Consider the following 221,669-nt stretch of genomic DNA (forward strand, 5'->3'; position numbering starts at 1 on the left):
TAACGCTTAACGCTTAACGCTTAACGCTTAACGCTTAACGCTTAACGCTTAACGCTTAACGCTTAACGCTTAACGCTAGTACGTGCTGTGGCAGGTTGTGCGTTGCCGTTGAAGTTATCAACGCTTGCCGCCTGCTGCGCATCTTCTGGTGCGACGTTTTCCGGCGCGGTATCGACCGGTTTACCCAGCGTGCTGTTCAGCGCCAGCAGATCCTGCTCGTTCAAAGAACCCAGCGCGGATTTGATGTTCAACTGGTTGATCAGGTAATTGTAACGCGCACTGGAGAGCTGCTGCTTGGCGTTATACAGCGTGGTGGTCGCGTCCAGCACATCAACGATGGTACGCGTACCCACAGAGTAACCGGCTTCCATCGCATCCAGAGAACTCTGGGCAGAAACCACCGCCTGTTTGTAGGCGTTGATGCTGCTGATGGAGGCGTTCACGTTGTTAAACGAGGAGCGCACGGTCTGCACCACGTTGCGGTGCGCGCTTTCCAGTTGCTCGCTCGCGCCAACAAAGTTGTACTGCGCCTGTTTCACCTGCGAGCTCACCTGGCCACCCTGATACAGCGGCAGAGAGAAGCTCAGGCCGACTTTATTCTGGCCCGCGTCAACATCCGGGTTTTGCGCACTTTTTGAACCGCTGTAAGAGGTGTTAGAGACACCTGTCGAGGCGGTTAAATTCAGCGTTGGTAAATGGCCATCTTGCGCCTGGCGAATTTGCTCGCGCGCCAGATCCTGGCTCAGTCGTGCCTGCAGCAGGGTCAGGTTACGGTTTTCCGCTTCCTTCAGCAGCGCATTAACGGCTTGCGGTTTGTCGGTCTTGAAATTGTCGACGTTCAGCGAAGCCAGTTGCGGGTAGTAATTACCGGTGACCTGACGCAGCGCTTCCACCATGTTGTCGAGGTTGTTGCGCGCGGTCACTTCGTTCGCCAGTACGGTGTCGTACTGCGAGCGGGCGTTTTGCACATCAGTGATGGCAACCAGGCCAACGTTAAAGCGCTGGGTCGTTTGATCCAACTGGCGGTAGATCGACTGTTTCTGTGCTTCGGTGTAGGAAAGCGTATCAATGGCGCTCAGCACGTTGAAATAGGCAGTCGCCGTATTCAAAATCAACGTTTGCTGATCGGTCTGCCAGGTGACGTCCTGAATGCCTGCCGTTTTTTCCTGCAGCGTCAAGGCGCGCCATTTTGACATATCAAAAATGGTTTGCGTTAACTGCAAGGACGCGCTGGTGACATTCGAATTGACGCCTTTGCTGTCACGGTAGCCATTGGAATAGTCATAATCTGCACCCAAACCAAGCTGAGGCAGTAACGGGCTACGCGCTTCGTTAATCTTTTCAAAAGCAGCATCGCGGTCAGCAGCGGATTTACGGAGATCCGGGTTGCTCAAACGCGCCTGCTGATAAACCTGTAACAGGTTTTCTGCCTGGCTCATGGCGCTGAAGCCGGTCAGGCTCAGGCCGATAAGGAGGGGGAGCAATTTCTTCATTTGCATTCCTTGTTGTGAAGCAGTATTAGCGCTGGTCTAAATTAGAAAAAATAATCGCCGATTCTACCAGATAGTGGCACCGCTTAAGCTTGGCGTAACGTGCCATCGGCGTAAATATGCATCAATCTATCACATAGCACTTGAAACGATAGCTATACAGGCTTGAAATCTACTGCTTTGTCATTATCTCAAAAGAGACGCCGCCCATGAGTAAGCCAGTAACATCCGCAGTGACTTTCACAAAAAACGATGTAGAAATTATTGCACGGGAAAGACTCTATAGCGGTTTTTTTTCGCTCGATCTATACCGCTTTCGCCACCGTTTATTCAATGGCGAAATGAGCGGTGAAGTACGCCGTGAAATTTTTGAACGCGGTCATGCCGCAGTCTTGCTACCCTTTGACCCAGTACGCGACGAAGTTGTGCTGATCGAACAGATCCGCATTGCGGCGTTTGATACCAGCGAAACCCCATGGTTGCTCGAAATGGTGGCCGGCATGATTGAAGAGGGCGAAAGCGATGAAGACGTTGCGCGTCGCGAAGCCATCGAAGAGGCCGGTCTGCACGTTGGTCGTGTGAAAAGAATGTTGAGCTATTTGGCAAGCCCTGGCGGCACCAGCGAGCGTTCCGCCGTATTGGTGGGCGAAGTGGACGCCACGCAGGCCTCAGGTATTCATGGTCTGGTGGATGAAAACGAAGATATTCGTGTTCATGTGGTGAGCCGGGAACAGGCTTACCAGTGGGTAGAAGAGGGGAAAATCGACAACGCAGCGTCTGTCATTGCCCTGCAATGGCTGCAACTGCATCATGAGAGCTTACGAAACGAGTGGAAAAAATGAAGCGTTATACACCTGACTTCCCAGAAATGATGCGCCTGTGCGAAACCAATTTCGCCCAGTTGCGCCGCTTGCTGCCGCGTAATGACGCAGCGGGCGAAACGGTGAGCTATCAGGTGACCAACGCGCAGTACCGGTTAACGATAGTCGAATCCACCCGCTACACTACGCTTGTGGAAATTGAGCAGACCGCGCCATCGATTAGTTACTGGAGCTTGCCGTCAATGACGGTGCGGCTTTATCACGATGCGATGGTGGCTGAAGTGTGTTCGAGTCAGCAGATCTTTCGTTTCAAAGCGCGTTATGATTATCCGAATAAAAAGTTGCATCAACGCGACGAAAAGCATCAAATTAACCAGTTTCTGGCCGATTGGCTGCGTTACTGTTTAGCACATGGAGCAATGGCGATTCCGGTTTGTTAGCGTCGTGAAACCTAAGGACACCATTTGGAAAGCCTGTTAAACCTCTCTCTGGCGGGTGAGCCCAGAGTGAGGGTATTACAAATAACTGATTCTCACCTGTTTGCCGAAAAGCATGAAACGTTGTTAGGGGTGAATACCTGGGAAAGCTATCAGGCGGTACTGGAGGCTATCCGCTCTCAGCAGCGTGAATGCGATCTTATTGTCGCCACCGGCGACCTGGCACAGGACCATACCGCTGCGGCTTATCAGCTTTTTGCTGATGGTATCGCAAGCTTTGACGCGCCTTGCGTTTGGCTGCCGGGAAACCACGATTTCCAGCCCGCCATGTACAGCGCGCTGCAGGAGGCAGGGATCTCGCCGGCGAAACGCGTTTTTATCGGCGATCACTGGCAAATTCTGCTGCTCGACAGTCAGGTGTTTGGCGTACCGCACGGTGAATTGAGCGAGTTCCAGCTCGACTGGCTGGAGAAGAAACTCACCGACAGCCCGCAGCGCCACACCTTATTACTGCTCCATCATCATCCGCTCCCTTCCGGTTGCGGTTGGCTCGATCAACACAGCCTGCGTAACGCTGGTGAGCTGGATAACGTGCTACAACGTTTTCCGCAGGTGCGGTATCTGTTATGTGGGCATATTCATCAGGAGCTGGATCTCGACTGGAACGGTCGCCGTCTGCTGGCGACGCCATCGACCTGCGTGCAGTTTAAACCGCACTGCGCCAACTTTACGCTTGATACCATCGCGCCCGGCTGGCGCTGGCTGGATCTCTACCCGGACGGAACGTTGCATACAGAAGTTTGCCGTCTGGAAAGCACCCAGTTCAGACCGGATACCGCTTCAGAAGGATACTGATGTCCACTCTCCTTTATCTGCACGGGTTTAACAGCTCGCCGCGTTCCGCCAAGGCGACGCAGCTTTCGCAATGGCTGGCGCACCATCACCCGGAGATCAACGTGATTGTGCCGCAACTGCCGCCTTACCCCGCCGCGGCGGCAGAATTGCTGGAATCACTGGTGCTGGCGCAGGGCGGAAAACAGCTCGGTATCGTCGGTTCTTCGCTTGGTGGCTATTACGCGACGTGGCTTTCGCAATGTTTCATGTTGCCAGCGGTGGTGGTGAATCCTGCGGTACGCCCATTTGAATTGCTGGCAGATTATCTCGGCAATAACGAGAACCCCTACACAGGGCAGCAATATGTGCTAGAGTCTCGCCATATTTACGAGCTCAAAGTGATGCAAGTTGACCCGCTCGAAGCGCCGGATTTAATCTGGCTGCTACAACAAACCGGGGACGAAGTGCTGGATTACCGCCAGGCGGTGGCATACTACGATGCCTGCCGCCAGACAGTCGAAGAGGGCGGAAACCATGCCTTTGTGGGCTTTGAGAATCATTTCACACAGATTATCGATTTCCTTGGGCTGCATTGAGCCAACAGGGAAACGATGCGGTCACTATCTACGAACAAACCATGACGCAATCCTATAACGCTGATGCCATAGAGGTACTCACCGGGCTTGAGCCGGTTCGCCGCCGTCCGGGGATGTACACCGATACCACGCGCCCTAACCATCTGGGCCAGGAAGTTATTGATAACAGCGTCGATGAAGCGCTGGCGGGCCACGCCAGGCGCGTGGACGTGATCCTGCACGCCGATCAGTCGCTGGAAGTTATCGATGACGGGCGCGGTATGCCGGTGGATATCCACCCGGAAGAGGGCGTTCCGGCCGTTGAGCTGATCCTCTGTCGTCTGCACGCGGGCGGTAAATTCTCTAATAAAAACTACCAGTTCTCTGGCGGCTTGCACGGCGTTGGGATCTCGGTGGTTAACGCCCTGTCTCGCCGCGTAGAAGTGACCGTCAAGCGTGACGGCCAGGTCTATAGCATCGCGTTTGAAAACGGCGAAAAAGTGCAGGATCTGCAAGTGATCGGCACCTGCGGTAAACGCAATACCGGCACCAGCGTCCATTTCTGGCCGGATGAATCTTTCTTTGATAGCCCGCGTTTTTCCGTTTCTCGTTTAACGCATCTGCTGAAAGCCAAAGCCGTTCTTTGCCCGGGCGTTGAGATCACCTTTAAAGATGAGGTGAACAATGCTGAGCAGCGCTGGTGCTATCAGGATGGCCTGAACGATTATCTGTGCGAAGCGGTGAACGGCCTGCCGACGCTGCCGGAGAAACCGTTTATCGGTAATTTCTCTGCCGAAACGGAAGCGGTAGATTGGGCGCTGCTGTGGCTGCCGGAAGGCGGCGAGCTGCTGACTGAAAGCTACGTCAACCTGATCCCAACTCTGCAGGGCGGCACCCACGTTAACGGTTTGCGTCAGGGGTTGCTGGACGCGATGCGCGAATTCTGCGAATACCGCAATATCTTGCCGCGCGGCGTGAAGCTGTCGGCGGAAGATATCTGGGATCGCTGCGCTTATGTGTTGTCAGTGAAGATGCAGGATCCGCAGTTCGCCGGGCAGACCAAAGAGCGTTTATCTTCTCGTCAGTGCGCCGCATTTGTTTCTGGCGTGGTAAAAGACGCATTCAGCCTGTGGCTGAACCAAAATATTCAAACGGCGGAACTGCTAGCGGAGATGGCCATCTCCAGCGCCCAGCGCCGTCTGCGTGCCGCCAAGAAAGTGGTGCGTAAAAAGCTGACCAGCGGCCCGGCGCTGCCTGGTAAGCTAGCGGATTGCACCGCGCAGGATCTGAGCCGCACCGAGCTGTTCCTCGTGGAAGGTGACTCGGCGGGCGGCTCCGCTAAACAGGCGCGCGATCGTGAATACCAGGCGATCATGCCGCTAAAAGGCAAGATCCTGAATACCTGGGAAGTCTCTTCCGATGAAGTGCTGGCCTCGCAGGAAGTGCATGATATCTCGGTGGCGATCGGTATCGATCCAGACAGCGACGATCTGAGCCAACTGCGCTACGGTAAGGTTTGTATCCTCGCGGATGCGGATTCCGACGGCTTGCACATCGCCACATTACTGTGTGCATTGTTTGTGAAGCACTTCCGCGCGCTGGTGAAAAACGGCCACGTTCATGTGGCGCTGCCGCCGCTGTACCGTATCGATCTCGGCAAAGAGGTTTATTACGCGCTCACGGAAGAAGAAAAAACCGGCGTGCTGGAGCAACTGAAACGCAAAAAGGGCAAACCGAACGTGCAGCGCTTTAAAGGGCTGGGCGAAATGAACCCGATGCAGTTGCGTGAAACCACGCTTGATCCAAATACCCGCCGTCTGGTGCAACTGGTGATCAGCGACGAAGACGAGCAGCAGACCAACGCAATGATGGATATGTTGCTGGCTAAGAAGCGTTCAGAAGATCGCCGCAACTGGCTGCAGGAAAAAGGCGATATGGCGGATATTGAAGCCTGATCCTCTCCGGCTTGCTTACTCGGTCAGCGAAATGCGTGGGCCGGGTAAGTAAGCTAAATGCGCAACGGAGCCGCTTTTACCGTCAGTTCAGTTTGGGGTTGTCGCGCTTCCCGTACCGATAGATATCCACCAACGCACGACCACAGTTCGGGCTGCCGTGGCGCAACCCATCTGACAGCGCACTTTTCAACTGTGGCAGTTTCATCAACTCTTGCTGAATCAGCTGCGGTAACATTTCGCTAATTTGCTTCACCGCTTCCTTAAACCCGCTTTGTAACCTGACGGCCAGCCCGGTTTTTCCGGTATTGCAGCGGCGTTTCGCCAATGCCTTTTTTAAAGGCGCTGATAAAGTAGGTGACATCGGAGAAGCCCACTTCGCGGGCAATATGATGAATGGCCAGCGCGCTATGCAGTAACAAATCGCATGCTTTGCGCAAGCGCAAGGTGTTCAGATACTGATGAATGGGTTCACCTGTCTCAACATGGAAACGGCGCGAGACATAACTACGCGATTTACCCAACTCCTGCGCCAGTCGCGCAAGGCTGAATTTATGCCGGTAATTTTCCTCCAGCCAGAACATCACCGGTGTGGCAATACCGCTGCGTTCATCCGGCAATTTCTGCTTATCTTCTGGCAACATACTCAACAGATTAAGCAACAAACAGGCGACCTGTTCTCCATTCAGACTGTGGTTTTCGGCAAGCCTCGCGTAACAGCTAAACAGATGGTCGATATGTGGATGAATGGCGGCAACATCCATCACCACCGCCGCACCGCCGCGAAGAGAGAGCCGCTGTAAACGGTGGTGATTGTGCGGAAACGCGCGCAGATTTTGCAGCAAAGCATGGTGATCCACGTGAATGATGGTGCGACGATAGAGGGCCTGCGCTTGCTCATCCACCATCACTTTATGGATGGTGAAAGGCGGAAAGAAAAAGAGCCGGCCTGGCCGCATGGTGTACTGGCGGTTATCGACCATCACCACGCCAAAACCCTCCTCCACGTACAGCACCTCCAGACACTGATGCCAGTGGTGGTAGCGCACGGTGTTGGCGAAAAGTCGGCTAAACGACACCACCGTATCGTTTAATGTGATCAGCTCAAGACGTTCGTTCTGCAATGGCATTGCCATAGTGCAACCCATCTCAATTTTTACCCCGCAAGATACATTTATAAACCACAGTTTTAAATTTTCTCAATAGCGGGTTCAGATAAAGCGTGCCGATGTGACAAAGCTAACATTTCCGGCGGTTGCTCATTAACTATCCTTCAGCCACACCATGAGGGAGAGAATGCTATGCAGGCGGCGGAAGTGAAAACATCAAATCCATTGTCATCCCGCGACGATGTGGTCGGCGCGTTGAAACAGATGCTGGCGGCGCTGGACAAACAGTTTCCTGAAGGGGCGTCGCATTTCTCGCTGGGAGCCACCAGCGCGCATTACAGCGATGCGATTGCCGAAATGGAAGGGTTGTCCCGCGCGTTGTGGGGGCTGTTTCCGTTAATGGCAGGCGGCGACGCAGAGCCTTTCAGCCACAAATATCTGGCGGCCATCAAGCGTGGCGTCGATCCGCAAAGCGCAGGCTATTGGGGCGCAACGGAACCCTACGATCAGCGGCTGGTGGAAATGGCGGCGTACGGTCTTGGGTTGGCGCTGCTGGGCGATAAACTCACCGCAATGCTGAGCGAACGTGATGTACAAAACTTGCACCAGTGGCTGAACCAGATCACTGACGCGCAGATGCCCGACAGCAACTGGAATTTTTTCGCCATTATGGTGCAGCTCGGTTTTAAACGTGCCGGATTACCCTGGGATGCCGCAACCATCGAACGGCGCTTTAGCATGATGGACGCCTATTATCTTGGCGATGGTTGGTATTCCGATGGCCCGGGTCGGCCAAAAGATTACTACATCTCGATGGCGTTCCATTTTTACGGGCTAATTTACGCCACGCTGAATGGGAAAGACGATGCATCGCGCGCGGCCACTCTGCGCGAGCGGGCAATGCTTTTTGCCGACGATTTTATCTATATGTCGGCGGCGCAAGGCGAATCCGTGCCTTTTGGCCGCAGCCTGACGTACCGTTTCGCGATGGTGGCCTTCTGGAGTGCGGTTGCTTTTTCCGGGCTGGAGGTGTTGTCTCCAGGCGTGGTGAAAGGGGTTATCCTGCGCCATTTGCGTTGGTGGTTACAGCAGCCGATTTTCGATCGCGACGGCATTTTAACGCTCGGTTTCGCCTACCCGAACCTTGCGATGTGTGAAGACTACAATTCGCCTGGCTCGCCATACTGGGCGCTGAAAGTTTTCCTGATTCTGGCGCTGCCGCAATCAAACAATTTCTGGCAAGCACCAGAACTGCCGCTCCCCGAGCTCAACACGCCGCGCACGATTGACCCTGCCGGGCAGATTATTGTCCACAGCGATCGCTCGCGGCATGTCTGGATGCTCACCGCAGGGCAACTGGAGCTGAACAATTACGTCAATACCGAGGCGAAATACACCAAGTTTGCCTACTCCAGCCGCTTTGGTTTCACCATTGAACGCGGGCGCTACGGAATTAAACATGCCGCCTGCGATTCTATGTTGCTGCTCAGTGAAGGAGATAATTACTTTCGTGGCCGCCGGGAGTGCGACGAGGTAGTGATCACCGGGGAGGCGATTTTCTCGCGCTGGTCGCCGTGGTCAGACGTACATATTGCAAGCTGGCTTATTCCTTGTGGTGACTGGCATTTGCGCGTGCATCGCGTTGATTCCGCACGCCATTTGCAAAGCGTAGAGGGCGGGTTCGCGGTGCTGAAAGCGCCACACCGTAACGAGCAGGGCGGCAGCCTGGTGCGCGCGGAAAATGGCGTCAGCGGCATCTTTGAATTACTGCACGCCGCGCCACGCGAAACCGACAGCGTGGTTACGCCGCCCAACAGCAGCATTATGTTTTCGCCTTGCGCATCGATTCCGGTGTTGCGTGGGGACATTGCACCAGGCAGGCAGTGGCTGGCCTGTGCCGTTCAGGCCGCGATTACGGAGCAGGCTTTTGATTTTGTCTTACCGCAATTGCATATCGAAGAACACGCGCTGGTGATTAACAAACCGGGGCAGAAAAATAATATCGTTATTGCCTTTTAATTCCCGGCTGCGGCCGGGTACTGAACTCTGAACCCTACATGCTTTCGTCGAGGATAGTATGGAAAAGATCGCGATAAATAATAAATCCGAATATTACAAAATCAGTACCTTTATCTTTCTCTATTTCTTTACCTGGTCGGCAAGTATCGGCTTGCTGGCTATTTGGTTAGGGCAAAAAGCCAATCTTAGCGGCACGGTTATTGGTACGGTGTTTGCTATTAACGGGATTTTTTCTGTTATTTTAAAACCGATCTACGGTTATATTCTGGATAAAATAGGTATGAGCAAATACTTGCTCTATTTTGTAGTGCTAATGTCGGCATTAATGGCACCCTTTTTTATCTACGTTTACCAACCGTTATTACTCTCAAATACTTTGCTGGGCATTATAGTCGGAGCCATCTATTTAAGTTTCGCGTGGTATGCGGGTGTTGCCGCCTGCGAATCCTACACTGACCGCTACAGCCGCTTAAACGGCATGGAGTTTGGCCAAATCAGGATGTGGGGCTCGCTCGGTTGGGCGGTGGCATCCTCGTTCTCCGGCCTGCTGTTTAACCTCTCACCAGCGTATAACTTTATTATGGGATCGGTCGCGTCGCTTATCATGCTGGCGGTACTGCTGAGCCTGAAAGTCAACGTTAACGCCGCAAATGCCAGCGAGGTGCTGACCAAGGAAAAAATCGCCCCGGCGGATGTCTACGCTTTGCTGCGTAACCGCAAATTCTGGGCATTCTGTCTGTATGTTGCCGGTGTGGCGTGGATGATGTTTATCGCCGAGCAGCAGTTCTCCCGCTATTTCGTCACCTTCTTTGATGACGTCCATCAGGGCAACGCAGTGTTTGGTTACCTGGGTACGGTGCAATCCGGCATGGAATTCGTCATGTATATGGTGATCCCGTTATTTGTGAATTTCATCGGCGCGAAACGCGGGTTACTGATTGTCGGGTTGGTGGTAGGTGCGCGGTTGATTATTTCCGGACTGTGCGAGTCTCATTTGCTTATTTCAGTATTAAAACCGTTATACGGCCTTGAGATTTGTCTGCTGTTGGTATCGGTATTTAAATATATCGCTGAGCATTTCGATAAACGCGTTAATGCCACCATGTATTTATTAGGCTACCAGGCAATGTTATATGTTGGCAACGTCGTGGTTTCTTCGCCTGCCGGTATTTTGTATGACCGTATCGGCTTTGAACATACTTATATTATTATGGGCTGCGTGGCACTGACTTTCACATTAATTTCCTTGTTTACGTTATCGGCCTGCCAAAGTAAATGGCGTCAGCATGGCGCACTGGATATCGCGAGAAATAACTAGCGCGTTAACGGCTATTTTAAATTTTGTACCAAGAAGGAACCGAAATATGTTAAGTAAAATCGTTGAGGAAACGTTACGCGATTATCCTGGCGCACCTGTGGATGCGCAGGTATTTAAAGATGAACTTGATTCTGCGCGTAGCCATACCCTTGAACTGATTCGCCGTCATTTAACGGAATTCGGAGAACACTTTCCTGCCGAAACCTGTGTGCAGGGTTATTACCCGTTAACCGACAATGTTGAGTGGACCACCAGTTTCTGGACCGGGCAGCTTTGGCTGGCGTGGGAGATGAGCGGCGATGAGCACTTCCGCGCGCTGGCACAGCGTCATGTGCGCTCGTTCGGCCTGCGTATTGCCGGGCGCAGTGACACCAACACCCACGATCTCGGCTTCTTATATACGCTTTCGTGCGTGGCAAGCTGGCGGCTGACCGGCAATCGCGATGCGCGTGGTTTCGCCCTGCTGGCGGCGGAAGCGCTGCTGGAGCGCTTCCATCCCAAAGCACAGATCATCCAGGCGTGGGGCGATCTTCGCGATCCCGAACAAGCCGGGCGGATGATCATCGACTGCAATATGAACCTGCCGTTGCTCTACTGGGCAACAGAGCAGACCGGGGATCAGCGTTTTGCCGATGCGGCGCAAGCGCATGTGCGGCAAGCGGCGAACTACCTGATTCGTGAAGATGCCTCCACGTTTCACACGTACTATATGGATATCAACACAGGTGCGCCGCGTTACGGCAATACGCAGCAGGGTTACGCGGATGATTCCTGCTGGTCGCGCGGGCAGGCGTGGGGGATTTACGGCTTTCTGCTGAGCTTTATCTACACCGGCGATAAAGAGATGGTGGCGCTGTCGAAACGGCTGGCGAACTACTTTCTCAACCGCTTGCCGGAAGATGCCGTGTGCCACTGGGATCTGGCGCTGGTCGGTACTGATGCGCTGCGCGATTCGTCATCAGCGGCGATTGCCGTATGCGGGCTACTGGAACTGGTTAAACATCTGCCCGTTACCGATCCGGACAGAGACCGCTACCAGCAATGGGCAATGCGCATTATGTCATCGCTGAATAAGCATTATCTGGCAGGTAAAAACGACGCCACCAACGGGTTGCTGAAACATTCCGTGTATCACCTGGCGAGCAATAAGGGCGTTGATGAATGTTGTAGCTGGGGAGATTACTTCTATGTGGAGGCGCTGATGCGCTTTTCGCAGAGCTGGAAACTCTACTGGTAAAGAGCAGTGTCCCTCTCTTTAAACGGAGAGGGACAAACGCTTAGAGACCCGCTTCCAGGATGCGGATATGCGTCTCGAGCACGTCGCCTTTTACCGCTTCGCTCCACGCTTTCATATGCGGCGTCTGCAGGTGCGCTTCAAGGTGCGCCACGCTTTCCCACAGTTCCACCATCATGATGGAGTCCGGCGCGGTGGCCTGAAAACTTACGTTAGCCGCATGATCGACCAGCGGCGCGTAGCCGTGGCAACCCTCTTCCTGCAGTACTACCGGCACAATTTTCGTGAATTCATCAAGCACCGCCTGGCGGTGATGCTGTCCTGGACGGGTACGGATTTCTGCAATTACTGTCAACATGATTAACCTACTCCCTATAAATCCAGCTTCACAGTTAAGCAAAAATCTCACTCAGATGCTTGCGATATTCTGCGATATAGCGCGGCACGTCCGGCATTTTAATCACGTCGTTAACGATAAAGGTTGGCAACGCGTCCATACCCAGGAACTGGTTTGCTTTGTGGAACGGCAGATAAACACCGTCTACGCCCACGCCGTGGAAGAACTGTTCTTCATCCGTAAACGCATCCATCGGTGCGTTCCAGGTCAGCGACAGCATATAGGTTTTGCCCTGAATCAAACCGCCGGAACCGTATTTTTTCGAAGCGTCAGAACGCGTGCGGCCGTCGCTGGCGTACAGCGAACCGTGCCCTTCGGTGAACACGTCGTCCATATACTTTTTTACTGTCCACGGCGCACCCATCCACCAGCCTGGCATTTGCCAGATAACGGTGTCAGCCCACAGGAAGTTTTCCACTTCTGCTTTGATGTCGTAATCGCCATCGGTACGTACGGCTTTAACATCATGCCCGGCGTCGCGCAGAAAACTTTCCGCGACCTCGGTCAGGGTGTCATTCAGTTGGCCATTAGAGTGCGCGAATTTCTTCGCACCGTTGATAATTAAGATATTGCTCATGAGAAATCCTCGGTTAAATGCGTTTGACGGCGATTTTAACCGGATCAACGGTGCGGAAAAATTGGCAAAAAGTGCAAAGACTTTTGCTTGAGCCGCAATAAACGTCGCTACCAGCTCACCTGCGCGATAAACCCGCCTTGTGGATGATTGCCAAACGCGACGCGCATGTGATGCAGGCGGGCAATGCGCTGCACAATTGATAACCCCAGCCCACTGCCGGTTTGCGTTTGCCCCGGCGGGCGATAAAACCGCTCACCAATGCGCGCCAGCGCTTCATCGTCAATACCGGGGCCGTTATCGCGAACACTAAACTCAGTGGCGTCCAGCGTCACATCGACAACACTGCCTGGCGGGCTGTAGCGAATGGCATTATCCAGCAGGTTACGCACCAGCAAGCTAAGCAAAAGCGGTTGCGCCTGGCGGCTGACCGAAGGGGTATTGAGATGCAGGCGTATATCGATGCCAACCTGCTGTGCTGTAGGGTAAATCTCCATTACTGCCGATTGCAGCAGGGATGCCAGCGAAACCTCTTCGACGTCATCAAGGTTGCTCAGGGAATCCAGCCTTGAGAGCGTCAGTAATTGATCCACCAGACGCGTGGCACGATCGATCCCCACGTGCAACTGGGCGAGGGCTTTTTGTTGTGCGGCGGGATCGTCATCAGAAAGCTGCGCGACCTCGGTTTGCACTTTCAGCGCCGCCAACGGGCTGCGTAACTCATGTGCGGCATCGGAAGTGAAGCGCCGTTCACGCTGCATCATGCTGTGCGTGCGGTCAAAGAGCTGATTCAACGCATCCACTAACGGGCGCACTTCATTGGGCACGCCTTCACTATTGAGTGGATCGGCACGATCCGGCGCCCGCGAACGTAACGCCTGCGCCAGTTTTTTCAGCGGTCGCAATTCAAGGCTCAGCAATACGATCAATAGCGCCAGCATCAACGGTAGGGCGATAAGCCACGGAGTGAGCTGCGAGGTGACTATCTCTAGCGCCATCTCGTGGCGATAATCCCACTCTTGGCCGACCACCACACGAAATTTCCCGTTCGGCGCAGTGAGCCACAGAAAACGCCATTTATCGTCGTCATCACGTAGCTGCCCGTTATCAAACCCTTCCCGCCGGTAGTTGTAGGGGATCTCTTTGCCGTTTTCGCCATCGTGCAGCAGCATGTTGCCGTCGGTTGAGTAGATAGCGAAAGCCAGCGCATCATCATCCAGATGCCCATGTTTGATCTTCTTTTCACCGAACTGCGGCGCGGTGTTTTTCAGCGGCTCAAACTCCATCACGCTCAGCCGTTTGGCGAACAGCGTTTGCTGGGTATCAAACAGTTTGTCGAGTTTATCGCGGGTTTGCTGCCAGGCAACGAGGCTGGCGCACAGCCAGGCGACCATCGACAGCAGCAAAAACAGCAGCGTCAGGCGCAGGCGTAAACTCAGCGGGCGGGTCAGTTTCATGCGTCTCCCAGGGTATAACCGATGCCATGAACGGTGCGGATAAACGCTGTACCGAGTTTGCGCCGCAAATGATGCACATGCACTTCCACCGCGTTGCTGGTGACATCGTCATCCCAGGTATAGAGTTTCTCTTCGATCAATTTACGCGGCAGAACGCGCCCGGCATTGCGCATCAGCAGTTCCAGCAGGGCGAACTCTTTCGGTTTTAGCGCCAGCGTTTCCCCATCAAACGTGGCGACCAGATTAACGGGATCGAGCGTGACATTGCCGTGGCGCAGCAGACTTTGCGTCTGCCCGTGGCGGCGGCGGATAAGTACTTCGAGCCTGGCGGCTACTTCAACCAGCGCGAAGGGTTTGCACAGATAATCATCTGCGCCCAGCCGCAGTCCCTCAACGCGCTGGTCAATGGCATCGCGCGCGGTGAGGATCAGCACCGGTTCTGCGCGCTTTTGTTCGCGCCAGTCGCGCAGAATATCCAGCCCGTCGATGCCCGGCAGCGTTAAGTCGAGGATCACCGCATCATAAGGTGCGCTAAACAGGGCAGCCTTGCCTTGTTTGCCATCGGTAAACCAGTCGACGCTAAAGCCTTTTTTGCCCAGCCCGGTTTTTAAACCGTCGCCGATGAGCGTGTCATCTTCCACCAGTAAAATGCGCATTTTGCCTCCTTTCACTCCGTGTTATTGGCAGTAAAACCGCTGGTGGTCGACAATGTACAGAGGAAAATAATCTTTTTTCCCGTTAAGAAGTCGTTAAGGAGTGACGGGTTAAATGGACGTTAACCATCGTAAGGGAGATAAAACATGAAAAAGATTGCTGCACTTGTCGCTGTTCTCACACTCTGTTCCGCACCGGTTTTCGCGGCGAATCCAGGCGGTTTTACCGGGCCGGGCGCAACGTCGCAAAGCGGGGGATTTACCGGGCCGAACGGCAGTAAAGCCACCGTCGAAAGCGCGAAATCACTGCGCGACGACGCTTGGGTGACGCTGCGCGGTAATATTGTCGAGCGCATCTCTGATGATACATATCTGTTTAAAGATTCGACCGGCACCATCAATGTCGATATCAACCACAAGCGCTGGAACGGCGTGACCGTAGGGCCACAAGATACGGTAGAGATCCAGGGGGAAGTCGATAAGGACTGGAATTCAGTTGAAATCGACGTCAAAGAGATCCGCAAAGTCACTCAGTAAGCGCTAAACGCGCGTGAAAAAATCGCTCATCGCTATGACTCCTCGCCGCAGATAAGGTAGTATCTGCGGCAATATTGCCGCCGCACAGGCGGGCGCATACGTTGAGGAATCACGATTAATGAGCGATATGGCAGAGCGCCTTGCGCTGCATGAATTTACGGAAAACGCATACCTGAACTACTCCATGTACGTCATCATGGATCGTGCGTTGCCGTTTATCGGTGATGGCCTGAAACCCGTTCAGCGTCGCATCGTTTACGCAATGTCAGAACTGGGGCTGAACGCCAGCGCGAAGTTCAAAAAATCCGCCCGTACCGTGGGTGACGTGCTGGGTAAATACCATCCGCACGGTGACAGCGCCTGCTATGAAGCGATGGTGCTGATGGCACAGCCGTTCTCCTACCGTTACCCGCTGGTCGATGGCCAGGGGAACTGGGGGGCGCCGGACGATCCGAAATCGTTCGCGGCGATGCGTTACACCGAATCCCGCCTGTCCAAATACGCTGAGCTGCTGCTGAGCGAACTGGGACAAGGCACCGTTGACTGGGTGCCGAACTTCGACGGCACGATGCAGGAGCCGAAAATGCTGCCTGCGCGCCTGCCGAATATCCTGCTCAACGGTACGACCGGGATTGCCGTCGGTATGGCGACGGATATTCCGCCGCATAACCTGCGCGAAGTGGCTAACGCGGCGATTACCCTGATTGAGCAACCGAAAACCACGCTCGATGAGCTGCTGGATATCGTGCAGGGGCCAGACTACCCGACCGAAGCGGAAATCATCACCTCCCGCGCTGAAATCCGCAAAATCTACCAGAATGGTCGCGGTTCGGTGCGTATGCGCGCGGTGTGGAAAAAAGAGGATGGCGCAGTGGTGATTACCGCGCTGCCACACCAGGTTTCCGGCGCGCGCGTGCTGGAGCAAATCGCCAACCAGATGCGCAATAAAAAGCTGCCGATGGTCGACGATCTGCGTGACGAATCGGATCATGAAAACCCGACGCGTCTGGTGATCGTGCCGCGCTCCAACCGCGTAGATATGGAGCAGGTGATGAACCACCTGTTCGCCACCACCGATCTGGAAAAAAGCTACCGCATCAACCTGAACATGATCGGCCTGGATGGTCGCCCGGCGGTGAAAAACCTGCTGGAGATCCTCACCGAGTGGCTGGCGTTTCGCCGTGATACGGTGCGCCGCCGCCTGAGTCACCGACTGGATAAAGTGCTCAAGCGCCTGCACATCCTCGAAGGTTTGCTGGTGGCGTTTCTCAATATCGATGAAGTAATCGAGATAATCCGTACGGAAGATGAGCCAAAACCAGCGCTGATGTCGCGCTTCGGTATTAGCGAAACGCAGGCGGAAGCGATCCTTGAGTTAAAACTGCGCCATCTCGCCAAACTCGAAGAGATGAAGATCCGCGGCGAGCAGGACGATCTTGCAAAAGAGCGCGATCAGCTGCAGGCGATTCTGGCCTCCGAACGCAAGATGAACAACCTGCTGAAAAAAGAGCTGCAGGCCGATGCCGACGCGTTTGGCGACGATCGCCGTTCACCGCTGCACGAGCGTGAAGAAGCAAAAGCGATGAACGAGCACGATATGCAGCCGTCTGAGCCGGTCACGATTGTGCTGTCGCAAATGGGCTGGGTGCGCAGCGCCAAAGGGCACGACATCGACGCGCAGGGGCTGAGCTACAAAGCGGGCGATAGCTGGAAGTCTTCAGTGAAAGGCAAAAGCAGCCAACCGGTGGTGTTTATTGATACCACCGGGCGCAGCTACGCTATCGATCCGATTACGCTGCCTTCCGCGCGCGGTCAGGGCGAGCCGTTAACCGGCAAACTGACGCTACCGCCGGGTGCGACCGTTGAGCATATGATAATGAGCAACGAGGAGCAGAAACTGCTGATGGCGTCCGATGCGGGTTATGGCTTTGTTTGTACCTTCAACGACTTAGTGGCACGTAACCGCGCAGGTAAAACGCTTATCAGCTTGCCGGAAAACGCAAAAGTGATGCCGCCGCTGGAGATCGAGAATGACAGCGACATGCTGCTGGCGATCACCGCTGCGGGCCGTATGCTGATGTTCCCGGTCAGCGAGCTGCCGCAGTTGTCGAAAGGTAAAGGCAACAAGATTATCGGTATCCCTTCCGCTGATGCGGCGACAGGCGCAGATAATCTTGCGCATCTCTATCTGCTGCCGCCACAAAGCACACTGACCATTCATGTTGGCAAACGCAAAATCAAACTGCGCCCGGAAGAGCTGCAAAAAGTGCAGGGCGAGCGCGGACGCCGCGGTACGCTGATGCGCGGCCTGCAAAAAATTGACCGCGTCGAGATTGACGCACCTTCCCGCCCAGGCGCGGGTGACAGCGAAGAGTAATCTTCGCCGTAAGGCTCCCCACCTTCCTGGTGGGGAGATTTTTCTGAGAAAATTTCCCGTAAAAGCGTTGTTAATTCGGGCATTGCGATTAACAATACGTTTTTTTAAAGGCCGCACACCCTACTGCGGCCTTTAAAAAAATAGCCCAGACCCGTTGCGGGTCGACGGCGGCACTGCCAACTTCAGCGTGAGGGTTCTGGCGTGTATATAATGCTCAAAGGTATGGGCTTCAGAGGTTTGCTATGCTATTCATTTTTCGCATCATCATTGTCGTCATCTACTCCATCCTGGTGTGTGTTTTTGGCTCTCTTTATTGTCTGTTCAGTCCACGTAATCCTAAACATGTCGCCACCTTCGGCCATCTGTTTGGCCGCCTTGCGCCGGTCTTTGGGCTGAAAGTCGAAACCCGTCTGCCGCAAGGTGCGGAAAAGTTCGGTAACGCTATCTATATTGCTAACCATCAAAGCAACTACGATATGGTGACCGCCTCCAGCATTGTGCTGCCGCCAACGGTCACCGTCGGTAAGAAGAGCCTGCTATGGGTTCCGTTCTTCGGCCTGCTTTACTGGCTGGCCGGCAACCTGCTTATCGATCGTAACAATCGTGCCAAAGCGCACGGCACTATTGCCGAAGTGGTGAAGCAGATCCAGAAACGCAATATTTCCGTCTGGATGTTCCCGGAAGGCACTCGCAGCCGTGGCCGCGGTTTGCTGCCGTTTAAAACCGGCGCGTTTCATGCGGCGATAGCCGCCGGTGTTCCGATCATCCCGGTGTGTGTTTCCAACAACGCGAACAAAGTTAACCTCAACCGTCTGCGCAACGGGCTGGTGATTGTCGAGATGCTGCCGCCGGTAGATGTTTCGCAATTTGGTAAAGATCAGGTACGCCAGCTGGCAACACATTGTCGCGAGCTGATGGCGGCAAAAATTGCAGAGCTCGATAAAGAAGTTGCAGAACGCGAAGCAACCGGCCGGGTTTAATCTGTTTTATTTCGCAAAACCGGAGGAGAGAAAACCTCCGGCGCATTGAGTCAGTTTTACACGGAGCAAATATGTCACTCAGTCGGCGTCAGTTTCTTCAGGCATCCGGGGTTGCGCTTTGTGCAGGCGCGGTGCCGCTGAGGGCAAATGCTGCCGGGCCGCAACCGCCGCTGCCCATTCCTCCGCTGCTGGAATCCCGGCGCGGTCAGCCGCTGTTTATGACCTTACAACGCGCGCACTGGTCGTTTGCCACCGGCACACGGGCGCAGGTTTCTGGCATTAACGGGCGTTATCTCGGGCCGACGATTCGCGTCTGGAACGGCGATGACGTCAAGCTGATTTACAGCAACCGGCTGGCGGAAAATGTGGCAATGACCGTTAGCGGTTTACAGGTACCAGGCCCGCTTATCGGTGGTGCGGCGCGCATGATGACCGCCAATAACGACTGGGCGCCGGTGCTGCCTATCCGTCAGAGCGCCGGGACGCTGTGGTATCACGCCAATACGCCGAATCGCACCGCCCAGCAGGTTTACAACGGGCTGGCAGGAATGTGGCTGGTTGAAGATGAGATCAGCAAATCCCTGCCGATTCCTAAGCATTACGGTGTGGATGATTTCCCGGTCATTATTCAGGATAAACGGCTGGATAATTTCGGCACGCCGGAATACAGCGAGCCGGGCAGCGGTGGATTTGTGGGTGATACGCTGATGGTTAATGGCGCGCAAAGCCCGTATGTCGAAGTGTCACGCGGCTGGGTGCGTCTGCGTTTGCTAAATGCCTCCAACTCCCGCCGTTACCTACTGCAAATGAGCGATGGCCGTGCGTTACATGTGATTGCTGGCGATCAGGGTTTTTTACCTGCGCCGGTCTCGGTTAAGCAGCTTTCACTGGCTCCGGGTGAGCGGCGTGAAGTGCTGGTGGATATGACCAACGGCGATGAAGTGTCGATCACGTGCGGTGAAGCGGCGGGCATTATGGATCGGCTGCGCGGCTTCTTTGAACCGTCGAGCATTTTGATCTCCACATTGGTGTTGACGTTGCGACCGACTGGCCTGTTGCCGCTGGTCACCGACACGCTGCCGATGCGCCTGTTGCCGTCCGATATTCAGGCCGGTACACCAACCCGCAACCGCGATATTACCCTGGGCAGCGATCCGGGCATCAACGGCCAACTGTGGGATACGCAGCGCATCGATATTACTGCTCAGCAGGGTACCTGGGAGCGCTGGACGGTGCGCGCGGAGATGCCGCAGTCGTTCCATATGGAAGGTGTGATGTTCCAGGTGCGCAATGTCAACGGTGCAATGCCTTTCCCGGAAGACAGAGGCTGGAAAGATACGGTCTGGATTGACGGGCAGGTGGAGCTGCTGGTGTGGTTTGGCCAGCCTTCGTGGCCGCATTTCCCGTTCCAGTATCAAAGCCAGACGCTGGAGATGGCCGATCGCGGTTCAGTAGGGCAACTGCTGGTGAACCCCGCGCCATAACTGACCTGGCCTGTTTGCTACGCGCTTATCAGGCCTTGACAAAATCCTCCTTCATTTCGTGCAAGTTTACGGCGTATAATCGCCGCCCTTTGATGATTTTTTTACCACTTTTGGAAGCAAGATGAGCGCAATATCCCTGATCCAACCGGATCGTGACCTTTTCTCATGGCCCCAGTACTGGGCGGCCTGCTTCGGCCCCGCGCCATTTTTGCCGATGTCGCGCGAAGAGATGGATCAACTTGGCTGGGATAGCTGCGACATCATTCTGGTAACGGGCGACGCCTATGTTGACCATCCGAGTTTCGGCATGGCCATTTGCGGTCGTATGCTGGAAGCGCAGGGTTTTCGCGTTGGGATCATCGCCCAGCCGGACTGGAACAGCAAAGACGACTTTATGCGCCTCGGTAAACCGAACCTGTTCTTCGGCGTTACCGCCGGCAACATGGACTCGATGATCAACCGTTACACCGCCGATCGTAAGCTGCGCCATGACGATGCCTACACGCCGGATAATGTTGCTGGTAAGCGCCCGGATCGCGCGACGCTGGTTTATACCCAGCGCTGTAAAGAAGCGTGGAAAGATGTACCGGTGATCCTCGGTGGTATCGAAGCCAGCCTGCGCCGTACCGCGCATTATGATTACTGGTCTGATACGGTGCGCCGATCGGTGCTGATCGATGCCAAAGCCGACATGTTGATGTTCGGCAACGGCGAGCGTCCGCTGGTGGAAGTGGCGCACCGCCTCGCAGCCGGTGAGCCGATCGGTGAAATCCGCGATGTGCGCAACACCGCTATCATTGTCAAAGAAGCGTTGCCGGGCTGGAGCGGCGTTGACTCCACGCGCCTTGATACGCCGGGCAAAATTGATCCGATTCCGCATCCGTATGGCGAAGATCTGCCGTGCGCTGATAACAAACCGGTTGAGCCGAAAGCGCAGGAAGCAAAACGCGTTACCGTACAGCCACCGCGCCCGAAACCGTGGGAGAAAACCTACGTGCTGCTGCCTTCCTTTGAGAAGGTGAAGGCCGATAAAGTGCTCTACGCGCACGCGTCGCGCATTCTCCACCATGAAACGAACCCCGGTTGCGCCCGTGCGCTGCTGCAAAAGCATGGCGACCGTTATATCTGGATCAACCCACCGGCGATCCCGCTCTCGACCGAAGAGATGGACAGCGTTTTTGCGCTACCGTATAAGCGTGTGCCGCATCCGGCATACGGTAACAGCCGTATTCCGGCCTACGAGATGATCCGTTTCTCAATTAACATCATGCGTGGCTGCTTTGGTGGTTGTTCTTTCTGCTCAATCACCGAACACGAAGGGCGCATTATCCAGAGCCGCTCCGAAGATTCGATCATTAACGAGATCGAAGCGATTCGCGACACAGTGCCTGGTTTTACTGGCGTTATCTCCGATCTTGGCGGGCCAACCGCCAACATGTATATGCTGCGCTGTAAATCGCCTCGCGCCGAGCAGACATGCCGTCGTCTCTCCTGCGTCTATCCGGATATCTGTCCGCACATGGACACCAACCACCAGCCGACGATCGATCTTTATCGCCGCGCCCGCGATCTGAAAGGTATCAAGAAGATCCTGATCGCTTCCGGCGTACGTTACGATCTGGCGGTGGAAGATCCGCGTTATGTGAAAGAGCTGGCGACGCACCACGTTGGCGGTTATCTGAAGATTGCCCCGGAACATACCGAAGAGGGGCCGCTGTCGAAGATGATGAAACCGGGAATGGGCAGTTACGATCGCTTTAAACAGCTGTTCGACACCTATTCTAAAGAGGCGGGTAAAGAGCAGTATCTGATCCCGTACTTTATCTCCGCACACCCCGGTACGCGCGATGAAGATATGGTGAACCTGGCGCTGTGGCTCAAGCGTCACCGTTTCCGCTTAGACCAGGTGCAGAACTTCTACCCGTCACCACTGGCTAACTCGACGACCATGTATTACACCGGGAAAAACCCGCTGTCGAAGATCGATTACAAGAGCGAAGAAGTGGTGGTGCCGAAAGGGGATAAACAGCGTCGTCTGCATAAAGCGCTGCTGCGTTATCACGATCCGGCTAACTGGCCGCTGCTGCGCCAGGCGCTGGAAGCGATGGGTAAAAAGCACCTGATTGGTTCACGCCGTGAATGCCTGGTGCCAGCGCCGACGCTTGACGAAATGCGCGAAGCGCGTCGCCAGAATCGCCAGTCGCGCCCGGCATTAACCAAGCACACGCCGATTGTGCATCAGCGCAGCAACGGTAAAAACGCTGCCGCTGCGCCGGCGAAGAAAAAAGCCCCACGTGTGCGTTAAGGCGTTAAGCACATAAAAATCCCGGCGAGATGCCGGGATTTTTGTTTTCTACAAACAAAAAAGCCACAACGGTTGCGTTGTGGCCTTCTGGAAAAATGACTGGATAAGATTAGCCGCCAAATTGATCGGGATCTGGCCCCAGCCGTTTACCGGCATCCAGTTTGGCGATCTCTGCCAGCTCGTCTTTATCAAGACGGAAATCCCAAACGTTGAAGTTCTCGGCGATACGCGCAGGCGTGACCGATTTCGGGATCACCACCAGACCGCTATCAAGATGCCAGCGGATCACCACCTGAGCAGGCGTTTTGCCGTATTTATCTGCCAGATCGCGAATAATTTTCTGATCAAACACCCCTTCGCCACCCTGTGCCAGCGGGCTCCAGGACTCGGTCTGGATTTTATGCGTCGCGTTCCAGGCATGCAGTTGTCGCTGTTGCATTAACGGGTGCAGTTCGATCTGGTTGATAACCGGGATCACGCTGGTTTCATCGATGATCTTTTGCAGGTGGTGGATCTCGAAATTACACACGCCGATACTTTTTACCAGCCCCTGTTTTTGCAGCTCGATCATGCCTTGCCAGGCCTCAACGTAATGATCAATAGCCGGAACCGGCCAGTGCATCAGATAGAGATCGACGTAATCCAGTTGTAGCTTTTTCAGGCTGGTTTTCAGCGCTTCGGCGGGATGTTTTTGATCGTCATTCCACAGCTTGGTGGTAATAAACAACTCATCACGCGGCACGCCTGCGCTGGCTAAGGCTTTGCCAACGCCCTCTTCGTTCTGGTAAGCGGCGGCGGTATCAATAGAGCGATACCCTACCTCCAGCGCCTTTTGGATGGCGGTTATCACTTCCTCGTTGCTCGCTTTCCACACGCCAAGACCCAGTTGCGGCATCAGGTTGCCGTCAGAAAGCTTAATCACGGTAGGATGTGTCATGCATTTCTCCTTTGAATAAGCTTACCGGGACGAGCCCGGTAAGGTGATGTGCATTAAGTGTGGTCGAAAAAACCAAAAACGGAAGGTGGGGCAATGAGACCTTAGCGTGCCGCTTCGTAAATACGACGGCTCACATCCAGCGTGATATCCTGGCGTTCGCCCAGTTTCGTCATGCCGTGCTCTTCCAGTTTCGCCAGCAGCGCCGGAATGGAACTGCCGTCCAGGCCATAACCTGAAAGGCGGGTCGGGACGCCCATACGCTCGAAGAAATTGCGCGTGGCTTCAATCGCCGCGTCAATGCGCTCGTTCTCAGAACCTTCTTTAATGTTCCAGACGCGCTCTGCATATTGCAGCAGTTTTTCGCGTTTGGTGTCCCGTTTCTCATTCCACAGCGCGGGCAGAACCACCGCCAGCGTCTGTGCGTGGTCAAGACCATGCATCGCCGTCAGTTCGTGGCCGAGCATATGGGTTGCCCAATCCTGCGGCACACCCGCACCAATCAGGCCGTTCAGTGCTTGTGTCGCCGCCCACATTACGTTGGCGCGCACATCGTAGTTTTCCGGTTCCTGCAACGCTTTCGGACCTTCTTCAACCAGCGTCAGCAGAATGCCTTCGGCAAAGCGATCCTGGATTTTGCCATCGACTGGATAAGTGACGTACTGCTCAACGGTATGAACAAAGGCGTCAACCACGCCGTTCGCCACCTGACGCGGCGGTAGGGTATAGGTGTAGACCGGATCCAGCACCGCGAATACCGGGTGAACGAACGGGGAGTGAAACGCCTGCTTGTCGCCGGTCGCTTTACGTGACACCACTGCGCCTGCGTTGGATTCTGAGCCGGTTGCCGGCAACGTCAGCACGGAACCCATCGGGATCGCACTTTTAATTTCGCCGCCGCGCGTTTGCAGGATGTGCCACGGATCAACGCCATCAGCATACTGAGCCGCAGCGGCGATAAACTTGGTGCCATCCAGCACGGAACCACCGCCGACCGCCAGCAGGAAGTTGATGTTTTCGTCTTTTACGACCTGTACCGCTTTCATCAGCGTTTCGTAGGTTGGGTTCGGTTCAATGCCGCTGAATTCACGCACATCCAGCCCTTGCAGCGCGCTGTAAACCTGGTCGAGTACGCCGTTTTTCTTCACGCTGCCGCCGCCGTAGGTGATCAGTACGCGTGCGCCTGCCGGGATTTGCTCACGCAGATTGGCAATGGCACCTTTGCCGAACAGGATGCGGGTCGGGGTATGCAGATTAAAATTGTTCATTGCTCGTTCCCTTCTTATTGAGGTGAAAAAAGAGTGTGGCGGTGATTTGCCCAATGGCGGTTATTGTGGGCGTGGGCAGGCGCGCTCTCAATGCACATTCCTGCCTATGTCTTGCCTGTTTCTCCATGAGACTGGAGAAAAAGCATAAAAATTTGCACACTGTACGGGTCGAAATAGCCTGCCGGAGTGGCGAAATATGAAGCGTGAAGAGATTTGCCTGCAGCTCACTGAGAAGATTAAGCGATTGAAAGTCAATGAAAACAGGCTTAATGCACTGCTGCCGGATATCCGCTTACTGTACGGTACTCAGCCGGGAACCCGTACGCCGGTGATGTACCTGCCGGGCATCGTTTTTCTCTTTTCCGGTCACAAAATTGGTTATATCAATGAAAGAGTCTTTCGTTATGACACCAATGAATATTTGCTGCTGACCGTGCCACTACCGTTTGAGTGTGAAACCTTCGCCACGCCGGACGTGCCGCTGGCGGGGATCCGTTTGAATGTCGATATTCTGCAATTGCAGGAGCTACTGATGGATATCGGCGAAGATGAATATTTTCGCCCGGATGTGGCGGCAAGCGGCATTAACTCGGCGGTGTTATCGGAAGAGATCCTCTGCGCCGCTGAGCGTCTGCTGGACGTGATGGAGCGCCCGCTGGATGCGCGTATTCTCGGCAAACAGATTATCCGCGAAATGCTCTACCACGTGCTAACCGGGCCGCGCGGCGGTGCGCTGCTGGCGTTAGTCAGCCGCCAGACGCACTTCAGCCTGATAAGCCGCGTGCTAAAACACATTGAAAGTCAGTACACGGAAAACCTCAGCGTTGACCAACTGGCGGCGGAAGCCAACATGAGCGTCTCGGCGTTTCACCATAACTTTAAATCGGTGACCAGCACGTCGCCGCTGCAATATCTGAAAACCTATCGTCTGCACAAAGCGCGCATGTTAATGGTGCACGATGGTATGAAAGCCGGGGCGGCGGCCATGCGCGTTGGCTATGAAAGCCCGTCACAATTCAGCCGTGAGTTTAAACGCTACTTTGGCCTGACGCCGGGGGAAGATGTGGCGAGAATTCGCATGATGCAGGGAATGTGAAACTTCCCCCTCTTCATGGCGAAGAGGGGAACGCATTATGCGCTGCAGTACTTTTTCTTCAGCACGACCGTGACCGCACCAACCAGACCAACAATCAGCAGGAATACCGGCAGCAGCATCAGGAAAGTCATCACCTGATCTTCATGGCGTTTCACAAATGGGATCATGCTGATGGCGTAGCCCAGCGAGGTCACCGCGCCGACCCACAGCAGCCCGCTCAGCCAGTTAAATAACTGGAAACGGCGGTTAGAGAGGCCGGAGATGCCAGCCATCGTCGGCAGCAGGGTGCGGATGAAGGCCAGGAAACGCCCCGCCAGCAGCGCCAGCAGGCCGTGACGGTCAAACATATAGGTTGCCCGCTCGTGATATTTTACCGGCAACTGCGATAGCCAGCTTTTCACCACGCGCGTATTACCAAGCCACTTGCCCTGGATATAGCTCAGCCAGCAACCGAGGCTGGCGGCGGAAGTGAGGATAGCTAAGGTAGCTACGAAATCCATGCAGCCGCGCGCGATCAGCGCGCCGGCCAGCAGCAGCAAGCTGTCACCGGGTAAAAACGAAGCAGGAAGTAGGCCGTTTTCTAAAAAGAGAGTGGCAAACATTACTAAATAAACAACACCCACAACATGTGGATTTGCCAGCGCAGCAAAGTCGTGATGCCAGAGCGCAGCAATAATATCTTGAATAACAGCCATGGACTTTCCCGTGGAACCGCGTAGAGGAGGCCATTGTACTCCAGTTCGCCTGAAACACCTTGATCGGGGGCGCAAGAAATGGAGAATTTTCTGAATACTTACGCCCGTAAACTTGGTTTACACGATGCGCTGGAAGCCTGCCACTAAATCCTCAATCAGATCGTCAACATTTTCTAAACCAATGTGTACTCGGATTAATGTGCCGGTGAAATCCACTTCACCGTCCGGGCGAATCGCCGCCAGTTGTTCCGGCTGGTTGGCAAGAATCAACGATTCATAACCGCCCCACGAATACGCCATGCTGAACAGCGAGAAGTGATCGAGGTAATTCGCCAGTTCTTCATTATTCAGGCGCTTATTCAGCACAAACGAGAACAAGCCGCTGCTGCCGGTAAAATCCCGCTGCCAGAACTCGTGACCTTTGCTGCCGGGCAGCGCCGGGTGATTCACGCGCGAAACCTGTGGATGTGCCGCCAGCCATTCGGCAATTTTCAGGCTGCTTTCGTGGTGCTGGCGCAGTCGCACACCCAGTGTGCGCAGCCCACGGCTGGTCATATAAGCCGTGTCGGCATCTACCATTTGCCCCATTAAATAAGCATTTTCGCGCAGTTGTTCCCAACAACGTTCGTTGGAAACCGCCGTACCGATCATGCCATCGGAGTGGCCAATCAGGTATTTGGTCGCCGCCTGAATTGAGATATCAATATCGAATTCCAGCGCCTTAAACAGAACGCCCGCCGCCCAGGTATTATCGATCATGATAATGGCCTCTGGTGCGACGCTTCGCACCGCCTGCACAATAGCCGGAACGTCGTGGACTTCCATGGTGATTGAGCCGGGAGATTCCAGGAACACCACTTTGGTGTTGGGCTGAATCAACCGCACGATGCTGGAACCGATCATCGGGTCGAACCAACTGGTGGTGACGCCCAGCTTGGCGAGAATTTTTGTGCTGAAATCCTGGCTGGGTTCATAGGCGGTGTTAGTCATCAACACATGATCGCCTTGTTCAACAAACGCCAGAATGGTGTTTGCCACCGCCGCCGCGCCGCAGGGGAAAAGCGCGCAGCCCGCGCCGCCTTCCAGTTCGCACATCGCGTCTTGCAGCGAAAAATGCGTGAGCGTGCCACGACGACCGTAAAACAGTTCGCCATTGGCGCGGTTACGCGTCGCGTGTTTTTTTGCTTCAACGGTCTCGAATACCAGTGAAGAGGCACGTTGGATAACGCTGTTCACCGACCCTTGCGTGTATTTTTTGCTGCGCCCTGCGTTAACCAGAGCAGTATCAAGATGCTTTGCTGTCATTCTCGCTCAACCTGTTTTTATACGTCTGGATGTCCAGACTACCATGATTGTCGACGGATGCCTCGCAGTGTTACATCGGGGGGGCGTAATTTTTCCAGAAAATGTTCAATGGGGTTTGTTTACTGCGTAAGCGCAAAGAAAATGGCTTTTAATTCAGGCACCATGCAAATACTAATGAGAACGACTATCAATTCGACGACTTTTTGATATGATGACGCACAGATTTTGTGATTTGCGTCTCGGAGATACACAGTGGGTAATAATTTGATGCAGACGGATCTATCCGTGTGGGGCATGTATCAACATGCCGACATCGTTGTGAAGGTGGTGATGATCGGCCTGATTCTGGCGTCTGTCGTCACGTGGGCGCTTTTCTTCAGCAAAAGCGTTGAGATGATTTCACACAAGCGCCGCCTCAAGCGTGAGCAGCAGCAGTTGGCTGAAGCCCGCTCTTTGGATCAGGCGAGTGAAATTGCTTCCGCTTTCCACGCCCGAAGCCTGAGCACACGGTTAATCAACGAAGCCCAGAACGAACTGGAGTTATCCGCAGGTAGTGAAGATAACGAAGGTATTAAAGAGCGCACCGGTTTTCGTCTGGAACGCCGCGTTGCCGCCACCGGCCGCCATATGGGGCGTGGGAATGGTTATCTGGCAACGATTGGCGCGATCTCTCCGTTTATTGGTCTGTTTGGTACCGTTTGGGGCATCATGAACAGCTTCATCGGTATTGCGCAGACGCAAACCACCAACCTCGCGGTTGTTGCGCCGGGCATCGCGGAAGCGCTACTGGCAACAGCTATCGGTCTGGTTGCTGCTATCCCGGCGGTGGTGATTTATAACCTCTTTGCCCGTATGATCGGCAGCTATAAAGCGACTCTCGGTGATATCGCCGCGCAAGTTCTGCTGCTGCAAAGCCGCGATCTGGATCTGGCCGCCAGCAACGCCCAGCCAGTTCGTACCGCGCAAAAATTACGAGTAGGTTGATTCGTCATGGCAATGCGTCTTAATGAAAACCTGGACGATAACGGCGAAATGCACGAAATCAACGTCACGCCGTTTATCGACGTGATGTTAGTGCTGCTGATTATCTTTATGGTGGCCGCGCCGCTTGCCACGGTCGATGTGAAAGTCAACCTGCCGGCATCGACCAGCCAGCCGCAACCGCGCCCGGAAAAGCCGGTTTACCTGTCGGTAAAAGCAGATAACACCATGTTTATTGGTAACGATCAGGTTACTGATGAAACGATGGTTAACGCGCTAAATACGCTAACCGAAGGTAAAAAAGACACCACCATCTTCTTTCGCGCGGATAAGACCGTGGATTACGAAACGCTGATGAAGGTGATGGACACGTTGCACCAGGCAGGATATCTGAAGATCGGCCTGGTAGGTGAAGAAGTCACGAAAGCGAAGTAATACGAAATCAATAAAAAAGCTGGCGAATGCCAGCTTTTTTATGCCTGTTATCCAAGGTGTTCGCCGCCCGTCACGCCATGCACTTCGGCGGTGACGTAGCTGGATTCCTGGCTCGCCAGATAGACATAAATCGGTGCCAGTTCCGCAGGCTGCCCGGCACGTTTCATTGGCGTTTGCTGGCCAAACTGTGGCAGTTTCTCCTGCGGCTGACCCCCGGCAATTTGCAGCGCTGTCCAGATTGGCCCAGGTGCGACGATATTTACGCGGATCCCTTTTTCCGCGACCTGCTTCGCAAGCCCTCGGCTGTAATTGAGGATTGCCGCTTTGGTCGATGCGTAGTCCAGCAGATGTGTGCTGGGTTGATACGCCTGAATAGACGATGTGGTGATGATGCTCCCGCCCGGTGGCAGCAGCGGCACGGCTTCCTGAGTTATCCAGAACAGCGCAAAAACGTTGACGGTGTAGGTTTGAGTAAATTGCTCTGTCGTCAGGTTGGCAATCTCTTCCACGGCGGTCTGCTTACCTGCCACCAGTGCCAGAATATCCAGCCCACCGAGCAGCTCTTTTGCCTTGTGCGGCAACGAGCGGGCAAAAGACTCATCGGTCAGATCGCCAGGAATTAACACCGCTTTGCGTCCGGCGGCTTCGATTTGTGCTTTCACCTGCCGGGCGTCTTCCTCTTCTGCAGGTAAATAGTTGATGGCGACATCCGCCCCTTCGCGTGCATAGGCAATAGCCGCCGCGCGGCCAATGCCGGAATCGCCGCCGGTCACCAGCGCTTTGCGATCTTGCAGCCGCCCACTACCGACATAACTGTTTTCGCCGCAGTCGGGAATCGGGTCCATCTTCGACTGTACGCCTGGCGTTGGTTGCCGCTGTTTCGGGTAGTCGCCAGTGTAGTACTGCGTGGTGGGATCCTGAATTTTCGTCTGGTTATTCGCCATTACGTACCCTCCATATCGGTTGTTGAGTACTTAAGGGTAGAAGCCTGAGCTGAAAATGCAGGCTAATTCAGGATTATCTTGAGGCGAAGGTGTACAAGCGCGGGATGGAGAAAGGGCTATTTGGTGTTTGTGACTCTCTTTGTTGCCGAGTCTTCTTCCAGTGCGACGGTTGTCACATTCGAGGTGCGGTATTCGCCATCGCTCAGTTTACGGCTCAGGCGTAACGTCGCGGTTTCCCTGCTCAGAATGTACTGATAGTGCGCCTCCAGGCGACCCATGATTTTGTCTTTTAGCTCCGGTTTTTGCGCGATGATCGCGTCAATCACCGCACCGTAAATCTCTTCTTTCACCTGCAGGGGGTAGATTTCGCGACGGTTCTGCCATTTCAGGCGCACCAGCGCCGCTGGAATAGAAACCAGCTCACGCGCTATTCGCTGGATAGTCTCGTTTTTACTTAATATCAGGGCTTCTCTATTTTGCTTTAAGATAAATTCATCGCTTTTTTTCTCATCTAAAGCTAAATAAACGTTATTATTATCGACCTCTTTCACGTTATTCATCCCCGAACTTATAAAATATTGGCGTGTCTTTTTCTCGGGTAATGAGATTAAGCCAAATCTCATTACCTTCTTCATTTATTTGCTGAGTTTTATCCGCAATTATTTGGCTTAATGTTTGAGCATCGATCTCGCCTTCCGCTTGTAAGTCATTAAGTAAACGCGCGAAGGTCTCGATTTTTACCACACGCAATAGCCGCTCTTTAATATGGCGGTCGCGTTCTTCCAGCAGCATATTTCTCGACTGTCCGGTACGATTGGCATTTGCTAATATATCGTTAGCATGTTCAGCGAGTGTTCTTTTACCCTGAGTTAAATTAGGCTCTTTTCCTTCTTCTCCAGGCTTGGTTTCAACGGCAGAAATGTGAAATCGTGCCGGGACAAGATTCTCGGGAAGCATTTCCAATGTCCTTTAATATCAACAGGGAAGAGGGTGTTCAGGCGTGAGGTTCGTTGACAATATCATGGCGCACTTTTAAAATCAAAAAAAAGGAGCCTGCTCATGAACAGTATTTTTTATTCTGTTATTGCTTTATTGCTGCTGACGGGCGGCGTTCTTTTATTGATGCGCGAGTACAATAAAAAAGCTCCCCTTAGTGAAATTGACAATCCGTCTTTGCCACCGCAACCATTGTCAAAAGAAGAGGGGGAAGATCATTTCTCAGCATTAATGAATGCGATTACGCCAGTGTGGTACTGGCGCGTTAATCATGAATATATAGATTTTCTTCATGCGACAATTAAACGCATGAATATGGCGGAATTAAATAGTACGCCTGGGTTATTTGAAGCACAGCGTCGTTGTAGCGATCTGAATTCAGCGGTGTATAAGTATTACGACAATATAAAGAAGCGCTGCGTAAATGGTGAGAAAGTACCGCATTCGGATCTGGATGTGCTCAACCTGCGTCAGTGCTTTCGCGAATTCAGTATGGAAGCATATCCGGCGCTGGTGGTGCTGGTGTGGCCAGAGAACCAACGGCCGTGGGTCAATCCCGAAGAGGTGTAGCGCCGTGTTGCTTTAGTGTTGCAAATTGTTTGCCTGGCTGGGATATACTGAACGCCGGTTTAGCAATCTGAAGAGACTTTACGCAACATGGAACGCTTTCTGGAAAACGCAATGTACGCTTCGCGCTGGTTGCTCGCCCCGGTTTACTTCGGCCTCTCCCTTGCCCTGCTTGCGCTGACGGTAAAATTCTTCCAAGAGATTTTTCACGTCCTGCCCAATATCTTCAATCTGGCGGAAGCGGACCTGATCCTGACGCTGCTATCGCTGGTGGATATGACGCTGGTGGGGGGGTTGCTGGTGATGGTGATGTTTTCCGGCTATGAAAATTTCGTCTCCCAGCTTGATATCGCCGAGCATAAAGAAAAATTGAACTGGCTGGGCAAAATGGACGCCACATCGTTGAAAAACAAGGTGGCGGCGTCGATTGTCGCCATTTCGTCGATTCATCTGCTGCGCGTGTTTATGGATGCCAAAAACGTCCCGGATAACAAGCTGATGTGGTATGTGATTATTCACCTGACGTTTGTACTTTCCGCTTTCGTGATGGGCTATCTGGACCGATTAACCCGCCACCAACACTGAGTTCATTGCCGGGCCGCGTCCTGCCGCCCGGCAATGCCGTTTTACTTATCTGATGAAGCCTGCCACAGATTCAGCTCGCCATCGGCAACGTGCTTATCGATCTGTGCCAACTCCTCTGTACTAAAACTCAGGTTGTTCAACGCCTGAACATTCTCTTCGAGCTGTTCCGGGCGGCTCGCGCCAATCAGCACCGACGTGACTCGCGCGTCTTTTAACAGCCAACTCAGCGCCATTTGCGCCATCGACTGTCCACGGCGCTGCGCCATCTCATTGAGCAAGCGCAAACTGTTGAGATTGCCCTCTGTCAGCATCTTCTCTGTCAGGCCGCGCACTTTTTTGCCTTCACGCTGCATACGCGAACCTTCCGGAATACCGTTCAGGTATTTGCCGGTCAACAACCCTTGCGCCAGCGGAGTAAAGGCAATGCAACCCACGCCGTTATCTTCCAGCGTATCCAGCAGGCCGGTTTTATCCACCCAGCGATTCAGCAGGTTGTAAGAGGGCTGGTGGATAAGCAACGGGATTTTCCACTCGCGCAGTAGCGCCGCCATCTGCTGTGTGCGTTCAGTGGAGTAGGAAGAGATGCCGACATACAGCGCTTTACCGCTCTGCACCGCTTGTGCCAGCGCAGATGCTGTCTCTTCCATCGGCGTTTTTTCATCAACCCGGTGCGAGTAAAAGATATCAACGTACTCAACACCCATCCGCTTCAGGCTCTGATCGAGGCTGGCAAGCAGGTACTTACGTGAACCACCGGAACCGTACGGTCCTGGCCACATATCGTAACCGGCTTTGGTGGAGATAATGATCTCGTCGCGGTATGCGGCAAAATCCTCACGCAGCAAGCGGCCAAAGTTCTCTTCCGCACTGCCTGCAGGTGGTCCGTAATTATTGGCTAAATCAAAGTGGGTAATACCGAGGGAAAACGCTTTGTGCAGCAACGTGCGCTGTGAGTCCAGGGCGTGTCCGTGACCAAAACTGTGCCACAAACCGAGCGAAAGCGCGGGCAGTTGTAGGCCGCTTTTGCCGCAGTATCGGTACTGCATCTGTTCGTAGCGATTCGGGTTGGCGAAATCAGGCATGATGTCTCCTTTCTTTTAATCTTATCGATGAAAATTCGAAACAACGTTTCTATCTTACGTCTGTTTTCTGCACATCAAAAGATGAGGTTGTGTCTGGACGTTTTTTGAGCGAAAAGCGGAACGCTATGCTTTGCTTAGAGAGGCATAAAAAGACGGAGACAAGCGATGACACGTTTAACGGCGAAAGATTTCCCCCAGGAGTTACTCGATTACTACGACTACTACGCACACGGCAAGATCAATAAGCGAGAGTTTTTACAGCTGGCGGGTAAATATGCGGTGGGTGGCATGACGGCGCTGGCGCTGTTCAACTTATTGAAACCGAACTACGCGCTGGCAACGCAGGTGGAATTCACCGATCCGGACATTCATGGTGAATACATTACTTATCCGTCGCCGAACGGGCATGGCGATGTGCGTGGCTACCTGGTCAAACCGACGAAAGCGCAGGGCAAAGTGCCGGCTGTGGTGGTGGTACATGAAAACCGTGGGTTAAATCCGTATATCGAAGATGTGGCTCGCCGCGTCGCCAAAGCAGGTTACATTGCGCTGGCACCGGATGGCTTAAGCTCCGTGGGCGGTTATCCGGGTAACGATGATGACGGTCGCGCCTTGCAACAGAAAGTCGACCCGACAAAGCTGATGAATGATTTCTTTGCCGCCATCGAGTTTATGCAAAAGCACCCGGATGCGAGTGGCAAAGTGGGGATCACCGGTTTTTGCTATGGCGGCGGTGTGTCAAACGCGGCGGCGGTGGCTTACCCTGAGCTGGCGTGCGCGGTGCCTTTTTATGGCCGACAACCTCCGGCTGCGGATGTTGCGAAAATCAACGCGCCGTTGTTACTGCATTACGCTGCGCTGGACAAGAACATCAACGATGGCTGGCCTGCTTATGAACAGGCGTTAAAGGCCAGCCAAAAAGTTTACGAAGCGTGGGTTTATCCCGGCGTTAACCACGGTTTTCACAACGATTCGACGCCACGATACGATAAGGCGGCCGCTGAATTGGCCTGGCAACGCACCCTGGATTGGTTCAAAAAGTATCTCACCTAGCTGTTGCTGCATTGGCAGGGATGCCGTGAAACATGAAAAAAGATGAATATGTCGAATGTTGTTTGTTTTTTAGCGGAAATTAAAGATGTAAGCAATTATTTTCAGGCTTTTACTTCAGTAATTTAAGATAATAGATAATTAACGCAATGCCCTTGGTTTTCTGGCTTTTCCTGGCAGGCAAAAAAGCGTGTTTAATTTACTTTAGGAACCCTTTCTTTCTGCGAAAATTCCTGGAAAAGCGGCTAAGAAATCGTCGCGACCTAAATCGTTGCGAGCTATTCATTATATTTATAAATGTATACAAAAATAATCCGCTGTGGAGGTTTTGTCACAACGGCTAATGCATGACAGAGCAAAGTACGTGAGCCGCAGTACCTCTACAGACCGCGACATGATTGGGTTTTAACATTTTCCCTGTCCCTTTACCTGCCTTACCATGGGGTTGCATTGTGTAAAAAAACATCTTTTTTAACATCGCTTCACAAGTGTTTAAAGCCTGCTTAACTCTTATTTTTTTAAAATTTTCAGCTAATGATTAGTGATATTTATCGGTATTTTTCAAATGATGATAATAACTATTATCGCTATATTCATGCGTGTTTTTTATATCATTTCATGACGGTATTTTTATTTTATAATTGTGGTTTTAAATTTCGTGACACAGAGTTTTAATAATTGGATTTTTCTCTGGCATCATATTTATGACTATTTTAATAATAGAGTTATAAGTGTAAATATCTTTAAAAATTAATGAGTTATTGTTATCTTTGTTAGCGCTTTTCATTGGTGTTAACCACATTAATGGTGAAATAAAGTTAGCAGAATAATCATTTTAGCGGTGACTTAAGTGGCAGAAGAAAGAGAAAAGGTCAACGCTGTTTTCATACAAAAATTTTTAGCCAGACATTTAATATTTTCCTCACCTTGCCGATAAATGGAGATAACTCTCGCCCGCAGGCGAGAAAGCACCATTACCGCAAGGATAATATTATGAATATGCTTCGCAACTTTACTATACGAGCCGTGATGCTGGTGATCCTCGGGATCTTCGGCGTGCTGTGGTCTGGCGTCGGTCTGTATAGCGTTTTTTCCCTGTCAAAAGTGGCTGATGGCAATGAAATCGATCGCCAGCTTGTGACACAAATGACCCTCCTTGGCCAGGGTAATGATCAGTACTTTAGGTTTGTTACTCGTCTTAGCCGCGTAATGGAAGCCAAAGCTGCGGGTGGCTCGCCAGATATGGCGCCGGTGCAACAAGCGCTGGACACCATGTCGCGCAAACTGACTGAGTTTAAAGCCGTATCGCCAGGCCCAATGGATGCCAAAGTATCCGAACAAGTCATTGCCTCCTGGCAGGCGTTGCTGGATCAAGGGGTAACTCCGCAGATGCAGCTTGCGCAGCAAGGCACGCCAGAGGCGTACCGCCAGCAGGCCAATAATGTCACGCCGGGTTTGAGCCGCAGCTTTGGTACGGCGACGGAAAGCTTTAATAAAGCCGCCAGCGCCACGCTTGATGAGACTCGCGTGATGGTCGATGGGCGTACCAGCGTTACTCGCGTGGCGATTATTACTGCGATGGTGATTGGTTTGCTGATCCTGCTGTTCACCGACCGCTATCTGGTCGCCATGCTGGTGAAACCGCTGAACCGCATTCGCGCGCATTTCCGTTTGATGGCGCAGGGCGATCTCAGCCAGCCACTGGAAGATATGGGGCGCAACTGCGTAGGTCAGGTGATCCCGCTGCTGCTAGCGATGCAGGATAGCCTGCGTGAAGCGGTAAGCAGCATCCGCAGTGGCAGCGAAAATATCTGGCGCGGCGCATCCGAGATCTCCACCGGCAATAACGATCTCTCTTCCCGCACGGAAGAGCAGGCCGCGGCGCTGGAACAAACCGCTGCCAGCATGGAAGAGCTGACTTCAACGGTAAAACTGAACGCGGATAACGCAAGCCAGGCCAGCGAGCTGGCGCAAGTTGCCTCGACTACCGCCAGCAAAGGCGGCGCGCTGGTAAAAGAAGTGATCAGCACGATGGATGGTATCTCTGACAGCTCGAAGAAAATCGCCGAAATCACCAACGTGATTAACAGCATCGCCTTCCAGACCAACATTCTTGCGCTCAACGCCGCTGTGGAAGCGGCGCGTGCGGGTGAGCAAGGTCGCGGTTTTGCGGTGGTTGCGGGTGAAGTGCGTAACCTCGCCAGCCGCAGTGCCGGCGCGGCGAAAGAGATTGAAACGCTGATCGCGGATTCCGTTTCCCGCGTAGAGAAAGGCGCGAAACTGGTCAATGACACCGGCACCACCATGGAAAGCATTCTGCGGGCGGTGAGAGAAGTGACCACCATAATGAAAGAGATAGCTTCTGCGACGGATGAGCAGAGTAAAGGCATCTCTCAGGTGGGCGTGGCAATTACCCAGATGGACAGCGTAACGCAGCAGAACGCCGCGCTGGTTGAGGAGATTTCCGCCGCAGCCGCAGCGCTGGAGCGCCAGACCGAAGAGCTGCAACGTTCCGTTCAGCAGTTCCGCCTCTCCAGCGACGAGCAACAGAAACCCGCAGCCACCGCGCTGCTAAAACCGGATTTATCACGCGGGGCACCGCGTAAAGCGGCAGCATCGTCGGATGAGTGGGTTGCGTTTTAATCCGCGCTATCGCCGCCACGAAAGATCGTTATATAATTTTTTATATAGCGTTTGTGGGGGTGATAATAATGGACAACCATTTTGGTAAGGGTTTGATGGCTGGGTTGAATGCGGCGCAGGCGGACAGCGCCAGTAACGTGGCGCATTTCTGCCCGGACTATAAGCGTGGCTTTGTACTCGGGTTTTCGCATCGTATGTTTGAAAAGACGGGCGATCGTCAACTCAGCGCGTGGGAGGCAGGCATTCTTACGCGTCGCTACGGGCTGGATAAGGAGATGGTGATAGATTTCTTTCGCGAGAACCACTCCAGCACTGTGATCCGATTTTTTATGGCGGGTTACCGTCTCGAAATCTAAAAATAAGCTTTGCTCAATATGTCGTTCTCTTTGTGAAGGTCACTTTTGTCGAGGGTGACTTTCATTTTTTTTTTGCCGTTTTGTGCCTCTAAATCCCTAATTTCTCTATGGCTACTGCAACCTGCACCGGCTTTTTGCATAATGACCTTGTTTTTTATGTGATTATTTGTCGGGGCGATCGCAGCATTCATCTGCCAAATAGGTGGAGAATAATCCTAGTCCAGGCTAAGGGATAACAATAAATGGCAGGAGAGAACCAACAATTTGCACCTCAGGGTGTGAGCCGTCGTGATTTTATGAAGCTGTGCGCCGCACTTGCGGCGACCATGGGATTAAGCGGCAAGGCCGCTGCCGAGATGGCCGAAGCTGTTAGCCATCCTCAGCGTCCTCCCGTTATCTGGATCGGTGCGCAGGAGTGCACAGGCTGTACCGAATCGCTGCTTCGCGCGACGCATCCCACCGTAGAAAATCTTGTGCTGGAAACCATTTCGCTGGAATACCACGAAGTGCTTTCTGCCGCGTTTGGTCACCAGGTTGAAGAGAATAAACACCGTGCGCTGGAGCAGTACAAAGGCCAGTACGTATTGGTGGTCGATGGCTCGATTCCCATGAAAGACGGCGGTGTTTACTGCATGGTGGCCGGCGAACCGATTGTCGACCATATTCGTAAAGCGGCGGAAAACGCGGCGGCGATTATCGCCATTGGCTCCTGCGCCGCTTGGGGCGGTGTGGCAGCAGCAGGCGTTAACCCGACAGGCGCGGTCAGTCTGCAAGAGGTGCTGCCTGGCAAAACGATCATCAACATTCCCGGCTGCCCGCCAAATCCACAAAACTTTCTTGCCACGGTGGCGCATATCATCACCTTCGGCAAACCTCCGGCGCTTGACGCCAAAAACCGTCCCCGCTTTGCCTACGGGCGCTTAATTCACGAGCACTGCGAACGTCGGCCGCATTTTGATGCCGGACGTTTTGCGAAAGCGTACGGCGATCAGGGACATCGCGAAGGCTGGTGCTTGTACCACTTAGGCTGCAAAGGCCCGGAAACCTGGGGCAATTGCTCAACGTTGCAGTTTTGCGATGTGGGCGGCGTCTGGCCCGTTGCCATTGGTCACCCATGCTACGGCTGCAACGAAGAAGGGGTTGGCTTTCATAAAGGCATCTCCCAGCTTGCGCATGTGGATAACCCTACACCGCGCGCCGAGAAACCCGACGTCAACCTGAAAGAGGGCGGCACCGTTTCGGCAAGCGCCGTGGGTTTGCTGGGTGGCGTCGTGGGTCTGGTCGCGGGTGTCGGCGTGATGACCGTGCGTGAACTGGGTCGCCAGCAGAAGAAAAACGACGCGGATTCGCAGGGAGACTAGCCGTGAACAGACGTGATTTTCTCAAAGTGGCGTCCGGCGGGGCGCTGCTGGTGGGGGGATCGTCCGCGAGTTTTGCCGCCGCGCAAAACCGTCCGCCGATCCCCGGCTCGCTGGGGATGTTGTACGACTCCACGCTCTGTGTCGGTTGTCAGGCCTGTGTGACGCGTTGCCAGGAAATTAACACGCCACGGCGTAATCCGCAGGGCGAGCAAACCTGGTCGAATAACGACAAACTTTCGCCCTACACCAACAACATTATTCAGGTCTGGCACAGCGGCAGCGGGGAAAACAAAGACCAGCTGCGCGATGGCTACGCCTATATCAAAAAGCAGTGTATGCACTGCGTGGATGCCAACTGTGTCTCCGTCTGCCCGGTGCAGGCTCTGAAAAAAGACACCAAAACCGGCATCGTTCACTACGACGCCAGCGTCTGTACCGGCTGCCGCTACTGCATGGTCGCCTGTCCGTTCGATGTGCCGAAGTATGACTACAACAACCCCTTCGGCGCGCTGCATAAATGCGAACTCTGCAACCAGAAAGACGTGGCGCGTCTGGATAACGGCGAGCTGCCCGGCTGTGTTGAAGTATGCCCTGCGGGCGCGGTGATTTTCGGCACGCGTGAAGAGCTGCTCGCTGAAGCCAAAAAACGTCTCGCGATGAAACCCGGCTCTGAATACCGCTACCCGCGCCAGACGTTGAACGCCAACGACACCTACGTGCATAACGTGCCCAGCTACTATCCGCATCTGTACGGTGAGAAAGAGGGCGGCGGCACGCAGGTGCTGGTGCTGACCGGGGTTCCTTATCAGGAACTGGGGCTGCCGGAGTTGGACGAGCTGGCAACCGGCGCACGCTCTGAGCACGTTCAGCATACGGTGTACAAAGGCATGATGTTGCCGCTCGCCGTGCTGGTTGGGCTGACCGCACTGGTGCGCCGCAATACCCGCGACAAGCATGACGGAGGCGATCATGAGTCATGATCCACAAGCGATGGGCGGCAAACTGCTGAGTAAACCGGTGCTGCTGTTCGCTCCACTGATCGTGCTATGCGCGATCTTTATCCTCAAGCGTTTGATCTTCGGGCTCGGATCCGTATCGGATCTGAATGGCGGTTATCCGTGGGGGATCTGGATCGCGTTTGATTTGCTGATCGGCACTGGTTTTGCCTGTGGCGGTTGGGCGCTGGCATGGGCGGTGTATGTCTTTAACCGTGGTGATTACCACCCGTTGGTACGCCCGGCGCTATTGTGCAGCCTGTTTGGTTACTCGCTGGGCGGCTTGTCCATCACCATCGATGTCGGGCGCTACTGGAACCTGCCTTACTTCTATATTCCTGGCCATTTCAACGTCAATTCGGTGCTGTTTGAAACCGCCGTTTGCATGACCATTTACATCGGCGTGATGGCGCTGGAGTTCGCGCCAGCGCTGCTGGAAAGGCTCGGCTGGAAAGTCTCGCTGCGACGTCTTAATAAAGTGATGTTTTTCATTATCGCGCTTGGCGCGCTGCTGCCGACCATGCACCAGTCGTCGATGGGCTCATTGATGATTGCCGCTGGGTATAAGGTTTACCCGCTGTGGCAGAGCTATGAAATGCTGCCGGTTTTCTCGCTGCTGACCGCGTTTATCATGGGCTTCTCGATTGTCATTTTCGAAGGCTCATTAATGCAGGCCAGTCTGCGTGGCAACGGGCCGAATGAGAAGCGGCTGTTTGGCAAGCTGATTGGCATCTTAAGCGTGCTGTTAGCGCTTTTCCTGGTCCTGCGTTTGGGTGAGATCAGTTGGCGTGACAAATGGCATTACGCGTTCGCCGGGGATTTTTATAGCCTGATGTTCTGGCTGGAAATTGCGCTGCTGGCCTTGCCGCTGTTGATCCTGCGCGCGCCGCGTCTGCGCCGTGATTCCCGCTTTTTGTTCCTTGGCGCGTTGAGCATGCTGCTCGGTTGCGCGCTGTGGCGGCTCTCTTATTCGCTGTTGGCCTTTAATCCCGGCAACGGCTACCACTACTTCCCGACAGCGGAAGAGTTATTGATTTCCATCGGTTTTGTGGCAATTGAAGTCTGTGCGTACATCTTACTGATACGTCTGTTGCCGATTATTCCTCCGTTAAAAACACCTGCGCGACATGAGGCGAGTAAAGCATGAGTCAACGTATCACCATTGATCCGGTCACCCGTATTGAGGGTCATTTACGCATTGATTGCGAAATTGAAAACGGCGTTGTATCAAAGGCCTGGTCGTCAGGAACCATGTGGCGCGGGATGGAAGAGATTGTCAAAAACCGCGATCCGCGCGACGCATGGATAATCATGCAGCGCATTTGCGGCGTTTGTACCACCATCCACGCCATTGCCTCGGTGCGGGCAGTAGAAAGCGCGCTCGATGTGAAGGTGCCGCGCAACGCCCAGTACATTCGCAACATCATTCTGGCTGCCCACTCGATTCACGACCATATCGTCCATTTCTATCAGCTTTCGGCGCTTGATTGGGTCGATATTACCAGCGCGTTACATGCCGACCCGGCGAAAGCCGCCGCGATGTTACAGGGGATTTCTGACTGGCCGCTTAATAGCGAAAACGACTTCAAAGCGGTGCAGGAGAAGATCAAAGCGCTGGTCGCCAGCGGTCAACTGGGCATTTTTGCCAATGGCTACTGGGGGCATCCGGCGATGAAGTTGCCGCCGGAAGTGAACCTGATTGCCGTGGCGCACTACCTGCAAGCGCTGGAGTGCCAGCGTGACGCTAACCGCATTGTGGCGCTGCTCGGCGGTAAATCGCCGCACATTCAGAACCTGGCGGTGGGTGGCGTTGCCAACCCGATAAACCTTGATGGCATTGAAGTGTTGAACCTCGAACGCCTGATGTATCTCAAGTCGTTTATCGACAAGCTGGAAGGGTTTATTGAACAGGTTTACAAAGTCGATACGGCGGTGATTGCGGCGTTTTACCCGGAATGGCTCACGCTCGGTAAAGGTGCGGTGAACTACCTGAGCGCGCCGGAATTCCCCACCGATGCCAGCAATGGCAGCTTCCTGTTTGCCGGCGGGTACATCGAAAACGCCGATCTTGCGACCTACCGTGAAATCAACACCCACACCGATCCTTTCCTGATCAAAGGCATTCAGGAGAGCGCCAAACACGCCTGGTATAAAGACGAAGCACCGCAGGAGCCGTGGCAGGGCACCACGCTGCCGCAGTACACCGGCTGGCAGGAAGAGGGCAAATATTCCTGGGTTAAATCGCCCACTTTTTACGGCAAAACGGTCGAAGTGGGGCCGCTCGCCAATATGCTCTGTAAGCTGGCGGCGAAACACCCGGCAACGACGGAAAAATTGCATGACATCACCGCCATTTACCAGAAGCTCACCGGTAAAACGGTGGCGGTGGAACAGCTGCACTCTACACTGGGGCGCATTATTGGGCGCACCGTGCATGCCTGCGAGTTACACCAGGTGTTGCAGCAGCAGTATCAGGCGTTGATAGACAACATTGGCAAAGGCGATGTGCAAACCATTGCTCATACGGAGATCCCCGCCAGCGGAGAGTTTAAAGGCGTCAGCTTCCTTGAAGCGCCGCGCGGTATGCTCTCCCACTGGATTGTTATCAAAGATGGCAAGATCGATAACTACCAGGCGGTAGTGCCGTCAACCTGGAACGCCGGGCCACGCAACTTCAACGACGATGCTGGCCCTTATGAACTGTCGCTGGTGGGTACGCCAATTGCCGATCCACAAAAACCGCTGGAAGTGGTGCGCACCGTTCATTCGTTTGACCCCTGTATGTCGTGTGCGGTGCATGTGGTCGATGCCGATGGCAATGATGTGGTGTCGGTGAAGGTGCTGTGATGTCGATTTTAGTGTTAGGCGTGGGCAATATTTTGCTCACCGACGAGGCGATTGGCGTGCGCGTGGTGGAAGCGCTTGAGCAGCGTTACCGTCTGCCTGAGCATGTCGAGGTGTTGGACGGCGGCACGGCGGGTATGGAACTGCTTGAGGCAATGGCTAACCGCGATCACTTGATCATCGCCGATGCGGTGGTCAGCCGCAAAAGCGAGCCAGGCGCCGTTATCTGCCTGCGCGATGACGAAGTGCCGACGTTGTTCAGCAATAAAATTTCGCCGCATCAGTTGGGATTATCGGATGTGCTGTCGGCGTTGCGTTTTACCGAAGAGTTTCCGAAAAAACTGACGCTGATTGGTATTATTCCCGCCTCGCTGGAGCCGCATATCGGCATGACGCCGGTGGTGGAAGCGAGCCTGGACACCGCGCTACAGGCAGTGCTGGCGGCGCTGCGTGAATCTGGCGTGGTGCCTGTTTTACGGGAGGCTGAACATGCAAGATGAGGTGATGGGGTTTGATGTTTCGCCGCACCGCGAAGTGCAGGCGGCCTTTATGGCGATTGCAGAACAGGAGATGCACGGTCTGCCGTTTGTCCATGCAACGATGCCGGTGTATGTCACACCGTTCACCCTGTTTGAAGGGCAGTGGTTGGGCTGCGTGCTTACGCCGTGGATGCTGAGTGTGCAAATCTACCCCGGCCCGCAGCAGCTTTGGCCTCGTCGACCGATGAGTCAGCGGCTGGGGCTGCAACTGCCCTATGGCGAAATGACCTTTACCGTCGGGGAATTACCGGCGGTGGGGCAATACCTGAGCTGCTCGCTAATGTCGCCACTCGATCGGGGATTATCCGCTGATGCTGGCATCGCACTTGCCGAAAACTGCCTGAAAATGGCGCTTTCATTGCCAGTGACCGATGCAGCAGTAAGCCGTCGCGCGCTGCTGCAAGGGTTGCGGGACAAAGTGCATGCATGAGTTATCCCTGTGCCAAAACGCGGTGGAGATCATTGAACAGCAGGCACGGCAAAACGGCGCGAAGCGTGTGACTGGCGTATGGCTGGAGATCGGCGCGCTGGCGTGCGTGGAAGAGAGCGCATTACGGTTTGGTTTTGATATTGCCTGCCGTGAGACGCTGGCGCAGGGTTGTGAACTGCATCTCATCCATAAACCGGCGCAAGCCTGGTGCTGGAATTGCAGCCAGACTGTGGAAGCCGAGCGGCATGATGAGTGCCCGCTCTGCCACTGCCCGACGCTGCATATTGAGCGCAGCGACGGCGTGCAGATCAAAAGTATCGAAGTGGAGTAAGGCGAAGATGTGTATAGGCGTACCGGGTCAGGTGGTGGCCGTTGGCGATGATTTTCATCAACTGGCGCAGGTGGATGTGTGCGGCGTGCGCCGCGACGTCAATATCGCGCTGGTGTGTGAGGATTCACCGCGTGAATTGCTGGGACAATGGGTACTGGTGCATGTCGGTTTCGCCATGAGCGTGATAGATGAACATGAAGCGCTGGCGACGCTGGAAGCATTGCGAAACATGGAAATCGAAGCGTTTGCGCCTCAGCGCTGAGGTGCGTCGATGTTGGCGTCGGTCACCATCTGCGTAACCTGCGACAAATTGCCGATCTTTGCTTCGCTGGCGCGATAGAATTTACTCTTATCAATCAACAGTAATGATTGCTGCGCCCGGCGTAACAGCTGGGCTTTGAACGCCGCATTATGGCGGGTGGAATCCCACATATCGCCGCGCGCATCCACGCCTTCGCAGGAGAAGATAAACAGATCAATCTCCAGCGATTTCAGCAGGCTTGCAAGTGCGGGATTCACGTAGCAACGCTCCGTGCGCGCCAGCCGGCCGCCCGAGCAGATAAGCTCAATGTGTTCGCGGCGCGCCATCTCCTGGCAGACCGGCAGGCTGTTGGTCAATACCGTCAGTGGGATATCCGGTAACTGCCGCGCCAGATGAAAACAGGTCGAGCTGGCGTCCAGCGCCAGTGTCATGCCGGTTTCTACCCAGTTAAGTGCGTGGCGGGCGATGTCGGCTTTATCCGCATAGTGACTTTTCAGCCGAGTGCGAAAGGGTTCACCCCCATCATGCAGCGTGCTTGCCCGACCGTGGCGACGCACAATTTTCCCCTCTGTTTGCAGCGCATTCAGATCGCGGCGAATGGTTTCAACACTGACATTCAACTGCGCCGCCAGCGCCAGGGTTGTGATGCTGTGCTGGTTGGTGAGAAGCTGCAGAATCGCTTGCTGGCGCGCGTGCTTCATGGCGTTTCCTCATGCCGTGGCGAGAGTGAAATCAGGATTTTGCCAATAGCCGCGCCGTTTTTACCGGTGTGCTTGATGTGATACATCGCGCGATCGGCGCGTTTCAGCGCATTGACAAAATCATCCCCGGTTTGCACTTCATCAATTCCTATCGACGCGCCTACCGATGCTTCGCCATTATCCAGCTCGAAGGGACTGAGTATGGTGCGTAAACAGCTATGCGCGGTGCTATTAATCAGCAGGCTGCTGAGCGCAAAGGGCAGCAGCAAGACAAACTCATCGCCACCGAGCCGCCCAACAACAGCTCCCTGTGGGCAGGCATCGCGCAGACGCTGGCTGAGTTGAATCAGCAACTCATCGCCGCTGCGGTGGCCGAAGGTATCGTTTACTGCTTTGAAATCATCCAGATCGATAAATGCCACACACAGCGGTCCGGCGAGACTGAGTTCAGCGAAGTGTTGCAGTAGCGCGTGACGATTCGCAAGGCCGGTCAGCGGATCGTGGTTTGCAAGCAGAGCCAGTTGCTCTTCGTACTGCTTCTCTTTGGTCATATCGATATGCGTGCCGGTCACTTTCAGCGGCGCGCCGTTGGCGTCCCTGTCGGTTACACGGCCGCGATCGAGCACCCAGGTCACGGTACCGTTTTTATGCCGCATGCGGTGCAACGCTTCGTAAAACGGCGTTTTGCCATGCAAATGATCATAAAACGCATCCAGCACCTGTTGGCGATCCTCTTCATGCAGGTGATCGCGCCAGACATCAAAATGGGCGCTCAGCGCTTTTGGCTGATAGCCAAGCATTGATCCCCAGCGGCGGTTAAAGATGATGAGCTTGCCGCTGGGCACATCCAGTTGCCACAAACACAGCCCGGTGCCGTCGAGCGCGGCGCTGAGTTTATTGCGCGCATCGCGCGCAATCCGCACCAGCCGGGCGTTGTGCTTTTTTAGATTCTGGATCTGCTGTTTTAGCGCGTTTTCAGACATTTGGCGGGCTACGGGTAAATAAAAGGCATTCTTACCAGTTATTTCGGTTATGTAAATATGGTGTGAAAAAAAGAGCAGAAGGTGTGGAGTATGGCGGGAGAAACCGGGCGGAATGCCGCCCGGTGTGCAAGATCAGGCGTTGCGTTTATCTTCGGTTTGCGTGTCGAAATCGCTGGCGTCGTGGCGTTCATGCAGTTGCTCACTTGGTTCACCGAACGTGCGGTTAACCATGCGCCCACGTTTCACCGCCGGGCGGTCTGCAATCGCTTTCGCCCAGCGCTGGACATTTTGGTAGCTGCCCGCGTCGAGGAATTCCGCTGCGTTATAGGTGTTGCCCAGCACCACATTGCCGTACCACGGCCAGATCGCCATATCGGCGATGGTGTACTCATCCCCGGCAACAAACGTGTGCTGCGCCAGTTGCTTATCCAGCACGTCCAACTGACGTTTGGCTTCCATCGTAAAGCGGTTGATCGCGTACTCGATCTTCACTGGCGCATAGTTATAGAAGTGGCCAAAACCGCCGCCGAGGAAAGGCGCGGAACCTTGCAGCCAGAACAGCCAGTTCAGCGTTTCGGTGCGTTTAGCCGGATCTTTTGGCAGGAAGTGACCGAATTTTTCCGCCAGATAGAGCAGGATTGCCCCGGATTCGAACACCCGCGTCGGCGGTGTGGTGCTGTGATCTCGCAGCGCCGGGATTTTGGAGTTCGGGTTAACGTCGACAAATCCACTTGAGAACTGATCGCCTTCGCCGATGCGAATCAGCCACGCGTCGTACTCTGCGGCACTGACGCCTTTCGCCAGTAACTCTTCCAGCATAATGGTCACTTTCTGGCCGTTCGGCGTACCGAGCGAATAGAGTTGTAACGGATGTTTGCCAACCGGCAATGCTTTGTCATGCGTTGGACCGGAAACCGGGCGGTTGATATTGGCAAACGCACCGCCGCCGGATTTATCCCACGTCCAGACTTTGGGGGGCTGATAGTTGTCTGACATTTTGGCCTGCCTTTTCGTTGATGTGTTGAAGAAGTTAAGCGCTTGCAAAGCAGTGTAGCAGTCGTCTCAGGCGAGAATACGTTGCGCCCAGACCTCAATGTCGTCGCCGCTACCGAGATCGGCCTGCACCAGCCCATTAACCATAAAGGTTGGCGAAACATGGATGCCATTCTGGCGTGCGTATTTGCTGTGCCATTTGATTTCGGTTTGCAGCTCAGGACGGGCAAAGGCCTCTGCCAGTTGCACCCCGCTGTACTGTTCGATGCGTTCAATGATTTGCTGCGGTGTAGTGTGCATATTCGGACCGCTGCAGTGGTCAGTAAATTCAAACTCTTCGCGATGATCGGCAACCGCTTGCAGCACTTTATGCGCGGCGTTTTTGCCGTCTGCAAGCGTCGATGCCGCGAGGATACAACGGACAATCACACCGGAAAACAGGTGCCACGGCTGTGACTGCAGGCGGATTTTCACCGTGACGTTATCCTCGCCGACGTGTTGTAGCAGCGTGTCCAGTTTGTTAAACGCGCGTACAGAAAAAGGGCAAGTAGGTTCGATAAATACCTCGAACGTACGTGGGCCGTGACCCCAACTGAGCGGGGCGGCATGTAGCGGTTGTTGGCTCATTTTCACTCCTGATATTTAATATTTTTTCGCGTTTCAAAGAGTAGCAGCATGCCGCAGGCAGGGGAAAGGCGCTTTGCCGCCGATGCGGTTAAGCAGTAACGCGGTTGCGTTATTTTTCTGGTACGGGCGTTAAAGTGTTGCGCGCTGGCAGGGAAATCTGTTTGTTAAAATTTAGTGATAAACATGGGCTTCGCTTCTGCTTTTAATTATATACCCTGACTTAACATATATTTTTTAATATCCAACTGATTTAAGTAAAATTATTGTTTTATTAAATATCGGGTGCTTATTTAATTTTTGTATGTAAATCATCCTGTTTCAGCGCTATTTGTTATTAATCTGTTTCTTTCGCCTGTCGATAATCGTTATGAGGATCTTTTTTTCGGCTCAGGCAGAGTCATTTGGCGGAATATCTGGTCATTGATAGCGGAGATAATGATGCAGGAGATTCAGGCGATTCAGGCAAGCCCGCACCTTGCCACAACAAAAGAAAACACAAATCCTAAATCGGCGGCTCATGCGGACAACGGTGCGGCAAATAGCGCTTCGCATGATGAGAGCACCAAAGTGACGCTCTCCAGCCGTGCAGAAAAACACAAACACAGCAATGAGATAAAAGCCGAGCAGCAGGTTCAGGAAAAGAAAAAGGTGGATAATCATGAAATTGATTATTCACTGGCGATGACCGGTATTCCGCAATTTGGCGGACGGCTGGTGACCATCGTTAAATATCCGGACGGCAGAACGGAAATGGTTGATGCGTTTTCAGGTAAAAAAGTGACGCAACAAGAGTTAGCCACTGCGCAGCTACAGAAAGAGAAACGCGTAGCTGAGCAACAAAAACTGGACGCGAAAGCGGTAGTGCAGCAAACGCAGATAACGGCGGGCGAATCTGAACCGACGGATATGCAATAAAGATCTCAAGTAAATCCTGTCTTATTTTAGGGTTATTGTTGTTCACTGTATTAATTCAGTATCTATATCTTGATCTTATATTTGGCGGTTGTTGATTCAATATATCTTATATTTGTCATTCGCTGTCCGGGAAATAGAGTAGCCACAGTCATCTATTTGGCTTAAGGCAAAAATAACACGATATATTTTCAGCAAAATAATGGCTGAGGATATCGGCTTTTTCGCGTTTTATGGGGCGTGAATAAAGAAGAGTGTGCCGCCTGATATACAGGCGGCACATGTCATCAGAACAGAACGGAATAATTCAGGCCAAAAGTACGACCGCGACCTTTATAGGTATATAAACCCGCAGCGCCGTAAGTTGGGCTGTATAAACCCGGTGCGCGTTGTCCCCAGGCGGTGGTGTAATCTTCATCCAGCAGGTTTTCAACGCTAAAACTCAACTTACCGACAGGCAGAAGATAACTGCCGAGCAGATCAACAGTGTTGTACCCGTCAATATGCTTCCCATCGGCGTCAGAAAGATCAAATGTCTGTGTGCTTTGCAGGCGTAGCGTCCAGTCGCCTGGTGCCCAGTTGACCCACGCGCTCATTTTCGACGGGCTTGCGCTATCCACCGTCAATTTCTGCCACTTGCCATCGACGCGGGTTTGCGACTTGATGGCGTTAAAGTTCGCGCCGGTGCTCCACTCGCTGTTGCTAAAGAAGTAATCGACCTGGCCTTCCACACCGTAAATACGACGCTGATCATCTTCAATATTGATGGTCATGTCGCTTTTGTTGATGTTGATGGTTTTATCTGAAAGCGAGTAGTAAGCAGCGATCTGCGTACGCAGACTGTCACCGGTGTAGCGCCAGCCCAGCTCGTAGGCATTTACTTTGATGCCGTCCAGTTTCGAATCGTTAACGTTGACGCTGTTAACCAGACGGTAGTGGCCGTTTTCCAGTTTGTACGTTCCGGAACCGTAATATTTCGCCAGGTCCGGGATTTCGAAGCCTTGCGAGAAGTTAAACCACAACTGCTGGCGTTCGCTCAGGTGGCCGAGGATGCCCGCGTTGAACAACAGATTGTTGTAATCCGTTTTACCGCCCGGCACAGCGTCCGCTGAGGTCGCTTTGCCGGTGGCGATGGCTTGCTGCTGCGCGTAGCCCACAAAGTCATCGACTCTGTTTTCCGTGTACTGGTAGCGCACACCGCCGCTCAGAGTGATGGCCGCGATGTCATAGCTGCTTTGCAGGAACGGCGCGAGGTTCGTGATGCTGTAGCCGGGATAGCGTCCGACGTTGTAAGCGTTATCCAGTTTCATCCCGCCGCTGGCGGCGGCTTTGCTGAGATTGAAAAACTGCTGGTTGGCATCGAACGTTTCATGTTCGGCATCCACGCCCCAGGTTAATGTCAGGTCTTCCAGTGGTTTGCTATTCAGGGTGAGTTTGCCGCCGTAGAAATCGGTTTTCTGCTGCGATGCGCCAATGCTGGTCACCGAGCCGCCGGAAAGCGTCGGGAACGGGTAATAAGTCAGGCTTTCGTCACGGTAGTAAATCTGTGCCAGTAAATCCTGGCCCCAGAAATCGCTATTGGCGTATTGCAGGTTGATTAAGTGGCGTTCGGTGCCGGGGATGCGGTCGGAATCAAGATTACTTTTGTTATAAGCGTTGCCTGAGCCACGCACTGCAGAGAAGTTCTCGCCAAGGAAGAGGCCGTGCTTACCATCAGACTGGCTTTTGTAATACTGTGTGGTGAGCTGCAACTGCTGATGATCGTCGATATTCAGTGTGCCAGTACCCATGACATCCAGGCGGTCTGAGTACTGCAAACCGGTTTGCGTGTTATCGATATTCACTTCATTGCCTTTGCCGTCATACCAGCCGCCATAACGCTGGTACGCCACGGAAAGACGACCCGAGGCGTTATCGTTACCACCGCTGACCGCGGCCGCGATGTTCTCGTCGTGATCGTTATGGCTGTTAAAACCGCTTTTCGCGCCGGTCTGAAACTCAACCTGCGTTTCCGGCTGGCCTTTTTTGGTGACGATATTGATTAAACCGCCGGTACTGCCGCCGCCGTAAAGCGATGTCGCGCCGGAAATCACTTCGATGCGCTCAATGTTAAAAGGATCGATAGCATCAAGCTGGCGGCTGTCGCTGCGGGACGAGTTCAGACGTACACCGTCGACCATCACCATCATTGAGCGACCGCGCAAATTCATGCCGTAATTGGTGCGTCCCTGGCTGCTGACGTCCATGCCAGGAATTAACTGTGCCAGGACCTCTTTTAACTCTTTGCCGCCCTGAACCTGTTGCTCTATTTCAGCCTGCTCAATGACCCAGGTGGTTTGCGCCATATCCGTAACGCTGTGGTTTGCACGGCTGGCAGCAACGACTAGCGTCTCTTCTTTTTGACTTTCCGCCGAGGCGTGAGCGCAAAACATCATCAATAAACAAGGGTTTAATGCCCAAAGGTAACGAGATTTCATTGTTATGGTGATCCTGATTTATCAGAAGTACGGCGGCGCTGATCCTCCTGTGCCGCAAGCGATATCGCTATTTGTTGATAGCGATTATCAAGATGATATGAATTATCGTTACCATGTAAACGGTTTATGTAAAAAAATGTTGTAATAACCCGGTGATTTCCATTGGGTTTTTAGGGTTTTATTCTTGTGTCTGAGCAGACGGAGATCGGGGAAGGCACCGGGTTCGATAATAATACCGCCCGGTATAATAAGGTGGCTGATATTTATTGGCTGACGCAATACTGGCGGATGAAAAGGTATTTAGCGTTGTTTAGCGCTTCGTTTTGTTATGCTTTTCTTTAAAATTCGCGATCGCCTGATTGATGTTCTCTGTTTCGATGGCATCCACTTTTTCGCCTTCAAAAAAGACCTCATAGCGATCAGAAACATATTTAAAGGTAAATATCTTACCCTGATAACGCACGCGCTTTTCTTTTACAGACAACCCCCTGCTGCGCATAGCCACTTTTGCCATTGTATCTATCTTTTTATTTTTCATAATTATTGTCTTACCTGTGCAGGTTGTTTTGCGATGTTTGGTATTAAACCCACTCAATCTGATGTTAATTTGTTATCCCCGGAAAAGAAAGCCACGGGTGTCAGATACGCCGGATTAATAATCGTTAGCCTATTTCTCTTGATTTAAGGTTATCTTAATGTTCTGAGCGCCTTGCAGTTGTTTACTGGAGGAATAATTCATTTTTTAAATTTTGATGATATTTAATTTCAAACTCACTATTTTGATAATAATTTTGATTCTCATTTCATTTCCGCTACGATTAAAATCCAGCCGGGCTCGCATGTGCTGACTATTACACATAATTTAAAAGGAATGATGATGAAGAACCGCTTTTTGCCGCTCTGTTCACTTGCACTGGTCATCTCTTCAGTTTTTGCTGCTCCCGCAGCGTTCGCCGACAACGACGACGGTATTGTGGTCTATAACGCGCAGCACGAAAACCTGACTAAATCCTGGGTCGACGAATTCACCAAAGAAACCGGCATCAAAGTTACGCTGCGTAACGGCGGCGACACGGAGCTGGGTAACCAGCTGGTGCAGGAAGGCAACGTTTCGCCAGCGGATGTGTTTCTGACGGAAAACTCCCCGGCGATGACGTTGGTCGATAACGCCGGGCTTTTTGCGCCGCTCAGTGCGGATACGCTGAAACAGGTCCCGGCTCAGTTCCGCCCGGCGCATGGCCGCTGGATTGGCATTGCCGCGCGCAGCACCGTTTTTGTCTATAACCCGACGAAACTTTCTGCTTCGCAGTTACCCGCATCGATCATGGATTTAGCCAAGCCGGAATGGAAAGGCCGCTGGGCGGCGTCGCCTTCAGGCGCCGATTTCCAGGCGATTGTCAGCGCGATGCTGACACTGAAAGGCGAAAAAGCCACGCTCGACTGGTTGAAAGCGATGAAAACCAACTTTGTGCCTTACAAAGGCAATAGCACGGTGATGAAAGCGGTCAATGCCGGGCAGATCGACGGCGGCGTCATTTATCACTACTACTACTTTGTCGATCAGGCCAAAACCGGCGAGAACAGCAAAAATACTCAGCTTCACTACTTTAAACATCAGGATCCGGGCGCGTTCGTTAGCATCTCTGGCGGCGGCGTTTTAGCGTCCAGCAAACACCAGAAACAGGCGCAGGCGTTTATCAAATGGGTCACTGGCAAGCAGGGCCAGGAAATGCTGCGCACCAATATCGCGTTTGAATATGCCGTAGGCAACGGCGCGGCGTCTAACGAAAAACTGGTTCCGCTGGCGCAATTAGATGCACCAAAAGTGGAACCCTCTGCGCTTAACAGTAAAAAAGTCAGCGAATTAATGACCGAAGCCGGTCTTTTGTAATCACGCAGGAATGAGTGCCTGATGTCCAGTTTAAGTCTCCCGGCGGCAAGCAACGCGGCCAGCCAGGCCGCCCGGCACCGCCCTTCGCGGGTGCTGGTGGTATTTGCCCTTTTCGTCGCGGCGCTTGCTTTACTGCCCGTTGGTTTTGTCATCGGTGTCGGTATTGATACCGGTTGGGCGACGGTGCAGGCGCTCATTTTTCGCCCGCGTGTGGGTGAGTTGCTCGTCAACACCTTTTGGTTGATCGCCCTTGCTGTACCCGCAAGCGTCGCGCTTGGCACATCGCTTGCGTGGCTCACTGAACGGACGTCGCTGCCCGGCAGACGCATATGGGCCATGCTGGCGGTTGCACCGCTGGCGATCCCTGCTTTTGTGCAAAGCTATGCCTGGGTTAGCGTTTTGCCCGCGTTTAATGGGCTACCTGCCGCGGTGTTTATCGCGGTGCTGGCTTATTTCCCGTTTATTTATATGCCGGTCGCTGCCGTGTTGCGCCGCCTCGATCCCAGCCTTGAGGATGTTGCGGCATCGCTTGGCACTCCGCCGTGGCGGATCTTCTTTTGCGTGATCTTACCTCAGCTCCGGCTGGCGCTTTGCGGTGGTGCGCTACTGGTGGCGCTGCACTTGCTGGCGGAATATGGCCTGTTTGTGATGATCCGCTTCGATACCTTCACCACCGCGATTTACGATCAATTTCAGTCAACGTTCAGCGGCCCGGCCGCCAATATGCTCGCCGGTGTGCTGGCGCTCTGCTGCCTGGCGTTGTTGTTGCTGGAGACGACGGTGCGTGGTAAAGCACGCTATGCGCGGGTGGGATCTGGTTCCGCGCGTAAGCAACAGCGCCGCGCGCTTGGGCGCTGGAGTTGCGGGCTGGGGCTATTGCTGGCGGCGTGTGCGGTTGTGCTGTCATTCGGTACGCCGCTTGCCGTGCTTGGCCGTTGGTTGTGGCTCGGCGGGCTGGATAACTGGCACAGCGCCGATCTCTGGCTTTCACTGCGCCAGACCCTTTTTCTGGCCGTTTGCGGGGCGCTGATCACTACCGCGTTCGCCATTCCGACGGCGTGGCTCTCGGTGCGCCATCCGCGCCGCGTATTTCGCTTTCTCGAAGGCTGTAATTACATCACCAGCGCATTGCCTGGCATTGTGGTGGCGCTGGCGCTGGTCACTGTGACCATTCATTACGCTCGCCCGATTTACCAGACTGAAGTGACGCTGTTTCTCGCCTGGCTGCTGATGTTTATGCCCAGAGCGTTGATCAACTTACGCGCCGGGATTGCGCAAGCGCCGGTCGAGCTTGAGCAGGTGGCGCAAAGCCTTGGCACATCGCCAGGCAGAGCGCTGGTGAGCGTCACGCTGCGGCTGGCTGCACCGGGCGCCTCTACCGCTGCGGCATTAGTCTTTCTGGGCGTGAGCACGGAACTGACCGCCACGCTACTGCTTTCCCCACTTGGCACGCGCACGCTCGCCACAGGGTTCTGGGCGCTGACCAGCGAGATCGACTACGTGGCGGCTGCGCCTTATGCGTTGCTGATGATTTTGATTTCCTTGCCGTTGACCGGCCTGCTGTACAAGCAATCACAAAAACTTTCGGGTCTTTAAGATGTTAGAACTGGCAACAATTTCGAAAAGCTTTGCCGCCGCGCGCGTGCTGGATGATGTGAATCTGGTGATCCCTGCTGGTAGCCGCACGGCGATTGTCGGCCCGTCCGGGTCGGGGAAAACCACATTGCTGCGTTTGATCGCCGGGTTTGAAATGCCGGACAGCGGGCGCATCGTGTTGCAGGGAAAAACCTTGTTTGGCGACGGCCAGTTTGTCCCGGCCCACCAACGCAACATTGGCTTTGTGCCGCAAGAAGGGGCGCTATTTCCGCACCTTCGCGTGGGGGACAATATTGCCTGGGGGCTCAAAGGTTCGCGCCACGAGAAGCAACGCCGTGTAGACGAGTTGATGGCGATGGTGTCGCTGGACAGTAAACTGGCGGCGCGCTGGCCGCATGAGATCTCGGGTGGTCAGCAGCAGCGGGTGGCGCTGGCCAGAGCGCTGGCACAGAAACCGGCGCTGATGTTGCTCGACGAACCGTTTTCAGCGCTGGACACTGGCTTGCGCGCCGCCACTCGTAAGGCCACGGCGGATTTGCTGACTGACGCGGGCGTCGCCTCCATTCTGGTTACTCACGATCAGAAAGAGGCGCTCTCCTTCGCCAGCCAGATTGTGGTGATCCGCCACGGTCGCTTTGCGCAGGTGGGATCGCCATTCGCCGTTTATTCACAACCGGTTGATGAGGAGACGGCGCTGTTTTTGGGCGACGCGCTGATTCTATCTGCTGAGGTTGCACAAGGGCGTGCGCACTGCCTGCTGGGTGATGTGGTGGTGGATAACCCCGCGCTTTCTGGTGCTCGTCGTATTATGTTGCGCCCGGAGCAGGTGAGTGTGCTGCCGTGCGATGAGCATCAAACTTACCCGCAGGCACAAATTATCGATATGGATTTTGCCGGATACCTTTCGTCGTTGACGCTGCTGTTTTCGCAAAGTGGCGAACGCCTGACATTACAAGCCATTACCCACCCGGACTGGCGACCCGGTATGAAAGTGAATCTTCAGGTTAACGGTAGCGCCCGCGTATTTCCCTGCTGAATGCGATGCCCGGTTAACGCCGGGCTGATTTATCAATTGTCATATTCTTGAGTCCGATCTCAAAACAATGTTTTTACATGTGTAAAACTTCATTTCGTTTTGTATCACCATAAAAATAAAAGCCTTTATTGACTTGTAATACCTGCTGGCATTCACTCTTGGCCACATTTTCCAGAAACAGAAACGCGCGATTACACCGGTGCAGCCTGCCGGGAGAACCTGTTTCAGGAGAATGACCCATGCAATACCCTCTGGGACTTAGTGTGTTGTTTTGTTGCCTGCCAGTGATGGCGAATGCGGCAACGATACTTGAAGGCGCGGTTTTTGCCGACGCGCCGCTGGCGGGTGCTGCGGTAACGGTGACCGACAGTTCCGGCAAACGCCTCACCACCAAAACGCGCAGCGACGGACGCTACTCTCTGGCTGTTGATTCGCTTACACCGCCGTTAACCCTTTCCACCATCCAAAGCACGGGAACCGCGCAGTCATGTTTGCGAAGCGATGAGCCGCGTGCGCGCTGCATGGCCTCTTTGCTAATTACGCTGCAAAAAGAGCGCCGCAATACCGCTAACATCACCCCTTTTACCGACAGACTGGTTTCCGAAGTCGCCAGCCAGTTGGGCTATATCGGCCCACAGCAATGGGTCGAGCGCGGTAATAACAGCAAGCTGAATGCCGGTTTACTGACCGAGCCGCTGGCGAACTTTCGTCATGGCATGGCCGAGGCGTTGCGTTTGTCTGGCCTGGATGCGAAAACCGCCGATCCGGTGCAGACGCCCATTCGTACCGGCAATGGTATGGCGCGGATCCTGTCGGTGATTAATCACAACCGAAACTATGACAACAACAGCGGCGAGGCGGGTGATGCGGTGCTGACCGACAGTGCCTTTCGCCCGATTGTCGGTTTACAGAACAGCGGGCCGTGGGAACCTTTAGATTTGCCGCGAGCACTGCGCGATCGCCAGGCCATTAGCAGCGCGAAAACGCGCATTTTGTTGGTCAGCGACTCCACCGCCGCCACGTATGAAGTCGCCCGTTTACCGCGCATGGGGTGGGGGCAGGTTTTTCAGCCGTTTTTCCGCGCCGATAGTAGCGTAGTGGTGCTTAACGGCGCTCGTTCCGGTCGCTCCAGCCGGGATTTCTACAATGAAGGCTGGTACCAGCAAATGGCGCGTGATTTGCGCCCTGGTGACTATGTCTTTATCGCCCACGGTCATAACGATCAAAACTGCGATGGTGACAAAGCGGTGCGCGGTGCGGCGGACGTGAAAAACCTTTGCAGCTATCCCAATGATGCCAGCGGTAATCCGCAGTTTCCGCCAGGGGAACCGTTGTTGTCGTTCCAGCACTCGCTGGAGCGCTATATCACGCTGGCGCGAGCAGCGGGCGCCACGCCGGTACTGTTTACGCCGACCACGCGGGTAAAAAATCGCGCCGGGAAAACGGCCTTTCAGCAGGGCGCCGACGATGTGGTGGTCAGCAGTCATTATACGGTGAAAAAGCCCGGTTACCGCTTTGCCGGGAACTACATCGACACCATCAAACAGACCGCCCAACGCAACCATGTACCGCTTATCGATCTGGAAAAAGCGACCATTGATTTCGCCAATGCGCATGCCAGCGACTGGATGGATTACTGGCTGGCCGTGGATACCAACGACCCGCGCTATCCCTGGTATAAAACGCAAACCTCTGGTATTCGCAGCAACCCAGATACCACCCATTTCCAGCAAAAAGGTGCCGAAGCTGTTGCTTCGATAGTTGCTGAGCAGATCCGTAACACACCTGAATTGACCACGCTTGCTGACAAATTAAAACCCTAAGGAGAGACCGATGAAAACACTGCATTATTCCGCGCTGTTGCTGGCTTGTATCAGCATTTCCGCTCAGGCGAGTGAGTGGAATGCCGTTGTCTCCACCGCGCCGAAAGCCGGTGAGTTTGCCACCATTAGCCAGGCGCTGGCCGCCGCGCCTGAAAGCGGCACGCCGTGGCGGATTCTGGTCAAAGAAGGGCGCTGGAATGAACGGTTGGTGATTGAAAAACCGGTCACGCTGGTGGGGCAATCCAAAGATCAAACGCAGATTGAAGCGAATACGCCCGCGGGTGCATTAGGCAGCGACGGGCAAAAGCTCGGCACCGGGCGCACCAGCACGGTAGAAGTGCGTGTATCGGGCGTGACCATTGAGAACCTGACCATTCGCAATAGCTTTGATTTCCCGGCTAATGCCGCGTTGCCGGATGGCGATGCGAAAAAGCTGAAAGACACGCAGGCGGTGGCGCTGATGGTGTCAGAAAATGTCGATAAAGCGCGTTTCCGCCATGTCCGGCTTGAAGGTTACCAGGACACGTTTTACAGCAAGAGCGGGAGCCGCAGTTATTTCACCGACTGCGAAGTGAGCGGGCACGTCGATTTTATCTTTGGCCCCGGCATTGCGGTGTTTGACCGCTGCGAGATTATCGCCCGTAACCGCAATGATATTGCCCCGCCGTATGGCTACATCACCGCACCAGCGAGGCAGGCGGATGAGAAGTTTGGCTTGTTGATCATCAACAGCAAGCTCAGCAAAGAAGCGGGCGTTCCGGCGAAAAGTTTCGCGCTGGGTCGCCCGTGGCACCCGACAACACAGTTCAGCGACGGGCGCTATGCCGATCCAAACGCCATTGGTCTTGCTGCGTTTATCAACTGTGAGATCGACGACCATATTTACGGCTGGGATAAAATGTCCGGCAAAGATAAAGCCGGGGAGAAAATCTGGTTCTATCCGGAAGATAGCCGTTTTTATGAGTTTGATAACCGTGGTCCGGGCGCAGGGCAAGGCGGTGAAAAATATCAGTTAAGCAAGGCGGATGCCGGGCAATACAATCTGGCGGCGATTTTCAGCGGCTGGGATAAAGCGTTGCTGGAGTAAAGGATTATGCCCCCGTGAGCGGGGGCAATTTATGAGGATCAGTTGCCGTATTTCACGTTAAACCCGAGCGTATCGCCAACGGTAGTGTATTCACGGAAATTGAAAATCAGCGGTTTCCATTTGCTTGAATCAACAATGCCATTTTCATTTAACAGCGCGTTTTCAACCCATAAGTTCACGATATCCAGCTCAGCCAGCATAAAACGGCCTTTATCGCTGGTGGAGACTAAACGGCATTCGGCCTGGATTGGACACTCCGCGACGCGCGGCGGTGCAACATCGACAGAGGCTTCTGTGTGTAACCCGGCTTTGGCAAATTTATCGTGGCAGATTTCTACGCCCCATTTGGTCTGGTTTTCCGACAAGGTATCGCCGCCGGTAAGTTTGCCAATTTGCTCCACTTTTTCCCAAAGTGTGTGATCGGGAATATTGATAACGGCGTCGGAACCGGCCAATAAATTATGGTAAGTTTTACCGCCTTTACTGATGCCAATAATCAGTTTCTCTCCCAGAGAAATAGAGGATGATGCCGCTGAAACATTCGTGTTGCCGTCTTTGTCTTGTGTGGTGACTAAAAAAACCGGAAAGCCATAATAAAAAGAATTGAGTTTTGATTTGTTTTTCATTGTGCATTAACCCTACGTTATAAATAATTTCCCCCCATTTTTCTCTCTTCGATATGTATTTTACAATAACCCTTTTTGAGTAATAAAAAGCGTCGTGAAATAGCCACTAAAAAAAGTAGTCCACAAATTATAAAACAGGTATATCATATGCAACAAATGCTTTTCCCCCTCCCGGCAAACCTGCTTTGCTGAGACACAAAGAGGATGAAACATGCAACGTATTGCGATACCCGCGAACTATGTTCACACCCGCTCAACGCCGTTCTGGACCAAAGAAACCGCCCCGGCGTCCATCTGGAAGCGCCATCTCGACGCCGGAACACGCCAGGGTGTTTACCCGCGTTTGAGTGTGCTGCAAGGGGCGATCCGTTATTACAGTTACGCCGATGAAACCAGCCCGCAACCGGTCGAGACGTTAACGATTAATGCCGGTGAATTTGGCGTTTTTCCGCCGGAAAAATGGCACAACATTGAAGCATTAAGCGACGATACAATATTTAGCGTCGATTTCTATGTTGACCCGAAAATTTTGATTGAAGGCTGAGGTAATTCTGATGACAACTGAAAATAAAGGTTATTCTTTAGCAGTTTCTAACCGTGCGAACAATGAAACGCAAGAAAAGGTCTATCTCAAGCCAATGTCGTTATATGTCCCTGATGTTGCCGCGCAGGCGGTTTCGGAACTGATTGCCAGCCTGGCTGGTGCCAAAGAAAGTTCCAGTGAGTTTATTCTGACGGTGACCAACAATAATAACGGTGTTTCTGTGGATAAAGAGTTTTCCTGTCTTAATGAACTGAAAGATCCGCTTAATGCCGCAGACGCGGTGAAAGAGTTGATTAATATTGTCCGGGGCTATGAATCGGACGAAGAAACTAACGTGTGCGGCTGGTAATCGAAGCGGCCGTAGGAGGTTTTATGGCGCATCAAATTCCTGTTCATTTCCGTCATACCCGATCAACACCTTTCTGGACGAAAGAGACGGTTCCACAGGCGCTGCTCACTCATCACAACACCAAAAAAGGTGTCTATGGCCGTTTATCGGTGATGCAGGGGGCGGTGAAATACGTTGGTTTTGCCAGTGAGCACCACACCACGCCGGAAGTGGAAGTGGTGATTGAAGCCGGGCATTTTGGCATTAGCCCGCCGCAATACTGGCACCATATTGAACTGCTAACCGATGATACCTACTTCAATATCGATTTCTTTGCCGACCCGGACGAAGCGCTGGAAGGGAAGGGGATTGGCCAGGTGGTGAATACCCATCGTACCTAAACATTTCACGCCCGCTTTGCGGCGGGCGTTTTTAAAAGTTCTCAATAAACCGTTTTACAGCAGGCGAGCGCTCGAACTTGCGCCACGCCAGCGCTACATCCGTTTTTAATATCTGTTCCGGCATCCGGTGAAATGTCACTTGCGGGTGGCTGAAACAGGCCATGGATTGCGGAACGATGGCAAAACCGAAACCGGCGGCCACCATGCTCAGCGAAGAGGAGAACTGCGAGGCTTGCTGTTGGTTTTCCATATCAATACCCGCGCGCAAGCAGGCGTTGTACACCAGTTCGTACAGGCCCGGCGCGACCTGCTGGGGGAAAATAATCAGCGGCGTTTGCTGCAATTCGTTAAGCGAGATATCCGTTTTCGCGGAAAGTGGATGCGAGCGGTGTAACGCCAGGACCATCGGCTCTTCGTCGATCAATTTCAGGTTGAACATTTTGCTGTTCTCACACGGCAGGCGCACAAAGGCAACGTCAATCAGCCCCTCTTCCAACTCCTGCATTAACGTCGCCATATTGTCCTCTTTTTGATATAGCGCCACCTGCGGATAGCGTTGCTGAAACTGGCGAAGCGATGAAAAAATTTGCGTGTGAAACGCATTGGAGCTGGTCACGCCAAGGTACAATTTTCCATTAATCCCCCGCGCTATCCCTTTCGCTTTTTCCATTGCCGCATCGCTCAACGCGATGATTTGGCAGGCATCTTCATAAAACGCTTCGCCCGCTTCGGTTAGCTCAACACCGCGAGTTTGCCGGTAAAAAAGCGGAGTACCCACTTCCCGCTCAAGACGGCGAATTTGCTGGCTTAGCGGTGGTTGTGACATCCCCAGCATTTCAGCGGCTCGCGTGAAATGTTGCGTCTGCGCAACGGCGACAAAATAGCGTAGATAACGGAGTTCCATATTAAAAACATCTCAAACCCTGATGCTTTGTATATTGGAATCTCTCGCTGAAACGAGTCAATAATTTATCAGCTTTTCTAAACGACTGCTCAGCGAGGTAAAGGATAATGAGTCATGTAACCGGTTGTTCTTGCGAGGAAAGTCTACGGGAAACATTTCGTGCTTTTTCAAAAACCCGTCCAGAATGTGTGATATATCAAACATCGCTAATGAGTGCGCTATTAACTGGTGTTTATGAAGGAAATACCACGATTGAGGATTTACTCAATCACGGCGACTTTGGGCTCGGCACATTTAACGAGCTGGATGGCGAGTTAATTGCGTTCAATAGTGAGGTTTACCAACTGCGTGCTGATGGCAGCGCACGGGAAGCCAACCCACAGCAAAAAACCCCCTTCGCGGTAATGACTTGGTTCAAACCAGAGCATGAATTTCAGCTGGATAAACCGACCAGCCGCCAACAACTGCACGACATTATCGATAAGACGATCCCCTCCGATAACGTCTTTTGCGCCCTGCGTATTGATGGCCATTTTCGTCATGCGCACACACGCACTGTTCCGCGCCAGACGCCGCCTTATCGCGCCATGACTGACGTGCTTGACGACCAACCCGTGTTTCGTTTCAACGGACGTGATGGCGTGCTGGTTGGGTTCCGCACACCACAGCATATGCAGGGGATCAACGTGGCGGGCTACCACGAACACTTTATTACGGACGACCGTCATGGCGGCGGACACTTGCTGGATTACCAACTCGAAAGCGGCACGCTGACGTTTGGTGAAATCCACCATTTGATGATTGACCTGCCTGCAGATGCTGCGTTTCTCAACGCTGATTTACACCCGGATAACCTGGACGCCGCCATTCGTTCCGTCGAGAACTGATAAACATTTAAAGGAGTAAATGATGAGTAAAGAGAGCCGTACACACCAGTGGGCGCATGGCGCCGATATGGTGGTAAAACAACTGGAAGCACAGGGCGTGAAACATGTGTTTGGCATTCCCGGTGCCAAAATCGACAAAGTGTTTGATTCACTTATTGATTCAACCATTCAAACGATTCCAGTGCGTCACGAAGCTAACGCGGCATTTATGGCGGCAGCCGTCGGGCGCATCACCGGTAAAGCGGGTGTAGCGCTGGTCACGTCCGGCCCCGGTTGTTCCAACCTGATAACCGGTATGGCGACCGCCAACAGCGAAGGCGACCCGGTAGTGGCGTTGGGCGGAGCCGTGAAAAGGGCGGATAAAGCCAAGCTGGTGCATCAGAGCATGGATACGGTGGCAATGTTCAACCCCGTCACTAAGTATGCGGTAGAGATAACCTCATCCGACGCGATCGCTGAAGTGGTATCCAATGCTTTCCGCGCCGCTGAGCAAGGTCGGCCGGGCAGTGCGTTTGTCAGTTTGCCGCAAGATATTGCCGACCAACCCGCGAGCGGCAATATCTTGCCCGCCAGCGGTGTGCCGCAGTTAGGTGCCGCACCGGATGCGGCGATTGATGAGGTGGCGAAACTTATCGCGCAGGCGCAAAACCCGGTGTTTTTGCTCGGGCTGATGGCAAGCCGTGAGGAGAATATTTTGGCGCTGCATCAGTTACTGGAAAAAAGCCATATTCCGGTCACCAGCACGTATCAGGCGGCGGGCGCGGTTAATCAGCAGCATTTCACCCGCTTTGCCGGGCGCGTGGGGTTATTTAATAACCAGGCCGGGGATCGGCTGCTGCACCTGGCGGATCTGATTATCTGTATTGGTTACAGCCCGGTGGAATATGAACCATCGATGTGGAACACCGGTGACGCGAAACTGGTACATATCGACGTTCTACCCGCTTATGAAGAGCGCAATTACGTGCCGGATTGCGAACTGGTTGGCGACATTGCCAGCACGCTCGACAAACTGGCAGCGAAAATCGAAAAACCGCTGATCCTCACGCCGCGTGCCTCCGAGATCCTGATTGAGCGCCGCAACCAGCGAGAACTGCTCAGCCGTAAGGGGGCGCAGCTCAGCCAGTTCGCCATTCACCCGTTGCGCATTGTGCGGGCGATGCAGGACATCGTGAATAACGATGTCACACTGACGGTTGATATGGGTAGTTTCCATATTTGGATTGCGCGCTATCTCTATAGCTTCCGCGCCCGCCAGGTGATGATTTCCAACGGCCAGCAAACCATGGGTGTCGCGCTGCCGTGGGCGATTGGTGCCTGGCTGGTCAACCCAGGCCGCAAAGTGGTGTCGGTTTCCGGCGATGGTGGTTTTTTGCAATCGAGCATGGAACTGGAAACCGCTGTGCGCCTCGGGGCGAATGTGCTGCATATCATCTGGGTGGATAACGCCTACAACATGGTGGCCATTCAGGAAGAGAAAAAATACCAGCGCCTTTCTGGCGTGAATTTTGGCCCGGTCGATTTTAAAGCCTATGCCGAAGCGTTTGGTGCCAAAGGTTTCGCTGTTGAAAGTACGGCAGAACTGGAGCCAACGCTGCGTGCGGCAATGGATACGGACGGCCCGGCGGTGGTCGCCATCCCGGTTGATTACAGCGATAACCCTCTGCTGATGGGCCAGCTCAACCTTAACCAGATTCTTTGAAAACCAAGGAGATATGATGAAAAAAGTTGCATTCGTAACCGGTGCGGGTCAGGGCATTGGTAAAGCCATTGCGTTGCGTCTGGCGAAAGATGGCTTTGCGGTGGCTGTTGCCGATTACAACGCCACAACGGCGAAAGCGGTGGCCGACGAAATTAATAACCACAATGGCAGCGCGATTGCGGTGACGGTAGATGTTTCTGACCGCGATAAAGTGTTTGCCGCGGTAGAGGAGGCCAGAACCGAACTGAACGGTTTCGACGTGATTGTAAATAACGCCGGTGTTGCACCTTCGACGCCGATTGAGTCCATCACGCCGGAAGTGGTGGATAAGGTTTATAACATCAACGTGAAAGGCGTGATTTGGGGTATCCAGGCGGCGGTAAAAGCCTTCAAAGCGGAAAAACACGGCGGCAAAATTATCAACGCCTGTTCACAAGCCGGACATGTCGGCAACCCGGAACTGGCCGTGTACAGCTCCAGCAAGTTCGCGGTGCGGGGGCTAACGCAAACAGCCGCGCGGGATCTCGCGCCGCTTGGTATTACCGTTAATGGCTACTGCCCCGGCATTGTGAAAACACCGATGTGGGCGGAAATAGACCGCCAGGTCTCGGAAGCCGCCGGTAAACCGTTGGGTTATGGCACGGAGCAGTTCGCTAAACGCATAACGCTTGGGCGTCTTTCGGAACCAGAAGATGTTGCCGCCTGCGTCTCTTATCTCGCCGGGCCGGATTCCGACTATATGACCGGGCAATCATTGCTGATCGACGGCGGTATGGTGTTTAACTAATTTTTTATGGCTCGGACACAGCCTTGCCCTTGCGAAAATGCAGGGGCTTTTTTGTTGATGAAAGCCATTCTCATCTCCACACCATTGTGATAAGTTTCATATTAAATGCATGTTATGGTGAGGGGAGTCCAATGGCCGACAGTGATAAAGCGGGGCATACCTTTTTGGCGAGCCTCGGGAAAAGGCGTTTGCGCCCTGGCGGGTTGGAAGCGACTGAATGGTTGTTTAGCCAGGCGCAGCTAAATAAGCAGAGCCGGGTGCTGGAAGTCGCCTGCAATATGGGCACCACCTCGATTGAACTGGTGCAGCGTTTTGGCTGTACGGTCGATGCCATCGACATGGATAAAAACGCGCTCGCACAGGCGCGCCAGAATGTGATTTCTGCCGGTCTCGACAGCAACATTCATCTTAGCGAAGCCAATGCGAATAAGCTGCCGTTCGACGATAACACTTTTGATGTGGTGATTAACGAAGCGATGCTGACCATGTACGTGGACAAAGCGAAAGCGAAACTCATCAGCGAGTATCATCGCGTGCTGAAACCCGGTGGCCGTTTACTCACACACGACATTATGTTTACGCGCAGCAGGCTGGCGACAAATAACCAGTCAAAACTGGAGCAGGTTGTAAAATCGAATGTCAGCCCGATGACAGAAGCGGCATGGAAAACACTCTTTATCGACAATGGCTTTGCCGCGGTAGATACGCGCCACGGGGCAATGTCGTTGATGTCGCCCGTTGGGCTTATCCGTGATGAAGGTTTCGCGCGGGCAGTGCGCATTGTTTTTAATGGCTTGCGCACTCGCGATAACCGGACGCGATTTCTGGGTATGTTCCGCTTTTTCCGCGCAAATCGCCGCCAGTTAAACTACATTGCCTGCTGTTCGCGCAAGGCGTAACGCGTCAGAGTTTGCGCGCCGTCCAGCCGTGGATCAGTAGCGACTGGAAAAAGTGCTGCGGCGGGGTAAAACCAGCCTGTTCAATCAGCGCTTCCGTGGTTTCTGCGGGCAACAACAGCAGGCGCTGAGACAGTTGCGCTTTGATTTCAGTTATATCGCGCGGTGCCTGGCTGGCGGTTTCATGCATGATTGCCCACACTTCAAGCTGTTCATCAAACGCCGGGCTGAGCATATCCCCGGCGATCTCCGCTGTGACCATACGCCCACCACGTTTTAACTGGCTCGCCATTTGTGAATAGATGCCATCGCGCTGCGGATGCTGAATGAAGTGAGTTACCAGCAGGCAGAGCACCGCATCAAAATCGCCGTTGGCGGGAAGCTCACTAAGGTAGCCTTCATGCAATGTGCAGCGGTTGGCAATGCCTGCCTGGTCGAGCTTTTGCTGGCAAACCTCCAGCATATCTGGCGAGGGATCAACGCCGGTAAAACGCCACTGCGGATGCTGCTGCGCAAGGCGAATGATTTCACTGCCGGTGCCGACACCAACACAAAGAATTCGCGCTTGTTGCGGTATTTTTTTCAGCAACAGAGAGATGAGCAAGTGCAGATTGTTGGCAATTTCGCCCAGCCGCTCATTGTAAGCATCGTACTGGCGGGAGAATTCGCTGTTAAAAATGTCGTTAGTATTCTGTGCCACGTTATCTCCTGGATTGTTGCTTTTCATGTAACTTACAATATTACATGAAGTGGGGTGGCGCAAGTCATATGCTTTTTTCGGCAAACCAGTGCAAAAATGATCGTTTTGGTTGTGGCGCGCTTTGCGTTTAACTGAGCGCGTTAACCTTTGCTGGAGAGCGTGCTGATGAAGACATTGCTGCAACAGTGGCTTAATCGCCTTACCCCGACGCTGCCATTACAGACGGACGCAGGGGAATATGATTCGGGGCGCCATGTGGCGCTGCTGATCCCGTTCGGCCTGCTTTATGGTCTTGATTATCATCCTTCTGTATGGATTTACGATGAAAAATGAGCGCTTCCATTTGGTGATGCGCTATAGCTACTGGAATGAGTTGTGCGCCGAAGCGTGAAACCCGTCTGATACCAGGCGGGTTTTTTTGTTTGTGCGGCGCAGGGTTTTCCTGGCTTCACAACTGCCGTTTTTTAACTGTTCTTTCGATCTCATTTCTCACTTTTTTTGAATTTACGAAGGCGATTTTTTCTGACGTATGTCTGAAGTCACATTTTCGACAATGATACTTGTATGGTAGTAGACATAAATTCCACAAGGGATATAACGTGAAGGCTGTGATGTTTTCCGGTGACAACAGGCGTCCGTTATTAACGGCGCCGGTTCTGGCACGAATAATTCTCTTATGGAGTTTTTATGTCCATGATAAATAAACAACAATCACAGCTTAAGATGCTAATAAAGCTGGGTAATTGCGGGGGCTGGCTATGACCCGTAAAAACCGAAAAGTGACGATTCCCGTCAGCATTGGCTATGGCATGACGGACATAATGGGCGGTGGTGCTTTTACGGTAATTGGTGCCTGGCTGCTGTTTTATTACACCACGTTTGTCGGATTATCACCGATTCAGGCGGCGTCCATTGTCGCGATTGCAAGGATTGTAGATGCTATCGTGAGTCTGTTTATGGGCAGTTTTACCGATCACTTTTATAAGAGTGTTTTAGGCAAGAAATTCGGCCGCCGTCGTTTCTTTTTACTTATCGGCGCGCCGCTGATGCTGGTTTATATTCTGTTATGGCTTAATGGCATGAATTTTTGGTTTTATCTTGCCGTGTACCTGGCTTTTGAAATCATTGCTGCCATGGTTTTAATCCCGTGGGAAACATTACCATCGGAAATGACCAAAGATTTTAACGATCGCACCAAGCTTTCTACTTGCCGCATGTTTCTTTCTGCTTCCGGTACGTTTCTCGCGACCTTTATCCCCGGTGTGCTAATTGGCTGGCTGGGTGAAAAAAACGCCGATGCTTATTTGATTAACGGTGTTGTTTTCGCTGTATTGTTTATGGTCTGTGTATTTATTTCCTGGAAAGTAAGCTGGGAGCGTGAAATAACAGCGGAAATGATGCAGGAGATGGAAAAAACGCGTCAAACCGGCAATGCGGCGCAAACGCTCACCAGCGTAATCAAGTTATTTAAGGATTATGCCTCGACGCTGAAAATACGTGCGTTTCGCAAGCATCTGGCTATTTATCTTTTTTCTTTCACGGCGAAAGACATTTATAACACAGTGTTTGTCTTTTTCTGTGTCTATTGCTTGCATGTCTCCTCTTCACTGGCGGGAACCTTGCTGTCGATGAGCATTGTCGGGCTGCCGGTAACACTCGTCGCGGGCTTCGCCATTATCAAATACGGCCCATCCCGGCTTTATGTTTTTGCCTACAGCATGATGCTGCTGTGCCTGGGCGGATTCTTCCTGGTGTACCAATTCCCCACGGAAAACAAAGTGCTGCTGCTGGTGATCCTTGCTGGGTTTTACCAGGTTGGGCGCTGCGTTCTGGAATTCACGCCGTGGAACGTGTTCCCGTTTATTCCGGACATTGACGAAATGGTTACGCGCCAGCGCCGTGAAGGCCTATTTGCCGCCGTGATGACGTTTTCGCGCAAAACCACGGTAGCAATTGCGACGTTTGCTGTGGGGTTGTTATTGCAGAGCGGTGGCTTTGTGAAAGGCAGCCTGCAGCAGCCTCAGGAAGCAATCACTACCATTGTGATGCTGCTGTTTATCGGCACTGCCGGGCTTCTGCTGGTGGCTATGTGGCAAGCGCTGACCTTCCATCTCAATAAGCGTACGCACCGTATTTTTGTTGATGAGCTTGACCGCCTGAAAGCCAACGGAAATAAACAGAGTGTGACGCCAGAAGCGCGTAAGGTTGTCGAAGATTTGACAGGTTACCGTTACGACACGCTTTGGTCTGACGCAGCGGTGGACAGTACGGTGATAACAACTGCCGGATTAAGTAAAAGTTATATGCCGAAATAGGATTAATTATCCGGTATATATCATGCTGAGGTTTTTAAAAACTGATTGGCTATTTTTCAATGACATTCATTGATGAAAGAATACCGTTTCGAGTTTGCAGGATAATCTTTATCCGGGTAATTTCGCGGACGGAAAAAATAGCTTACATAATGTTGCACATCTGTCATATGAGGGCTGCGGTTTTCGTGTTTAATAGCCGTGGCTACTGTAACTTAGTGCGCTCCTTCAGAGCGTGCAGAGTTGCAAATTTTAACCGTTAGGTTAATTCATCTTTTTTTAGGTTTGCTTAGACCTCCAGATTACGATCCGGAGGTCTTTTTTTTGCTTGTTGTGCTGGCATTTTTTATTTTTCACGGCTGACACAAAATTGTCATAAATTCGCTCTATGCTGCCCTGGCTCTTAATATTATTCAAAAATTTAATCACTATTTCGATTCGGAGAGACTATGGCAATGCTTAATGCGTCAGTTCGCCTGATGGCTGCTGCTCTTGCACTTTCGACGACTACTGTTTTCGCGGCAACGAATGTGACGGGTGCTGGTGGTACTTTCCCGGCGCCTGTGTATGCAAAATGGGCAGCTGAATACCAGAAACAGACGGGATCTCAGGTGAACTACCAGGGGATTGGTTCTTCCGGTGGCATCAAACAGATTATTGCGAAAACCGTTGATTTCGGCGCATCCGATGCCCCGATGAGTGATGATGATCTGGCGAAAAACGGCCTGTTCCAGTTTCCGACCGTTATTGGCGGCGTGGTGCTGGCGGTTAATATCCCAGGCGTAAAATCCGGTGAACTGACGCTGGACGGCAAAACCCTGGGTGATATCTACCTGGGTACCGTTAAAAAATGGAACGACCCGGAAATCACTAAACTGAACCCGAAAGTCAAACTGCCGGACACGAATATCAACGTGGTACGCCGCGCAGATGGTTCCGGCACCTCGTTTGTTTTCACCAGCTACTTATCTAAAGTGAATGCTGACTGGGCAAGCAAAGTGGGTAAAGGCTCAACGGTGAACTGGCCGGTTGGCTTAGGCGGTAAAGGTAACGATGGCGTTGCCGCGTTTGTACAGCGCCTGCCGGGCTCCATTGGCTATGTCGAATACGCCTACGCCAAACAGAACAACCTGACCTGGACAAAACTGTTTGACGCCGATGGCAAAGTCGTTGAGCCGTCGCAGCAGAGCTTCAGCAACAGCGCCAAAGGGGCTGACTGGAGCAAATCTTTCGCTCAGGATCTGACTTTCCAGAAAGGCAAAGATGCATGGCCGATTTCGTCCACTACCTTTATCCTGGTGTATAAAAAACAAGATGATGCGGCGAAAGGCGCCGAAGTGCTGAAATTCTTCGACTGGTCTTACAAAAATGGCAACACCATCGCTACCGATCTGGATTACGCGCCGCTGCCGGATTCTGTTACCGCTCAGGTTCGCGCTGCATGGAAAGCCAACGTACAGGACACTTCTGGTAAGTCGCTGTTCTAATCTCGCTATCTCTTAAAAATAAACCCGGTGCGCTACCGGGTTTTTTCGTTATTAACCTAAAGCTATTTTCTTACGCAGCGTATTTCTATTTTATTAAGTTGATCGGCGAATGATTATATTAAGGGGGTTAATAATATTGAATTCTGTTATATTGCCTTAAAAGATGATTCTGTGTCTATATTTCCACTTTCTTAATGCTTTTAAAGTAAATTTCAAATAATGCGCTTCGAGTGTTTATTTTTCACTCTTCAGGCCAGATGAATCATCTGATTTTCAAGTATGGCATATTGTTCTATTACTTAACCCCTGTTAGTTTTTAACCCGGTCTTGATTTATTCCCCGCTCGCGGGGCACTGCGATGTTCAATCCTGATGTTAATTCTTTCACAGGCTTTGTCAAAAAATCAGACGTCTCGTGAGGTGCCAGGTTTCAATTTTTTATTCTGAACCGATATGCCTGGTGAAGTTTACCGACAAATTCATTCGAATAAACAAAATCGATCCCAGGCTCAGGAAACAAGACTGAGAACGTTTTATTTCAAATTGGTTCTGAAGGTTAATTAAAGGGAAGCAAAAGCGTGATTAATTCGGAAAAGAAAGTCCAACGCCTTGTGAGAACTCAGCTGGCCCCGTTGACGGTAGCAATGATATTTGCATTACCTGCTGTTGCGCATTCCGCTGGTTTAAGTATGAAAAATGGCACGCTATATAATGCGAATGGTGTGCCGGTAGTCGATATTAATAAACCTAACAGCAATGGCTTGTCACATAACGTTTGGGACAACCTGAACGTCGATAAAAATGGCGTTATTTTTAATAACAGCGGTTCAGCATCCGATACAGTATTGGGTGGTACCATCCAGGGTAACAGCAATCTGACATCCGGATCGGCAAAAGTTATTCTCAATGAAGTTACCTCCAAAAATGCGTCGACGATCAATGGCATGATGGAAGTTGCGGGTGATAAAGCCGCGCTGATTATCGCCAACCCCAATGGTATTACGGTTAATGGTGGCGGGACGATTAATACCGATAAACTCACCCTGACCACCGGCACGCCAGATATTCAAAACGGCAAACTCGCGGGTTATTCCGTAAACGGTGGAACCATTAATATCAGCAAACTGGATAACGCCAGCCCAACTGAAATTTTGTCACGCAACGTAGTGCTCAGCGGGAAAGTTACAGCTGACGAACTGAATATTGTTGCGGGTAATAACTACGTTAATGCAGACGGCCAGGTGACCGGAACTGTCACTGCGTCAGGCTCGCGTAACAGCTATAGCGTTGACGTTGCGCAAGTTGGCGGAATGTACGCGAACAAAATTAACCTTATCAGTACCGAAAGCGGCGTGGGCGTGCGTAACCAGGGCGTTATTGCCGGTGGCACAGGCGGGATCAGCATTGATGCCAATGGTCAGCTATTGAACAATAATGCTCAGATTCAATCGATCGGTTCGACAAAAATTAATACCAACGGCAAATTGGATAATACAACGGGCGTTATTACGTCTGCGGGTGCTATTTATCTCGATACCAATAAGAACGCTATTGTTAATGCCCGTTCAGGTACGATTTCGACTACGGCAGATATCTACGTTAATAGCGGTGCGTTTGATAACACGAACGGCAAAATTGCCGCCAGTGGTGTGCTGGCTGTCGACACCAATAACAATACCTTTACCAACACCGGTAAAGGGAACGATGTCGGTATCGAAGCGGGTATTGTCACCTTAAAAACCGGTACGCTAAATAACAGTAACGGCCAGATCCATGGCGGCTATCTTGGGCTTGAGTCCGGCGCGATTAACAACAACAGCGGTATTCTGGAAACGTCAGGCGACATGGACATCGTCAGCCTTGGCAATGTCGACAACAACAAGGGCCTGATCCGCTCCGCCAGCGGTCATATCAACATACTGTCTGGTGGCACTATCAACAACGGCAGTACCAAAACAGCGGATACCGTCAGTTCCGATTCCTTAGGCATCGCAGCCGATACCGGTGTAGTAATCAACGCAAACAGCATCAATAACAGCGGTGGTCAGATCGCATCAAACGGCGATGTTTTGCTAAACAGCAAGGGCCTGGTCAATAACGATTCCGGCAATCTTCTTTCCAATAGTAAAGTAATTGTGAAGGGGGACTCCTATCGTAATGACTATGGTGGCATTGGCGGTAAGAAGGGCGTGGAGGTGTCGGTTAACGGCAACCTGAGCAACTATATTGGCGTTGTCAGTGCGGAAGAAGGTGATATCTCACTGAGTGCGAATGCAGTAGATACTCACGGTGGTTTCATGATGGGGCAAAATATCTCCATCGACGCGAAAGCAGGAGTAAACACCGCCAGATCACTGGTCTTAGCCAGTAAAAAGCTGACTATTCATGCGGGCGGGAATGTTGATAACCGTGATGGTAATCGCTTTGGCAATGACTTTGGCCTCTATTTCGGCATGCCGCAACAGACCGGTGGCTTGATCGGTAAAGGTGGCGTTGAGATTTCCGGGCAGAATATTTACAACAACAACAGCCGCATTATTGCTGAAAATGGGCCAATGAGCCTGCAAGCGAAAGGGAATATTGATAACACGCGTGCGCTGATGGTCAGCGGGGCCGATACCGCAATCAAAACTGGCGGGGCTTTCTACAATAACTACGCAACGATTTCCAGCGGAGGCAACCTCACACTCGATACCGTCTCCCTGGAAAACTACAGCAGCGGCACGCTTATCGATAATAACGCCACAGGATTTATCACCGCAGATAAAGATATCACGCTGAATGTGGACAACAATTTCACTAACTACGGCTGGATCAGTGGTACAGGCGCTGTGGCGCTGAATGTCGTGAAAGGGGCGTTTTATAACCGTAATACCATTGCGGCTGATAAGTCGCTTGCGATCGCTGCCCTGAACGGTATCGAGAACTTCAAAGATATCTCCGCCGGTGGCAGCCTGACGCTGGATACGCAACGTCATGTGACAAACAATAGCAACAGTAATATGGTCGGTAACGGGATTACTATTAACGCGGTAAACGACATTAATAACCGCGGCAATATTGTCAGCGATGGCGATATGAGTGTTGTGACCAAAGGTAATCTGTATAACTACCTCTATATGTTGGGCGGTGGTGATGTCTCTATTACTGCAAACAACGTTACCAATAATAATTCCCTTATTGAGGCAGGCGGTGATCTGACGATTAGCTCTAATAGTAATGTGGGTAATAATCGCGGCACGCTGCGTTCCCTGACTGGCGATGTAAATGTGGCGGCAAAAGGAACGGTTGATAACTATAGCGGCAAGATTACCTCTGCGGGCGATATCGGAATTAGCGGGAACTGGTTGCTCAATGACTATGGGCAGATTGCTGGCGCCAGTGATATTAACCTGATCCTGACCGGTAATTTCGATAGTTATAAAGGCTCGGTAACCTCTTTGCGAGGGGATATTACTCTGGTTGCCAACTCGGTGGATAACAACAACGGGTTAATCGCAGGTGAAAATATCTCCATTGACTCCAAATCAGGTGTCTATAACAACACGGCGCTGATTGCCGCGAATAAAACGCTTACCGTAAATGCTGTCGGCAATATTGAAAACAGAGACGGTAATAACTTCAGTTATTACAACGGCGAGTATTTTGGTGTCGAAGGTGATGTTGGTGGCATGGTTGGAAACGCGGGCGTCTCGCTTTCCGCTCAAAATATCTACAACACTAACAGCCGTATTCTGGCAGAAAACGGCCCGCTTAACGTGCTGTCCCGGGGCGTATTCGATAACACCCGCAGTATGCTGATGAGCGGAGCCAACGCCATCATTAAAGCGGCAGGTGTTTTCTATAATAACTATGCGATGACATATAGCGCAGGTAACCTCGACATCACTTCTGCTTACCTTGAGAACTACAGCAACGGTAAGTTGGAAGATGGAACGGCAACGGGGGTTATCGCTTCTGATAAGAACCTGAACCTGAGCGTGGATAATAGCACCACCAACTACGGCTGGATCAGCGGTAAAGGTGATGTCAATTTCAGCGTGTTGAAAGGTGTGCTGTATAACCGCAATACCATCGCCGCTAATAATGCGCTGGCGATTAATGCCCTGAACGGTATCGAGAACTTTAAAGATATCCTTGCTGGAACCCGCCTTACACTCACTACCCAGCGACACGTTGCCAACAACAGCAACAGCAATATGCTTGGGCAAAACATTGAGATTAATGCGGTAAAAGATATTAATAACCGAGGCAATATTGTCAGTGATTATGCATTAACCGTGAAAACAGACGGTAACGTGTATAACTACCTCAATATGCTGAGTTATGGCACCGCGAAAGTGAACGCAAATAAAGTCACGAACAGCGGTAAAGACGCGGTTCTGGGCGGTTTTTACGGCCTTGAGCTCGAAACGAATGCGATAACAAATACCGGAACCATTGTGGGTCTGTAAGTTGCAAAAAAAGGCAGCGGCAATTGCTGCTGCCTTTCCCAATTTGTTACCTGGCCAGTGTCTTACGCGATCAGCGTAATCACACGATTTTCCTCGATAAGATACTGGCCATTAAATTGGCATCCTTGTTTACGCTCAGGCGTCAGCGGCTGCGTTAGCTCAAGGATAATGCTATGTGCCGCCGTATCGATGCTACATATTCGCGCCGCTTCAAAACCGAAAAAACATTTCACCTCAGGATAGAGCGCTTTGAACAGACTCTCTTTGGCGGAAAAGGCTATTAGTAACGCCGTTTCATACGCTAAGCCGCAGGCGGCAAGTAATTGTCGTTCATCAACGCTGGTGAACATCTCCGCCGTCTCTCTCATGGTCTTTGCGTCGAACATTTCAATATCAATGCCAGGCGTTAACCCTGAATTACACGGTGCAATAATCGCAATAGCGTGACCACGGGTATGAGAAAGGCTGCCGCACCAGCCCGCAGGCCAGACGGGCTCCCGGCTGGAAGATGTATCAACGTGGCCATCACAGCCTGCGTTTTGTAATAATTGCCTGGCGGCATAGCGAACCGCAAGGTACTCCGCGCGTCGTTTTACTACCGCTTTATCAAGCATCGAAGGAAAGGGGATGGCATATTCGCTAAAAAGCGAATCCCGGTAAGAGGTTGCGTCGAATGCGACCTGGCAGTAGGCCATTGCAGGGAATTGCGTTATGAAACCCGTTTCCGACTGCATCACGAAAGCAGCGGTAGAATGGCTTAGTTGTGACGTAAACATATTTATCTATCATTAAGTTAATGAGTAAGTACATCGGTAAACGTATTGCCAGAAAACACAATCAGTGTACCGCAGGTGGTGTCGTCATCATGCATTTCTTTCTCAGCAAGAGCGCGGTGGTGGAGAATCGTCTTGTTTAAATCACACTGTTATCGCTCATCAACGCGAAGATTTTTTATGTTCTCATTTATTTATCCATTTCATGAATAATTGCGCAGAATAATAAAATAAACTCTCCTCGGAGTTTTTCACTGTAGCGGCAAACGTAAATATAAAAATGTTTTTTTGTCAAATTAAAAATAATAAAATCTTTATTATCAAGCGCATGGTGCTGCGTATATCACTGTTGTGTTGTTAAGGTTATATATTTTCTTGCCATAGAGACTCAAAAGGTATTTATTATTGTTAACTTGCAAGGGCTATTACTCGCTACGGATCGTTTAATCCGCAGTGAATAACCCTGTGAGTAAGTATATGGGACTGATTTATGGTGTTTTTTATATGATGTGAATCTTACGTAATGATTTCTCCCGGTATTATTACGTGCTTTTTAAACTGGATATATCCGGTGTGGAGAATGGACGGTTGCACTAATTGATTGGTTTATCGTTTAGACATGTTGAGTTTTACCTCATACGGTTCGCGACGTTGACGACAAGGCATCCTGGGGTTGCAGTGGATAATTGCTCGTTCATTTAAAGGATAAAAATATTCATCAGGAATATTATTTGATGGCGTTCTGCTTTCTGGAAATAAGCGTGCTGTCAATTAATTACGACGATTTGGTTCTCATTAATTAGGTTGGAATATATGGACATATCTCCCAATAATAGACTCTTAAACAGTGCATTAGTGACAAAAGAAAGTACAGCACTCCCGGCATCCTCGTTCCCATTGAGTGCAGATCAGCAAGCGATTTGGTTCGCGCAGACACTCAATCCTGAATTAACAAACTACAATATAGGGAGCGTTATAATCATTGATGGCAATATCGTTCCCGATATCATGGTTAAAGCGTTTGATTCTGTCATTAAGCGGCATGATGCATTTCGTTTGCGTATGGTTGCCGGTACGTCTCCAGCACAATATTTTGATTCCTCCTCGTTGCCATTAATGGAATTTAAAGATTTCACGGCAACGGATAACCCAATAAATGAAGCTGAACAATATGTGAAGTTAAACTTTACTCAGCCATTTAATTTGGCTGAAAGATTATGGCGCAGCTCGTTAATCTCTGCGGGCAATAACCGTTGGTATTGGCAACTGTGCTGCCATCATATTATTGCCGACGGAACGAGCCTAAGCCTTATTAATGCTGAGTTGAGCGAAAATTATAGCCGACTGATCCGCAAAGAGAGTTTATTTGAAGGCGCATCGTTATCCTATGCCGATTTTGTCGCCAATGATGCGGCTTATCTGAGTGCGCGGCAGTGCATAAAAGACCAGGCTTTCTGGCTTGAGCGATATACGGCATTGCCGCCGCAATTATTCCATCCTTTGGTGACAGCCCGGATGCCGGCAACATGTCTGCCTGAGCCTGTTACCTGGATGCTTGAGGAAACCCTTTTTCAGCGTATTGAACTGGCGGCTTCTTTATATGGGTTGTCTGTATTGCATTTTATGTATGCCCTTTTTGCCTGTTATTTTAAAAGAGTTAAAAACGTTGATGATATTGTCTTTGGTATCCCACTCCATAATCGAAGAAATGCACGGCAAAAAGCGGCGGTGGGAATGTATGCCTCTGTTATCCCGGTTCGTATTAAATTAACGGAAGAGGACACCTTTTCTGATGTAATGCAAAAAGCCGCCGATGAATTACATATTTGCTATAAACACCAGAGGCTACCTGTTGCAGAAATTCATCGGAAAATAAAAAGACAACAAAATACCAATAGAACGAATTTATTTGATATGTCGTTATCCTATGAACCTTACGATGTTAACGTTCATCTGGAAGGGGCGACAATTAATACCATTGAACCTCATCACCGGGCGCAATACCCTTTAGCGATAACCATTAATCAGTACGCTATCACCAGTAATAATAAACAGAACCAATCGGTATCCGTTGAATTTAATTTCTCCTTCGACTATTTCACCCCTGCAGATATTCAGGCTATGCAATCTCGCCTTGCTGTATTACTGGAAGGCGCGTTGCAGAATATTGATACGCCAGTGTCTCACTTACCTGTTTTATCGACACATGAACGCCAGCAATTGCTACAGCCTGTTCATGCTATAGAAAGTGAGGCTTCTGACCTATTAGTCCACGAAATGTTTGAAGCCCAAGTACATCGCTCGCCACAGGCTATCGCTGCCGTTTTCGAGGGGAGTTCATTAACCTATGACGCGCTGAACCGCCAGGCAAACACGCTGGCTCATCAGCTCATCAGAATGGGTGTACATCCAAATGACCGGGTAGCAATTTGTCTGGAACGTGGCCTCGACATGGTGATCGGCATACTCGGTATCCTCAAGGCTGGCGGAGCCTATGTTCCTTTGGATCCGGTCTATCCGAGCGAACGACTGAATTACATGCTGCAAGATTCCAACCCCACCGCACTGGTAACCCATTCTGCTCTTGTGCAGGCGCTGAATAGCGCTATTCCAACCGTGTTAATGGATGCGCCGTTTCCTGCCGGTGCTGACGAGGAGGATGAGCACAACCCTGTGCCATTATCTCTCGGCCTGGCGGCATATCATCTGGCCTACGTTATTTATACGTCCGGCTCCACTGGTCAGCCGAAAGGCGTGATGGTTGAACACCGGAATATCAACCGTCTTTTAACCGTCAGCCAGCCTATTTTTAGTTTTAGTAGCAAAGATACCTGGTCACTGTGCCACTCTTTCTCTTTTGATTTTTCCGTCTGGGAGTTATTCGGCGCATTGTGCTCAGGCGGCCGATTGATTGTTGTGTCAACCGCATGCGCCCGCTCACCACAAACGCTCTATACCCTGCTATGCCGTGAACAGGTTACGGTGCTCAATCAAACCCCCAGCGCATTCCGCCAGTTGATTGCTGCACAGGACTCAGCTCCCCACACCCTGCGTTGCGTTATCTTTGGCGGCGAAGCGCTTGAAATGCGTTCCCTGGTGCCGTGGATTAACAACGCATCAAACCGGAATACGCGCCTTATTAATATGTATGGCATCACGGAGATCACCGTGCATGCGACCTGGTATGAAATAGCGCTTTCAGATATCACTTCGCAGGGTGCCAGTTTGATTGGCGGCCCGCTCTCCGATCTACAGATTTACATTCTGGACAGTCACCGCCAGTTGGTGCCGTTTGGCGTGCCTGGTGAACTCTATGTCGCTGGCAATGGCGTGGCGCGTGGTTACCTTAACCGCCCGGAACTGACCGCAGAGCGTTTTCTGCCGGACCCCTTCACGCCGGGTCAGAGGATGTACCGGACCGGTGATCTCGGGCGCTGGCTGCCGGACGGCAACATTGAGTTCCTCGGGCGCAACGATTTTCAGGTCAAACTGCGCGGCTTCCGCATCGAGCCGGGAGAAATCGGCGCCTGCCTGACGCAATGCGACGGCGTGCGTGACGCGGTGGTGATGGCGCGGGAAGACACGCCGGGCGACAGACGGCTGGTTGCCTACCTGCTGGCAGCGCCCGGCCACACGCCGGAGCCTGCGCGGCTGCGTCAGCAACTGGCACAGTCGCTGGCGGAGTACATGCTGCCCGCCGCGTTCGTCACGCTGGAGAGCTTTCCGCTCACGCCGAACGGCAAGCTGGACAGGCAGGCGCTGCCCGCGCCGGATCGTGCCGCGCTGGTCACCCGCGGGGATGAGGCCCCGGCGGGTGAGGTGGAAAACGCGCTGGCTGCCATCTGGTGTGAGCTGCTGGGGCTGGCGCAGGTCGGGCGGCAGGACAATTTCTTCGAACTCGGCGGCCATTCGCTGATGGTGGTCAGCCTGCTGGAACGGCTGCGCGGCCAGGGGATGACGCTGGATATCCGCGGGGCGTTCTCCGCCCCGGTGCTGGCCGACATGGCCCTGAGCATCACCGTCCGGGACGCGGGCGCAGAAGCGCCGGTTCCGCCGTCGCGTATCCCGGCGCACTGTCAGGCCATCACGCCCGGGATGCTGCCGCTGGTCAGCCTGACACAGGCGGAGACTGATGCGGTGGTGGCGACGGTGGACGGCGGCGCGGCGAACGTGCAGGACATTTACCCGCTGTCACCGCTGCAGGAGGGCATTCTGTTCCACCATCTGCTGCAGGCGCAGGGGGATGCCTACCTGCTCAACAGCCTGCTGGCCTTTGACTCCCGCGTGCTGATGGAGACGTTCCTGGCGGCGCTGCAGCAGGTGATTGACCGCCACGACATCCTGCGCAGCGCAGTGTGCTGGCAGGGGGTGTCCCGCCCGGTGCAGGTGGTCTGGCGTCGGGCTGTCCTGCCGGTGACGGCGTTTGTGGCGCAGGACGGGCAGGATGTCGCCGCACAGCTGCGGGCGCAGGCCAGCCCGCACCGGCGGCGCATGGACGTCAGCCGCGCCCCGCTGTTCAGTGCACAGACGGTGTATGACCCGGCACAGCAGCAGTGGCTGCTGGCGCTTAACTTTCATCACCTGGTCTGCGACCACATCTCGATGGCGCTGGTCTGCGATGAAATCACGCAGATTCTGGAGGGGAACACCGCAGCGCTGCCGGCGGCGGTGCCCTACCGCAACTTTATTGCCCGCACGCTGCGGGTGCCGGAGACGGAGCATGAGGCGTGGTTCCGCGCCCGGCTGGCGGATATCAGCACCCCGACCGCACCGTATGACATTGCCGACACGCGGGAAAGCGGCGGGGCGTGCGGGGAAGCCCGGCAGACGCTGGATACCGCGCTGGCGGGGCACATCCGTGCGCAGGCACGGCGGCTGGGTGTCAGTCCCGGCGTGCTGTTCCACACCGCGCAGGCCCGTCTGCTGGCGCAGCTGTGCGGCCGGGATGACGTGGTGTTCGGCACCGTGCTGATGGGGCGTCTGCAGGCCGGTGACAGCGGCGAGTCCGGCCCCGGCATGTTCATCAACACGCTGCCGCTGCGGGTGTCGCTGGCCGGCCGGAGCGCGCAGGAGGCCGTGCTGTCCACGCGGGATGCGCTGGCGGCGCTGCTGGAGCATGAACAGGCACCGCTGGCGCTGGCGCTGCGGTGCAGCGGCGTGCCGCAGCCGCTGCCGCTGTTCAGCACGCTGCTGAACTACCGCCACAGCCCGGCGCGCAGCGGCCTTGTTCGCGAGGGTATCCGGCTGCTGGAAGCCGAAGAGCGGACCAACTACCCGATAGCCTTCTCGGTGGATGACACCGGGGAGGGGTTCATCCTGACGGCGCAGACGGTGGCGGGGATTGACCCGCAGCGCCAGCTCGGTTATCTGCTGACCACGCTGGCGTCGCTGGGCGCGGCGCTGGCGCATGAGCCGCAGCGCCCGGTGCTGAGCCTCCCCGTGCTGCCGGCGGCAGAGCGGCGTCAGGTGCTGGCGGAGTTTAACGCCACGCGGGTGGCCCTTCCGGCTGAGGGTCTGATACACCGCCTGTTTGAGGCGCAGGTGGTGCGCACCCCGGAGGCGGTGGCGGTGGTCTGCGAAGATATCACGCTCAGCTACGACGCGCTGAACCGCCGGGCCAACCGGCTGGCGCACCGGCTGATGGCGCAGGGCGTGCGCCCGGACGACCGGGTGGCGGTGTGCCTGGCGCGCAGCGCCGATGTGCTGGTGGCGATACTGGGCATTCTGAAAGCGGGCGGCGCGTATGTGCCGCTGGACCCGGCGTACCCGGCGGGACGGCTGAACTATATGCTGGCGGATGCGGCGCCGGTGGCGCTGGTGACGCAGCGGGGGCTGGCGCAGACGCTGAATGCCACGCAGCCGGTGGTGCTGACGGATGCGGAGCCGGAGGACGGTGCGGCAGAGCACAACCCGGATCCGCAGGGGCTGACGCCGGAACACCTGGCGTATGTGATTTACACCTCCGGCTCCACCGGGAAACCCAAAGGGGTGATGGTCGAACACCGCAATGTCAGCCAGTTTATCCTCAATAATCAGGCCGCAGATATCAGCGCGCAGGACTGTATTGCGCACTGCGCCAACATTGCGTTTGACGCCTCGGTCTGGGAAATCTGGTCTGCGCTGCTGAACGGTGCGCGGCTGTGCATTATCACACCGTCGACGCTGCAGGATCCGCGCCAGTTGCGCGACGTGCTGCTGCGGGAAAAGGTCAGCGTAATGTGGCTCACCGTTGGGCTGTTCAACGAATACCTCGAGGTGCTGAAACCGGTGTTCGGACAACTGCGCTATCTGCTGACCGGTGGGGATGTGCTTGATCCGGTGAAAATCAGCCGCCTGCAGCAGTCGGCACAGCAGCCGGAGCGGCTGATAAACGGCTATGGTCCGACCGAAACCACCACCTTTGTTACCACCTACACCATTGATTCAGCGGTGAACCGCAACCGGTCAATTCCCATCGGCAAGCCTATCGCCAACACGCAGGTTTATCTTCTCGATGAGCACGGACAGCCAGTACCGCTGGGGATCTGCGGTGAGATCCATATCGCCGGTGAAAGCGTGACACGTGGTTACCTCAACCGTCCGGAACTGACGGCAGAGCGTTTTCTGCCGGACCCTTTCACGCCCGGTCAGCGAATGTACAGAACCGGCGACCTGGGTCGCTGGCTGCCGGACGGCAACATTGAGTTCCTCGGGCGCAATGATTTCCAGGTCAAACTGCGCGGGTTCCGCATTGAGCTGGGTGAAATCGAGGCTTGCCTGGCGGCGTGCGACGGCGTGCATGACGCAGTGGTGATTGCGCGGGAAGACACGCCGGGCGACAAACGGCTGGTCGCCTACCTGCTGGCAGAGCCCGGCCACACACCGGAGCCTGCGTGGTTGCGTCAGCGGCTGGCGCAGTCGCTGGCGGAGTATATGCTGCCTGCCGCGTTCGTCACGCTGGAGAACTTTCCGCTCACCCTGAATGGCAAGCTGGACAGGCAGGCGCTGCCTGCGCCGGATCGCGCGGCGGCGGTCACCCGCGGGGATGACGCGCCCGTCGGCGAAGTGGAAAAGACGCTGGCTGCTATCTGGTGTGAATTGCTGGGGCTGTCGCAGGTCGGGCGGCATGACAACTTTTTTGAACTTGGCGGTCACTCGCTGATGGCGGTACAGCTGATCAGCCGGATTCAGGGCGAGTTTTTCATTGATGTATCCATTTCCACACTCTTTCTGTCACCCACCTTACTGGAGCAAGCGGACGCCATTTTTTCTGCACAAATAGACGCCATAGCAGGAGATGAAATAGCCGCAATACAACACGAACTTGACGAGATGTTACCGGAAGAGTTAGCGAAGATGATAAGTGAAGGACACAACGAATGACGAAAAATACAAGGAATGTAGACGCGCTAAAACGTGCCATGCTGGAACAAAAAATGAAAGCGCTGTTGCGGGCACGTAAAGAGGCTCAGCCTCTTCAGGCAAGCGCAATGCCACTGGCCGATCGGCAAGCACCATTACCGCTCTCCTTCGCCCAGCAGCGTTTATGGTTTTTAAGCCAGCTCGATTCTGCCGCCAGCCTGGCATATCACATCCCGGCAACCTTACATCTCAAAGGAGTGCTTAATCATCAGGCGCTTACGGATGCATTTAACCAGCTTATTGCCCGACAAGAGAGTTTGCGCACGCGTTTTATTCTGGTGGATGGCAAGCCCTGGCAGCATATTGATCCCCCAGATACGGGCTTTGTTTTAGCGCGCCACGACTTGCGTAATCTGAGTGAAACGGCACGTTCCCAACGTATTGCCGCGCTGCAAGAAGAGGATCGGAAAACCCCGTTTGATTTGAGCAATGATCGCCTTATTCGCGGGGCGTTGTTACAACTTGGTGATGAAGAACACATTCTGCTGCTCACGCAGCACCACATCATTTCTGATGGTTGGTCGATTGGCGTGTTAGTTCGTGAACTGAGCCATCTTTATCAGGCGGCCTGCGGCGAGCATGCTTATCCTCTGCACGTCTTGCCTGTTCAGTATGCTGACTACGCAAGCTGGCAGCAGCGCCATTTTCAGGAAGGGGGTCTGGTGACGCAACTCGATTTCTGGAAACAGTATCTACAAGGTGCACCAGCGTTACTGGCACTTCCCACGGATCGCCCGCGGCCAAACGTACAAAGCTTTACGGGGAATAAAATCCCACTGCGGCTTAGTGAACCTCTGGTGGCCTCGCTTAAAGCATTGAGCCAGCGTCATGGTGCCACGCTTTTCATGACGTTGCTCGCCGGGTGGTCGATTGTCCTTAGCAGGTTAAGTGGCCAGGATGATTTGGTGATTGGCAGCCCGGTTGCTAACCGTTCGCATCAACAGGTAGAGGGGCTTATTGGCTTTTTTGTTAACACGCTCGCTTTGCGCGTTAATCTCGCCGATTGTCCGACAATCAGCCACTTATTGGCTCATGTTCGCCAACAAACACTTGCGGCTTATGAACATCAAACACTGCCCTTTGATAAGGTTGTCGAAGCCATCCAGCCAACGCGCAGTTTGAGCCACAGCCCGCTCTTTCAGGTGATGTTAGCGCTCAATAATACGCCTGCGGAGCGGCTTGAGCTGGCAGGCTTGAGCCTTTCGTTTATGGAGCAACACCACCATTCCGCCCATTTCGATCTGACACTTTCGCTCGCTGAAACATCCGGTGCGCTTGTCGGCGATTTGGAATACGCCTCTGATCTGTTTGATCACGCAACGGTAGAACGTCTCGTTGGCTACTTTGTTAAGGTGCTGACGGAGATGGCTAACGATGAGAACCTATCTCCGCATGCGCTACCCATGCTCTCTTCAGCCGAGTATCAGCAACTGATCGTTGGTTTTAACACTACCCAGGCAGCTTTACCGCACGAGCATCTGCTGCACAGCCTGTTTGAAGCGCAGGTGCAGCGCACCCCGGATGCGATAGCGGTGGTCTGCGAAGATATTACGCTCAGCTATGATGCCCTGAACCGCCGGGCCAACCGGCTGGCGCACCGGCTGATGGCGCGGGGCGTGCGCCCGGATGATCGGGTGGCGGTGTGCCTGGCGCGCAGTGTCGATGCGATAGTGGCGATGCTGGGGATTCTGAAAGCGGGCGGCGCGTATGTGCCGCTGGATCCAACGTATCCAGTGGGAAGGCTGAACTATATGCTGGCGGATTCGGCGCCGGTGGCGCTTGTGACGCAGTGTGCGCTGGCGCAGGCGCTGGACACCCCACTGCCGGTGGTACTGACGGATGCGGCTTCGGAACAGGACAGTGCTGCGGAAAACAACCCGGATCCGCTGGCGCTGGGGCTGACGCCGGAACACCTGGCGTATGTGATTTACACCTCCGGCTCGACCGGGAAACCCAAAGGGGTGATGGCTGAGCACCGCAATGTCAGCCAGTTTATCCTCAATAATCAGGCGGCCGATATCAGCGCGCAGGACTCGCTTTCACACAGCGCCAATATTGCGTTTGACGCTTCGGTATGGGAGATCTGGTCTGCGCTGCTGAACGGTGCGCGGCTGTGCATTATCACGCCGTCGACGCTGCAGGATCCGCACCAGCTGCGCGATGTGCTGCTGCGGGAGAAGGTCAGCATATTGTGGATTACCGTCGGGCTGTTCAACGAATACCTCGAGGTGCTGAAACCGGTATTCGGGCAACTGCGCTATCTGCTGACTGGCGGAGATGTGCTTGATCCGGTGAAGATCAGCCGCCTGCAGCAGTCGGCACAGCAACCAGAGCGGTTGATAAGCTGTTACGGTCCGACCGAAGCCACCACGTTTATTACGACCTATGCCATCTCTGATGCTGTGAACCGCAATCGCTCAATTCCCATCGGCAAGCCTATTGCCAATACGCAGGTTTATCTTCTCGATGAGCACGGACAGCCGGTGCCGCTGGGGATCTGCGGTGAGATCCATATCGCCGGTGAAAGTGTGGCGCGTGGTTACCTGAACCGCCCGGCGCTGACGGCAGAGCGTTTTCTGCCGGACCCCTTCACGCCGGGTCAGCGGATGTACCGGACCGGTGATCTCGGGCGCTGGCTGCCGGACGGCAACATTGAGTTCCTCGGGCGCAATGATTTCCAGGTCAAACTGCGCGGCTTCCGCATCGAGCCGGGAGAAATCAGCTCCTGCCTGACAGCGTGCGACGGCGTACGTGACGCGGTGGTGATTGCGCGGGAAGACACGCCGGGCGACAGGCGGCTGGTTGCCTACCTGCTGGCAGCGCCCGGTCACACGCCGGAGCCTGCGCGGCTGCGTCAGCAACTGGCGCAGTCGCTGGCGGAGTACATGCTGCCCGCCGCGTTCGTTACGCTGGAATCCTTTCCGCTCACGCCGAACGGCAAGCTGGACAGGCAGGCGCTGCCCGCGCCGGATCGCACGGCGGCGGTCACCCGCGGGGATGAGGCCCCGGCGGGTGAGGTGGAAAACGCGCTGGCCGCCATCTGGTGTGAGCTGCTGGGGCTGTCGCAGGTCGGGCGGCACGATAACTTCTTCGAACTCGGCGGCCATTCGCTGATGGTGGTCAGCCTGCTGGAGCGGCTGCGCGGTCAGGGGATGACGCTGGATATCCGCGGGGCGTTCTCCGCTCCGGTGCTGGCCGACATGGCCCTGAGCATCACCGTCCGGGACGCGGGCGCGGAAGCGCCGGTTCCGCCGCCAGGTATCCCGGCGCACTGTCAGGCCATCACGCCCGGGATGCTGCCGCTGGTCAGCCTGACACAGGCGGAGACTGATGCGGTGGTGGCGACGGTGGACGGCGGCGCGGCGAACGTGCAGGACATTTACCCGCTGTCACCGCTGCAGGAGGGTATTCTGTTCCACCATCTGCTGCAGGCACAGGGGGATGCCTACCTGCTCAACAGCCTGCTGGCCTTTGACTCCCGCGTGCTGATGGAGACGTTCCTGGCGGCGCTGCAGCAGGTGATTGACCGCCACGACATCCTGCGCAGCGCGGTGTGCTGGCAGGGGGTGTCCCGCCCGGTGCAGGTGGTCTGGCGTCGGGCTGTCCTGCCGGTGACGGCATTTGTGGCGCAGGACGGGCAGGATGTCGCCGCACAGCTGCGGGCGCAGGCCAGCCCGCACCGGCGGCGCATGGACGTCAGCCGCGCCCCGCTGTTCAGCGCACAGACGGTGTATGACCCGGCACAGCAGCAGTGGCTGCTGGCGCTTAACTTTCATCACCTGGTCTGCGACCACATCTCGATGGCGCTGGTCTGCGATGAAATCACGCAGATTCTGGACGGGAACAGCGCCGCGCTGCCGGCGCCGGTGCCCTACCGCAACTTTATCGCCCGCACGCTGCGCGTGCCGGAGAGTGAGCACGAGGCGTGGTTCCGCGCCCGGCTGGCGGATATCAGCACCCCGACCGCACCGTATGACATTGCCGACACGCGGGAAAGCGGCGGGGCGTGCGGGGAAGCCCGGCAGACGCTGGATACCGCGCTGGCGGGGCACATCCGTGCGCAGGCGCGGCGGCTGGGCGTCAGTCCCGGCGTGCTGTTCCACACGGCGCAGGCCCGCCTGCTGGCGCAGCTGTGTGGCCGGGATGACGTGGTGTTCGGCACCGTGCTGATGGGGCGCCTGCAGGCCGGTGACAGCGGCGAGTCCGGCCCCGGCATGTTCATCAACACGCTGCCGCTGCGGGTGTCGCTGGCCGGCCGGAGCGCGCAGGAGGCCGTGCTGTCCACGCGGGATGCGCTGGCGGCGCTGCTGGAGCATGAACAGGCACCGCTGGCGCTGGCGCTGCGGTGCAGCGGCGTGCCGCAGCCGCTGCCGCTGTTCAGCACGCTGCTGAACTACCGCCACAGCCCGGCGCGCAGCGGCCTTGTCCGCGAGGGTATCCGGCTGCTGGAAGCCGAAGAGCGGACCAACTACCCGATAGCCTTCTCGGTGGATGACACCGGGGAGGGGTTCATCCTGACGGCGCAGACGGTGGCGGGGATTGACCCGCAGCGCCAGCTCGGTTATCTGCTGACCACGCTGGCGTCGCTGAGCGCGGCGCTGGCGCATGAGCCGCAGCGCCCGGTGCTGAGCCTCCCCGTGCTGCCGGCGGCAGAGCGGCGTCAGGTGCTGGCGGAGTTTAATGCCACGCGGGTGGCCCTTCCGGCTGAGGGACTGATACACCGTCTGTTTGAGGCGCAGGTGGTGCGCACCCCGGAGGCGGTGGCGGTGGTCTGCGAAGATATCACGCTCAGCTACGACGCGCTGAACCGCCGGGCCAACCGGCTGGCGCACCGGCTGATGGCGCAGGGCGTGCGCCCGGACGACCGGGTGGCGGTGTGCCTGGCGCGCAGCGCCGATGTGCTGGTGGCGATACTGGGCATTCTGAAAGCGGGCGGCGCGTATGTGCCGCTGGACCCGGCGTACCCGGCGGGACGGCTGAACTACATGCTGGCGGATGCGGCGCCGGTGGCGCTGGTGACGCAGCGGGGGCTGGCGCAGACGCTGAATGCCACGCAGCCGGTGGTGCTGACGGATGCGGAGCCGGAGGACGGTGCGGCAGAGCACAACCCGGAGCCGCAGGGGCTGACGCCGGAACACCTGGCGTATGTGATTTACACCTCGGGCTCCACCGGGAAACCCAAAGGGGTGATGGTCGAACACCGCAACGTAGTTAACATGCAAAGGGCCTTACAGGTGATGCTGGATATACAACATCCCTCACACGTGAGCATGAATGCCAGCATCGTGTTCGATGCATCCGTGCAGAGCTGGGTGCATTTGCTGTCGGGACATACGATGGTCATGGTGCCGGAAGAGGTGCGTAAAGAGAGCGGAGCGCTGTTATCTTTCTTACGTCGTCATAATGTTGATGTGATTGATTGCACACCCCTTCAGTTACAAGGAATGCTTGCCGCAGGTTTACAGAAAGCGTATGAGGGCTATCCCTGTACTGTCATTATCGGTGGCGATGCGATCCCTTCATCAGCATGGTCGACCATGCAAAACATTGAGCAGATCCGTTTTGTTAATGCCTATGGGCCGACGGAGTGTACCGTAGATGCCAGTATGTGCATGATTGATAAAACGCTGGCGACGCCAGGCATTGGCAAACCGATCGCCAACACGCAGATCTATCTGCTGGATAATCACGGTCAGCCGGTGCCTCAAGGGATCTGCGGCGAGCTTTATATCGCTGGAAACGGCGTGGCGCGCGGTTACCTGAACCACCCGGAGTTGACCGCAGAGCGTTTTCTGCCGGACCCTTTCACGCCCGGTCAGCGGATGTACAGAACCGGTGACCTGGGTCGCTGGTTGCCGGATGGCAACATTGAGTTTCTCGGGCGCAATGATTTTCAGGTCAAACTGCGCGGGTTCCGCATCGAGCTGGGGGAAATCGAGGCCTGCCTGACGGCGTGTGCTGGCGTGCGCGACGCGGTGGTGATTGCGCGGGAAGAGACGCCGGGCGACAAACGGCTGGTCGCCTACCTGCTGGCAGAGCCCGGTCACATGCCGGAGCCTGCGTGGTTGCGCCAGCAACTGGCGCAGTCGCTGGCCGAGCATATGCTGCCCGCCGCGTTCGTCACGCTGACGACCTTTCCACATACCCCGAACGGCAAGCTGGATCGCCAGGCGCTGCCCGCGCCGGATCGTGCCGCGTTGGTCACCCGCGGGGATGAGGCTCCGGCTGGTGAAATAGAAAACGCGCTTGCCGCTATCTGGTGTGAACTGCTGGGGCTGTCGCAGGTCGGGCGGCATGACAACTTTTTTGAGCTTGGCGGCCACTCCTTACTTGCCGTTCAACTGTTAAACCGCATGGTAAAAACGGGTCTGTCTATCTCGCTGGCAACACTCTTTGCTAATCCATCCCTGGCGCAGCTTGCTGGCGTCATTCAGGACAGGGAGAAATCACTCGCTTCACCTTTTGCCAATAATCCCGTTGTGCTGCGGGGAGAAGGTGCGCAACCGCCGCTTTTCCTGGTGCACGAGCCTTCCGGCGATCCGCTGGTCTATTCGCCTCTGGCTACAATGCTGCGAGTTGATCGACCTGTATATGCACTTTCAGCACTTGGTCTGCATGCAGCAGATAATCCGCCGACATCGCTGGAAGCGCTGGCTGCCTGTCATATTGAAGCCATTCGTCGCGTACAGCCGCATGGGCCTTACCATCTCGCGGGCTGGTCTTTGGGCGGTGTTATCAGTTATGAAATTGCGCTGCAGTTGCAACAAAGCGGCGAAGAGATCGCTTTTATCGGCATGATTGACAGCTATCATCCGGCTGCGCATCAGAAGCGTGATTTCCGCGCGAGCAGCGAGCGGGCAGTGCGTGACGAAATGATCTTAAATTTCTTATCCATGCATGTGCCGGAGAGCGAAAGATCGTTACTGGCACAGCTGCCATCCCCCATTGATATGCTAGCCGTGTTTGATCTTTGTACCGAACATAACTGGTTACCGAAGGATATTCGCTATGAGGATCTGTTGCTACGTCTGGAAACGGTGTTGTACATCAGGCCGCTGGGGCTTCGGTACCAGCCAGCTCCGGCAGAGCTAACCATTACGCTTTATACGGCCAACCCGGATGAAAGCGATGACATGTGGCGCGGCTGGCGCGGCACGGTAAGCAGCGATTCGTCGCGGCATGTCATAGGTGGAACGCACTTGTCGATTATGCAACCGCCGTTACTGGCGCAACTGGCGACGCAAATGACGGCAGACCTGCTTCCCCGATCGTCCTGTCACCCGGTGGTTGTTATGCAGGAGGGGACTGATCGCGAAACGCCGGTATTTTGCATCCCAGGTGCTGGCGCATCCGCATTCAGTTTTCTCGACCTGGTGGCGCTTTTGCCCGCAAATCTTCCTGTTTATGCGCTACAGGCTCGCGGGCTCACCAATGTAAATGCAATGCCGCACCTGACGGTTGAAGAGACAGCCCGTGATTACATCTGCGCAATGCGTGAACGGCAGCCTTCCGGGCCATATCACCTTATTGGGCACTCCTTTGGCGGCTGGATAGCCTTTGAAATTGCGCTGCAATTACAGGCGCAAGGGGAGACGGTTGCGGATCTTATTCTCATTGATAGCCGCTCACCTGGGGCTAAGCCGCTGATCAGTCACCTTGAGGCATTGATGAAATTAATCAGCATTTATAATTTGATGCTGAACCGGGAACTGCCCATTACGCAGGAAGCGTTATTGGAGATGGCACCACACCAGCGGCTTATCTGTTTGCATCAACTTTTGATTGAGGCGGGGATTTACACCCGCAACACGCCGCTTTCGTTGCTGACGGGTGTTTTCCATGTGATGTTCGCTAATCTGAACACGTCCTATATCCCCCGCACGCATTATCAGGGTGTGTTGCATATGATTAATGCCCAAGAGGCTAATGCCGCAGAGCGGGAACAGCGCGAAGCAGTTTGGCGTGAACATGCGACACACTGCTCCACCATGCTGAGCCCGGGAAATCATATGACCATGCTGAGCACGCCGCATGCAGGCGCGCTTGCTAGTCATATTACGACCGTGATGAGTAAGCCTTAGCCGAGCCCGTTTCTCATAACAAACCTAAACCACCTCTGATGAGGTGGTTTTTTATTTGTGCGTATAAAAGCAAAGATCAGCGCTGTCTCCTGCTTCCGGTTATATTTGCACGCTGGTAAAGTGATTCGCGGGTAAAGGCGAGGGAATAGAGGCAGGCGAAGATGAGCGGGCGCATTGACTATCAAATTGAAAAATATAGTTTCACTGCGGTTGATGAAACGCCGCGTCTGGCGCGCCAGTGGGCCGATGTCATGGAGGAGTGCCGCCAGACGCAGGCCGGGGCGCAGGAGCGTTTACGCATTGCATTGTTAAATGTGGATTACATTACCAGCCTGGAGCTGCCTTTTCGTTTGTTGCTGGTTCGTGCGCCGCAGCTTATCGACAGTCTGCGCGACGAGCTACAAATCAGCCGCAAACCCGCCGTTATCAGCGGCAGCCGCTGGGGGTGTACCTACAGTTTGAAAAGCGATTTAAGCGCTATCCCGGATGCCTTTAGCTACCGCTTTTCCAATCGCATTCGTCGCCTTGATCCCACTAACGTTACGGCTGCGCCGTACCAGCAAATCGCCAAAGAGGTTAAAGCCCCGCGCGAACGTCTTAAATTGGCACTGGATAGCGGCCTTCAGGTCACCGCGCTTGATGCGTTGTTTTGGTTCGGCATTCAGCGGCTGGCGGCAGATGTGGCGAGGATCAGAAAGAAAGGGATGAGAATCAGCACTGCAGAAACGGATGTATTCGATAGCCTGACGGGTACAACGCGGCGGGTACCGTATTATCAACTTGGACGGCGTTAAAGAAACTTTAGCGATAAATTTGAATACATTCTGGAATGCTTTCTGAAAATATTGTGCGGCCTTATTACCGGCAACAATATTATCTGGAAAGTGTTATGCGCTAATTAACTTATCAATTAATAACCTCGCGTATTAATGATTAATTAAAATCCTTTATTTATTCCTAATCTTTAGTATTTGATGTAAAAAATGAAACGTTTTGGTTTATTGTTTCCGTGTTATGCGCAGGGACAGTTACGCGCAAATATCACAAAGTAATAAATAGAGAGGGAACGATGAGCGATAGCTTCCAGCGGGAGATACCGAAAGCGCGTATCAACCTGAAACTCGACCTGCATACGGGCGGAGCACAGAAAAAAACAGAATTACCTTTGAAACTACTGGTTACGGGTGATTTTAGTAACGGGCAGGAAACTGCATCTTTAAGTGAACGCGTTAAAGTCAATATTAATAAGAATAACTTTAATAGTGTTCTTTCTGATTATTCCCCAAAAATTAACCTTGTGGTCGAAAATACACTGGCGGGTAATGGTAGCGAAGAGAATATCAGCTTGATGTTCCGCGATATGAAAGATTTCACGCCGGAAGAGGTCGCCCGCCAAATTCCACAGCTCAAAGCTATGCTGGCAATGCGCAATCTACTTCGCGATCTGAAGGCGAACTTACTCGATAATCAGACTTTCCGAAAGGAATTAGAAAAAATTCTTCTTAATCCCTCTCTCAGCGCAGAACTGCGTGATGAGCTCTCTTCCCTTGCGCCCAAACAGCCATGAATGCTGGCGAAGTTTTAACAGATGAATAAGGAATGTTGATGTCTGTACAAAATGAAAGTGTCGCCACAGGCGAAAGCGTGGTTTTACAAGGCACGCAAGCGGGAGGTGTCTATGCCTCTTTATTTGAAAAGATCAATCTGAACCCGGTATCAACGCTAAGCGCGCTGGATATCTGGCAGGATGCGCAGGCGATGTCGGATGCAACTGCCGATGAGCGCCTGACCGCAGGGATGCAGGTATTCCTGGAATGCCTGAAAAAATCTGGTTCGAAAGTCGAAAAACTTGACCGGAATTTAATTGACCGCCATATCGCAGAGCTGGATGACCAGATTAGCCGTCAACTGGATGCGGTGATGCACCATGAGGCGTTTCAGGCAGTAGAAAGTTTGTGGTGTGGTCTGAAATCACTGGTGGATAAAACTGATTTTCGCCAGAACGTCAAAGTCGAACTGCTCGATCTTTCCAAAGACGATTTGCGTCAGGACTTTGAAGATAGCCCCGAAATTATCCAGAGTGGTTTATACAAACATACTTACATCGATGAATATGATACGCCGGGTGGCGAGCCCATCGCAGCACTCATTTCCGCTTACGAGTTTGATGCGTCTGCGCAGGATGTCGCTTTGCTACGCAATATTTCGAAAGTATCTGCCGCAGCCCACATGCCGTTTATCGGTTCGGCAGGCCCGAAATTCTTCCTTAAGGATGCGATGGAGGACGTGGCAGCGATTAAAGATATTGGCAACTACTTTGACCGTGCTGAGTACATCAAGTGGAAATCCTTTCGCGAGACGGACGACTCCCGCTATATCGGTCTGGTGATGCCACGCGTACTTGGCCGCCTGCCATATGGACCAGACACCGTACCGGTACGAAGCTTTAACTATGTGGAAGAAGTGAAAGGGCCGGATCACGATAAATACCTGTGGACCAACGCCTCGTTCGCCTTTGCAGCCAACATGGTACGCAGTTTTATCAATAACGGTTGGTGCGTACAAATTCGCGGCCCGCAGGCGGGCGGTGCGGTTCAGGATCTGCCTATTCACCTTTATGATCTCGGTACGGGCAACCAGGTAAAAATCCCCTCTGAAGTGATGATCCCGGAAACCCGTGAATTTGAGTTCGCAAATCTCGGTTTTATTCCGCTGTCGTACTACAAAAATCGCGATTATGCCTGTTTCTTCTCCGCGAACTCCACGCAGAAACCCGCGCTGTACGATACCGCTGACGCAACCGCCAATAGCCGTATCAATGCGCGCCTACCATATATCTTCCTACTCTCGCGTATAGCGCATTACCTGAAGCTTATTCAGCGCGAAAACATCGGCACCACCAAAGATCGCCGATTATTGGAACTGGAGCTGAATACTTGGGTGCGTAGCCTGGTAACCGAAATGACCGATCCGGGTGATGAGTTGCAGGCATCACACCCGCTGCGCGATGCCAAAGTTGTGGTGGAGGACATTGAAGACAACCCGGGGTTCTTCCGCGTCAAACTCTATGCCATTCCTCATTTCCAGGTAGAAGGTATGGACGTCAACCTGTCACTGGTATCCCAGATGCCGAAAGCCAAGTCATAAGGCGAGGGAATACCTGGGATGAAGATTTATCGCCCGTTATGGAATGAAGGGGCCTTGCTGGCCCCTCAGCAGTTTCAGCAGCAGTCCGAGTGGGAATCTTTTGTACGTGCCGGACTGTCCCAGCTTTACAACCCCTTTCCGTGGGGTGTTGAACGTGTAGAGCTCAATGACGCACTTCTCGCGTCTGGTCGGGTGCAGGTGCAGACCCTGCGTTTGTGGCTTCCGGATGGCACGTTGATTGATACACAACACAGCGACTTACCGCCTGAGCCGAGGGAAGTCGTGCTGGCGGATTCCGGGCGGGCGGGCAGTATGACGGTGCTGATTGCGCTGCCGGTGATGCAACCCGGCATTGTTAATGTCCAGATGGAAGCCGTGCCAGCCGAACGCCCACTGCGCTATCGCGAAGAGTGGGTGACAGTTCAGGATGTGTTCGGTCAGGAGGAAGAGCCGATGGCAGTGGCCCGTTTCAACCTTGCGTTCCGTTTTGATCACGAAAGTAACGATGCCTGGCAGACCTGTGCAGTAGCTCGTCTGTTGCCTGACGGGCAAGGGGGCTGGCGTCAGGATCCGGACTTTGTGCCGCCGATGACAATATTCTCTGCAAGCAACCTGTTATGCGAACGTCTGGTGCTGCTAAACCGCCAGTTGCGTTCCCGACGCCAGCGTCTGATGGCGATGCGTCGCGAAAGCAATGATCGCATGGCGGACTTTGCGGTTGCCGATGTCTCGTTGTTCTGGTTGCTGAATGCGCTGAATACGCATGCCCGTGTGCTGACTGAGTTCGAACGCTTCCCGGCCCGTCATCCTGAACAGGTATGGGTAGAGCTGGCGCGACTTGCTGGCAGCCTGCTGACGTTTTCACTGGATCGCGATCTGGATGCGATCCCGGGCTATGACCATCGCACCCCGGAAAACACTTTTCCGCCGCTATTTGAACTTATTAGTGAGCTGCTGGAAGCCAGCCTGCCGTCGCGTGTTATTGCCGTGAATATGACCCGCCTGGACGAGCAGACCTGGAAAGCGGTATTGCACGATATTCGGCTGCGCGAAGAAGCCGATTTTTACCTGTCTGTCCGTTCAAACCTGCCTGCCTGGCAGGTGGCCGAGAAATTTACCGAAATGGCTATGGCCGGTACCCCGGATGACGTGGGCCAAATTACCAGCGTGGCAATGGAAGGTATTGGTCTTATCCCTCTCACCCATGTTCCTGCGGCACTGCCGGTGCGCCTGGAAAATCAGTACTTCGTGCTGGATATGGAGAGCCGTGCGGCGCATGAGATGCTGGAACAAGGGGTGTGTCTGTTCTACGTACCGTCATTGCTGGGCGAGCTTGAACTTGAACTGTTTGCGGTACTGCGCTCATGAGAAAGGATATTGATATCGACGGCCTGATGGCGGACACCTGGCTCACCGTGGCTCAGCTGCGACACGGCGCCAGATCTCCCGATGGCAAGGCGCTCTATACAAACTGTTGTGCACAGGTGGAAAGCGTACGCGAAGCGCTGGAGCGAGCTGGTTACGATAGCGAGAGCATCGCGCATATTTCCTATGCACAGTGTGCCCTACTGGATGAAGCGGTGATGAACCGTAAGCCCGTGTCTGATGGTGCAGAAGCGGATTTACCGGACTCTGAATCTGCAACGGAGGCACAGCAGAAGGCCGACATGGACGAAGGCATCAAAGCCTGGCGCGCCGCGCCGTTGCAGGCCCGTTACTTTAGTTCGTTGCGTGCGGGGGGAGCCTTATATGACCGCATTGCGCAAGTGCTACGCCAGCCGTCACCGGTTCCTGCGGTACTGACCTGCTACCAGCGTGTTCTTGCGCTGGGGTTCCAGGGACAGTTCGCGCTCTCCGGTGCCGAACAGACGCAGCGAGAAGAGGTGATTGCGGCTCTTAATGAGTGCGTACCACCGCTGGAGGCTAGCGTTGACCTGGTCGTACAGAAAATCGATAAGCGCCGCTACAAAATCCTGCGCTCCGTAGGATTCTGGATAATCCTGGCGGCACTTCTCACGGCACTGGTCTGGGCTGGCAGTCACCTGTGGCTGAAGGACCTTCTGCACCAGCAATTACCGGAGCTGCGCTGATGCGAAAATCTGCACTGTCACGGGCTGCGTTTCCGGTGCTGATTTGTCTGGCTGCCACGCTCTGGGTGATTTGGGGTTTTCTGAATGTCTCCGTACTGACCAACAGTGTGCTGACGCTGACAGGGCTCATTGTGGCGCTGTTGCTGATGTGTTGCCGCTATCGCCGCCAGCAGCCTGCCGGGCAGTATGTTGATGAGAGTGTTTCTCCGCCAGCAGGCTTCACTGGTCCGGTTCTGTTGGTATGCGGCGATATTGACGATCAACTGTTTGTGGATGGTACATGCCGAACCACGGCACAGGGCTGCTATCTCAAAGTGGGTTCAACGGATCAGTTAAGCAAATTTGCTGAGTGTTTACTCGCGCGTGAACCGCGTATGGCCGGGCAACTGGTGGTGATGTTCCGCTGCCTGCCCGATTTGCACGAGGATGAAGGGCGACTGCGTGTTTCTCTGAAGGTACTGCGTCAACAGGTGAAACAGCTGAAAAATCTTTCCGGCTATCTGCCCCCTGTCGTGCTGGCTGGCGAGTTTTCCGGGCCGGAAACGCCGTGGATTGTGATTCGGGGTCAAACGCCGTTGGTCTGCCCAACTGATGAACCTGTGCAGACACTGGAGGCGTGGCGAACTCTGCCTGACAACGTGACCCGTATGCCATATCTGTCTCATGCGATTAGCTTGCTGCAACAGGTGGTGATGGATGAACTGATGAAAGCGGACAGGCTGTCTCCGGCGGTCACGCCGTTTGCAGTGGTTGTGCGCAGTGGGGCTCTGCGTACTGAGGCCGAAGCTATCTGGCCGCAGTGGTTGTTTCGCCATTCGAAATTGTTACCCCCGGCATCCAATTCAACGTATTCAGCGCTGTGGCATTTTCCCGATCCGCTTCTGCCGCTGCTTGCACCTTATACCATGCCTCTTCAGGGCGGGAGAACCGGGTGTTGTGTGGTGATGTTCCTGCTGTTTTGCATCGTCAGTGCGCTTGGCCTGTCCGTTCTGCATAACCAGTCCCTTATTGGGCGGATTGCTGCCGATCTGCAGCGCTGGTACGCCATTCCGATGACGCACTACGCACCGAAAGCGCAATCACTACAGGCCCTGCAACAGGATGCCTTGCTGCTGGAACGCTGGCAGCGCCAGGGCGAGCCGCAGCGTTACGGTCTGGGACTCTATCCCGGCGAGCGTTTGTGGCTGAGCGTTCAGCAGGCCATTGATACCTGGGTTCCGCCACCGCCGCCACAACTAAAAGCGGTGCCGAAGATTATCCGCCTCGACAGCATGTCGCTTTTCGACTCGGGTAAGTCTGACCTCAAGTCTTGTTCTACCAAACTGCTGGTCAACTCCCTGGTAGGCATTAAGGCCAAACCGGGCTGGCTGATTGTGGTGGCGGGGCATACCGATAACACCGGCAATCCAGGGCTTAACCAGATGCTCTCGATGAAACGCGCCGAAGCGGTACGTGACTGGATGCGTGACACCGGTGACGTACCAGAAAGCTGTTTTGCGGTGCAGGGCTACGGTCAACGTCGCCCCATTGCAACCAATGACACCCCGGAAGGCCGCGCGCTCAACCGCCGTGTCGAAATCAGTCTGGTACCGCAGGTTGATGCCTGCCAATTACCGGGCAAACCCTCAGCGTCATCACAGGATGATGGCGCATCACAACACAATGGAGAGTAATTCCATGGCAATTCCTGTTTATCTTTGGCTGAAAGACGATGGCGGTGCGGACATCAAAGGGTCTGTGGACGTCAAGGATCGCGAAGGCAGCATCGAAGTCGTTGCACAGCAGCACAACCTGTACATCCCGACGGACAACAACACCGGCAAGTTGACCGGTACACGTATCCACACCCCGTTCCTGTTCACTAAGGAAATCGATTCTTCCAGCCCGTATCTCTACAAGGCGGTGACGACCGGCCAGACCCTGAAGTCTGCGGAATTCAAGTGGTACAAAATCAACGACGCAGGCCAGGAAGTGGAGTACTTCAACACCAAACTGGAAAACGTGAAAGTGGTGAAAGTGAATCCGGTGATGCACGACATCAAAGATCCTTCTTACGAGAAGCACAACCACCTCGAGCAGATCGAACTGCGCTACGAAAAAATTACCTGGACCTACAAAGACGGCAACATCATTCATTCCGATTCCTGGAACGAACGCGCCACTGCATAAGTCGCAAGCGGACAGTCCCCCCTGTCCGCTTTTTCTTTTTTGCTGACTGTCTGCCGCCGCGGGCTTTCAGCAAAGAATCACACAATTTGCCTGCCTGACCTGATGCGCTTTGGGTTCCTTGTCAAAAGGGAAAGCGATGGGCGGTAGCGTACCCGGCACAACCTAAGAGAGAGACAAATGGAAAACTCAGCCGCCCTGTTACGTCGCCTTAATCCTTACTGCGCCCGTGCGCTGGAGGGGGCTGCTTCCCTATGTCAGTCCCGTGCCCATGCGGAAATTTTGCCCGAACACTGGCTGCTGAAACTGCTGGAGCAGGGCGAAGGTGATCTCACGGTGCTGGCGCGGCGCTACGAGTGGGATATGGACAGTATGTGGCAGGCGCTGCTGGGCTGGCTGGACCAGCTTCCGCGCTCGGTACGCAGCCGGCCACAGCTGGCGAACTCTCTCAACACGTTGCTGAAACAGGCATGGATGATAGCGTCGTTGCAGGGCGAAGAAAAAATCCGCAGCCTGCATCTGCTGATTGCGCTGGTTGAAAGCCCGACGCTGATTCATTGCGATGGCCTGTGGCCTCTGCTGACGCTGGGCCAGAGCCAGCTAGAGCGCCTGCGCCCGCTGCTGGATGCACAGTCTGACGAACGCCCGGAAGTGCAGCAGGATGCAGCGCTGGCCCAGAGCCATGGCGGCGATGTGGAGCTTGTCGGGCGTCCTGACGGCGCAGAGGCAAAAGAGGGTGAACTGAGCGCGGCGTTGCAGAACGCACTGGATAAATTCACCCTCGACGTCACCGCTAAAGCGAAAGAGGGCAAAATCGATCCGGTGTTTGGTCGTGATACTGAAATCCGCCAGATGGTGGACATTCTGTCACGCCGTCGCAAGAACAACCCGATTCTGGTGGGGGAACCGGGTGTCGGTAAAACCGCGCTGGTGGAGGGCCTTGCGCTGCGGATTGCCGAAGGCAACGTGCCTGAATCACTCAAACCCGTCGTTCTGCGTACCCTCGATCTTGGGTTGTTGCAGGCGGGCGCAGGCGTGAAAGGCGAATTTGAACAGCGCCTGAAAAATGTCATTGACGCCGTGCAGCAGTCGCCGGTGCCAATTCTGCTGTTTATCGACGAGGCACATACCATCATTGGCGCGGGCAACCAGGCAGGTGGCGCGGATGCGGCAAATCTGCTGAAACCGGCGCTGGCGCGTGGTGAATTGCGTACCATTGCCGCGACAACCTGGTCTGAATACAAACAATACTTCGAGCGCGATGCGGCGCTGGAACGCCGCTTCCAGATGGTGAAAGTGGACGAACCGGATGACGACACTGCCTGTCTGATGCTGCGCGGCCTGAAATCCCGCTACGCCGAATACCATAACGTGCATATCACTGACGATGCCGTGCGTGCCGCCGTCACGCTGTCGCGTCGCTATCTGACGGGCCGTCAGTTGCCGGACAAAGCCGTTGACCTGCTCGATACCGCTAGCGCCCGCGTACGCATGAGTCTCGATACCGTGCCGGAACAACTGACTCGCCTCCGCTCGCAAATTACAGCGCTTGAAATGGAGAAGCAGGCACTGCTGGAAGACATCGCCATCGGGAATCAGAGTCTCGGTGAACGCCTGATGGTGATTGAGCCAGAAGAAGTGCGCCTGACTGCTGAATTCGATGAACTGGAAGCCCGATACGGCCAGGAACTCGCGCTCACCGAACAACTGCTGGCGAACCGCCAGGATATTTCCCGCCAGAGTGAAACTCACACGCTGCAACAGGAACTGAGCGGCATGCAGCACAGCAACCCGCTTCTCTCCGTGGATGTGGACGTGCGCACTGTTGCTAACGTCATTGCCGACTGGACCGGTGTGCCGCTCTCTTCGCTGATGAAAGACGAGCAGACCGAACTGCTGACCCTGGAAAATGAAATCGGCAAACGTGTGGTCGGGCAGGATGTTGCGCTCACCGCCATCGCGCAACGCCTGCGTGCGGCGAAAACAGGCCTCACTTCCGAGAACGGTCCGCAGGGCGTGTTCCTGCTGGTTGGCCCAAGCGGCGTGGGGAAAACCGAAACGGCACTGGCGCTCGCCGATGTGCTGTACGGTGGCGAAAAGTCGCTAGTTACCATCAACCTGTCCGAATACCAGGAGCCGCACACGGTTTCCCAGTTGAAAGGTTCGCCTCCGGGCTATGTCGGCTATGGTCAGGGCGGCATTCTGACCGAAGCAGTGCGTAAGCGTCCTTACGGCGTGGTGCTGCTGGATGAAGTGGAGAAAGCCCACCGTGATGTGATGAACCTGTTCTATCAGGTTTTCGACCGCGGGTTTATGCGCGACGGCGAAGGTCGCGAAATCGACTTTCGCAACACCGTCATTCTGATGACCTCAAACCTCGGCAGCGACCACCTGATGCAACGGCTTGATGAACAGCCGGAAGCCAGCGAAGGCGATCTGCATGAGTTGTTGCGCCCGACCCTGCGCGACCATTTCCAGCCTGCGCTGCTCGCCCGCTTCCAGACGGTGATTTACCGTCCGCTGGCGCAAGCCGCGATGCGCACCATTGTGGAAATGAAACTCATCCAGGTGAGCAAACGCCTGCACCGCCATTACGGTCTGACCACATATATCGACGAGAGCCTGTATGACGCTCTGACGTCCGCCTGCTTGCTACCTGATACCGGCGCGCGAAACGTCGACAGCTTACTCAACCAGCAAATTCTGCCAGTGCTGAGCCAGCAGTTGCTTACCCATATAGCCGCGAAGCAGAAGCCGAAAATGCTGACGCTTGGCTGGAATGAGGTCGAGGGAATTGAACTGGTGTTTGGCGTCGGGTAAGCGATAAAGAATCTACAAAACTAAATCAGTATCTAAAAAAGGGAAATTAAAAAATGTTAAAAAAAATGGCTTTATTAACCGTTATTACAGCATTTTCTAATGCAGCAAATGCCGGGTTGTTTGATTCAAACGATTTTAAATGTGGCAGGGATGATGCAGTAAAAGCGCTTGCTGGATATATAAATGATGAAGCATCGGGTATGTTGCAAAGCAGTTTTATCACAAAGACTAAGTTTAATTACGATAAACCGGTTTTCGTTTACCAGAATATGTTGAATAGCATGAAAGTAGACGTTACGAATGTCTCAACGTCAGGCGTAGGAGGCTATGGTCTGGATTGCAGAGCGACTATTTCAATTAAGATTCCACAAGATACGTTGGATGTGGTAAGCAAGGTCCCTCATTATTTGCAGTATGTCACAGGCGGAAATGGAAAGGTAAACAACAGCGGCGTTACATGGAATGGTGTCACCTATGAAGCCAAACTTGCTGATAATAATAAAGATATACTTTTTAGTAACTTCAACAGGGCTGACGTTTCAGCTGCCATGTTCAATATGAGTGTACTGGCTGTAAATAAGGATCAGATTATTAGTATTCTTTCACAGAGTTCGTTGAATTCAGCACAGTCTGCCTATGCAAGCGCCGATCGTGAACTGAATGCTGTATGGAAAGAGTTACCCGACTCAGTACGAAACTCAATGAAGAAAGAACAGATTGCATGGGTTAATAACAAAGTGACGAAATGCGGAAAAATTTCAGATGGCAAAGCGGAAACAATTAATATGCAGCAGCGAGTTAATATTTACCAGTGCCAGACAAAAATGACTAATGAAAGAATTTCCTATTTAACTGGCGATAATGAATAAGTTTTTTAATTTACGGCATTTATTTATGTAGACATTGACTACCGAGAAAGTGCGGGAGAGAGGATTAAAAGGATGAGTGATTCCGTGATTGCCCTGACGAAGGAAAAAACCGACGTACTACTGGGTATGTCCCGCTACAAGTTGGTTGTTCACGAGTGCCCGCACTTTCTGGATGTCTTCAATTTTAAGGCGGAAGAAAAGCTCAGCGAACCGTGGCATTACACCGTTAAAGTGACCTGCACCGAAGGCGATATTGCCAGCGACAGCATGCTGCTTAAACCGGCGTCGTTCACGCTCCAGGTTCCGCTGTATAACGGCATGCCAGCCACACCATTGCGTACTGTTTATGGCGTAGTTCAGACATTCCAGCGCCTTTCGACTTCTGCTGATGAAACCTGGTACACGCTGAAGATTGTGCCGCGCATCGCGCTGTTGCAGTACACAAAGCGCAGCGAGATTTACCTTAATCAGTCCGTTGTTGAAGTGGTGGAAAAAATTCTGCGTTCACACGGGCTGGAAGGCGCTGATTTTGAGTTCCGTCTGTCGCAGAATTATCCGGCACGTGAACTGATCACCCAGTGGCGAGAAACTGACCTCGAATTTGTGCAGCGTTTACTGGCTGAAGTCGGCATCTTCTGGCGCTTTGAAATGGATGGTCGTCTCGAACAGGATGTGGTGATTTTCCAGGACAGCCCAGAGTATTACCAGTTTGGTGTAACTCTGCCGCTGATCCCGCCGTCACGCACCAGCGATAATGGGCAGCTCAGCGTATGGGATATTAAAACTGACCATCAGGTGGTGTCAGAAAGCGTAGCCAACCGTGATTACAACTACCGCGAGGCGTTGACGCCACAGGACAGCTCTGCGTCTGTCAACACCACGGATGGCATCACTACAGGCGAGGTGTATCACTACGCAGAACCTTTTCTGAGCGAAGGTGATACCGACACTCCAGAGAGTGGGGCGTACTATGCCCGATTGCGTCATGAACGTATTCTGAATGCACAGCAGTCGGTCATTGGTAAAACAACCAGCCCAATGCTGGCTCCGGGCGAGGTACTTGAACCGTTGGGAGCGCTTCCTGCCAGCCTAAAAGACGGCATCGTCATCATCGGCGTGCAAAGCAGTGGTTCGCGTAAGCAAAGCTTTAAGATGACCTTTACCGGCATCCCTTACAGCGAAGCCGTGTGCTATCGCCCGCCGATACATAATCGCCCAGTGATTGCCGGTACATTGCCTGCTCGCGTGGAAAGCACTGAGAAAGGCGATACCTATGCATGGCTGGACAATCAGGGCCGTTATCGCACTAAACTGGATTTCGACCGCAGCGACAACGAACAGGGTTATGCCTATCTGTGGCTACGTATGGCGAAGCCGTATGCCGGAGACAATTACGGCTTCCATGCGCCACTGCTCGACGGAACCGAAGTGTCGGTGATGTTCGATGCGGGGGATCCTGACCGTCCGTATATCGCCCATGCCCAACACGATTCTGAACACCCGGATCACGTCACTGACGATAATCACACACGCAACGTCCTGCGAACGCCTGCGAACAATAAACTCCGCATGGAAGATAAGCGTCAGCAAGAGCACATCAAGCTCGCGACGGAGTTCGGCAAGACCCAGCTCAATATCGGCCATCTGGTTGGTGCCCGGCGCGAAAAGCGCGGTGCGGGTTTTGAACTGCGCACCGATGAGTTTGGTGCCGTGCGTGCTGCCCGTGGGATTTACCTGACAGCGGATGCTCAGACCAAAGGCCTGGGGCAGGTGCTGGAGATGAACCAGGCGGTCAGCCAGATAATCCAGGCCAACAGCGAGATGCAGGCATTGAACGGGGCTGCCGAACAGGCGAAAGCACTGACATGCGATATTCAAACACAGAACAATTTGATCCAAAACCGCCTGAAAGATTTGCAGTCCGCCGTGGTGCTGGCTTCTGCTCCGCAAGGAATTGCCCTTACCTCTGGCGAACATCTGCAACTGAGTAGCACGAAAAACACCATGGTCACCGCAGGGCAGCATGTTGATATCGGAGCAATGAAGAATGTCACGGTGAGCGCAGAGCAATCCCTGGGGCTGTTTGCCCATAAAGCGGGGGCGAAGATCATTGCTAATCAGGGCAACGTAGAAGTACGCGCACAGCACAGCACGCTTGAGATGAGCGCCGACCAGCAGTTCACGATCACCAGCAGTAAAGATGAAATCACCATCAGCACTCCGAAAACCCTGACGCTGAACGGTGGTGGTTCCTACCTGAAGCTAAGCGAAAGTGGAATTGAACATGGGACTAAGGGGGACTTTATTACCAGGGCTTCGAATTATCTTGTCCCTGGAACAGGGAATACCCTTCTCGCTGAAACCCCAGACTTTAGAAAAACCGATATTAGTGTTACTGGAAAAAATTCCGCCAAATGGGCCAGTGAATAACAGGGAGGAAAACGATGGCTTCAATACCAAAAATCACCTTCCCGATACCAGCCAATGGAAAAGGTAAGGTATTCGGAAATTCGGAAGAACTGTTAAGTCTTCTGGGCCGTGAGAGCTCAGGTCTTTATTTGGTCGGCAGTCAGGGTATGTGGCATGGCGGCATTCATATTACTGATGCCAGCGCGCCGTGGTGCGCGTTAACCGGAAGCAATCCTTCTGAACTGAATTATGTAAACAAGCCTTATGACGGGGCACAGGCTGTCAGGTGTATGGCTGACGGTGAAATTGTGGCATATCGCGTCTGTGAGGATTACGACTTCATTGCATGGCGTGGAGATAAACTTTACTTCTCAACATCATTTGTACTAGTTAAACATTACATCCAGCCAGGAGAAAATACGTCCGGCGGACTGACGTTTCATACGCTTTATATGAATCTGGCTCCCGTCTCAGCTTACGGCGAGGTGGATATAAATCTCCGAGAGACAGCAAAAGGTCAGTCTTATTACACCTCCCCGGAGCAGGTGAGTACGGGTACGGCAATGGGCTCGTTACCTGTGGGCACTCAGGTGAAGGTGAGTGACAAGCTAATGACTTCTGCACATCCAGGCCATCATCGCCGCCAGTTTTGTGAGGTGACGGTTATGAATGATATCGGCTCGCTGGCGGCTGGTGATAAAGTTTGGACGGTATCAGACAGGGGCTGGTTGAAACCACTTTACGGTAAGGCTACACAGCCTTCCTGGTGGAAAAAATGTTCGCCAGCCTATCATGCCGGGACCAACAGTGAGCAGGGTTATAAAACCAGTACGGTTCTGAAAGCTTATTTCAGCACTGAGGATGTAAGTGCAGGCTCTGATCGGAGTAGGCTGCCGAAAGATTTTCCCATTACGGTTGATCCGGGCATCTCCTCATTTACCCGACCAACTGATAATCGTATTTTCAACCTTGTGACCCTGGGCAGGGATAATGGGGTGTTAAAAAAAGGTGACCGGGTCTGGGTCGTTTCGGACAATGACAATCTTATCGCAGAGGGTAAGCAGTCACAGGAACAGGGAAAATTCGGCGAAGTTGTGGCCCCTGAAACGCCTGTGTATATCAGTGCCGGAGACAGCATTGGTCATCTTGGTTTTTACGAGTTACCGGAAGAAAACGGCAAACGCTCACGTTACCAGGTGCACATTGAATGTCTGAGCCCGGACAATAAGCTACCTACCTTCCTGACCAACCCCGACAAAGTTGGGGAAGACAATCCTGCATACTTGAACTATGCAGAAGGGGTCACATTATTTATGCCGGATGCGTCGGGTAAAATGGCGAGCACTGAGCGTAAAAGCCGTACACCTGGCATACTGACCCGTTCAACAGTGCCTGGTGTGGATGCTGATGGGAAGGCACTGACGGATAATACCAATGCAGCGTATTACCAGGTAAGACCAGAAGGCGGCTGGATGGCTGCGAGTGATGTGAAAAAAGTGGCACAATTCGACCTGACTTCACTGGGATTTGCCACTTTGGATAAGGCACCAGAAAGCTTCGACCTGATAGATGGTATCCATCACCCTGACAACGTTGTAAAGGGGATCCTTAAACAACTCTATCAAGCCGCGCAGAATGAAACGGACAGTAGCAGGGCGATGAACCAGTATAATTACAATCGTCTTCTGAAGCAGATCGACTCCAATAATGACGGACAATACTCTGAGCAAGAGTATTTGCAGGCTGTGCATAACCCGTCTTACCGCGATCATCTCTACCGCATTATCGTCAGGCACCCCAGCGAATGGTACTACGGAAAGGACGATACCTACTGGAAAACGTATCTGGATACACTGACTACGGATCCGTCTCTGGCTGTATGGAAAACGTATACAGAAATCTTTATCGAGAAGATGAAGTGGATGGAGTCGGTTTCCGGGATGGTGGCTGAGCCGTGGCATATGCATCCGGTAGCCTTTTTATTCGCAATATCTCAGAATAAAAGTAAGGAAGTCATTTTCCCTCTGAAAGTTAAACCTAAAAATGATATCGAAGGTGTCTGGAAACAATATTATTGGGCAGCGTCATTAAGTGACAGTAATGCATCTCAGGCGATTTTTGGACGAAGTCGTTCTAATGGTAATAGGAAACATGCTGCTCGTGATTTATATACAGGTCCATCTACAGAAATTGTTGCTGTATGCAATGGAGTAATCAGGAGTATTACTCACTACTATTATGGCACTTGGCAGATTACCGTTGAACATACGACTGAGAATGGCCAGCATTTTTACATCAGATATGGTGAAGTCGATCCACGTAGTATCATTGTTCATACTGGTCAGCATGTAATGCAAGGCTCTGCCCTTGCTAAAACAGGTTTGATGATTAATCCATTAACAGGCCAGCATCCAAATATTATCCCAGGTCAAGTAGTTTATATGCTTCATTTTGAATACTATCTGGGAGGTGGAGATGTACCACCGCCTAATAATACACCAAACCCGCCATTCCAGCGCCGTGATGACCTGCACGATCCTATTGATATATTAATGGAAGGGTATAAAAATACATTTGAAGAAGTTCTCGCAGAGGTTGGTGAGAGAATTTCTATCGAGAATTTAACATTGTCAAATGAAGGGAAGTCTTTTATCAAAGGATGGGAGTTATTTGAGCCGGAAGCATATAATGATTCGGAAGGGTTTTGTTCTATCGGATATGGACATTTGATTGCCAGAACAAAATGTGAAGATATTATATTGCCAGATGAATTTAAAAATGGAATATCTATTTCTAAAGCAGATGAATTATTCGATGGGAGAGTCTCTGGCTATGTTGCCGAACTTAAGGAAAAGGTCAATGTGGTTCTATTCCAGCACGAATTTGATGCGTTAGTGAGTCTACTTTTTAACATGGGTAGTATGCGAAAGGCGCCATTGCTAAATTCAAAGCTCAATCAAGCCGATTATGAAGGGGCTTCGGCCGAATTTCTTGATATAACAAATGGTGGCCTGAGTGGTCTTGTCGCAAGACGGCGGTCGGAGCAAAATTTATTTTTGCATAATATCTATGATTCATCACATTAATTTCACAAGGATAAATATGTGTAATCGAATCCATTCTGTTTTTTTATTACTGATATCATTACTTTCAGGTGTTGCACATTCAGATGATGATACACAAAGGACTCGCTGGGTGTTTGATAAAGTTTCAGAGCATGATATTTTTGGTAAGCATAATAGCGATATAATCAATCATCTTAATATGATTTACAATAAGTCCATTTTGAATGTTGAGGGCAATAAGTTAATAATAACCAATGATTTTTTGGAAAAAAGAAATGTATGCTCTACGGAATATATTAAGCTGAAGAAAAGTGCTATTTCATACTTCATGTCGACTAAGGTGGCAAGCATGTATAGTATGCTATTCAAAAATGAAAATATTCAGTTCCCAGAGGATATTTATGAAATCACATCATTGTTTCCTGGTAAAGAGTGTCCAGCTCCTTATGATGAAATTGTAAAGACTGGGAGTAATTTGTTTATTACCGATCAGAGTTATATTGTTTTTTATAAGCAGAGCGATGTAATTGCACCTCAGGATAATACTTTGCATCCAAAGAATAATTGGGATAAATACTGTCATAATGAAAATGTTGGCCGCCAATTTGATAGTGCGTCTAAGTATATTTGTGTATTTGACAATATGGATGTAAAGGAGTCTTATGGGAAGTTTATCTCATTTGATAAAAATATATCTGGTAACTTAAAAAATAATCCACCTGACAATAATGATAGCTATAAAATAAATGGTGGTTCTGTCGTTTATAAATGGATTAACAAAGACAAGCTAAGTATATCTGTTGTAATGGATTCCGAAACCACTAATTATTATTTTGATAAGGATAATACAGGCACAAAGTTATATGTGCTATTTGATACGCAGTATTAGTGGTGGTCATTTTTATTGTTTTTAGTCTGCATTATTGTTTTTTTTGATGATTAGTTTGGCTACTTTTGACGGCCATTACGATGATTTTTCTTTCATGAGATATTTTACTAGTGTTGTTTTAATACTGGAAATGCTTAGGCGGCAGGCTTTAATTTCAAATCTAGGGGGATGATCTTGACGGCACGAAAAATTACGTGCTGACGGATAAAAAATGATTAAATGTTAGTTATATCTATGCAAAGGACATGCATTGTAATTACAGAATAAAACAGTGAGTTAGTGTTTCTTATTTGTTAAGTGAAACCATAGATGTAATTTAGGGATATATAGCTATGTTAGCGATCGTTCGTATTGGTGATAAAACCACGCATGGTGGCGCTGTGTTAACAGGATTCTGCACGATGAAGTTTGGTGGCATTGGTGTCGCACGTAAAGGAGATAAGGTTTCATGTCCAAAAGATGGACATGGGTCTACACCAATCATTGAGGGAAATCCAAACTATCTAGATCAGGGGATTCCCGTTGCGTTCCATGGCCATAAATGCGGATGTGGCTGTACGTTGATCAGCTCATTTTCGGCGGGTAAGGTAGCATAAATATGCCGGTGTTTCTGGATGAGGTCCCTGCGGAAGTCCTCAAAGTTAACCGCCCGAATATACGTAAGTGGTTAATGTTATTGGTGTTTTTTATGGCAGTAGGCTACCTCTTGTCATTTTTATTTTGGGCTGGTATGAAAGGGGGGCTTATTTTCTGGTTTACCGCTCTTGGCCTTCCTCTTTGCGTGTGGGGTATTTTTTTTAGCTTTCGTCGCATTGCATACAAAACAGACCAGGTTTGGGCAGAGTCCTGGAATGCTAATCGCAATGCGCTCTGGAATGAAGAAATTTTACGTGGGCAGCGTTTTGCATGGCTTATTGCTTCAGGTGTAATAACGCAGTCTGGAAGCAGAACAGATAAAATACTTTCTGCAATACAATCCTCTTATCCAATCATACAAGTACAAAAAACAAGAGATGGAAACCATATCCGACATTCAAAATTGCCTGGGTTTGAAGAGTATCAATCGGCAGAATTCTGCGTAGCCATTAAAACACTTGTTACACAAATTAGACCTGTACTTGCAACAATCCCATCGGACATTGCATGTTGGTTGATAACTGACTTTGATACGCCGGGGATCCCTGATGCATTACCAATCGTTTCAGATCTTATTTTATCAGAGACCGGACGTTCTTTCGTTTTATTCAAGGGCAATGGGTTTGAAGCGTTCGATAGCTGGCTTGATAATACTTGGCGTAAACCTTCATTACTTTTATCTATCACCGCAGAAATACGTCAAGCCCCCAGCGAAGGTGAAGGCGAAGCAATAACATTGACATTAATGCTGAACAGAAAACACTTGGATATTCCTGAGGCCGTGCAATTACGCAGGCCTGAAAAATACAAAAATGATTCTCTGACGAAAACACTTTCACGGGCACTGCTCTGGAGTCAATTATCACCAGAAGAGATTAAGGGAAGTTGGATTACTGGATTGAATTTCTCACAAAGTGGAGAGTGGCATTTTGCGTGTGAAGAAAACAACTTATCTCTCAATATGACTGAAAATCATAAAAACATAGATGATTTCATCGGTTATTGCGGTGTGTCTGCTCCCTGGCTAACGGTGGCAATATCCTCACTAGTTGCTCGTTCAGGAGCGGCACAAATAATAGCCGTTGAAACTAATAAAAATGACATCTGGATTACCGGTATTACACCTGGAGGTAACTCTGGGATACGACAGGACACATTGTGAAAGTAAAAACACTTATCGGGAGCATCATACTCACACTTATTTTTTTTATCGCCATTCTTGTGTACCTGTTCATAGTTTGGCCGGAAAAAATGGCGCACTGGACCGGTATTGGTCCGTTCGCCAATACCCAGTTGCTGATATGGAGTCTGGTTTCAATTCTGATCATTGGCCTTATCGGCTGGGTTATTGAACGATTGTTTGAGCGCAAGGGAAAAACGGGGGTTAAGGCAGCTTTTGAGGAAAATAAAAAAAAGTCCGTCGAGTATCAGAATTTCTTGGTTCTCCAGGATCAAAGTGAGAAAGGATTTTTCAACAGCGTAGAGCTCACCGATCACCTCCGTCTGCGCTACGGCCGCCGCTGGCAGTCCAAAGCCCGCTTGCTGCTGGTTCAGGGCACCGATGAACATATCGAAAAAGTGGTTCCGGGGCTCAAACGTGACCACTGGCAGGAAAACGAAGGCATTGTTCTGATCCATGCCGGGTTGGCAAAAGCCGAGCCGGAGCGAGAATTTGTTGACGCGCTAAATGAGGTGCGCCCTCAGCGTCCAATAGATGGCATCGTGCAGGTAATGGACTGTGCGCGGCTTCCGGATGCCACTGCACTGGATACACTGGTTCGTAGCCGCCAGAAAGGTGATTTGCTGTTTGGCTGGCAGGCTCCGGTCTGGCTGTGGTTTATCTACGAGGAGGCGTGGAATCAGGAAGGCGAGGGCGTTCCTGCGACAGGTACATTGTTCGGGCCGGGGGCTGCACCAGCAGTCGCCGTTGAGTCACTGACCACGCTTTCTTCTCGTTTGCGCCGTGTGGGTATAGCGGTGTTGCTGCGTAATACTCGCCACGACTGGCTGCTGCAGTTATCCGTTCAACTGCGCGGGCGTCTTAAACAACAGTTAACCCCATTGCTGACCAGCCTGATGACCGGCCCGGCACCTTACCGTTTGCGCGGCATGATGTTCAGTCCTGTTCTGGCAGCAACCGCCACTTTGCCACACGCGCGTCTGAGCCACCCGGCCTGGCAGGCGCTGGGAGAGGATTGTCTACATGTTCAAGCCCACAAAATCGGATTCCACTGGCAGCGCGTTCTGCGTCTGATACTGCTGGCGCTGGTTCTGCTATGGGGCGCGGGAACGTTGCTTTCCATGACGGTTAACCGTACTCAGATTTATCAGGCTCAGGAAACCGCACGCGTGGCCGCCGATACAAAGCAACCGTTGACGGAACGCCTACGCAATCAGCTCTTTCTGCAGCAGGCCATTGCCCGCTTGCAGGACAGGCAAGCTCACGGAGCGCCCTGGTATACCCGCTTTGGCCTGAATCAGGACCGTGAAACTCTGAATTCACTCTGGCCACTGTATGCCCGCAACAACCAGGTGCTGATGCGTGATGCGCTGGCTGATGAGCTCCACCGTCAGTTGGCCGTTTTTGTTCAGCTCCCTCCTGCTAGTGATGCACGTACTGCCGCTGCCCCAAAAACCTATAACCTGCTGAAGGGCTATCTGATGCTGGTGCGTCCGGATAAAGCGGATGCGCCCTGGCTTGCTGCAAACATGCTGAAAATCTGGCCGATTCGTGCTGGCGTTAGCGACAATGTCTGGCAGACCCAGGCTCCGAAATTACTCGGATTCTATGCCCAGAATCTGCCTGCACACCCGGAATGGAAAATTAAGCCAGATGCAGACCTGGTTGGCACTGTACGCCAGATTCTGCTCAAGCAGATTGGGCAGCGTAATGCGGAGTCTGGTCTGTATCAGGAGATGCTGCAGCGCATCGCCCGCAACTGGCCGGACTTAACGCTGGCAGATATGACCGGTGATGCCGACGCGTCGACCTTTTTCTCTACTTCCGAAGTGGTGCCGGGCATGTTTACCCGCCAGGCATGGGAAGAGCAGGTCGAGAGCGCTATTGATGAAGTGGTGAAAACCCGCCGCGCGGAAATCGACTGGGTGCTGACCGATAAGACCCATCCGGCTGGCAGTGATATCTCGCCGCAAGCGCTGGAGCAGCGCCTGACTGAGCGTTATTTTACTGATTTTGGTAATGCCTGGCTGAACATGGCTAACAGCATTCAGTGGCATGAGGCCGAATCGCTGTCCGAAGCGGTTGCTCAACTCAACCTATTGGCGGATGTGCGTCAGTCACCGCTGGTAGCGCTGATGAATACGCTGGCCTGGCAGGGACAGACCGGAGCCAAAAGCGAGCGACTTGCCGATTCACTGGTCGATTCGGCGAAAAAGCTGGTTGGGCGTAAAAAGAATGCGCAACAGTTTATCGAACAGGCGCAGGGGCCAAAAGGGCCGCTGGATGGCGTGTTTGGACCACTGAACAGCCTGATAGCAGGGAAAGACAGCACGGGCACTAACGGTAATCTCAGCTTCCAGTCCTGGCTGGCGCGTGTGACGCAGGTGCGCCTCAAATTGCAACAAGTTACCAGTGCGCCTGATCCGCAGGCGATGGCGCAGATGCTGGCCCAGACGGTCTTTCAGGGCAAGGCCATCGATCTGACGGATATCCGCGATTATGGCGGCCTGGTGGCGGCAAGCCTCGGACAGGAGTGGAACGGTTTTGCTCAGGCGCTGTTTGTGCAGCCGTTGGATCTGGCCTGGCGTCAGGTGCTGGCGCCGGCGGCAGGCAGTCTGAATACCCGCTGGCAGAGCACGATTATGTCTCAGTGGAACACGGCGTTTGCCGGGCGTTATCCCTTTAAAGCCACAGGAAGTGATGCCTCATTACCCTTGCTGGCGCAGTTCCTGCGCGGTGATTCCGGACATATTACCGCATTCCTCAAGACTAACCTTGGCGGGATCCTGCATCAGGAAGGCAGCCACTGGGTGGTCGATCCTTCTGCAAGCCAGGGCATGACCGTCAACCCGGCGTTCCTGGCGGCTATTAACCAGTTGGCCGATATTTCCGACATTATTTTCGCGCAGGGAGATGCAGGGGTTCATTTTGAACTGATGGCCCGCCCTTCACGTGATGTTGCGCGGATGCAACTGACGCTGGACGGTCAGAATCTGGATTACTTCAACCAGATGGAAAGCTGGCAGAGCTTCACCTGGCCGGGCAATACCTGGTATCCGGGTGTGGATTTGAGCTGGAGAAGCGTGAACACGGAAATGCGGCTCTATGAGCACTATCAGGGAAACTGGGGCTTTATTCGTTTGCTCGATAAAGCGCTGATCACGCCGCTCGACAGCAGCCGTACACAACTGGTGTGGAGCACCCCGGACGGCAATCCGCTGAAATTTATCCTGCGCAGCGAGCTGGGCGATGGCCCGCTGGCGTTGCTGAACCTGCAGGGTTTCCACTTGCCGGAATCTATCTTCCTGGTAAAGGCTGATGCCGTGAATAACACCCTGGCAGCCACGGAGGGAGAATAAAATGTCTACTGCAAAAACGCTACTGGCACTGTGTGTTCCCGCTGAAGCGCAGCAGTCAACACTGCTCGTCCGGCAGCGGAGCAGTCTGTCTCGATGGGATAACTGGCTCAAACCATTAGCGGACAATGGCGGGGCGGGGGACGACCCTGCCTATGACGACGATTTCCAGTTGATGCGCGAGGAAATCAACAAACTTTCCGGCACCGACCCAGAAAAGCTTTGCCAGCTGGCTGAAAAAATTCTCTGTCGCACCGCCCGGGACGTAAGGGTGGTTACCTGGTATATCTTCGCCCGTCTGCAACGGGAAGGCGAGGCCGGGCTGTGTGAGGGGCTGCAACTGCTGGCGGCCATGCTGACCCGTTACGGTGAGCACTGTCATCCGCTCCGCCCCAATGCACGCAAGTCCGCGCTTGAGTGGCTGAACAGTACAAAGATGCAGGACACGCTTTCACTGTGGCCGGATGCCAGCCGGGAACAGACCTCACAGACGGCAGCCGTGCTGAGTTTGCTGGATAGCCAACTGGAAAGCTGGCCGGAGGGCGAACGTCCCTCTCTCGACGGTTTATCCCGCGCGCTGGAAATCCGTCTGGCAGGCTCCGGCGGGCTGGATGGCTTAACATCGCAAAGCATCAGTACAGCCGAAAATACGCCTGTTTTAACGGTCAGACAGTCCGCCCCGGACAGCGTTGTTAAGTCCGAAGGGGAATTTTTAAGTCAGTCGAAAGTGCTCTCCCGCTGGCTGGCCGATCAGCAGGATGGCTGGCTGGCGTCGCACCGGCTGATGAAAGCGGTTCGCTGGGATACTGTGGGGCAAATCCCGGCGTTGGATGCCAGCGGTCGCACCCGTCTTTCACCTCCCAAACCGGATTATCGCGCGCAGCTTAAGCGACTGTATTTGCAGCAGAGCTGGACGGAGCTGGTGGAGCAGGCCAGCACTATGTTTTGCGAAGGTGGTAACCGTTTCTGGCTCGACCTGCAGTGGTATCTCTGGCAGGGGCTGTCCCGCGCCGGACAACCCTGGGATGGCTGGGCGGACTACATTCTCTGCGACCTGAAGCTGCTGCTGGCCCGCTTGCATGGCCTCGAACAGCTCTCCTGGAGTGACGGCACGCCGTTTGCCGATGAAGTGACGCTGACCTGGATTGCTGAAAAGGTGAATGATGATATGTCGGGGTTTGGCAATGAACCCGCTTCGGTTGCCGGCGGCGGACAAACGGATGACATTCTCGCACTGGAAGCAGAGGCGATGGAAAAGGGCGACAGTGATGGCCCTGAGGCTGCGCTTGGCTGGCTCCAGCATCGCCCTGGTATGGAATCCCCGCGTAGCCGTTGGTTGCTGCGTCTGCTGATGGCTCGTGTTGCCGAACAGTTCGGGCGCAATGAAATGGCGCTCCATCTGCTCGGTGAACTCACGAGTAGCGCACCACAGCTGACGCTTAACGACTGGGAGCCTGCGCTGCTGTTTGAAGTGCATGCCCGCCGCCTGAAGCTGTTACGCCTTAAAGCAGGCCGCAGTGAAAGCGATAAAACGCGCCTCGCCCCTGAAATGGACGAACTGCTGGCTGGCCTTATCGCCATCGATCCCGCCCGGGCGATGGTGCTGTGCGGCTGAAAAAGCTGCATGTGATTTCTCTTTTTTGACTACCACGACATTCAGGAAAACCGTGCATGGATGATTTAACCCTGCGCTATTACGAAGCAGAGATGCGTTACCTGCGTGAAGCCGGTAAAGAATTTGCCCGCGCCCATCCCGACCGCGCAGCCATGCTCAATCTGGATAAAACCGATGCCCGCGACCCGTACGTAGAACGTCTGTTTGAAGGGTTTGCCTTCCTGATGGGACGTCTGCGTGAAAAGCTCGATGATGATCTGCCGGAACTGACCGAAGGGCTGGTGAGTCTGCTCTGGCCGCACTATATGCGCACCATTCCGTCACTCTCCGTGGTGGCGTTTGAACCGGAATGGCACCAGCTAAAACAGGCTGAAATTCTGCCAGAAGGCTTCTCGGTGTTGTCGCGTCCGGTTGGCCCGGACAAGACCATCTGCCAGTACCGTGCGACCCGTGATATCACCCTGCAGCCAATTCATCTGGCAGATGCCCGTTTGCAGACCGAGCCTGACGGACGTGGCGTCATTCGCCTGCGCTTTGAGTGCAGCAGCAGGGTGGACTGGACCAAAAGTGGCATTGATAAAGTTGCCCTCTACCTTGATGCCGAAAGCCCGGTGGCTTCAGCGTTGCATCTGGCGCTGACCCGCCGGGTGCATGCGGTATACGCCCGTCACGCAGGGACCTGCACCGAACGCATCCGCTTTGACGGTTGGTGTAAGCCGATGGGCTTTGAAGATAACGCGCGTCTGTGGCCGAAAGGCGATTCTGCATTCAGCGGCTATCAGCTGCTGCTAGAGTATTTCAGCTTTCGGCAGAAGTTTATGTTTGTCGAGCTGCGTGGGCTGGAGTTGATCGGGCTCAACCAGGATACCACCTGGTTTGAAACCGACATTGTGCTTGATGGCGGCTGGCCACCCGATATGCCGTTTGAAACCGAAAACTTTCGTCTGCATTGCGCGCCGGTGATTAATCTCTTCACGCTGGAAGCAGATCCGCTGACTATCGACCCGCTGGAAAACGAATACCTGCTGCGCCCGCTGCGTGTACAGGACGGACATACGGAAATCTACAGCGTCGATAATATTCACGGCGCGGTGAAAAATGGCAAACACCCTTATGTACCATTCACTAGCTTCCGTCATCGCGGCGGCATGATGCGCTTTGACGCGCCGGAGCGCTATTTCCACACCCGCGTGAAGCGTGGTCCGTCCGGGCTGTATGACACCTGGCTTATCCTCGGCGGCCGTTCGTTTGAGATGGAACAGCTCTCTGAAAAACCGGAATCGCTCTCTATTCGTATCACCGGTACCAACGGTCAAATGCCCCACAAGGCGCTGGAAAGTACGTTGCTCGACCGGGTGGTGAAGGCCGGTAAGGTAGCGGTGAAGGTGCGGAATCTCAGTGCGCCGACATTGCCACTCTATCCGCCAGCGAATGACCGCTTCCACTGGCGGGTGATGAGCCATCTGGGCTCCAGCTTTCTGAGCATGATGGATAACCCGGAAGTGCTGCGCGGCACGCTGGCACTGTATGACTGGACCGACGATGAGATGAACCGACGCCGTCTGGAAGCCATCGTGGCGGTGCGGCACACGCTGGTGCGTCGCTTTGAACGTGGCTACATGCTGCGCGGGGTTGAGATTGAAGTCACGCTCAATGCGGACAACTTCGCCGGGGAGGGGGATGTGAATCTGTTTGGGGAAATGCTGCACCGCTTCTTTGCGCTATATGCCGATGTTCACCTCTTCAATCAGCTTACGCTGGTGCTGCAACCGACAGGGAAACGACTTCGATGGAAAGAGAATCACAGCCAGCACGTGCCGGGCTGACGGAGCAACTTGGCAAAGATATCTGGCGGGTTAACTTTTACCGCTTCTGCCAGTTGCTTGAGCAGCACAATCCCGACGCGCCATTACTGGGTACCGCCGAGAAACCAACTGCCGACCCGGTGCGCTTTCGCCCCTGGCCGGGGATGGGGTTTCCGGTCAGTGAATTACGCACCGTTGAGACGGATGAAGAACATCCGCAACTGCCCCCCACGGTCCGCACGACATTTCTGGGGATGTACGGTGTGGATTCACCGCTACCGACCGCTTATCTGGATGATATCGCCCAACGGCGGGAAGGGTATGAAGCCACAACGGCCTTTCTCGATATCTTTAGTCACCGCATCACCACTCAGTACTACCGAATCTGGCGTAAATACGCCTATCCGGCGACCTTTGAAGCGGGCGGCACCGATGAGACTTCGCAATGCCTGCTGGGGCTGGTGGGCCTGGGTATTCCCGGTACGGCTGAAAATGTGGCAACTCCCGTTTCCCGATTTCTGGCACTGCTGGGTGCGATGCGCCTGCCAACCCGCAACGCGGAAGGTATTCGCCAGCTGGTTAGCCTGCTGGCCCCGGATACCACCGCAACAATTATTAGCCCGGACCCGGTCAAAGTGCAGGTGGCTCAGCGCAGTGGGCTGGGGAAAGAAAATCGAGTTTCCCTGGCGCAGCGTGCCTCGCTTGGTAAAACCGGCAAAGAGGCCTGCAGTCGTATTCTGCTGATGCTGGCAACCAGTAGCCCGATTGAAGCCGAAGGCTGGCTCTCCGGTGGTCAGTTACACACCGATCTGATGGTGTTGCTGCGCGTGTATCTGGGCTATCGATCTGATGTGCGCCTGCGCCTGACCGTACCGGTGAATGTTTTGCCGGAACCCCGTCTCGGGCAAAAGCGCCGCATCCAGCTTGGACGTACCGGCATTGTGGGGTTGAAACGCGACAAGCCCGGCAAGCACCGCTATCTGACCGTCAGCCTGGGTTGCTATGAGGGGCTGGATTGCAAACCCCTGCATCCCGCACAGGATGGCACTTACCGCTTTGACTAATTCTCCTGTTTATTCTGAAAGGAACCTCTGAATGGCATCCGTTTTTCTGCGACAGGTTGTTCTGCTCGCTCTCTGCTGCCTGCTGTCCGGTTGCGGCCTGATGCAGGCCGTTTCCGATGGTGCGGTCGGCATGACCAAATCGATTTTCTACAAAAAAATAAAAGTACTGCATCTCGACTTTGAACCGCGCTCGGGGGTCAATGCCGATGAGGCGCAGACGCCGCTGGCAACCATGGTTCGTGTCTATCAACTAAGGGATCGTCAGAAGGTGGATGCCGCCGACTACCAGATGCTGCTGCGTGAAGCCGATACGGTGCTGAAGGAGGACATTGTGGCGAGCAAATCCCTGCTGGTGATGCCCAAAGGCAGCGTGATGCTCAATATGCCGATGGATGAAGAGGCGCAATATGTCGCGGTTATTGGGTTGTTCAACCGGCCGGATTTAAAAAACAACACCTGGCAGTTGGTGCTGAGCCGCGATGACCTCGAACCGGACAAGCCACGCACCATTGAACTGGGTAGCGGATTCCTGACGCTGGTTCCCGTTAAGGAGTGACAACAATGGCGAAGGATAACTGGCTGGCGCTGTTCGACGGGCAAACCCGTTACACGCTTGAGATAAACGACAGTCGGGTAAAACCGGATGTGCTGAATTTTTATGGCCGCGAAGCACTGAGTGCGCCAGCGAAATGGCGTATTGAGTTCACCACGTCGCAAAGCGATGTGTCGGCAGAAGATGTACTGCTGAAATACGCCACGCTGCGCATGCTCAGTGGACGGACAGTCCACGGTGTGATTACGGCGTTTGAATGGCTGGGCTCGACCGTTGACCAGATGCACTATAGCGTGACGCTCTCATCCCGCCTTACGCTGCTCTCGCATACCCAGCGCTGTGCGGTATACCAGAACCTTTCCGTACCTGAGCTGGTGGAAGATGTGCTGCGTAAACATGGTCTGGAAGGTACGGATTTTGAGTTTCGTCTGGAGAAGCGTTACCCACAGCGCGAGCTCATCACCCAGTGGCGTGAAAGTGATCTGCAATTTATCCGGCGAATTCTTTCAGAAGTCGGTATCTGGTTCCATATCGGGGGGAATGAGGTCACCGGGCTGGACACGGTGACCTTTGCCGACGACCAACAGTTCTACCAGTCTGGTAAGCATTTGCCGTATGAAGAGCCGTCTGCGCTATATGACAGTGCAGCCGAATCAGTATGGGGGCTGCGCACCTGGCATAACACGGTGACCGGACTGGTGCGCACGCGGGACTATAACTACCGCAAGGCGGGCATACCGTTGGATTCTGCTGTCACCGTCAGAAACAATGTCACCACCATCGGAGAACACTACCGCTATGCCGCGCCACACCTTGAGGCTGGCGACGACGGTACCGTCGAACCAGAAATCGAAAGCGGAGCGTTCTATGCCAGACTTCACCACGAACGCGAACTGAATAAATCGGCCAGACTGCACTTGTTCAGCAACGCAGCCGGACTGATACCGGGCATGGTACTGGAAACGGACGGCAGCAACCTTAACGACCTGAACGACGGCCTGCTTATTACGTTTATCACCTATCGCGGTGCCCGTGACACGCGGCTGCATGTGTCGGTATGGGGAATGCCATACAGCGAACAGTTCTGTTTCCGGCCATGGAAGGAACCCCGGCCACAAATCCACGGCACGCTGCCGGCGCGCATTGAAAGCCAGGAGACGGGCGATATCTATGCCTGGCTGGACAAGCAGGGGCGTTACCGGGTGAAAATGGACTTCAGCCGTGAAGATGCAGAGCCCGGCTACAACTACCTGTGGATACGTCAGGCGAAACCCTATTCCGGTGATACTTATGGCTGGCACACGCCGCTGACTGACGGCACGGAAGTCGGAATTGCATATGATGACGGGGATATTGACCGCCCGTATATCGCCCACGCATTCCACGATTCAGAACACCAGGACATCGTTACCCGCGATAACCGCAGCCAGAACATTCTGCGCACGGCGGCAGACAACGAACTGCGAATGGAAGACCAGCGCGGGCAGGAGCATATTGCACTCACTACGCCATTCGGCGGCACACAGCTCAACCAGGGCCATATTGTTGATAAGCAGAGCAAACGGCGGGGCTCCGGTTTTGAACTCAGAACGGATGAATACGGCGTCATCCGCGTGGCAAAAGGGCTGTTTATCACCGCTGATGGTCAGCAGAAGGCGGCAGGTGAGGTACTGGACATGGAAACAGCGCTGAAAGAAATCGACGTTTGCCAGCAACAATTGAAAGGCCTGGCCGCCGCCGCTGAGCAGACGCAGGCACTTGAAGCCGATATCGCCAGCCAGAAAGCGATGTTCGACCAGCGCCTGAAACCGCTGAACGAGATGATTCATTTCCATGGCCCGCAAGGCGTTGCCTTCACTAGCGGCGAACATATGCAACTGACTGCTGGTCAGAATGTGGCAATGAATGCGGGTGGAGATTTCAACAGCGGTGCGATGGGTAACACGGCAATTCTGGCTGGAGAACGTGTCGGTCTGTTCGCGCGTACGGGTTCACTGACGCTGAACGTCAGTGAAGGGCCGGTGCAGATTCAGGCCCAAAACGGCGCAATGCACTTATCCGCAGAGCAAAAGCTGAGCCTGATATCAGCGAGCGACATGCTGTTCGCAGGCAAGAAAAAGGTGACGCTGATCGGTGGCGGCAGCTATCTCATCATCGAAGACGGGAAGATAGAGTACGGCACAGATACGACGTATACGCGGAAGATAAAGCGTACTGCGACAAGCGGACCAGCTACGCTGCCATTTCAGGCTGTGGCGGGCAGCGGGATTTGCCTCAGTTGTTTAATGAAGGCAGCGATGAACGGCGATACGTTTGTTATCAGGGGGGATTGATGGATATGAGTTTCGCTCTTGCAGGTCAGGAGTTAATCGCTTCGACGAGAAATTCGCTATTCGCATTGGTTGATGGCCTTCAGTTTGAGCGTCACTTTAATTTTGCGCTTCAAACCACGAATAATGCAGTTCTACCTTTATTTGATAAATACCCTGATTCCCGGATTGCTTTTGCAGGGCCCTGGCTGATTGATATGCACAAGGCTATGGCACTCAGAGGAAAGTTAACAGAGCTTGAACAACACCTGCCAGCTGTTTCATGGATTTTATCTGCATTATCACTTCCAGAGTTACTGGTACATTTACAACAGTGCATGAATGCTGAAATGCCTGATGGACGGATCGCTTTGGTACGATTGCAGGATCCCAGAGTTCAGATCCAGCTTGGTGAGCAACTGGATGAAATGCAGCACCGTGAAATAACCAAGAATATCGCTGAATGGTATTCCAGTGTGCATAGGCGCGTTTATTCCCTGAAGCAAAAGGAATTCATATGCTGAAATTTACGAAAGCGCAGTGTAGCCAATTCAATAAAATGGAAAATGATGGTTTTGTGCGCGATATTGCGAGAAATCTAAAGAAGATATATCCGGGAGTTAACGAACCGGACGAGACTCTCATTATCCGGCTGGGAAAAGCGCTTGATTATGCGAACATACTTCCATTGAAAGTAATAAATGTGAAGCGAGATTTTTTAATGCTGGAAGCATTCTATCCCGGTTTTTACCTTAAGCCCGAAGTGGATAAATGGCTTAGAACGCCAAACGGATATTCAGCTGATCAGCGGGTGGAGGATTATAAGCATGTGATGGTAAACAGGGAAAGGAGGGAGCTCTGATGGTCATGATCCCACCAGTGATAAGCGGGGGCATGGGAGGCGCTGCTGCCGGAAGCGTCGGACTAGCAGGAAGTTCAACCGGTACGGCAACATTTCCTGGCTCATGGCGTAGCCATGATAGCTGGGAAGATGCAGATATGTCTTACTCTGATTCAGGAGATATGCAGTCTCAGAGTCACGGAGGGTTTGACTTTCAAGGAAAACCATATAATCCCATGCTACATGAGCCGATGATGGTCGGCACCGAAACGCATGGTGGCTTCTGGGAAGATGATATGGATTATTCAGAATCGGTGATCTATGAGGGCGTAGAGGTCGAAGCCGGTGCGCAGGCAAATAATGATGAAAATACCTGCGAGAATTGTCCACCAGACGGGAAGGTTTTACCTATTATCAGGCGTTGTTCACGCTGGAGTGAGGTGACGATTAACTACCAGACGAGAATCTGTGGCACGTTTTATAATCCAGAAACCAAACAAATCCAGGAATTTAAGTACTGCGGTGTATCGTTTGATGGCTGGAAAAGTAAGTTATGTGAATTCTGGGAAGCTAAGGCGCGGTATGATCAGTTTTTTGATGCTTTTGGAGATCCAAAAGGTTGGTGGAAAGGCTATAAAAGCGGTCTAAGCCAAGCGTCCCGCCACCAAGCCGTAGCAACGATCAATCAGCCACTGAATATTGTGTGGGCTTTTATGCAACCAGTCAGTTATCGTTATTTTTCAAAGATGTTTAAAGGTTTTAAAGATATTATTGTAAAGTGGGTTCCATGATAAGAATTACCGCAAGTGTTTATTACGAAGATGCAGGGGTACCAACAATAGAATCATGTCTTGATGAATTATTTTATGTGTCTACTCTAATCGATTCTTTGTTGGGTACAAAAAAATGTTGGTATGAAAAAGGATATTCGCGAAAGCAAGCGTTAGAACATGTGGTGTTTAACCACGGGGAAGCTGACTCAGCGACTATTGATAAGTGGCGTAATGAAATTAGAAAAGATTATCCATTAATTATAGCGGGTGTGTGGGATGGCGAGGATGATAGTAAAATATGCTCAATAAATTATATAAAAAAACACTTCGAAAATCCAAAAAAAATAAATTTGGATATTAGTATGACCTGCCCTAAGTCAAATATAAGTACAAAGCGAGTTCTTGAATTTATGACATCTTTGGTTGGCAATAAATCTAGTGCATTTGCAACTATTAATACTAATGGGTATTGGAATAATGCAAGGAATGTATTCCCTGATAGAATTTGTGTGGGCTGGATGATATATGTGCCAGCGCGAATACAACCAGAGCTAATCCCAGAGGCAACAGAGATAGTACCTGTTGTGATTTCTGAAAAATATAAAGGAACAATTATAGTATCCATAGAAGATATCTTTGATGGAAGAAATAAAAAACATATCAGTAAAGCTAACGACATAGAAATAAAGCTTCTTGATCTTGGTTTATTACCATTGATGACAGAAATTTAAATTTACTCGCAGTGCCTCGTTTACCATCAATGCCGACGTGTGCTCGGCTAATGTACTGTCGTACAACAGCGCAATGCGATTGTACTTTGAACCGAAACTAAGGCCGCTATTGGCGAGCGACATGCTGGACGTGGGCAAGAAGAAGCGAGGCTGATGGAGGTGGGAAGTATCTCTTCATCGAAGACGAAAAGATAGAGTATGGGACGAATACGACCTATAAATCAGGTTTCTCGCCATTAAGCGACTGCAACTGTAAATCCACCCGAAATTAAAGTGTCCTGGAAGCCAGGTTAACAGGGCAGATTGGCGGGATTATATTTGGAACTGCAGGGTATTTTGGTGCAGATTGGATGGCGGATTACATTAATGAAAATTAATTCCTTGAATTTTTTTAGGAAAAATAATGTGCTGCAGAATGATTTTCTCGTTGAAAAATTTAATGCCATTTCTAAGAATACATCCTTATATCCATTGTTTTATCTGTGGAGAAAGATAACGTATATGCGTACTCGGCTCGATTTATGATAAAACCAAAGGATCTAACAGTTGTTGAGCAAGTGATTGAATCATTTTTTTCATAGAAAGTTAACGGAAGAGAAAAAAATTGCAAATCATGATAAAGATCTCATTTGCTATAAATTTAAAGAGTTTGAACAGGTCATCGTAAGGTTGATCACAAATGATAATAATTTTATAGCCTGCCTTTGTGAAAAAGGCTTAGAACCTCCAGGGCCAGAAAATTTATTTCCAGATAAAGACCTTGGTTCTTATGGTGGCTTGCAAGGAGATATGTAATTTTGGTTGGATGTATACTGGCGACCTTATTGGAATAATTTAACGAGGGATGGGAAACTCAATATTTTGAACGAAATGATTTTTTTGCAGATACCATTCAATTTCTTAAATGTCATCATTAGTTAATAGTAAATATGAAAAATAGTTCACCTTCATTATACGAAACTCTTTTCGGAAATTTCACTGGCGGCCTTGAACTCCATCAGGTCAATGAACAAAACCAAGTGATTTTGTCTGTACTCGATAATATGCAACGTATCCTCAATTGTCGCGCCGGGACGCTGAAGCATCTGCCGGATTACGGATTACCGGATATGACAAAATTTCTTCAGGGCATGCCGGGTACCGCCCATCAGCTGCTGCAGACGTTTTCTGAGGTGCTGATCAAATATGAGCCGCGCCTGAAAAAAATAACCGTTGTTCTTCTCGACCAGGAAATCCCTGGTGAACTGCGCTATGCCATTGATGCTGAACTCAACGGTATTGGCCTGGTACGCTATGGCACAGAGTTTATGCCTGAGGGCCGTGTTTTGCTTCGACATCTTAAACATCAGCAGTATCTTGATGACACTGAAAAAATATAACTCGTTAAATCTTAAAAGATTTTCCAATAGAATGCACATGACGACACTTAATAATTATCTATTATTAATAAAAATCACGGAAATATATAAATATAATGTGTTGTGGCTAATATAGGAAATGAAAAAATAATAAATATATTAATTTTATGAGTGGGTGGGGAGTTTTTTATACCTCTTGAGAATTATTGGTTTTACTTTTTGAATTCTTATCTTGAAAGCAGTGGCACTGCGAAAAATATACATGTCAATCGTGATTGACATGGGTGTTTATGTCGTGATGAAGGAATGAATTCCTTGAGGTTATTATGTTGTGCAGGTATTGTGACTAATTCTTTTACCTCCGAGCTGGCGTTGCGTTTTAACTATTTTGAATGGCATGTTCATCAATTGCTGCTTGGTCAAGTGTTAACTATTTTAATGGTGTGCCTGAGATAATGAACATCATTTAATGATTGTTATTTTATAAAATATAACCATGACGCTTCAAATTGCAGGTGCATATCCGTGGGTGAACTAAGCTGGCTGATACCTTTTATTAAATCGCTACTGCATCCTGAATTTTATATTGCTAACCTGGCAGCGCGACAGTATCTGTAATGTCTCGAATATGCAGAAAATGAAGTCGCATAAAAAATATTCTTCCACCGTTGTAGACACATCAGATGGATATCTGGTCATGAATGACATTTCCCCCCGTAAAATCAAAACCGGTAGCGACCCGCGTACCCTGCCGGATTATGCCACCTTGCGCGATGAGCTGAGCAAGCTAAGCCATCCGGCACGCCCGGACGTGAACTGGCGATATGTAGAAAAGCTCTGTCTTTCACTATTTGAGCAAAATGGTGTGGAGCTGCAGACGGTCGCCTGGTACACGCTTACCCGAACGCAACTGGCCGGATTATTCGGTCTGAATGAGGGCCTGGCAATACTGGAGGCCCTCATAAGTCATCAGTGGGGAGCGCTCTGGCCGCAGCCTGTACACGCCCGCATGGAAATTCTCAGCAATCTGAGCCAGCGCCTGCAGCAACGGATGCGCGCGCTAGCGCTGAACTACAGCGACCTCAGCCAGTTGTATCGAGCGGAGCAACTACTTACGAGTCTCGGCGCGGTGCTACAGCGCCTGGAGCTTAAACATCTCAGTCAGTTCGACACATTGCGTACGCTGATACACAACAGTGCCATCAAGCTGGAAAACAGTGATGATGTATCTGGCTCAGGTGCAACCATTCAGACGGGTATCATGCTGCCTGCGACAGTAATGAATGGCGCGGGAGTATTAAGTGATGCTCTGCCTGGCATTCCTGTGACAGAAAAGAATGAACCAGCCAACACGGCAAAGTGGGTTTATGTGGCACAGCCCGAACATCAGCCGAATGTGGATGTGCTGGCGGCGATACCGGTACAGGGTAAAAAGTGGAAATCCTTTGCCGCCGGGATGTGCTCTATGCTGGTGATCAGTGCGGCAACGGTGTGGGGTTGGCATGTCTTACATCGACTTGACCCGTTGCAGGCTCAGCTTGCTGCATCGCTGGCACCGTTACCCGCAACACTCACCTCCGTGCAACTGGAGACATTGCATCGGCAAACCCCCATATCGCAACCCTTGATCGCAGACACGCAGCAGCAACTCATGCGCTTAGGCCAGTTGCCACCTGACTGGAATATTAACTACAGCCGTCAACTGGTAGAACAGGCTCAGTCGCTCTGGCCCGAACAAGCTAAACCACTGGTACAGCAGTGGCTTCGGCAAGTAAACATTGCAAGTATACCGACAGAAAATCTGAATGGCTGGCATCAAGGGATGACGAAGTTACAGCAACTGAGTAACCAACTGAGTGGGCTGGATGGGCACAAGGGTAAGTACATGACGGTCAGTGAGCTGAAGTCATCCGTCTTTGGCATGATGACCAGCTTTCAGCAGATTGAACCGACGGAGGAACAGCTTCGTCAGATTCATCTTTTGCCAGTCGGCTCTCCTCTGCGGCAGCAACGCATCCGGCAACTGGAACAGCATCTCCGGTCACAGATTTATACACTGGGGCAGATTAAAAACAGCACACCTGTAACGGAGTTGCTGCACGAATAATCGGCAAATCACAGCACCCTCTGAACGAGTAAAGAAACAACTTTTGGTGAGGATAATTATGGCCGGTTCCCCATACAGAAGATTGCGCCACATTTGGCAGAGTTATAAGTACCGTCACGTGCAGGAAACGGTGTAGCAAGAACGATCTCTTGCCCGTGGTTGGAGATGAGCTTACTGCACTTATTTTGGGTCAGGGTCAATTTGGCCGGGAGCTCAAAAAGCGCATGGAACTGAGGCGGGCTATTTAGAGTATCTCTTAAAGCAAAAAAAGCCTTTTGCGCGAGTTCTTCAGAAATAGTCGTGCCCGACTCAGACCCGCAAGGAGTTGAACAGCGCGCTTGTCGCGCTGGCTCCGAAGGGGGGAGCCGCTTGCGGCGAATATTCGAACGCAGTTCGATGGAGAGTCCGCATCCCCAAAAGCAAAAACCCAGCCATAGGCTGGGTTCTCTGAATAAGTGGTGCCCGGACTCGGAATCGAACCAAGGACACGGGGATTTTCAATCCCCTGCTCTACCGACTGAGCTATCCGGGCAACGGGCCGCATTAAACCTGATTCGCTGCGCTCCGTCAACGAAATTTCTTCAATTCGTTGCGGACTGCACAATCTATCACCACTTTACACATAATGCACGTTCGCTCAGGCAAAAAATGCTGTCCACAGGGCAGAAATCGGCATCGCAATCACCAGTGCGGGTAGCATATTCGCCACGGCAAACATCTTAATGCCGCAGATGCGCAACCCGGTTGCCAGTAGCAAAATGCCGCCAACGGCGGTGAAATCATCCATCATTGCGGGCGTGGTCAGCGGCAGGATCAGCGTTGCGCAGGTGGCGAGGGTAAGCTGGATAATCAGCATCGGCACGGAGATCATCGCGACAGCAAAACCGAGTGAAGTGGCGAAGATCACGGCGGTAAAGAAATCGAGAAAAGCTTTGGCGATCAGAATACTCGGATCGCCGGTCATCCCTTCACGCATGGCGCCAAAAATCCCGGTACCGCTGGCGCAGAACAGAATAATGATTGCCACCAGGCTCTGAATAAACGACTCGTGAGCGCTGTTGGCATCACCGTCTTTGCGTTTTTGCAGCAGGTTTCGTAGCGCGTTGACGCCACCGCTGATGCCGCGCTCAACATAACAAAGCTCGCCAATTAACGTACCGACCAGCGTGGCGAGCACCATTACGGGCAAATTCACGCATTTGATCACCAGCAAAATACCGAGACCCAGCGACGCAAGACCGAAAATCGAAGGCATTGAGGAACGGATGCGCTCGGGCAGGCGGTGGCTGAGCAACGCGCCAAGGGTACCGCCAATCAGTACCGCGGCGGCGTTAATAAAAGGACCTGTAAGCACGAGTCACTCCTGTGTTTCATATAACTGAATAATATACCGCGTAGAATAGCATTTTTATGCGCAACCACGCCCGGCCTGGTTGCGCCTCTTTGGGAAAGGTGACATGATTGCGCGAATTTTATTCCACCTAACGGGAGCTGTCTGATGACGTACATCGCCGCTGTTTATCATTCGCTTTGCACCTGCATACAGTCGGCTGCCCGTGTCATTTTACCCCATACTTTTCTCACCATGCGGTGAGGGTAACGCACGCTCACTGTAGGACAACAGTAAGATCAGAAGCTGTCTGCTTTTACTGATGTCTGGCGGTCGGAGCTGGTTCCAGTCAGACACGTTCGTTGGGCGAGGCAACTGCTTTGTCCGGGGTCTTTTACTCCCCTGAAACGGGTATTCGTGCTTATGAAATCAATGAAAATTGCCGTCAGCCGCGAGCTGATATCTGCGCTTTCCACCCACCGCGAAGTGGTGACGCTGGAGAGTACCGATTTTACGGATGTTGCGGCAGTCGTCATGACATTAGCGGAGAGTCGCAGCGGCATTCTTGCGTTGCTCAAACGGACGGGGTTTAACCTGCCGGTTTTTTTGTTCACTCAAGAGCCGGAGACCACGCCGCAAGGTGTGACAGCGGTGATCGGCGGTAAAGATCAGGATTGGCTGGAGCTGGAAACCGCTGCCTGTGACTATGAAGATAATCTGCTGCCGCCATTTTTCGATACGCTGCGCCAGTACGTCGAAATGGACAACAGCACGTTTGCCTGTCCTGGCCATCAGCACGGTGAGTTCTTTAAAAAGCACCCGGCGGGTCGCCAGTTTTACGAATTCTTCGGCGAGAACGTATTTCGCGCCGACATGTGCAACGCCGACGTCAAGCTTGGCGATTTGCTGATCCACGAAGGTTCGGCCAAACATGCGCAGAAGTTTGCCGCGAAGGTGTTCAACGCCGATAAAACCTATTTTGTGTTGAACGGCACTTCTGCCGCCAACAAGGTGGTGACCAACGCGCTGTTAACGCGTGGCGATCTGGTGCTGTTCGATCGTAATAATCACAAATCCAACCATCATGGCGCCTTGATCCAGGCCGGTGCAACGCCGGTCTACCTGGAAGCGGCGCGTAACCCGTTTGGTTTTATTGGTGGCATTGACGATCACTGCTTTGATGAAACTTACCTGCGTGAGCTGATCCGCGAAGTCGCGCCGGAAAAGGCAGATCAGCCGCGCCCGTTCCGTCTGGCGGTGATCCAGCTTGGTACTTACGACGGCACGATCTACAACGCACGGCAGGTGATCGACAAGATCGGCAGCCTGTGCGACTACATTCTGTTTGATTCGGCCTGGGTAGGGTACGAGCAATTTATCCCGATGATGGCGGACTGCTCGCCGCTGCTGCTGGAGCTGAACGAGAACGATCCGGGCATTTTTGTCACCCAGTCGGTGCATAAACAGCAAGCCGGGTTTTCACAAACTTCGCAGATCCACAAAAAAGATAACCATCTGCGCGGGCAGGCGCGTTTTTGTCCGCATAAACGGCTGAACAATGCCTTTATGCTGCATGCGTCAACCAGCCCATTTTACCCGTTGTTTGCCGCGCTGGACGTTAACGCCAAGATCCATCAGGGCGAGAGCGGGCGTCGTCTGTGGGCAGAATGCGTGGCGCTGGGCATTGAAGCGCGCAAAGCGATCATCGCTAACTGTAAGATGATCAAACCTTTTGTGCCGCCGGAAATCGCCGGGCGACCATGGCAGGATCACCCGACAGAAGTGATCGCCCGCGAGCGGCGCTTCTTCAGCTTTGAGCCGGGCGATAAATGGCACGGTTTTGAAGGTTATGCGCACGAGCAATATTTTGTTGATCCCTGCAAGCTGCTGCTGACTACGCCGGGCATCGACGTGGAAACCGGGGAATATACTGAGTTTGGCATTCCGGCCACCATTCTGGCGCACTACCTGCGTGAAAATGGCATTGTGCCAGAGAAGTGCGATCTCAACTCGATCCTGTTCCTGCTGACGCCGGCTGAAAGCGCCGAGAAGATGGCGCAGCTAGTGGCGATGCTTGCCCAGTTCGAACAACATATTGAAGACGACACTCCGCTGGCTGACGTGCTGCCAACCATTTTTAATAAATATCCGGTACGTTATCGCGACTACACACTGCGTGAGCTATGCCAGGAGATGCACGATCTTTACGTGAGTTTTGACGTAAAAGATCTGCAAAAGGCGATGTTCCGCAAAGCCAGTCTGCCAGCAGTAGTAATGAACCCGCAGGATGCCAATAGCGAGTTTATTCGCGGCAATGTTGAGTTGGTGCGTATCAGTAAGGCGGAAGGGCGCATCGCTGCCGAAGGCGCGCTGCCCTATCCACCGGGCGTGCTCTGCGTGGTGCCGGGAGAAGTGTGGGGTGGTGCGGTGCAGCGCTATTTCCTCGCGCTGGAGGAGGGGGTCAATCTGCTGCCGGGCTTTTCACCGGAACTGCAGGGGGTTTATTCCGAGACCGATACCGACGGCATCAAGCGCCTGTTCGGTTATGTACTGAAGTAGTTTTTTGGCCCCTCATCCAGACGCGATGAGGGGTAGTCTCATGCGGCAACGCGGCGGTACATACGCCTCGGGTGACCAATTTTCCCGTACTGCATCTCCACCGCCAAAAAACCGGCTTCCACACAGTGTTCAAGATAGCGTCGGGTAGTGGTTTTACTTAGCCCCGTTTCGTTCACCACTTCATCGACGGAGAAACAGCGCGCGATCTCGTCGGCAAACAGCTTCTGAATCAGCGCCAGTGTACTCTCTTCAATACCTTTACTGCCGTTATCCTGGCGGAAATTCTTTGCCTGTAACTGGTAAAGCGAGTCCACATTCTGCTGGTCGACAATTTTCCACACCCGTTGCTGCTCGGCGAATTGCACAAAGCGCTCCAGCGACTGGCTCAGCCGCTTCCACGACACGGGTTTGAGAATATAATCGAACGCGCCATTGCGGATCGCCTGGCTACAGGTGTCCATATCGCTGGCGGCGGTAATAAAAATTACCGAGCAGTTTGCCTGAATAATCTGCGGATCGTTGATAAGGGTAATGCCTTTACCATCCGGTAAGTAGTTATCCAGCAAAACTAGTTGCGGCTGCGTGTTGCTCAATAATTCGCGCGCTTCGGCAAGTGACGAGGCAATACCAACCAGGCGCAGGCGTGGGTGTCTGCTGACCAGTTCCGCATTAAGCTGCGCAAGCGTGTTTTCATCTTCTACTATCAGCACGTCTATCAGTTCATGTTGCATAATTCTGATCTTCCAGGGTCGGCACGGGACGCAGTACGTTGCCCGTTTCAGGAATAAACAAAGAGAAAATCGTGCCGCGAGGCTCGTTAGCGGAGACCTCAATCGATCCGCCCACTTGCGTAACATAGCTGGCTATCAGGTACAGACCGATACCGTGATCGCCACTGCGCTTGGTGGTCATCCCGCGTTCAAAAATGTGATCGCGAATCGACGGGTCAATACCGATACCGCGATCCGCCACTTCAATAATCAATTCCCGTTCGTTCAGCAAAATCAACACTTCCACTGGTTCATGCGGCAACGCGGCACGCTGGGTCGCTTCAATGGCGTTATCCAGCAGGTTGCCGATGATCGAGATGATTTCCGCTTCACCCAATAACCGACATGGTCTGTCCATCTGACACAGGGGATCAAAGGCCAGTTCTACACCTTTTTCACGGGCGCGCGCCGCTTTACCCAGCAGCAAGCCGCACAGCGTCGGCGAGCTAAATCGCGAAGAGATAAAGTCCAGCAGCTCCTGTGCATGCTCTGACTGTGCCTGAATGTAACGCACAGCTTCATCGTAGCGCTCCATATGCAGCAGCCCAGAGAGCGTGGTCATTCGGTTCAGTTGCTCATGGCGCATAACGCGCAGGTTATCAACATAGCGTTTCACCTGGCTTAGTTGCGCACTCAGCGTATCTATCTCGTTGCGATCGCGAAAGGTGATCACCCAACCCTGCAATTTATCTTCCAGCATGATGCGCACCCGGCTGGCGATGACTGTCAACTGGTTGAAGCGGCAAATCTCGTCGTGTGTGTCATTTTCCAGCATGACCGAGCGTACGAAAAATGGCACCGGGGAGATAACCTCACTTATATTTTGCCCTCGCAGCGCGCGAGTCGGCTGGCTTAACCCCAGTAATTTACGGGCTGCCTGATTGATCACTTCGATGCGCAGATCGCTGTCGATAGCGATCACCCCTTCGTAGATCGACTCCATCATCGCCTTCTGTTGGCGCACCAGCAGGCCAATTTCCCGCGGCTCAAGGGAGAAGATCTGTTTTTTAATGCTGCGGGTAAAGAACCAGGAAAAGATAAACAGCGCCGCCAGCAGCAATACAGCGGCAATAAAAATATTAATCACTTTACCGAGCGTGATGGTATCGAGATAACTGGTCAAATACCCCACCGACACAATCCCAATGACGCGCCCGGCATCATCAAAAATCGGCGCTTTACTGCGTAACGAAATACCCAGCCCGCCTTTGCGGATAGTGGTGATGCTTTTTCCGCGCAACACCTCGGTATTATCGTCACCCACTAGTGTTTTTCCGACCACATTAGAATGGACTGAATGAAATAAATGCATGCCTTTGTCATCGCCAATAACAATAAAGCTTGCATCGCTATGCGCTACTACTTTGTGCATAAATTGCGTGATGGCTCGAATATCTTTCTCGGCAACCGATTGGCGTAAATTCGGAATAATCGCTATTTCCTCGGCCTGTATTTTTGCCCGTGCGCTCATTTCCTGATATAGCTGGCGACCAACATCCTTGTAATAATAAATGCCAAGCAGCACGAACAAGCCGGAGAAGAAAAGCACCAGCGAAATAAAAAGTTTGATTTGAAAGGATACTTTCATGACGGTACGCACGGCAGCCAGCAAAGCGCCAATGTAGCATCTTTTTGCGAACGCGTACGCAGTTTACTGGAAACTTGTGATCCCTTGCACAGCCAGCGCTGACGCGGAAAAACGATCTGTTAAATATTCTTTTTTGGAAATGTTATTAACTTGTATTTCTATTTAAAAAAACCATAAAAACCACGGCAATAATTAAGGCGTAAATCACACAAAATAAAAGAAACCATAAAAACCATAGGCGCCATTAAAACTCCCGTTTTAATATGCTATCCCTCACATAAAGTACGAGTTTAGCCCTTTACTCTACAGTCACAAAATAACCAAGGGGCTTAATTATGAGCACAACTGACGATTCATTTTCTGTTACCTCTGAATCGCTGGCGATTCAAAAAACATCACTTAAGGATAAGTGGTGGCACATTATGGATACGTGGAAAGTTGGGATTATTCCACTGCCATTATTCCTGCTAGCCGGCGCGTTAATTGCTATCGATTGTCTTGGCGGCAAGTTGCCGAGCGATATCGTCGTCATGGTAGCAACGCTGGCGTTCTTCGGCTTTGCCTGCGGTGAGTTCGGTAAACGTCTGCCGATCGTGGGCAAACTGGGCGCAGCGGCGATTTGCGCCACCTTTATTCCTTCGGCAATGGTGTATTACGGTTTGCTGCCGGATGTAGTGGTCGAGTCCACCACCAAGTTCTACAAATCCACCAACATTCTCTATCTCTACATCTGCTGCATCATTGTCGGCAGTATCATGAGCATGAACCGCACCACCCTAATCCAGGGCTTCCTGCGTATTTTCTTCCCGATGCTGTGCGGTGAAATCGTGGGCATGCTGGTAGGGATGGGCGTTGGCCTGGCGCTGGGTATGGAGCCGTTCCAGATCTTCTTCTTTATCATTCTGCCCATCATGGCGGGTGGTGTAGGTGAAGGTGCAATTCCGCTTTCTATCGGTTACGCCACGCTGCTGCATATGGATCAAGGTGTTGCGCTGGGTCGTGTATTACCGATGGTGATGCTGGGCGGTTTGACTGCAATCATTATTTCCGGCTGCCTGAACCAGTTGGGTAAACGCTTCCCGCATCTGACCGGTGAAGGCCAACTGATGCCAAACCGCAGCAACGGTGATGAACAAGCGCCGGCTGCACCCGCGTTTTCCGGTAAAACTGATGTCACCACTATTGCGGCGGGCGCACTGCTGGCAGTGTTGCTGTACATGATCGGGATGCTTGGCCACAAACTGATTGGCCTGCCTGCACCGGTCGGCATGTTGTTTGCTGCCGTGCTGGTTAAGCTGGCGCACGGTGTTTCTCCGCGCCTGCTGGAAGGTTCTCAGGTGGTCTATAAATTCTTCCAGACCTCTGTGACTTACCCAATTCTCTTCGCCGTGGGCGTTGCCATTACGCCGTGGGAAGAGCTGGTTCATGCTTTCACTCTCAATAACCTGCTGGTGATCGTGAGTACCGTTTCCGCGCTGGTTGCCACTGGCTTCTTCGTAGGTAAAAAGATTGGCATGCATCCGATTGATGTCGCCATCGTTTCCTGCTGCCAGAGCGGCCAGGGTGGTACAGGGGATGTTGCCATCCTGACTGCCGGTAACCGTATGAGCCTGATGCCGTTTGCACAGATTGCGACCCGTATTGGCGGTGCGATCAATGTGTCGGTATCGCTGCTGGTTCTTGGCAATTTCCTCGTCTGATTAAGCATTACAGGAACTGATATGAAACTCGCAAGCTTTGTCCATCAGGGGATCCGTAGCTACGGCATCGTTAAGGCTGATGGCGTCATCAATCTGGGCCAGCGCCTGGGCGACCGCTACGGTGATTTGAAATCGTTGCTCGCGGCCGACGCGCTGAGTGAGGCGCAACAGCTGAGCGGTGAAGCGACGGATCTGCGCTTTGACGATCTCAACTTCCTGCCGGTTATTGAAAACCCGGGGAAAATTCTCTGCGTCGGCATGAACTACGCCGAAAAACGCAAAGAGTTCGATCAACATAACCCGGCGCCGACGCTGTTTGTGCGCTTCGCCGATTCGCAAACCGGGCATAATGCGCCGGTGCTGAAACCGCGCCACTCCAGCGAATTCGACTACGAAGGTGAGCTGGCAGTGATCATCGGTAAAGGCGGTGAAAACATCTCTCGTGACGCAGCGTTAAGCCATGTTGCAGGTTACAGCTGCTACATGGATGGCTCCGCGCGTGACTGGCAGCACACCTGGTTCACCGCAGGTAAAAACTGGCGGCAGACCGGCGCGTTTGGCCCATGGATGACCACGGCGGATGAGATCCCTGATCCACATCAGCTCGCCATCCGCACTTGGTTGAATGGTCGTATGGTGCAGGATGACAACACCGCCAGCATGATCCACAAAGTCGCCGAGCTTATCGAGTACATCAGCACCTTTACCAGCCTGACACCGGGCGACGTCATCATCACCGGCTCACCGGGCGGCGTGGGTAAGAAACGCAATCCGCCGCTGTTTATGAAAGCGGGCGATCGCATCGAAGTGGAGATCGAAAATATCGGTCACCTCAGCAATGTGATTATTGATGCGCCAGCCCATGCGCTGACGGCAGCGCACTAAGGACGAAGGCAATACGATGCAAGCACGACCCTCCATCGACTTCCGTGTTGCGGAAGTCAACGGCAATACTCAACGGCTGGCCTCTATCCGCACGTTGCTCGCAGACAGTGGTTTAGGAATGGACAGCGATATCACCACTTTCGTTGAAGCCTGGTCGGGAAACCGGCTGGTGGGTTGTGCAGGTCTTGCCGCCAACGTCATTAAGTGCGTAGCGGTTGAGGAACAGTTGCGTGGTGAAAACCTTAGCGCACGACTGTTAGCCGAAGTAGAGCACCTGGCGCTGGCGCGCGGACATTTTCATCTGTTCCTGTGCACGCGCCCTTGCAATCGGGAGCGTTTCCAGCACAGCGGTTTTTGGCCGGTGGCCCAGAGCGGCAACAACGCAATATTGATGGAAAATACACCGTCTGGCATTCAGCGTTACTGCCGCACTTTGCAGGCGCGCCGCGTTGCCGGAAAGCGCATCGGTGCCATTGTGATGAACGCCAATCCTTTCACGCTTGGCCATCGCCATCTGGTTGAGCAGGCTGCACAGGCCTGCGACTGGTTGCATCTGTTTGTGGTGCGTGAAGACGCCTCGTTCTTTCCTTTCTCCGCTCGGTTGAAAATGGTGAAAGCAGGCGTGGCGCACTTACCAAATGTCACGGTTCACGAAGGCTCTCAGTACATTATTTCCCGCGCTACCTTTCCGGCCTATTTCCTCAAAGAGACCGGCAAAGTGCAGCAGGCGTGGAGCGAAATCGACCTGCTCATCTTCCGAAACCATATTGCCCCGGCGCTGGGTATTACCCACCGCTTTATCGGCAGCGAGCCGTTTTGCGATATCACCCGCCAGTACAACCAGACTATGCATCAGTTGCTGGCAGGTGCGGTCGAGGTGGTGGAAGTTCCGCGCATTAAAGCGACCGGCACCGCCATCTCCGCCTCGGAAGTGCGTCGTTTACTTAAAACACACCAGTTTTCCCGTATTCGGGAAATTGTACCGGATACCACTTTTGCGCACCTTGAGTCTCATTACAGCGCGGAAGTCGCTTAAAAATCAGGAAAATAACTATGAAAATTGTAAGGGAGGCGCTGGCCGGGACGATGGAGTCCAGTGACCTGATGGTGAAAATCGCCCCCGCAGAAGGCGAGCTGGATATTGTTATCCATAGCGAGGTGATGAAGCAGTTCGGCGATCAAATCCGCAAGGTGGTGGATGCCACGCTGCGTGCGATGGAAGTCCGCCAGGGTTTAATCATCATTGAAGACAAAGGCGCACTGGACTGCGTTATCCGTGCCCGTCTGCAAAGCGCTATTCTGCGCGCTGCCGAAGGCACGGAAATCGACTGGGGGAAACTGCTGTGAAAAAACTACGTCGTAGCATGCTGTTCCTGCCAGGCGCTAACGCCGCCATGCTCTCCACTGCCTTTATCTACCGCCCGGATTCGATCATGTTCGACCTGGAAGACGCGGTAGCGCTGCGCGAGAAAGACACCGCGCGCCTGCTGGTGTTCCATGCGCTGCAACACCCGATGTATCAGGATATGGAAACCGTGGTGCGTATTAATCCATTGAACACACCTTTTGGTCTGCCGGATCTGGAAGCGGTGGTTCGCGCCGGTGTTGACGTGGTGCGTTTACCGAAAACGGATACGCCGGAAGATATCTACGAACTGGAACGCCACCTCGAGCGCATCGAACTGGCCTGCGGTCGCGAAGTGGGATCGACTCGCGTAATGGCGGCGATTGAATCGGCGATTGGCGTTATTAATGCCGTCGCGATTGCGCGCAGCTCGCAGCGCTTAATTGGTATCGCGCTGGCCGCGTTTGACTACGTAATGGATATGCAAACCGAACGTGGAGACGGCACTGAGCTGTTCTACGCGCGCTGCGCCGTGCTGCACGCTGCGCGCGCCGCCGGAATTGATGCGTTCGACGTAGTGTGGTCAGACGTAAATGATGAAGCCGGTTTCCTGCGCGAAGTCGATCTTGTGCGCAAAATGGGTTTCAACGGCAAGTCGCTGATCAACCCGCGTCAAATCGATCTGCTGCATAACGCCTATGCACCAACCCAGCAGGAAGTGGATCACGCGAAAGTGGTTATCGAAGCGGCGGAAGAGGGCGAGCGCAACGGCCTGGGCGTGGTTTCGCTGAACGGCAAAATGATTGACGCCCCCATTATTAATCACGCGCAGATGGTGCTGGAACGTGCGGCTGCGTCCGGCGTGCGTCGTTAAGGACAGAACAATGAATCAAACCGAGCTTCTTCACGTTAATTTTCCTCATCTGCGTGATTTAAAACCCTTTGATAGCGCTCACGCGGCGACACCGTGGCTGGCGGATATCAACACCAAACACACGCGTAAACTCTGCGCTACGCTGGAAGACGCGATTGCCCGTAGCGGTCTGAAAGACGGCATGACCATCTCTTTCCACCACGCATTTCGCGAAGGCGATCGTGTTATTAACAACGTTGTGGCAATGCTGGCGCGGCTGGGTTTTAAAAACCTGACGCTGGCTTCCAGTTCGCTGATGACCTGCAACGATGCGCTGATCGAGCATATTCAGAACGGTGTGATTTCGCGTATTTACACTTCCGGGATGCGCGGCAAGCTGGCGGATGCTATCTCTCACGGATTGATGGCGGAACCGGTTCAAATTCACTCCCACGGTGGCCGCGTGAAGCTGTTGCAGGATGGCGAGCTGAATATTGATGTCGCTTTTCTTGGCGTGCCGTGCAGCGACGAATTCGGCAACGCCAACGGCACACAGGGGAAATCCTGCTGTGGCTCGCTGGGTTACGCGATGGTTGATGCGCAGTTTGCTAAAAAAGTAGTGTTGCTGACCGAAGAACTGGTGCCATTCCCGAACATGCCAGCGAGTCTTGGTCAGGATCAGGTGGATCTGATTGTGCAGGTGGAGAGCGTGGGCGATCCGGCGAAAATCAGCGTCGGCGCGGCACGCGTCACCAGCAATCCGCGAGAGCTAATGATCGCCCGTTATGCCGCGGATGTGATCGAGCACTCCGGTTATTTTAAAGAGGGCTTTTCCATGCAGACCGGCTCCGGCGCAGCAGCGACCGCGGCGACGCGTTTCATGGAAGAAAAAATGGAGCGCCACGGCGTAAAAGCCCGCTTCGCACTAGGCGGCATCACCGGTAGCCTGGTGGATCTGCATGAGAAAGGGTTGATTGAAAAACTGCTGGATACGCAGTGTTTCGATGGCGAAGCGGCGGCTTCGCTGCACCGTAACCCAAACCATGTCGAGATCTCCACCAACGTTTATGCTAATCCGGGCGGTAAAGCTGCAAGTTGCGATCAACTGGATGTGGTGATCCTCAGCGCGCTGGAGATCGATGTCGACTTCAACGTTAACGTCATCACCGGTTCTGATGGCGTGATGCGTGGCGCATCCGGCGGCCACTGTGATGTCGCGGCAGCGGCGAACCTGACCATCGTCGTGGCGCCATTACTGCGTAGCCGCATTCCTACCGTCGTGAAGCGCGTCACTACGTTGCTGACACCAGGGGAAAGTATCGACGTGCTGGTCACCGATCACGGCATCGCTGTTAACCCGGCGCGCCCGGATATTCGCGAGCGTTTGCTGGCAGCAGGCCTGAAAATCGTCGACATCGAAGCGCTTTACCAGCGTGCGATTTCACTGACCGGCGAACCGAAACCGATCGCATTCACTGACCGCATTGTTGGCGTGATCCGCTATCGCGATGGCAGCGTGATTGACGTTGTTCGCCAGGTTAAAGAGGACAATCTATGACCACACTGACGCCCGTGAGAGCGGGCGTCAGCCTCGAAGCGCTGCTGGCGGCGAAAGATAGCCGCGCGGCGCGTCAGGCTGACTGGCTCACTCACTATCAACAACCGGTTATTTCGCTGACGCTGGTTACCCCCGGCGCGGTAAAAGACAGTATTCGCTACCGCAATACCATGGGTGTGGCACTCCAGGCCTGCGACCAGTTGCTGTGGCAAAACCACTGGCGCGTGCTGGACCGACAGGTGTTGTGGCTGCCAACCGGTGCGGAAGCGCTGTGGTGCGTGGAGCATCCGGCGGTGGAAATCAAAGCGCAATGCGTAGAGATGGAACAGACTCATCCGCTTGGCAGACTGTGGGATTTCGATGTGTTCTGCCCGAAAGAGGGGCAGGTTGGGCGACATTCGCTGGATTTAAATACCCGCCGCTGCCTGGTATGTGATGAGCCTGCGCACGGTTGTGCGCGTTCACGTCGCCATTCGGTAGAAGATGTGGTGGCTCGCGTGGAGAGGTTAATCGATGGCTGGTTTGCTCGCGACTAAATCCGTCATAGCGGACGTGCCTGAACTTGCGGCGCAGGCGCTGCGCCTTGAGCTGGATTTAACCCCCAAACCGGGGCTGGTGGACAGAGCGAATAACGGCTCGCACCAGGATATGGATCATGCGCTGTTCTTAAAGAGTATTGCGGCGATTACGCCGTGGTTCACGGTGTTTGCCGGGGCGGGAAAAGCCCATGCGCGGAAACCGGCCAGTGAACAGCTACGGCTGCTGCGTCCGATGGGCATTGCCTGTGAACAAGCGATGTTCACGGCGACAGAGGGCGTGAACACACATAAGGGCGGCATTTTTTCTCTTGGCCTGCTCTGTTTCGCCGCCGGACGTTTGCAAGGACAAGGGCGCATGGTTAGCGCTGACGCGCTTTGCCAGCAGGTGAGTGAAATCTGCTGTGGATTAGTGGCACGTGAACTGGCTGATCGCCCACAGGCTATAACGGCGGGTGAAAAACAGTTTCGCCAGTATGGGCTGACGGGCGCGCGCGGTGAAGCAGAGCAGGGGTTTATCACCGTGCGTCGCGCGGTGTTGCCGTTCTGGCACCAGGAGCACGGGGAGCGGCGGTTACATAATGCGTTGCTGCGCCTGATGGCCGCGAACCGCGACAGCAATCTGGTATCACGCGGCGGTATTGAAGGACTGCACTACGTCCAGGATTATGCGGCGAGATTGTTGGTATCTGGTTGGGATAGCGACGCGCTGCGCGAAATGGATGATGCGTTAATGGCGCGCCGTTTAAGCCCCGGCGGTAGTGCGGATCTGCTGGCGGTAGCCTGGGTTCTTGCCGGGCTGTAAAACGTCCATAAAAAATCATCTGTATAGCAGAGGGTATTGATTGCGACTCAGCGGCGCGCATTAAAAGCCTTACTAAAAAATCTTTGCCTGTTCTGAACGATGTAAATCCAAAGACAATAAAGCCAAAGCCAGTTGCTGACCACCGCCCCAGAAAGTGGTGTTCAAATGGCCATAAAAAACCCGGCATTCAGGCCGGGTTTTATTTTTTCATCTTTGAACCGCCTCCAGAGAGGCGGTGATGGGGCTTAGGCTTTCTGCGCTACGCCTGCCGGTTCGCGCACGTGTTTATATTTAAACAGCATCACGAAGGCGAAGGCCAGCACTAGTGAGTAACTGGCGAAAATCAGCCACACGGTTTTCCAGTCGGTGATGCCCGCAGTGGTGTAGATCTCAACCACTTTGCCGCTCACCATTCCGCCGAGGATACAGCCGAAACCGTTGGTCATCATCAGCAACATTCCCTGCGCGCTGGCGCGGATAGCCGGATTCACCTCTTTTTCCACGAATACCGAACCGGAAATGTTGAAGAAGTCGAATGCGCAACCGTAGACGATCATCGACAGAACCAGCAGCACCGTACCGAACGGCGTCGGGTCGCCATAGGCAAACAGACCAAAACGCAGTACCCAGGCAATGATACTGATCATCATCACGTTCTTGATGCCGTAACGGCTCATAAAGAACGGGATAGCCAGAATAAACGCGGTTTCGGAAATCTGCGAAATCGACATCATCACCGAAGCATGCGTGACGATGAAACTATTGGCGAATAACGGGTTCGCGTCGAAGCTGTGCAGGAAAGTGTTGCCGAACATATTGGTGATCTGCAGCTCGGCACCCAGCAGCATCGAGAAGATAAAGAAGATCGCCATGCGTTTGTTTTTAAACAGCGCGAAAGCATTCAGGCCCAGCATCTCCACCCAGGTCTGTTTCTCTTTGTTTTTAGCAACCGGCATATGCGGCAGCGTCAGAGAGAACAGGCTCAGTACCAGCGACAGCGCCGCACCAATGTAGAGTTGCATATGGCTCAGTTCGAAACCGGAGAAGCTCACCGCCCACATCGCCAGGATGAAGCCAATAGTGCCCCAGATACGAATCGGTGGGAAATCGGTCACGATATCGTGGCCAGCAGATTTCAGGCGGAAGTAGGAAATGGTGTTCACCAGGCCCAGCGTTGGCATGTAGGCCAGCGAGTTAAGCAGGATGATGACAAACATTGCGCCAGGCGTGGTAACGCCTGCGGCGATAAACAGCGTAATCGCCCCAACCAGATGACACAGCGCATACACCCATTTTGCGCTGAGCCATTTGTCCGCAACGATACCGAGCAGCGTTGGCATCAGCAGTGATGCAATACCCAGCGAGCTATATACCGCGCCAATTTCCGCGCCCTGGAATTTAAGGGTAACGAACATATAAGAGCCAAGCGTAGTCAGCCAGCTTCCCCACAGGCAGAACTGCAGAAAGATGATGACTTTCAGCTGCAGCTTAAGATTCATGCTAATTTCCTCACAAAGGAGAGTGATAGATGTTGGAATGGGCACAATTGCGTTTGTTATGTGTCAGGATTCTACCATCTACGGGGTGGCGAATTTGTTATGCCCGACATAAAAATGCAAACTTCCTCTGATTACATTTTTATATGGTGACGTATCTCACAATTTTGCGCAACCGTTTGCATCACTCACATGAATACCTTATGCCTCTTTCGTCGGTACAGACGAAAGAGGCACCAGATTAGTTGCGACGATAGGTTTTCTGCGCAGCGTTAACTTTGTAGAGATAGCGGCGGGATTCCGCCGAGGGGTGACGCGTGGTCAGAGTTTGATATACATCTCCTGGCGTCATGGTATTGATAATATTCGCCGCCTGCACTTTATCGGCGGAAAAGACGCGTAACACGCTGCCAGCACCGCCGTTGTAAGCGGTAATGACCGCATAGCGTCGTGATGTTGGGTTATTAATACCGGAGAGATAAACGTTATTCAACATCGCCAGATAGGCGGTGCCGGTATCAATGTTGCTTTGTGGATCAAACAGATAACTGCGATCGGGCGTACCAGATTTCCCCTGCGCGCGGAACACATCTTTACCGGCGCTGTGCTGCACTACCTGCATTAAGCCCAGCGCATCGGAGCGGCTAACGGCGTACGGGTTAAAGGAGGATTCGGTTTGCATAATCGCCAGAATCAGCGACTCTTCAACGCCATATTTATGCGACGCTTTACGCACCATACCGACGTATTTATGCGCGCGTTTATCCAGATGGTTTGGCACCAGGTTAATGGTCACGCTGTAGATCATGCGTAAACCATTGCTGCGACTTTTCAGCCGCGTTTGCAGCAAATAGTCAGCAAACTGCGCTGCGCGCCATTGCCAGCGAATGGCTTCGCCGTTGTTATCCAGCACCTGGCCATACAGGAACGGCTCTTTCGAGATCTGAATATCGTCAACATCGGAGTAAAGATCGATAGAACCCGGATCGTCGCCCATCAACAGGGTTTTGATAATCGCCTGGCGCAAATGCGCCGCAGGATCGGTGCCGGAGATCGTCTCGACGGTGATCGTCCCCTCATCGAAGTTGATGTGGCTGCGGGTTTGGTACTGGTCGGTGTATTTAACGTAGTCCTTTGGGCCTGCGATCAGAACTTCGTTAAACCCCCATAAATTCTCAATATTATGGGCGAATTGACCCATCAGGATGTCAAAACCGTTGGTGTCTTTAATCCAGGCTTCGTTGTAATCGTCGCCCGTTTTATTCGAACTGGAACAAGAAATCAGCAACGGCGCAATAATCGCTAGCGCTAAATATTTTTTCATCATTCCGGGATGCAATTGTGTTGGTGTGTTAGCGCCGGTGTCCTCTGCGCACTGGCAATGCCTTCCCATGCATTCGCGGCACTACCAGTGATTGCGCGTGAACAGCGGCTTATTTTTTTTCTTGCGGCGTATAGCCTTCAATGTGCACGTCTTTGCCTTCAAACAGGAAATTCACCATTTCCTCTTCCAGCAACTTGCGATGCTCGACGTTCATCATGTTGAGTTTTTTCTCGTTGATCAGCATGGTTTGCTTATGCTGCCACTGCTTCCAGGCCTCTTTCGAGATCTCATTGTAAATGCGTTTTCCGAGATCGCCCGGATAGAGCTGGAAGTCTTGCCCTTCTGCTTCGTGTTGCAGGAAGGTACAAAAAATAGTTCTGCTCATAAAATAATCCTCTTTGCTTGCGCGCCTAACGGACTTCGGCGCGTAATTGCTGTATCAGGCGTTCCACGGGAGCCGCCAGACCGACGGATGGCGGTTGCGCTAAGTTATACCAAAGACCTGCGCTCTCATCCATGCAAGACGAGAACGAGGACACACCAAGCCACATAGGCACAATATCCAGATGGAAATGGCTAAATGTATGGCGAAACGCCACAAGTTGGCTGAGATTATCGGCGCTAATCTTCCTCTGCGCCAGCCAGGCTCGCAGGCTGGCCTCATCGCTGAATTGCGGGAAGCAGAATAACCCGCCCCACAGCCCGCTTGGTGGTCGCTGCTCAAGGTACACTTCACCTTCATGCTGCATCAGCAGAAGATAACCGGTCCGTTCGGGCAGCGTCTGTTTCGGTTTTTTACCCGGATATTGTGCCCATGTGTTCGCCGCGTAGGCTTCACAACCCGTTTGCAGCGGGCAGAGCTCGCATTTCGGTTTCGAGCGGGTGCAAACCATCGCGCCCAGATCCATCATCGCCTGGTTAAAACGCTCGACGCCCTGAGCGGGGGTGACCTCTGTGCTGATCTCCCACAAACGCTTTTCCACCTCTTTTTTACCCGGCCAACCGTCAACCGCATAGCAGCGCGCCAGCACGCGTTTCACGTTGCCATCGAGAATAGGAAAATGCTTGCCCAGTGATAAAGAGAGGATTGCGCCCGCGGTCGAGCGGCCGACACCCGGCAACGCAGCGACCTCTTCGAACGTTTCCGGGAAACGACCTGCGTGCTGGTTTGCTACCTGTTGTGCGGCTTTATGTAAGTTGCGGGCTCGAGCGTAATAGCCCAGCCCGGTCCATAGATGCAGGACTTCATCCAGCGGTGCGTTCGCCAGATCGGTAACCGTTGGAAAACGCGCCATAAACCGCTGGAAGTAGGGGATGACGGTTGCCACTTGCGTTTGTTGCAACATCACTTCCGATAGCCATACTTTGTAAGGCGTTTTTTCAATTTGCCAGGGCAGGGTTTTTCGCCCGTATTTGTCGTACCAGCCCAGCACCTGGGCTGAAAATTGAGACGCTTGCATGGTCACCAGAATCACGTAATCAGGGGCGAAGATTGCAGCACAGAGGCGATGAGCTGTAAACCGGAACTTTCCGGTGCTTGCATCGGGCGATGAACTTTGGATAATGCCCGTTTCCTGAACACTCTCACAAGCAGATCATTTTATGAATAACGACGTCATTTCACCGGAATTTGATGAAAACGGCCGCCCGTTGCGCCGCATTCGCAGCTTTGTCCGTCGCCAGGGCCGCCTGACGAAAGGGCAGCAACACGCGCTGGATAATTACTGGCCGGTGATGGGCGTTGAGTTCACTGAACAGCCGCTTGATTTCACTGCACTGTTTGGCCGCACGTCACCGGTTACCCTGGAGATTGGTTTTGGCATGGGCGCGTCGCTGGTTGAAATGGCGAAGATGCGCCCGGAGCAGAATTTCCTCGGCATTGAAGTTCACTCGCCGGGCGTTGGCGCTTGCCTCTCCTCCGCACATGAAGAGGGTGTCGAAAACCTGCGCGTAATGTGCCACGACGCGGTGGAAGTGTTGCACAAGATGATTCCTGACAATTCTTTGAACATGGTGCAGCTCTTTTTCCCTGACCCATGGCATAAAGCACGTCATAATAAACGCCGCATCGTTCAGGTACCCTTTGCTGAACTGGTGAAAAGCAAGCTCAAGCTGGGCGGCGTGTTTCATATGGCGACAGACTGGGAAGCCTACGCGCAGCATATGCTGGAAGTGATGACGTCCATCGACGGTTACAAAAACCTGTCGGCGACAAACGACTTTGTGCCGCGTCCAGAGTCGCGCCCGGTAACCAAATTTGAACAGCGTGGCCATCGTCTTGGCCACGGCGTATGGGACTTAATGTTCGAGAGGGTGAAATAATGGCAACAAACCGCAGCCGTCGTTTGCGTAAAAAAATGCACATCGATGAATTTCAGGAACTGGGTTTTTCTGTTGCATGGCGCTTCCCGGAAGGCACCAGCGAAGAGCAGATTGATAAAACGGTTGATGACTTTATTCAGGAAGTGATTGAGCCGAATAAGCTGGCGTTTGACGGTAGCGGTTATCTGGCGTGGGATGGTCTGATTTGCCTGCAAGAGATTGGCAAATGTACTGAAGAGCATCAGGCTATCGTGCGCAAATGGCTTGAAGAACACCAGGTGACTGAGGTGCGCGTTAGCGAACTTTTCGACGTTTGGTGGGACTAACTAAAGCATAAGGGGCCAGCATTTGCTGGCCCGTTTTGTCTCTACAGGAGTATTTATGATGCGCAAAACGCTACTGGCGGCGGCTCTTACGCTCACAGCATTCGCGGCTCAGGCCGACTATCAATGTAGCGTCACGCCGCGTGACGATGTGATCATCAGCCCGCAAATCGTGCAGGTTAAAGGGGAGAACGGCAATCTGGTTATCACACCGGATGGCAATGTGATGTTCAACGGCAAACAACCGACACTTAGCGCCGCGCAGCGCGAACAGGCAAAAGATTACCAGGCAGAACTGCGCAGCGCACTGCCATGGATTGACGATGGTGCGCGTAGTCGTGTTGAGAAAAACCGCATCGCGCTGGATAAAATCATCGTTAAAGAGGTAGGTGAAAGCAGCAGCATGCGTAATCGCCTGACCAAGCTTGATGCACAATTAAAAGAGCAGATGAATCGCATTATTGAGCATCGTAGCGATGGCCTGACCTTCCACTATAAAGCGATTGAGCAAGTCCGCGCGGACGGCCAGCAACTGGTGAATCAGGCGATGGGCGGCATTCTGCAGGACAGCATTAATGAAATGGGTGCGAAAGCGGTGCTGAAAAGCGGTGGTAACCCATTACAAAACGTCTTAGGTAGCCTTGGCGGTTTACAGACCTCTATCCAAAACGAGTGGAAAAACCAGGAAGCGGATTTCCAGCAGTTCGGTAAAGATGTCTGTAAGCGTGTAGTGACGCTGGAAGAGAGCCGTAAGGCATTAACCTCAGGACTTAAGTAACCGCAATCAGCAGCCTTCTGTATACGAAGGCTGTTATTTTTGCCTTTAGCGCCATTATTATCTCGTTGTGGCGCTCACCCAGACTAGACTGCGTTAATCGACGGATTATGTTCTACTGTACCAGCGTAATATTCTTTAGTGGCTGATTTATCCCGGGCTGGCTGTTCAGATAACTGAACAGCCAGCATCTGAATTATTCGGCAAGAAATAGTTCCAATAGGGAATTAAGAAATAACTTACCGTGTTCCGTTATCTGCCAGTTCTCTTCATTTTCTGTCAAATAATTCAGCTTCAGTGCTTCCTCAATTTGCGGGCGAATAACGCGCTCATCCAGACCGGTATAACGTGAAAAATCAGCACGCGGTGCGGGTTCAAGTAGGCGGAAACGGTTCATAAAGAACTCGAACGGTTTATCTTGCTCCTCAACTTCTTGCTGCTTATCCAGGTAATTGCCCTGCATATAACCGCGAGGATGACGTGTTTTTGCCGTACGCAGAATACGCCCATCCGGAAACGTCACTTTCCCGTGCGCGCCACAACCAATACCCAGATAGTCACCAAAACGCCAGTAGTTGAGATTGTGCTGGCACTGGTAGCCGGGCTTCGCGTAAGCCGAGGTTTCATATTGCTGATACCCGGCGGCGGTGAGGATCTGGTGGCCCTGTTCGAAAATGTCCCAGAGCGCATCGTCGTCTGGTAGCACCGGAGGACGTGAGCCAAACAGCGTATTGGGTTCAATGGTGAGCTGATACCACGACAAATGCGGCGGGTTGAGTGCAATCGCCTGGCGCAAGTCATCCAGCGCTTCTTCCAGCGACTGATCCGGCAATCCGTGCATTAAATCAAGGTTAAAGCTGCGTAGCCCCAGCCCGCTCGCCAGGTGCGCAGCGCGTTTGGCTTCCTGCGGGCCGTGAATGCGCCCAAGGCGTTGTAACTTCGTTTCGCTAAAACTTTGTACGCCAATCGAAATGCGGTTCACGCCGGCACGTTGGTAATCGACAAAGCGGTCGGCCTCCACGGTTCCGGGGTTGGCTTCCATCGTAATTTCTGCATCCAGTGCGAGCGGTAAACGCGCGCGAACGCCGTCCAGCAATGTTTGCATTGCCGGGCCAGAGAGCAGACTCGGCGTACCACCACCAATAAAAATGGTCTTTATTTCACGTCCCTGCGCGTAGGCAACATCGGCATCAAGATCGTTCAGTAAATGCTGAACGTAGTCGTCGTGCGGCACTTCGCCCTTCAATGCGTGGGAATTGAAATCGCAGTACGGGCATTTCTGCACGCACCACGGGATATGTATATAAAGGCTCAGAGGCGGCAAATCAGCCATTACGCAATGCTTCCAGTAACAGTTTCAACGCTTGTCCACGGTGGGAGATCGCGCTTTTTTCTTCGCGGGTGAGCTCCGCTGCGGTTTTGCCCTCAGCAGGGACAAAGAAAATCGGATCGTAGCCAAAGCCGCCGTTACCGGCAGCCTGCCGCGTAATCACGCCAGGCCAGCTACCGTGGCACACCACCGGGGTCGGATCATCTGCATGACGCAAATAGACCAGTACGCAGTGGAATTGTGCTTTGCGCTCAGCGTCCGGCACATCTTTTAGCGCGTCGAGCAGTTTTTCCAGGTTCTGCTGGTCGCTGGCGTCAACGCCGGAATAACGGGCGGAATAAATCCCAGGCGCACCACCGAGAGCATCCACAGCAAGGCCGGAATCGTCGGCAATCGCAGGCAGGCCAGTAACTTGCGCTGCGTGGCGCGCTTTGAGGATCGCGTTTTCAATAAACGTCAGGCCAGTCTCTTCTGCGGACTCCACACCTAACTCCGTTTGTGCGACGACATCAAAGCCAAAATCATTCAGCAGCGAGGCCAACTCGCGCACCTTACCGGCGTTACCGGTAGCGAGGACAACTTTTTGCATAGCGGATCCTAATGTATCAGCGCCGCGACTTCGGTCGGGATCTGTTGCGGATGTGAGATTTTAATCTGTTTGTGGCGGCCTAGTTCGCCTTTTTCAATGACGACCTGGTTTTTCGCCACGCGGAACTGCTTAGCGAGGAATTTTACCAGGTGTGCATTGGCCTGGCCGTCCACTGGCGGGGCGGTGATGGCGACTTTTAGCTCGTCGCCATGCAGCCCGATAATTGCGTCACGGCTGGCTTTGGGCTGAATATACAGCCGCAACACCAGCCCATCTTCACAGGTAACGACGGCACTCATAGTGCCATCCACAGCCCCGGCAGCAGGATATCGCCAGTAGATTGCAGCACTTCCGCAATTCCCATATTCAGAACGTATAACAGCAGCACCAGAATCATCGGTGAAAAATCGATGCCGCCCATCGACGGGAGCAAACTGCGGATCGGGCGCAGCAGCGGCTCGGTCAACTGCATGAGCACATATTCCACCGGGCTGCGTCCCTGGCTGACCCAACTCATGATGGCCATCACCAGCAGTACCCAGAAAATCATTAAGCCGATGGTTTTCAGTAAAATCAGCAGGGCGGAAATCCAGATAATCGGCTGGAAGGTGATCACCATAAATATCACTATCGCTTTGATAAACGACAGAATAAAGGCAATCAGCAGCGAGGCGCTATCCAGCGGCCCCAGCGCGGGCAACACGCGGCGCAGCGGCCCGACAATCGGCTGCGTGGCCTTGACCACGAACTGCGAAAATGGGTTGTAAAAATCGCAGCGTGCCCACTGCATCCAGACACGTAACAGCAGAACCATTGTGTAGAGTTCAATTACTGTCGAGAGCAGGAAAGTCAACGTCTTCATGGCGTTCCTCAGTTTTCCTTAATTTTTTGTGTAATCGCGCGCACCAAAAATGGCTGTACCAATGCGCACCATCGTGCTTCCCGCCGCAATGGCGGCGGTCATATCGTCGGACATGCCCAATGACAGGGTATCCACCGTCGGATAGCGTGTTTTCAACGCCTCAAATGCTACAGCCATTTGCCGTGCCACGGCAAACTGGCCTTCGTAATCTGCTTGCGGCGCAGGTATCGCCATCAACCCTCGCAGGCAAACGCCGGGTAGCTCGGCCACTTGGGCGGCCAGCGCATCCAACTCGCTGAGCGCGATACCGGATTTGCTTTCCTCATCGCTGATGTTGATTTGGATAAGTACATTCAGTGGCGCTAATGTTGCCGGGCGCTGCTCGCTTAAACGGCTGGCAATGCGCAACCTGTCTACCGTGTGGCACCAGTCGAAGTTTTCCGCCACCAAACGACTTTTGTTGGACTGTAACGGGCCAATAAAGTGCCATTGCAAACCCTGAACGCCCAGTTGCCTGAAGTGGTTAATTTTATCCACTCCTTCCTGAACATAGTTTTCGCCAAAAGCATGTTGCCCGGCATTAATCGCTTCTGCGACAGCGCTCGCAGGTTTGGTTTTGCTGACTGCAAGCAACGTCACTTCTTCTGAAGCACGGCCGCAACGCGCGGCGGCGGCTGAGATTTTGTCCCGGACCTGTGCCAGGTTATGCGCAATATCGTTCATGATTCCAGGATGGCTATATGGATATAGAAGAAATAGTGGCGCTTAGTGTAAAGCATAATGTCTCGGATCTACACCTGTGCAGTGGCTCAGTGCCGCGCTGGCGGCAGCAAGGGCGGCTGGAGCCCGCCCCGTTTGAAATAGCGGATATCGCCGGGCTGATTGATCTGCATCTCAATACGGCTCAGCAGCGCCTGTGGCGAGAGCGGGGGCAGGTCGATTTTGCCCTGACAACAGCCGCAGGGCATAGGCTGCGGGCAGGGGCCTTTACGCGTCACGGTGGTGTTTCGCTGGCGTTACGCTTACTGCCGCAACGCTGCCCACTGCTGAGTGAACTGGATACGCCCGTCTCGCTGAGCGAGTTACTTGGGCGGGAAAACGGCCTGATACTGGTGACGGGCGCGACCGGTAGTGGCAAATCCACTACCCTGGCAGCCATGGTGGATCACCTTAATCAACATAACGATGCGCATATTCTGACGCTGGAAGATCCGATCGAGTTTGTCCACGCCAGCAACCGCTGCCTGATTCAGCAGCGAGAAGTCGGTTTGCATTGCACGTCATTTGCCGACGGTCTTCGCGCGGCCCTGCGTGAAGATCCGGATGTGATCCTGCTCGGTGAGCTGCGAGACAGTGAAACCATCCGTCTGGCGCTGACCGCTGCTGAAACCGGGCATCTGGTGCTGGCGACGTTGCATACGCGTGGTGCGGCACAAGCTGTCGAGCGGTTGGTCGATACTTTTCCGGCGCAAGAAAAAGATCCTGTGCGCAGCCAACTCGCGGGGAGCCTGCAGGCGGTGCTGGCGCAAAAACTTGCGGCGGACAAGCGCGGAGGACGTGTGGCGTTATTCGAGTTGCTGATCAACTCTCCGGCGGTGGCGAGCCTGATCCGTGAAGGTAAAACGCACCAGTTGCCCGGCGTGATGCAAACCGGGCAACAGGCGGGAATGCAGACTTTCACACAAAGTCACCAACAGCGCGTGCTGCAAGGCTGGCTTTAGCGAATGTTGAGTGAATAAACCGCAGGCAGTGCGCCCGCCGTTTTCAGGATCTCCAGCCTGACGCTGCGCACCGTCAGCGGCACATCCAGCCTGTGCTGGCACACCGAGTGGTGGTTGTTTTCCACCTCGGCCAGTAGCTGTTCGTCGGCCCACAGGCGGTAGTGCGTAATGCAGTGTGGCGTTACGGCATAATGGTGACCCATTTGGACCGACTCCATTGCGTTATCGAAGTCGTTATCCTGCACCAGCGTCAGATGCCGCAGCGTTTGTGGCTCCGCCCAGCGCCAGATGATTTCCGGGGTGACATCGTCAGCGGCGGGTGTCCATGCGTTGATTTGCTGCTCCGGACGCAAGCGGCCATTTAATACATTCTGCGCACACCAGGCATTCAGTGGCTGGCTGAAACGCAGGGCAGGGAAAATCTGCTGCGGGTGACGGCGCGGCAGCCAGAAATCGAATTCGTCGACGCCATAATCGCCGTCCGCGACCTGTCGGGTGTGTTTTGCTACGCGGGCGTTAAGGCTGTTAAACACCGTCATAATGCCTGGCAGGTGGGTACTCGTGAGCGCAATTTCGATACCTTCCTGCGCTTCGAAAGCGACAAATACATACTGGTCGCGATCGCTTTGCCAGTGGAAGGTCAGGGTGTGCTCCGCTTCGCCGGAAACCTGAAGCACGTTTTCGTCGTATTGATAGTCTGGGGTGAAGTTCCCGGCACGCGCGCTGCCAAGCAGCGAAACCGCCAGTGGCTGCGGTGTTGATGCCCGCAAATGTAGCGTCATCTCGGGTAGCTGCGCACCCGCGCGCACTGGCAACAGTAGCGCCATGCGTTCTGAAAGCGGCTGCCAGCCACCGTTGGGTTTCAGCTCGTTCAGTTGGTATTCGCTGCTGGCGCTGACGGTGGCTCCTTGCGCTGGGTCGTTCAACCACTGGCGTGGGATATAGCAGCCTGTAGCCTGTAAATGCTGCTGTAAAGCGCCGATATGTTCCCGCTGCGCCAGCTCACGCTGCAGCAGATTCAGCGCCTTACACTGTGCGGCGGCGCGCCCGACGACTTCGCCCAGCAGACCGCAGGTACACATCACGCGGGCGCTGCCGAAGGCGACATGAGAGGCTGAGATGAGCCGCCCGGTAAGCAATAAGTTATCAAGCGAGCGGCTGTAGAGGCTGCGAAACGGAATGGTGTAGGTGCCTTTGCTGTGAAACTGTCGACAGCCGTCGTGGGTGCTGTAAACGCCATCCGCCGGGTGCAAATCTATCGACCAACCGCCATAACCTACGGCGTCGTAGTGGTCGTGCTGCTCAATAATGTCCTGCTGGCACAGCAAATGATCGCCAAGGAAACGGCGGCTTTCGCGCTTACCGGGGATCGCGCCGACCCATTCGATAGTCATATTGGCGGCTTCCGGGAATTCGCCAGAATTTTTAATATGATCCCAGACGCCCCAGACAATCTTCCACAGTTCCCATTTGATCTCTTCACTTTCGTGCACGGTATCGAGGCGGCCTCCCCACTCCAGCCACCACAAATCGCAGCCGTTCAGCGTTGAAGTCAGGCGCTTGTAGCGCGGGATCGCGGTGATATCTTTCAGGGCGAAAGAGGGAGGAACAAAGTTTACCGGCCCGGTGGTTTGCTTGGTGTAAAAATAGATGGAGTGGCCCAGCTTATGACCAAAATTGTCACCGGGCGCCATTTTTTCGCCCAGTTCCTCTGCTTCTTCTGCACCTTCACGGTATTCTGCTCCAGCCAGAAAACCGATCACGCCGTCGCCAGTGGCGTCGCAGAATTGCATGGCGCTTACGGTGTAAAAGGTTTCGTTAATGGGGTTGAAGGCTTTTACCGCAGTGAGGGCACTTCCCGATTTCTCTACCTCAAAAACGGCAGTATTGAGCAGCAGTGTCAGCCCCGGCTGGCTTTTGGCAAGATCCAACAACACGAGATCGAACATCACCGGGTTTCCCTCTTTGTTCCGCCAGAGGTTCTCTTCCATGATTTCGCCCATGATGCCGCCTTCCCGCGCCCAGCGGTTATTATTGCCCATATGTGAGGTTGCACCGTTGGCCCACAAACGCACTTCGCTGGAGGCATTCCCGCCAAGAACGGGCCTGTCCTGAATCAGCACTACCTGCAAGCCGTCTCGCGCTGCCGCCAGCGCGGCACAAAGTCCCGCCAGCCCGCCACCTGCGACTAACAGGTCAGCATGGAGCCGCTGCACTGGAAATGTTCTTGCATCGGTTTGAGGAAAGATTTTCATAACCTTGTTTCCTTCTTGACTGGCGGTAAAATCGGTTTTTCGAGCAACCTGAAAAGCGAACCTGCAATGTCTTCACAACCCAATCAAAGCCTGATCGACGGCATTCGCTGCCTGCAGTATCTGGTTTCCAGCGATCGCGCCATTGGCTGTCGCGAACTGGCGCGCCTGATGGGCATTAACACGACCCGTGTGAACCGGTTGTTGATGACCATGGCTTCTATTGGCCTGACGATGCAGGATGCACAGCGTCGCTATCTGCCCGGCCCCGGTATACACGCGCTGGCGGCGCAGGCCATCCGTGGTTCGGCACTGTTCTCCCAGGCGCTGCCGCTACTGGAAAGCCATGCCCCGAAAGATATCGTCGTGGCTATGGGCGTACTCTGGGAGGATCAGGTTATCTATATCTATCACTCCGAACCCGGTAGCCAGGTCAGCCAGGCGCTGGCCGGTTTTCATATGCTCCCGGCCTGGCAGTCCGTCATTGGCATGGCGTTACTGGCGGCAGAAAGTGATGAAACTCTGCAACAGCGCTTTAGCGAAGAGCAGTGGCTGCAGCTTGGCCCGCATGTCGCTGAGCAGCGCGAGCGCGGCCATGTGGTCTGGCACCATAACGACGGTGAAGTCTCAATGGCAAAACCGCTTGGCGCGCACTCTGCTGCGCTCGCCTTTGCCGGAATGTGGCACGTTGACGACACGGTCGTGGAAACGCGCCTGCAGGCACTTCACATGTTGGTTAAACGCCTGACGGAAAAATCCTGACACTGGTGAATGCTGATATGTTTCTTTTATAGAAACACGGAATGAAATGCAAAATGCACAGCCAGAAACTGTGAGAACGATCGGCAGAAAGCCGCGAACAGGTCGCGGCTTTCGTTGAGTCAGTAACAGAGAGAGTTGTTAGTCGTGGCAGGTTTAAAAATGTTGTTCGAAGTAGCTCTCAAGGATGATTACCGCTGATGCGGAATCAACACTGCCTTTGTCGAGTGCGCGAAAACCGCCGCGTTCGAACAGCCCGGCGCGGGCTTCAACGGTGCTCAAGCGCTCATCATGCAGGGTAACTTGTACGCCAAAACGGCCATGAACTTTGTTGGCAAAGTTACGGGCTCGGGCGGTGAGTGGCTGCTCTGTGCCGTCCATATTCAACGGTAAACCCACAATCACGGACTCGGGTTGCCACTCTTTTAACAGCTTTTCGATAAGCTTCCAGTCCGGCGTGCCGTCCTGCGCTTTCAGTGCGCTGAGCGGGCGAGCCGTACCGGTGATGCGCTGCCCGATGGCAACGCCAATGCTTTTGGTACCGAAATCAAAGGCTAACAAGGTTCCGCTCATCAGGCGTGCCCCGCAACGCCAGGCATGGTGGAGATGTCGATACCGATAAGTTTGGCCGCTTCACGCCAGCGATCGGCTATTGGCGTTTTAAACAGAATGTTGAGATCAGCAGGTGCAGTGAGCCAGGCGTTATCAAGGATCTCCTCCTCGAGCTGCCCTTTCTCCCACGAGGCATAGCCCAGCGCTACCAGCACTTCGTTCGGTTGATCTGCCGTGCCAAGCGTCTCAAGCACATCGCGCGAGGTGGTGATCACGGTGTTATCCGACACGCGAATGCTCGACGCGAACGTTGCCGGCGGTGTATGCAGGATAAAACCGCGATCTTCAGCCAACGGGCCGCCAAGCAGCACGGGTTTATCCAGGCGGATTGCTGGATCGCGTTCAGTGGGCTGGATTTTGAGTTTTTCCAGAACACCTTCCACTTTCAGGTTTTCCAGCGGCTTATTAATAATCAGCCCCATCGCACCTTCATCGTTGTACTCACAAATGTAAACCACGGAGCGACGAAAAAGGGGATCCTGAAGAGCAGGCATGGCAATAAGAAAGTGATGCTGTAAATTCATTGTCAGAGGTTCTGTTTCCTGGTTCAAAAAAGCGACAGCTTAGTATGGGGGGAAAGCGGGGTGCTGTCACTAGCCAAAGCTGGCGGGGAGCGGGGTCCTTCCCGCTCCGTCTGAGCGACCGTTACTTTCCGAGGCGTTTCTCGATAGCATCCATCAACATACCGGTAATGGAGATCGGGAATTCCGCTTCGATTTCGCGTATGCAGGTCGGGCTGGTGACGTTAATTTCGGTCAGGCGATCGCCGATAATATCCAGGCCGACAAAGATCAACCCTTTGGCTTTCAGCACCGGCGCGACTTTACGCGCGATAGCCCAGTCGCTTTCGCTTAACGGGCGCGGTTCGCCGCGGCCACCTGCTGCGAGGTTACCGCGAGTTTCACCGCCCTGCGGAATGCGCGCCAGGCAGTAAGGTACTGGCTCGCCATCAACGACCAGCACACGTTTGTCGCCATCTTTGATGGCGGGCAGGTAGTTCTGTGCCATGCAGTAGCGATTACCCAACTCTGTGAGCGTTTCGGCGATAACGGCGAGGTTGGGATCGCCCTCTTTCACGCGGAAAATCGAGGTGCCACCCATGCCGTCCAGCGGCTTAAGAATGATGTCAGTGTGCTTTTGCCAGAAGGCTTTCAGTTGTGCTTTGTTGCGGGTGACCAGCGTTTCCGGGGTCAATTCCGGGAACCAGGCGGTGAACAGCTTTTCGTTGCAGTCGCGCAGACTCTGCGGTTTGTTAACGATCAACGTGCCTTTTTCTTCCGCGCGTTCAAGAATGTATGTCGCATAAATATATTCGGTATCAAACGGCGGATCTTTACGCATCAGGATGGTGTCCAGCTCAGCGAGAGCAAGATCCTGCTCGCTGCCAAATTCATACCATTTGTCGTAATTATGTTCGACGGACAACGTGCGGGTACGGGCGCGGGCTTCACCGTTGATCAGATAAAGATCCGCCATCTCCATATAATGCAGCTCGTAGCCGCGGCGCTGAGCTTCCAGCAGCATGGCGAAGCTGGAGTCTTTTTTGATGTTAATGTCCGCGATGGGATCCATCACGATGCCGAGCTTGATCATTCTGCTTCTCCTTTCAACCCAGGTCGCCGAAGCGCACCTGAAGCGCGGTGATGGCGGTAAGCGCCGTAGTCTCTGTGCGTAGCACACGGGGGCCTAACAAAATATCTGTGAACTGATAGCGCGCGGTCATCGCAATCTCGTCGGCGGATAACCCGCCCTCCGGCCCAATCAGTAAGCGCACGCGTTCGACAGGTAGCGGCAGCGTGTTGATGCTTTGGCTGGCGCGCGGATGCAGATTCAACTTTAAGCCAGCTTCCTCTTCGGCGCACCAGGCTTCGAGATCCATCGCCGGGCGAATTTCCGGCACCCGGTTGCGGCCGCACTGTTCACAAGCGGCAATGGCAATTTTTTGCCACTGCTGGAGCTTTTTGTTCAGACGTTCAGCATCCAGTTTAACCCCGCAGCGCTCAGAAAAAAGTGGCGTAATGAGGCTTACCCCAAGCTCAATCGATTTCTGGATAGTGAATTCCATTTTTTCACCGCGCGACATCACCTGACCGAGATGAATATGCAGCGGCGATTCCCGGTCATCCACTTCACTGCTAAGGATTTTCACCACCACGTTTTTTTTATCGGCGCGGACAATTTCGGCTTCAAATACCTGATTAGAACCGTCGAAAAGCTGAATGACCTGGCCTTGCCCCATTCGCAACACGCGTCCGACATGGTTGGCGGCATCTTCGCTGAGAGCGATCTCATGGCTTGGCTGGATAAGTTCTGGATGGTGGATGCGGGGTATGCGCATGGTTTTTCGAATCCGCTTAGGTTGCAGCCCCGGCCGAGGTGGGTGGACGGGGCGGGCTTTAACAATTGCCGCTAGTGTAGGTTAGCTCTTTCGCGCCATGCAAGCGCGCTGCACATAAGGGTTATGGTTGCCCTGCACATTGGCGATTCGCTCATCACGCTTGCACTCCCAGTCGGTTACCGGATAAAGCTTGTCCCAGGCGGTGAAAAGCTGAGTTTGTTGGCGTGAAAGGCTGAGTTGGTACTGGTCACGCATATAGAAATAGGTGCGGGCAATCGCACCGCGAGCGCGCACCGGCGGCTCAGCGAGTTTTTCTTTGAAATCGATTTTCATGCCGCACTGGCCGTACTGGCTTTCGCCGCCGTTCCATTGACCATACATAAAGTTGCCGCGATCGCCATTTACCTCGCCGACGGCGGGTTGCAGGTTATGCATATCGCTTTCGATTTTACGGTACACCGGATCTTTGGCGCAGTTTTTACGCCCGCCATCCTGCCAGCACTGGCGCAGATGGCCGAACTGCCAGGCGGGCATGACATGTTCCCATTCGACCCGGCTGGCGCGGTTTTCGTTTTTACGCACCTGGTAGCCGCAAGACACGAGGTCGATAACCCCTTTTTTACCCTGCCAGTTGATTTTACAGCCGCAGTAGAAATCGCCAGGCACATCGGCGTTAACTTTGACGCCGGCTGCTTTGGCCTGGGCAAAACTGTTGATGCCGTCTGCCGCGAAGGTGGGAACAGCGATCAGCGCGAAGAAGAGTGAGATAAAACGAAACATGGCGAGCTCCCTGTCAAAACGAGCTCGCAACGTAGCGGAAGCTGTTGCCTGATGCAATCAGTTAGCGCGGAAAACTTCTTAATGGATTCAGTTACTCGCGCCGGCAGCCAGCGGTTCGCCGCAGTGTACGCAGCGGTAAACTGCCTCTCCGCGCAGCACCCGGTTGTGTCGTCGCACGGTTAATTGGTGCTGCTGACATTTGCAATGGTATGGGAAAGTATTGCGTCGCACAGATTCCAGTTCGAACTGATGTGTGCGGCGAGCGGGTACACCGAGCACACTCTCCATCATCCACTTCCACTCTTTGCCGTGCGGTGCGACGCGACCAAAATGTTTCCACACCAGTAAATGTGCCAGTTCGTGTGGAACCACATCTTCAATAAACGCTTGCTGGTTTTCGAGTAGCAAAACGGGGTTAAGCCGGATTTCGTAATCGGCCAGCCAGGCGGTGCCTGCCGCCGTGCCGCGCTGTTGATATACCAGTCTCGGTTCCGGGTAGTTGCGCCCCAGTTTTAGGTTCGCTTGCGTGAGTTTATCCCGCAGGCTGCGCATCACGGCTTGCTGAAGGGCGATTGGGAGACGGGGTGTTTTCATAAGTGCAGAGAATAGGTGGGGCGGGGCATGAGTGCAACAGGCAAAAAGCAAAGGCTTCTTCCGCAGAAGAAGCCTTTAAGGTTAGTTATGGGAACCAATTTCGCGCAGCGGGCGGCCACGCATCAGGTTACGCTCGATGTGCTCCAGCGAAACATGTTTGGTTTCCGGCACCAGCCACAGGGTCAGCAGGATGAACAGGACGTTCAGACCGCCGTAAACCCAGAAGGTGTTGGCGTTGCCCAGCGTGTTCAGCATGGTCAGGAAGGTTGCGCCGACGATCATATTGGCAATCCAGTTGGTCGCGGTGGAGCAGGTGATACCGAAGTCGCGGCCTTTCAGCGGTTGAATTTCGGAACACAGCACCCAAATCAACGGACCGGCACTCATGGCGAAGCCAACAATAAACATCAGCAGCATGGCGACAGCAAAGTATTGCGCCGACGGCGAATGGATACCCAGATGCAGCATGGTACCCAAAATGCCCATACCGGCCGCCATCACCATGAAGCCCAGCACCAGCGTGGGTTTGCGTCCCCAGCGATCCACAAGACCGATGGCAATAAAGGTCGCCAGTACGTTAGTCAGACCGACGATCACCGTCCCCCACATTTGTTCGGTGGTATTGGTGTAGCCCGCCAGCTCAAAGATCTTCGGCGCGTAATACATAATGACGTTCATCCCGGTGAACTGCTGCATCACTTGCAGCAATACGCCAAGGAACACAGCACGGCGGAAGTTGCTGTTCTCTTTGAACAGCGCCCAGCCGGACTGTTTTACTTGCAGGCTTTCGCGGATCTCTTCCAGTTCATTTTTCGCTTCGGCGCTGGTATCGCGCAGGCGCAACAACACCCGTTCGGCGTCATGGAAGCGGCGCTTGGCGGCAAACCAGCGCGGGCTGTCCGGTAGGAAGAACACGCCAATCAGCAGCAAAATTGCCGGAATGATGATGACGCCCAGCATCCAGCGCCATGCGCCACTGTAGCTGAACGCGGTATCAGAAAGATAAGCGCCAAGAATCCCGATGGTGATCATCAGTTGGTACATGGAAATCATACTGCCGCGAATTTTTTCCGGTGCGATTTCAGAGAGATACAGCGGCGCAGTATAAGAAGCAACACCGACCGCGAGGCCGAGCAGTACGCGGGAAATAATCAGCACTTCCACGTTTGGCGCGGCTGCAGAGCAGAGTGAACCGATGACAAACAAGATCGCGCCAATCATCAGGCTTTTTTTACGTCCCAGGCGCCAGGAGAGCCAGCCGCTGCCGACGGCACCAACGGCGGCACCGAACATCATTGAGCTGACCACCCACTCTTGCGTGTACGAGCTAATCTGAAAATCTTTGGTAATAAAGGGCAACGCGCCCGCGATTACCCCAATATCCAGGCCAAAAAGCAGTCCTGCCAGTGCAGCGAGGAAGCAAACAAAGAAGGTCATTGCCTTGTTTGAATACCCCTGTTTTTTATTGTCAGGCATTATGCCCTCCATTCATGTCATTGGTTTTTTCGATGTAAAAGGTAGGCCACTCATCACTAAAAATACGTGATTTACATCACATCAGTGTAATCGGTTACATAGCAATAAAGCCGCTAATGTAAATAAAAGTGTTAATTATTATAGAATTGTTGGCGGATAAAGGAGAGGGGGTGCGGTGAGTTTCAGACTAAACCGAAACGTGATGTAACAATCATGCTGCGCTCATTTTTCAAAAGGAAAACTCTGAAAAATCAGCGAAGCGTAGCGGTGTAATCGCTTTCAGATAAATACGATACGAGATAAGTGAGTATAGGTACTGGGGAAAAGTGTGACGGAATGAACAGGTGTAAAAAGTAAAAAGGCCAGCACAAGGCTGGCCTGAACAGCAACGCGGTCAGAGAATTATTCCAGACCGGCAGCTTCACGCAGCAGCGCCGCTTTGTCGGTTTTTTCCCATGGGAAAGTTTCGCGACCAAAGTGACCGTATGCGGCGGTTTGTTTGTAGATCGGGTGCAGCAGATCCAGCATCTGGATCAGGCCGTACGGACGCAGATCGAAGAACTCGCGCACCAGCAGTGTCAGCTGTTCGAGGGCAATTTTCTCCGTACCGAACGTTTCCACCATGATAGAGGTCGGTTCAGCTACACCGATAGCGTAAGAGACCTGGATTTCACAGCGATCGGCAAGGCCAGCCGCAACGATGTTTTTCGCAACGTAACGCGCGGCATATGCGGCGGAACGGTCAACTTTTGACGGATCTTTACCGGAGAATGCGCCGCCGCCGTGACGAGCCATGCCGCCGTAGGTATCAACGATGATTTTACGCCCGGTCAGACCGCAGTCGCCCATTGGGCCACCGATAACGAAACGGCCTGTCGGGTTGATGAAGAATTTGGTTGAGGCATTCAGCCATTCGGTCGGCAGGATCGGTTTGATGATCTCTTCCATCACCGCTTCTTGCAGGGATTTCTGATCGATATCTTCTGCGTGCTGAGTAGACAAAACCACCGCGTCAATGCCGACGATTTTGCCGTCGTCATACTGGAACGTCACCTGGCTTTTCGCGTCCGGACGCAGCCATGGCAGCGTGCCGTTTTTACGCACTTCAGCCTGGCGCTGAACCAGACGGTGAGCATAGGTGATCGGTGCTGGCATCAGCACGTCGGTTTCATTGGTCGCATAACCAAACATCAAGCCCTGGTCGCCAGCGCCCTGTTCCAGCGGGTCTGCACGGTCAACGCCCTGGTTGATATCCGGAGACTGTTTACCAATTGCGCTCAGTACGGCGCAGGAGTTTGCGTCAAAGCCCATGTCAGAATGCACATAGCCGATTTCACGTACGGTGTTACGGGTGATCTCTTCGATATCAACCCACGCGCTGGTGGTGATTTCTCCACCGACCAGGACCATGCCGGTTTTTACATAGGTTTCGCAGGCAACGCGTGCTTTCGGATCCTGCTCGAGGATAGCGTCCAGCACGGCGTCGGAAATTTGGTCAGCGATTTTGTCAGGATGCCCTTCAGAGACGGACTCGGACGTAAAAAGGTGTTTTGCCATAGTAAGTTTTCACCCTGGAGTAATACGGTTAGCTCGAATTCTGTGTCCGGAGGTCTTCGCGTCTGGCGGACGCGGACTGCAGAAGGTGACACATGAAGTCTGCGTGTTAATCGGTTCTGCGCATACATTCTTCACGTATGGACGGATTAACATCTGGATGGCTATTCTAGGTTAAATCCTGGCCCTATTGCCAGCGTTTTTTGATGCTCTCCACATCCTGTCACAAATAGTGACGGAAAATTTTCCTGGCAATGCGGCAAACACAGCTTTTTTATTTTGCATTTTCACCCCGTTATCGGTATAAAACGCCGCGCGCGGCTCATTAAAAAAGCGCACGGCCGAAACGCTGTGTCGCCACTTCCAGCCGGGTTAAGCAGTGAATTTAATGGCTTTGGCTTGTCGCGGGTCTTAACGGCTTGCGTGGAGGTGATAAGAGATAATGAAGCGCTGTTTTCTACAGGACCTGTCGCGTCGTTCTGACGTGCGTTTATTCCCCGCAACCTGCATTTCGAATCTGCAAACCTGCCGATGTTATACCCATTTCGGTGCTTCTCAGGACTCCAGGGCCGGTAAGGCATTGTGATAACTGAACAAGGGCTCTCCTGTTAAATCAGGGGTTTTCTCGTGGTTTCGCCGGGCTGTCATACTCGAGTCCCGATACGTGTTTACAATGATATGAATAAGAAACCGGTCGCACAGTCGGTGCTTCAGCATATTGCGCTGAAAAGTCAGACTGTTTATGGGTTGTTATCGCTATGTGTCACTGCGATAGTAGTCAACTATTTTATCCTTATGCATTCTCGCGCTGCCGCCATTGGGCGTCGTGACGTGCACACGGTATACACTTTCATCTATTGAGGTTTGCTATGTCTGACGACATGTCTTCGGTTTCGCCTTCGTCAGCGGGCGAACAAGGTGTACTACGTTCCATGCAGGAGGTTGCGATGAGCTCCCAGGAAGCCAGCAAGATGCTTCGTACTTATAACATTGCCTGGTGGGGCAATAATTACTACGACGTCAACGAGTTGGGCCATATCAGCGTTTGCCCGGATCCGGATGTCCCCCATGCCCGTGTCGACCTGGCGCAGCTGGTGAAAGCGCGTGAAGCGCAGGGGCAACGTCTGCCCGCGCTATTCTGTTTCCCGCAGATCCTGCAGCATCGTCTGCGTTCGATTAACGCCGCTTTCAAACGCGCGCGTGAATCTTACGGTTACAACGGTGACTATTTCCTGGTTTACCCAATCAAGGTGAACCAGCATCGCCGCGTGATTGAGTCCCTGATCCATTCCGGCGAACCGCTGGGACTGGAAGCGGGTTCAAAAGCGGAGCTGATGGCGGTACTGGCGCATGCGGGCATGACCCGTTCGGTGATTGTGTGTAATGGCTATAAAGACCGTGAATACATTCGCCTCGCGCTGATTGGCGAAAAGATGGGCCATAAGGTCTATCTGGTGATTGAGAAAATGACCGAAATCGCCATCGTACTGGAAGAAGCAGAACGCCTGAACGTGGTACCGCGTCTTGGCGTGCGTGCGCGTCTGGCATCGCAAGGCTCCGGGAAATGGCAGTCCTCCGGCGGCGAGAAATCAAAATTTGGTCTGGCGGCAACCCAGGTTCTGCAACTGGTGGAAATGCTGCGCGAGCGCGGGCGTCTGGATAGCATCCAGTTGCTGCATTTCCATCTTGGTTCGCAGATGGCGAACATTCGCGATATCGCCACTGGCGTGCGCGAGTCAGCGCGTTTCTATGTTGAGTTGCATAAGCTTGGCGTCAATATTCAGTGCTTCGACGTGGGCGGTGGCCTGGGTGTGGACTATGAAGGTACGCGTTCCCAGTCAGATTGTTCCGTGAACTATGGCCTGAATGAATATGCCAACAACATCATTTGGGCGATTGGCGATGCCTGTGAAGAGCACGGCCTGCCGCACCCGACGGTGATCACCGAGTCTGGCCGCGCGGTGACCGCGCACCATACCGTGCTGGTTTCTAACATTATTGGCGTTGAGCGTAACGAATACACGCCAGCGATCCCTCCGGCCGAAGACGCGCCGCGCGCGTTGCAGAGCATGTGGGAAACCTGGCAGGAGATGCATGAACCGGGTACGCGCCGTTCACTGCGCGAGTGGCTGCATGACAGCCAGATGGATCTGCACGATATTCATGTCGGTTACTCTTCCGGCACGTTCAGTCTGCAAGAGCGTGCGTGGGCCGAACAGCTGTATCTGAATATGTGCCACGAAGTGCAAAAACAGCTTGATCCGAGCAACCGCGCGCATCGCCCGATTATTGATGAGTTGCAGGAGCGCATGGCGGACAAAATGTACGTCAATTTCTCACTGTTCCAGTCAATGCCGGATGCGTGGGGGATCGATCAGTTGTTCCCGGTTCTGCCGTTAGAAGGATTGAACCACGCGCCGGAACGCCGTGCGGTGCTGCTGGATATTACGTGTGATTCCGATGGCGCTATCGATCACTACGTGGATGGCGACGGGATTGCGACGACCATGCCGATCCCGGAATACGACCCGGAGAATCCGCCGATGCTGGGCTTCTTTATGGTCGGTGCTTACCAGGAGATCCTCGGTAACATGCATAACCTGTTCGGCGATACCGAAGCGGTTAACGTATTTGTCTTCCCGGATGGCAGCGTTGAAGTGGAGCTTTCTGATGAAGGCGACACTGTGGCGGATATGTTGCAGTACGTGCAGCTCGATCCGAAAACGCTGCTGACGCAGTTCCGCGATCAGGTGAAACAGACCGGGCTCGATGAGACGCTGCAACAGCAGTTCCTCGAAGAGTTCGAAGCCGGGCTTTACGGCTACACCTATCTGGAAGATGAGTAACGCAATTTATAGCCTCTGACCGGTAACGAACGAAATCCCTTCCTCGCCAGCACGGCGCGGAGGGGATTTTTTTATCAGCAGGTCAAGCTGCTCTTCTGGTGGAGGCCGACTTTATATTGGCGGGATAACACGCCATTGTAACCGCTGACAACATCCTTCCGGGTAACCGGGAAAACACGCGTGTTGTAAACTATTCAACGCGTTGCAATCCGTTCGAACACTTTGGTAATTGAAGCGTTTTATTCGCTGTGCTTTTTTCAGGTGAAACAAAAAGGGAGGCAAGATTGCCTCCCAATGGCTTATTTAATGCCATCTGCCGCCATGCGATCGCGGATATGCTGCGCACGTTCAGCCGAGGCGGGGTGATCGTCAAACATTGAACTCTGACGGCCTTCTTCCATCTTCGCCAGTTTTTCGAAGCTGGTGGCTAACCCGGCTGGGTTGATACCGCGTTTGCGCAACAGGTCGTAAGAGTAGTCATCCGCTTCGGACTCCTGGCGCTGCGAGAACTGGGAATTAACCAGTTGCTCGCCCAGTGCGCCAAGCTGCGACTGCGACAAGCTGCCCACAATCCCGCCTGCGGAGGCCGCCGCCGCGCGTACCGCATTGGTGCCGAGCGCAACCTGCATGCCTTTCTTCACATGGCCAAGCGCCACGTGACCCATTTCGTGGCCAATCACCGCTTCAACTTCGTTATCAGTCATCATGTCCATTAACGCGCTGTAGACGCGGATGCAGCCATTCGCCATGGCGAAGGCGTTAACATCTTTTGCCACGTAGACTTTGTAATTCACTGGCTGGCCATTGATGTTGTCACCCAGAGCGGTGGCAATTTTATTCAAACGCTGTGTATACGGGCTGCTGGCCGGTGCGATGGTCGCTTTGCTGTCCATCTGTTTACAGGCGTCATCGCTTAGCGCTTTTACCTGCGCGTCGCTCAACGTGTAGGCCTGGAACGCTTCCGCTCCTGAGCTAAGAAAACCGTTGGAGTTCATGTTCTGACACCCGGCAAGCAGGGTAGTCATTCCCAGGGCAAAAAGGGCTGGGCGAATTTTCATTTGTTCTCTTCCGCAATAATTGGATAGCTATTCTGTTCATACACAGGTTCAGGCGAACCGGTGGTGAGCTTAAGTATAAGGAACAGAACAGAAGGCGGGCGAGGAGATTGCGCAACATGCGAGCAGCTTCCAGAGATTTCTGAATCGGCAAAAGGATGCTCCATGTACATGACTTGTCGCTTGGGTTACATTGTTGGCACTTTTTTCCGGCGTAGCCCAAAACGCGCTGTCGTCAAGTCGTTACGGGAACAGCCCTTAACAGTCCGATCTGGAGTCAAAATGTCCTCACGTAAAGAGCTTGCTAATGCTATTCGTGCGCTGAGCATGGACGCGGTACAGAAAGCCAAATCCGGTCACCCGGGAGCCCCGATGGGGATGGCCGATATCGCCGAAGTGCTGTGGCGTGATTTTCTGAACCATAACCCGACAAATCCGGCCTGGGCTGACCGTGACCGCTTTGTGCTGTCTAATGGCCACGGCTCAATGCTGATTTACAGCCTGCTGCACCTCACCGGCTACGATCTGCCGATGTCTGAACTGCAGAATTTCCGTCAGCTGCACTCAAAAACGCCGGGCCATCCGGAAGTGGGCTACACCGCCGGTGTTGAAACCACTACCGGCCCACTGGGCCAGGGCATTGCCAACGCTGTAGGTATGGCGATTGCTGAGAAAACCCTCGCTGCGCAGTTCAACCGCCCGGGTCATGACATTGTTGACCACTTCACCTACGCCTTTATGGGCGACGGCTGCATGATGGAAGGCATCTCCCATGAAGTCTGCTCGCTGGCCGGTACGCTGAAGCTGGGCAAACTGGTGGCGTTCTATGATGACAACGGCATTTCCATTGATGGTCACGTGGAAGGCTGGTTTACCGACGATACGGCGAAACGCTTTGAAGCCTATGGCTGGCATGTGGTTCGTGGCATTGACGGTCATAACGCTGATGCCATCAAACGCGCCGTTGAAGAAGCACGCAGCGTGACGGATAAACCGTCTCTGCTGATGTGCAAAACTATCATCGGTTTCGGTTCGCCGAACAAAGCCGGTACCCACGACTCCCACGGTGCGCCGCTGGGCGACGCGGAAATCGCGCTGACCCGTGAGCAGCTTGGCTGGAAATACGCACCGTTTGAAATCCCGTCTGAAATCTATGCTCAGTGGGATGCAAAAGAAGCAGGCAAGGCGAAAGAAGCGGCGTGGAACGACAAGTTCGCTGCTTACGCGAAAGCCTTCCCGCAGGAAGCGGCTGAATTCACCCGCCGTATGAAAGGCGAGTTGCCGTCTGATTTCGACGCTAAAGCGCAGGCCTTTGTTGAAAAACTGCAGGCCAATCCGGCGAAAATCGCCAGCCGTAAAGCCTCTCAAAATGCTATCGAAGCTTTCGGCCCGCTGCTGCCGGAATTCCTCGGCGGTTCCGCTGACCTGGCTCCTTCGAACCTGACTATCTGGTCCGGTTCGAAAGCGATTAACGAAGATACTGCGGGTAACTACATTCACTACGGCGTGCGCGAGTTCGGCATGACCGCGATTGCCAACGGTATCGCTCTGCACGGCGGCTTCCTGCCATACACCTCTACCTTCCTGATGTTTGTTGAATATGCACGTAATGCGGTGCGTATGGCGGCGTTGATGAAACAGCGTCAGGTGCTGGTTTACACCCACGACTCGATTGGTCTGGGCGAAGACGGCCCGACTCACCAGCCGGTAGAGCAGGTTGCTTCTCTGCGCGTTACGCCGAACGTTAGCACCTGGCGTCCATGTGACCAGGTAGAATCTGCGGTGGCATGGAAATACGGTGTTGAGCGCCATGATGGCCCGACTGCGTTGATCCTTTCCCGCCAGAATCTGGCCCAACAGGAGCGTACCGCACAGCAGCTGGCAGATATTGCCCGCGGTGCGTACGTCCTGAAAGATTGCGCAGGTCAGCCGCAACTGATCCTGATTGCCACTGGCTCAGAAGTGGAACTGGCCGTATCGGCGTGGGAAAAACTCTCTGCCGAAGGCGTGAAGGCGCGCGTAGTGTCTATGCCGTCCACCGACGCGTTCGACAAGCAGGATGCGGCTTACCGTGAATCCGTACTACCGAAAGCCGTCTCCGCACGCGTGGCGATTGAAGCCGGTATTGCTGACTTCTGGTATAAATATGTCGGTCTGAACGGCGCTATCGTCGGTATGACCACCTTTGGTGAGTCAGCTCCGGCGGAGTTGCTGTTTGAAGAGTTTGGCTTCACTGTCGACAATGTTGTAGCAAAAGCGAAAGCACTGCTGTAATCCCCCTCTGGCCCGGCGGCGAAATGCCTGCCGGGCCAGCACAAACATGTCATTCCAGATGGCATCGATGTCTTATTAAAGCTACAGATTTGCAGGCCCGCTAAACATACCGTCATCCCTCCATATCAATCCATCAATCAGCCATGCCTCTGCTTTAGTTTCTTCAGCCGCTTACTACCCGTTTAGCCCTCTCTTCACAGTACGCCTTATACGCCGTTGATTTATGTATAAAAAATATACTGGATATTTATACAGTGTGTCGTATAATAATTCTACAAATTATCCAAGGTGAGTGTGTAAGGAGTGAACCTATGGTAATCCCTGGTGAAAATTTCAGTTCGCAACATGTTCTGGTGACAATCAGCAGCCGCGAAATCGCAAAATTAACAGGCCTGACTCACACCGAAGTGAAACGGATGGTGAAAAGCCTGGAAACTGCGCAACGGCTCTCCCAGCCGGTGAATGAGCATATGTATGAGCGAGAAGGTGAGATGCGACAGGAGTTTTTGCTTAATAAGCGAGACTCGCTGCTGACAGTTTCACGCCTCTCGCCGGGCTTTACAGCAGAAATGCTCGATCGCTGGCAGGAGAAAGAGACGCTTATCAGCCTGCCTGATTTTACTAATCCGGCAGCCGCTGCGCGCGCGTGGGCCGAACAGTATGAAAAGCGTCAGCGTGCAGAAGCACTGCTTGCCCTTTCTGCCCCAAAAGCGGAGTTCTTTGACCGGTATGTCAGGGTTGAAGAGTCGCTTGGTTTCCGTCAGCTTTGTAAGATGCTCCGGGTGAAGGAATCTCAGTTCCGGAACTTTTTGCTTGAACGCAACATTATGCAGCGCGTCGACGGTACGCTGATGCCGCCGCAATACCATATTGATGCGGGCTACTTTACCGTCCATGGCGGCGTAGGGGAAAACAAGCGTAGCTGGTCTCAGGCGCGTTTCACCGCTAAGGGTGTAAAATGGGTTGCTGATTTGTGGGCTAAACAGCTCTCTTCGCTGCCGGTGGAGATGCCGCGCGCAGAGCGTACCGAAGCCATCACGCCGGAACGTAGCTGGTTTTAATCATCATCATTAAAGTGCTTTGCCGGAATCAACCTTCCTCAATCAACACATCACGCAGGGATGCTTTGTTGCGCTTGTTTCCCCCTTTTGTAAATTCTCAGTCTCACGAACGAACCCTCTGTGTGCACCAATTATTCCAATGAAAATGTGATGCAGGTCAGATTACTGGCGAAACCGTCTGGACAATCATTCCTTTTATTCCAGGTTTCGCTTATTCTAGCTGAAGCGTTTCAGTCGGCTAAATGTTCGACAAATAATCAAACAGACGCAGTTTAAGCAGGCGAGGATTCCCCTTCTGTGGTTGCTGGATTACTCTGTCATCCACTTCAGGCTGGCTAGCCTTGCAGGAGAGTTATGACCGTACGCATAGCGATTAATGGTTTCGGTCGCATTGGACGCAACGTGGTTCGTGCTTTGTATGAATCCGGGCGTCGGGCGGAAATCACCGTGGTGGCAATCAACGAACTGGCCGATGCCGTTGGCATGGCGCATTTGTTGAAATATGACACCAGCCATGGGCGTTTCGCATGGGATGTTCGCCAGGAGCGTGAACAGCTGATTGTCGGCGACGATGTTATTCGCATCCTGCATGAGCGTGCTATTGACACGCTGCCCTGGCGCGAGTTGGGCGTGGATGTGGTACTCGACTGTACAGGCGTGTACGGCAACCGTGAAGATGGCGCGGCGCATCTGGCGGCGGGCGCGAAAAAAGTGCTCTTTTCCCATCCTGGTAGCCACGATCTTGATGCAACGATTGTTTTCGGCGTTAACCAAAACACGCTGCGAGCCGACGACCTGCTGGTTTCTAACGCGTCCTGTACGACGAACTGTATTATTCCGGTCATAAAACTACTCGACGATGCGTATGGCATTGAGTCAGGAACCGTGACAACGATTCACTCAGCGATGCACGACCAGCAAGTGATTGACGCCTATCATCCCGATTTGCGGCGTACGCGCGCAGCCAGTCAGTCCATCATCCCGGTGGATACAAAACTGGCGGCAGGCATCTCGAGAATTTTCCCGCAGTTTAATGACAGATTTGAAGCGATAGCGGTACGCGTGCCGACGATTAATGTCACCGCTATCGATCTGAGTGTAACGGTGAAGAAACCGGTAAAAGCCAGTGAAGTCAATGTGTTGCTGCAAAAAGCAGCGCAGGGAACATTTCATGGTATAGTTGATTATACGGAATTACCGTTGGTTTCAACCGATTTTAACCACGATCCGCACAGTGCCATTGTTGATGGCACGCAGACACGGGTCAGTGGCGCGCACCTGATTAAAACCCTGGTATGGTGCGATAACGAATGGGGCTTTGCTAACCGAATGCTCGACACGACGTTAGCAATGGCGGCTATTGGTTTCAGGTAGGGCGCAACAGCGCTCGCAAAACTTTAAGAATCATTGAGAGGATTCACCATGTCTGTAATTAAGATGACCGATCTGGATCTGGCTGGTAAACGCGTTTTCATCCGTGCTGATCTGAACGTGCCGGTTAAAGATGGCAAAGTGACCAGCGACGCGCGTATTCGTGCTTCTCTGCCGACCATTGAACTGGCACTGAAGCAGGGTGCGAAAGTGATGGTGACTTCCCACCTGGGTCGTCCGACCGAAGGCGAGTACAACGAAGAATTCTCTCTGCTGCCGGTTGTTAACTATCTGAAAGACAAACTGTCCAACCCGGTTCGCCTGGTTAAAGATTATCTGGACGGCGTTGAAGTTGCCGCAGGTGAACTGGTCGTTCTGGAAAACGTTCGCTTTAACAAAGGTGAGAAAAAAGACGACGAAGCGCTGTCTAAAAAATACGCTGCACTGTGCGATGTGTTCGTGATGGACGCATTTGGTACTGCGCACCGCGCGCAGGCGTCTACGCATGGTATCGGTAAATTTGCTGATGTTGCTTGCGCAGGCCCGCTGCTGGCAGACGAACTGGAAGCGCTGGGTAAAGCGCTGAAAGAACCGGCTCGTCCGATGGTTGCCATTGTTGGTGGCTCTAAAGTTTCCACTAAACTGACCGTTCTGGATTCTCTGTCAAAAATCGCTGACCAACTGATTGTTGGCGGCGGCATCGCTAACACCTTCGTTGCTGCTCAAGGCCATAACGTTGGTAAATCCCTGTACGAAGCCGACCTGGTTGATGAAGCCAAACGCCTGCTCACTACTTGCGATATCCCGGTCCCGACAGATGTTCGCGTTGCGACAGAGTTCTCTGAAACCGCAACCGCGACCCTGAAATCTGTTTCTGACATCAAAGATGATGAGCAAATTCTGGATCTGGGCGACGTTTCTGCACAAAAACTGGCTGAAATCCTGAAAAACGCCAAAACTATTTTGTGGAACGGTCCGGTTGGCGTGTTCGAATTCCCGAACTTCCGTAAAGGTACCGAAATTGTGGCTAACGCGATTGCCGACAGCGACGCGTTCTCCATCGCAGGCGGCGGCGACACTCTGGCGGCGATTGACCTGTTTGGTATCTCTGACAAGATTTCCTACATCTCCACTGGCGGTGGCGCGTTCCTCGAATTTGTGGAAGGCAAAGTACTGCCGGCAGTAGCTATGCTCGAAGAGCGCGCTAAGAAGTAAGACATTCAAGGGCAGGGAAACCTGCCCTGTTTTCAGCGCGCTTTCGGGCTCGCTTTAATTCTCTACACAAAATCATTCAAGTTGCATCAAGGCGGCAACGGAGTGAATCATCAGGAACTGACTAAAATAAGTCTCTGATGTAAGCGAAGGCAGCCAGCGCCGAGTCAGCTTGAAGGATGATGTGTACAACGGCCGAAGATACAGGACTACGTAACATGTCTAAAATTTTTGATTTCGTAAAACCTGGCGTGATCACTGGTGATGACGTTCAGAAAGTGTTCCAGGTAGCTAAAGAAAACAACTTCGCTCTGCCTGCGGTTAACTGCGTGGGTACTGACTCCATCAACGCCGTTCTGGAAGCTGCAGCGAAAGTTAAAGCGCCTGTTATCGTTCAGTTCTCTAACGGTGGCGCAGCGTTCATCGCGGGTAAAGGTGTGAAAACCGACGTTCCGCAGGGCGCGGCAATTCTGGGTGCTATCTCTGGTGCGCATCACGTTCACCAGATGGCTGAGCACTACGGTGTGCCGGTTATTCTGCACACTGACCACTGCGCTAAAAAACTGCTGCCGTGGATCGACGGCCTGCTGGATGCGGGTGAAAAACACTTCGCCGCTACCGGTAAACCGCTGTTCTCTTCTCACATGATTGACCTGTCTGAAGAGTCTCTGGAAGAGAACATCGCGATCAGCTCCAAATACCTGGCGCGTATGGCCAAAATGGGCATGACGCTGGAAATCGAACTGGGTTGCACCGGTGGTGAAGAAGACGGCGTAGACAACAGCCACATGGACGCGTCTGCACTGTACACCCAGCCGGAAGACGTTGATTACGCGTACACCGAGCTGAACAAAATCAGCCCGCGTTTCACCATCGCCGCTTCCTTCGGTAACGTACACGGCGTGTACAAACCGGGTAACGTGAAACTGACCCCGACTATCCTGCGCGATTCTCAGGAATATGTTTCCAAAAAACATAACCTGCCGCACAACAGCCTGAACTTCGTATTCCACGGTGGTTCCGGTTCTTCCGCACAGGAAATCAAAGACTCCGTAAGCTATGGTGTTATCAAAATGAACATCGATACCGACACCCAGTGGGCAACCTGGGAAGGTATTCTGAAGTATTACAAAGAAAACGAAGGCTACCTGCAGGGCCAACTGGGCAACCCGAAAGGCGCAGACCAGCCGAACAAAAAATACTACGATCCGCGTGTATGGCTGCGTGCAGCGCAGTCCAGCATGGTGACTCGTCTGGAACAGGCTTTCAAAGAACTGAACGCGGTAGACGTTCTGTAATTTGCACTGCTTCTGTCTGAAAAGGCCCGCATTTTGCGGGCCTTTTTTATTGCGAATTCAATAGAATGCCTGCGAACACAAAATGTGATCAACTTGGCGAAATGGCGGCTTTATGCTTACCCTTTAGAGATATCTCCTTGCTGGAAGGGGTGGTTTTCCCGTTTTGGAACAACATAAGGAAGCACGAATGGAAGATCTTAACGTTGTCGACAGCATCAACGATGCAGGTTCGTGGCTGGTGAACAACCAGGCGCTGTTGTTGAGCTATGTCGTTAATATCGTGGCGGCTATCGCCATTATCATTGTCGGGATGATTGTGGCACGCATTGTCTCGAATACCGTCAACCGACTGATGGTGGCGCGACACATTGATGCCACGGTGGCGGATTTTCTTTCCGCACTGGTGCGCTACGCTATTATCGCGTTTACCTTGATTGCCGCTCTGGGGCGCGTTGGTGTGCAAACCGCCTCGGTGATCGCGGTTCTTGGTGCCGCCGGTCTGGCTATCGGTCTGGCGCTGCAAGGTTCGCTCTCTAACCTCGCTGCTGGTGTACTGCTGGTGACTTTCCGTCCGTTCCGCTCTGGCGAGTATGTCGATCTGGGTGGCGTGGCCGGTACGGTATTGCAGGTGCAGATTTTCTCCACCACCATGCGCACTGTCGATGGGCGTATTGTGGTTATTCCGAACGGCAAAATTATCGCCGGGAATATCGTTAACTTCTCCCGCGAACCGGTGCGGCGCAACGAGTTCATCATTGGCGTGGCGTATGATTCTGATATTGATGAGGTGAAACGCATCCTGACTGAAATTATTCAGGCTGACGAACGCATTATCAAAGATCGTGAAATGACGGTACGCCTCAATGAATTGGGGCCTTCATCGATTAATTTTGTGGTACGCGTCTGGAGCAAGAGCAGCGATCTGCAAAACGTTTATTGGGATGTGCTGGAGCTTATCAAACGCCGTTTTGACGAAAATGGTATCAGTTTCCCGTACCCACAAATGGATGTGAATTTCAAACGCGTGAAAAATTCCACAGAACAGTAAACATCAAGGCCGGGGTTCCGGCCTTATTTGTGCTCTTCGCTATTAGAAGTGCTTATTAGTGATTAGTATTATCCATTTCATCTAATGATCATCCCGCGCTATAGTCAGCGCTCGCAACAACTCTGACGGAATCACTACGTGCTATCTTATTATTTTCAAGGCCTTATGCTTGGGGCTGCGTTGATCCTGCCGCTTGGGCCACAAAATGCCTTTGTCATGAATCAGGGCATCCGCAGGCAGTACCACATCATGACCGCGGCTCTTTGTACGCTCAGTGACGTATTACTGATTTGCGCGGGCATCTTCGGCGGGAGCGCATTGCTGATGCAGTCGCCGTGGCTGATGGCGCTGGTGACCTGGGGCGGCGTGGTGTTTCTACTGTGGTACGGCTTTGGCGCACTGAGAACGGCGTTCGGGAGCAACATTGAACTGGCGACTGCTGAAGCATTGCGGCAAGGGCGTTGGCGGATAGTCGCCATGATGCTGGCGGTTACCTGGTTGAATCCCCACGTTTACCTCGATACGTTTGTGGTGCTTGGCAGCCTGGGCGGTCAGCTTGATGCGGAGCCAAAACGCTGGTTTGCACTGGGCACGATGAGCGCCTCCTTCCTGTGGTTTTTCAGCCTTGCTTTACTTGCTGCCTGGCTTGCGCCGCGTTTGCGCACGGCGCAAGCGCAGCGGGTGATTAACACCCTGGTGGGGTTGGTGATGTGGTTTATCGCTTTCCAGTTGGCGCGAGAAGGTGTGCGCCATATGCAGGGATTATTCAGTTAAGGTAAGTCCGATGGACAATTCACGCTTAGCCGCTAAGCTTGCTGCCAGGCGTCCTGCAATTCTGGGCGTAACAAAAGCACCATGGAGGAGCAACTGTGAAATTTAAAGTGATGGCCCTGGCGGCAATGGTTGGTTTCAGCGCGATGGCGGTACAGGCGAGCGAATTGCCGGACGGTCCGCATATTGTCACCTCGGGTACGGCAAGTGTGGACGCGACCCCGGACATCGCCACGCTGGCGATTGAGGTCAATGTCGCCGCGAAAGACGCTGCCTCAGCCAAAAAACAGGCCGATGACCGTGTTGCGCAATACCTTAGCTTTCTTGAGCAAAACGGCATTGCCCGGAAAGACATTAATTCTGCGAACTTACGCACGCAACCTGACTATGACTACCAGAACGGCAAAAGCATCCTGAAAGGCTACCGCGCAGTGCGTACTGTGGAAGTTACGCTGCGTGAGTTGGATAAACTTAATTCATTGCTGGATGGCGCGCTGAAAGCGGGGCTGAACGAAATTCGTTCTGTATCGCTGGGCGTTGCGCAACCGGAAACCTTTAAAGATAAAGCGCGTAAAGCGGCCATTGATGATGCGACGCGTCAAGCTCAGCAACTGGCAGCCGGTTTCAATGCCAAACTCGGCCCGATCTACAGCGTGCGCTACCATGTTTCCAACTATCAGCCGAGCCCGATGGTCCGCATGATGAAAGCGGATGCGCCAGAAGCCGCTTCCGCACAGGAAACCTATGAGCAACCGTCGATTCAGTTTGCTGATCAGGTAGATGTCGTGTTCCAACTGGAACCGACTCAGAGCCAGCCGCAGACAGCGGCACCGGCGAAGTAATGCTTTTCGCCCTCTCCCGGCTGGGAAGAGGGCGTTTTCTTAATCCTGCCTTAACACCCGATGCCCATATTCCAGCAACGCGTCCGTGACGTTGCGCATCATCCGGCTTTCCGGCGCAAAACGGTGCCAATACAGCATCCGGCGCTGTAGTAAACCGGGTGTCAGATCGATCAGATCGCCGCTGTTCAGCTCTTTTTCAATTTGCAGATGTGGGATCATGCAACAGGTCGTACCCTGGCGCGCCAGTTGTACAAACGCTTCGGAAGAGTTGACGATATGGCAAGGCACGCTGCCCGGCGGTAAATCGAAATACTGCTGTAAAAACGCCTGATGCATATCATCAAGATGATCAAACGCAACCGCCGGTGCTTTTAGCAGTGCGGAGCGGGTAACGCCATTCGGGAAATAGCGGTCAGCAAACGCTTTCGAACCGACAAACAGATAATCCAGCGCACCGAGTTGGTCGACCAGGCAACTCGGCAGCGCCTGCGGCTGAATACTCACTGCGCCAACCACTTCACCGCGACGCAAACGCTCTTGGGTGCGGGTTTCGTCTTCCACCTGCAGATTCAGGCGAATCGGCGAGTCGGCCAGTACCGGGGCTAATGCAGGCAACAGCCAGGTCGCCAAACTGTCGGCGTTGACCGCCAGTGATAACAGCAGCGGGGTGGAACCGGTTTGTTCGTCGCCAAGCCACTCTTCTTCCAGTAGCTCGACCTGGCGCAGCAACGCCAGCAGTTTTTGCCCCTGCTCTGTGGGGCGAGGTGGAACGGTGCGCACCAGCAGCGGCTGACCAAACATATTTTCCAGTTGCTTAATGCGCTGCGACACGGCGGACTGGGTAATACACAGCTTTTGTGCGGCACGTTCAAATCCGCGCTCACGAATAACCGCATCAAGCGCCTGTAATGTTCTGTAGTCCGGACGTTTCATTGCTCGGGCATTCTCCTGAAAAAATCGTATTCAGCACTATGACATAAATTTTTGTTCGGTACAGACGAAATTGGACGTCGCGTAATGTGACACTGGTCACAGGGACATTTAGGGTAACGCTGGTCTATAATGCGCCTGAAATTTCACACCACAGGCAAACGACCATGACGCAGGATGAACTCAAAAAAGCAGTGGGATGGGCAGCGCTTAAGTATGTCGAACCTGGCACCATTGTGGGTGTTGGCACGGGCTCTACCGCTGCACACTTTATTGACGCGCTGGGCACCATGAAAGGCCAGATCGAAGGCGCGGTTTCCAGCTCGGACGCGTCCACCGAGAAACTGAAAAGCTTTGGCATTACCGTATTCGATCTCAACGAGGTGGACCGTCTGGGCATCTATGTGGATGGCGCGGATGAAATTAACGGCCAGATGCAGATGATCAAAGGCGGCGGCGCGGCGCTGACGCGTGAAAAAATTATCGCCTCGGTGGCGGATAAATTCATCTGCATCGCGGATGCCTCCAAGCAGGTTGATATCCTCGGCAAGTTTCCATTGCCAGTGGAAGTGATTCCGATGGCGCGTAGCGCTGTTGCTCGCGAGCTGGTCAAGCTGGGCGGTCGCCCGGAATACCGGCAAAATGTGGTAACGGATAACGGCAACGTCATCCTGGACGTTTACGGTCTTGAGATCATCGACCCGATTGCGCTGGAAAACAGCATCAATGCGTTGCCAGGCGTAGTGACTGTAGGGTTGTTTGCTAACCGTGGCGCGGATGTGGCGCTGATCGGCACTGCTGACGGCGTGAAAACTATCGTGAAATGATCTGACAGGGAGGCGCTGCCCTCCCTGTAAAAAATCTGCAATGGGCAAATTTGGTGATATCTGTCACGCTTTCGCCCTTGTCTTGCGTTACCTGCCGCTTGCATCTTCATTCTTAGCATTTTTCTCTGCCATTTCCCGCTGTATGACATTTCTTCAGATGCCCGACGCAAACGTTCATATTGCTGCGATAGTTTTTTTTGATATGTTGACTAACGCGGATTGCAATCTGCACAACATCACAGTCAAGACAAAACAGGGTCGGGTAAATGGCAAAGGTATCACTGGAGAAAGACAAGATTAAATTTCTGCTCGTCGAAGGGGTGCACCAGAAAGCTCTGGATAGCCTTCGCGCTGCGGGTTACACCAACATTGAGTTTCACAAAGGCGCGCTGGATAGCGAGCAACTGAAAGAGTCTATCCGTGATGCCCACTTTATTGGCCTGCGATCCCGTACTCAACTGACTGAAGACATCATCGCTGCGGCGGAAAAGCTGGTGGCTATCGGTTGTTTCTGTATTGGTACCAACCAGGTGAATCTGGATGCAGCCGCGAAGCGTGGCATTCCGGTATTCAACGCGCCGTTCTCCAACACCCGTTCAGTGGCGGAGTTAGTGATTGGCGAACTGCTGCTGCTGATGCGCGGTATTCCTGAAGCGAACGCCAAAGCGCACCGCGGTATCTGGAATAAGCTGGCGGTTGGCTCATATGAAGCGCGTGGTAAAAAACTCGGTATTATCGGTTACGGTCATATTGGCACGCAGCTTGGTATTCTGGCGGAATCGCTGGGAATGCATGTCTATTTCTATGATATCGAAAGCAAATTGCCACTCGGCAATGCAACTCAGGTGCAACATCTCTCCGACTTGCTGAATATGAGCGATGTGGTGAGCCTGCATGTGCCAGAAAACGCTTCTACAAAAGATATGATCGGGCCAGAAGAGCTGGCGCTGATGAAGCCGGGCGCATTACTGATCAACGCCGCTCGCGGTACGGTGGTGGATATTCCGGCACTGTGTGATGCGCTGAAGCGTAAACATTTGGCGGGCGCGGCAATCGACGTGTTCCCGACTGAACCGGCGACCAACAGCGACCCGTTTAACTCCCCGCTGTGTGAATTCGATAACGTCCTGCTGACGCCGCACATTGGCGGTTCCACGCAGGAAGCGCAGGAAAACATCGGTCTGGAAGTGGCCGGTAAACTGATCAAGTACTCCGACAACGGTTCGACGCTTTCTGCGGTGAACTTCCCGGAAGTCTCTTTGCCGCTGCACGGTGGCCGTCGTTTGCTGCATATCCACGAAAACCGCCCTGGCGTTCTGACTGCACTCAACCAAATTTTCGCCAGTCAGAATATCAACATTGCCGCGCAGTACCTGCAAACCACGCCGTATATGGGTTATGTGGTTATTGATATTGAAGCGGATGAAGATGTGGCGCAGAAAGCGTTGCAGAGCATGAAAGCGATTCCGGGCACCATTCGTTCCCGTCTGCTGTTCTAAACGATGTTTTTTCCTCTCCCGCAAGGGAGGGGAAAGTTACCACTGCCATATTCTGGATGGTGTAACCACCGCAGGCAGCGGGATATCCCACTCTTCCACTGGCAACTTCTCCACACGCTGGCAGTCATGCGCGTAACCTACCGGTTGCAGACTGTATTCGCGCCAGTTTTGCAGCGTGCGATCGTAAAAACCCCCTCCCATTCCCAAGCGCTGCCCTTGTTCATCAAAGGCGACCAGCGGCGTAATCAGCACGTCGAGTTGGCTGAGCGGCAGCACTTCGCGCACATCCAGCTTCGGTTCCTGAATTTTCAGACGGTTAACGACCAGTTCACTGTGCGGATGGTAATGCAGAAACAGTAAATTGCCGGGGCTAAAGGGGTGCAAAACGGGCAAGTAAACGCGTTTACCGCTACGCCAGAGTTGCTCTATCAGCGGTTGGGTATCCAGCTCACCATCAAAAGAGAGAAACAACGCTACGCTATGTGCCATCACAACCGGCGCATACGCCATCATGCGTGCCGCGGCCTGCTGGGCGAAGTGTGTTTGTTGTTCAGGAGTGAGTTCACGCCGGCGCTGGCGAATAATTTTGCGGATTTCTTGTCGTGACGAGGGAAAATCAGGAAGTTGCGTCATGGTACTTGTAATAAAGAAGGGAATCTCCGAGATGCCGCCGCTGGCTGTAACCCTTGAACCCTTGGTTCAAGGTGAATGCGTCGTCATAGTTTTAAGGCTTCTCGGACGGACCGAGCATGCTCACCAACCATGGATCGCCACATTCTTGTGGTATGAAATATCGGCTCAGGGGACTGGCCCGCTTGCAAACATCTCAGAGATATTTTTTAGCTTCACGGTCACTCTAACACAGATGACCCTGAAGCGTTATTCAAACTTTGGTCCCGGTCTTTCTGTTATGCGACCTTGATCAAGCAATGCCTGTTCAATGGTCTGCTGTAACATCCGAATACGCTGTTCCATGCTGGCGGCGTATTCGCGGGTCTTTGCTTTTTCCTGAGTCAGCTCGTAGCTAATGTTCAACGCGGCGATAAACACCAACTGCTCAGTATTTGTGACTCTAGTGCGAACCTTCAGATCTTGCAACCGCTGATTCAGATCCTCCGCGGCCTGATTCAGAGCATCTCTCTGTTCAGGCGGGCAATTCACTCGCAGTGAACGGCCAAAAATTTGGATATCGACGGGTTGTGCAGACATGCCACCTTCCTGCTGTTTGACTGCGCTCTGCCTCCGCATCCGAGTCCTGGGCTGCGAAGGGGCGACACTATAAGCTACCCCGGCGCGCGCTTTCAAGCTTTTTGCGTCTATACCTTAATGATTCGGTGTGCATGCATACGCATGGAACGTGAAGCATCACGGGTATATCACCAGGGGCCAAAGTGGTAGCATATCATGAATATTCCCCCCAACGACGACGAATGCGCATGTCTATACAGAACGAAATACCTGGTTACAACGATGTAGGCCAGCTACTCAACCAACAGGGCGTGGGATTACTTCCTGCTGAAATGCACGGGCTTATCGCGGGGATCCTCTGCGGCGGTAACAAAGATAGCTCCTGGCAGCCATTGCTGCATGATTTAACCAACGACGGTCTGGCATTCGGTCACGAGCTGGCGCAAGCGCTGCGCAGCATGCATTCAGCAACCAGTGACTCGCTGGAAGATGACGGTTTCTTGTTCCAGCTCTATCTGCCGGATGGCGACGATGTTAGCGTTTTTGACCGTGCCGACGCGCTGGCAGGCTGGGTGAATCATTTCCTGCTGGGGCTGGGCGTCACCCAGCCGAAGCTCGATAAAGTGACGGGTGAAACTGGCGAAGCGATTGACGATCTGCGCAACATTGCGCAGTTGGGTTATGACGAAGACGAAGATCAGGAAGAGCTGGAAATGTCGCTCGAAGAGATCGTCGAATACGTCCGTGTCGCGGCGCTACTGTGCCACGATACCTTCACGCGCCCGCAGCCTACCGCACCGGAAGTGCGTAAGCCCACGTTACATTAATTCACCTTGTAGGGAGTCGGTGTCATGACACAGCTTGAGTTTCTCCGTCGCCGCCAGGCATTGCTGGCGCAGATGGTTCCGGGCAGCGCGGCATTAATTTTCGCCGCACCGGAAGCCACCCGCAGCGCAGACAGTGAATACCCGTACCGCCAGCACAGCGATTTCTGGTATTTCACCGGTTTTAACGAGCCGGAAGCGGTGCTGGTGCTGATCAAAAGCGATGACACCCACAACCATAGCGTGCTGTTCAACCGCGTACGCGACAAAACCGCCGAGATCTGGTTTGGTCGTCGCCTTGGTCAGGAAGCCGCGCCGGAAAAGCTGGGCGTCGATCGCGCACTGGCTTTCCCGGATATCAACGAACATCTTTATCAGTTGCTGAACGGTCTTGATGCCGTGTATCACGCGCAGGGTGAATTCGACTATGCCGACACCATTGTGTTTACCGCGTTAGACAAGCTGCGCAAAGGCTCGCGTCAGAATCTGTTTGCGCCGCCGACGTTAACCGACTGGCGGCCGATGGTGCATGAAATGCGCCTGTTTAAATCTGCCGAAGAGATAGACGTGATGCGTCGCGCCGGGGAGATCTCCGCGCTGGCGCATACCCGCGCGATGCAGGTTTGTCGCCCGGGAATGTTTGAATATCAGCTTGAAGGTGAGATTCAGCACGAGTTTAACCGCCACGGCGCGCGTTTTCCCTCCTATAACACCATTGTGGGTTCCGGCGTCAATGGCTGCATCCTGCACTACACGGAAAATGAGAGTCAGATGCGTGATGGCGATCTGGTGCTGATTGATGCCGGTTGTGAATACAAAGGATATGCCGGCGATATCACCCGCGCCTTCCCGGTCAACGGCAAATTCAGCCCGGCGCAGCGCGAAATTTACGATATTGTGCTGGCGTCACTGGAACGTGCCCTTGCGCTTTTCCGCCCAGGCACGTCGATCCAGGAAGTGACCAGCGAAGTGGTGCGCATCATGATTACCGGGCTGGTGAAGCTCGGTATCCTGAAAGGTGAAGTTGATGAGCTGGTGGAAAAAAGCGCGCACCGCCCGTTTTTTATGCACGGCTTAAGCCACTGGCTCGGGTTGGATGTGCACGATGTCGGTGTCTACGGCAAAGATCGCTCGCGTGAACTGGCTCCAGGCATGGTGCTGACGGTTGAACCGGGCCTCTATATCGCGCCGGATGCCGATGTGCCGGAACAGTATCGCGGTATTGGTATTCGTATTGAAGATGACATCGTCATCACTGAAGACGGCAACGAAAATCTGACCGCCAGCGTCGTGAAAAGCGCTGACGAGATTGAAGCGCTGATGGCGGCATCACGTTCATGAGCGTGATCATTGTTGGCGGTGGCATGGCTGGCGCAACGCTTGCGCTGGCGATTTCTCATCTTACTCACGGCAAATTACCTGTTCATCTGGTGGAAGCCAGTGTACCCGGCGCATCCGCGCATCCGGGCTTTGACGCGCGTGCCATTGCGTTAGCAGCAGGTACGTGCCAGCAGCTGGCGCGCATTGGCATCTGGCAAGCCATTACCTCCTGTGCAACGCCGATTTCAACGGTTCATGTCAGCGATCGCGGCCATGCCGGTTTTGTCACCCTGGATGCGCAGGATTACCACATCGATGCGCTTGGTTACGTTGTCGAACTGCACGACGTTGGGCAGCGGCTGTTCACGCTATTGCAAAACGCGCCCGGCGTGACGCTGCATTGCCCGGCGAAAGTCAGCGCGGTTGCCCGTGATGAGCGGCAGGTGAGCGTAACGCTGGAAAGCGGTGAATGTATTACTGGTGAGTTATTGGTAGCGGCAGACGGCTCCCGTTCACGTATTGGCGAACAACTGGGTGTGAACTGGCAGCAAGCGCCTTATCACCAGGCGGCGGTTATCGCCAATGTCACAACGTCTGTGGCGCATCAGGGGCGGGCGTTTGAGCGTTTTACCGAACATGGCCCGTTGGCAATGTTGCCGATGTCACAAGGTCGCTGTTCGCTGGTATGGTGTCATCCGCTGGAAAAACAGCAGCAGGTTGCCGCCTGGTCTGACGAACGTTTCTGCCACGAGTTACAAAAGGCCTTTGGCTGGCGGCTCGGGCGTATCTTACATGTGGGCAAACGCAGCGTTTACCCGTTGAAGCTGACTGCGGCTTCTTCTCCTGTCTCGCACCGCGCGGTGCTGGTCGGGAATGCTGCACAAACGCTGCATCCTATTGCCGGACAGGGTTTTAACCTCGGTATGCGCGACGTGATGACGCTGGCGGAAACGCTGGCCGAGGCGTGGTCGGCGCAACAAGATATCGGTTACTACCCCGTGTTGACGGGCTACCGCGATCGCCGGCATGCAGATAAAAAAGCCACTATCGGCGTCACCGATGGGCTGGTGCATCTGTTTGCCAATCACTGGATACCGTTGGTCGTCGGGCGTAATGCCGGATTGATGGCGATGGAATTATTTACTCCGGCGCGTGATGCGCTGGCGCAGCGTACCCTCGGTTGGGTTGCCCGTTAAAGACAAAAGGAGCGAAGAGTGCAGAGTGTTGATGTTGCGATTGTCGGCGGCGGTATGGTCGGCCTGGCGCTGGCCTGTGGTTTACAGGGTAGCGGGTTGCGCGTGGCGGTGCTGGAGCAAAATGAGCCGACACCGCTGGCGGAAGATGCTCCCCCGGCGCTGCGCGTGTCAGCGATTAATGCTGCTAGCGAAAAGTTACTGACGCACCTTGGCGTCTGGTCAAACATTATTGCCCAACGTGCCGGGCGTTATCACGGCATGGAAGTGTGGGATAAAGACAGTTTTGGTCGCATCGCGTTTGATGATAAGAGCATGGGCTACAGCCATCTTGGTTACATTATTGAAAACGCAGTGATCCACCAGGCACTGTGGGATAAAGCCCAACAGTGTAAGGATGTCACTCTCCTGGCACCGGCTGAACTGCAGCAAGTGGCGTGGGGCGAAAACGACGCGTTTCTGACTTTAAAAGATGGCACCATGCTCACTGCTCGGCTGGTGGTTGGCGCAGATGGCGCGAATTCCTGGCTGCGCAACAAAGCCGATATTCCGCTGACGTTCTGGGATTATCATCATCATGCACTCGTGGCGACTATTCGCACTGATGAACCGCATCAGGCGGTGGCGCGTCAGGTGTTTCACAACGACGGCATTCTCGCTTTTTTGCCACTTAACGATCCGCATTTGTGCTCGATTGTCTGGTCGCTGCCGCCAGCGCAGGCGAAAGCCATGCAGCAGGCGAGCGATGAAGAATTTAATCAGGCGTTGTGTGTGGCGTTCGATAACCGCCTTGGGCCGTGCCGCGTTGAGAGCGAGCGTCAGGTCTATCCGCTCACCGGACGCTATGCGCGCCAGTTTGCCGGGCACCGCCTGGCGCTGGTTGGCGATGCCGCGCACACCATTCACCCGCTGGCGGGGCAGGGCGTTAACCTCGGGTTTATGGATGTCGCTGAGTTAATCACCGAGCTGAAGCGTCTGAGCCGCGAAGGTAAAGACATTGGTCAACATCTCTATTTGCGCCGCTATGAGCGCAGCCGCAAACACAGCGCGGCGCTGATGCTGGCCGGGATGCAGGGCTTTCGCGAGCTTTTCTCAGGCGCAAATCCGGCGAAAAAGCTGCTGCGTGATATCGGCCTGAAACTGGCGGATACCCTTCCCGGTGTGAAAACACGGTTGTTACGCCAGGCAATGGGTCTTAACGATCTGCCTGATTGGTTACGTTAACTGCGTCACACTTTCCCTTCCCGACCCCGGGAAGGGATACCTCTTCCTCATTTGAAATATTCTAATTTCACCTCATTTTTCGGATTAGATTTTCTCATGTCGTGTTTTTTTCTTTTCAGGAAAATCTGCGTTTTTGCAGAGTGAAATACTGCAATTCCTTCCTATTTGTCATCAATGATGATTTTTTATGAAAAGTGAATCGTTATTCTTTGGAATAATACTCTGATGGCATTTTGTGTGTGATGGGTCATAAGCTAATGTGATGAACCATTTTTCCTTATGGTTAAGCGCTGCTTTCGGTGATAAGTTCAGGCCAAAGAGAACGTTTGCGTCGACGTCGTAAAACGGTGTCGGCACCAGTTGTTTTGGCGCAAATCACGCCGCCGAAAAACGTGATAGCTCAGCTTATTCGACGAGGAAAAGATGGCTCAGCAGACCCCTTTATACGAACAACACACGCTAAACGGCGCCCGCATGGTGGATTTCCATGGCTGGATGATGCCGCTGCATTACGGCTCGCAAATCGATGAGCACCATGCAGTGCGCACCGACGCCGGAATGTTTGATGTGTCGCACATGACCATCGTCGATCTCAAAGGCAGCCGTACCCGGGAGTTTCTGCGTTATTTACTGGCAAACGACGTCGCCAAACTCACTAAGCCCGGTAAAGCGCTCTATACCGGCATGCTAAATGCCTCGGGCGGTGTAATTGATGACTTGATCGTCTACTACTTCACCGAAGATTTCTTCCGCCTCGTTGTCAACTCCGCCACCCGCGAAAAAGACCTCTCCTGGATTTCCCAACACGCTGAACCTTATGCCATCGACATCACCGTCCGTGATGATTTGTCGTTGATCGCAGTACAAGGCCCGAACGCGCAGGCGAAAGCCGCCAGCCTGTTTACTGACGAGCAGCGCCGCGCCGTTGAAGGCATGAAACCGTTCTTTGGCGTTGAAGCCGGTGAGCTGTTCATTGCGACCACCGGTTATACCGGCGAAGCAGGGTATGAAATTGCGCTGCCCAACGAAAAAGCGGCCAGCTTCTGGCAGGCGCTGGTCAATGCGGGCGTGAAACCTTGCGGACTGGGCGCGCGCGATACTTTGCGTCTGGAAGCGGGTATGAACCTGTACGGTCAGGAGATGGATGAAGGTATCTCTCCGTTGGCCGCCAACATGGGTTGGACAATTGCCTGGGAGCCGCAGGAGCGAGACTTTATTGGCCGCGACGCGCTGGAACTGCAGCGTGAAAAAGGCACCGAACAACTGGTTGGCCTGGTAATGACCGAAAAAGGCGTATTGCGTAATGAGTTGCCGGTGCACTTCACTGATGCGCAAGGCAATGTGCAAAAAGGCGTGATCACTAGCGGTACGTTCTCGCCAACCCTCGGCTACAGTATTGCACTGGCGCGTGTTCCGGCGGGGATCGGCGAAAACGCCGTTGTACAGATCCGTAACCGTGAAATGCCGGTCAAAGTCACCAAACCTGTTTTTGTACGCGCTGGCAAAGCTGTCGCGTAACCTTTTTATCTGGAGAGAATGAAATGAGCAACGTACCAGGCGAACTGAAATACAGCAAAGAACACGAGTGGCTGCGCAAAGAAGCGGACGGTACCTACACCGTTGGTATCACTGAACACGCACAGGAACTGCTGGGCGACATGGTGTTTGTCGACCTGCCGGAAACGGGCGCGACCGTCAGTGCAGGTGATGATTGTGCCGTTGCCGAATCGGTAAAAGCTGCTTCTGATATCTACGCGCCAATCAGCGGTGAGATCGTGGCAGTTAACGACCAACTGGCGGATTCTCCGGAGCTGGTGAACAGCGAACCGTACGGCGAAGGCTGGATCTTCAAAATTAAAGCCAGTGACGAAGCCGAAGTTGCCGCGCTGCTCGATGCAACAGCCTACGCTGCCCTGCTCGAAGACGAATAAATACGCATCATCCTTCGCGTTGCAGACGCGTTGGCTTCCTCGCTCACCCCAGATACTTACTGATGTAAGCTTCCGGGGATTTGCTGTGTCGCCGCCTTCCTGCAACGCGAAAGATTTAGCGTATTCAGATAATTTCCAAATACGATTCACTGCACGTTTCAGGAACCCTCGCTCATGACACAGACTTTAAGCCAGCTTGAAAACCGTGGCGCTTTCATTGGACGTCACATTGGGCCGGATGCTCAGCAACAGCAGGAGATGCTGAACACCGTTGGCGCAGAGTCGCTTAATGCGCTGACAGCACTCATTGTGCCGAAAGATATTCAGCTCGCTACGCCGCCGCAGATTGGGGAATCCACTACCGAATATGCCGCGCTCGCCGAGCTGAAAGCCATTGCCAGCCGCAACAAGCGCTTTAAGTCTTACATTGGTATGGGTTACACCGCCGTGCAGTTGCCGCCGGTTATTCTGCGCAACATGCTGGAAAACCCAGGCTGGTACACCGCGTATACCCCCTATCAGCCGGAAGTGTCGCAGGGCCGCCTTGAAGCGCTGCTCAACTTCCAGCAAGTTACGCTCGATCTCACCGGGCTGGATATCGCTTCCGCATCGCTGCTGGATGAAGCCACTGCGGCTGCCGAAGCAATGGCAATGGCGAAGCGCGTCAGCAAACTGAAAGGGGCCAACCGCTTCTTCGTTGCGGCAGACGTGCATCCGCAAACGCTTGACGTTGTGCGCACTCGCGCCGAAACCTTTGGTTTTGACGTGATCGTTGATGACGCGGCCAAAGTTCTTGATCACCAGGATGTGTTCGGCGTACTGCTCCAACAGGTCGGCACGACGGGTGAAGTGCATGATTACAGCGCGCTGATTAACGAACTGAAATCCCGCAAAATTGTGGTCAGCGTTGCCGCCGATTTGCTGACGCTGGTGCAACTGACTGCGCCGGGCAAACAGGGTGCCGACATTGTGTTTGGCTCCGCGCAACGCTTTGGCGTACCGATGGGTTACGGTGGCCCGCACGCGGCATTCTTTGCCGCAAAAGATGAATTCAAACGCTCCATGCCAGGTCGCATTATCGGCGTGTCGAAAGATGCCGCCGGTAACACCGCGCTGCGCATGGCGATGCAAACGCGCGAGCAGCATATTCGCCGCGAGAAAGCCAACTCCAACATCTGTACCTCGCAAGTCCTGCTGGCCAACATCGCCAGCTTGTACGCGGTTTTCCACGGTCCGGCCGGGCTGAAACGCATTGCCGGGCGTATTCATCGCCTGACCGATATTCTTGCTGCCGGCTTGCAGCGTGGCGGCCTGAAACTGCGCCACGCGCACTATTTCGACACCCTGTGTGTTGATGTTGCCGATAAAGCCGCCGTGCTGGCTCGCGCCGAGGCGCAGGAGATCAACCTGCGTAGCGACATTCTCAACGCTGTTGGCATCACGCTGGATGAAACCACCACGCGTGAAGATGTGCAGGTGTTGTTTAACGTACTGCTGGGTGATAAACACGGTCTGGATATTGACGCACTGGATAAAGACGTTGCACTCGACAGCCGTTCCATCCCGCAGAGCATGCTGCGTACAGACAGTTTCCTGACACACCCGGTGTTTAATCGCTATCACAGCGAAACCGAGATGATGCGCTACATGCATTCGCTGGAGCGTAAAGATCTGGCGCTGAATCAGGCGATGATCCCGCTGGGCTCCTGCACTATGAAGCTGAACGCGGCGGCGGAAATGATCCCTATCACCTGGCCGGAATTTGCCGAACTGCACCCATTCTGCCCGCCGGAACAGGCTGAAGGCTATCACCAGATGATCGCCCAGCTCTCCGACTGGCTGGTGAAACTGACGGGTTACGATGCGCTCTGCATGCAGCCCAACTCTGGCGCACAGGGTGAATATGCGGGATTGCTGGCGATTCGTCACTACCATGAAAGCCGTAATGAAGGCCACCGCGATATCTGCCTGATCCCAAGCTCAGCGCACGGCACTAACCCGGCATCGGCACAAATGGCGGGGATGCAGGTGGTGGTGGTCGCTTGTGATAAAAATGGCAACATCGATCTGGCCGATCTGCGCGCGAAAGCGGAACAGGCGGGCGACAATCTCTCGTGCATCATGGTGACGTACCCGTCCACGCACGGTGTGTATGAAGAGACGATTCGCGAAGTGTGTGAAGTGGTGCATCAGTTTGGCGGCCAGGTTTATCTTGATGGCGCGAACATGAACGCCCAGGTGGGTATCACGTCACCGGGCTTTATTGGCGCTGATGTGTCGCACCTCAACCTGCATAAAACCTTCTGCATCCCGCACGGTGGCGGCGGGCCGGGCATGGGGCCGATTGGCGTGAAAGCGCATCTGGCACCGTTTGTGCCGGGTCACAGCGTGGTGCAGATTGAAGGGATGCTCACCCGCCAGGGCGCGGTCTCTGCGGCACCGTTTGGCAGCGCGTCGATTCTGCCGATCAGCTGGATGTATATCCGCATGATGGGCGCGGAAGGGCTGAAACAAGCGAGCCAGGTGGCGATTCTTAATGCCAACTACATTGCCAGCCGTCTGAAAGAGGCTTTCCCGGTGCTGTATACCGGCCGTAGTGGACACGTCGCGCACGAGTGTATTCTCGATATTCGCCCGCTGAAAGAAGAGACAGGTATCAGTGAACTGGATATCGCTAAACGTCTGATCGATTACGGTTTCCATGCGCCAACCATGTCTTTCCCGGTTGCCGGTACGCTGATGGTGGAGCCGACCGAATCGGAAAGTAAAGTCGAACTGGATCGCTTTATCGACGCAATGCTGGCGATTCGTGCTGAGATCGAGCGCGTGAAACAGGGCGAGTGGACGCTGGAAGATAACCCGCTGGTTAACGCACCGCATACGCAGAACGAGTTGGTTTCCGAATGGAACCACAGTTACACCCGCGAACTGGCGGTGTTCCCGGCAGGGTTTGCCAACAAATACTGGCCGACCGTGAAGCGTCTGGATGATGTGTACGGTGACCGTAACCTGTTCTGTTCCTGTGTACCGATGAGCGAATATCAGTAATACGCTGATTCGGCTATCTTTTAAGGGCGCTTCGGCGCCCTTTTTACTTTTCAGGAGAAACAGATGGCGATTGCATTAGTCACCGGTGGCAGCCGGGGCATTGGCCGCGCAACCGCGTTGCTGCTTGCTCAAGAAGGCTATACCGTCGCGGTCAATTATCACACCAACAAGCCTGCTGCCGACGATGTAGTGGCGAAAATCACTGCGCAGGGCGGTCACGCCTTCCCGGTACAGGCCGATATCAGTGATGAAGCGCAGGTACAGACCATGTTTGCGCGCCTTGATAGCGAGCCGCAGCCACTTACCGCGCTGGTCAATAACGCCGGGATCCTGTTTCAGCAAAGCCGGGTGGAGCAACTGAGCGCTGAGCGTATCAACCGCGTTCTGGCGACTAACGTGACGGGCTATTTCCTCTGCTGTCGCGAAGCGGTCAAACGCATGTTCACTCAGCATGGCGGACACGGCGGCGCGATTGTGAATGTTTCCTCGGCTGCGGCGCGTCTCGGTTCACCCGGCGAATACGTTGATTATGCGGCGTCAAAAGGGGCGGTCGACACGCTAACGACCGGGCTGGCGCTGGAAGTTGCGGCAAACGGTATTCGCGTGAATGGTGTGCGTCCGGGGTTTATCTACACAGAAATGCATGCCAGCGGCGGCGAGCCTGGGCGTGTGGACAGGGTGAGCAGCGCGATCCCGATGCGGGGCGGTGGGCAACCGGAAGAAGTGGCGCAGGGAATTGTCTGGTTGTTGAGTGACAAAGCGTCGTATGTCACCGGCAGTTTTCTGGATTTAGCCGGCGGTAGATAAGTCCGCTTCTCCCACCAGGGAGAAGCGTTAACAGCGTCAGAGGGTTTCGCCGTTGCTGGCAATCACTTCTTTGTACCAGTTAAAGCTCTTCTTACGAGAGCGTGACATATCGCCAGTGCCGTCATCGTGCTTATTCACGTAGATAAAGCCGTAGCGTTTGCTGTACTGACCGGTGGTAAAAGAGACGCAGTCAATACAACCCCACGGGGTATACCCCATCAAATCCACGCCGTCGTAGGTCACTGCTTTGACCATCTCTTTAACGTGCGCACGCAGATAATCGATGCGGTAATCGTCGTTGATGCTGCCATCGGCTTCGACTTTGTCGTATGCGCCAAAACCGTTCTCCACGATAAATAATGGTTTCTGATAGCGTTCGTATAGCTCGCACAACGCATAACGCAGGCCAACCGGATCAATCTGCCAGCCCCAGTCAGACGCTTTAACATGCGGATTAGGGACGCTGCCCTGGAAACCGGAAAGCGCATCGCCAACACCGCCTTCCGCTTTCACCGCGTTGGTCATGTAGTAGCTAAAGCCGAGGTAATCGCAGCAACCCTCGCGCAGAATCGCCTCATCACCGGCTTCCATGTTGATGGTAAAACCGCGGCGTTCCCATTCGTTCAGCACATAAGAAGGGTAGTAGCCGCGCAGTTGTACGTCGGTAAAGACATAACGCTCACGCATGGATTCCTGGGCGTACATTACATCGTCCGGCTTACAGGAGAAGGGATACAGCGGCACCATCGCCAGCATGCAGCCAATCTTCATTTCCGGGTTGATACGATGGCCGATTTTCACCGCCATGGCGCTGGCAACGAACTGGTGGTGCAATACCTGGTACATGGTCTCTTCCGGGTTTTCATGTTCGGTGTAGACCACGCCGGAACAGCAGTAACCAAACAGCGGCGCGCGCCAGTTGCGCTGGTTGTTGATTTCGTTAAAGGTCATCCAATATTTGACCTTGGTTTTGTAGCGCTCAAACACCACTTGCGCGAAACGGACAAAGAAATCGACCACTTTACGGTTAGTCCAGCCACCATATTGCTGCACCAGGTGCAGCGGCATTTCGAAGTGGGACAGCGTGATGACCGGCTCGATGTTGTATTTCAGCAGCTCATCAAACATGTCGTCGTAAAACTTCAGCCCTTCTTCATTCGGCTGTTGCTCATCGCCCAGCGGGAAGATGCGGGTCCAGGCGATGGAGGTGCGGAAACATTTGAAGCCCATTTCGGCGAAGAGTTTGATGTCTTCTTTGTAGTGGCCATGAAAATCAATGGCTTCGTGGTTCGGGTAGTATTTGCCCGCGACGACGTCCTGCGTGATTTCACGTGGAACACCGTGCGCGCCGCCGGTCAGAACATCGCAAATGCTCGGGCCTTTGCCGCCTTTATTCCAGCCGCCTTCCACCTGGTGTGCGGCAACCGCGCCGCCCCATAAAAAGTCTTTCGGTAAGGTCAATTTTTTCATTGTTGCTGTTCCCGTTATATTGGCTGATAACGAGTCTAACAAAGGCGAATTAAATGTCACGATATAACAAATTACCGCTGGGGTAATTTGTTACACCGAAAAAACACACTGTTTTTTTATGCTATTTTCTTCGCCAGTTTACGCCCCAGCGACTCGAGAATATAAATAACAGGGATTTGTGTAGTAATATCGTAACCGCCGGTAATGCGCATTTGCGGCACATGCCAGGAAATATTAAAGTCCGCCAGTTTTGCCAGTCGGGAGTGTTCGTGGCTGGTGATTGACAACACTTTGCAGTGGTGCAAGCTGAACTGGCTGGCAAAGCGGAGGATCTCTTCCGTCTCGCCAGAAACCGAAAGCACAATTGCCAGCGCGTTTTTGGCCATATCATTCGTGACCGGAAAATAAGGGTCGTCGATATGGTTACTGAATTTACCGATATTTGAGAAGAATCTTGCGCCATATTTCGCTAGCGCGCCCGATGTGCCTGCACCGACAAATATAATGCGTTCGGAAGATAATATAATATCAACGGTGCTATCTAATAATTTATCGAACTCATCATTGTTGACGCTTTTAAAAAAGCTGATCACTTCGCTGGCGCCAAAATTTGCTTGCGGCGGCTCATTTTGCTCTAAATATAATTTAAAACGCACGCGAAATTCAGAGTAGCCTTCACAGTTGAGCTTGCGGCAAAAGCGCAACACGGTCGTGGTGGAGACGCCTGCCGCATCGGCCAGTTCACGAATCGTCATGTACATTACTTTGTCGCGATTTTTGATGACAAAGTTGTAAACCAGCATCTCCAGAGTATTCAGGCCGGCGATGGCGGAGTGAGTAAACATTGTCACGGCGATATCCTTTGCTTGCTGTAAACGTAGCCCAATGCAACCCGGCAGGCTTTTTGCGTGCCCACATGCTGCCATAACTTCCGTGCCGTTTCCCTGACTTTCGCATTCATGGGTGGCAACTCATGTCATGAAATATTCATCAATGATATTTATTTTAGCGTACAGGTGTGCACTGGAATCATTCTCAGTTACTCTATTGTTGCAACGTTTTTTGAGTTCTCCAGGAGTTTCCATGGTTAAGAAACCTTTAATCGCACAGGGATACACGCTGGCAGAGGAAATTGCCAACAGCATCAGCCACGGTATCGGGCTGGTGTTCGGTATTGTCGGGCTGGTACTGCTGCTGGTACAGGCGGTGGACAATAATGCCAGTATGACGGCGATTACCAGCTATACGCTTTATGGCGGCAGCATGATCCTGCTGTTCCTCGCCTCCACGCTCTACCATGCGATTCCGCATCAGCGCGCAAAACTATGGTTAAAGAAATTTGACCACTGCGCCATTTATCTGCTGATTGCCGGCACCTATACGCCTTTTTTACTGATCGGGCTGGATTCACCGTTGGCGCGTGGGCTGATGGTTGTGATCTGGAGCCTCGCCCTGTTAGGGATCCTATTTAAGCTCACCATTGCGCACCGGTTCAAAGTGTTGTCGCTGGTGACATACCTGGCGATGGGCTGGCTGTCGTTGATTGTGATTTATCAGCTTGCGACGCGGTTATCCGTGGGCGGCGTGACGCTTTTGGCTGTCGGCGGGCTGGTGTACTCGTTGGGCGTAATTTTCTACGTCTGTAAACGTATTCCCTATAATCACGCCATCTGGCACGGCTTTGTACTGGGCGGCAGCGTGTGCCACTTCCTGGCAATCTATTTGTACGTTGGTAAAGTTTAAGTAGTAGCGCCGGGCGGCACTTTTGCCGACCCGGCTGTAGCTTGTTCAAATGGTTTAACGCGGATTATTCTTCTTCCAGCGAATAGGGCAGTGGCTCGATGCTTAACGTATTGGCGTCGTCGCGTACGCGGAACACGCTGTTTGCTTCCATGTCATTGTTCATCACTACCTGAACCAGCACGCGGCCGTCATCCAACTGTGTTGACGCAAGTACCGTTCCGGTACGACGCCAGTTTGCACCCATCTGTAGCTCAAGATCTTCACCCGCATCCGGCGTGCGGCTGGCAGCGCCCGCCAGGTACCACAACGCACGTTTGTTGGCGCCACGGAATTTCGCGCGAGCAACCATCTCTTGCCCGGTATAGCACCCTTTTTTGAAGCTGATGCCGCCCAACGCCTGCAGGTTGGTCGCCTGCGGAATAAACTGTGCGCTGTTTGGCTCGTCAATCACGGCTAACCCGGCTTCGATATTCAGCGCCAGCCACTGCTGGCTATTGTTGAGCTGCGCTTCGCCGCGCAGTTTTTCCGTCACCTGTTCTGCCGTTGCGGCATCGGTAACAAGCAGGAAACGCTCGGCTGGATGTTCAAACCACAGGAGGGTTGTTTCCCCTTCTTGCACAACCTGCTTTTCGCTGTCCGGCAATGTTGTGAAAAGATTGGCCAGCGCGGCGCGAGCCTGAAAACCGGCAACGCCCAGCAGCACATGTTCGTCATCTGCGGCGATAGTGACTTTTGAGAATACGGCGTACTTTTTCAGCTCGCGAAGCTGCGACTCACGTACGCTACGGCGTAGGATCCAGGCAAATCCCTCCTGATAGTGAAACAACCGCATATTGCTCCACATTTTGCCTTTAGAATCGCAATGCGCCGCCAGCAGATGCTGATCTGCCGCCATCTTCGACACGTCAGCGGTGACCTGGCCTTGCAGGTATTTCTCGCTATCCGCGCCGGTAATGGTTGCCAGCGCCCAGTCATCGAGTGTCATAAGCGTCAGCGGCAGACGGGCGGATGCGGTCGGCTGGCGCGGAGGAAATGGAGTAAAAGCCATAATAATGTCCTGATTAGCTTAACGCTGTGTTGGTACTTAATGGTAAAAGAGCCATTGTCCAATGCAAGCGATAAAGCATGCGATTTGTGCCATTGTGCGAGCATTGCGAGGCGCTACGCAGCACAGTGATAATTTTGCAGACTATGCCATTTATTCTGGAAGCAGGCGCGGGAAGTTAAATATTCCGCAAAAGGAATATTAAAAACACGTTACAATAGGCCCTCATGCCTATGAAGGGAGAAGAACATGGATATTAATAATAAAGCCCGTATCCATTGGGCCTGTCGCCGCGGAATGCGCGAACTCGATATCTCCATCATGCCTTTTTTCGAACACGAGTACGACTCGCTCAGCGACCATGACAAGCATTTGTTTGTGCGTCTGCTTGAAAGCGATGATCCGGATTTATTCAACTGGTTGATGAATCATGGCAAACCCCAGGACGCGGAGTTGCAGCGAATGGTGCAGTTAATTCAGACACGGAATCGGGATCGTGGTCCTGTGGCAATCTGATTTACGCGTCTCATGGCGCGCACAATGGATCTCGTTATTGCTGCATGGATTAGTGGCGGCGTTTATTTTATTTATGCCCTGGCCGTTGAGCTATACACCGCTGTGGCTTTTATTGCTGTCGCTGGTGGTTTTCGACTGCGTGCGCAGCCAGCGGCGAATCAACGCCTGCCACGGCGAGATTAAGCTGCTGATGGATTCCCGTCTGCGTTGGCAAGGTGTGGAGTGGGATATTATCGGCACCCCCTGGATGATCCGCGGTGGCATGATGCTGCGTTTACATCGCGCGGAAGACGGGCGGCGCCAGCATTTATGGCTGGCGGCAGACAGTATGGATGCGCAGGAGTGGCGCGATCTGCGCCGGATGATCACCCAAAAACCGGCGCAGGGGCTGCATTAAGGCGGGTGATGGCTCAGCCGAGCCGTTCCGCCATTTCCGTCAGTATTTGCTCGCACCAGCTTTGAATGCGTTCATCGCTTAAATCGTACTGATTGGTCTCATCCAGCGCCAGCCCGACAAAAAGCTGCCCATCGGCAACGACCGGTTTTTTACTGGTAAATTCATAGCCTTCTGTCGGCCAGTATCCGATGAACGTCGCGCCTTTAGGGGCCAGTTTGTCATGGAGCATACCGAGTGCGTCGAGGAACCATTCGCCGTAACCGAGCTGATCGCCCATGCCGTACAACGCAATGATTTTTCCGTCGAGATTGAGATTATCAAGCTGATCCCAAACCGCTTCCCAATCTTCCTGCAACTCGCCGAAATCCCAGGTTGGAATGCCCAGAATAAGCGCATCGTACTGTTCCATCAGGGCCGGAGCATCGTCTTTCAGGTTGTGCAACGTCACCAGCTCCGGGCCGATAATATCGCGGATTTTTTCCGCCGCCATTTCGGTGTAGCAAGTGCTGGAACCGTAAAACAGACCGATATTCATAACGTAAACTTCTCGATTCTTGATGTGTCTTTTCACGCAGTGTACCAGAATCGTACATCAATCAGGCATAATGCAGCGTTTGAGTAAAGGAGACGCTGGATGGAACAGGATCTCGCACGTATCGAACAGTTTCTCGATGCTCTCTGGCTTGAGAACAACCTGGCGGAAAATACGCTAAACGCTTACCGCCGTGATTTGAAAAGCGTGGTGGAGTGGTTGCACCACCACGCCAGCAGTCTTGAAAAAGCGCAAAGCGATGATTTACAAGCACTGTTAGCTGAAAGGGTGAGCGGTGGTTATAAGGCCACCAGCTCGGCGCGCTTGCTTAGCGCCGTGCGACGTTTTTTTCAGTACCTTTACCGGGAAAAAGTACGCAACGACGATCCCAGCGCATTGCTCGCATCACCTAAATTGCCACAACGTTTACCGAAAGACTTAAGTGAAACGCAGGTGGGCAGGCTTCTACAGGCTCCGGTGGTTGACCAACCGCTGGAGTTACGCGATAAAGCGATGCTTGAGGTGTTGTATGCCACCGGCCTTCGCGTCTCTGAACTGGTTGGCCTGACGATGAGTGATATCAGCCTGCGCCAGGGCGTGGTGCGAGTGATTGGTAAAGGCAATAAAGAACGCCTGGTGCCGCTGGGCGAAGAGGCGGTGTATTGGGTCGAAAACTATCTGGAGCATGGCCGCCCCTGGCTGCTTAACGGTGTATCAATTGATGTGCTATTTCCAAGCCAGCGCGCGCAGCAGATGACGCGCCAGACTTTCTGGCATCGCATCAAGCACTATGCTGTGCTTGCGGGTATCGACAGTGAAAAACTCTCGCCCCACGTTTTGCGCCATGCGTTTGCCACCCATCTGCTGAACCACGGCGCGGATCTGCGAGTAGTGCAAATGCTTTTAGGCCACCAGGATTTATCGACGACGCAAATTTATACGCATGTCGCTACCGAGCGACTGCGCAAGCTTCATCAACAGCATCACCCGCGGGCGTGAATGCTGACAATTAAAGGATGTGTTATGAAAAAAGGTTTAGTGATGTTCACCCTGCTGGCGGCGGCGTTTACCGGCGCGGCGCACGCCGATGACGCGGCCATCAAACAGTCGCTGGCAAAATTGGGTGTACAGAGCGGTGAAGTGCTGCCCGCACCTGTTGCCGGAATGAAAGCCGTGTTGACCAACAGCGGCGTGCTGTATGTGACGGAAGATGGCAAACATATCATCCAGGGTCCGATGTACGATGTCAGCGGCGCGCAGCCCGTGAACATCACCACCAGGATGCTATTACCGCATCTGAACGCGCTGGAAAAAGAGATGATTGTCTACAAAGCGCCGCAGGAAAAACATGTCATCACCGTGTTCACTGACATCACTTGCGGCTACTGCCAGAAACTGCACAGCGAAATGGCAGACTACAACGCGCTCGGCATCACCGTGCGTTACCTTGCATTCCCGCGTCAGGGTGTGCCGAGCGAAGTTGAAAACCAGATGAAAGCTATCTGGTGTGCAAAAGATCCTAAAAAAGCCTTCGATAGTGCGATGGAAGGTAAAGACGTGAAACCGGCCAGTTGTGATATCGACATCGCTAATCATTATGCGCTGGGCGTGCAGTTTGGCGTCAACGGCACGCCAGCCATCGTGCTGAATGACGGCTACCTTGTTCCGGGTTACCAGGCTCCGGCAGAAATGAAAGCCTTCCTCGATCAACATCAAAAAGCCACTGGCGGTAAATAATTCGCGTGAAAGCTCAGATACAACTTCGCCGCCGTGAGGTGGATAACGCAGCAGACCTGGCAGAAGACTTGCCGCCACTGCTGCGTCGCTTATACGCAAGCCGCGGTGTGCGCACGGCCAGTGAACTGGAACGCAGTGTTAAAGGCATGCTGCCGTGGCAACAACTTACCGGTATCGATGATGCAGTGGCGCAGCTTTACACTGCATTGCGTGAAGGGTTGCGCATTATCGTGGTGGGCGATTTCGATGCGGATGGCGCAACCAGCACCGCCCTTAGCGTGCTGGCGCTGCGCGCGCTCGGTTGCGAAAACGTCAGTTACCTGGTGCCGAACCGTTTTGACGACGGTTATGGGCTGAGCCCGGAAGTGGTCGATCAGGCGCATGCGCGCGGCGCGCAAATCATTCTGACGGTGGATAACGGCATCTCGTCACATGCTGGTGTAGCGCGAGCACATGAACTGGGGATCCCGGTGGTGGTAACCGATCACCATCTGCCGGGTGACACGCTGCCGGATGCCGACGCGATTGTTAACCCGAATCTGCGTGACTGCGATTTTCCGTCGAAGTCGCTGGCCGGGGTTGGCGTTGCTTTTTATCTGATGCTGGCTTTGCGTGCCTTTTTGCGTGACAACGGTTGGTTTGAGGCGCGCGGCCTGGCGATGCCAAATCTGGCGGAGCTGCTCGATTTGGTGGCGCTGGGAACGGTGGCAGACGTGGTGCCGCTGGATGCCAATAACCGCATTCTGACCTGGCAGGGACTGAGCCGCATTCGCGCCGGGCGCTGCCGTCCGGGCATCAAAGCGCTGCTGGAAATTGCCAACCGCGATGCGCAAAAGCTGGCGGCCAGCGATCTCGGTTTTGCGCTCGGGCCGCGCCTTAACGCGGCGGGCAGGCTGGACGATATGTCGGTGGGGGTTGCGCTGTTACTGTGCGAAAACCTTGGTGAAGCGCGCCAGTTAGCCAGCGATCTCGACGCGTTGAACCAGACGCGCAAAGAGATTGAGCAGGGGATGCAAGCAGAGGCGCTGACGCTGTGCGAGCAGCTTGAGCGCAGTGGTGAAACGCTGCCCGGCGGTTTAGCGATGTACCATCCCGAGTGGCATCAGGGAGTGGTCGGCATTCTCGCTTCGCGCATTAAAGAGCGCTTTCACCGCCCGGTGATCGCCTTTGCGCCAGCCGGAGACGGGGTGCTGAAAGGCTCGGGGCGTTCGATTCAGGGGCTGCATATGCGTGATGCGCTGGAACGTCTGGATATGCTGTTTCCTGGCATGATGCTCAAATTCGGCGGTCACGCAATGGCGGCCGGTTTGACGCTGGAAGAACACCGTTTTGAAGAGTTCCGCCAGCGCTTTGGCGAGCTGGTGACAGAATGGCTGGATCCGGCGTTATTACAAGGCGAGATTGTCTCTGACGGCCCGCTGTCGGCGCAGGAGATGACGCTGGAAGTCGCTGAGATGCTGCGCGAAGCGGGCCCCTGGGGGCAAATGTTCCCGGAACCGCTGTTTGACGGCGAGTTTCGGCTCCTGCAGCAGCGGCTGGTGGGCGAGCGCCATTTAAAAGTGATGCTGGAGCCGGTTGGCGGCGGTCCGTTGCTTGATGGTATCGCTTTTAACGTCGATACCACTTGCTGGCCGGACAACGGTGTGCGGCAGGTAAATATTGCTTATAAACTGGATGTGAACGAGTTTCGCGGCAATCGTAGCGTACAGCTGATCATCGAGAATCTCTGGCCACTTTAGCGCCAGTATTCGCTATAAAACAGGGCGGGAATCCGGTAAACTTCCGCCCTTATCACCGCATTTTGACTAGTCCATTAAAAGAAATCAGACCATGTTTGAAATTAACCCGGTAAAAAATCGTATTCAGGACCTCACGGAGCGCTCAGACGTTCTTAGGGGGTATCTTTGACTATGACGCCAAGAAAGAGCGCCTGGAAGAAGTAAACGCCGAGCTGGAACAGCCGGATGTGTGGAACGAACCTGAGCGCGCACAGGCGCTGGGCAAAGAGCGTTCCTCACTCGAAGCTATCGTTGATACGCTGGATCAAATGCGTCAGGGGCTGGAAGATGTCAGCGGCCTGCTGGATCTGGCGGTTGAAGCCGAAGACGAAGAAACCTTTAACGAAGCGGTCGCCGAACTGGATGTGCTGGAAGAGAAACTGGCACAGTTGGAGTTCCGTCGCATGTTCTCTGGCGAGTACGACAGCGCCGACTGCTACCTGGATATTCAGGCGGGTTCCGGCGGCACCGAAGCGCAGGACTGGGCGAGCATGCTGACGCGCATGTACTTGCGTTGGGCGGAAGCGCGCGGCTTTAAAACCGAGATTATTGAAGAGTCCGAAGGTGAAGTTGCGGGCATCAAGTCCGTCACCATTAAGATTATGGGCGATTACGCCTACGGCTGGCTGCGTACTGAAACTGGCGTTCATCGCCTGGTGCGTAAGAGCCCGTTCGATTCCGGCGGCCGTCGTCACACCTCGTTTAGCTCCGCGTTTGTCTACCCGGAAGTGGATGACGATATTGATATCGAAATCAACCCGGCGGATCTGCGTATCGACGTTTATCGCGCATCCGGCGCGGGCGGTCAGCACGTAAACCGGACGGAATCCGCGGTGCGTATTACTCACATTCCTACCGGACTGGTAACGCAATGCCAGAACGACCGCTCCCAGCATAAGAACAAAGACCAGGCCATGAAGCAGATGAAAGCGAAGCTTTATGAACTGGAAATGCAGAAGAAAAATGCTGAGAAACAGGCGATGGAAGACACCAAGTCGGACATCGGTTGGGGCAGCCAGATCCGCTCTTATGTCCTGGATGATTCCCGCATTAAAGATCTGCGCACCGGGGTTGAAACCCGTAACACGCAGGCGGTGCTGGATGGCAGCCTGGATCAATTTATCGAAGCAAGTTTGAAAGCAGGGTTATGAGGAACCAACATGTCTGAACAACAAGCACAAAGCGCTGACACGGCAGTCGATCTTAATAATGAACTGAAAACCCGCCGTGAGAAGCTGGCGCAACTGCGTGAGCAGGGCGTGGCGTTCCCGAACGATTTCCGCCGCGATCAGACCTCTGACAAGCTGCACGCGCAATTCGATGCCAAAGAGAACGAAGAGCTGGAAGCGCTGGGTATCGACGTTGCCGTAGCGGGCCGTATGATGACCCGCCGCATCATGGGTAAAGCCTCTTTCGTCACCTTGCAGGACGTTGGTGGCCGCATTCAGCTGTATGTCTCACGTGACGATCTGGCGGAAGGCGTCTATAACGAGCAGTTCAAAAAATGGGATCTGGGCGACATCCTCGGCGCACGTGGCAAGCTGTTCAAGACCAAAACCGGTGAACTCTCTATCCATTGCACTGAGCTGCGTTTGTTGACTAAGGCGCTGCGCCCGCTGCCGGATAAATTCCACGGTTTGCAGGATCAGGAAGCGCGTTATCGTCAGCGTTACCTGGATCTCATCTCGAATGATGAATCCCGTAACACCTTTAAAGTGCGTTCACAGATCCTGGCTGGTATCCGCCAGTTCATGGTAGGCCGCGACTTTATGGAAGTGGAAACGCCGATGATGCAGGTGATCCCGGGCGGTGCCTCTGCGCGTCCGTTTATCACCCACCATAACGCGCTGGATCTCGACATGTACCTGCGTATCGCGCCGGAACTGTACCTCAAACGTCTGGTGGTTGGCGGCTTCGAGCGCGTATTCGAAATTAACCGTAACTTCCGTAACGAAGGTATTTCCGTTCGCCATAACCCCGAGTTCACCATGATGGAACTCTATATGGCGTATGCGGATTACAAAGATCTGATCGAACTGACCGAATCCCTGTTCCGTACGCTTGCGCAGAACATCCTCGGTAAAACCGAAGTGCCGTACGGCGACGAAGTGTTCGATTTCGGTAAGCCGTTCGAAAAACTGACCATGCGCGAAGCGATCAAGAAATACCGCCCGGAAACCAACATGGCGGATCTGGATAACTTCGACAGCGCGAAGGCGATTGCTGAAAGTATCGGTATCAAGGTTGAGAAGAGCTGGGGTCTGGGCCGTATCGTCACTGAGATCTTCGAAGAAGTGGCAGAAGCGCACTTGATCCAGCCGACTTTCATTACCGAATACCCGGCGGAAGTCTCGCCGTTGGCGCGTCGTAACGATCAGAACCCGGAAATCACCGATCGCTTTGAGTTCTTCATTGGCGGGCGTGAAATCGGTAACGGTTTTAGCGAGCTGAACGACGCAGAAGATCAGGCGCAGCGCTTCCAGGATCAGGTTGATGCGAAAGCAGCAGGCGACGACGAAGCAATGTTCTTCGACGAAGACTACGTGACCGCGCTGGAACACGGCTTACCGCCAACTGCCGGTCTGGGCATCGGTATCGACCGTATGGTGATGTTGTTCACCAACAGCCACACCATTCGTGATGTGATCCTGTTCCCGGCGATGCGTCCGGTAAAATAATCGCTCAGCGATACAAAAAGCCCCGGCGTTTGTGGCGTCGGGGCTTTTTTATTGCGCTAATTCTGCGGCAAATTGCCGCAACTGATGTTCAGCACTTGCGGCTTCTGCCGCCATCCACGGGCTGAAAGCCCAGGGCGCAGCGTAGAGCGCATGCAGCATTGCATCCAGTTCAACCCACTGATACTCCATTACTTCATCACTGTTTATTTTAAGCGACGATACGATCTCTGCGGCAAAAACCGGGCAGATCTCATTTTCGACAATGCCTGAAGGATCGGTTTCCCGGTAACGGAAACCCGGTGCGATGGCGGTGATAGTGGCGATTTCAGCACCGATTTCGTAGCGGCAACGGCGGATAATCGCCTGCTCGACGGTTTCCCCCATTTGCGGATGGCCGCAAACTGAGTTGGTCCAGACGCCGGGCCAGGCTTTTTTACTCATTGCGCGGCGGGTAACCAGACATTCGCCTGTCGGGCGAAAAAGCCAGGAGGAGAAAGCCAGGTGCAGCGGTGTGTGCGATGTGTGCGCGGCGTATTTTTCCTGCGTGCCGAGAACCTCTCCCTGGTCGTTAAGCAAAATAACGTGTTCTTGAATAACCATAACGACTCCCGAACATAACCACGCCAGGCGATGCTGTGAGTGACAGGATAGGAGAGTGCGATCTCGCGGTAAGTCACGCATAGCGCCACCGGGCAAGCGCTAGTATATCCGAGGCTCATGCAAAAAGAGTGGCCCAGAGAGCGGAAAAGGACATCACCAGCACCAGATCGGGAAGCATGTTTACCTCCGGCAAGGGCTTGATATTACACATTCGCATCTCGTACGCCACCGTGATTAAACCGTCCGCACAGGAGAAGTCGCCCATCCTATCCCAGGGATCATATGCAGGATAAAGACCGCGCGTGGCACCTGCCGAGCGGTTTCGTAAAGCGGGCGGTCATCCGAAGGTGATTATGCATATCACTCATCCGGGGGGATTCTGGAGTGGCTGGCGTCAGGTCTCGCCGCAGCAACGCGACTGCCTCCATCGGAAGTCGACGCCGACAAACTCATCCATTGCCATGTGGTGAATGTGTTTCCCTCACCGCAGGTATTTTACCCGGAGCTGGTGAAGATGCCCTCCACACCTTATTTGCCAGAGATAATGGAAATTATCGCGCAGGGTTACCCGATTCCGCACAAGTCTGTTTGAAAGGTTTAGCAACCGGCGAGCGGCTGGTATGATATGTCGCCATTTATTCTATTCGAGGATCTGTTTTGCGCGCAGGATGCCTGACGAAAAGCCCGTTTCGTATTGTTGTTTGCCTGGCAATCAGCTTGCTGCTGGCGAGTTGCGCCGGAAATAACGCTACTTATTCCGGTTCCGTTTATACGGTGAAGCGGGGCGATACGCTGTACCGCATATCCCGTATTACCGGCACCAGCGTAAAAGATCTGGCCAGCATGAACGGTATTTCGCCGCCGTACACCATTGAAGTGGGGCAGCGGCTGAAAGTGAATGGGGCGTCAAAAACCACTTCATCTTCGACAAAATCGGGTACAAAGACTGCGAAAGTGGTGCCTTCTTCGCAGGTTCCGCTCGCGTCATGGCCGCCGGTGGGGCAGCGCTGTTGGCGCTGGCCGACAACCGGAAAAGTCATCATGACCTATTCCACGTCTGATGGCGGGAACAAAGGTATTGATATTGCCGGGACACGTGGTCAACCGGTTTATGCTTCCGGGGCCGGGAAGGTGGTCTATGTCGGCAATCAGCTGCGCGGCTACGGTAATTTGATCATGATTAAGCACAGCGAAGAGTACATTACCGCTTACGCGCATAACGACACGCTGCTGGTTAACAACGGGCAGAGCGTGAAAGCCGGGCAGAAAATCGCCACCATGGGCAGCAGCGATGCGGATTCAGTGCGCTTGCACTTCCAACTGCGCTATAAGGCGACGGCTATCGATCCGCTGCGTTATTTACCGCCTCAGGGCAGCCCACCGAAATGCTGATGAGTAAAGCTAACAGGCGGTCGCCCGGCCTGTTAGCTTGGGTACCGGTCTGGAATTAATTGTTATGTGTGTCTTGCCCGCCGAAGATATTCGCACGGCTGGTTGAGGACTTACCGTTGCTGTAGTCAGTATCCTGGCCGTCGAAAATGTTAGCCCGGCTGCTGGAATGGCTACCATCGCTGTAATTGGTGTCCTGCCCGCCAAAGATATTGGCTCTGCTGCTGGATGATTTACCGTCATTGGACGTCGTATCTTGCCCGCCAAAAATATTGGCTCGGCTGGTTGTCGTTCTTCCGTCACTGTAGTTAGTATCCTGCCCGCCGAAAATATTGGCCCGGCTGCTGGATGTTGTGCCATCGTCATAGCGGCAATCCTGCCCACCAAAAATGTTGGATTGGCAACTATCCGCCAGTGCAGCATTCAACGAACCCGTCAAAATAATAAATCCCAAAACCAACGGCTTAGCATTCATAGCGATTCTCTGAAATGAGGGGGAAACGGGAGCTATGCTATGCCTGAAAGCGTAACGCGGGAGGTTATGTTGTCCTAATTTTCGCAACAAAATGATGGTGCTACACCAGTGAAGATTAATTGCTTAAAACTCCAGCAGTTACCCGTAAACTCGCCTTGCTCTCACGCGCTAAGAGGTTATAATGCCTGTCGCACTTCAATGCGGGCGTAGTTCAATGGTAGAACGAGAGCTTCCCAAGCTCTATACGAGGGTTCGATTCCCTTCGCCCGCTCCAGAATTCTCCCTCCTTTCTTACAAAACACCGCCAAAAGTTGGTTTGCATGTGTTTAGCTATCAAAAAATACTAAGCAAAAGTTGTTTTTGATCGTTCTGACATTGAACGACGAACCACCAACTGGCATTCGGCTTGTATTGTCTAAATTCCGGAAGAAAGGGAAAGGCTGGATCTCTCCAGCCTTTGGCGGTCATCTTACTTTCTTGAAGATGAGTAAGACTAAAACAAGGCAAATAGCACTACCGAAGAATGCTATGAGAAAGAGATTATCAATAGAACCGGTTAAGTCGTATGTGATCGCCTCGCATACACGAGCTTCCATTGTTCCTGTCGAAGGAGCGCCTTGGTATTTTATGGTTAAGCTATAGTCAAGCAGTGGGATCATTAGGGCGACAGAGTAGATGGCGAAAACTAAGGCAATTCCTCCCCATCTGAGGGCTATCTTTGCTTTATTCGTCATCGTGATGCAGCCTTCCAAATCATCGTACCTTTTTAAAGATAATTAAGATCAGCGGGACACAGATCGCAAAGCCATAAATTGCTGCATCAAAAACTATGCCTGTGGCTTGAAGGATAGAATCAATTGAAGCATGGTACTCATTCAACGGTACAGGATTTGAAAACTGCATACTTTCATTCTCGCTGAATGCAGAAAATGAGAATGTAGCCAGCGCCAAACAGATAAAGTAGAAAAACGACACAATGCTAATTCCGCCCCAACGGAAAATGGTTTTAGCTCTACTCGTCATTGTCATAAGACTCCCCTAATACACTGCCCACGGTTCCGCCGGAATAGGGAGAGAGTGAATCTCCAATAGCTGCCCCCTCCGCAACGATATGTTGAAACTTGCCACCGCGAGTTTCTTGGTATGGTTGCAAGTTACCCGAATTTGGGTACTGTTCTTTGAACGCAACTGTCATCTCAACAACAAGCATTGGGGACATATCAGTCTCACTTTCTTGAAGATGAGCAAGATCAGTGGTTCGCAAATAGCGAAACCCACAATAGAAGCTAATGCCAAATCATCATGATTTTGCAGTACTTTTTATTCATCATCGTACCTTTTTAAAGATAATTAAGATCAGCGGGACACAGATCGCAAAGCCAAAGAAGGCGACACTAAAAACGCCATCAGTGGCTTGCATGAGCGAGTCTATTGATGCTTTGTATTCTTTTAATGGGATTGGGCCATAAAACTGCATACTTTCTCTTTCACTGAATGCACTGTAAGCGAGTGTTGATGCTAACAGTGTAATAAAGTAGCAAAGTGATACTGCGACTATCCCGCCCCATCGAAGAATGGTTTTCGTGAAATTACTCATCATATTCTCCAAGAATTCCACCAACATTCGCACCTGAGTATGGGGAAATCGAACCTATTGAAGACATTGTTTCTGCGGCGTAGCGTTTAGCTTTACCTTTGATTCCTTCTGGGGATACATATTGTCCGTTTATGTTCGGATACTGATTTTTAAACTCGTCAGTAACTTCAACAACTGCCATAGACTTTAGGTTTCGGCTTTTATCGAGAAGATGATTTTGTAATGATACTGGGATAGCAAAATACTCTTCTGCTTCAATAGGGAGCTGAGTGCTCTTTGAGTTGTAGCTTGTATCAAAGATCGTCGAGCCAGCTGCTTTTATGCCCGCTACTGTGTGGGTTGTGCAGTTTCTTCCTGTTACATCGTAGGAGTCAATTGAGTGACCTGTTCGATCTGTAACACTGTTTTCCTTTATCCCCACAGGCTTTGTCCCTTTTTCCCACAAATTTTCAAAGAAAGCGCGGGTTTTCGGTATGCTTGCGTCAGTGATGTTAAAAACGCGGGCATTATTTTCGTAAAGTTCCTTTCTGTAGTACTCCCTGGCATCATCACCTTTCATAAAATCGAGAATGCCGTCACCTGTCGTTTCAATTGGCCCGCCAGTTCTTCCGTATCTGCCATAGGTGTAAAGGTAAACAACGTTATTTTCATGCACGGAAACAAAAGCGTGCCCGGTTTCTCTAGTTTCAGTCCAGATATAAACGCCGTTCAATAGCGGGTTATCTTCTGGCTTACAAATGTCAGCAAAGTTATTTTTCTTCTTCGCCGCTTGCGCATGTTGTTCAGGCTCTGCAATTTTTGCAGGTTGAGGAGGAGGAGCGTTAGCAACTAGCGGGGCCGCGACAGAAGCGGCTTTAACTGACTTTGCTTCTTCAAGCCAATAAGAGGCATTTGGAAATGATGAAATAAATTTTGCTCTACAGGGACATGTGCTTCGGCTATGCAAAGTCCCTGCTGCTGCAACGCCATACATCCAGTAATCGGGTATACCCCCCGCGATGTGGTAGATCTTTCCATCTTTACCACATGATACAGAATCACCATTCCTCGCTGTCGCAATCCCTCCAAAACTATGGAGCGGAGAACCTGAAAGAATACGACCGCCGCATGTTGTCTTATCGCCAATACGTAGAAAATAACCAACTGGCATAGAATCATCCTTAATGAATTTTATTTACAGGGATACTTACGAAAGCATTTCGATTTACCTGTTATTTCCATCCTAACCATCCAGAGAAACACTAATTGTGATACCCAACTAACCGGCTGACGAACCTAAAATAGAGGCGCATATCGCCAGTTATTTTTCCATTATATTTCTCTCCTCTGAGTTTTGTTTGTTCACTCTTCTGCCGGGTGATTATTCTACAAATACGTATCCTGATTTTTATAGAGAATATGCTTAAGTTAAATTCTGATTTTTAAAGACCATCAGGAGAGGCGTTTCAATTGTTGCCGTTAGGTTCTCTGTTCGATCATGAACGCCAGTCCTCACGTTTTTACGCGTAAAGTTTTATTCGCTGCTGCCGTTACTATGATAAATGGACTTCAGGAGTATTGCGCATGCTTCGCCCCACTTTCACCGGCTCTCTCGATCTTTACGCGTCCTCTTCCGCCAAAGGAGGAACGGTGCGTGCTCACGAGTCTACCCGCACCAATGAGACCGTTAACCCCACGCCTGCCAGCATTGTGACGCTCAGCCCTGAGGCGAAAGAGTATTACGAAAATTTGCAAGAAAACCTCAATACGCTCAATCGCTTTACGCAGGAAAATGCCCAGAACAGCAAAGCGAATGCGCGCGCCAAACTGGATGCATTGAAACGGGAAATCGCCCGCCTGAAAGCGCTGGCCATGTTGTTTGGCGGCTCCGGGGGCTACATTATGAAACAGCTCAAACAGCTGTCATCTCAGCTTGGACAACTCGCTTCCCAACTTGGGCAGAGTGATAACACGGGTGCAGGAAACAGTGCCGATGCTAACGCTTCCAGCGCAGCGCAGGTATCCACCGGGGAAAGCGATGAACCAGCCATAAAAGCGCAGGCTGCATCTGACGCTGAAGTCAGCGACGAAGAAAATCCGAGCGAAAAAGAAAAGTCGGCCGAGGTCGCGGGCGTACAATCCCATATCGATAACGTTATCAATACGCTACAAAACGCCAGCCAGCGGCAAGAAGACGCGCGCTCCCTGAAAGAGGCGCTCCGGGAGCTAAAATCGTTGCTGTCGCTGATTAAAAGCAAAATGCGGGAAGAGGGGAAAGCGTCTGGCAATGAGCGCAACGATATTGCCTCTATTGAGCAGAATCTTAACGACAGTGGAAATGTCATTTCGCAGATGGAGTTAACCCCAGCATTTTAAGCACGCGGATCCATGTCGTGAAATGCTGAATGTAGTGCGCGCTTATGCCACTATAGATATTCGCTTTTGTCGTGTAACTTTCTTTTTTTCATTTATAAAGAATGTATTATGCGACACCATAAAACAGTGACTCCTGTTTTCTATGATAAATTCAGATGCGTTGGTCCGGATTGTTTAATTTCCTGCTGCCGTAGCTGGAAAATATCCATTGATAAGAAAACTCACCAACGCTATTTATCCTCATCCAATCCGGTTATCGCGGCTATTGCGAAAGAGAATTTAATCCCGGTTCATAACGGTAAAAATGAATACTCGGTTATTAAATTGAACGAGGATAAACAGTGCCCGTTTGTTGATGAAAATCAGCTCTGCATGGTTCACCGTGATTTAGGTGAAAAAGCGTTATCTCACACCTGTTCATCCTACCCGCGCGGTGTACGCAAATATGCCGATGAAGTGCGCTTCAGCATGACGCTCTCCTGCCCGGAAGTGGTCCGCCAGGTGCTTTTCGACCCGCAGAGCATGCTGCTGCAAGAGAAAACAACGCTGGTAGCCCGCTCAAAAGCAAAGTTACTGGAGCAGCAAAAACCGAGAGACCAGGTTAGTCATCTGGTACATCTTTTCGCCTGGAACCTGGCTCAGGCGCAGAGCCACAATATTGAAGAGAATTTGATGGCGCTGGCGCAGTTTATTCTCTATCTGCAAATGCTCAACTTTGATCTGCAGAATAACCTGGCTGAAGTGGAAAACTTTTATTCAGGGCTAATCGATGAATTACAGAATGGTCGAACGCTACTTCGTGCGCAAAATACCGCTCGCGCGGCCAGTATGAAAGTCGATGCGTTAACCGTGATGGGTAAACATGTGGCGAAATATGCTTCACGCGATCCGCTGATTTCACATGGGCACCTGCAAATTGCCGATTATCTGGCCATTACACCAGAGATGGGAACCGCAGAGCTGAGTGAAAAGTTTGCAGCGCTTGATCAGCAGTGGAAACAGCTGTGCCAGAATTCCTGCCTGGGCGAGCCGCATGTGTTGAGAAATTACTTGCTGTATAAGCTCTATGAAAGCGATTTTCCCGGCACGAATACGGCGACAATCTTGCGCCAGTTTTATCGCATTGTTATGGATTATTTTTATCTCAAAACGTTCCTCAGCGTACAGTCGCTGCATGTTGAGATAGACCAGACACTGGTGATGAAAACGATCGCCAGTTTTTCTGAAAAAACCATGCATAACAGCACTATCAACAAACGTATGGATGCTGCGATCGATATGATCAACGGCGGTGACGATCTCTCCTGCCTGCTGCTGATCGGTTAACAACGATGGGGCTTGCTATAAGCCCCACACAGACAAAACCGTTGGCAACCTGGCCGCATTGTTGCTACGTTGCCAACATGACTGTTAAATATTCACCCCATTTATCTATTGCGAGCATTATTCGCACCGTCAATCGACCGGTGGGATAACGTTTGTCCATTTTCCCGCCAGCACGGCGGGGCCTTGCTGGCAGCAATCTGCGAGGTCATTTTATGAATGTTTGTTCTGCTTCTCCTGCAACACTCCATCTTCTGTGCGGCAAAATCGCATCGGGTAAATCGACGCTTGCCAGCGAGCTGGCAAAAACGCCGTTTACGGTGGTGCTGAGCGAAGATAGTTGGTTGTCGCTGTTATTTAAGGACGCGATGACCACCGTCGAAGACTACGTTTTCTACTCGGCCAAATTAAAATCCGCCATTAAGCCGCACGCCATCGCGCTGCTGCGTGCAGGTGTCAATGTGGTTCTCGACTTTCCTGCCAATACGCTGGCCAGCCGCCAGTGGATGATGTCTATCGTTAACGAATCCGGTGCGCCGCATTTGTTGCATTATCTGCGGGTTAGCGATGAGGTTTGCAAAGCGCGTTTACGCCAGCGAAATGCCGCAGGCGACCATGATTTTGCCGCCACCGACGAGCAGTTTGCGCTAATTACCCGTTACTTTGTCGAACCGACTGAACAAGAAGGGTTTCATATCGTTCGTTATTGATAAAACGCCAAAGGGTGCGTAAAAGTAGAGCGGCTATGCTTACTTTTCCAACACCAAAAAGAACAGGGGCAATGTCATGGATAAGGAACTGCTGGACGCGGGTTACCGCGTCTATACAGGTGAAAAGATTGACGTTTATTTCAATACGGCGGTCTGTCAGCATGCGGGAAACTGCGTGCGTGGGAGCGCAAAGCTTTTTAATCTGAAACGCAAACCGTGGATCATTCCTGACGAAGTGGATGTCGGAACGGTGGTGAAAGTCATTGATACCTGCCCGAGCGGTGCGCTGAAGTACCGCCACAATTAAGTGAGAAAATCATGGAAATTCTGGAAGGCCACAACAAGTTTTACGTGAATGACGCCCAGGGAACGCAGGTTGCCGAAATCGTCTTCGTTCCCACCGGGGAGCATTTAAGCATTATTGAACATACGGATGTGGACCCGAGCCTTAAAGGGCAAGGCGTAGGCAAACAGCTGGTCGCACGCGTGGTGGAAAAGATGCGTGCGGAAAACCGTAAAGTCATCCCGTTGTGCCCCTTTGCCAAACACGAATTTGACAACACACGCGAATATGACGATATCCGTGCGTAAATACTAATACCGGCAGTGCCGGTATTTTTTTTAACAATTTCATTAATTATTACCGTGCAATCCAGTAAATAGCTTTTGGTTTTCTTGCTTTATTAATTCATAATTTCAGAATTTATCCATTTTTAGCAAGATGCTTGTTTCCTTATTGGTGAAGGTGTACGTGTTTCGTTGCTAATAACCATGAAAAACCCATTGTGCGCTGGCTGCGTTTATCGTCGCAGCATGCGTTTTTCCGTGTGCTTTATTTTCTGTCAAACTAAATAGAAAATTATTTGATGAATTAAGGATGTGGTATGTCTGTAAAGAAAGATTAAAACATACCGTTGTATTTCCTTGCGAGATTGCTTTTGCTTGTTTGTTATTTATTTCGGGTTACTTGTTGTTTGCGCTGAACAATATTAAAGAGAGCGTGGCGGGCTTCGCGCTGGGGTTTTATCTATATGATTCGCTTGCTCAGACGAGCGCGCGTTTGCGGCTTGATGACCTGACGCCGGAAGCTAAAAATGCGCCGCTGGTCGAGCAGTTGGCGGGGATCGCGAAAAGCATGGATCAGTACGCGCAGCAACTGGCGGATGTCGTGTCGTTCTTTACCCTTGATGAGCAGAAGAACACACAGTCAGTTCACTGACCGCGCCATGGTTTTTGCAAAACCGTATTAACTTACCCATCCGTTCCCTGTATAGCGAAGTCGCAGGGAGCGAAATACAGGTAACGCTCAGGCTTCGCCAAACCGTTTATCCAGCGGAAAGACAATGGCCTGCGGCGTGTTGCCTGTACACTTTATCCACGCACTGTTATCCGATGGCTGCGCTGCCAGAACGACGCCTTGTTCACGTAAAAAAGCCACGAATTCGCTGAATTCATGCGCGTTAATCGCTCTCGGTTGCCAGAACGTTTGCAGGTTATCGGAAAAGATCGGTTGCAGCGTCAGCGTTGGCTGCTTGCCGCCTAATTGCAGGCTTGCCACCAGACTATAGGGCAGGACATTACGCGCCTGGTATTCACCGTTGCTGTTAAAAACCGCGTTTCCCAGGCTGTAAATTACCCAGCTTTCGCCAACGCGTTCCATATCGCCTGCCATGTGCGCGCCCGCGCCGATAATCAGGTCGGCACCCGCGCGGACCAACTGTTCGGCTAACTGGCGTTGTTGAGCAACCGTCCATTGATAATCCAGCCCCCAGTGCGCCAGCACGATAAGTGTGGCGGGGTCTTCATGCGCTTTTTCACGGCGCAATTGCTCGATAAGTCCACCGCTTATACACGCTACCCCGGCGCGACGCGGCTGGGCGTAATAGGCGCAATCTTGCTCCATATAGCGGCGAAACCAGTAGGCGCTATAAAACATAAACCGCTTGCCGCCCACGGTCAGTAACAGCGGCGTCTCTGCTTGTCGCGCATTCATGCCGGCACCGAAGGTGATCATTCCCTGTTGGCGAAACGCCGCCAGCGTTGTGGCAAGCCCGGCAGTCCCGGCATCCAGTGCATGGTTGTTTGCCAGCGTTACGGCATGGACGCCGTGGCGTTTCAGGGCTGCCGTTGTCGCGGCCGGATCGCCCGTCAGGCAAAACGGTTTACGACCGATAAGATTGATATCCGCGGTTGGCGCTAGCGCCGCTTCCATATTGGCAATCGTCAAATCGCTTCCCGCCAGCATTGGGGCAAGACATTGAAAACTGTGGTCATAACCATAACGTTGCAAGGCATCATCCACGCCTTTTCGCTGCCGCCGTGCGTTATACCACTCGCCAAAATAGGTATCGCCCAGCAGGGTCACCGTGGCGCAGGTTTTCGCCAGGTTCACCTGCGGTATTTCAGGCGATGGTTCGTCTGCTATGCCCGCGGCTTTTGCCAGCAATCCATCCAACAGATAATCGAGATGAAAGGCGTCCACCGCGCCTGCGGCGCATGCCAGCCAAAGTTGGTTATTGCTGCGTTGCAGCGCAAACCCCCAGCATGGCGCGCCGCCAGCGCTATAACTGTAGCTGGCCCGACCGTCGGCCTGAATATTGCTGGCTTTACGATAGCGGCGTCCTGCCAGCACCATTTCGCTTTCGCCAAACCAGTGCAGCAAATGGGGAAAGCGTTGGTAGAAGTGGTTTAGCAGCGTTGCGATATCGTGCAATGAGGTTTGTTGCCCTTGCCGCAGACGGCCCGACACATTGTTGATATGCGTATGTGTCAGGCCAATTGTCCGGGCATGATTATTTAAGCGAACCGCATCTGTGCCCAGAAGGCGCGCCAGGTTGACGGCGGCGTCTCTGGCATTGTGGATGAGTAACCCCTGTACCAGCGTTTTCACACTGACCTGCTGCCCGGTATTCAGCCCCAGTGTCGCGCCATTTTGCACAATGTTTTTAGCAACCTCGTTTGCAGCCACCGTCTCTTCAAGCCGTAAAGTTTTATCCTTCACCCGGGTTGCCAGCCACGTTGCCAGTAATAAATGGCTAAGGTTGCGCGGCGCGAACATGGCCTGGGCGTGGCGTAACTCTTGCTGCTCGCCGGTTGTGAGATTCATAAGCAGGGTGGCGGTTTGATCCGGCTTTAACGCCGGTGCGCGGCGCTGAGAGAAGGTTTTCATCAGCCCGACAATACGGTGAAAATCGGAGTCGCTGACGCTGCCTTTCACCAGCACGATATCCCCCGCCTTGAGGTTTGCCATTACCGCATCCGCCAGGGCATCAATCTGCGAAAAATGGCCGCCAACCCGCCCGGCGGGCAACACATCATTGAGATACTGCATTTCCTCACCGTGCAGCCAGACAGTATCAAACCCCGCATCGAGTAGCGGTTTTGCCAGCGCGATGTGACTCTCTTTAGCTCTCTCGCCAAGGGTGGCCAACCGCCCAAGCACGGCGATGCGCCGCTGGCCGGGCGCAAGAGGGTAAAGTGCGGCGACGGCAATGGCATTGCGCATCGAAATCAGTGTCGCATTGTAGTTATCGTCAATGAGCGTCGCGCTGCCCCCCTCGGGCAAAGGAAGTTGTGACGTCTGCAATTTGCCGGGTTTATTGCGAAAATCCGCCAGCCGTTGGGCCGCCTGGTGCGTATCAAGACCGAGTAAATCCAGCGTAATCAGTGCCGCCACGGCGTTTCCCGCCATGCCTTTGCCTGGCGTATTGAGCCGGCAGTGAAGGGGCGCGCCGTGCAGCAGAATGCTCAGGCCAGTGTGGTCAGTCGCGGGCTGATAGTCGACAATGCGCACGTCAGCCTGCGGGTGAAAACCGTAGCTCACCACGCGCGCGCCGTAACGGAGTGCTTCCTGATACACGAACGCATACTCATCCATATCGCGGTTAATTATCGCGTAGCCGCCCGGCAGAATACCGTCGCACAGCCGTACTTTAAAACGCGCGGTATCACGCGGCGTTTGCACGTCGCGCCCAACCTGAGTCATGCCTATTTCGGTGATCACCACGATATGCGGTTTGATGCGTGGTCCCACGCCGCCGGTGCGCATCCAGAGCGCGGAAATCGCCACTTCCAGCGCCACGTAAGCCGGGTCGGTAATGCAGCGGGCAAGGCTGACCAGGGTGCCTGTGCGTGTGTTGTGATTGCCCTGCGTGCTCACCGTGGTGCCTTCTGCCGTCAGCAGCATATGCAACAGATCTTTGGTGGAGGATTTCCCCACCGTACCGGTGATGGCGATGATTTTGCCGTTCATCCGGCGGCGGGCTTCATCGGCGAGCAGCGGCAAGACGTTGTAACTGTTTTCCACCACCAGTTGCGGAAAATCAGGCGGGAGATCAGGGAGGTAACGTTGAACAATCGCGCCACAAAAATGGCGGTAGTGTTTCGTTAACACATCATGTGTATCCTGCCAGCCGGCATAAATGCCCCGGTTTCCTGAACCCTGGTGCCAGGTCTTTTCGTCCATAGCGATAAACAAACACTGCCCATACTCGTTTTGTTTATCGTAGAGCGTGAGCGCGATGTTCTCCGCCCGCCAGCCTGGCGGCGGTGCGACACGCCATTTGACGCCCAGTAATGCCTCCAGCTCGGCGCTGCGCCAGCCGCGCTGCCGCCTGTTAGTGATTTGCGCATCTGTTGACATAGTGGATACCCGGATTGCCTTGCAGATTGTGATACTCAGGTGGATACGCAGGGGATTCAACCAACATAACGCGATGCCCTTTTTCGCGTAATGCCCGCGCAAATTTCACCTGAAGTTCAAAAGGGGTGTTGCTGTCGAGCAGATTGCCGATCACCACGATCAGACGCTGCGAGTCCGGCATGATGCCGTCAAGGTGATACAGCGGATCGTAAGGTGCCGCCAGACCGGTGACATCTTTGTTCTCATTGCTTTTTTCGCCACGTGCCTGACGTAACGTCTCTGCGCGGTTAAGCAGATCCCAGGCACCTGAAGTGAGAATGGCGCAGCGAATATCGCGGCGACCGAGCGTGAGCAATGCCGATGCTGCTGTCGCGCCGCCGCTGTGGCCGGTCAGGATAAATTGTTGAATGTGGTAGCGAGCGCGTAGCGAATCCAGCGTGGCATTCAGCGCGTTGAACTCTTCCGGCTGCCGTCGGCGATAGTGATTACCACTGGAGCCGTAAGTGCCTGGACGAGCGACAATCACCACCGGCAGTTTTGTCTTTAGCGCGAGCTTTTGCGCCTGCCTGCGCTGCGCCGTGGCGGTATTGGCAGGAATGTTTTGCGGCGCGCGCTTGATAAACGTTTCGCGATCGCCGCTGAAAACCACTACCACGATCGGCGCATTTTGCAAAACGCCGGCCGAAAAATAGCGCATACACGCCTTACCGCCGTCGTACTCCACCCACAGTTGATCCGCTGTCGACGGGCAATTTTCCGCCACGGCTTTTTGATTCCACAGCAGGGGCGCATCCGCGTGGGCAAGCAGCACCAGCAGAGAAAAAAAGAGCATACCTATGCGTAATATCACCGACATTGCCAGCCCCACGGTCACAGGATTGATCAACCGAATGTGCGGTTCTGTAATCAGCGATTATTCTGATGAGAGAATCTGTCTGCCGGGATGTCGCTGATCTGAAGGAGCCAACATGTCACTCAGTCATCTGCTTTTGCAGCTACGCCACGCTGCCGAACAGTTGGATCGTAGCCCGCTTTCCGAACCGCTGCCTGGCTGGGTCATTTTTTTTAGCGTCTGCGACGGTAAAACGCGCGCGTATACCTGCCAGGCGCGCGGTGCCAGTTTTGGTGAAGCCTGGAAAAATGGGGCGCAGGCGCTGCAACACTGGCAGCAAAAGCATACTGCTGAGGCCTGTTGGCTGCGTGTTGATATTGTCGACCGGGTTGAAGCACTACGCTGGGGCGAGCTGGTGGAAAAACTAAAGGCAACCAAGCGCAATTACTTCCGTTACGGGCTGAGTTTTGATGCCGCGTTTCACTACGCAGCGCTGGAGCAGGAGATTGCCGCTAACGCCTTGTTGTATGACGGTACACAAGGGGTTGCCACGCCGAATGCTAACAATCTGGCGCATTTTTCCCGCAGACGTTTTGGCGCGCGCATTGAGTGGCCGCAAACGGCGGAGCAGCCGATTTGGCGTTTCACCACGCGCGCCTGGTTTTGCGACGGGACGACGACATGGCCTGTCGAGTTTGCCGGGCGCAACGCCGGTTATCGTCAGCTTGCACACTGGCAGGAGCAACTGGAACCGATGATCTTCTCGGCGAGCGATTACCTGGCGCGGCAGGTCACGCCTTCCGGGCGGTATGACTATGGCTGGTTTCCCTGCTTTGACCGCGCCATTCCCACCTACAACGCGTTACGCCACGCCAGTTCAACCTATGCGTTGCTGGAAGGGTGGGAAGTGACACGCAACGAAAAACAGTGGCAGGCCATTGAACGCGCGCTGGCGTACCTGAGCAGCGAGCTGATTCGCCGCTACACGTTGCCGGACGGCAGCGAAGCGGATTTTCTGGTTGATACCGGCGATGAAATCAAACTTGGCGGTAACGCGGTGTGTATCCTGGCAATGTCGAAATACCACGAACTGACGGGCAGCGATCGCGACATTGCGCAAATGAACCGGCTGGCAAATGGCATTACCTCGATGCAGAACGCGCAAAGCGGTGGATTTGTACACGTACTGCATGCCGCCGATCTCTCGGTGAAAGCGGCGCAGCGTATTATTTACTACGACGGCGAAGCGGCGTTTGCGTTGATGCGTTTGTACCGCATCACTCAGGAACCGCGCTGGCTTGCCTGTGTTGAACGTGCGCTGGAAGATTTTATCGCCCGGCAACACTGGCAGGCGCATGATCACTGGTTAGGGTATTGTGTCAATGAGCTGACGCGCTATCAACCGCGCAGACGTTATTACCAGTTTGGCCTCGACAATGTGCGCGACCACCTTGATTTTGTCCTTAACCGGGTGACAACCTACCCAACGCTGCTGGAGCTAATGATGGCGGCCGCACAGATGATCGAAAGGCTTGCTGGATCTGAACACCGTGATTTGCTTGACGGTTTTGATCTGGCGCGTTTTAACCTGGCGCTGGAAACCCGCGCCCGTTACCTGACCAACGGTTTTTTCTGGCCGGAGCTGGCGATGTTTTTCAAAAATCCGGCGCGCATTGTCGGCAGCTTTTTTATTCGCCATCACAGTTACCGTGTCCGGATCGACGACGTTGAACATTATCTTTCCGGGTATATCGCATATCGTAAGGCGTGGCTGCAACAGCGGTCGGACTATACTCGTTAGCACGCTACTCCCGGAGCCGTAACACATGAACAGGCGCGCTGGCGCAACACTTACAGGCTTCTGTCGACAACGGTGGTTTTCATGCTGGCTACTGATGTTGTTGGTTATTGCTCCTGGGCTTGGGGCCGGGTGGGATTTCAACGCCATCAGCACCAAAACCCGGCAATTGTACGGCGCATCAACCCCTGCAGCGCAGCAGCGAATCGATCAATGGGCCGCGTTAGTGAATAACCCGCCGCAGGAAACCACCCTGCAAAAGCTGGAGCGCGTGAATCAATTTTTTAATCAGCGCATGGCGTTTCGCGACGATACGCTGGTCTGGGGAACGAAAGATTACTGGGCTACGCCGATAGAGTTTCTGCGTAAAGGCGCGGGCGATTGTGAAGATTTCGCGCTGGCGAAATATTTCACGTTGCGCGAATTAGGCATCCCGGCAAGTCAGCTACGCATCACTTATGTCAAAGCGTTGCAGTTAAATCAGGCGCATATGGTCGTGACATGGTACGCCACGCCGGACGCGATCCCACTGGTGCTCGATATCCTGAAAAACGCGATTTTACCCGCTACGCAGCGCCCCGATCTGCTGCCCGTGTATGCCTTCAATGGCGAAGGTTTGTGGCTACCGCAGGCGGGCGGCAATAAACGTGTCGGCGACAGCAAGCGGCTTTCCCGCTGGCAGGATCTTCTCACCCGCATGCGTGCGGAAGGGTTTGTTATTAACGAATAGGACGCAGCCATGTCTCTGTATAAACAGTTACTGCTCGGCATCTGTCTGTTCACGCTCGTGCTTTTTTGCGGCAATTTTTTTATTACTCTGGACAGTTCGCGTGAACAGTACAGCGCTCAATTGGGCGCTCACTCTCAGGATGCCGCCACGGCGTTGGGTGTTGCGTTAACCGGTAATATTGACGATCCGGCGATGATCGAATTGATGGTGAACGCCATTTTCGACAGCGGATATTTTTATAGTATCCGCGTCGTGGATGTGAACAGCGGTAAGCCATTAATCGAACGGCAAAGCGACCCGCAGAGCGGTAATGTTCCGCAATGGTTTGAACACCTGGTGCACCTGAAGCCCGGCGTGGGCGAAGCGATCATCATGCGCGGCTGGATCCAGGCGGCGCGCGTTGAAGTGGTGAGCCACCCGATGTTTGCGCTGATGCGCCTGTGGCAAAGTATGGTAGCCAGTTTCCTGTGGCTCACCGGTTGTAGCCTGCTGTGTCTTGTCTGCGCCATGCTGCTGCTGCGCCGGAGTCTGCGACCGTTAGATCATATTGCCGTGCAGGCGGCGTCTATCACCCGCCGCGAGTTCCGACACGTTCCGAATGTGCCAAAAACGCCGGAGCTCAAGCGCGTGGTGGAAGCCAGCAATATGATGGTTTCACAACTGCAAACCCTGTTTAGCGAACAGGCGCAGCGTACCGTTGCGCTGCGCGAAGCCGCTTACCACGACAGCCTGACCGCGTTGAATAACCGCCGCGCGTTCGACATCCATTTGCAGTCTGTTCTGCGCGATGACGAAATGGCTTTCGGCTATGTGATCCTGCTGCGTGTGCGCGATTTAGCCGGGCTTAACCTGCGCATGGGTGGCGAAAAGACCGATGCGTTGTTGCAGGAGATAGCGACGATTTTGCGCGAAACAAAGCAACTTCACCTGCATCATGATGGATTTGTTGCCCGTATTCGTGGCGGTGAGTTCGCCATTGTTACTGCTGACATGGTGCCACAGGAACACCAGGCGCTAATGAACGCGCTAACGGCACGTGTGAATGCGCTCTACAAAACCGGGATGAGCGATCGGTCGCCGCTGGCCTATTTCGCCAGCGTGGCTTTCCAGCCCGGTGACACGCCGCAAAATATTATGGCGCAAGCCGATCAGGCGCTAACGGCTGCGGAAACGAACACCCATTATGCGTTACACCCCGGCGTGAACCCGGCGGGTGACCATGACGATCATCACCGTTGGCTTACCCGGCTGGAAAACGTGCTGCTGACGGAAAATTTTGTCCTGTTTGCGCAGCCGGTAGTGACTTGTGACAGCTCGCGCCAGGTGTTGCATCACAAAATTCTGGCGCGTATCAAAACCGAAGAGGGGGAGATGATCCCGGCCGGGCGCTTTATGCCCTGGTTTCTACGTTTTTCGTTAAGCGCGCGTATGGACGCGGTAATGCTGAAACAGACGCTCCGGTTTATGAGCGCTTCGCCTCTGGCGCTGGCGCTCAGTATTAGTGGTGAGAGTGTCGCCAGTGATGAAAATCTGGCGGTTTTACTTCAACTTTTAAAAAACGAACCGCGGCTGGCAAACCGGCTGACGCTGGAGCTGGATGAAAATGAACTGCCGGACCCGGAACGTGTCAGCATCGTGGTCAATAAACTAAATGAGGTCGGGTGCCGGTTAGGGATTCAGCATTTTGGCGGGCGTTTTCATCTGATTGGTAATTTGCCACAGTGGGGATTAGCCTGGATAAAAATAGATGGCAGCTATATTCACCATATTGATACAGAAGAAGATAAACACTTTTTTATTGAGGCCATGTATTGGGCTGCCAGACAAATTAATCTGCCACTTATTGCAGAACAAGTGGAAACCTCAGAAGAATTAGCAATACTCAATAAAATAGGGATTTATGGTGCCATGGGGCGTTATTTTGGCGATCCTTCATCATTAGCAAATTAATAATTAAGGCGATCCTGTATAGCAAGGGGGTGTAATCATGCACTACATTGAACGTGACGCTGAAGGGCGAATTATGCGGGTTGAGTCGACGCCTTTTGCCGGTATGGTTGAGCAATATGAAGAAGATAGCGAGGAAGTCACCGAATGGTTACGTGTCCAGTCGATGCGCGAAGCCACGCTCCAGCGGCTTCAGCAGAGCGATCTGGAGATGGTTCGCGTACTGGAAGATCTTATCGACGTGTTAATGAGTAAAGGTGTTATCAGCATTACCGACCTGCCACAGGCGGCGCAAAGCAAGCTGATAAACCGCACACAGGCGCGTTTGACGTTAAGTGGGCTGGAACGTTTAATTGATGACGAAGATGAGGGTATTTTTTGATTTTATGCGGAAAAAATTAAATGTGATTAAAAATATAACCTTAGTATTGTGAATCTTCTGATATTTAATATTGCCCGTCATATATATATTACTGTTTATTTTAGCGAATCCTCGAAGTTTCTCACCGCGCGTTCTTATTATTCTGCGAACCACTGTGTGATGAATTAATCCGTTATTGCTAGTGCATTGAAAATATTCCTTTTGCAGGTTTATGCCACTTCCCGTCGGCAGGGAAGATGGCAATTTATCAGAGGCACACATCATGAGTGGCGTTGCCGGGATAATTAAAGCGGTAATAGGACAAGTCTTCGCAACCTCTCCTGACGGGAGCAGGCATCTTTTAGTCGAAGGCGATACCCTCCAGGATGGCGATCAGATCGACACGGGTGCCGCAGGCGCTATCTCTATTTTATTGCCTGATGGAAAAACCCTCGATCTGGGCCGCGACAGCCACTGGGATAGCACCGGTTACGCTTTAACTACCGGGACGGAAGCACAGCAAAGCGACGTTGAAGCTGCGCAACAGGCCATTGCCGCAGGGCAAGACCCGACGCAAATCCTTGAAGCCCCGGCGGCGGGTCCCCAGCAGCCTGCCGCTGATCAACCCGGCACCCCTGATGGCGGCGGCCACACGAATATTACCGTTGATCTTACCGCCGAGATCCTCGATCCCACCGCGGGTTACCCCACGACCGGTCTTGAAACCCCGGACGATGACCGGCGTGATGAACCCTCTTTTTTTACCCCCGCTGAAAATAACGCGCTGACTGGTTTGGATTCTGATGCTGATGCTGATACCGCTGCTGATTCTGGTGCGGACGCCGATACCCGTGATTCGGATGCAGACGCGGATGCTGATGCCGATGCGGATACCGACGCAGATGCGGATGCAGATGCCGACGCCGATGCTGATTCGGATGCAGATGCAGACACCGACACCGACAC

At 53.2% G+C, this 221,669-nt stretch carries 189 protein-coding genes, 2 tRNA genes, 1 other RNA gene and 2 pseudogenes; 131 read left to right on the forward strand and 63 right to left on the reverse strand.

The annotated features are described in order from the left end of the window. Positions 1 to 62: 62 nt before the first annotated feature. Positions 63 to 1,493, reverse strand: coding sequence for an outer membrane channel protein TolC (gene tolC / locus ACFX4O_RS15400; RefSeq protein WP_380211548.1), 1,431 nt, complete (start codon positions 1,491 to 1,493; stop codon positions 63 to 65). Positions 1,494 to 1,699: 206 nt separating this feature from the next. Between tolC and nudF the strand changes: the two genes are divergently transcribed. Genes nudF through parE form a run of 5 tightly spaced genes read left to right on the forward strand, consistent with a single transcriptional unit; the run spans position 1,700 to position 6,112 of the window. After that, entirely contained in the window at positions 1,700 to 2,332 is a 633-nt protein-coding gene (gene nudF, locus ACFX4O_RS15405) for an ADP-ribose diphosphatase (protein WP_131407598.1), read from the forward strand. Next, a complete protein-coding gene (locus ACFX4O_RS15410; protein WP_020455285.1) occupies positions 2,329 to 2,751 on the forward strand; it encodes a DUF1249 family protein in 423 nt (140 codons plus the stop codon). Before nudF ends, ACFX4O_RS15410 begins: the two co-directional genes overlap by 4 nt. 24 nt (positions 2,752 to 2,775) lie before the next feature. Then, positions 2,776 to 3,603 (forward strand): 3',5'-cyclic-AMP phosphodiesterase, encoded by an 828-nt coding sequence (gene cpdA / locus ACFX4O_RS15415; RefSeq protein WP_131407596.1) that lies wholly within the window; start codon positions 2,776 to 2,778, stop codon positions 3,601 to 3,603. Continuing rightward, a complete protein-coding gene (gene yqiA / locus ACFX4O_RS15420) occupies positions 3,603 to 4,178 on the forward strand; it encodes an esterase YqiA (RefSeq protein WP_380211551.1) in 576 nt (191 codons plus the stop codon). The genes cpdA and yqiA overlap by 1 nt, the downstream gene beginning before the upstream one ends. A 41-nt stretch (positions 4,179 to 4,219) precedes the next feature. Further along, on the forward strand, positions 4,220 to 6,112 hold the full coding sequence (gene parE / locus ACFX4O_RS15425; protein WP_131407905.1) for a DNA topoisomerase IV subunit B: 1,893 nt from the start codon (positions 4,220 to 4,222) through the stop codon (positions 6,110 to 6,112). Positions 6,113 to 6,194: 82 nt separating this feature from the next. On the opposite strand, the gene ACFX4O_RS15430 is transcribed toward parE, so the two are convergent. Both ACFX4O_RS15430 and ACFX4O_RS15435 read right to left on the reverse strand, forming a co-directional pair. Further along, the gene (locus ACFX4O_RS15430; RefSeq protein WP_380211553.1) at positions 6,195 to 6,365 is read right to left on the reverse strand and encodes a hypothetical protein; all 171 of its coding nucleotides are present in this window, start codon (positions 6,363 to 6,365) and stop codon (positions 6,195 to 6,197) included. Positions 6,366 to 6,372: 7 nt separating this feature from the next. Further along, the gene (locus tag ACFX4O_RS15435; RefSeq protein WP_131407592.1) at positions 6,373 to 7,245 is read right to left on the reverse strand and encodes an AraC family transcriptional regulator; all 873 of its coding nucleotides are present in this window, start codon (positions 7,243 to 7,245) and stop codon (positions 6,373 to 6,375) included. A gap of 165 nt (positions 7,246 to 7,410) precedes the next feature. Between ACFX4O_RS15435 and ACFX4O_RS15440 the strand changes: the two genes are divergently transcribed. From ACFX4O_RS15440 to ACFX4O_RS15450, 3 genes are read left to right on the forward strand one after another with little or no spacing between them, the layout of a single operon-like run. Continuing rightward, complete coding sequence (locus ACFX4O_RS15440; protein WP_380211555.1) at positions 7,411 to 9,237, forward strand: DUF2264 domain-containing protein; 1,827 nt, start codon at positions 7,411 to 7,413, stop codon at positions 9,235 to 9,237. A gap of 58 nt (positions 9,238 to 9,295) precedes the next feature. Continuing rightward, positions 9,296 to 10,555: an oligosaccharide MFS transporter gene (locus ACFX4O_RS15445; RefSeq protein WP_131407588.1), complete on the forward strand. Its 1,260-nt coding sequence runs from the start codon at positions 9,296 to 9,298 to the stop codon at positions 10,553 to 10,555. Positions 10,556 to 10,601: 46 nt separating this feature from the next. Next, positions 10,602 to 11,792, forward strand: coding sequence for a glycoside hydrolase family 88 protein (locus tag ACFX4O_RS15450; protein ID WP_380211558.1), 1,191 nt, complete (start codon positions 10,602 to 10,604; stop codon positions 11,790 to 11,792). 40 nt (positions 11,793 to 11,832) lie between these two features. On the opposite strand, the gene ACFX4O_RS15455 is transcribed toward ACFX4O_RS15450, so the two are convergent. The 4 genes from ACFX4O_RS15455 to qseB form a co-directional block, all read right to left on the reverse strand. After that, positions 11,833 to 12,147, reverse strand: a complete 315-nt coding sequence (locus tag ACFX4O_RS15455; RefSeq protein WP_380211560.1) for a putative quinol monooxygenase — start codon at positions 12,145 to 12,147, stop codon at positions 11,833 to 11,835. 34 nt (positions 12,148 to 12,181) lie between these two features. Further along, positions 12,182 to 12,763: an NAD(P)H-dependent oxidoreductase gene (locus tag ACFX4O_RS15460; protein WP_131407582.1), complete on the reverse strand. Its 582-nt coding sequence runs from the start codon at positions 12,761 to 12,763 to the stop codon at positions 12,182 to 12,184. Positions 12,764 to 12,870: 107 nt separating this feature from the next. Next, positions 12,871 to 14,217 carry a quorum sensing histidine kinase QseC gene (gene qseC, locus ACFX4O_RS15465; RefSeq protein WP_380211562.1) on the reverse strand — a complete coding sequence of 449 codons (1,347 nt, stop codon included), beginning with the start codon at positions 14,215 to 14,217 and terminating at the stop codon, positions 12,871 to 12,873. Continuing rightward, complete coding sequence (qseB, locus tag ACFX4O_RS15470) at positions 14,214 to 14,873, reverse strand: quorum sensing response regulator transcription factor QseB (protein ID WP_380211563.1); 660 nt, start codon at positions 14,871 to 14,873, stop codon at positions 14,214 to 14,216. The genes qseC and qseB overlap by 4 nt, the downstream gene beginning before the upstream one ends. A gap of 144 nt (positions 14,874 to 15,017) precedes the next feature. Between qseB and ACFX4O_RS15475 the strand changes: the two genes are divergently transcribed. From ACFX4O_RS15475 to ACFX4O_RS15495, 5 genes are all read left to right on the forward strand, one after another. Next, positions 15,018 to 15,407 (forward strand): YgiW/YdeI family stress tolerance OB fold protein, encoded by a 390-nt coding sequence (locus tag ACFX4O_RS15475; RefSeq protein ID WP_200552268.1) that lies wholly within the window; start codon positions 15,018 to 15,020, stop codon positions 15,405 to 15,407. A gap of 118 nt (positions 15,408 to 15,525) precedes the next feature. Beyond that, positions 15,526 to 17,784: a DNA topoisomerase IV subunit A gene (gene parC, locus ACFX4O_RS15480; RefSeq protein ID WP_380211566.1), complete on the forward strand. Its 2,259-nt coding sequence runs from the start codon at positions 15,526 to 15,528 to the stop codon at positions 17,782 to 17,784. A 242-nt stretch (positions 17,785 to 18,026) separates the two neighbouring features. Further along, positions 18,027 to 18,764 carry a 1-acylglycerol-3-phosphate O-acyltransferase gene (locus ACFX4O_RS15485; RefSeq protein WP_131407573.1) on the forward strand — a complete coding sequence of 246 codons (738 nt, stop codon included), beginning with the start codon at positions 18,027 to 18,029 and terminating at the stop codon, positions 18,762 to 18,764. A gap of 71 nt (positions 18,765 to 18,835) precedes the next feature. Next, complete coding sequence (gene ftsP, locus ACFX4O_RS15490; protein WP_131407571.1) at positions 18,836 to 20,248, forward strand: cell division protein FtsP; 1,413 nt, start codon at positions 18,836 to 18,838, stop codon at positions 20,246 to 20,248. Between the two features lie 121 nt (positions 20,249 to 20,369). Further along, complete coding sequence (locus ACFX4O_RS15495; protein WP_131407569.1) at positions 20,370 to 22,553, forward strand: YgiQ family radical SAM protein; 2,184 nt, start codon at positions 20,370 to 20,372, stop codon at positions 22,551 to 22,553. Between the two features lie 109 nt (positions 22,554 to 22,662). On the opposite strand, the gene dkgA is transcribed toward ACFX4O_RS15495, so the two are convergent. Continuing rightward, positions 22,663 to 23,490 carry a 2,5-didehydrogluconate reductase DkgA gene (dkgA, locus tag ACFX4O_RS15500; protein WP_380211569.1) on the reverse strand — a complete coding sequence of 276 codons (828 nt, stop codon included), beginning with the start codon at positions 23,488 to 23,490 and terminating at the stop codon, positions 22,663 to 22,665. A 101-nt stretch (positions 23,491 to 23,591) separates the two neighbouring features. Next, positions 23,592 to 24,755 carry an alcohol dehydrogenase gene (gene yqhD / locus ACFX4O_RS15505; protein WP_380211570.1) on the reverse strand — a complete coding sequence of 388 codons (1,164 nt, stop codon included), beginning with the start codon at positions 24,753 to 24,755 and terminating at the stop codon, positions 23,592 to 23,594. A 196-nt stretch (positions 24,756 to 24,951) separates the two neighbouring features. Between yqhD and ACFX4O_RS15510 the strand changes: the two genes are divergently transcribed. Next, complete coding sequence (locus ACFX4O_RS15510; protein WP_131407563.1) at positions 24,952 to 25,851, forward strand: AraC family transcriptional regulator; 900 nt, start codon at positions 24,952 to 24,954, stop codon at positions 25,849 to 25,851. 35 nt (positions 25,852 to 25,886) lie between these two features. Here the strand turns inward: ACFX4O_RS15510 and ACFX4O_RS15515 are convergent, their stop codons facing one another. Both ACFX4O_RS15515 and metC read right to left on the reverse strand, forming a co-directional pair. Then, positions 25,887 to 26,546, reverse strand: a complete 660-nt coding sequence (locus ACFX4O_RS15515) for a DedA family protein (protein ID WP_131407561.1) — start codon at positions 26,544 to 26,546, stop codon at positions 25,887 to 25,889. A gap of 117 nt (positions 26,547 to 26,663) precedes the next feature. Continuing rightward, positions 26,664 to 27,851: a cystathionine beta-lyase gene (gene metC, locus ACFX4O_RS15520; protein WP_131407559.1), complete on the reverse strand. Its 1,188-nt coding sequence runs from the start codon at positions 27,849 to 27,851 to the stop codon at positions 26,664 to 26,666. 252 nt (positions 27,852 to 28,103) lie between these two features. Here metC and exbB point away from each other — a divergent pair, with 252 nt between their 5' ends. Together exbB and exbD are read left to right on the forward strand one after the other, a co-directional pair. Next, a complete protein-coding gene (gene exbB / locus ACFX4O_RS15525) occupies positions 28,104 to 28,835 on the forward strand; it encodes a tol-pal system-associated acyl-CoA thioesterase (RefSeq protein ID WP_131407557.1) in 732 nt (243 codons plus the stop codon). A 6-nt stretch (positions 28,836 to 28,841) separates the two neighbouring features. Further along, positions 28,842 to 29,267 (forward strand): TonB system transport protein ExbD, encoded by a 426-nt coding sequence (gene exbD / locus ACFX4O_RS15530; protein ID WP_380211571.1) that lies wholly within the window; start codon positions 28,842 to 28,844, stop codon positions 29,265 to 29,267. A gap of 47 nt (positions 29,268 to 29,314) precedes the next feature. Here the strand turns inward: exbD and ACFX4O_RS15535 are convergent, their stop codons facing one another. From ACFX4O_RS15535 to ACFX4O_RS15545, 3 genes are all read right to left on the reverse strand, one after another. After that, positions 29,315 to 30,211, reverse strand: coding sequence for an SDR family oxidoreductase (locus ACFX4O_RS15535; protein WP_131407553.1), 897 nt, complete (start codon positions 30,209 to 30,211; stop codon positions 29,315 to 29,317). Positions 30,212 to 30,327: 116 nt separating this feature from the next. Then, positions 30,328 to 30,771 carry a cytoplasmic protein gene (locus tag ACFX4O_RS15540; RefSeq protein ID WP_380211624.1) on the reverse strand — a complete coding sequence of 148 codons (444 nt, stop codon included), beginning with the start codon at positions 30,769 to 30,771 and terminating at the stop codon, positions 30,328 to 30,330. Continuing rightward, a complete protein-coding gene (locus ACFX4O_RS15545) occupies positions 30,764 to 31,168 on the reverse strand; it encodes a hypothetical protein (RefSeq protein ID WP_380211573.1) in 405 nt (134 codons plus the stop codon). Before ACFX4O_RS15545 ends, ACFX4O_RS15540 begins: the two co-directional genes overlap by 8 nt. Before the next feature lie 102 nt (positions 31,169 to 31,270). Between ACFX4O_RS15545 and ACFX4O_RS15550 the strand changes: the two genes are divergently transcribed. Both ACFX4O_RS15550 and ACFX4O_RS15555 read left to right on the forward strand, forming a co-directional pair. Next, positions 31,271 to 31,777 (forward strand): ESA_00282 family adhesion-associated protein, encoded by a 507-nt coding sequence (locus tag ACFX4O_RS15550; protein WP_131407551.1) that lies wholly within the window; start codon positions 31,271 to 31,273, stop codon positions 31,775 to 31,777. An 87-nt stretch (positions 31,778 to 31,864) separates the two neighbouring features. Next, complete coding sequence (locus ACFX4O_RS15555; protein WP_017457486.1) at positions 31,865 to 32,359, forward strand: TIGR00645 family protein; 495 nt, start codon at positions 31,865 to 31,867, stop codon at positions 32,357 to 32,359. A 41-nt stretch (positions 32,360 to 32,400) separates the two neighbouring features. Here the strand turns inward: ACFX4O_RS15555 and ACFX4O_RS15560 are convergent, their stop codons facing one another. After that, complete coding sequence (locus tag ACFX4O_RS15560; RefSeq protein WP_380211574.1) at positions 32,401 to 33,441, reverse strand: aldo/keto reductase; 1,041 nt, start codon at positions 33,439 to 33,441, stop codon at positions 32,401 to 32,403. A 165-nt stretch (positions 33,442 to 33,606) separates the two neighbouring features. Between ACFX4O_RS15560 and yghX the strand changes: the two genes are divergently transcribed. The 11 genes from yghX (at position 33,607) to hybG (ending at position 44,252) form a co-directional block, all read left to right on the forward strand. After that, entirely contained in the window at positions 33,607 to 34,494 is an 888-nt protein-coding gene (gene yghX / locus ACFX4O_RS15565) for a YghX family hydrolase (protein WP_380211576.1), read from the forward strand. 990 nt (positions 34,495 to 35,484) lie between these two features. Next, on the forward strand, positions 35,485 to 37,134 hold the full coding sequence (locus ACFX4O_RS15570) for a methyl-accepting chemotaxis protein (RefSeq protein ID WP_131407545.1): 1,650 nt from the start codon (positions 35,485 to 35,487) through the stop codon (positions 37,132 to 37,134). A gap of 68 nt (positions 37,135 to 37,202) precedes the next feature. Continuing rightward, positions 37,203 to 37,490, forward strand: coding sequence for a DUF2623 family protein (locus ACFX4O_RS15575; protein ID WP_380211578.1), 288 nt, complete (start codon positions 37,203 to 37,205; stop codon positions 37,488 to 37,490). Positions 37,491 to 37,732: 242 nt separating this feature from the next. Continuing rightward, positions 37,733 to 38,851, forward strand: a complete 1,119-nt coding sequence (gene hybO / locus ACFX4O_RS15580) for a hydrogenase 2 small subunit (protein ID WP_380211579.1) — start codon at positions 37,733 to 37,735, stop codon at positions 38,849 to 38,851. Between the two features lie 2 nt (positions 38,852 to 38,853). Then, complete coding sequence (gene hybA / locus ACFX4O_RS15585) at positions 38,854 to 39,831, forward strand: hydrogenase 2 operon protein HybA (protein WP_131407541.1); 978 nt, start codon at positions 38,854 to 38,856, stop codon at positions 39,829 to 39,831. Then, complete coding sequence (hybB, locus tag ACFX4O_RS15590; protein WP_380211581.1) at positions 39,821 to 40,993, forward strand: Ni/Fe-hydrogenase cytochrome b subunit; 1,173 nt, start codon at positions 39,821 to 39,823, stop codon at positions 40,991 to 40,993. The genes hybA and hybB overlap by 11 nt, the downstream gene beginning before the upstream one ends. Continuing rightward, on the forward strand, positions 40,990 to 42,693 hold the full coding sequence (hybC, locus tag ACFX4O_RS15595) for a hydrogenase 2 large subunit (RefSeq protein WP_131407537.1): 1,704 nt from the start codon (positions 40,990 to 40,992) through the stop codon (positions 42,691 to 42,693). The genes hybB and hybC overlap by 4 nt, the downstream gene beginning before the upstream one ends. Beyond that, positions 42,693 to 43,190, forward strand: coding sequence for a HyaD/HybD family hydrogenase maturation endopeptidase (locus tag ACFX4O_RS15600; protein ID WP_380211583.1), 498 nt, complete (start codon positions 42,693 to 42,695; stop codon positions 43,188 to 43,190). Before hybC ends, ACFX4O_RS15600 begins: the two co-directional genes overlap by 1 nt. Next, complete coding sequence (hybE, locus tag ACFX4O_RS15605; protein ID WP_131407533.1) at positions 43,180 to 43,659, forward strand: hydrogenase-2 assembly chaperone; 480 nt, start codon at positions 43,180 to 43,182, stop codon at positions 43,657 to 43,659. Before ACFX4O_RS15600 ends, hybE begins: the two co-directional genes overlap by 11 nt. Beyond that, on the forward strand, positions 43,652 to 43,990 hold the full coding sequence (gene hypA / locus ACFX4O_RS15610) for a hydrogenase maturation nickel metallochaperone HypA (protein WP_131407531.1): 339 nt from the start codon (positions 43,652 to 43,654) through the stop codon (positions 43,988 to 43,990). The genes hybE and hypA overlap by 8 nt, the downstream gene beginning before the upstream one ends. Before the next feature lie 7 nt (positions 43,991 to 43,997). Continuing rightward, complete coding sequence (gene hybG / locus ACFX4O_RS15615; RefSeq protein WP_017457498.1) at positions 43,998 to 44,252, forward strand: hydrogenase maturation factor HybG; 255 nt, start codon at positions 43,998 to 44,000, stop codon at positions 44,250 to 44,252. Here the strand turns inward: hybG and fucR are convergent. The 4 genes from fucR to ACFX4O_RS15635 all read right to left on the reverse strand — a co-directional run bounded on the left by fucR (position 44,243) and on the right by ACFX4O_RS15635 (position 47,556). Continuing rightward, a complete protein-coding gene (gene fucR, locus ACFX4O_RS15620; protein ID WP_380211586.1) occupies positions 44,243 to 44,953 on the reverse strand; it encodes an L-fucose operon activator in 711 nt (236 codons plus the stop codon). The genes hybG and fucR overlap by 10 nt on opposite strands. Further along, positions 44,950 to 45,936, reverse strand: a complete 987-nt coding sequence (locus ACFX4O_RS15625; protein WP_380211588.1) for a diguanylate cyclase domain-containing protein — start codon at positions 45,934 to 45,936, stop codon at positions 44,950 to 44,952. The genes fucR and ACFX4O_RS15625 overlap by 4 nt, the downstream gene beginning before the upstream one ends. Before the next feature lie 132 nt (positions 45,937 to 46,068). Next, positions 46,069 to 46,932 (reverse strand): glutathione-dependent disulfide-bond oxidoreductase, encoded by an 864-nt coding sequence (gene yghU, locus ACFX4O_RS15630; protein ID WP_380211589.1) that lies wholly within the window; start codon positions 46,930 to 46,932, stop codon positions 46,069 to 46,071. A gap of 66 nt (positions 46,933 to 46,998) precedes the next feature. Then, positions 46,999 to 47,556, reverse strand: coding sequence for a thioredoxin domain-containing protein (locus ACFX4O_RS15635; protein ID WP_131407523.1), 558 nt, complete (start codon positions 47,554 to 47,556; stop codon positions 46,999 to 47,001). A 435-nt stretch (positions 47,557 to 47,991) separates the two neighbouring features. Between ACFX4O_RS15635 and ACFX4O_RS15640 the strand changes: the two genes are divergently transcribed. Next, complete coding sequence (locus ACFX4O_RS15640; RefSeq protein ID WP_380211592.1) at positions 47,992 to 48,471, forward strand: hypothetical protein; 480 nt, start codon at positions 47,992 to 47,994, stop codon at positions 48,469 to 48,471. A 284-nt stretch (positions 48,472 to 48,755) separates the two neighbouring features. Here the strand turns inward: ACFX4O_RS15640 and ACFX4O_RS15645 are convergent, their stop codons facing one another. Further along, positions 48,756 to 50,945, reverse strand: a complete 2,190-nt coding sequence (locus ACFX4O_RS15645; RefSeq protein WP_380211593.1) for a TonB-dependent siderophore receptor — start codon at positions 50,943 to 50,945, stop codon at positions 48,756 to 48,758. A 310-nt stretch (positions 50,946 to 51,255) separates the two neighbouring features. Beyond that, positions 51,256 to 51,483: a hypothetical protein gene (locus ACFX4O_RS15650; protein WP_131407520.1), complete on the reverse strand. Its 228-nt coding sequence runs from the start codon at positions 51,481 to 51,483 to the stop codon at positions 51,256 to 51,258. A 339-nt stretch (positions 51,484 to 51,822) separates the two neighbouring features. Here ACFX4O_RS15650 and ACFX4O_RS15655 point away from each other — a divergent pair, with 339 nt between their 5' ends. The 5 genes from ACFX4O_RS15655 (at position 51,823) to ACFX4O_RS15675 (ending at position 58,378) form a co-directional block, all read left to right on the forward strand. Further along, positions 51,823 to 52,836 carry an iron ABC transporter substrate-binding protein gene (locus tag ACFX4O_RS15655; protein ID WP_380211594.1) on the forward strand — a complete coding sequence of 338 codons (1,014 nt, stop codon included), beginning with the start codon at positions 51,823 to 51,825 and terminating at the stop codon, positions 52,834 to 52,836. Between the two features lie 21 nt (positions 52,837 to 52,857). After that, complete coding sequence (locus ACFX4O_RS15660) at positions 52,858 to 54,432, forward strand: ABC transporter permease (protein WP_380211595.1); 1,575 nt, start codon at positions 52,858 to 52,860, stop codon at positions 54,430 to 54,432. Position 54,433: 1 nt separating this feature from the next. Continuing rightward, entirely contained in the window at positions 54,434 to 55,468 is a 1,035-nt protein-coding gene (locus ACFX4O_RS15665; RefSeq protein ID WP_380211597.1) for an ABC transporter ATP-binding protein, read from the forward strand. A 239-nt stretch (positions 55,469 to 55,707) separates the two neighbouring features. Next, positions 55,708 to 57,291, forward strand: a complete 1,584-nt coding sequence (locus ACFX4O_RS15670; protein ID WP_380211598.1) for a GDSL-type esterase/lipase family protein — start codon at positions 55,708 to 55,710, stop codon at positions 57,289 to 57,291. Positions 57,292 to 57,301: 10 nt separating this feature from the next. After that, positions 57,302 to 58,378: a pectinesterase family protein gene (locus ACFX4O_RS15675; RefSeq protein WP_380211600.1), complete on the forward strand. Its 1,077-nt coding sequence runs from the start codon at positions 57,302 to 57,304 to the stop codon at positions 58,376 to 58,378. A 38-nt stretch (positions 58,379 to 58,416) separates the two neighbouring features. On the opposite strand, the gene ACFX4O_RS15680 is transcribed toward ACFX4O_RS15675, so the two are convergent. Further along, positions 58,417 to 59,004, reverse strand: a complete 588-nt coding sequence (locus ACFX4O_RS15680; RefSeq protein ID WP_380211602.1) for a flavin reductase family protein — start codon at positions 59,002 to 59,004, stop codon at positions 58,417 to 58,419. A gap of 211 nt (positions 59,005 to 59,215) precedes the next feature. On the opposite strand from ACFX4O_RS15680, the gene ACFX4O_RS15685 reads away from it, so the two are divergent. Genes ACFX4O_RS15685 through ACFX4O_RS15695 form a run of 3 tightly spaced genes read left to right on the forward strand, consistent with a single transcriptional unit; the run spans position 59,216 to position 60,277 of the window. Then, the gene (locus ACFX4O_RS15685) at positions 59,216 to 59,548 is read left to right on the forward strand and encodes a DUF1971 domain-containing protein (RefSeq protein WP_380211603.1); all 333 of its coding nucleotides are present in this window, start codon (positions 59,216 to 59,218) and stop codon (positions 59,546 to 59,548) included. 10 nt (positions 59,549 to 59,558) lie between these two features. Next, a complete protein-coding gene (locus tag ACFX4O_RS15690; protein ID WP_380211605.1) occupies positions 59,559 to 59,897 on the forward strand; it encodes a DUF1869 domain-containing protein in 339 nt (112 codons plus the stop codon). Between the two features lie 23 nt (positions 59,898 to 59,920). Further along, positions 59,921 to 60,277 (forward strand): DUF1971 domain-containing protein, encoded by a 357-nt coding sequence (locus tag ACFX4O_RS15695; RefSeq protein ID WP_380211607.1) that lies wholly within the window; start codon positions 59,921 to 59,923, stop codon positions 60,275 to 60,277. A gap of 31 nt (positions 60,278 to 60,308) precedes the next feature. Here ACFX4O_RS15695 and ACFX4O_RS15700 read toward each other — a convergent pair whose 3' ends face one another. Next, positions 60,309 to 61,181, reverse strand: coding sequence for a LysR family transcriptional regulator (locus ACFX4O_RS15700; RefSeq protein WP_380211608.1), 873 nt, complete (start codon positions 61,179 to 61,181; stop codon positions 60,309 to 60,311). A 107-nt stretch (positions 61,182 to 61,288) separates the two neighbouring features. On the opposite strand from ACFX4O_RS15700, the gene budA reads away from it, so the two are divergent. The 4 genes from budA (at position 61,289) to ACFX4O_RS15720 (ending at position 65,456) form a co-directional block, all read left to right on the forward strand. Beyond that, positions 61,289 to 62,068, forward strand: a complete 780-nt coding sequence (gene budA / locus ACFX4O_RS15705; protein ID WP_380211610.1) for an acetolactate decarboxylase — start codon at positions 61,289 to 61,291, stop codon at positions 62,066 to 62,068. Between the two features lie 22 nt (positions 62,069 to 62,090). Next, the gene (alsS, locus tag ACFX4O_RS15710; RefSeq protein ID WP_380211626.1) at positions 62,091 to 63,770 is read left to right on the forward strand and encodes an acetolactate synthase AlsS; all 1,680 of its coding nucleotides are present in this window, start codon (positions 62,091 to 62,093) and stop codon (positions 63,768 to 63,770) included. Between the two features lie 16 nt (positions 63,771 to 63,786). Further along, on the forward strand, positions 63,787 to 64,557 hold the full coding sequence (locus tag ACFX4O_RS15715; RefSeq protein WP_131407892.1) for a (S)-acetoin forming diacetyl reductase: 771 nt from the start codon (positions 63,787 to 63,789) through the stop codon (positions 64,555 to 64,557). Positions 64,558 to 64,688: 131 nt separating this feature from the next. Then, complete coding sequence (locus tag ACFX4O_RS15720; RefSeq protein ID WP_380211612.1) at positions 64,689 to 65,456, forward strand: class I SAM-dependent methyltransferase; 768 nt, start codon at positions 64,689 to 64,691, stop codon at positions 65,454 to 65,456. Between the two features lie 4 nt (positions 65,457 to 65,460). On the opposite strand, the gene ACFX4O_RS15725 is transcribed toward ACFX4O_RS15720, so the two are convergent. Then, positions 65,461 to 66,153 (reverse strand): class I SAM-dependent methyltransferase, encoded by a 693-nt coding sequence (locus ACFX4O_RS15725; RefSeq protein ID WP_380211614.1) that lies wholly within the window; start codon positions 66,151 to 66,153, stop codon positions 65,461 to 65,463. Between the two features lie 165 nt (positions 66,154 to 66,318). Between ACFX4O_RS15725 and ACFX4O_RS15730 the strand changes: the two genes are divergently transcribed. The 4 genes from ACFX4O_RS15730 (at position 66,319) to ACFX4O_RS15745 (ending at position 74,405) form a co-directional block, all read left to right on the forward strand. Then, positions 66,319 to 66,486 (forward strand): hypothetical protein, encoded by a 168-nt coding sequence (locus tag ACFX4O_RS15730; protein ID WP_017457522.1) that lies wholly within the window; start codon positions 66,319 to 66,321, stop codon positions 66,484 to 66,486. A gap of 425 nt (positions 66,487 to 66,911) precedes the next feature. Continuing rightward, a complete protein-coding gene (locus ACFX4O_RS15735) occupies positions 66,912 to 68,468 on the forward strand; it encodes an MFS transporter (protein WP_380211616.1) in 1,557 nt (518 codons plus the stop codon). 452 nt (positions 68,469 to 68,920) lie between these two features. After that, positions 68,921 to 69,952, forward strand: a complete 1,032-nt coding sequence (gene pstS, locus ACFX4O_RS15740) for a phosphate ABC transporter substrate-binding protein PstS (protein WP_380211628.1) — start codon at positions 68,921 to 68,923, stop codon at positions 69,950 to 69,952. Positions 69,953 to 70,640: 688 nt separating this feature from the next. Then, positions 70,641 to 74,405: a filamentous hemagglutinin N-terminal domain-containing protein gene (locus tag ACFX4O_RS15745; protein WP_380211618.1), complete on the forward strand. Its 3,765-nt coding sequence runs from the start codon at positions 70,641 to 70,643 to the stop codon at positions 74,403 to 74,405. Between the two features lie 62 nt (positions 74,406 to 74,467). Here the strand turns inward: ACFX4O_RS15745 and ACFX4O_RS15750 are convergent, their stop codons facing one another. Further along, positions 74,468 to 75,181 carry a 4'-phosphopantetheinyl transferase gene (locus ACFX4O_RS15750; protein ID WP_380211620.1) on the reverse strand — a complete coding sequence of 238 codons (714 nt, stop codon included), beginning with the start codon at positions 75,179 to 75,181 and terminating at the stop codon, positions 74,468 to 74,470. 810 nt (positions 75,182 to 75,991) lie between these two features. Between ACFX4O_RS15750 and ACFX4O_RS15755 the strand changes: the two genes are divergently transcribed. The 29 genes from ACFX4O_RS15755 to ACFX4O_RS15895 all read left to right on the forward strand — a co-directional run bounded on the left by ACFX4O_RS15755 (position 75,992) and on the right by ACFX4O_RS15895 (position 126,443). Further along, positions 75,992 to 82,540 carry an amino acid adenylation domain-containing protein gene (locus ACFX4O_RS15755; protein WP_380221850.1) on the forward strand — a complete coding sequence of 2,183 codons (6,549 nt, stop codon included), beginning with the start codon at positions 75,992 to 75,994 and terminating at the stop codon, positions 82,538 to 82,540. Between the two features lie 107 nt (positions 82,541 to 82,647). After that, positions 82,648 to 90,660, forward strand: a complete 8,013-nt coding sequence (locus ACFX4O_RS15760) for an amino acid adenylation domain-containing protein (protein WP_380221855.1) — start codon at positions 82,648 to 82,650, stop codon at positions 90,658 to 90,660. A gap of 161 nt (positions 90,661 to 90,821) precedes the next feature. Beyond that, positions 90,822 to 91,454: a helix-turn-helix domain-containing protein gene (locus ACFX4O_RS15765; RefSeq protein WP_380210830.1), complete on the forward strand. Its 633-nt coding sequence runs from the start codon at positions 90,822 to 90,824 to the stop codon at positions 91,452 to 91,454. Between the two features lie 275 nt (positions 91,455 to 91,729). After that, on the forward strand, positions 91,730 to 92,227 hold the full coding sequence (tssB, locus tag ACFX4O_RS15770; protein WP_380210832.1) for a type VI secretion system contractile sheath small subunit: 498 nt from the start codon (positions 91,730 to 91,732) through the stop codon (positions 92,225 to 92,227). A gap of 32 nt (positions 92,228 to 92,259) precedes the next feature. Next, positions 92,260 to 93,807 carry a type VI secretion system contractile sheath large subunit gene (gene tssC, locus ACFX4O_RS15775; protein ID WP_380210834.1) on the forward strand — a complete coding sequence of 516 codons (1,548 nt, stop codon included), beginning with the start codon at positions 92,260 to 92,262 and terminating at the stop codon, positions 93,805 to 93,807. A gap of 18 nt (positions 93,808 to 93,825) precedes the next feature. Then, entirely contained in the window at positions 93,826 to 95,175 is a 1,350-nt protein-coding gene (gene tssK / locus ACFX4O_RS15780; RefSeq protein WP_380210836.1) for a type VI secretion system baseplate subunit TssK, read from the forward strand. Then, positions 95,172 to 95,897 (forward strand): type VI secretion system protein TssL, short form, encoded by a 726-nt coding sequence (gene tssL, locus ACFX4O_RS15785; RefSeq protein ID WP_380210838.1) that lies wholly within the window; start codon positions 95,172 to 95,174, stop codon positions 95,895 to 95,897. The genes tssK and tssL overlap by 4 nt, the downstream gene beginning before the upstream one ends. Beyond that, on the forward strand, positions 95,897 to 97,570 hold the full coding sequence (locus ACFX4O_RS15790; RefSeq protein ID WP_380210840.1) for an OmpA family protein: 1,674 nt from the start codon (positions 95,897 to 95,899) through the stop codon (positions 97,568 to 97,570). The genes tssL and ACFX4O_RS15790 overlap by 1 nt, the downstream gene beginning before the upstream one ends. Positions 97,571 to 97,574: 4 nt before the next feature. Continuing rightward, positions 97,575 to 98,066, forward strand: a complete 492-nt coding sequence (gene hcp / locus ACFX4O_RS15795) for a type VI secretion system effector Hcp (RefSeq protein ID WP_131407888.1) — start codon at positions 97,575 to 97,577, stop codon at positions 98,064 to 98,066. A 177-nt stretch (positions 98,067 to 98,243) separates the two neighbouring features. Further along, entirely contained in the window at positions 98,244 to 100,883 is a 2,640-nt protein-coding gene (gene tssH, locus ACFX4O_RS15800) for a type VI secretion system ATPase TssH (RefSeq protein ID WP_380210842.1), read from the forward strand. Between the two features lie 53 nt (positions 100,884 to 100,936). Further along, positions 100,937 to 101,752, forward strand: coding sequence for a lysozyme inhibitor LprI family protein (locus ACFX4O_RS15805; RefSeq protein WP_380210843.1), 816 nt, complete (start codon positions 100,937 to 100,939; stop codon positions 101,750 to 101,752). Positions 101,753 to 101,824: 72 nt separating this feature from the next. Continuing rightward, on the forward strand, positions 101,825 to 104,182 hold the full coding sequence (locus ACFX4O_RS15810; RefSeq protein WP_380210844.1) for a type VI secretion system Vgr family protein: 2,358 nt from the start codon (positions 101,825 to 101,827) through the stop codon (positions 104,180 to 104,182). A 14-nt stretch (positions 104,183 to 104,196) separates the two neighbouring features. Continuing rightward, positions 104,197 to 107,247: a glycoside hydrolase family protein gene (locus ACFX4O_RS15815; RefSeq protein WP_380210846.1), complete on the forward strand. Its 3,051-nt coding sequence runs from the start codon at positions 104,197 to 104,199 to the stop codon at positions 107,245 to 107,247. 16 nt (positions 107,248 to 107,263) lie between these two features. Further along, positions 107,264 to 108,115: a hypothetical protein gene (locus ACFX4O_RS15820; RefSeq protein WP_380210847.1), complete on the forward strand. Its 852-nt coding sequence runs from the start codon at positions 107,264 to 107,266 to the stop codon at positions 108,113 to 108,115. Between the two features lie 332 nt (positions 108,116 to 108,447). Next, positions 108,448 to 108,711: a PAAR domain-containing protein gene (locus ACFX4O_RS15825; RefSeq protein WP_380210848.1), complete on the forward strand. Its 264-nt coding sequence runs from the start codon at positions 108,448 to 108,450 to the stop codon at positions 108,709 to 108,711. A gap of 2 nt (positions 108,712 to 108,713) precedes the next feature. Further along, positions 108,714 to 109,913 carry a hypothetical protein gene (locus tag ACFX4O_RS15830; RefSeq protein WP_380210849.1) on the forward strand — a complete coding sequence of 400 codons (1,200 nt, stop codon included), beginning with the start codon at positions 108,714 to 108,716 and terminating at the stop codon, positions 109,911 to 109,913. A gap of 89 nt (positions 109,914 to 110,002) precedes the next feature. Then, positions 110,003 to 113,290, forward strand: a complete 3,288-nt coding sequence (locus ACFX4O_RS15835) for an ImcF-related family protein (RefSeq protein ID WP_380210850.1) — start codon at positions 110,003 to 110,005, stop codon at positions 113,288 to 113,290. A gap of 1 nt (position 113,291) precedes the next feature. Beyond that, complete coding sequence (tssA, locus tag ACFX4O_RS15840; RefSeq protein WP_380210852.1) at positions 113,292 to 114,902, forward strand: type VI secretion system protein TssA; 1,611 nt, start codon at positions 113,292 to 113,294, stop codon at positions 114,900 to 114,902. A 56-nt stretch (positions 114,903 to 114,958) separates the two neighbouring features. Beyond that, entirely contained in the window at positions 114,959 to 116,728 is a 1,770-nt protein-coding gene (gene tssF / locus ACFX4O_RS15845) for a type VI secretion system baseplate subunit TssF (RefSeq protein WP_380210853.1), read from the forward strand. After that, entirely contained in the window at positions 116,692 to 117,771 is a 1,080-nt protein-coding gene (tssG, locus tag ACFX4O_RS15850; protein ID WP_380210855.1) for a type VI secretion system baseplate subunit TssG, read from the forward strand. Before tssF ends, tssG begins: the two co-directional genes overlap by 37 nt. Before the next feature lie 31 nt (positions 117,772 to 117,802). After that, a complete protein-coding gene (gene tssJ, locus ACFX4O_RS15855) occupies positions 117,803 to 118,327 on the forward strand; it encodes a type VI secretion system lipoprotein TssJ (protein ID WP_380210857.1) in 525 nt (174 codons plus the stop codon). A 5-nt stretch (positions 118,328 to 118,332) separates the two neighbouring features. Further along, complete coding sequence (locus tag ACFX4O_RS15860) at positions 118,333 to 120,657, forward strand: type VI secretion system Vgr family protein (protein WP_380210859.1); 2,325 nt, start codon at positions 118,333 to 118,335, stop codon at positions 120,655 to 120,657. Continuing rightward, positions 120,657 to 121,157: a DUF4123 domain-containing protein gene (locus tag ACFX4O_RS15865; RefSeq protein ID WP_380210860.1), complete on the forward strand. Its 501-nt coding sequence runs from the start codon at positions 120,657 to 120,659 to the stop codon at positions 121,155 to 121,157. The genes ACFX4O_RS15860 and ACFX4O_RS15865 overlap by 1 nt, the downstream gene beginning before the upstream one ends. Next, positions 121,151 to 121,495, forward strand: a complete 345-nt coding sequence (locus tag ACFX4O_RS15870) for a hypothetical protein (protein WP_380210862.1) — start codon at positions 121,151 to 121,153, stop codon at positions 121,493 to 121,495. Before ACFX4O_RS15865 ends, ACFX4O_RS15870 begins: the two co-directional genes overlap by 7 nt. Beyond that, the gene (locus tag ACFX4O_RS15875; protein WP_380210864.1) at positions 121,495 to 122,265 is read left to right on the forward strand and encodes a Tox-REase-5 domain-containing protein; all 771 of its coding nucleotides are present in this window, start codon (positions 121,495 to 121,497) and stop codon (positions 122,263 to 122,265) included. Before ACFX4O_RS15870 ends, ACFX4O_RS15875 begins: the two co-directional genes overlap by 1 nt. Beyond that, positions 122,262 to 122,978: a hypothetical protein gene (locus tag ACFX4O_RS15880; protein ID WP_380210866.1), complete on the forward strand. Its 717-nt coding sequence runs from the start codon at positions 122,262 to 122,264 to the stop codon at positions 122,976 to 122,978. Before ACFX4O_RS15875 ends, ACFX4O_RS15880 begins: the two co-directional genes overlap by 4 nt. A gap of 561 nt (positions 122,979 to 123,539) precedes the next feature. Further along, on the forward strand, positions 123,540 to 123,773 hold the full coding sequence (locus tag ACFX4O_RS15885) for a hypothetical protein (protein WP_380210868.1): 234 nt from the start codon (positions 123,540 to 123,542) through the stop codon (positions 123,771 to 123,773). 134 nt (positions 123,774 to 123,907) lie between these two features. Next, positions 123,908 to 124,357, forward strand: coding sequence for a type VI secretion system baseplate subunit TssE (gene tssE / locus ACFX4O_RS15890; protein WP_380210870.1), 450 nt, complete (start codon positions 123,908 to 123,910; stop codon positions 124,355 to 124,357). A gap of 676 nt (positions 124,358 to 125,033) precedes the next feature. Beyond that, the gene (locus ACFX4O_RS15895; RefSeq protein WP_380210872.1) at positions 125,034 to 126,443 is read left to right on the forward strand and encodes a VasL domain-containing protein; all 1,410 of its coding nucleotides are present in this window, start codon (positions 125,034 to 125,036) and stop codon (positions 126,441 to 126,443) included. Between the two features lie 456 nt (positions 126,444 to 126,899). Here the strand turns inward: ACFX4O_RS15895 and ACFX4O_RS15900 are convergent. Both ACFX4O_RS15900 and ACFX4O_RS15905 read right to left on the reverse strand, forming a co-directional pair. After that, positions 126,900 to 126,975 (reverse strand) — tRNA-Phe (locus tag ACFX4O_RS15900). A gap of 105 nt (positions 126,976 to 127,080) precedes the next feature. Beyond that, positions 127,081 to 127,797 carry a DUF554 domain-containing protein gene (locus ACFX4O_RS15905; RefSeq protein ID WP_380210874.1) on the reverse strand — a complete coding sequence of 239 codons (717 nt, stop codon included), beginning with the start codon at positions 127,795 to 127,797 and terminating at the stop codon, positions 127,081 to 127,083. 399 nt (positions 127,798 to 128,196) lie between these two features. On the opposite strand from ACFX4O_RS15905, the gene ACFX4O_RS15910 reads away from it, so the two are divergent. Next, on the forward strand, positions 128,197 to 130,332 hold the full coding sequence (locus ACFX4O_RS15910; RefSeq protein ID WP_380210876.1) for an ornithine decarboxylase: 2,136 nt from the start codon (positions 128,197 to 128,199) through the stop codon (positions 130,330 to 130,332). A gap of 38 nt (positions 130,333 to 130,370) precedes the next feature. Here ACFX4O_RS15910 and ACFX4O_RS15915 read toward each other — a convergent pair whose 3' ends face one another. Together ACFX4O_RS15915 and ACFX4O_RS15920 are read right to left on the reverse strand one after the other, a co-directional pair. Further along, on the reverse strand, positions 130,371 to 131,063 hold the full coding sequence (locus ACFX4O_RS15915) for a response regulator (protein ID WP_131408629.1): 693 nt from the start codon (positions 131,061 to 131,063) through the stop codon (positions 130,371 to 130,373). Then, positions 131,053 to 132,690: a sensor histidine kinase gene (locus tag ACFX4O_RS15920; RefSeq protein ID WP_131408627.1), complete on the reverse strand. Its 1,638-nt coding sequence runs from the start codon at positions 132,688 to 132,690 to the stop codon at positions 131,053 to 131,055. The genes ACFX4O_RS15915 and ACFX4O_RS15920 overlap by 11 nt, the downstream gene beginning before the upstream one ends. A gap of 335 nt (positions 132,691 to 133,025) precedes the next feature. Between ACFX4O_RS15920 and ACFX4O_RS15925 the strand changes: the two genes are divergently transcribed. Genes ACFX4O_RS15925 through citG form a run of 8 tightly spaced genes read left to right on the forward strand, consistent with a single transcriptional unit; the run spans position 133,026 to position 140,372 of the window. After that, positions 133,026 to 134,390, forward strand: coding sequence for a 2-hydroxycarboxylate transporter family protein (locus ACFX4O_RS15925; RefSeq protein WP_131408625.1), 1,365 nt, complete (start codon positions 133,026 to 133,028; stop codon positions 134,388 to 134,390). Positions 134,391 to 134,411: 21 nt separating this feature from the next. Further along, the gene (locus ACFX4O_RS15930) at positions 134,412 to 135,275 is read left to right on the forward strand and encodes a fumarylacetoacetate hydrolase family protein (RefSeq protein WP_131408623.1); all 864 of its coding nucleotides are present in this window, start codon (positions 134,412 to 134,414) and stop codon (positions 135,273 to 135,275) included. A 16-nt stretch (positions 135,276 to 135,291) separates the two neighbouring features. Continuing rightward, positions 135,292 to 136,311, forward strand: a complete 1,020-nt coding sequence (citC, locus tag ACFX4O_RS15935; protein ID WP_380210879.1) for a [citrate (pro-3S)-lyase] ligase — start codon at positions 135,292 to 135,294, stop codon at positions 136,309 to 136,311. Positions 136,312 to 136,328: 17 nt separating this feature from the next. Beyond that, the gene (gene citD / locus ACFX4O_RS15940) at positions 136,329 to 136,622 is read left to right on the forward strand and encodes a citrate lyase acyl carrier protein (RefSeq protein WP_020455183.1); all 294 of its coding nucleotides are present in this window, start codon (positions 136,329 to 136,331) and stop codon (positions 136,620 to 136,622) included. Further along, positions 136,619 to 137,494: a citrate (pro-3S)-lyase subunit beta gene (citE, locus tag ACFX4O_RS15945; protein ID WP_086873483.1), complete on the forward strand. Its 876-nt coding sequence runs from the start codon at positions 136,619 to 136,621 to the stop codon at positions 137,492 to 137,494. The genes citD and citE overlap by 4 nt, the downstream gene beginning before the upstream one ends. Positions 137,495 to 137,504: 10 nt before the next feature. Then, complete coding sequence (citF, locus tag ACFX4O_RS15950; RefSeq protein WP_131408619.1) at positions 137,505 to 139,031, forward strand: citrate lyase subunit alpha; 1,527 nt, start codon at positions 137,505 to 137,507, stop codon at positions 139,029 to 139,031. Then, on the forward strand, positions 139,028 to 139,567 hold the full coding sequence (gene citX / locus ACFX4O_RS15955; RefSeq protein ID WP_340223335.1) for a citrate lyase holo-[acyl-carrier protein] synthase: 540 nt from the start codon (positions 139,028 to 139,030) through the stop codon (positions 139,565 to 139,567). The genes citF and citX overlap by 4 nt, the downstream gene beginning before the upstream one ends. Then, positions 139,545 to 140,372, forward strand: a complete 828-nt coding sequence (gene citG, locus ACFX4O_RS15960; protein ID WP_380210882.1) for a triphosphoribosyl-dephospho-CoA synthase CitG — start codon at positions 139,545 to 139,547, stop codon at positions 140,370 to 140,372. The genes citX and citG overlap by 23 nt, the downstream gene beginning before the upstream one ends. A 245-nt stretch (positions 140,373 to 140,617) precedes the next feature. Here citG and ACFX4O_RS15965 read toward each other — a convergent pair whose 3' ends face one another. The 4 genes from ACFX4O_RS15965 to mutY form a co-directional block, all read right to left on the reverse strand. Continuing rightward, complete coding sequence (locus ACFX4O_RS15965; RefSeq protein ID WP_380210884.1) at positions 140,618 to 141,871, reverse strand: nucleoside permease; 1,254 nt, start codon at positions 141,869 to 141,871, stop codon at positions 140,618 to 140,620. Positions 141,872 to 142,109: 238 nt separating this feature from the next. Then, complete coding sequence (mltC, locus tag ACFX4O_RS15970; RefSeq protein ID WP_131408612.1) at positions 142,110 to 143,192, reverse strand: membrane-bound lytic murein transglycosylase MltC; 1,083 nt, start codon at positions 143,190 to 143,192, stop codon at positions 142,110 to 142,112. Between the two features lie 109 nt (positions 143,193 to 143,301). Continuing rightward, on the reverse strand, positions 143,302 to 143,577 hold the full coding sequence (locus ACFX4O_RS15975) for an oxidative damage protection protein (protein WP_131408610.1): 276 nt from the start codon (positions 143,575 to 143,577) through the stop codon (positions 143,302 to 143,304). Between the two features lie 25 nt (positions 143,578 to 143,602). Beyond that, positions 143,603 to 144,652, reverse strand: coding sequence for an A/G-specific adenine glycosylase (gene mutY / locus ACFX4O_RS15980; RefSeq protein ID WP_380210886.1), 1,050 nt, complete (start codon positions 144,650 to 144,652; stop codon positions 143,603 to 143,605). A 142-nt stretch (positions 144,653 to 144,794) separates the two neighbouring features. On the opposite strand from mutY, the gene trmB reads away from it, so the two are divergent. The 3 genes from trmB to ACFX4O_RS15995 are packed head-to-tail and all read left to right on the forward strand — an operon-like array spanning position 144,795 to position 146,615. Then, a complete protein-coding gene (gene trmB, locus ACFX4O_RS15985) occupies positions 144,795 to 145,514 on the forward strand; it encodes a tRNA (guanosine(46)-N7)-methyltransferase TrmB (protein WP_065370088.1) in 720 nt (239 codons plus the stop codon). Beyond that, positions 145,514 to 145,840 carry a YggL family protein gene (locus ACFX4O_RS15990; protein ID WP_086873489.1) on the forward strand — a complete coding sequence of 109 codons (327 nt, stop codon included), beginning with the start codon at positions 145,514 to 145,516 and terminating at the stop codon, positions 145,838 to 145,840. Before trmB ends, ACFX4O_RS15990 begins: the two co-directional genes overlap by 1 nt. A 55-nt stretch (positions 145,841 to 145,895) precedes the next feature. Next, positions 145,896 to 146,615 carry a DUF2884 domain-containing protein gene (locus ACFX4O_RS15995; protein ID WP_380210888.1) on the forward strand — a complete coding sequence of 240 codons (720 nt, stop codon included), beginning with the start codon at positions 145,896 to 145,898 and terminating at the stop codon, positions 146,613 to 146,615. A gap of 193 nt (positions 146,616 to 146,808) precedes the next feature. Here ACFX4O_RS15995 and hemW read toward each other — a convergent pair whose 3' ends face one another. Genes hemW through ACFX4O_RS16020 form a run of 5 tightly spaced genes read right to left on the reverse strand, consistent with a single transcriptional unit; the run spans position 146,809 to position 150,116 of the window. Next, on the reverse strand, positions 146,809 to 147,945 hold the full coding sequence (gene hemW, locus ACFX4O_RS16000; protein WP_380210890.1) for a radical SAM family heme chaperone HemW: 1,137 nt from the start codon (positions 147,943 to 147,945) through the stop codon (positions 146,809 to 146,811). Further along, a complete protein-coding gene (locus ACFX4O_RS16005) occupies positions 147,938 to 148,531 on the reverse strand; it encodes an XTP/dITP diphosphatase (RefSeq protein ID WP_380210892.1) in 594 nt (197 codons plus the stop codon). The genes hemW and ACFX4O_RS16005 overlap by 8 nt, the downstream gene beginning before the upstream one ends. 8 nt (positions 148,532 to 148,539) lie before the next feature. After that, positions 148,540 to 148,830: a DUF167 family protein YggU gene (yggU, locus tag ACFX4O_RS16010; protein WP_017457573.1), complete on the reverse strand. Its 291-nt coding sequence runs from the start codon at positions 148,828 to 148,830 to the stop codon at positions 148,540 to 148,542. After that, on the reverse strand, positions 148,827 to 149,393 hold the full coding sequence (locus ACFX4O_RS16015; RefSeq protein WP_131408598.1) for a YggT family protein: 567 nt from the start codon (positions 149,391 to 149,393) through the stop codon (positions 148,827 to 148,829). The genes yggU and ACFX4O_RS16015 overlap by 4 nt, the downstream gene beginning before the upstream one ends. An 18-nt stretch (positions 149,394 to 149,411) precedes the next feature. Further along, positions 149,412 to 150,116 carry a YggS family pyridoxal phosphate-dependent enzyme gene (locus ACFX4O_RS16020; protein ID WP_380210894.1) on the reverse strand — a complete coding sequence of 235 codons (705 nt, stop codon included), beginning with the start codon at positions 150,114 to 150,116 and terminating at the stop codon, positions 149,412 to 149,414. A gap of 17 nt (positions 150,117 to 150,133) precedes the next feature. On the opposite strand from ACFX4O_RS16020, the gene ACFX4O_RS16025 reads away from it, so the two are divergent. After that, positions 150,134 to 151,114 (forward strand): type IV pilus twitching motility protein PilT, encoded by a 981-nt coding sequence (locus ACFX4O_RS16025; RefSeq protein ID WP_380210896.1) that lies wholly within the window; start codon positions 150,134 to 150,136, stop codon positions 151,112 to 151,114. Here the strand turns inward: ACFX4O_RS16025 and ACFX4O_RS16030 are convergent. Continuing rightward, the gene (locus ACFX4O_RS16030) at positions 151,111 to 153,369 is read right to left on the reverse strand and encodes an FAD-dependent oxidoreductase (RefSeq protein WP_380210898.1); all 2,259 of its coding nucleotides are present in this window, start codon (positions 153,367 to 153,369) and stop codon (positions 151,111 to 151,113) included. The genes ACFX4O_RS16025 and ACFX4O_RS16030 overlap by 4 nt on opposite strands. Before the next feature lie 66 nt (positions 153,370 to 153,435). On the opposite strand from ACFX4O_RS16030, the gene ACFX4O_RS16035 reads away from it, so the two are divergent. Further along, a complete protein-coding gene (locus tag ACFX4O_RS16035; protein ID WP_131408590.1) occupies positions 153,436 to 154,128 on the forward strand; it encodes an IclR family transcriptional regulator in 693 nt (230 codons plus the stop codon). A gap of 153 nt (positions 154,129 to 154,281) precedes the next feature. On the opposite strand, the gene ruvX is transcribed toward ACFX4O_RS16035, so the two are convergent. The 8 genes from ruvX to metK form a co-directional block, all read right to left on the reverse strand. Continuing rightward, complete coding sequence (ruvX, locus tag ACFX4O_RS16040) at positions 154,282 to 154,698, reverse strand: Holliday junction resolvase RuvX (protein WP_017457579.1); 417 nt, start codon at positions 154,696 to 154,698, stop codon at positions 154,282 to 154,284. Next, positions 154,698 to 155,261 carry a YqgE/AlgH family protein gene (locus ACFX4O_RS16045; protein WP_170312057.1) on the reverse strand — a complete coding sequence of 188 codons (564 nt, stop codon included), beginning with the start codon at positions 155,259 to 155,261 and terminating at the stop codon, positions 154,698 to 154,700. Before ACFX4O_RS16045 ends, ruvX begins: the two co-directional genes overlap by 1 nt. 121 nt (positions 155,262 to 155,382) lie before the next feature. Further along, the gene (gene gshB / locus ACFX4O_RS16050; RefSeq protein WP_380210901.1) at positions 155,383 to 156,330 is read right to left on the reverse strand and encodes a glutathione synthase; all 948 of its coding nucleotides are present in this window, start codon (positions 156,328 to 156,330) and stop codon (positions 155,383 to 155,385) included. Between the two features lie 13 nt (positions 156,331 to 156,343). Then, positions 156,344 to 157,075: a 16S rRNA (uracil(1498)-N(3))-methyltransferase gene (gene rsmE, locus ACFX4O_RS16055; protein ID WP_380210903.1), complete on the reverse strand. Its 732-nt coding sequence runs from the start codon at positions 157,073 to 157,075 to the stop codon at positions 156,344 to 156,346. A gap of 81 nt (positions 157,076 to 157,156) precedes the next feature. Further along, positions 157,157 to 157,855: a deoxyribonuclease I gene (gene endA / locus ACFX4O_RS16060; RefSeq protein WP_380210905.1), complete on the reverse strand. Its 699-nt coding sequence runs from the start codon at positions 157,853 to 157,855 to the stop codon at positions 157,157 to 157,159. An 87-nt stretch (positions 157,856 to 157,942) separates the two neighbouring features. After that, entirely contained in the window at positions 157,943 to 158,449 is a 507-nt protein-coding gene (locus ACFX4O_RS16065; protein ID WP_380210906.1) for a SprT family zinc-dependent metalloprotease, read from the reverse strand. A gap of 81 nt (positions 158,450 to 158,530) precedes the next feature. Then, positions 158,531 to 159,925 (reverse strand): sugar porter family MFS transporter, encoded by a 1,395-nt coding sequence (locus ACFX4O_RS16070; protein ID WP_380210908.1) that lies wholly within the window; start codon positions 159,923 to 159,925, stop codon positions 158,531 to 158,533. A gap of 402 nt (positions 159,926 to 160,327) precedes the next feature. Beyond that, positions 160,328 to 161,482: a methionine adenosyltransferase gene (metK, locus tag ACFX4O_RS16075; RefSeq protein ID WP_380210910.1), complete on the reverse strand. Its 1,155-nt coding sequence runs from the start codon at positions 161,480 to 161,482 to the stop codon at positions 160,328 to 160,330. Positions 161,483 to 162,157: 675 nt separating this feature from the next. On the opposite strand from metK, the gene yqgB reads away from it, so the two are divergent. Together yqgB and speA are read left to right on the forward strand one after the other, a co-directional pair. Beyond that, positions 162,158 to 162,340, forward strand: a complete 183-nt coding sequence (gene yqgB / locus ACFX4O_RS16080) for an acid stress response protein YqgB (protein WP_380210912.1) — start codon at positions 162,158 to 162,160, stop codon at positions 162,338 to 162,340. A gap of 8 nt (positions 162,341 to 162,348) precedes the next feature. After that, positions 162,349 to 164,325 carry a biosynthetic arginine decarboxylase gene (gene speA / locus ACFX4O_RS16085; RefSeq protein WP_131408570.1) on the forward strand — a complete coding sequence of 659 codons (1,977 nt, stop codon included), beginning with the start codon at positions 162,349 to 162,351 and terminating at the stop codon, positions 164,323 to 164,325. A 299-nt stretch (positions 164,326 to 164,624) separates the two neighbouring features. Here the strand turns inward: speA and ACFX4O_RS16090 are convergent, their stop codons facing one another. Further along, complete coding sequence (locus ACFX4O_RS16090) at positions 164,625 to 165,383, reverse strand: M48 family metallopeptidase (protein ID WP_131408568.1); 759 nt, start codon at positions 165,381 to 165,383, stop codon at positions 164,625 to 164,627. 279 nt (positions 165,384 to 165,662) lie between these two features. On the opposite strand from ACFX4O_RS16090, the gene tkt reads away from it, so the two are divergent. From tkt to ACFX4O_RS16130, 8 genes are all read left to right on the forward strand, one after another. After that, on the forward strand, positions 165,663 to 167,654 hold the full coding sequence (tkt, locus tag ACFX4O_RS16095) for a transketolase (protein ID WP_380210915.1): 1,992 nt from the start codon (positions 165,663 to 165,665) through the stop codon (positions 167,652 to 167,654). 311 nt (positions 167,655 to 167,965) lie between these two features. Continuing rightward, entirely contained in the window at positions 167,966 to 168,715 is a 750-nt protein-coding gene (locus ACFX4O_RS16100; RefSeq protein WP_131408564.1) for a phage antirepressor KilAC domain-containing protein, read from the forward strand. A 354-nt stretch (positions 168,716 to 169,069) separates the two neighbouring features. Then, positions 169,070 to 170,089: an erythrose-4-phosphate dehydrogenase gene (gene epd / locus ACFX4O_RS16105; RefSeq protein WP_380210916.1), complete on the forward strand. Its 1,020-nt coding sequence runs from the start codon at positions 169,070 to 169,072 to the stop codon at positions 170,087 to 170,089. Between the two features lie 48 nt (positions 170,090 to 170,137). Next, a complete protein-coding gene (gene pgk, locus ACFX4O_RS16110) occupies positions 170,138 to 171,301 on the forward strand; it encodes a phosphoglycerate kinase (protein WP_131408560.1) in 1,164 nt (387 codons plus the stop codon). 215 nt (positions 171,302 to 171,516) lie between these two features. Further along, entirely contained in the window at positions 171,517 to 172,596 is a 1,080-nt protein-coding gene (gene fbaA / locus ACFX4O_RS16115; RefSeq protein WP_131408558.1) for a class II fructose-bisphosphate aldolase, read from the forward strand. A gap of 187 nt (positions 172,597 to 172,783) precedes the next feature. Then, positions 172,784 to 173,644 carry a small-conductance mechanosensitive channel MscS gene (mscS, locus tag ACFX4O_RS16120; protein WP_131408556.1) on the forward strand — a complete coding sequence of 287 codons (861 nt, stop codon included), beginning with the start codon at positions 172,784 to 172,786 and terminating at the stop codon, positions 173,642 to 173,644. A 138-nt stretch (positions 173,645 to 173,782) separates the two neighbouring features. Then, the gene (gene argO, locus ACFX4O_RS16125) at positions 173,783 to 174,418 is read left to right on the forward strand and encodes an arginine exporter ArgO (RefSeq protein WP_380210919.1); all 636 of its coding nucleotides are present in this window, start codon (positions 173,783 to 173,785) and stop codon (positions 174,416 to 174,418) included. Positions 174,419 to 174,513: 95 nt separating this feature from the next. Then, the gene (locus tag ACFX4O_RS16130) at positions 174,514 to 175,257 is read left to right on the forward strand and encodes an oxidative stress defense protein (protein ID WP_131408552.1); all 744 of its coding nucleotides are present in this window, start codon (positions 174,514 to 174,516) and stop codon (positions 175,255 to 175,257) included. A gap of 39 nt (positions 175,258 to 175,296) precedes the next feature. Here ACFX4O_RS16130 and argP read toward each other — a convergent pair whose 3' ends face one another. Continuing rightward, on the reverse strand, positions 175,297 to 176,190 hold the full coding sequence (gene argP, locus ACFX4O_RS16135) for a DNA-binding transcriptional regulator ArgP (protein ID WP_131408550.1): 894 nt from the start codon (positions 176,188 to 176,190) through the stop codon (positions 175,297 to 175,299). Positions 176,191 to 176,354: 164 nt separating this feature from the next. On the opposite strand from argP, the gene rpiA reads away from it, so the two are divergent. After that, a complete protein-coding gene (gene rpiA / locus ACFX4O_RS16140) occupies positions 176,355 to 177,014 on the forward strand; it encodes a ribose-5-phosphate isomerase RpiA (RefSeq protein WP_380210922.1) in 660 nt (219 codons plus the stop codon). Positions 177,015 to 177,280: 266 nt separating this feature from the next. After that, positions 177,281 to 178,513 (forward strand): phosphoglycerate dehydrogenase, encoded by a 1,233-nt coding sequence (gene serA / locus ACFX4O_RS16145; protein ID WP_131408548.1) that lies wholly within the window; start codon positions 177,281 to 177,283, stop codon positions 178,511 to 178,513. A gap of 36 nt (positions 178,514 to 178,549) precedes the next feature. Here serA and ACFX4O_RS16150 read toward each other — a convergent pair whose 3' ends face one another. From ACFX4O_RS16150 to zapA, 3 genes are all read right to left on the reverse strand, one after another. Next, positions 178,550 to 179,146, reverse strand: coding sequence for a 5-formyltetrahydrofolate cyclo-ligase (locus ACFX4O_RS16150; protein WP_380210924.1), 597 nt, complete (start codon positions 179,144 to 179,146; stop codon positions 178,550 to 178,552). A 19-nt stretch (positions 179,147 to 179,165) separates the two neighbouring features. Then, a non-coding RNA gene (gene ssrS, locus ACFX4O_RS16155) (6S RNA) lies at positions 179,166 to 179,349 on the reverse strand. 43 nt (positions 179,350 to 179,392) lie between these two features. After that, positions 179,393 to 179,722 (reverse strand): cell division protein ZapA, encoded by a 330-nt coding sequence (gene zapA / locus ACFX4O_RS16160; RefSeq protein ID WP_017457603.1) that lies wholly within the window; start codon positions 179,720 to 179,722, stop codon positions 179,393 to 179,395. A 227-nt stretch (positions 179,723 to 179,949) separates the two neighbouring features. Between zapA and ACFX4O_RS16165 the strand changes: the two genes are divergently transcribed. The 8 genes from ACFX4O_RS16165 to ACFX4O_RS16200 all read left to right on the forward strand — a co-directional run bounded on the left by ACFX4O_RS16165 (position 179,950) and on the right by ACFX4O_RS16200 (position 190,048). After that, entirely contained in the window at positions 179,950 to 180,528 is a 579-nt protein-coding gene (locus tag ACFX4O_RS16165) for a YecA family protein (protein WP_131408544.1), read from the forward strand. A 24-nt stretch (positions 180,529 to 180,552) separates the two neighbouring features. Further along, complete coding sequence (gene pepP, locus ACFX4O_RS16170) at positions 180,553 to 181,866, forward strand: Xaa-Pro aminopeptidase (protein ID WP_380210926.1); 1,314 nt, start codon at positions 180,553 to 180,555, stop codon at positions 181,864 to 181,866. Beyond that, complete coding sequence (gene ubiH / locus ACFX4O_RS16175) at positions 181,863 to 183,041, forward strand: 2-octaprenyl-6-methoxyphenyl hydroxylase (RefSeq protein WP_380210928.1); 1,179 nt, start codon at positions 181,863 to 181,865, stop codon at positions 183,039 to 183,041. Before pepP ends, ubiH begins: the two co-directional genes overlap by 4 nt. 18 nt (positions 183,042 to 183,059) lie before the next feature. Next, entirely contained in the window at positions 183,060 to 184,262 is a 1,203-nt protein-coding gene (gene ubiI / locus ACFX4O_RS16180; RefSeq protein ID WP_380210930.1) for an FAD-dependent 2-octaprenylphenol hydroxylase, read from the forward strand. Between the two features lie 423 nt (positions 184,263 to 184,685). Next, positions 184,686 to 185,780 carry a glycine cleavage system aminomethyltransferase GcvT gene (gene gcvT, locus ACFX4O_RS16185; protein ID WP_380210932.1) on the forward strand — a complete coding sequence of 365 codons (1,095 nt, stop codon included), beginning with the start codon at positions 184,686 to 184,688 and terminating at the stop codon, positions 185,778 to 185,780. 23 nt (positions 185,781 to 185,803) lie between these two features. Then, positions 185,804 to 186,193: a glycine cleavage system protein GcvH gene (gene gcvH / locus ACFX4O_RS16190; protein ID WP_131408534.1), complete on the forward strand. Its 390-nt coding sequence runs from the start codon at positions 185,804 to 185,806 to the stop codon at positions 186,191 to 186,193. A 174-nt stretch (positions 186,194 to 186,367) separates the two neighbouring features. Then, complete coding sequence (gene gcvP, locus ACFX4O_RS16195) at positions 186,368 to 189,241, forward strand: aminomethyl-transferring glycine dehydrogenase (RefSeq protein ID WP_380210935.1); 2,874 nt, start codon at positions 186,368 to 186,370, stop codon at positions 189,239 to 189,241. 63 nt (positions 189,242 to 189,304) lie between these two features. After that, positions 189,305 to 190,048, forward strand: coding sequence for an SDR family oxidoreductase (locus tag ACFX4O_RS16200; RefSeq protein ID WP_380210937.1), 744 nt, complete (start codon positions 189,305 to 189,307; stop codon positions 190,046 to 190,048). Positions 190,049 to 190,084: 36 nt separating this feature from the next. Here ACFX4O_RS16200 and ACFX4O_RS16205 read toward each other — a convergent pair whose 3' ends face one another. Continuing rightward, a complete protein-coding gene (locus tag ACFX4O_RS16205; protein WP_380210939.1) occupies positions 190,085 to 191,518 on the reverse strand; it encodes a 6-phospho-beta-glucosidase in 1,434 nt (477 codons plus the stop codon). A 116-nt stretch (positions 191,519 to 191,634) separates the two neighbouring features. Beyond that, positions 191,635 to 192,363 (reverse strand): MurR/RpiR family transcriptional regulator, encoded by a 729-nt coding sequence (locus tag ACFX4O_RS16210; protein WP_380210973.1) that lies wholly within the window; start codon positions 192,361 to 192,363, stop codon positions 191,635 to 191,637. 238 nt (positions 192,364 to 192,601) lie between these two features. Here ACFX4O_RS16210 and ACFX4O_RS16215 point away from each other — a divergent pair, with 238 nt between their 5' ends. Beyond that, positions 192,602 to 193,261 carry a hemolysin III family protein gene (locus tag ACFX4O_RS16215; RefSeq protein WP_131408527.1) on the forward strand — a complete coding sequence of 220 codons (660 nt, stop codon included), beginning with the start codon at positions 192,602 to 192,604 and terminating at the stop codon, positions 193,259 to 193,261. A 64-nt stretch (positions 193,262 to 193,325) separates the two neighbouring features. On the opposite strand, the gene ygfZ is transcribed toward ACFX4O_RS16215, so the two are convergent. Next, positions 193,326 to 194,309, reverse strand: coding sequence for a tRNA-modifying protein YgfZ (ygfZ, locus tag ACFX4O_RS16220; RefSeq protein ID WP_380210941.1), 984 nt, complete (start codon positions 194,307 to 194,309; stop codon positions 193,326 to 193,328). 246 nt (positions 194,310 to 194,555) lie between these two features. Here ygfZ and sdhE point away from each other — a divergent pair, with 246 nt between their 5' ends. Both sdhE and ACFX4O_RS16230 read left to right on the forward strand, forming a co-directional pair. After that, positions 194,556 to 194,822, forward strand: coding sequence for an FAD assembly factor SdhE (sdhE, locus tag ACFX4O_RS16225; protein WP_020455135.1), 267 nt, complete (start codon positions 194,556 to 194,558; stop codon positions 194,820 to 194,822). Continuing rightward, the gene (locus tag ACFX4O_RS16230; protein WP_380210943.1) at positions 194,803 to 195,219 is read left to right on the forward strand and encodes a protein YgfX; all 417 of its coding nucleotides are present in this window, start codon (positions 194,803 to 194,805) and stop codon (positions 195,217 to 195,219) included. The genes sdhE and ACFX4O_RS16230 overlap by 20 nt, the downstream gene beginning before the upstream one ends. Positions 195,220 to 195,232: 13 nt before the next feature. Here the strand turns inward: ACFX4O_RS16230 and fldB are convergent, their stop codons facing one another. After that, positions 195,233 to 195,754 (reverse strand): flavodoxin FldB, encoded by a 522-nt coding sequence (fldB, locus tag ACFX4O_RS16235; protein ID WP_380210944.1) that lies wholly within the window; start codon positions 195,752 to 195,754, stop codon positions 195,233 to 195,235. Between the two features lie 99 nt (positions 195,755 to 195,853). On the opposite strand from fldB, the gene xerD reads away from it, so the two are divergent. From xerD to lysS, 5 genes are all read left to right on the forward strand, one after another. Continuing rightward, positions 195,854 to 196,750: a site-specific tyrosine recombinase XerD gene (gene xerD / locus ACFX4O_RS16240; RefSeq protein ID WP_131408517.1), complete on the forward strand. Its 897-nt coding sequence runs from the start codon at positions 195,854 to 195,856 to the stop codon at positions 196,748 to 196,750. 24 nt (positions 196,751 to 196,774) lie between these two features. Continuing rightward, positions 196,775 to 197,488 carry a bifunctional protein-disulfide isomerase/oxidoreductase DsbC gene (dsbC, locus tag ACFX4O_RS16245; protein ID WP_131408515.1) on the forward strand — a complete coding sequence of 238 codons (714 nt, stop codon included), beginning with the start codon at positions 196,775 to 196,777 and terminating at the stop codon, positions 197,486 to 197,488. Positions 197,489 to 197,493: 5 nt separating this feature from the next. Continuing rightward, positions 197,494 to 199,227: a single-stranded-DNA-specific exonuclease RecJ gene (gene recJ / locus ACFX4O_RS16250; RefSeq protein WP_131408513.1), complete on the forward strand. Its 1,734-nt coding sequence runs from the start codon at positions 197,494 to 197,496 to the stop codon at positions 199,225 to 199,227. A gap of 91 nt (positions 199,228 to 199,318) precedes the next feature. Beyond that, positions 199,319 to 200,417 (forward strand): peptide chain release factor 2 gene (gene prfB / locus ACFX4O_RS16255; RefSeq protein ID WP_131408511.1). Its coding sequence is split into 2 segments (ribosomal slippage): positions 199,319 to 199,393 and positions 199,395 to 200,417, totalling 1,098 coding nucleotides; the frame shifts between segments, so codons are not numbered across the junction. Positions 200,418 to 200,426: 9 nt separating this feature from the next. Further along, positions 200,427 to 201,944: a lysine--tRNA ligase gene (gene lysS, locus ACFX4O_RS16260; RefSeq protein ID WP_380210947.1), complete on the forward strand. Its 1,518-nt coding sequence runs from the start codon at positions 200,427 to 200,429 to the stop codon at positions 201,942 to 201,944. Between the two features lie 48 nt (positions 201,945 to 201,992). Here the strand turns inward: lysS and idi are convergent, their stop codons facing one another. Together idi and ACFX4O_RS16270 are read right to left on the reverse strand one after the other, a co-directional pair. Further along, positions 201,993 to 202,544 carry an isopentenyl-diphosphate Delta-isomerase gene (gene idi, locus ACFX4O_RS16265; RefSeq protein ID WP_380210949.1) on the reverse strand — a complete coding sequence of 184 codons (552 nt, stop codon included), beginning with the start codon at positions 202,542 to 202,544 and terminating at the stop codon, positions 201,993 to 201,995. Positions 202,545 to 202,659: 115 nt separating this feature from the next. Continuing rightward, positions 202,660 to 202,844: pseudogene (locus ACFX4O_RS16270) on the reverse strand (hypothetical protein); the annotation flags it as partial. Between the two features lie 14 nt (positions 202,845 to 202,858). Here ACFX4O_RS16270 and ACFX4O_RS16275 point away from each other — a divergent pair. Next, positions 202,859 to 203,136 (forward strand): annotated as a pseudogene (locus ACFX4O_RS16275) (LysR family transcriptional regulator); the annotation flags it as partial. Positions 203,137 to 203,201: 65 nt separating this feature from the next. Further along, positions 203,202 to 203,936 (forward strand): amidase activator ActS, encoded by a 735-nt coding sequence (gene actS, locus ACFX4O_RS16280; RefSeq protein WP_380210951.1) that lies wholly within the window; start codon positions 203,202 to 203,204, stop codon positions 203,934 to 203,936. 55 nt (positions 203,937 to 203,991) lie between these two features. Here the strand turns inward: actS and ACFX4O_RS16285 are convergent, their stop codons facing one another. Continuing rightward, positions 203,992 to 204,408 carry a hypothetical protein gene (locus tag ACFX4O_RS16285; protein WP_380210953.1) on the reverse strand — a complete coding sequence of 139 codons (417 nt, stop codon included), beginning with the start codon at positions 204,406 to 204,408 and terminating at the stop codon, positions 203,992 to 203,994. Between the two features lie 200 nt (positions 204,409 to 204,608). Between ACFX4O_RS16285 and ACFX4O_RS16290 the strand changes: the two genes are divergently transcribed. Next, positions 204,609 to 204,682, forward strand: a tRNA-Gly gene (locus ACFX4O_RS16290). Between the two features lie 479 nt (positions 204,683 to 205,161). On the opposite strand, the gene ACFX4O_RS16295 is transcribed toward ACFX4O_RS16290, so the two are convergent. Beyond that, positions 205,162 to 205,437 (reverse strand): hypothetical protein, encoded by a 276-nt coding sequence (locus ACFX4O_RS16295; RefSeq protein WP_380210954.1) that lies wholly within the window; start codon positions 205,435 to 205,437, stop codon positions 205,162 to 205,164. A gap of 560 nt (positions 205,438 to 205,997) precedes the next feature. Further along, positions 205,998 to 207,155: a PAAR domain-containing protein gene (locus ACFX4O_RS16300; RefSeq protein WP_380210956.1), complete on the reverse strand. Its 1,158-nt coding sequence runs from the start codon at positions 207,153 to 207,155 to the stop codon at positions 205,998 to 206,000. 413 nt (positions 207,156 to 207,568) lie between these two features. On the opposite strand from ACFX4O_RS16300, the gene ACFX4O_RS16305 reads away from it, so the two are divergent. The 6 genes from ACFX4O_RS16305 (at position 207,569) to ACFX4O_RS16330 (ending at position 211,612) form a co-directional block, all read left to right on the forward strand. After that, complete coding sequence (locus ACFX4O_RS16305; protein WP_380210958.1) at positions 207,569 to 208,360, forward strand: hypothetical protein; 792 nt, start codon at positions 207,569 to 207,571, stop codon at positions 208,358 to 208,360. A gap of 108 nt (positions 208,361 to 208,468) precedes the next feature. After that, positions 208,469 to 209,686, forward strand: coding sequence for a flagellin lysine-N-methylase (gene fliB / locus ACFX4O_RS16310; RefSeq protein WP_380210960.1), 1,218 nt, complete (start codon positions 208,469 to 208,471; stop codon positions 209,684 to 209,686). A gap of 212 nt (positions 209,687 to 209,898) precedes the next feature. Next, entirely contained in the window at positions 209,899 to 210,393 is a 495-nt protein-coding gene (locus tag ACFX4O_RS16315) for an ATP-binding protein (protein WP_131408471.1), read from the forward strand. Between the two features lie 76 nt (positions 210,394 to 210,469). After that, on the forward strand, positions 210,470 to 210,700 hold the full coding sequence (gene yjdI / locus ACFX4O_RS16320) for a 4Fe-4S mono-cluster protein YjdI (RefSeq protein WP_131408469.1): 231 nt from the start codon (positions 210,470 to 210,472) through the stop codon (positions 210,698 to 210,700). An 11-nt stretch (positions 210,701 to 210,711) separates the two neighbouring features. Continuing rightward, positions 210,712 to 210,984, forward strand: coding sequence for a GNAT family N-acetyltransferase (locus ACFX4O_RS16325; RefSeq protein ID WP_131408467.1), 273 nt, complete (start codon positions 210,712 to 210,714; stop codon positions 210,982 to 210,984). 379 nt (positions 210,985 to 211,363) lie between these two features. Beyond that, positions 211,364 to 211,612: a hypothetical protein gene (locus tag ACFX4O_RS16330; protein WP_380210963.1), complete on the forward strand. Its 249-nt coding sequence runs from the start codon at positions 211,364 to 211,366 to the stop codon at positions 211,610 to 211,612. Between the two features lie 87 nt (positions 211,613 to 211,699). Here the strand turns inward: ACFX4O_RS16330 and ACFX4O_RS16335 are convergent, their stop codons facing one another. Both ACFX4O_RS16335 and ACFX4O_RS16340 read right to left on the reverse strand, forming a co-directional pair. Beyond that, positions 211,700 to 215,035 (reverse strand): CapA family protein, encoded by a 3,336-nt coding sequence (locus ACFX4O_RS16335; protein WP_380210965.1) that lies wholly within the window; start codon positions 215,033 to 215,035, stop codon positions 211,700 to 211,702. Beyond that, positions 215,010 to 215,891 (reverse strand): alpha/beta hydrolase family protein, encoded by an 882-nt coding sequence (locus ACFX4O_RS16340; RefSeq protein ID WP_380210966.1) that lies wholly within the window; start codon positions 215,889 to 215,891, stop codon positions 215,010 to 215,012. Before ACFX4O_RS16340 ends, ACFX4O_RS16335 begins: the two co-directional genes overlap by 26 nt. 112 nt (positions 215,892 to 216,003) lie before the next feature. Between ACFX4O_RS16340 and ACFX4O_RS16345 the strand changes: the two genes are divergently transcribed. From ACFX4O_RS16345 to ACFX4O_RS16365, 5 genes are all read left to right on the forward strand, one after another. Further along, positions 216,004 to 217,668 (forward strand): Mur ligase, encoded by a 1,665-nt coding sequence (locus tag ACFX4O_RS16345; RefSeq protein ID WP_380210967.1) that lies wholly within the window; start codon positions 216,004 to 216,006, stop codon positions 217,666 to 217,668. Positions 217,669 to 217,693: 25 nt separating this feature from the next. After that, the gene (gene lapG, locus ACFX4O_RS16350; RefSeq protein ID WP_380210968.1) at positions 217,694 to 218,395 is read left to right on the forward strand and encodes a cysteine protease LapG; all 702 of its coding nucleotides are present in this window, start codon (positions 217,694 to 217,696) and stop codon (positions 218,393 to 218,395) included. A gap of 9 nt (positions 218,396 to 218,404) precedes the next feature. Then, positions 218,405 to 220,345: an EAL domain-containing protein gene (locus tag ACFX4O_RS16355; protein WP_380210969.1), complete on the forward strand. Its 1,941-nt coding sequence runs from the start codon at positions 218,405 to 218,407 to the stop codon at positions 220,343 to 220,345. Positions 220,346 to 220,382: 37 nt separating this feature from the next. Beyond that, complete coding sequence (locus ACFX4O_RS16360; RefSeq protein ID WP_380210971.1) at positions 220,383 to 220,724, forward strand: tryptophan synthase subunit beta; 342 nt, start codon at positions 220,383 to 220,385, stop codon at positions 220,722 to 220,724. 262 nt (positions 220,725 to 220,986) lie between these two features. Next, positions 220,987 to 221,669: retention module-containing protein (locus ACFX4O_RS16365; protein ID WP_380210972.1), on the forward strand; the 683-nt coding region annotated here is incomplete at its 3' end.

The organism is Kosakonia sp. YIM B13571, assembly GCF_042788095.1.
Classification (GTDB): Bacteria; Pseudomonadota; Gammaproteobacteria; order Enterobacterales; family Enterobacteriaceae; genus Kosakonia; species Kosakonia quasisacchari.

Excerpts from the sequence above, each read along its gene's own strand:
- tssC (WP_380210834.1), top strand. The coding sequence starts at position 92,260 with ATGTTGATGTCTGTACAAAATGAAAGTGTCGCCACAGGCGAAAGCGTG.
- tssA (WP_380210852.1), top strand. The coding sequence starts at position 113,292 with ATGTCTACTGCAAAAACGCTACTGGCACTGTGTGTTCCCGCTGAAGCG.
- ACFX4O_RS15990 (WP_086873489.1), top strand. The coding sequence starts at position 145,514 with ATGGCAACAAACCGCAGCCGTCGTTTGCGTAAAAAAATGCACATCGAT.
- ACFX4O_RS16205 (WP_380210939.1), bottom strand. The coding sequence starts at position 191,518 with ATGAAAAAATTGACCTTACCGAAAGACTTTTTATGGGGCGGCGCGGTT.
- ACFX4O_RS15805 (WP_380210843.1), top strand. The coding sequence starts at position 100,937 with ATGTTAAAAAAAATGGCTTTATTAACCGTTATTACAGCATTTTCTAAT.
- gcvP (WP_380210935.1), top strand. The coding sequence starts at position 186,368 with ATGACACAGACTTTAAGCCAGCTTGAAAACCGTGGCGCTTTCATTGGA.
- ACFX4O_RS15670 (WP_380211598.1), top strand. The coding sequence starts at position 55,708 with ATGCAATACCCTCTGGGACTTAGTGTGTTGTTTTGTTGCCTGCCAGTG.
- sdhE (WP_020455135.1), top strand. The coding sequence starts at position 194,556 with ATGGATATTAATAATAAAGCCCGTATCCATTGGGCCTGTCGCCGCGGA.
- ACFX4O_RS15910 (WP_380210876.1), top strand. The coding sequence starts at position 128,197 with ATGAAATCAATGAAAATTGCCGTCAGCCGCGAGCTGATATCTGCGCTT.
- zapA (WP_017457603.1), bottom strand. The coding sequence starts at position 179,722 with ATGTCTGCACAACCCGTCGATATCCAAATTTTTGGCCGTTCACTGCGA.
- ACFX4O_RS15765 (WP_380210830.1), top strand. The coding sequence starts at position 90,822 with ATGAGCGGGCGCATTGACTATCAAATTGAAAAATATAGTTTCACTGCG.
- argP (WP_131408550.1), bottom strand. The coding sequence starts at position 176,190 with ATGAAACGTCCGGACTACAGAACATTACAGGCGCTTGATGCGGTTATT.
- ACFX4O_RS15720 (WP_380211612.1), top strand. The coding sequence starts at position 64,689 with ATGGCCGACAGTGATAAAGCGGGGCATACCTTTTTGGCGAGCCTCGGG.
- ACFX4O_RS15760 (WP_380221855.1), top strand. The coding sequence starts at position 82,648 with ATGCCACTGGCCGATCGGCAAGCACCATTACCGCTCTCCTTCGCCCAG.
- ACFX4O_RS16305 (WP_380210958.1), top strand. The coding sequence starts at position 207,569 with ATGCTTCGCCCCACTTTCACCGGCTCTCTCGATCTTTACGCGTCCTCT.
- citD (WP_020455183.1), top strand. The coding sequence starts at position 136,329 with ATGAAAATTGTAAGGGAGGCGCTGGCCGGGACGATGGAGTCCAGTGAC.
- yggU (WP_017457573.1), bottom strand. The coding sequence starts at position 148,830 with ATGAGTGCCGTCGTTACCTGTGAAGATGGGCTGGTGTTGCGGCTGTAT.
- hybC (WP_131407537.1), top strand. The coding sequence starts at position 40,990 with ATGAGTCAACGTATCACCATTGATCCGGTCACCCGTATTGAGGGTCAT.
- dsbC (WP_131408515.1), top strand. The coding sequence starts at position 196,775 with ATGAAAAAAGGTTTAGTGATGTTCACCCTGCTGGCGGCGGCGTTTACC.
- ACFX4O_RS16210 (WP_380210973.1), bottom strand. The coding sequence starts at position 192,363 with ATGTTTACTCACTCCGCCATCGCCGGCCTGAATACTCTGGAGATGCTG.
- ACFX4O_RS15550 (WP_131407551.1), top strand. The coding sequence starts at position 31,271 with ATGAACAGTATTTTTTATTCTGTTATTGCTTTATTGCTGCTGACGGGC.
- mutY (WP_380210886.1), bottom strand. The coding sequence starts at position 144,652 with ATGCAAGCGTCTCAATTTTCAGCCCAGGTGCTGGGCTGGTACGACAAA.
- pgk (WP_131408560.1), top strand. The coding sequence starts at position 170,138 with ATGTCTGTAATTAAGATGACCGATCTGGATCTGGCTGGTAAACGCGTT.
- exbD (WP_380211571.1), top strand. The coding sequence starts at position 28,842 with ATGGCAATGCGTCTTAATGAAAACCTGGACGATAACGGCGAAATGCAC.
- ACFX4O_RS15875 (WP_380210864.1), top strand. The coding sequence starts at position 121,495 with ATGGTCATGATCCCACCAGTGATAAGCGGGGGCATGGGAGGCGCTGCT.
- ACFX4O_RS15715 (WP_131407892.1), top strand. The coding sequence starts at position 63,787 with ATGAAAAAAGTTGCATTCGTAACCGGTGCGGGTCAGGGCATTGGTAAA.
- yqgB (WP_380210912.1), top strand. The coding sequence starts at position 162,158 with ATGAATAAGAAACCGGTCGCACAGTCGGTGCTTCAGCATATTGCGCTG.
- ACFX4O_RS15755 (WP_380221850.1), top strand. The coding sequence starts at position 75,992 with ATGGACATATCTCCCAATAATAGACTCTTAAACAGTGCATTAGTGACA.
- ACFX4O_RS15575 (WP_380211578.1), top strand. The coding sequence starts at position 37,203 with ATGGACAACCATTTTGGTAAGGGTTTGATGGCTGGGTTGAATGCGGCG.
- ACFX4O_RS15640 (WP_380211592.1), top strand. The coding sequence starts at position 47,992 with ATGATGCAGGAGATTCAGGCGATTCAGGCAAGCCCGCACCTTGCCACA.
- ACFX4O_RS15730 (WP_017457522.1), top strand. The coding sequence starts at position 66,319 with ATGAAGACATTGCTGCAACAGTGGCTTAATCGCCTTACCCCGACGCTG.
- speA (WP_131408570.1), top strand. The coding sequence starts at position 162,349 with ATGTCTGACGACATGTCTTCGGTTTCGCCTTCGTCAGCGGGCGAACAA.
- alsS (WP_380211626.1), top strand. The coding sequence starts at position 62,091 with ATGAGTAAAGAGAGCCGTACACACCAGTGGGCGCATGGCGCCGATATG.
- ACFX4O_RS16065 (WP_380210906.1), bottom strand. The coding sequence starts at position 158,449 with ATGAAAACACCCCGTCTCCCAATCGCCCTTCAGCAAGCCGTGATGCGC.
- ACFX4O_RS16200 (WP_380210937.1), top strand. The coding sequence starts at position 189,305 with ATGGCGATTGCATTAGTCACCGGTGGCAGCCGGGGCATTGGCCGCGCA.
- nudF (WP_131407598.1), top strand. The coding sequence starts at position 1,700 with ATGAGTAAGCCAGTAACATCCGCAGTGACTTTCACAAAAAACGATGTA.
- yqiA (WP_380211551.1), top strand. The coding sequence starts at position 3,603 with ATGTCCACTCTCCTTTATCTGCACGGGTTTAACAGCTCGCCGCGTTCC.
- ACFX4O_RS15825 (WP_380210848.1), top strand. The coding sequence starts at position 108,448 with ATGTTAGCGATCGTTCGTATTGGTGATAAAACCACGCATGGTGGCGCT.
- ACFX4O_RS16355 (WP_380210969.1), top strand. The coding sequence starts at position 218,405 with ATGTCTCTGTATAAACAGTTACTGCTCGGCATCTGTCTGTTCACGCTC.
- tssB (WP_380210832.1), top strand. The coding sequence starts at position 91,730 with ATGAGCGATAGCTTCCAGCGGGAGATACCGAAAGCGCGTATCAACCTG.
- ACFX4O_RS15915 (WP_131408629.1), bottom strand. The coding sequence starts at position 131,063 with ATGCAACATGAACTGATAGACGTGCTGATAGTAGAAGATGAAAACACG.
- ACFX4O_RS16325 (WP_131408467.1), top strand. The coding sequence starts at position 210,712 with ATGGAAATTCTGGAAGGCCACAACAAGTTTTACGTGAATGACGCCCAG.
- ACFX4O_RS16335 (WP_380210965.1), bottom strand. The coding sequence starts at position 215,035 with ATGTCAACAGATGCGCAAATCACTAACAGGCGGCAGCGCGGCTGGCGC.
- citX (WP_340223335.1), top strand. The coding sequence starts at position 139,028 with ATGACCACACTGACGCCCGTGAGAGCGGGCGTCAGCCTCGAAGCGCTG.
- pstS (WP_380211628.1), top strand. The coding sequence starts at position 68,921 with ATGCTTAATGCGTCAGTTCGCCTGATGGCTGCTGCTCTTGCACTTTCG.
- fldB (WP_380210944.1), bottom strand. The coding sequence starts at position 195,754 with ATGAATATCGGTCTGTTTTACGGTTCCAGCACTTGCTACACCGAAATG.
- pepP (WP_380210926.1), top strand. The coding sequence starts at position 180,553 with ATGACACAGCTTGAGTTTCTCCGTCGCCGCCAGGCATTGCTGGCGCAG.
- ACFX4O_RS15450 (WP_380211558.1), top strand. The coding sequence starts at position 10,602 with ATGTTAAGTAAAATCGTTGAGGAAACGTTACGCGATTATCCTGGCGCA.
- gcvH (WP_131408534.1), top strand. The coding sequence starts at position 185,804 with ATGAGCAACGTACCAGGCGAACTGAAATACAGCAAAGAACACGAGTGG.
- ACFX4O_RS15600 (WP_380211583.1), top strand. The coding sequence starts at position 42,693 with ATGTCGATTTTAGTGTTAGGCGTGGGCAATATTTTGCTCACCGACGAG.
- ACFX4O_RS15690 (WP_380211605.1), top strand. The coding sequence starts at position 59,559 with ATGACAACTGAAAATAAAGGTTATTCTTTAGCAGTTTCTAACCGTGCG.
- ACFX4O_RS15545 (WP_380211573.1), bottom strand. The coding sequence starts at position 31,168 with ATGCTTCCCGAGAATCTTGTCCCGGCACGATTTCACATTTCTGCCGTT.
- ACFX4O_RS15835 (WP_380210850.1), top strand. The coding sequence starts at position 110,003 with ATGGCGCACTGGACCGGTATTGGTCCGTTCGCCAATACCCAGTTGCTG.
- ubiH (WP_380210928.1), top strand. The coding sequence starts at position 181,863 with ATGAGCGTGATCATTGTTGGCGGTGGCATGGCTGGCGCAACGCTTGCG.
- ACFX4O_RS15570 (WP_131407545.1), top strand. The coding sequence starts at position 35,485 with ATGAATATGCTTCGCAACTTTACTATACGAGCCGTGATGCTGGTGATC.
- epd (WP_380210916.1), top strand. The coding sequence starts at position 169,070 with ATGACCGTACGCATAGCGATTAATGGTTTCGGTCGCATTGGACGCAAC.
- ACFX4O_RS15880 (WP_380210866.1), top strand. The coding sequence starts at position 122,262 with ATGATAAGAATTACCGCAAGTGTTTATTACGAAGATGCAGGGGTACCA.
- ACFX4O_RS15485 (WP_131407573.1), top strand. The coding sequence starts at position 18,027 with ATGCTATTCATTTTTCGCATCATCATTGTCGTCATCTACTCCATCCTG.
- fucR (WP_380211586.1), bottom strand. The coding sequence starts at position 44,953 with ATGAAGCACGCGCGCCAGCAAGCGATTCTGCAGCTTCTCACCAACCAG.
- hcp (WP_131407888.1), top strand. The coding sequence starts at position 97,575 with ATGGCAATTCCTGTTTATCTTTGGCTGAAAGACGATGGCGGTGCGGAC.
- ACFX4O_RS15925 (WP_131408625.1), top strand. The coding sequence starts at position 133,026 with ATGAGCACAACTGACGATTCATTTTCTGTTACCTCTGAATCGCTGGCG.
- yghU (WP_380211589.1), bottom strand. The coding sequence starts at position 46,932 with ATGTCAGACAACTATCAGCCCCCCAAAGTCTGGACGTGGGATAAATCC.
- ACFX4O_RS16285 (WP_380210953.1), bottom strand. The coding sequence starts at position 204,408 with ATGAATGCTAAGCCGTTGGTTTTGGGATTTATTATTTTGACGGGTTCG.
- mscS (WP_131408556.1), top strand. The coding sequence starts at position 172,784 with ATGGAAGATCTTAACGTTGTCGACAGCATCAACGATGCAGGTTCGTGG.
- ACFX4O_RS16215 (WP_131408527.1), top strand. The coding sequence starts at position 192,602 with ATGGTTAAGAAACCTTTAATCGCACAGGGATACACGCTGGCAGAGGAA.
- ACFX4O_RS16295 (WP_380210954.1), bottom strand. The coding sequence starts at position 205,437 with ATGACAATGACGAGTAGAGCTAAAACCATTTTCCGTTGGGGCGGAATT.
- ACFX4O_RS16005 (WP_380210892.1), bottom strand. The coding sequence starts at position 148,531 with ATGCAAAAAGTTGTCCTCGCTACCGGTAACGCCGGTAAGGTGCGCGAG.
- ACFX4O_RS15535 (WP_131407553.1), bottom strand. The coding sequence starts at position 30,211 with ATGGCGAATAACCAGACGAAAATTCAGGATCCCACCACGCAGTACTAC.
- metK (WP_380210910.1), bottom strand. The coding sequence starts at position 161,482 with ATGGCAAAACACCTTTTTACGTCCGAGTCCGTCTCTGAAGGGCATCCT.
- hypA (WP_131407531.1), top strand. The coding sequence starts at position 43,652 with ATGCATGAGTTATCCCTGTGCCAAAACGCGGTGGAGATCATTGAACAG.
- fliB (WP_380210960.1), top strand. The coding sequence starts at position 208,469 with ATGCGACACCATAAAACAGTGACTCCTGTTTTCTATGATAAATTCAGA.
- hybG (WP_017457498.1), top strand. The coding sequence starts at position 43,998 with ATGTGTATAGGCGTACCGGGTCAGGTGGTGGCCGTTGGCGATGATTTT.
- ACFX4O_RS15660 (WP_380211595.1), top strand. The coding sequence starts at position 52,858 with ATGTCCAGTTTAAGTCTCCCGGCGGCAAGCAACGCGGCCAGCCAGGCC.
- ACFX4O_RS15665 (WP_380211597.1), top strand. The coding sequence starts at position 54,434 with ATGTTAGAACTGGCAACAATTTCGAAAAGCTTTGCCGCCGCGCGCGTG.
- tssE (WP_380210870.1), top strand. The coding sequence starts at position 123,908 with ATGAAAAATAGTTCACCTTCATTATACGAAACTCTTTTCGGAAATTTC.
- ACFX4O_RS15555 (WP_017457486.1), top strand. The coding sequence starts at position 31,865 with ATGGAACGCTTTCTGGAAAACGCAATGTACGCTTCGCGCTGGTTGCTC.
- ACFX4O_RS16020 (WP_380210894.1), bottom strand. The coding sequence starts at position 150,116 with ATGAACGATATTGCGCATAACCTGGCACAGGTCCGGGACAAAATCTCA.
- ACFX4O_RS15735 (WP_380211616.1), top strand. The coding sequence starts at position 66,912 with ATGACCCGTAAAAACCGAAAAGTGACGATTCCCGTCAGCATTGGCTAT.
- ACFX4O_RS15685 (WP_380211603.1), top strand. The coding sequence starts at position 59,216 with ATGCAACGTATTGCGATACCCGCGAACTATGTTCACACCCGCTCAACG.
- citC (WP_380210879.1), top strand. The coding sequence starts at position 135,292 with ATGCAAGCACGACCCTCCATCGACTTCCGTGTTGCGGAAGTCAACGGC.
- parC (WP_380211566.1), top strand. The coding sequence starts at position 15,526 with ATGAGCGATATGGCAGAGCGCCTTGCGCTGCATGAATTTACGGAAAAC.
- ACFX4O_RS16025 (WP_380210896.1), top strand. The coding sequence starts at position 150,134 with ATGGATATAGAAGAAATAGTGGCGCTTAGTGTAAAGCATAATGTCTCG.
- fbaA (WP_131408558.1), top strand. The coding sequence starts at position 171,517 with ATGTCTAAAATTTTTGATTTCGTAAAACCTGGCGTGATCACTGGTGAT.
- ACFX4O_RS16345 (WP_380210967.1), top strand. The coding sequence starts at position 216,004 with ATGTCACTCAGTCATCTGCTTTTGCAGCTACGCCACGCTGCCGAACAG.
- trmB (WP_065370088.1), top strand. The coding sequence starts at position 144,795 with ATGAATAACGACGTCATTTCACCGGAATTTGATGAAAACGGCCGCCCG.
- ACFX4O_RS16340 (WP_380210966.1), bottom strand. The coding sequence starts at position 215,891 with ATGTCGGTGATATTACGCATAGGTATGCTCTTTTTTTCTCTGCTGGTG.
- ACFX4O_RS16090 (WP_131408568.1), bottom strand. The coding sequence starts at position 165,383 with ATGAAAATTCGCCCAGCCCTTTTTGCCCTGGGAATGACTACCCTGCTT.
- ACFX4O_RS16070 (WP_380210908.1), bottom strand. The coding sequence starts at position 159,925 with ATGCCTGACAATAAAAAACAGGGGTATTCAAACAAGGCAATGACCTTC.
- ACFX4O_RS15860 (WP_380210859.1), top strand. The coding sequence starts at position 118,333 with ATGGCGAAGGATAACTGGCTGGCGCTGTTCGACGGGCAAACCCGTTAC.
- ACFX4O_RS15455 (WP_380211560.1), bottom strand. The coding sequence starts at position 12,147 with ATGTTGACAGTAATTGCAGAAATCCGTACCCGTCCAGGACAGCATCAC.
- ACFX4O_RS15560 (WP_380211574.1), bottom strand. The coding sequence starts at position 33,441 with ATGCCTGATTTCGCCAACCCGAATCGCTACGAACAGATGCAGTACCGA.
- gcvT (WP_380210932.1), top strand. The coding sequence starts at position 184,686 with ATGGCTCAGCAGACCCCTTTATACGAACAACACACGCTAAACGGCGCC.
- ACFX4O_RS15830 (WP_380210849.1), top strand. The coding sequence starts at position 108,714 with ATGCCGGTGTTTCTGGATGAGGTCCCTGCGGAAGTCCTCAAAGTTAAC.
- parE (WP_131407905.1), top strand. The coding sequence starts at position 4,220 with ATGACGCAATCCTATAACGCTGATGCCATAGAGGTACTCACCGGGCTT.
- ACFX4O_RS15895 (WP_380210872.1), top strand. The coding sequence starts at position 125,034 with ATGAATGACATTTCCCCCCGTAAAATCAAAACCGGTAGCGACCCGCGT.
- ftsP (WP_131407571.1), top strand. The coding sequence starts at position 18,836 with ATGTCACTCAGTCGGCGTCAGTTTCTTCAGGCATCCGGGGTTGCGCTT.
- ACFX4O_RS16315 (WP_131408471.1), top strand. The coding sequence starts at position 209,899 with ATGAATGTTTGTTCTGCTTCTCCTGCAACACTCCATCTTCTGTGCGGC.
- rsmE (WP_380210903.1), bottom strand. The coding sequence starts at position 157,075 with ATGCGCATACCCCGCATCCACCATCCAGAACTTATCCAGCCAAGCCAT.
- budA (WP_380211610.1), top strand. The coding sequence starts at position 61,289 with ATGAGTCATGTAACCGGTTGTTCTTGCGAGGAAAGTCTACGGGAAACA.
- ACFX4O_RS15435 (WP_131407592.1), bottom strand. The coding sequence starts at position 7,245 with ATGGCAATGCCATTGCAGAACGAACGTCTTGAGCTGATCACATTAAAC.
- ACFX4O_RS15820 (WP_380210847.1), top strand. The coding sequence starts at position 107,264 with ATGTGTAATCGAATCCATTCTGTTTTTTTATTACTGATATCATTACTT.
- ACFX4O_RS15975 (WP_131408610.1), bottom strand. The coding sequence starts at position 143,577 with ATGAGCAGAACTATTTTTTGTACCTTCCTGCAACACGAAGCAGAAGGG.
- mltC (WP_131408612.1), bottom strand. The coding sequence starts at position 143,192 with ATGAAAAAATATTTAGCGCTAGCGATTATTGCGCCGTTGCTGATTTCT.
- serA (WP_131408548.1), top strand. The coding sequence starts at position 177,281 with ATGGCAAAGGTATCACTGGAGAAAGACAAGATTAAATTTCTGCTCGTC.
- ACFX4O_RS15865 (WP_380210860.1), top strand. The coding sequence starts at position 120,657 with ATGGATATGAGTTTCGCTCTTGCAGGTCAGGAGTTAATCGCTTCGACG.
- xerD (WP_131408517.1), top strand. The coding sequence starts at position 195,854 with ATGGAACAGGATCTCGCACGTATCGAACAGTTTCTCGATGCTCTCTGG.
- ACFX4O_RS15750 (WP_380211620.1), bottom strand. The coding sequence starts at position 75,181 with ATGTTTACGTCACAACTAAGCCATTCTACCGCTGCTTTCGTGATGCAG.
- ACFX4O_RS15510 (WP_131407563.1), top strand. The coding sequence starts at position 24,952 with ATGAAGCGTGAAGAGATTTGCCTGCAGCTCACTGAGAAGATTAAGCGA.
- ACFX4O_RS15810 (WP_380210844.1), top strand. The coding sequence starts at position 101,825 with ATGAGTGATTCCGTGATTGCCCTGACGAAGGAAAAAACCGACGTACTA.
- ACFX4O_RS15475 (WP_200552268.1), top strand. The coding sequence starts at position 15,018 with ATGAAAAAGATTGCTGCACTTGTCGCTGTTCTCACACTCTGTTCCGCA.
- ACFX4O_RS15745 (WP_380211618.1), top strand. The coding sequence starts at position 70,641 with ATGAAAAATGGCACGCTATATAATGCGAATGGTGTGCCGGTAGTCGAT.
- ACFX4O_RS15410 (WP_020455285.1), top strand. The coding sequence starts at position 2,329 with ATGAAGCGTTATACACCTGACTTCCCAGAAATGATGCGCCTGTGCGAA.
- tssK (WP_380210836.1), top strand. The coding sequence starts at position 93,826 with ATGAAGATTTATCGCCCGTTATGGAATGAAGGGGCCTTGCTGGCCCCT.
- ACFX4O_RS15930 (WP_131408623.1), top strand. The coding sequence starts at position 134,412 with ATGAAACTCGCAAGCTTTGTCCATCAGGGGATCCGTAGCTACGGCATC.
- ACFX4O_RS16150 (WP_380210924.1), bottom strand. The coding sequence starts at position 179,146 with ATGACGCAACTTCCTGATTTTCCCTCGTCACGACAAGAAATCCGCAAA.
- ruvX (WP_017457579.1), bottom strand. The coding sequence starts at position 154,698 with ATGAGCGGAACCTTGTTAGCCTTTGATTTCGGTACCAAAAGCATTGGC.
- yqhD (WP_380211570.1), bottom strand. The coding sequence starts at position 24,755 with ATGAACAATTTTAATCTGCATACCCCGACCCGCATCCTGTTCGGCAAA.
- ACFX4O_RS15650 (WP_131407520.1), bottom strand. The coding sequence starts at position 51,483 with ATGAAAAATAAAAAGATAGATACAATGGCAAAAGTGGCTATGCGCAGC.
- ACFX4O_RS16300 (WP_380210956.1), bottom strand. The coding sequence starts at position 207,155 with ATGCCAGTTGGTTATTTTCTACGTATTGGCGATAAGACAACATGCGGC.
- citG (WP_380210882.1), top strand. The coding sequence starts at position 139,545 with ATGGCTGGTTTGCTCGCGACTAAATCCGTCATAGCGGACGTGCCTGAA.
- ACFX4O_RS15635 (WP_131407523.1), bottom strand. The coding sequence starts at position 47,556 with ATGAGCCAACAACCGCTACATGCCGCCCCGCTCAGTTGGGGTCACGGC.
- ACFX4O_RS15995 (WP_380210888.1), top strand. The coding sequence starts at position 145,896 with ATGATGCGCAAAACGCTACTGGCGGCGGCTCTTACGCTCACAGCATTC.
- ACFX4O_RS16015 (WP_131408598.1), bottom strand. The coding sequence starts at position 149,393 with ATGAAGACGTTGACTTTCCTGCTCTCGACAGTAATTGAACTCTACACA.
- ACFX4O_RS15680 (WP_380211602.1), bottom strand. The coding sequence starts at position 59,004 with ATGAAAAACAAATCAAAACTCAATTCTTTTTATTATGGCTTTCCGGTT.
- yghX (WP_380211576.1), top strand. The coding sequence starts at position 33,607 with ATGACACGTTTAACGGCGAAAGATTTCCCCCAGGAGTTACTCGATTAC.
- hybO (WP_380211579.1), top strand. The coding sequence starts at position 37,733 with ATGGCAGGAGAGAACCAACAATTTGCACCTCAGGGTGTGAGCCGTCGT.
- ACFX4O_RS15790 (WP_380210840.1), top strand. The coding sequence starts at position 95,897 with ATGCGAAAATCTGCACTGTCACGGGCTGCGTTTCCGGTGCTGATTTGT.
- ACFX4O_RS15815 (WP_380210846.1), top strand. The coding sequence starts at position 104,197 with ATGGCTTCAATACCAAAAATCACCTTCCCGATACCAGCCAATGGAAAA.
- ACFX4O_RS15700 (WP_380211608.1), bottom strand. The coding sequence starts at position 61,181 with ATGGAACTCCGTTATCTACGCTATTTTGTCGCCGTTGCGCAGACGCAA.
- yjdI (WP_131408469.1), top strand. The coding sequence starts at position 210,470 with ATGGATAAGGAACTGCTGGACGCGGGTTACCGCGTCTATACAGGTGAA.
- ACFX4O_RS15655 (WP_380211594.1), top strand. The coding sequence starts at position 51,823 with ATGAAGAACCGCTTTTTGCCGCTCTGTTCACTTGCACTGGTCATCTCT.
- hemW (WP_380210890.1), bottom strand. The coding sequence starts at position 147,945 with ATGGCTGATTTGCCGCCTCTGAGCCTTTATATACATATCCCGTGGTGC.
- tolC (WP_380211548.1), bottom strand. The coding sequence starts at position 1,493 with ATGAAGAAATTGCTCCCCCTCCTTATCGGCCTGAGCCTGACCGGCTTC.
- tssG (WP_380210855.1), top strand. The coding sequence starts at position 116,692 with ATGGAAAGAGAATCACAGCCAGCACGTGCCGGGCTGACGGAGCAACTT.
- qseB (WP_380211563.1), bottom strand. The coding sequence starts at position 14,873 with ATGCGCATTTTACTGGTGGAAGATGACACGCTCATCGGCGACGGTTTA.
- ACFX4O_RS15495 (WP_131407569.1), top strand. The coding sequence starts at position 20,370 with ATGAGCGCAATATCCCTGATCCAACCGGATCGTGACCTTTTCTCATGG.
- ACFX4O_RS15445 (WP_131407588.1), top strand. The coding sequence starts at position 9,296 with ATGGAAAAGATCGCGATAAATAATAAATCCGAATATTACAAAATCAGT.
- tssJ (WP_380210857.1), top strand. The coding sequence starts at position 117,803 with ATGGCATCCGTTTTTCTGCGACAGGTTGTTCTGCTCGCTCTCTGCTGC.
- ACFX4O_RS15675 (WP_380211600.1), top strand. The coding sequence starts at position 57,302 with ATGAAAACACTGCATTATTCCGCGCTGTTGCTGGCTTGTATCAGCATT.
- dkgA (WP_380211569.1), bottom strand. The coding sequence starts at position 23,490 with ATGACACATCCTACCGTGATTAAGCTTTCTGACGGCAACCTGATGCCG.
- hybB (WP_380211581.1), top strand. The coding sequence starts at position 39,821 with ATGAGTCATGATCCACAAGCGATGGGCGGCAAACTGCTGAGTAAACCG.
- ACFX4O_RS16045 (WP_170312057.1), bottom strand. The coding sequence starts at position 155,261 with ATGAATTTACAGCATCACTTTCTTATTGCCATGCCTGCTCTTCAGGAT.
- lapG (WP_380210968.1), top strand. The coding sequence starts at position 217,694 with ATGAACAGGCGCGCTGGCGCAACACTTACAGGCTTCTGTCGACAACGG.
- citF (WP_131408619.1), top strand. The coding sequence starts at position 137,505 with ATGAATCAAACCGAGCTTCTTCACGTTAATTTTCCTCATCTGCGTGAT.
- ACFX4O_RS15440 (WP_380211555.1), top strand. The coding sequence starts at position 7,411 with ATGCAGGCGGCGGAAGTGAAAACATCAAATCCATTGTCATCCCGCGAC.
- ACFX4O_RS16165 (WP_131408544.1), top strand. The coding sequence starts at position 179,950 with ATGTCTATACAGAACGAAATACCTGGTTACAACGATGTAGGCCAGCTA.
- qseC (WP_380211562.1), bottom strand. The coding sequence starts at position 14,217 with ATGAAACTGACCCGCCCGCTGAGTTTACGCCTGCGCCTGACGCTGCTG.
- hybE (WP_131407533.1), top strand. The coding sequence starts at position 43,180 with ATGCAAGATGAGGTGATGGGGTTTGATGTTTCGCCGCACCGCGAAGTG.
- ACFX4O_RS16100 (WP_131408564.1), top strand. The coding sequence starts at position 167,966 with ATGGTAATCCCTGGTGAAAATTTCAGTTCGCAACATGTTCTGGTGACA.
- tssF (WP_380210853.1), top strand. The coding sequence starts at position 114,959 with ATGGATGATTTAACCCTGCGCTATTACGAAGCAGAGATGCGTTACCTG.
- ACFX4O_RS15965 (WP_380210884.1), bottom strand. The coding sequence starts at position 141,871 with ATGAATCTTAAGCTGCAGCTGAAAGTCATCATCTTTCTGCAGTTCTGC.
- ACFX4O_RS16030 (WP_380210898.1), bottom strand. The coding sequence starts at position 153,369 with ATGAAAATCTTTCCTCAAACCGATGCAAGAACATTTCCAGTGCAGCGG.
- rpiA (WP_380210922.1), top strand. The coding sequence starts at position 176,355 with ATGACGCAGGATGAACTCAAAAAAGCAGTGGGATGGGCAGCGCTTAAG.
- idi (WP_380210949.1), bottom strand. The coding sequence starts at position 202,544 with ATGGTTATTCAAGAACACGTTATTTTGCTTAACGACCAGGGAGAGGTT.
- ACFX4O_RS15625 (WP_380211588.1), bottom strand. The coding sequence starts at position 45,936 with ATGTCTGAAAACGCGCTAAAACAGCAGATCCAGAATCTAAAAAAGCAC.
- tssH (WP_380210842.1), top strand. The coding sequence starts at position 98,244 with ATGGAAAACTCAGCCGCCCTGTTACGTCGCCTTAATCCTTACTGCGCC.
- tssL (WP_380210838.1), top strand. The coding sequence starts at position 95,172 with ATGAGAAAGGATATTGATATCGACGGCCTGATGGCGGACACCTGGCTC.
- ACFX4O_RS15870 (WP_380210862.1), top strand. The coding sequence starts at position 121,151 with ATGCTGAAATTTACGAAAGCGCAGTGTAGCCAATTCAATAAAATGGAA.
- ACFX4O_RS15515 (WP_131407561.1), bottom strand. The coding sequence starts at position 26,546 with ATGGCTGTTATTCAAGATATTATTGCTGCGCTCTGGCATCACGACTTT.
- lysS (WP_380210947.1), top strand. The coding sequence starts at position 200,427 with ATGTCTGAACAACAAGCACAAAGCGCTGACACGGCAGTCGATCTTAAT.
- gshB (WP_380210901.1), bottom strand. The coding sequence starts at position 156,330 with ATGATCAAGCTCGGCATCGTGATGGATCCCATCGCGGACATTAACATC.
- ACFX4O_RS15920 (WP_131408627.1), bottom strand. The coding sequence starts at position 132,690 with ATGAAAGTATCCTTTCAAATCAAACTTTTTATTTCGCTGGTGCTTTTC.
- ACFX4O_RS16360 (WP_380210971.1), top strand. The coding sequence starts at position 220,383 with ATGCACTACATTGAACGTGACGCTGAAGGGCGAATTATGCGGGTTGAG.
- ACFX4O_RS15460 (WP_131407582.1), bottom strand. The coding sequence starts at position 12,763 with ATGAGCAATATCTTAATTATCAACGGTGCGAAGAAATTCGCGCACTCT.
- ygfZ (WP_380210941.1), bottom strand. The coding sequence starts at position 194,309 with ATGGCTTTTACTCCATTTCCTCCGCGCCAGCCGACCGCATCCGCCCGT.
- ACFX4O_RS15645 (WP_380211593.1), bottom strand. The coding sequence starts at position 50,945 with ATGAAATCTCGTTACCTTTGGGCATTAAACCCTTGTTTATTGATGATG.
- endA (WP_380210905.1), bottom strand. The coding sequence starts at position 157,855 with ATGTTTCGTTTTATCTCACTCTTCTTCGCGCTGATCGCTGTTCCCACC.
- ACFX4O_RS15540 (WP_380211624.1), bottom strand. The coding sequence starts at position 30,771 with ATGAATAACGTGAAAGAGGTCGATAATAATAACGTTTATTTAGCTTTA.
- ACFX4O_RS15695 (WP_380211607.1), top strand. The coding sequence starts at position 59,921 with ATGGCGCATCAAATTCCTGTTCATTTCCGTCATACCCGATCAACACCT.
- ACFX4O_RS16035 (WP_131408590.1), top strand. The coding sequence starts at position 153,436 with ATGTCTTCACAACCCAATCAAAGCCTGATCGACGGCATTCGCTGCCTG.
- metC (WP_131407559.1), bottom strand. The coding sequence starts at position 27,851 with ATGACAGCAAAGCATCTTGATACTGCTCTGGTTAACGCAGGGCGCAGC.
- tkt (WP_380210915.1), top strand. The coding sequence starts at position 165,663 with ATGTCCTCACGTAAAGAGCTTGCTAATGCTATTCGTGCGCTGAGCATG.